The sequence below is a fragment of the Halolamina litorea genome, assembly GCF_026616205.1.
Taxonomy (GTDB): Archaea; Halobacteriota; Halobacteria; order Halobacteriales; family Haloferacaceae; genus Halolamina; species Halolamina litorea.
Map to the genome: position 1 here is coordinate 279,670 of NZ_JANHGR010000001.1, position 212,777 is coordinate 492,446.

At 67.8% G+C, this 212,777-nt stretch carries 247 protein-coding genes, 6 tRNA genes and 2 pseudogenes (2 of these 255 only partly in view); 128 read left to right on the forward strand and 127 right to left on the reverse strand.

The features are described 5' to 3' along the window. A protein-coding gene (locus NO998_RS01395; protein WP_267645202.1) for a CDC48 family AAA ATPase crosses the window boundary here: on the reverse strand, positions 1-1,484 show its 5' portion. The gene continues 796 nt to the left of window position 1, outside the view; only the first 1,484 of its 2,280 coding nucleotides appear in the window; its start codon is at positions 1,482-1,484; the stop codon falls past the left edge of the window. Continuing rightward, a complete protein-coding gene (locus NO998_RS01400; protein WP_267645203.1) occupies positions 1,481-1,732 on the reverse strand; it encodes an Hsp20/alpha crystallin family protein in 252 nt (83 codons plus the stop codon). The genes NO998_RS01395 and NO998_RS01400 overlap by 4 nt, the downstream gene beginning before the upstream one ends. Positions 1,733-1,906: 174 nt before the next feature. On the opposite strand from NO998_RS01400, the gene NO998_RS01405 reads away from it, so the two are divergent. Both NO998_RS01405 and NO998_RS01410 read left to right on the forward strand, forming a co-directional pair. Next, on the forward strand, positions 1,907-2,677 hold the full coding sequence (locus tag NO998_RS01405) for an alpha/beta fold hydrolase (RefSeq protein WP_267645204.1): 771 nt from the start codon (positions 1,907-1,909) through the stop codon (positions 2,675-2,677). Then, positions 2,677-2,955 (forward strand): DUF5822 domain-containing protein, encoded by a 279-nt coding sequence (locus NO998_RS01410; RefSeq protein WP_267645205.1) that lies wholly within the window; start codon positions 2,677-2,679, stop codon positions 2,953-2,955. The genes NO998_RS01405 and NO998_RS01410 overlap by 1 nt, the downstream gene beginning before the upstream one ends. Here NO998_RS01410 and NO998_RS01415 read toward each other — a convergent pair whose 3' ends face one another. Beyond that, complete coding sequence (locus tag NO998_RS01415; RefSeq protein WP_267645206.1) at positions 2,956-3,465, reverse strand: HAD family hydrolase; 510 nt, start codon at positions 3,463-3,465, stop codon at positions 2,956-2,958. It lies immediately after the preceding gene. A gap of 85 nt (positions 3,466-3,550) precedes the next feature. Here NO998_RS01415 and NO998_RS01420 point away from each other — a divergent pair, with 85 nt between their 5' ends. Then, positions 3,551-4,309: a hypothetical protein gene (locus tag NO998_RS01420; protein ID WP_267645207.1), complete on the forward strand. Its 759-nt coding sequence runs from the start codon at positions 3,551-3,553 to the stop codon at positions 4,307-4,309. 2 nt (positions 4,310-4,311) lie between these two features. Then, positions 4,312-4,968, forward strand: a complete 657-nt coding sequence (locus tag NO998_RS01425; RefSeq protein ID WP_267645208.1) for a class I SAM-dependent methyltransferase — start codon at positions 4,312-4,314, stop codon at positions 4,966-4,968. Between the two features lie 23 nt (positions 4,969-4,991). Here NO998_RS01425 and NO998_RS01430 read toward each other — a convergent pair whose 3' ends face one another. Next, positions 4,992-6,137, reverse strand: a complete 1,146-nt coding sequence (locus tag NO998_RS01430; RefSeq protein WP_267645209.1) for an acyl-CoA dehydrogenase family protein — start codon at positions 6,135-6,137, stop codon at positions 4,992-4,994. A gap of 104 nt (positions 6,138-6,241) precedes the next feature. Between NO998_RS01430 and NO998_RS01435 the strand changes: the two genes are divergently transcribed. Continuing rightward, positions 6,242-7,465, forward strand: coding sequence for a collagen binding domain-containing protein (locus tag NO998_RS01435; protein ID WP_267645210.1), 1,224 nt, complete (start codon positions 6,242-6,244; stop codon positions 7,463-7,465). Between the two features lie 4 nt (positions 7,466-7,469). Here NO998_RS01435 and NO998_RS01440 read toward each other — a convergent pair whose 3' ends face one another. The 3 genes from NO998_RS01440 to NO998_RS01450 all read right to left on the reverse strand — a co-directional run bounded on the left by NO998_RS01440 (position 7,470) and on the right by NO998_RS01450 (position 10,370). Next, complete coding sequence (locus NO998_RS01440) at positions 7,470-8,657, reverse strand: alanine--tRNA ligase-related protein (RefSeq protein WP_267645211.1); 1,188 nt, start codon at positions 8,655-8,657, stop codon at positions 7,470-7,472. Between the two features lie 191 nt (positions 8,658-8,848). Further along, on the reverse strand, positions 8,849-9,364 hold the full coding sequence (locus tag NO998_RS01445; protein WP_267645212.1) for a helix-turn-helix domain-containing protein: 516 nt from the start codon (positions 9,362-9,364) through the stop codon (positions 8,849-8,851). A gap of 67 nt (positions 9,365-9,431) precedes the next feature. Next, positions 9,432-10,370, reverse strand: a complete 939-nt coding sequence (locus tag NO998_RS01450) for a DMT family transporter (RefSeq protein ID WP_267645213.1) — start codon at positions 10,368-10,370, stop codon at positions 9,432-9,434. A gap of 111 nt (positions 10,371-10,481) precedes the next feature. On the opposite strand from NO998_RS01450, the gene sucC reads away from it, so the two are divergent. Next, positions 10,482-11,627, forward strand: a complete 1,146-nt coding sequence (gene sucC, locus NO998_RS01455) for an ADP-forming succinate--CoA ligase subunit beta (protein ID WP_267645214.1) — start codon at positions 10,482-10,484, stop codon at positions 11,625-11,627. Next, positions 11,624-12,493, forward strand: a complete 870-nt coding sequence (sucD, locus tag NO998_RS01460) for a succinate--CoA ligase subunit alpha (protein WP_267645215.1) — start codon at positions 11,624-11,626, stop codon at positions 12,491-12,493. Before sucC ends, sucD begins: the two co-directional genes overlap by 4 nt. 18 nt (positions 12,494-12,511) lie before the next feature. Here the strand turns inward: sucD and NO998_RS01465 are convergent, their stop codons facing one another. From NO998_RS01465 to NO998_RS01480, 4 genes are all read right to left on the reverse strand, one after another. Then, positions 12,512-13,222 (reverse strand): helix-turn-helix domain-containing protein, encoded by a 711-nt coding sequence (locus NO998_RS01465; RefSeq protein ID WP_267645216.1) that lies wholly within the window; start codon positions 13,220-13,222, stop codon positions 12,512-12,514. A 198-nt stretch (positions 13,223-13,420) separates the two neighbouring features. Continuing rightward, complete coding sequence (locus NO998_RS01470; RefSeq protein ID WP_267645217.1) at positions 13,421-14,140, reverse strand: helix-turn-helix domain-containing protein; 720 nt, start codon at positions 14,138-14,140, stop codon at positions 13,421-13,423. Positions 14,141-14,203: 63 nt separating this feature from the next. Then, complete coding sequence (locus tag NO998_RS01475) at positions 14,204-15,412, reverse strand: threonine synthase (protein WP_267645218.1); 1,209 nt, start codon at positions 15,410-15,412, stop codon at positions 14,204-14,206. Between the two features lie 68 nt (positions 15,413-15,480). Beyond that, on the reverse strand, positions 15,481-16,512 hold the full coding sequence (locus NO998_RS01480) for a two-component system sensor histidine kinase NtrB (RefSeq protein ID WP_267645219.1): 1,032 nt from the start codon (positions 16,510-16,512) through the stop codon (positions 15,481-15,483). Positions 16,513-16,636: 124 nt separating this feature from the next. On the opposite strand from NO998_RS01480, the gene NO998_RS01485 reads away from it, so the two are divergent. Beyond that, positions 16,637-18,433, forward strand: coding sequence for a PAS domain S-box protein (locus tag NO998_RS01485; protein ID WP_267645220.1), 1,797 nt, complete (start codon positions 16,637-16,639; stop codon positions 18,431-18,433). Positions 18,434-18,439: 6 nt separating this feature from the next. Here the strand turns inward: NO998_RS01485 and NO998_RS01490 are convergent, their stop codons facing one another. The 9 genes from NO998_RS01490 to NO998_RS01530 form a co-directional block, all read right to left on the reverse strand. Further along, complete coding sequence (locus NO998_RS01490; RefSeq protein ID WP_267645221.1) at positions 18,440-19,318, reverse strand: universal stress protein; 879 nt, start codon at positions 19,316-19,318, stop codon at positions 18,440-18,442. A gap of 44 nt (positions 19,319-19,362) precedes the next feature. Further along, positions 19,363-20,400, reverse strand: coding sequence for a DUF7544 domain-containing protein (locus NO998_RS01495; protein ID WP_267645222.1), 1,038 nt, complete (start codon positions 20,398-20,400; stop codon positions 19,363-19,365). A 109-nt stretch (positions 20,401-20,509) separates the two neighbouring features. Then, positions 20,510-21,892, reverse strand: coding sequence for a PQQ-dependent sugar dehydrogenase (locus NO998_RS01500; RefSeq protein WP_267645223.1), 1,383 nt, complete (start codon positions 21,890-21,892; stop codon positions 20,510-20,512). A 215-nt stretch (positions 21,893-22,107) separates the two neighbouring features. Next, positions 22,108-23,175: a tyrosine-type recombinase/integrase gene (locus NO998_RS01505; protein ID WP_267645224.1), complete on the reverse strand. Its 1,068-nt coding sequence runs from the start codon at positions 23,173-23,175 to the stop codon at positions 22,108-22,110. After that, complete coding sequence (locus NO998_RS01510; protein ID WP_267645225.1) at positions 23,172-23,564, reverse strand: siphovirus Gp157 family protein; 393 nt, start codon at positions 23,562-23,564, stop codon at positions 23,172-23,174. Before NO998_RS01510 ends, NO998_RS01505 begins: the two co-directional genes overlap by 4 nt. Continuing rightward, positions 23,557-23,850: a PadR family transcriptional regulator gene (locus NO998_RS01515; protein WP_267645226.1), complete on the reverse strand. Its 294-nt coding sequence runs from the start codon at positions 23,848-23,850 to the stop codon at positions 23,557-23,559. Before NO998_RS01515 ends, NO998_RS01510 begins: the two co-directional genes overlap by 8 nt. Then, positions 23,847-23,999, reverse strand: a complete 153-nt coding sequence (locus NO998_RS01520; RefSeq protein WP_267645227.1) for a hypothetical protein — start codon at positions 23,997-23,999, stop codon at positions 23,847-23,849. The genes NO998_RS01515 and NO998_RS01520 overlap by 4 nt, the downstream gene beginning before the upstream one ends. Continuing rightward, positions 23,999-24,151 carry a hypothetical protein gene (locus NO998_RS01525; RefSeq protein WP_267645228.1) on the reverse strand — a complete coding sequence of 51 codons (153 nt, stop codon included), beginning with the start codon at positions 24,149-24,151 and terminating at the stop codon, positions 23,999-24,001. Before NO998_RS01525 ends, NO998_RS01520 begins: the two co-directional genes overlap by 1 nt. Further along, a complete protein-coding gene (locus NO998_RS01530; protein WP_267645229.1) occupies positions 24,148-24,417 on the reverse strand; it encodes a hypothetical protein in 270 nt (89 codons plus the stop codon). The genes NO998_RS01525 and NO998_RS01530 overlap by 4 nt, the downstream gene beginning before the upstream one ends. A 253-nt stretch (positions 24,418-24,670) precedes the next feature. Here NO998_RS01530 and NO998_RS01535 point away from each other — a divergent pair, with 253 nt between their 5' ends. From NO998_RS01535 to NO998_RS01545, 3 genes are all read left to right on the forward strand, one after another. Beyond that, positions 24,671-24,937, forward strand: coding sequence for a helix-turn-helix domain-containing protein (locus NO998_RS01535; RefSeq protein WP_267645230.1), 267 nt, complete (start codon positions 24,671-24,673; stop codon positions 24,935-24,937). 31 nt (positions 24,938-24,968) lie between these two features. Continuing rightward, positions 24,969-25,262, forward strand: coding sequence for a repressor phrH2 (locus NO998_RS01540; protein ID WP_267645231.1), 294 nt, complete (start codon positions 24,969-24,971; stop codon positions 25,260-25,262). 199 nt (positions 25,263-25,461) lie between these two features. Then, positions 25,462-25,887, forward strand: coding sequence for a helix-turn-helix transcriptional regulator (locus NO998_RS01545; protein ID WP_267645233.1), 426 nt, complete (start codon positions 25,462-25,464; stop codon positions 25,885-25,887). Here the strand turns inward: NO998_RS01545 and NO998_RS01550 are convergent. Beyond that, complete coding sequence (locus tag NO998_RS01550) at positions 25,884-26,600, reverse strand: hypothetical protein (protein WP_267645234.1); 717 nt, start codon at positions 26,598-26,600, stop codon at positions 25,884-25,886. The genes NO998_RS01545 and NO998_RS01550 overlap by 4 nt on opposite strands. A gap of 142 nt (positions 26,601-26,742) precedes the next feature. Between NO998_RS01550 and NO998_RS01555 the strand changes: the two genes are divergently transcribed. Next, on the forward strand, positions 26,743-28,068 hold the full coding sequence (locus tag NO998_RS01555; RefSeq protein ID WP_267645235.1) for a DNA cytosine methyltransferase: 1,326 nt from the start codon (positions 26,743-26,745) through the stop codon (positions 28,066-28,068). Here the strand turns inward: NO998_RS01555 and NO998_RS01560 are convergent. The 4 genes from NO998_RS01560 to NO998_RS01575 form a co-directional block, all read right to left on the reverse strand. After that, positions 28,065-29,150, reverse strand: a complete 1,086-nt coding sequence (locus tag NO998_RS01560) for a PDDEXK family nuclease (RefSeq protein ID WP_267645236.1) — start codon at positions 29,148-29,150, stop codon at positions 28,065-28,067. The genes NO998_RS01555 and NO998_RS01560 overlap by 4 nt on opposite strands. A 129-nt stretch (positions 29,151-29,279) precedes the next feature. Then, on the reverse strand, positions 29,280-29,606 hold the full coding sequence (locus NO998_RS01565; RefSeq protein ID WP_267645237.1) for a hypothetical protein: 327 nt from the start codon (positions 29,604-29,606) through the stop codon (positions 29,280-29,282). Between the two features lie 44 nt (positions 29,607-29,650). Next, positions 29,651-30,238: a tyrosine-type recombinase/integrase gene (locus NO998_RS01570; RefSeq protein WP_267645238.1), complete on the reverse strand. Its 588-nt coding sequence runs from the start codon at positions 30,236-30,238 to the stop codon at positions 29,651-29,653. Positions 30,239-30,472: 234 nt separating this feature from the next. Next, on the reverse strand, positions 30,473-30,715 hold the full coding sequence (locus NO998_RS01575) for an AbrB/MazE/SpoVT family DNA-binding domain-containing protein (protein WP_267645239.1): 243 nt from the start codon (positions 30,713-30,715) through the stop codon (positions 30,473-30,475). 101 nt (positions 30,716-30,816) lie between these two features. Here NO998_RS01575 and NO998_RS01580 point away from each other — a divergent pair, with 101 nt between their 5' ends. The 22 genes from NO998_RS01580 to NO998_RS01685 all read left to right on the forward strand — a co-directional run bounded on the left by NO998_RS01580 (position 30,817) and on the right by NO998_RS01685 (position 40,383). Then, the gene (locus NO998_RS01580) at positions 30,817-31,053 is read left to right on the forward strand and encodes a hypothetical protein (protein WP_267645240.1); all 237 of its coding nucleotides are present in this window, start codon (positions 30,817-30,819) and stop codon (positions 31,051-31,053) included. Continuing rightward, entirely contained in the window at positions 31,046-31,252 is a 207-nt protein-coding gene (locus NO998_RS01585; RefSeq protein WP_267645241.1) for an AbrB/MazE/SpoVT family DNA-binding domain-containing protein, read from the forward strand. Before NO998_RS01580 ends, NO998_RS01585 begins: the two co-directional genes overlap by 8 nt. Further along, a complete protein-coding gene (locus tag NO998_RS01590) occupies positions 31,252-31,455 on the forward strand; it encodes a hypothetical protein (RefSeq protein ID WP_267645242.1) in 204 nt (67 codons plus the stop codon). Before NO998_RS01585 ends, NO998_RS01590 begins: the two co-directional genes overlap by 1 nt. Further along, on the forward strand, positions 31,452-32,312 hold the full coding sequence (locus NO998_RS01595; protein ID WP_267645243.1) for a hypothetical protein: 861 nt from the start codon (positions 31,452-31,454) through the stop codon (positions 32,310-32,312). Before NO998_RS01590 ends, NO998_RS01595 begins: the two co-directional genes overlap by 4 nt. Next, on the forward strand, positions 32,309-32,953 hold the full coding sequence (locus NO998_RS01600; RefSeq protein WP_267645244.1) for a hypothetical protein: 645 nt from the start codon (positions 32,309-32,311) through the stop codon (positions 32,951-32,953). Before NO998_RS01595 ends, NO998_RS01600 begins: the two co-directional genes overlap by 4 nt. Beyond that, the gene (locus tag NO998_RS01605; RefSeq protein ID WP_267645245.1) at positions 32,953-33,561 is read left to right on the forward strand and encodes a hypothetical protein; all 609 of its coding nucleotides are present in this window, start codon (positions 32,953-32,955) and stop codon (positions 33,559-33,561) included. The genes NO998_RS01600 and NO998_RS01605 overlap by 1 nt, the downstream gene beginning before the upstream one ends. Beyond that, positions 33,558-34,100 carry a hypothetical protein gene (locus tag NO998_RS01610; protein WP_267645246.1) on the forward strand — a complete coding sequence of 181 codons (543 nt, stop codon included), beginning with the start codon at positions 33,558-33,560 and terminating at the stop codon, positions 34,098-34,100. The genes NO998_RS01605 and NO998_RS01610 overlap by 4 nt, the downstream gene beginning before the upstream one ends. Next, complete coding sequence (locus NO998_RS01615) at positions 34,097-34,882, forward strand: ATP-binding protein (RefSeq protein ID WP_267645247.1); 786 nt, start codon at positions 34,097-34,099, stop codon at positions 34,880-34,882. The genes NO998_RS01610 and NO998_RS01615 overlap by 4 nt, the downstream gene beginning before the upstream one ends. Further along, positions 34,882-35,076 (forward strand): hypothetical protein, encoded by a 195-nt coding sequence (locus NO998_RS01620; RefSeq protein WP_267645248.1) that lies wholly within the window; start codon positions 34,882-34,884, stop codon positions 35,074-35,076. Before NO998_RS01615 ends, NO998_RS01620 begins: the two co-directional genes overlap by 1 nt. A 77-nt stretch (positions 35,077-35,153) precedes the next feature. Further along, positions 35,154-35,444 carry a hypothetical protein gene (locus NO998_RS01625; protein ID WP_267645249.1) on the forward strand — a complete coding sequence of 97 codons (291 nt, stop codon included), beginning with the start codon at positions 35,154-35,156 and terminating at the stop codon, positions 35,442-35,444. 3 nt (positions 35,445-35,447) lie between these two features. Next, positions 35,448-35,921 (forward strand): hypothetical protein, encoded by a 474-nt coding sequence (locus tag NO998_RS01630; RefSeq protein WP_267645250.1) that lies wholly within the window; start codon positions 35,448-35,450, stop codon positions 35,919-35,921. 1 nt (position 35,922) lies between these two features. Continuing rightward, complete coding sequence (locus tag NO998_RS01635) at positions 35,923-36,657, forward strand: hypothetical protein (RefSeq protein ID WP_267645251.1); 735 nt, start codon at positions 35,923-35,925, stop codon at positions 36,655-36,657. Next, entirely contained in the window at positions 36,658-36,885 is a 228-nt protein-coding gene (locus NO998_RS01640) for a hypothetical protein (RefSeq protein ID WP_267645252.1), read from the forward strand. It abuts the gene before it with no gap. Then, positions 36,878-37,018, forward strand: a complete 141-nt coding sequence (locus NO998_RS01645) for a hypothetical protein (RefSeq protein WP_267645253.1) — start codon at positions 36,878-36,880, stop codon at positions 37,016-37,018. Before NO998_RS01640 ends, NO998_RS01645 begins: the two co-directional genes overlap by 8 nt. Beyond that, a complete protein-coding gene (locus tag NO998_RS01650; protein ID WP_267645254.1) occupies positions 37,008-37,364 on the forward strand; it encodes a hypothetical protein in 357 nt (118 codons plus the stop codon). The genes NO998_RS01645 and NO998_RS01650 overlap by 11 nt, the downstream gene beginning before the upstream one ends. Beyond that, entirely contained in the window at positions 37,364-37,756 is a 393-nt protein-coding gene (locus NO998_RS01655) for a hypothetical protein (RefSeq protein WP_267645255.1), read from the forward strand. The genes NO998_RS01650 and NO998_RS01655 overlap by 1 nt, the downstream gene beginning before the upstream one ends. Further along, the gene (locus NO998_RS01660) at positions 37,756-38,292 is read left to right on the forward strand and encodes a hypothetical protein (RefSeq protein ID WP_267645256.1); all 537 of its coding nucleotides are present in this window, start codon (positions 37,756-37,758) and stop codon (positions 38,290-38,292) included. The genes NO998_RS01655 and NO998_RS01660 overlap by 1 nt, the downstream gene beginning before the upstream one ends. Before the next feature lie 2 nt (positions 38,293-38,294). Beyond that, entirely contained in the window at positions 38,295-38,705 is a 411-nt protein-coding gene (locus NO998_RS01665; protein ID WP_267645257.1) for a hypothetical protein, read from the forward strand. A 49-nt stretch (positions 38,706-38,754) separates the two neighbouring features. Next, positions 38,755-39,375 carry a hypothetical protein gene (locus NO998_RS01670; protein ID WP_267645258.1) on the forward strand — a complete coding sequence of 207 codons (621 nt, stop codon included), beginning with the start codon at positions 38,755-38,757 and terminating at the stop codon, positions 39,373-39,375. Positions 39,376-39,428: 53 nt separating this feature from the next. After that, positions 39,429-39,998: a hypothetical protein gene (locus NO998_RS01675; RefSeq protein ID WP_267645259.1), complete on the forward strand. Its 570-nt coding sequence runs from the start codon at positions 39,429-39,431 to the stop codon at positions 39,996-39,998. Next, a complete protein-coding gene (locus NO998_RS01680; protein ID WP_267645260.1) occupies positions 39,998-40,201 on the forward strand; it encodes a hypothetical protein in 204 nt (67 codons plus the stop codon). The genes NO998_RS01675 and NO998_RS01680 overlap by 1 nt, the downstream gene beginning before the upstream one ends. After that, a complete protein-coding gene (locus NO998_RS01685) occupies positions 40,201-40,383 on the forward strand; it encodes a hypothetical protein (protein ID WP_267645262.1) in 183 nt (60 codons plus the stop codon). Before NO998_RS01680 ends, NO998_RS01685 begins: the two co-directional genes overlap by 1 nt. A gap of 156 nt (positions 40,384-40,539) precedes the next feature. Here NO998_RS01685 and NO998_RS01690 read toward each other — a convergent pair whose 3' ends face one another. The 7 genes from NO998_RS01690 to NO998_RS01720 form a co-directional block, all read right to left on the reverse strand. Next, the gene (locus NO998_RS01690) at positions 40,540-40,758 is read right to left on the reverse strand and encodes a hypothetical protein (RefSeq protein ID WP_267645263.1); all 219 of its coding nucleotides are present in this window, start codon (positions 40,756-40,758) and stop codon (positions 40,540-40,542) included. Further along, positions 40,751-41,233 carry a ribbon-helix-helix domain-containing protein gene (locus NO998_RS01695; protein WP_267645264.1) on the reverse strand — a complete coding sequence of 161 codons (483 nt, stop codon included), beginning with the start codon at positions 41,231-41,233 and terminating at the stop codon, positions 40,751-40,753. Before NO998_RS01695 ends, NO998_RS01690 begins: the two co-directional genes overlap by 8 nt. A 154-nt stretch (positions 41,234-41,387) precedes the next feature. Continuing rightward, positions 41,388-41,825 carry a hypothetical protein gene (locus NO998_RS01700; RefSeq protein ID WP_267645265.1) on the reverse strand — a complete coding sequence of 146 codons (438 nt, stop codon included), beginning with the start codon at positions 41,823-41,825 and terminating at the stop codon, positions 41,388-41,390. Positions 41,826-42,005: 180 nt separating this feature from the next. After that, positions 42,006-42,080: transfer RNA gene (locus NO998_RS01705), tRNA-Val, on the reverse strand. 42 nt (positions 42,081-42,122) lie between these two features. Further along, positions 42,123-42,386, reverse strand: a complete 264-nt coding sequence (locus NO998_RS01710; protein WP_267645266.1) for a DUF7553 family protein — start codon at positions 42,384-42,386, stop codon at positions 42,123-42,125. Between the two features lie 43 nt (positions 42,387-42,429). Next, complete coding sequence (locus NO998_RS01715) at positions 42,430-42,969, reverse strand: cob(I)yrinic acid a,c-diamide adenosyltransferase (protein WP_267645267.1); 540 nt, start codon at positions 42,967-42,969, stop codon at positions 42,430-42,432. Then, positions 42,966-43,205, reverse strand: coding sequence for a glutathione S-transferase N-terminal domain-containing protein (locus NO998_RS01720; protein ID WP_267645268.1), 240 nt, complete (start codon positions 43,203-43,205; stop codon positions 42,966-42,968). The genes NO998_RS01715 and NO998_RS01720 overlap by 4 nt, the downstream gene beginning before the upstream one ends. A 153-nt stretch (positions 43,206-43,358) precedes the next feature. On the opposite strand from NO998_RS01720, the gene NO998_RS01725 reads away from it, so the two are divergent. Together NO998_RS01725 and NO998_RS01730 are read left to right on the forward strand one after the other, a co-directional pair. Next, the gene (locus NO998_RS01725) at positions 43,359-44,021 is read left to right on the forward strand and encodes a DUF998 domain-containing protein (protein WP_267645269.1); all 663 of its coding nucleotides are present in this window, start codon (positions 43,359-43,361) and stop codon (positions 44,019-44,021) included. A 63-nt stretch (positions 44,022-44,084) separates the two neighbouring features. Continuing rightward, complete coding sequence (locus NO998_RS01730; protein WP_267645270.1) at positions 44,085-44,252, forward strand: DUF7838 family putative zinc beta-ribbon protein; 168 nt, start codon at positions 44,085-44,087, stop codon at positions 44,250-44,252. Positions 44,253-44,276: 24 nt separating this feature from the next. Here the strand turns inward: NO998_RS01730 and gcvPB are convergent, their stop codons facing one another. The 5 genes from gcvPB to gcvT form a co-directional block, all read right to left on the reverse strand. Continuing rightward, the gene (gene gcvPB, locus NO998_RS01735; RefSeq protein ID WP_267645271.1) at positions 44,277-45,707 is read right to left on the reverse strand and encodes an aminomethyl-transferring glycine dehydrogenase subunit GcvPB; all 1,431 of its coding nucleotides are present in this window, start codon (positions 45,705-45,707) and stop codon (positions 44,277-44,279) included. Continuing rightward, positions 45,704-47,026, reverse strand: a complete 1,323-nt coding sequence (gcvPA, locus tag NO998_RS01740; RefSeq protein ID WP_267645272.1) for an aminomethyl-transferring glycine dehydrogenase subunit GcvPA — start codon at positions 47,024-47,026, stop codon at positions 45,704-45,706. Before gcvPA ends, gcvPB begins: the two co-directional genes overlap by 4 nt. Before the next feature lie 129 nt (positions 47,027-47,155). Next, entirely contained in the window at positions 47,156-47,485 is a 330-nt protein-coding gene (locus NO998_RS01745) for a hypothetical protein (RefSeq protein WP_267645274.1), read from the reverse strand. A gap of 79 nt (positions 47,486-47,564) precedes the next feature. After that, positions 47,565-47,945, reverse strand: coding sequence for a glycine cleavage system protein GcvH (gcvH, locus tag NO998_RS01750; RefSeq protein WP_267645275.1), 381 nt, complete (start codon positions 47,943-47,945; stop codon positions 47,565-47,567). Further along, positions 47,942-49,051 carry a glycine cleavage system aminomethyltransferase GcvT gene (gene gcvT, locus NO998_RS01755; protein ID WP_267645276.1) on the reverse strand — a complete coding sequence of 370 codons (1,110 nt, stop codon included), beginning with the start codon at positions 49,049-49,051 and terminating at the stop codon, positions 47,942-47,944. The genes gcvH and gcvT overlap by 4 nt, the downstream gene beginning before the upstream one ends. A 110-nt stretch (positions 49,052-49,161) precedes the next feature. Between gcvT and NO998_RS01760 the strand changes: the two genes are divergently transcribed. The 6 genes from NO998_RS01760 (at position 49,162) to NO998_RS01785 (ending at position 52,605) form a co-directional block, all read left to right on the forward strand. Continuing rightward, positions 49,162-49,449, forward strand: a complete 288-nt coding sequence (locus tag NO998_RS01760) for a hypothetical protein (protein ID WP_267645277.1) — start codon at positions 49,162-49,164, stop codon at positions 49,447-49,449. After that, a complete protein-coding gene (locus NO998_RS01765; RefSeq protein ID WP_267645278.1) occupies positions 49,446-49,916 on the forward strand; it encodes a hypothetical protein in 471 nt (156 codons plus the stop codon). The genes NO998_RS01760 and NO998_RS01765 overlap by 4 nt, the downstream gene beginning before the upstream one ends. Next, complete coding sequence (locus tag NO998_RS01770; RefSeq protein WP_267645279.1) at positions 49,906-50,448, forward strand: DUF7504 family protein; 543 nt, start codon at positions 49,906-49,908, stop codon at positions 50,446-50,448. Before NO998_RS01765 ends, NO998_RS01770 begins: the two co-directional genes overlap by 11 nt. Before the next feature lie 79 nt (positions 50,449-50,527). Then, positions 50,528-50,902 (forward strand): translation initiation factor IF-5A, encoded by a 375-nt coding sequence (locus tag NO998_RS01775; protein WP_267645280.1) that lies wholly within the window; start codon positions 50,528-50,530, stop codon positions 50,900-50,902. After that, positions 50,903-51,757 (forward strand): arginase family protein, encoded by an 855-nt coding sequence (locus NO998_RS01780; protein ID WP_267645281.1) that lies wholly within the window; start codon positions 50,903-50,905, stop codon positions 51,755-51,757. Between the two features lie 26 nt (positions 51,758-51,783). After that, entirely contained in the window at positions 51,784-52,605 is an 822-nt protein-coding gene (locus tag NO998_RS01785) for an MBL fold metallo-hydrolase (protein ID WP_267645282.1), read from the forward strand. Between the two features lie 13 nt (positions 52,606-52,618). Here the strand turns inward: NO998_RS01785 and NO998_RS01790 are convergent, their stop codons facing one another. Continuing rightward, entirely contained in the window at positions 52,619-53,572 is a 954-nt protein-coding gene (locus NO998_RS01790; protein ID WP_267645283.1) for a DUF5787 family protein, read from the reverse strand. 130 nt (positions 53,573-53,702) lie between these two features. Between NO998_RS01790 and NO998_RS01795 the strand changes: the two genes are divergently transcribed. The 9 genes from NO998_RS01795 (at position 53,703) to NO998_RS01835 (ending at position 59,726) form a co-directional block, all read left to right on the forward strand. Then, positions 53,703-54,938 (forward strand): translation initiation factor IF-2 subunit gamma, encoded by a 1,236-nt coding sequence (locus tag NO998_RS01795; RefSeq protein ID WP_267645284.1) that lies wholly within the window; start codon positions 53,703-53,705, stop codon positions 54,936-54,938. Continuing rightward, positions 54,935-55,321, forward strand: coding sequence for a type II toxin-antitoxin system VapC family toxin (locus NO998_RS01800; RefSeq protein ID WP_267645285.1), 387 nt, complete (start codon positions 54,935-54,937; stop codon positions 55,319-55,321). Before NO998_RS01795 ends, NO998_RS01800 begins: the two co-directional genes overlap by 4 nt. A gap of 1 nt (position 55,322) precedes the next feature. After that, entirely contained in the window at positions 55,323-55,889 is a 567-nt protein-coding gene (locus tag NO998_RS01805) for a DNA-directed RNA polymerase (protein WP_267645286.1), read from the forward strand. Further along, a complete protein-coding gene (gene spt4, locus NO998_RS01810; RefSeq protein ID WP_267645287.1) occupies positions 55,890-56,087 on the forward strand; it encodes a transcription elongation factor subunit Spt4 in 198 nt (65 codons plus the stop codon). A 1-nt stretch (position 56,088) separates the two neighbouring features. Next, positions 56,089-56,619, forward strand: coding sequence for a GTP-dependent dephospho-CoA kinase family protein (locus NO998_RS01815; protein WP_267645288.1), 531 nt, complete (start codon positions 56,089-56,091; stop codon positions 56,617-56,619). A gap of 94 nt (positions 56,620-56,713) precedes the next feature. After that, positions 56,714-57,031, forward strand: a complete 318-nt coding sequence (locus tag NO998_RS01820; RefSeq protein WP_267645289.1) for a 30S ribosomal protein S24e — start codon at positions 56,714-56,716, stop codon at positions 57,029-57,031. A gap of 6 nt (positions 57,032-57,037) precedes the next feature. Next, positions 57,038-58,621 (forward strand): bifunctional N(6)-L-threonylcarbamoyladenine synthase/serine/threonine protein kinase, encoded by a 1,584-nt coding sequence (locus NO998_RS01825; RefSeq protein ID WP_267645290.1) that lies wholly within the window; start codon positions 57,038-57,040, stop codon positions 58,619-58,621. Positions 58,622-58,669: 48 nt separating this feature from the next. Next, the gene (locus tag NO998_RS01830) at positions 58,670-58,957 is read left to right on the forward strand and encodes a DUF5808 domain-containing protein (RefSeq protein WP_267645291.1); all 288 of its coding nucleotides are present in this window, start codon (positions 58,670-58,672) and stop codon (positions 58,955-58,957) included. A 145-nt stretch (positions 58,958-59,102) separates the two neighbouring features. Continuing rightward, positions 59,103-59,726 carry a non-canonical purine NTP pyrophosphatase gene (locus NO998_RS01835; RefSeq protein WP_267645293.1) on the forward strand — a complete coding sequence of 208 codons (624 nt, stop codon included), beginning with the start codon at positions 59,103-59,105 and terminating at the stop codon, positions 59,724-59,726. Positions 59,727-59,785: 59 nt separating this feature from the next. On the opposite strand, the gene NO998_RS01840 is transcribed toward NO998_RS01835, so the two are convergent. After that, positions 59,786-60,259, reverse strand: a complete 474-nt coding sequence (locus NO998_RS01840; protein WP_267645294.1) for a DUF7384 family protein — start codon at positions 60,257-60,259, stop codon at positions 59,786-59,788. 376 nt (positions 60,260-60,635) lie between these two features. Here NO998_RS01840 and NO998_RS01845 point away from each other — a divergent pair, with 376 nt between their 5' ends. After that, entirely contained in the window at positions 60,636-61,247 is a 612-nt protein-coding gene (locus NO998_RS01845; protein ID WP_267645295.1) for a metal-dependent hydrolase, read from the forward strand. A gap of 40 nt (positions 61,248-61,287) precedes the next feature. Next, a complete protein-coding gene (locus NO998_RS01850) occupies positions 61,288-61,656 on the forward strand; it encodes a cupin domain-containing protein (RefSeq protein ID WP_267645297.1) in 369 nt (122 codons plus the stop codon). 12 nt (positions 61,657-61,668) lie between these two features. Here NO998_RS01850 and NO998_RS01855 read toward each other — a convergent pair whose 3' ends face one another. Further along, positions 61,669-62,238, reverse strand: a complete 570-nt coding sequence (locus NO998_RS01855) for a hypothetical protein (protein ID WP_267645299.1) — start codon at positions 62,236-62,238, stop codon at positions 61,669-61,671. A 50-nt stretch (positions 62,239-62,288) separates the two neighbouring features. Next, on the reverse strand, positions 62,289-63,350 hold the full coding sequence (locus NO998_RS01860) for a mechanosensitive ion channel (protein ID WP_267645301.1): 1,062 nt from the start codon (positions 63,348-63,350) through the stop codon (positions 62,289-62,291). A gap of 323 nt (positions 63,351-63,673) precedes the next feature. Here NO998_RS01860 and NO998_RS01865 point away from each other — a divergent pair, with 323 nt between their 5' ends. Next, positions 63,674-64,918, forward strand: a complete 1,245-nt coding sequence (locus tag NO998_RS01865) for a tyrosine-type recombinase/integrase (protein ID WP_267645303.1) — start codon at positions 63,674-63,676, stop codon at positions 64,916-64,918. A gap of 6 nt (positions 64,919-64,924) precedes the next feature. Here NO998_RS01865 and NO998_RS01870 read toward each other — a convergent pair whose 3' ends face one another. The 3 genes from NO998_RS01870 to NO998_RS15845 all read right to left on the reverse strand — a co-directional run bounded on the left by NO998_RS01870 (position 64,925) and on the right by NO998_RS15845 (position 66,002). Next, the gene (locus NO998_RS01870) at positions 64,925-65,110 is read right to left on the reverse strand and encodes a hypothetical protein (protein ID WP_267645304.1); all 186 of its coding nucleotides are present in this window, start codon (positions 65,108-65,110) and stop codon (positions 64,925-64,927) included. After that, on the reverse strand, positions 65,107-65,262 hold the full coding sequence (locus NO998_RS01875; protein WP_267645306.1) for a hypothetical protein: 156 nt from the start codon (positions 65,260-65,262) through the stop codon (positions 65,107-65,109). Before NO998_RS01875 ends, NO998_RS01870 begins: the two co-directional genes overlap by 4 nt. A gap of 473 nt (positions 65,263-65,735) precedes the next feature. Further along, the gene (locus NO998_RS15845) at positions 65,736-66,002 is read right to left on the reverse strand and encodes a CopG family ribbon-helix-helix protein (protein ID WP_379821059.1); all 267 of its coding nucleotides are present in this window, start codon (positions 66,000-66,002) and stop codon (positions 65,736-65,738) included. A 115-nt stretch (positions 66,003-66,117) separates the two neighbouring features. On the opposite strand from NO998_RS15845, the gene NO998_RS01880 reads away from it, so the two are divergent. Further along, on the forward strand, positions 66,118-66,630 hold the full coding sequence (locus NO998_RS01880; protein ID WP_267645308.1) for a hypothetical protein: 513 nt from the start codon (positions 66,118-66,120) through the stop codon (positions 66,628-66,630). A gap of 44 nt (positions 66,631-66,674) precedes the next feature. Here the strand turns inward: NO998_RS01880 and NO998_RS01885 are convergent, their stop codons facing one another. The 5 genes from NO998_RS01885 to NO998_RS01905 all read right to left on the reverse strand — a co-directional run bounded on the left by NO998_RS01885 (position 66,675) and on the right by NO998_RS01905 (position 72,592). Beyond that, positions 66,675-67,406: a DUF6339 family protein gene (locus tag NO998_RS01885; protein ID WP_267645309.1), complete on the reverse strand. Its 732-nt coding sequence runs from the start codon at positions 67,404-67,406 to the stop codon at positions 66,675-66,677. Next, a complete protein-coding gene (locus NO998_RS01890; RefSeq protein ID WP_267645310.1) occupies positions 67,403-68,422 on the reverse strand; it encodes a hypothetical protein in 1,020 nt (339 codons plus the stop codon). The genes NO998_RS01885 and NO998_RS01890 overlap by 4 nt, the downstream gene beginning before the upstream one ends. Before the next feature lie 3 nt (positions 68,423-68,425). After that, complete coding sequence (locus tag NO998_RS01895; RefSeq protein ID WP_267645312.1) at positions 68,426-70,402, reverse strand: hypothetical protein; 1,977 nt, start codon at positions 70,400-70,402, stop codon at positions 68,426-68,428. Positions 70,403-70,555: 153 nt separating this feature from the next. Then, positions 70,556-71,338, reverse strand: a complete 783-nt coding sequence (locus tag NO998_RS01900; protein WP_267645313.1) for a hypothetical protein — start codon at positions 71,336-71,338, stop codon at positions 70,556-70,558. A gap of 147 nt (positions 71,339-71,485) precedes the next feature. Further along, complete coding sequence (locus NO998_RS01905; RefSeq protein ID WP_267645314.1) at positions 71,486-72,592, reverse strand: DNA cytosine methyltransferase; 1,107 nt, start codon at positions 72,590-72,592, stop codon at positions 71,486-71,488. Between the two features lie 405 nt (positions 72,593-72,997). Here NO998_RS01905 and NO998_RS01910 point away from each other — a divergent pair, with 405 nt between their 5' ends. The 3 genes from NO998_RS01910 to NO998_RS01920 are packed head-to-tail and all read left to right on the forward strand — an operon-like array spanning position 72,998 to position 76,439. Continuing rightward, on the forward strand, positions 72,998-74,722 hold the full coding sequence (locus tag NO998_RS01910; protein WP_267645316.1) for a hypothetical protein: 1,725 nt from the start codon (positions 72,998-73,000) through the stop codon (positions 74,720-74,722). Then, positions 74,722-75,747 (forward strand): hypothetical protein, encoded by a 1,026-nt coding sequence (locus NO998_RS01915; RefSeq protein WP_267645318.1) that lies wholly within the window; start codon positions 74,722-74,724, stop codon positions 75,745-75,747. Before NO998_RS01910 ends, NO998_RS01915 begins: the two co-directional genes overlap by 1 nt. Beyond that, positions 75,747-76,439 carry a DUF6339 family protein gene (locus NO998_RS01920; protein WP_267645319.1) on the forward strand — a complete coding sequence of 231 codons (693 nt, stop codon included), beginning with the start codon at positions 75,747-75,749 and terminating at the stop codon, positions 76,437-76,439. The genes NO998_RS01915 and NO998_RS01920 overlap by 1 nt, the downstream gene beginning before the upstream one ends. 10 nt (positions 76,440-76,449) lie before the next feature. On the opposite strand, the gene NO998_RS01925 is transcribed toward NO998_RS01920, so the two are convergent. The 8 genes from NO998_RS01925 to NO998_RS01960 all read right to left on the reverse strand — a co-directional run bounded on the left by NO998_RS01925 (position 76,450) and on the right by NO998_RS01960 (position 83,987). Beyond that, positions 76,450-77,088 carry an HhH-GPD family protein gene (locus tag NO998_RS01925; protein ID WP_267645320.1) on the reverse strand — a complete coding sequence of 213 codons (639 nt, stop codon included), beginning with the start codon at positions 77,086-77,088 and terminating at the stop codon, positions 76,450-76,452. Positions 77,089-77,631: 543 nt separating this feature from the next. Then, positions 77,632-77,772 carry a hypothetical protein gene (locus NO998_RS01930; protein ID WP_267645321.1) on the reverse strand — a complete coding sequence of 47 codons (141 nt, stop codon included), beginning with the start codon at positions 77,770-77,772 and terminating at the stop codon, positions 77,632-77,634. Further along, complete coding sequence (locus NO998_RS01935) at positions 77,769-78,092, reverse strand: hypothetical protein (protein ID WP_267645323.1); 324 nt, start codon at positions 78,090-78,092, stop codon at positions 77,769-77,771. The genes NO998_RS01930 and NO998_RS01935 overlap by 4 nt, the downstream gene beginning before the upstream one ends. 85 nt (positions 78,093-78,177) lie before the next feature. Continuing rightward, complete coding sequence (locus tag NO998_RS01940; protein ID WP_267645324.1) at positions 78,178-80,424, reverse strand: DEAD/DEAH box helicase; 2,247 nt, start codon at positions 80,422-80,424, stop codon at positions 78,178-78,180. After that, a complete protein-coding gene (locus tag NO998_RS01945) occupies positions 80,421-81,170 on the reverse strand; it encodes a 3'-5' exonuclease family protein (protein WP_267645325.1) in 750 nt (249 codons plus the stop codon). The genes NO998_RS01940 and NO998_RS01945 overlap by 4 nt, the downstream gene beginning before the upstream one ends. A 297-nt stretch (positions 81,171-81,467) precedes the next feature. Beyond that, positions 81,468-83,102: a DUF7845 domain-containing protein gene (locus NO998_RS01950; RefSeq protein ID WP_267645326.1), complete on the reverse strand. Its 1,635-nt coding sequence runs from the start codon at positions 83,100-83,102 to the stop codon at positions 81,468-81,470. Positions 83,103-83,195: 93 nt separating this feature from the next. Then, positions 83,196-83,267 (reverse strand) — tRNA-Thr (locus NO998_RS01955). Between the two features lie 54 nt (positions 83,268-83,321). Then, entirely contained in the window at positions 83,322-83,987 is a 666-nt protein-coding gene (locus tag NO998_RS01960) for a DUF7114 family protein (protein ID WP_267645327.1), read from the reverse strand. Positions 83,988-84,132: 145 nt separating this feature from the next. On the opposite strand from NO998_RS01960, the gene NO998_RS01965 reads away from it, so the two are divergent. Then, positions 84,133-84,852: a thioredoxin-like domain-containing protein gene (locus NO998_RS01965; RefSeq protein ID WP_267645328.1), complete on the forward strand. Its 720-nt coding sequence runs from the start codon at positions 84,133-84,135 to the stop codon at positions 84,850-84,852. A gap of 29 nt (positions 84,853-84,881) precedes the next feature. On the opposite strand, the gene NO998_RS01970 is transcribed toward NO998_RS01965, so the two are convergent. Further along, positions 84,882-85,715, reverse strand: a complete 834-nt coding sequence (locus NO998_RS01970; RefSeq protein ID WP_267645329.1) for an NAD+ synthase — start codon at positions 85,713-85,715, stop codon at positions 84,882-84,884. Between the two features lie 148 nt (positions 85,716-85,863). On the opposite strand from NO998_RS01970, the gene NO998_RS01975 reads away from it, so the two are divergent. Further along, positions 85,864-85,934: transfer RNA gene (locus tag NO998_RS01975), tRNA-Gly, on the forward strand. A gap of 171 nt (positions 85,935-86,105) precedes the next feature. Continuing rightward, positions 86,106-87,362: an RNA-guided endonuclease InsQ/TnpB family protein gene (locus NO998_RS01980; protein WP_267645331.1), complete on the forward strand. Its 1,257-nt coding sequence runs from the start codon at positions 86,106-86,108 to the stop codon at positions 87,360-87,362. A 735-nt stretch (positions 87,363-88,097) separates the two neighbouring features. Here the strand turns inward: NO998_RS01980 and NO998_RS01985 are convergent. Then, positions 88,098-88,271 carry a hypothetical protein gene (locus tag NO998_RS01985; RefSeq protein ID WP_267645332.1) on the reverse strand — a complete coding sequence of 58 codons (174 nt, stop codon included), beginning with the start codon at positions 88,269-88,271 and terminating at the stop codon, positions 88,098-88,100. A 53-nt stretch (positions 88,272-88,324) separates the two neighbouring features. On the opposite strand from NO998_RS01985, the gene NO998_RS01990 reads away from it, so the two are divergent. After that, positions 88,325-88,654 (forward strand): DsrE family protein, encoded by a 330-nt coding sequence (locus NO998_RS01990; RefSeq protein ID WP_267645334.1) that lies wholly within the window; start codon positions 88,325-88,327, stop codon positions 88,652-88,654. Between the two features lie 28 nt (positions 88,655-88,682). Here the strand turns inward: NO998_RS01990 and NO998_RS01995 are convergent, their stop codons facing one another. Both NO998_RS01995 and NO998_RS02000 read right to left on the reverse strand, forming a co-directional pair. Further along, positions 88,683-88,895 (reverse strand): hypothetical protein, encoded by a 213-nt coding sequence (locus tag NO998_RS01995; RefSeq protein ID WP_267645336.1) that lies wholly within the window; start codon positions 88,893-88,895, stop codon positions 88,683-88,685. Between the two features lie 7 nt (positions 88,896-88,902). Beyond that, positions 88,903-89,808 carry an acyltransferase gene (locus tag NO998_RS02000; RefSeq protein ID WP_267645337.1) on the reverse strand — a complete coding sequence of 302 codons (906 nt, stop codon included), beginning with the start codon at positions 89,806-89,808 and terminating at the stop codon, positions 88,903-88,905. 110 nt (positions 89,809-89,918) lie between these two features. Between NO998_RS02000 and NO998_RS02005 the strand changes: the two genes are divergently transcribed. Continuing rightward, positions 89,919-90,122: a heavy-metal-associated domain-containing protein gene (locus tag NO998_RS02005; protein ID WP_267645338.1), complete on the forward strand. Its 204-nt coding sequence runs from the start codon at positions 89,919-89,921 to the stop codon at positions 90,120-90,122. Between the two features lie 112 nt (positions 90,123-90,234). Here NO998_RS02005 and NO998_RS02010 read toward each other — a convergent pair whose 3' ends face one another. Then, positions 90,235-91,719: a heme-binding protein gene (locus NO998_RS02010; protein WP_267645340.1), complete on the reverse strand. Its 1,485-nt coding sequence runs from the start codon at positions 91,717-91,719 to the stop codon at positions 90,235-90,237. 154 nt (positions 91,720-91,873) lie between these two features. Between NO998_RS02010 and NO998_RS02015 the strand changes: the two genes are divergently transcribed. Together NO998_RS02015 and NO998_RS02020 are read left to right on the forward strand one after the other, a co-directional pair. After that, positions 91,874-92,398: a PadR family transcriptional regulator gene (locus NO998_RS02015; RefSeq protein WP_267645342.1), complete on the forward strand. Its 525-nt coding sequence runs from the start codon at positions 91,874-91,876 to the stop codon at positions 92,396-92,398. A gap of 80 nt (positions 92,399-92,478) precedes the next feature. Next, complete coding sequence (locus tag NO998_RS02020) at positions 92,479-93,342, forward strand: ZIP family metal transporter (protein WP_267645343.1); 864 nt, start codon at positions 92,479-92,481, stop codon at positions 93,340-93,342. A gap of 37 nt (positions 93,343-93,379) precedes the next feature. Here the strand turns inward: NO998_RS02020 and NO998_RS02025 are convergent, their stop codons facing one another. The 4 genes from NO998_RS02025 to pyrH form a co-directional block, all read right to left on the reverse strand. Next, positions 93,380-95,236: a site-2 protease family protein gene (locus tag NO998_RS02025; protein ID WP_267645344.1), complete on the reverse strand. Its 1,857-nt coding sequence runs from the start codon at positions 95,234-95,236 to the stop codon at positions 93,380-93,382. A gap of 88 nt (positions 95,237-95,324) precedes the next feature. Then, on the reverse strand, positions 95,325-95,645 hold the full coding sequence (locus tag NO998_RS02030; RefSeq protein ID WP_267645346.1) for a hypothetical protein: 321 nt from the start codon (positions 95,643-95,645) through the stop codon (positions 95,325-95,327). Between the two features lie 57 nt (positions 95,646-95,702). Then, positions 95,703-97,400, reverse strand: coding sequence for a lysine--tRNA ligase (lysS, locus tag NO998_RS02035; protein WP_267645347.1), 1,698 nt, complete (start codon positions 97,398-97,400; stop codon positions 95,703-95,705). Further along, positions 97,393-98,115: a UMP kinase gene (pyrH, locus tag NO998_RS02040; RefSeq protein WP_267645348.1), complete on the reverse strand. Its 723-nt coding sequence runs from the start codon at positions 98,113-98,115 to the stop codon at positions 97,393-97,395. The genes lysS and pyrH overlap by 8 nt, the downstream gene beginning before the upstream one ends. A 173-nt stretch (positions 98,116-98,288) precedes the next feature. Here pyrH and NO998_RS02045 point away from each other — a divergent pair, with 173 nt between their 5' ends. The 3 genes from NO998_RS02045 to NO998_RS02055 all read left to right on the forward strand — a co-directional run bounded on the left by NO998_RS02045 (position 98,289) and on the right by NO998_RS02055 (position 100,853). After that, a complete protein-coding gene (locus NO998_RS02045; protein ID WP_267645349.1) occupies positions 98,289-99,062 on the forward strand; it encodes a molybdopterin synthase in 774 nt (257 codons plus the stop codon). A 257-nt stretch (positions 99,063-99,319) separates the two neighbouring features. Then, positions 99,320-99,583: a DUF7123 family protein gene (locus tag NO998_RS02050; protein ID WP_267645350.1), complete on the forward strand. Its 264-nt coding sequence runs from the start codon at positions 99,320-99,322 to the stop codon at positions 99,581-99,583. Between the two features lie 127 nt (positions 99,584-99,710). Next, positions 99,711-100,853: a site-2 protease family protein gene (locus NO998_RS02055; RefSeq protein ID WP_267645351.1), complete on the forward strand. Its 1,143-nt coding sequence runs from the start codon at positions 99,711-99,713 to the stop codon at positions 100,851-100,853. Positions 100,854-100,871: 18 nt separating this feature from the next. Here the strand turns inward: NO998_RS02055 and thiL are convergent, their stop codons facing one another. Beyond that, positions 100,872-101,753, reverse strand: coding sequence for a thiamine-phosphate kinase (gene thiL / locus NO998_RS02060; RefSeq protein WP_267645353.1), 882 nt, complete (start codon positions 101,751-101,753; stop codon positions 100,872-100,874). A gap of 87 nt (positions 101,754-101,840) precedes the next feature. Here thiL and NO998_RS02065 point away from each other — a divergent pair, with 87 nt between their 5' ends. The 6 genes from NO998_RS02065 to NO998_RS02090 all read left to right on the forward strand — a co-directional run bounded on the left by NO998_RS02065 (position 101,841) and on the right by NO998_RS02090 (position 106,019). Continuing rightward, complete coding sequence (locus tag NO998_RS02065) at positions 101,841-102,869, forward strand: lysylphosphatidylglycerol synthase transmembrane domain-containing protein (protein WP_267645354.1); 1,029 nt, start codon at positions 101,841-101,843, stop codon at positions 102,867-102,869. Between the two features lie 68 nt (positions 102,870-102,937). Next, positions 102,938-103,393 carry a 30S ribosomal protein S19e gene (locus tag NO998_RS02070; RefSeq protein WP_267645355.1) on the forward strand — a complete coding sequence of 152 codons (456 nt, stop codon included), beginning with the start codon at positions 102,938-102,940 and terminating at the stop codon, positions 103,391-103,393. Positions 103,394-103,436: 43 nt separating this feature from the next. After that, a complete protein-coding gene (locus tag NO998_RS02075) occupies positions 103,437-103,790 on the forward strand; it encodes a DNA-binding protein (protein WP_267645356.1) in 354 nt (117 codons plus the stop codon). After that, positions 103,790-104,380, forward strand: a complete 591-nt coding sequence (locus NO998_RS02080) for a DUF7411 family protein (protein WP_267645358.1) — start codon at positions 103,790-103,792, stop codon at positions 104,378-104,380. The genes NO998_RS02075 and NO998_RS02080 overlap by 1 nt, the downstream gene beginning before the upstream one ends. A 42-nt stretch (positions 104,381-104,422) precedes the next feature. Continuing rightward, positions 104,423-105,733, forward strand: coding sequence for a histidine--tRNA ligase (gene hisS / locus NO998_RS02085; protein ID WP_267645359.1), 1,311 nt, complete (start codon positions 104,423-104,425; stop codon positions 105,731-105,733). Positions 105,734-105,815: 82 nt separating this feature from the next. Beyond that, complete coding sequence (locus NO998_RS02090) at positions 105,816-106,019, forward strand: DUF8029 family protein (RefSeq protein ID WP_267645360.1); 204 nt, start codon at positions 105,816-105,818, stop codon at positions 106,017-106,019. On the opposite strand, the gene trpG is transcribed toward NO998_RS02090, so the two are convergent. Genes trpG through trpD form a run of 4 tightly spaced genes read right to left on the reverse strand, consistent with a single transcriptional unit; the run spans position 106,016 to position 109,960 of the window. Continuing rightward, positions 106,016-106,666 (reverse strand): anthranilate synthase component II, encoded by a 651-nt coding sequence (gene trpG / locus NO998_RS02095; RefSeq protein WP_267645361.1) that lies wholly within the window; start codon positions 106,664-106,666, stop codon positions 106,016-106,018. The two genes, NO998_RS02090 and trpG, sit on opposite strands and share 4 nt — an antisense overlap. Next, positions 106,663-108,294: an anthranilate synthase component I gene (gene trpE / locus NO998_RS02100; RefSeq protein ID WP_267645363.1), complete on the reverse strand. Its 1,632-nt coding sequence runs from the start codon at positions 108,292-108,294 to the stop codon at positions 106,663-106,665. Before trpE ends, trpG begins: the two co-directional genes overlap by 4 nt. Next, complete coding sequence (locus NO998_RS02105; protein ID WP_267645364.1) at positions 108,294-108,950, reverse strand: phosphoribosylanthranilate isomerase; 657 nt, start codon at positions 108,948-108,950, stop codon at positions 108,294-108,296. Before NO998_RS02105 ends, trpE begins: the two co-directional genes overlap by 1 nt. After that, a complete protein-coding gene (gene trpD, locus NO998_RS02110) occupies positions 108,950-109,960 on the reverse strand; it encodes an anthranilate phosphoribosyltransferase (RefSeq protein ID WP_267645365.1) in 1,011 nt (336 codons plus the stop codon). The genes NO998_RS02105 and trpD overlap by 1 nt, the downstream gene beginning before the upstream one ends. A 174-nt stretch (positions 109,961-110,134) precedes the next feature. Between trpD and NO998_RS02115 the strand changes: the two genes are divergently transcribed. Beyond that, a tRNA-Val gene (locus tag NO998_RS02115) sits at positions 110,135-110,209 on the forward strand. Positions 110,210-110,474: 265 nt separating this feature from the next. After that, complete coding sequence (locus NO998_RS02120) at positions 110,475-111,341, forward strand: hypothetical protein (RefSeq protein ID WP_267645367.1); 867 nt, start codon at positions 110,475-110,477, stop codon at positions 111,339-111,341. Between the two features lie 24 nt (positions 111,342-111,365). On the opposite strand, the gene NO998_RS02125 is transcribed toward NO998_RS02120, so the two are convergent. Beyond that, entirely contained in the window at positions 111,366-111,701 is a 336-nt protein-coding gene (locus tag NO998_RS02125) for a 2Fe-2S iron-sulfur cluster binding domain-containing protein (RefSeq protein WP_267645369.1), read from the reverse strand. 101 nt (positions 111,702-111,802) lie between these two features. Between NO998_RS02125 and NO998_RS02130 the strand changes: the two genes are divergently transcribed. From NO998_RS02130 to NO998_RS02170, 9 genes and pseudogenes are all read left to right on the forward strand, one after another. Continuing rightward, entirely contained in the window at positions 111,803-113,227 is a 1,425-nt protein-coding gene (locus NO998_RS02130; RefSeq protein WP_267645370.1) for an APC family permease, read from the forward strand. Continuing rightward, positions 113,228-113,992, forward strand: coding sequence for a universal stress protein (locus tag NO998_RS02135; protein ID WP_267645371.1), 765 nt, complete (start codon positions 113,228-113,230; stop codon positions 113,990-113,992). Between the two features lie 36 nt (positions 113,993-114,028). Then, a pseudogene (locus NO998_RS02140) lies at positions 114,029-114,313 on the forward strand (hypothetical protein); the annotation flags it as partial. Positions 114,314-114,366: 53 nt separating this feature from the next. Then, positions 114,367-115,998 (forward strand): ABC transporter substrate-binding protein, encoded by a 1,632-nt coding sequence (locus NO998_RS02145; RefSeq protein ID WP_267645375.1) that lies wholly within the window; start codon positions 114,367-114,369, stop codon positions 115,996-115,998. Positions 115,999-116,010: 12 nt separating this feature from the next. After that, complete coding sequence (locus tag NO998_RS02150) at positions 116,011-116,967, forward strand: ABC transporter permease (RefSeq protein ID WP_267645376.1); 957 nt, start codon at positions 116,011-116,013, stop codon at positions 116,965-116,967. Further along, a complete protein-coding gene (locus tag NO998_RS02155; protein ID WP_267645378.1) occupies positions 116,964-117,878 on the forward strand; it encodes an ABC transporter permease in 915 nt (304 codons plus the stop codon). Before NO998_RS02150 ends, NO998_RS02155 begins: the two co-directional genes overlap by 4 nt. A 6-nt stretch (positions 117,879-117,884) precedes the next feature. Next, positions 117,885-119,060: an ABC transporter ATP-binding protein gene (locus NO998_RS02160; RefSeq protein WP_267645379.1), complete on the forward strand. Its 1,176-nt coding sequence runs from the start codon at positions 117,885-117,887 to the stop codon at positions 119,058-119,060. After that, the gene (locus NO998_RS02165) at positions 119,057-120,088 is read left to right on the forward strand and encodes an ABC transporter ATP-binding protein (RefSeq protein ID WP_267645380.1); all 1,032 of its coding nucleotides are present in this window, start codon (positions 119,057-119,059) and stop codon (positions 120,086-120,088) included. The genes NO998_RS02160 and NO998_RS02165 overlap by 4 nt, the downstream gene beginning before the upstream one ends. A 225-nt stretch (positions 120,089-120,313) precedes the next feature. Further along, on the forward strand, positions 120,314-121,678 hold the full coding sequence (locus tag NO998_RS02170; RefSeq protein WP_267645382.1) for a SipW-dependent-type signal peptide-containing protein: 1,365 nt from the start codon (positions 120,314-120,316) through the stop codon (positions 121,676-121,678). 55 nt (positions 121,679-121,733) lie between these two features. Here NO998_RS02170 and NO998_RS02175 read toward each other — a convergent pair whose 3' ends face one another. Further along, positions 121,734-122,660, reverse strand: a complete 927-nt coding sequence (locus NO998_RS02175) for an NAD(P)/FAD-dependent oxidoreductase (protein ID WP_267645383.1) — start codon at positions 122,658-122,660, stop codon at positions 121,734-121,736. After that, complete coding sequence (locus NO998_RS02180; protein WP_267645384.1) at positions 122,653-123,804, reverse strand: ABC transporter substrate-binding protein; 1,152 nt, start codon at positions 123,802-123,804, stop codon at positions 122,653-122,655. The genes NO998_RS02175 and NO998_RS02180 overlap by 8 nt, the downstream gene beginning before the upstream one ends. 110 nt (positions 123,805-123,914) lie before the next feature. On the opposite strand from NO998_RS02180, the gene NO998_RS02185 reads away from it, so the two are divergent. The 4 genes from NO998_RS02185 to NO998_RS02200 all read left to right on the forward strand — a co-directional run bounded on the left by NO998_RS02185 (position 123,915) and on the right by NO998_RS02200 (position 127,299). Next, on the forward strand, positions 123,915-124,787 hold the full coding sequence (locus NO998_RS02185; RefSeq protein ID WP_267645385.1) for a 5-methyltetrahydropteroyltriglutamate--homocysteine methyltransferase: 873 nt from the start codon (positions 123,915-123,917) through the stop codon (positions 124,785-124,787). An 89-nt stretch (positions 124,788-124,876) separates the two neighbouring features. Continuing rightward, positions 124,877-125,023 carry a hypothetical protein gene (locus NO998_RS02190; RefSeq protein ID WP_267645386.1) on the forward strand — a complete coding sequence of 49 codons (147 nt, stop codon included), beginning with the start codon at positions 124,877-124,879 and terminating at the stop codon, positions 125,021-125,023. 16 nt (positions 125,024-125,039) lie between these two features. Continuing rightward, positions 125,040-126,758, forward strand: coding sequence for a sodium/proline symporter (locus tag NO998_RS02195; protein WP_345781123.1), 1,719 nt, complete (start codon positions 125,040-125,042; stop codon positions 126,756-126,758). Further along, positions 126,748-127,299, forward strand: coding sequence for a hypothetical protein (locus tag NO998_RS02200; RefSeq protein WP_267645388.1), 552 nt, complete (start codon positions 126,748-126,750; stop codon positions 127,297-127,299). The genes NO998_RS02195 and NO998_RS02200 overlap by 11 nt, the downstream gene beginning before the upstream one ends. Before the next feature lie 3 nt (positions 127,300-127,302). Here the strand turns inward: NO998_RS02200 and NO998_RS02205 are convergent, their stop codons facing one another. From NO998_RS02205 to rpl7ae, 5 genes are all read right to left on the reverse strand, one after another. Then, entirely contained in the window at positions 127,303-127,584 is a 282-nt protein-coding gene (locus NO998_RS02205) for a hypothetical protein (protein WP_267645389.1), read from the reverse strand. 92 nt (positions 127,585-127,676) lie between these two features. Further along, positions 127,677-128,141, reverse strand: coding sequence for a nucleoside-diphosphate kinase (gene ndk, locus NO998_RS02210; RefSeq protein ID WP_267645390.1), 465 nt, complete (start codon positions 128,139-128,141; stop codon positions 127,677-127,679). Further along, a complete protein-coding gene (locus NO998_RS15810) occupies positions 128,138-128,467 on the reverse strand; it encodes a 50S ribosomal protein L24e (protein ID WP_345781112.1) in 330 nt (109 codons plus the stop codon). Before NO998_RS15810 ends, ndk begins: the two co-directional genes overlap by 4 nt. Then, positions 128,467-128,694, reverse strand: a complete 228-nt coding sequence (locus NO998_RS02220) for a 30S ribosomal protein S28e (RefSeq protein WP_267645391.1) — start codon at positions 128,692-128,694, stop codon at positions 128,467-128,469. The genes NO998_RS15810 and NO998_RS02220 overlap by 1 nt, the downstream gene beginning before the upstream one ends. Positions 128,695-128,697: 3 nt before the next feature. Then, positions 128,698-129,060 carry a 50S ribosomal protein L7Ae gene (rpl7ae, locus tag NO998_RS02225; protein WP_267645393.1) on the reverse strand — a complete coding sequence of 121 codons (363 nt, stop codon included), beginning with the start codon at positions 129,058-129,060 and terminating at the stop codon, positions 128,698-128,700. 205 nt (positions 129,061-129,265) lie between these two features. Between rpl7ae and tmcA the strand changes: the two genes are divergently transcribed. Then, positions 129,266-131,602, forward strand: a complete 2,337-nt coding sequence (tmcA, locus tag NO998_RS02230) for a tRNA(Met) cytidine acetyltransferase TmcA (protein WP_267645394.1) — start codon at positions 129,266-129,268, stop codon at positions 131,600-131,602. 26 nt (positions 131,603-131,628) lie between these two features. Here the strand turns inward: tmcA and NO998_RS02235 are convergent, their stop codons facing one another. Then, the gene (locus tag NO998_RS02235) at positions 131,629-132,000 is read right to left on the reverse strand and encodes a 4Fe-4S dicluster domain-containing protein (RefSeq protein ID WP_267645396.1); all 372 of its coding nucleotides are present in this window, start codon (positions 131,998-132,000) and stop codon (positions 131,629-131,631) included. Positions 132,001-132,082: 82 nt separating this feature from the next. Here NO998_RS02235 and NO998_RS02240 point away from each other — a divergent pair, with 82 nt between their 5' ends. Continuing rightward, positions 132,083-132,586, forward strand: a complete 504-nt coding sequence (locus tag NO998_RS02240) for a DUF456 domain-containing protein (protein WP_267645398.1) — start codon at positions 132,083-132,085, stop codon at positions 132,584-132,586. A 32-nt stretch (positions 132,587-132,618) separates the two neighbouring features. Here NO998_RS02240 and NO998_RS02245 read toward each other — a convergent pair whose 3' ends face one another. Both NO998_RS02245 and NO998_RS02250 read right to left on the reverse strand, forming a co-directional pair. Further along, on the reverse strand, positions 132,619-134,016 hold the full coding sequence (locus NO998_RS02245) for an amidase (RefSeq protein ID WP_267645399.1): 1,398 nt from the start codon (positions 134,014-134,016) through the stop codon (positions 132,619-132,621). Between the two features lie 162 nt (positions 134,017-134,178). Beyond that, the gene (locus tag NO998_RS02250; protein ID WP_267645400.1) at positions 134,179-136,353 is read right to left on the reverse strand and encodes a pentapeptide repeat-containing protein; all 2,175 of its coding nucleotides are present in this window, start codon (positions 136,351-136,353) and stop codon (positions 134,179-134,181) included. Between the two features lie 203 nt (positions 136,354-136,556). Here NO998_RS02250 and metG point away from each other — a divergent pair, with 203 nt between their 5' ends. The 3 genes from metG to NO998_RS02265 all read left to right on the forward strand — a co-directional run bounded on the left by metG (position 136,557) and on the right by NO998_RS02265 (position 141,498). Continuing rightward, positions 136,557-138,653 (forward strand): methionine--tRNA ligase, encoded by a 2,097-nt coding sequence (metG, locus tag NO998_RS02255; RefSeq protein WP_267645401.1) that lies wholly within the window; start codon positions 136,557-136,559, stop codon positions 138,651-138,653. Between the two features lie 60 nt (positions 138,654-138,713). After that, entirely contained in the window at positions 138,714-138,956 is a 243-nt protein-coding gene (locus NO998_RS02260; protein ID WP_267645402.1) for a ferredoxin, read from the forward strand. An 88-nt stretch (positions 138,957-139,044) separates the two neighbouring features. Continuing rightward, positions 139,045-141,498, forward strand: a complete 2,454-nt coding sequence (locus NO998_RS02265) for a DEAD/DEAH box helicase (protein ID WP_267645403.1) — start codon at positions 139,045-139,047, stop codon at positions 141,496-141,498. Between the two features lies 1 nt (position 141,499). Here the strand turns inward: NO998_RS02265 and NO998_RS02270 are convergent, their stop codons facing one another. From NO998_RS02270 to NO998_RS02285, 4 genes are all read right to left on the reverse strand, one after another. Then, the gene (locus NO998_RS02270; protein ID WP_267645405.1) at positions 141,500-142,096 is read right to left on the reverse strand and encodes an Sjogren's syndrome/scleroderma autoantigen 1 family protein; all 597 of its coding nucleotides are present in this window, start codon (positions 142,094-142,096) and stop codon (positions 141,500-141,502) included. Between the two features lie 88 nt (positions 142,097-142,184). Then, positions 142,185-142,559, reverse strand: coding sequence for a NifU family protein (locus NO998_RS02275; protein ID WP_267645406.1), 375 nt, complete (start codon positions 142,557-142,559; stop codon positions 142,185-142,187). Positions 142,560-142,616: 57 nt separating this feature from the next. Further along, positions 142,617-142,952, reverse strand: coding sequence for a DUF5783 family protein (locus NO998_RS02280; protein ID WP_267645407.1), 336 nt, complete (start codon positions 142,950-142,952; stop codon positions 142,617-142,619). 52 nt (positions 142,953-143,004) lie between these two features. Further along, the gene (locus NO998_RS02285; protein ID WP_267645409.1) at positions 143,005-143,643 is read right to left on the reverse strand and encodes a DUF7504 family protein; all 639 of its coding nucleotides are present in this window, start codon (positions 143,641-143,643) and stop codon (positions 143,005-143,007) included. 169 nt (positions 143,644-143,812) lie between these two features. Here NO998_RS02285 and NO998_RS02290 point away from each other — a divergent pair, with 169 nt between their 5' ends. The 5 genes from NO998_RS02290 to NO998_RS02310 all read left to right on the forward strand — a co-directional run bounded on the left by NO998_RS02290 (position 143,813) and on the right by NO998_RS02310 (position 148,075). Next, positions 143,813-144,634 (forward strand): fumarylacetoacetate hydrolase family protein, encoded by an 822-nt coding sequence (locus NO998_RS02290; protein WP_267645410.1) that lies wholly within the window; start codon positions 143,813-143,815, stop codon positions 144,632-144,634. A 100-nt stretch (positions 144,635-144,734) separates the two neighbouring features. After that, complete coding sequence (locus NO998_RS02295) at positions 144,735-144,914, forward strand: hypothetical protein (RefSeq protein ID WP_267645411.1); 180 nt, start codon at positions 144,735-144,737, stop codon at positions 144,912-144,914. 157 nt (positions 144,915-145,071) lie between these two features. Next, a complete protein-coding gene (locus NO998_RS02300; RefSeq protein ID WP_267645412.1) occupies positions 145,072-145,257 on the forward strand; it encodes a DUF7333 family protein in 186 nt (61 codons plus the stop codon). A gap of 72 nt (positions 145,258-145,329) precedes the next feature. After that, the gene (locus NO998_RS02305; RefSeq protein WP_267645413.1) at positions 145,330-147,195 is read left to right on the forward strand and encodes a helicase C-terminal domain-containing protein; all 1,866 of its coding nucleotides are present in this window, start codon (positions 145,330-145,332) and stop codon (positions 147,193-147,195) included. A 64-nt stretch (positions 147,196-147,259) separates the two neighbouring features. Next, on the forward strand, positions 147,260-148,075 hold the full coding sequence (locus NO998_RS02310; protein WP_267645414.1) for a hypothetical protein: 816 nt from the start codon (positions 147,260-147,262) through the stop codon (positions 148,073-148,075). A 156-nt stretch (positions 148,076-148,231) separates the two neighbouring features. Here the strand turns inward: NO998_RS02310 and NO998_RS02315 are convergent, their stop codons facing one another. From NO998_RS02315 to NO998_RS02325, 3 genes are all read right to left on the reverse strand, one after another. Beyond that, entirely contained in the window at positions 148,232-149,353 is a 1,122-nt protein-coding gene (locus NO998_RS02315; protein ID WP_267645415.1) for a 60S ribosomal export protein NMD3, read from the reverse strand. Between the two features lie 408 nt (positions 149,354-149,761). Then, on the reverse strand, positions 149,762-150,481 hold the full coding sequence (locus NO998_RS02320; RefSeq protein ID WP_267645416.1) for a fumarylacetoacetate hydrolase family protein: 720 nt from the start codon (positions 150,479-150,481) through the stop codon (positions 149,762-149,764). Positions 150,482-150,529: 48 nt separating this feature from the next. Beyond that, positions 150,530-151,432: an NAD-dependent epimerase/dehydratase family protein gene (locus NO998_RS02325; protein WP_267645417.1), complete on the reverse strand. Its 903-nt coding sequence runs from the start codon at positions 151,430-151,432 to the stop codon at positions 150,530-150,532. A gap of 131 nt (positions 151,433-151,563) precedes the next feature. On the opposite strand from NO998_RS02325, the gene htpX reads away from it, so the two are divergent. Together htpX and NO998_RS02335 are read left to right on the forward strand one after the other, a co-directional pair. Next, a complete protein-coding gene (gene htpX, locus NO998_RS02330) occupies positions 151,564-152,439 on the forward strand; it encodes a zinc metalloprotease HtpX (RefSeq protein WP_267645418.1) in 876 nt (291 codons plus the stop codon). Positions 152,440-152,643: 204 nt separating this feature from the next. Then, positions 152,644-152,814 (forward strand): hypothetical protein, encoded by a 171-nt coding sequence (locus tag NO998_RS02335; RefSeq protein ID WP_267645419.1) that lies wholly within the window; start codon positions 152,644-152,646, stop codon positions 152,812-152,814. Positions 152,815-152,829: 15 nt separating this feature from the next. Here the strand turns inward: NO998_RS02335 and NO998_RS02340 are convergent, their stop codons facing one another. After that, entirely contained in the window at positions 152,830-153,072 is a 243-nt protein-coding gene (locus NO998_RS02340) for a DUF8151 family protein (protein WP_267645420.1), read from the reverse strand. Positions 153,073-153,152: 80 nt separating this feature from the next. Here NO998_RS02340 and NO998_RS02345 point away from each other — a divergent pair, with 80 nt between their 5' ends. Beyond that, positions 153,153-153,377 (forward strand): DUF7860 family protein, encoded by a 225-nt coding sequence (locus NO998_RS02345; RefSeq protein WP_267645421.1) that lies wholly within the window; start codon positions 153,153-153,155, stop codon positions 153,375-153,377. A 39-nt stretch (positions 153,378-153,416) separates the two neighbouring features. Then, positions 153,417-154,385 (forward strand): sugar kinase, encoded by a 969-nt coding sequence (locus tag NO998_RS02350; RefSeq protein ID WP_267645422.1) that lies wholly within the window; start codon positions 153,417-153,419, stop codon positions 154,383-154,385. Positions 154,386-154,441: 56 nt separating this feature from the next. On the opposite strand, the gene NO998_RS02355 is transcribed toward NO998_RS02350, so the two are convergent. Continuing rightward, the gene (locus NO998_RS02355; RefSeq protein WP_267645423.1) at positions 154,442-155,518 is read right to left on the reverse strand and encodes a PfkB family carbohydrate kinase; all 1,077 of its coding nucleotides are present in this window, start codon (positions 155,516-155,518) and stop codon (positions 154,442-154,444) included. 51 nt (positions 155,519-155,569) lie between these two features. Continuing rightward, a complete protein-coding gene (locus NO998_RS02360) occupies positions 155,570-156,331 on the reverse strand; it encodes a helix-turn-helix domain-containing protein (protein ID WP_267645424.1) in 762 nt (253 codons plus the stop codon). Between the two features lie 290 nt (positions 156,332-156,621). Here NO998_RS02360 and NO998_RS02365 point away from each other — a divergent pair, with 290 nt between their 5' ends. From NO998_RS02365 to NO998_RS02375, 3 genes are all read left to right on the forward strand, one after another. Further along, positions 156,622-157,113: a plastocyanin/azurin family copper-binding protein gene (locus NO998_RS02365; RefSeq protein WP_267645425.1), complete on the forward strand. Its 492-nt coding sequence runs from the start codon at positions 156,622-156,624 to the stop codon at positions 157,111-157,113. Positions 157,114-157,175: 62 nt separating this feature from the next. Then, complete coding sequence (locus NO998_RS02370; protein ID WP_267645426.1) at positions 157,176-158,687, forward strand: sulfite oxidase; 1,512 nt, start codon at positions 157,176-157,178, stop codon at positions 158,685-158,687. Positions 158,688-158,689: 2 nt separating this feature from the next. Beyond that, positions 158,690-159,265 carry an FKBP-type peptidyl-prolyl cis-trans isomerase gene (locus NO998_RS02375; protein ID WP_267645427.1) on the forward strand — a complete coding sequence of 192 codons (576 nt, stop codon included), beginning with the start codon at positions 158,690-158,692 and terminating at the stop codon, positions 159,263-159,265. A 76-nt stretch (positions 159,266-159,341) separates the two neighbouring features. On the opposite strand, the gene NO998_RS02380 is transcribed toward NO998_RS02375, so the two are convergent. Both NO998_RS02380 and nucS read right to left on the reverse strand, forming a co-directional pair. Then, positions 159,342-159,872, reverse strand: a complete 531-nt coding sequence (locus tag NO998_RS02380; protein ID WP_267645428.1) for a 50S ribosomal protein L16 — start codon at positions 159,870-159,872, stop codon at positions 159,342-159,344. A gap of 60 nt (positions 159,873-159,932) precedes the next feature. Beyond that, on the reverse strand, positions 159,933-160,709 hold the full coding sequence (nucS, locus tag NO998_RS02385; RefSeq protein ID WP_267645429.1) for an endonuclease NucS: 777 nt from the start codon (positions 160,707-160,709) through the stop codon (positions 159,933-159,935). A gap of 123 nt (positions 160,710-160,832) precedes the next feature. Between nucS and NO998_RS02390 the strand changes: the two genes are divergently transcribed. Continuing rightward, on the forward strand, positions 160,833-161,009 hold the full coding sequence (locus tag NO998_RS02390) for a hypothetical protein (protein WP_267645430.1): 177 nt from the start codon (positions 160,833-160,835) through the stop codon (positions 161,007-161,009). 2 nt (positions 161,010-161,011) lie between these two features. Here the strand turns inward: NO998_RS02390 and NO998_RS02395 are convergent, their stop codons facing one another. Continuing rightward, complete coding sequence (locus NO998_RS02395; protein ID WP_267645431.1) at positions 161,012-161,782, reverse strand: enoyl-CoA hydratase/isomerase family protein; 771 nt, start codon at positions 161,780-161,782, stop codon at positions 161,012-161,014. A gap of 270 nt (positions 161,783-162,052) precedes the next feature. Between NO998_RS02395 and NO998_RS02400 the strand changes: the two genes are divergently transcribed. Continuing rightward, entirely contained in the window at positions 162,053-163,150 is a 1,098-nt protein-coding gene (locus NO998_RS02400; protein ID WP_267645432.1) for a sulfite exporter TauE/SafE family protein, read from the forward strand. Positions 163,151-163,222: 72 nt separating this feature from the next. Then, positions 163,223-163,660, forward strand: a complete 438-nt coding sequence (locus NO998_RS02405; protein ID WP_267645433.1) for a universal stress protein — start codon at positions 163,223-163,225, stop codon at positions 163,658-163,660. A 40-nt stretch (positions 163,661-163,700) separates the two neighbouring features. Here NO998_RS02405 and NO998_RS02410 read toward each other — a convergent pair whose 3' ends face one another. The 7 genes from NO998_RS02410 to NO998_RS02440 form a co-directional block, all read right to left on the reverse strand. Further along, positions 163,701-163,850: a hypothetical protein gene (locus NO998_RS02410; protein WP_267645434.1), complete on the reverse strand. Its 150-nt coding sequence runs from the start codon at positions 163,848-163,850 to the stop codon at positions 163,701-163,703. A 74-nt stretch (positions 163,851-163,924) separates the two neighbouring features. Continuing rightward, positions 163,925-164,344, reverse strand: coding sequence for a DoxX family protein (locus NO998_RS02415; RefSeq protein WP_267645435.1), 420 nt, complete (start codon positions 164,342-164,344; stop codon positions 163,925-163,927). 43 nt (positions 164,345-164,387) lie between these two features. Next, complete coding sequence (locus tag NO998_RS02420; protein WP_267645436.1) at positions 164,388-165,239, reverse strand: alpha/beta fold hydrolase; 852 nt, start codon at positions 165,237-165,239, stop codon at positions 164,388-164,390. Positions 165,240-165,436: 197 nt separating this feature from the next. Continuing rightward, complete coding sequence (locus NO998_RS02425; protein WP_267645437.1) at positions 165,437-166,429, reverse strand: endonuclease/exonuclease/phosphatase family protein; 993 nt, start codon at positions 166,427-166,429, stop codon at positions 165,437-165,439. A gap of 660 nt (positions 166,430-167,089) precedes the next feature. Continuing rightward, positions 167,090-167,163 (reverse strand) — tRNA-Phe (locus tag NO998_RS02430). A 64-nt stretch (positions 167,164-167,227) separates the two neighbouring features. After that, positions 167,228-167,848, reverse strand: coding sequence for a hypothetical protein (locus NO998_RS02435; protein ID WP_267645438.1), 621 nt, complete (start codon positions 167,846-167,848; stop codon positions 167,228-167,230). 238 nt (positions 167,849-168,086) lie between these two features. Continuing rightward, positions 168,087-168,160, reverse strand: a tRNA-Val gene (locus NO998_RS02440). Positions 168,161-168,243: 83 nt separating this feature from the next. Between NO998_RS02440 and NO998_RS02445 the strand changes: the two are divergent. The 5 genes and pseudogenes from NO998_RS02445 to NO998_RS02465 form a co-directional block, all read left to right on the forward strand. After that, positions 168,244-168,696, forward strand: a pseudogene (locus NO998_RS02445) (DUF192 domain-containing protein); the annotation flags it as partial. Between the two features lie 213 nt (positions 168,697-168,909). Further along, positions 168,910-169,236 carry a DUF192 domain-containing protein gene (locus tag NO998_RS02450; RefSeq protein WP_379821373.1) on the forward strand — a complete coding sequence of 109 codons (327 nt, stop codon included), beginning with the start codon at positions 168,910-168,912 and terminating at the stop codon, positions 169,234-169,236. Further along, positions 169,233-169,508, forward strand: a complete 276-nt coding sequence (locus tag NO998_RS02455) for a DUF7538 family protein (protein WP_267645439.1) — start codon at positions 169,233-169,235, stop codon at positions 169,506-169,508. The genes NO998_RS02450 and NO998_RS02455 overlap by 4 nt, the downstream gene beginning before the upstream one ends. A 144-nt stretch (positions 169,509-169,652) precedes the next feature. Next, a complete protein-coding gene (locus NO998_RS02460; protein ID WP_267645440.1) occupies positions 169,653-171,587 on the forward strand; it encodes an ABC transporter ATP-binding protein in 1,935 nt (644 codons plus the stop codon). Between the two features lie 83 nt (positions 171,588-171,670). Further along, positions 171,671-172,099, forward strand: a complete 429-nt coding sequence (locus NO998_RS02465; RefSeq protein ID WP_345781113.1) for a hypothetical protein — start codon at positions 171,671-171,673, stop codon at positions 172,097-172,099. A gap of 17 nt (positions 172,100-172,116) precedes the next feature. Here NO998_RS02465 and mtnP read toward each other — a convergent pair whose 3' ends face one another. Further along, on the reverse strand, positions 172,117-172,998 hold the full coding sequence (mtnP, locus tag NO998_RS02470) for an S-methyl-5'-thioadenosine phosphorylase (protein ID WP_267645441.1): 882 nt from the start codon (positions 172,996-172,998) through the stop codon (positions 172,117-172,119). Positions 172,999-173,124: 126 nt separating this feature from the next. On the opposite strand from mtnP, the gene NO998_RS02475 reads away from it, so the two are divergent. Beyond that, positions 173,125-174,561: an MATE family efflux transporter gene (locus tag NO998_RS02475; RefSeq protein ID WP_267645442.1), complete on the forward strand. Its 1,437-nt coding sequence runs from the start codon at positions 173,125-173,127 to the stop codon at positions 174,559-174,561. 13 nt (positions 174,562-174,574) lie between these two features. Here the strand turns inward: NO998_RS02475 and NO998_RS02480 are convergent, their stop codons facing one another. The 4 genes from NO998_RS02480 to NO998_RS02495 are packed head-to-tail and all read right to left on the reverse strand — an operon-like array spanning position 174,575 to position 177,556. Beyond that, positions 174,575-175,531 carry an AEC family transporter gene (locus tag NO998_RS02480; RefSeq protein ID WP_267645443.1) on the reverse strand — a complete coding sequence of 319 codons (957 nt, stop codon included), beginning with the start codon at positions 175,529-175,531 and terminating at the stop codon, positions 174,575-174,577. Positions 175,532-175,591: 60 nt separating this feature from the next. Then, the gene (corA, locus tag NO998_RS02485; protein ID WP_267645444.1) at positions 175,592-176,578 is read right to left on the reverse strand and encodes a magnesium/cobalt transporter CorA; all 987 of its coding nucleotides are present in this window, start codon (positions 176,576-176,578) and stop codon (positions 175,592-175,594) included. Next, positions 176,575-176,745 (reverse strand): hypothetical protein, encoded by a 171-nt coding sequence (locus NO998_RS02490; RefSeq protein ID WP_267645445.1) that lies wholly within the window; start codon positions 176,743-176,745, stop codon positions 176,575-176,577. Before NO998_RS02490 ends, corA begins: the two co-directional genes overlap by 4 nt. A 43-nt stretch (positions 176,746-176,788) precedes the next feature. Next, on the reverse strand, positions 176,789-177,556 hold the full coding sequence (locus tag NO998_RS02495; RefSeq protein WP_267645446.1) for an alpha/beta fold hydrolase: 768 nt from the start codon (positions 177,554-177,556) through the stop codon (positions 176,789-176,791). An 81-nt stretch (positions 177,557-177,637) separates the two neighbouring features. Here NO998_RS02495 and NO998_RS02500 point away from each other — a divergent pair, with 81 nt between their 5' ends. Continuing rightward, positions 177,638-177,847 carry a hypothetical protein gene (locus NO998_RS02500; RefSeq protein ID WP_267645448.1) on the forward strand — a complete coding sequence of 70 codons (210 nt, stop codon included), beginning with the start codon at positions 177,638-177,640 and terminating at the stop codon, positions 177,845-177,847. 28 nt (positions 177,848-177,875) lie between these two features. Here NO998_RS02500 and alaS read toward each other — a convergent pair whose 3' ends face one another. After that, positions 177,876-180,644 (reverse strand): alanine--tRNA ligase, encoded by a 2,769-nt coding sequence (gene alaS / locus NO998_RS02505; RefSeq protein WP_267645449.1) that lies wholly within the window; start codon positions 180,642-180,644, stop codon positions 177,876-177,878. Between the two features lie 114 nt (positions 180,645-180,758). On the opposite strand from alaS, the gene NO998_RS02510 reads away from it, so the two are divergent. Then, positions 180,759-183,479 carry a GAF domain-containing protein gene (locus NO998_RS02510; RefSeq protein ID WP_267645450.1) on the forward strand — a complete coding sequence of 907 codons (2,721 nt, stop codon included), beginning with the start codon at positions 180,759-180,761 and terminating at the stop codon, positions 183,477-183,479. Here the strand turns inward: NO998_RS02510 and NO998_RS02515 are convergent. Together NO998_RS02515 and NO998_RS02520 are read right to left on the reverse strand one after the other, a co-directional pair. Further along, positions 183,476-184,501 carry a threonine aldolase family protein gene (locus NO998_RS02515; protein ID WP_267645451.1) on the reverse strand — a complete coding sequence of 342 codons (1,026 nt, stop codon included), beginning with the start codon at positions 184,499-184,501 and terminating at the stop codon, positions 183,476-183,478. The genes NO998_RS02510 and NO998_RS02515 overlap by 4 nt on opposite strands. A 76-nt stretch (positions 184,502-184,577) precedes the next feature. Then, entirely contained in the window at positions 184,578-185,579 is a 1,002-nt protein-coding gene (locus NO998_RS02520) for an aldo/keto reductase (RefSeq protein WP_267645452.1), read from the reverse strand. 103 nt (positions 185,580-185,682) lie between these two features. Here NO998_RS02520 and NO998_RS02525 point away from each other — a divergent pair, with 103 nt between their 5' ends. From NO998_RS02525 to NO998_RS02535, 3 genes are read left to right on the forward strand one after another with little or no spacing between them, the layout of a single operon-like run. After that, positions 185,683-186,693: an acetamidase/formamidase family protein gene (locus NO998_RS02525; RefSeq protein WP_267645453.1), complete on the forward strand. Its 1,011-nt coding sequence runs from the start codon at positions 185,683-185,685 to the stop codon at positions 186,691-186,693. Positions 186,694-186,735: 42 nt separating this feature from the next. Continuing rightward, positions 186,736-187,032 (forward strand): hypothetical protein, encoded by a 297-nt coding sequence (locus NO998_RS02530; protein ID WP_267645454.1) that lies wholly within the window; start codon positions 186,736-186,738, stop codon positions 187,030-187,032. 27 nt (positions 187,033-187,059) lie between these two features. Further along, on the forward strand, positions 187,060-187,842 hold the full coding sequence (locus NO998_RS02535; protein WP_267645455.1) for a 23S rRNA (uridine(2552)-2'-O)-methyltransferase: 783 nt from the start codon (positions 187,060-187,062) through the stop codon (positions 187,840-187,842). Here the strand turns inward: NO998_RS02535 and NO998_RS02540 are convergent. From NO998_RS02540 to tatC (NO998_RS02560), 5 genes are all read right to left on the reverse strand, one after another. Next, positions 187,839-188,048 carry a hypothetical protein gene (locus NO998_RS02540; protein ID WP_267645456.1) on the reverse strand — a complete coding sequence of 70 codons (210 nt, stop codon included), beginning with the start codon at positions 188,046-188,048 and terminating at the stop codon, positions 187,839-187,841. The genes NO998_RS02535 and NO998_RS02540 overlap by 4 nt on opposite strands. 40 nt (positions 188,049-188,088) lie before the next feature. Beyond that, positions 188,089-188,427, reverse strand: a complete 339-nt coding sequence (locus NO998_RS02545; protein WP_267645457.1) for a DUF8064 family membrane protein — start codon at positions 188,425-188,427, stop codon at positions 188,089-188,091. Positions 188,428-188,473: 46 nt separating this feature from the next. After that, complete coding sequence (locus NO998_RS02550) at positions 188,474-189,205, reverse strand: queuosine precursor transporter (protein ID WP_267645458.1); 732 nt, start codon at positions 189,203-189,205, stop codon at positions 188,474-188,476. Continuing rightward, a complete protein-coding gene (locus NO998_RS02555; protein WP_267645459.1) occupies positions 189,202-189,378 on the reverse strand; it encodes a ribbon-helix-helix domain-containing protein in 177 nt (58 codons plus the stop codon). Before NO998_RS02555 ends, NO998_RS02550 begins: the two co-directional genes overlap by 4 nt. A 143-nt stretch (positions 189,379-189,521) precedes the next feature. Next, positions 189,522-192,254 (reverse strand): twin-arginine translocase subunit TatC, encoded by a 2,733-nt coding sequence (tatC, locus tag NO998_RS02560; RefSeq protein WP_267645460.1) that lies wholly within the window; start codon positions 192,252-192,254, stop codon positions 189,522-189,524. A 94-nt stretch (positions 192,255-192,348) separates the two neighbouring features. On the opposite strand from tatC (NO998_RS02560), the gene tatC (NO998_RS02565) reads away from it, so the two are divergent. Then, positions 192,349-193,572 (forward strand): twin-arginine translocase subunit TatC, encoded by a 1,224-nt coding sequence (tatC, locus tag NO998_RS02565; protein WP_303648129.1) that lies wholly within the window; start codon positions 192,349-192,351, stop codon positions 193,570-193,572. A 573-nt stretch (positions 193,573-194,145) separates the two neighbouring features. Here tatC (NO998_RS02565) and lonB read toward each other — a convergent pair. Continuing rightward, the gene (gene lonB / locus NO998_RS02570; protein ID WP_267645461.1) at positions 194,146-196,266 is read right to left on the reverse strand and encodes an ATP-dependent protease LonB; all 2,121 of its coding nucleotides are present in this window, start codon (positions 196,264-196,266) and stop codon (positions 194,146-194,148) included. A gap of 201 nt (positions 196,267-196,467) precedes the next feature. Here lonB and NO998_RS02575 point away from each other — a divergent pair, with 201 nt between their 5' ends. Both NO998_RS02575 and NO998_RS02580 read left to right on the forward strand, forming a co-directional pair. Then, positions 196,468-196,983 carry a nicotinamide-nucleotide adenylyltransferase gene (locus NO998_RS02575; protein ID WP_267645463.1) on the forward strand — a complete coding sequence of 172 codons (516 nt, stop codon included), beginning with the start codon at positions 196,468-196,470 and terminating at the stop codon, positions 196,981-196,983. Next, positions 196,983-197,600 (forward strand): trimeric intracellular cation channel family protein, encoded by a 618-nt coding sequence (locus NO998_RS02580; protein WP_267645464.1) that lies wholly within the window; start codon positions 196,983-196,985, stop codon positions 197,598-197,600. The genes NO998_RS02575 and NO998_RS02580 overlap by 1 nt, the downstream gene beginning before the upstream one ends. A gap of 3 nt (positions 197,601-197,603) precedes the next feature. On the opposite strand, the gene NO998_RS02585 is transcribed toward NO998_RS02580, so the two are convergent. After that, positions 197,604-198,941: an APC family permease gene (locus tag NO998_RS02585; protein WP_267645465.1), complete on the reverse strand. Its 1,338-nt coding sequence runs from the start codon at positions 198,939-198,941 to the stop codon at positions 197,604-197,606. 75 nt (positions 198,942-199,016) lie between these two features. On the opposite strand from NO998_RS02585, the gene NO998_RS02590 reads away from it, so the two are divergent. Next, positions 199,017-199,469, forward strand: a complete 453-nt coding sequence (locus tag NO998_RS02590) for a nucleoside deaminase (protein ID WP_267645466.1) — start codon at positions 199,017-199,019, stop codon at positions 199,467-199,469. Here NO998_RS02590 and NO998_RS02595 read toward each other — a convergent pair whose 3' ends face one another. The 4 genes from NO998_RS02595 to NO998_RS02610 form a co-directional block, all read right to left on the reverse strand. Continuing rightward, positions 199,470-200,219, reverse strand: coding sequence for a uroporphyrinogen-III synthase (locus tag NO998_RS02595; RefSeq protein WP_267645467.1), 750 nt, complete (start codon positions 200,217-200,219; stop codon positions 199,470-199,472). Beyond that, complete coding sequence (gene hemC / locus NO998_RS02600; protein WP_267645468.1) at positions 200,220-201,383, reverse strand: hydroxymethylbilane synthase; 1,164 nt, start codon at positions 201,381-201,383, stop codon at positions 200,220-200,222. Between the two features lie 111 nt (positions 201,384-201,494). Next, entirely contained in the window at positions 201,495-202,835 is a 1,341-nt protein-coding gene (gene hemL / locus NO998_RS02605) for a glutamate-1-semialdehyde 2,1-aminomutase (RefSeq protein WP_267645469.1), read from the reverse strand. Between the two features lie 68 nt (positions 202,836-202,903). Then, entirely contained in the window at positions 202,904-204,034 is a 1,131-nt protein-coding gene (locus tag NO998_RS02610; protein WP_267645470.1) for a sensor histidine kinase, read from the reverse strand. A 114-nt stretch (positions 204,035-204,148) separates the two neighbouring features. Between NO998_RS02610 and arcS the strand changes: the two genes are divergently transcribed. Next, a complete protein-coding gene (gene arcS, locus NO998_RS02615; protein ID WP_267645471.1) occupies positions 204,149-205,906 on the forward strand; it encodes an archaeosine synthase subunit alpha in 1,758 nt (585 codons plus the stop codon). Between the two features lie 36 nt (positions 205,907-205,942). Here the strand turns inward: arcS and NO998_RS02620 are convergent, their stop codons facing one another. Further along, positions 205,943-206,197, reverse strand: a complete 255-nt coding sequence (locus NO998_RS02620; RefSeq protein ID WP_267645472.1) for a hypothetical protein — start codon at positions 206,195-206,197, stop codon at positions 205,943-205,945. A 150-nt stretch (positions 206,198-206,347) separates the two neighbouring features. Between NO998_RS02620 and NO998_RS02625 the strand changes: the two genes are divergently transcribed. From NO998_RS02625 to NO998_RS02635, 3 genes are all read left to right on the forward strand, one after another. Further along, a complete protein-coding gene (locus NO998_RS02625) occupies positions 206,348-207,184 on the forward strand; it encodes an RAD55 family ATPase (protein ID WP_267645473.1) in 837 nt (278 codons plus the stop codon). Between the two features lie 77 nt (positions 207,185-207,261). Beyond that, a complete protein-coding gene (locus tag NO998_RS02630; protein ID WP_267645474.1) occupies positions 207,262-207,681 on the forward strand; it encodes a DUF6069 family protein in 420 nt (139 codons plus the stop codon). After that, the gene (locus NO998_RS02635; RefSeq protein ID WP_267645475.1) at positions 207,678-208,544 is read left to right on the forward strand and encodes an SDR family oxidoreductase; all 867 of its coding nucleotides are present in this window, start codon (positions 207,678-207,680) and stop codon (positions 208,542-208,544) included. The genes NO998_RS02630 and NO998_RS02635 overlap by 4 nt, the downstream gene beginning before the upstream one ends. Here NO998_RS02635 and trmY read toward each other — a convergent pair. The 5 genes from trmY to NO998_RS02660 form a co-directional block, all read right to left on the reverse strand. Further along, complete coding sequence (trmY, locus tag NO998_RS02640; protein ID WP_267645476.1) at positions 208,538-209,134, reverse strand: tRNA (pseudouridine(54)-N(1))-methyltransferase TrmY; 597 nt, start codon at positions 209,132-209,134, stop codon at positions 208,538-208,540. The two genes, NO998_RS02635 and trmY, sit on opposite strands and share 7 nt — an antisense overlap. A gap of 45 nt (positions 209,135-209,179) precedes the next feature. After that, positions 209,180-210,829, reverse strand: a complete 1,650-nt coding sequence (gene ggt, locus NO998_RS02645) for a gamma-glutamyltransferase (protein ID WP_267645478.1) — start codon at positions 210,827-210,829, stop codon at positions 209,180-209,182. Between the two features lie 109 nt (positions 210,830-210,938). Beyond that, entirely contained in the window at positions 210,939-211,070 is a 132-nt protein-coding gene (locus tag NO998_RS02650; RefSeq protein ID WP_267645479.1) for a hypothetical protein, read from the reverse strand. A 125-nt stretch (positions 211,071-211,195) separates the two neighbouring features. Then, positions 211,196-211,630: a universal stress protein gene (locus tag NO998_RS02655; RefSeq protein WP_267645480.1), complete on the reverse strand. Its 435-nt coding sequence runs from the start codon at positions 211,628-211,630 to the stop codon at positions 211,196-211,198. Between the two features lie 78 nt (positions 211,631-211,708). After that, a protein-coding gene (locus NO998_RS02660) for a M28 family peptidase (RefSeq protein ID WP_267645481.1) crosses the window boundary here: on the reverse strand, positions 211,709-212,777 show its 3' portion. 308 nt of this gene lie beyond the right edge of the window; 1,069 of the gene's 1,377 nt are visible here — the last part of the coding sequence; its start codon lies off the right edge, out of view; it ends in the stop codon at positions 211,709-211,711.

A 212,777-nucleotide genomic window follows, 5' to 3' on the forward strand; every position in this document is an offset into this window, starting at 1 on the left:
AACACCTCGGGGTAGTCGAGGGGCCACTGGATCGTCTCGCGCAGGCGCTCCTTGGTGTCCTCGAGGCCACCGACGTCCGCCCACGTCACGTCGGGGACCTCGACGAACACCTCGCGCAGGGCGCTGGGTTCGATCCCGCGCAACGCCTTGCGGAAGTCGTCCTCGGTCACGTCGAGGCGTTCGAGCGTCTCGGCGTCGATCTCGTCTTCCTCCAGATCGAGTTCGGGGCGGAAGCGCCGCAGCGCGATCATCGCGGACTCCTTTGCCAGCGACTCGAGGTCGGCGCCGACGAAGCCGTGGGTGTTCTCGGCGAGTTCCTCGATGTCCACGCCCTCGGCGAGGGGCATGTTGCGCGTGTGGACCTGCAGGATCTCCTCGCGGCCGTTGGTGTCCGGCACGCCCACTTCGATCTCGCGGTCGAAGCGGCCGCCGCGGCGGAGCGCGGTGTCGATGGCGTCGACGCGGTTGGTGGCGCCGATGACGACGATCTCGCCGCGCTCCTCCAGCCCGTCCATCAGGCTGAGCAGTTGGGCCACGACGCGGCGTTCCACGTCGCCGCCGGCCTCGTCGCGCGTGGGCGCGATCGAGTCGAGTTCGTCCATGAAGATGATCGCCGGGCTGGCCTCCTGGGCCTCCTCGAACACTTCACGGAGTTGCTCCTCGGACTCCCCGTAGTACTTCGACATGATCTCGGGGCCCGAGATGGTGTGGAACGAGGCGTCGATCTCGTTGGCGACGGCCTTCGCGATCAGGGTCTTCCCCGTCCCGGGTGGGCCGTGCAGCAGCACGCCCTTCGGGGGCTCGATCCCGAGGCGACCGAACAGTTCGGGGTGGCGCATCGGCAGTTCGATCATCTCCCGGACCTGTTCGAGTTCGTCGTCGAGGCCACCGATGTCCTCGTAGGTCACGTCGGGGCCCTCGCCGCCGGAGCCGCCGGCGCCCGCCGCCGCGCTGCGGTCGCCGCGGATCTGTTCGGCGGGCTGCTGGCTGATCTCCACGTCGGTCGAGTCGGTGATGACGACCGTCCCGCTGGGGTCGGTCTCGGCGATCTTCAGGGGCACCGCCTGTCCCTGTCCGCCCATCAGGCCGAAACCGAGCGGGAGCTGTACGTCCTGGCCGGCGGTGACGGGCTGGCCCGACAGCTCCTTGCGCAGGAGGCTGCCGATGTCGCCGCGGATCCCCATGTTTTGGGGGAGCGCCACGGTGACGCTGTCGGCGGGGTTCACGTCCGCAGCCTCGACCTCGACGCGGTCGTCGATGCCGACGCTGGCCTCCTGTCGGAGTCGGCCGTCGATGCGCACGACGCCCGTGCCGTCGTCCTCGGGGTAGCCGGGCCAGACGCGAGCGATGGCGGCGCCCTGCTTCCCTTCGATACGGATGAAGTCGCCACCGGAGAGATCCATCTCGTCGGCGGCGACGCGATCGACCGCCGCGAGGCGGCGCCCGGCGTCCTTCTGCTTGAGGGGCTTGACGGTGAGTTTCATGCCTCCACCTCGATGGTGAGCACGCCGTTGGTCAGGCTGCACTCACGGGCCTCGCCCGGGAGTTCGAACTCGGTCTCGGTGGACGTGCCGTCAGCGTTCTCGACGACGACGATGGCGGTCTCGCCGACGGTGTCGACGGCGACCTCCCCCTCCGCGTCGGCGAGGTCGAGCGCGACCACGAGACTGTCGTCGTACTCGTAGACGCGACCGAACTGCTCGTCGCCCATTCTGCGTTGGTGAGTGGTCATTAGCTAACCACAAGTAACCGGGGAGAGTAGTTAAACCTTACGGCGGGTAATCGCATGAGGAGAGCGACCCGTGAGGATACGGCTGTGGTAGCGGTTCGGGCCGAGGTGGGCGGGTTTCGAGCCGCTCGGGCCGTGGTCCCGCCCCTTTATGCTCGGGCCGGGAGACACGCGGGTATGCAGCGGGTTTCGCACCACGGTCGGGGGACGGTCTACCGTCGCTCGGCACGGACCGAGGACGGGCCGGGCATCCTGTGTATCCACGGGAGCGGCGGCGACGCGGGGGTTTGGAAGTCCCAGTCGCGGGTAGCCGACCGGACGCCGGTGACGGCGATGGCGCTGAGCGACCACGGCACGAGCGGTTCGCTGGTCGCCGACGCGGGCTACGAGACGCTCTCGGGCTACGCCGACGACGTGGTCGCCGTCGCCGAGGCCACCGGCGACCGAGTGCTCTGTGGCAACTCACTGGGCGCCGCGGTGGCGATGATCGTCGCCCTGGAGCGGGACCTCGACCTCGACGGGCTGATCCTCGCGGGGGCGGGCGCCCGCCTGCCCGTGCTCGACGACCTCCTCGTCTGGCTGGAGAACGACTTCGACCGGGCGGTCGAGTTCCTCCACGGCCCCGACCGGCTGTTCCACGACCCGACCGACGACCTGGTCGAAGTGAGCGAGGCGGCGATGCGCGAGACCGGGCAGGCGGTCACGAGCCGTGACTTCCGGACCTGCCACGCCTTCGACGTCCACGAGCGGCTCGGCGAGATCGACGTGCCCACGCTGGCGGCCGTCGGGGAGTACGACCAGCTGACGCCGCCTCACTACCACGAGGCGCTCGGCGAGGAGATCCCCTACTGTGAGGTGGCGATCATCGACGACGCCGCCCACCTGTCGATGCTCGAACAGCCGGCGGCGTTCAACAGCGCCATCGAGTCGTTCCTCGACCGTCTCTGATGCCCGAACGCGTCGCCACCACGGACCCCGACGGCGTCGACTTCGGCTGGGTGATGCAGGTGACGTTCGTGCTCACCATCCTCGTCGGCGCGCCCGTCGTTACGCTGCTTTCGACGCAGGTCGCGCTCCCCGATTGGGGCTCGCGGGTCTCCTTTGCGGTTCGCGTGGGCGCGCCCGTCTGGGTGCTCACTGGGCTCTGTGTGTTCCTCTACGCGCGCCGGCAGGAGCAGCGCAGCGACGACACCGAGTCGGGACGCGACGACGAGCCCGCCGGGTAGCTACTCCTCGACCCAGCGGAAGGCAACCCCCGCCCGTTCTGCGGTCACCCGGTCGCGTTCGCTGTCGCCGACGAACACGGCGTTGCCCGGGTCCGCGCCCATCGAGTCGAGCGTCGCCAGCAACGCTTCCGGATCGGGTTTGTAGCTCCCGAGCGAGTCCCGGCCGACCACGGCGTCGACGGCGAGGCCGTGCCGGTCGAGGGCGATCCGGCAGGCGGCCTCACTGTTGAGCGAGCAGACGCCGACCCGCCCGGACTGCTCGCCGAGTTCGGCCGCCAGCGGGAGTGCGGGGGCCTCGTTCGCCGCGGCGCGCTCGTGTTCGCCGACGACGGCTTCGAAGCGGTCCCGGGTGTCGGTCGCCTCCGTCAGTTCGAGCAGGTCCCAGAGGTCCCGACCACCCGGATCGAGGCCCCGATCCCGGAGGTCGGCAGCGAGGTCGTCGCGGGCGGCCGCCCAGTCGACGGGCAGCGAGACCAGCGTACCGTCGAGGTCGTAGACGACGGGGTTCATGACGCCCAAAAGGCGGTTCGGGCGGAAAAAACGGTCGGGCCGGTTCCGCACGCACCTTCAAGTGCTCTGACACCCACCACCGGCCATGGCGGGTCCCGACCCCCAGCAGCTACACCGCCTGATCGACCGTTTCCCCGAGCCGCGCGCCGACGAGCGGTTCGTGGCTGCGGACGGCCGACTCGACGGCGCGTACGGCCGCATCGCCGGCGACTGGTACGACGAACTCCGGCGGCTCGCCGACGCCTACGCCGAGGGCGAGGTGCTCCGCGAGACGGTGCTCGGCCACGTCGAGGCCGTCCCCGACTTCCGGCTGACCGACGGCGCCGCGCCGCTCCCGGACCGCCGGGCCGACCTCATCGCGGCCGCCGAGGAACTGCCCGAGGTGGGCGAGCTATCGGTGTGGTACCACGAACTCCGTGGGCTGCTCGCCGACGACCCCGAACGCCTCTCACCGTTCGAGCGCGCCCTCCACGACTTCGGCTACGTCATCGCCCACGGGCTGTTCCTCGGCGCCGACTCCCCGGAGTCGGTTGTCAAACGGCTCAGGCTGGCCTACCGCCTCGTCGGCGTCCGCATCGACGACACCGGAACCGACGGCGGCGAGCGCACGACGTTCACCTGTCCGTACCGGGACCTCGGCGCCGATCGGTACGGGAAGCGCTGGCTCTGTCACGAGAAACTGGACCGCGTCGACGACGGCTACGTCAGCTACCTCGACGAGCGCGGCATCGACTACCAGCGGCCGCGGGGCTGTGCGAACTCGGCGCAGTGTTACTCCACGGTCGCACGGGAGAGTCCCGACCGCTGGTGGCCGAAGACGCCGCCGGAGGCGGTTCGGGACTGACGATGACCGACGCCGACCACGTCGACCGGATCCGGGCGGACTACGGGCGCTGGGCGCGGTTCTACGACTGGTTCGCGCGGGCGACAACGAGTGTCGGCGGCGTCCGGGCGGCCTGTATCGACGCGCTCGACCTCGATGTTGGCGACACGGTGGTGGAGTTCGGCTGCGGCCCGGGACCGAACCTCCCGGCGCTCCGTGACGCCGTGGGGCCCTCGGGCCACGTTGTCGGTGTCGACGTGACGCGGCGGATGCTCGACCGCGCACGGGCGCTCGTCGCCCGCCGGGGCTGGGAGAACGTCTCGCTCGTGCAGGGCGACGCGGCGACGCCGCCGATCGGTGGCGCCGACGCGGTGCTGTCGACGTTCGTCACGTCGCTCTTTCCCGATCCGGCGGCGGTGGTTCGGGGCTGGTGCGGGCTGGCGGATCGCGTCGTCCTCGCCAGCTTCGCGCCGCGGGGGAGCCGCCCGGCGAACGCGGCGTTGTGGGCGTTCACGCGGCTGAGCACCGAACTGTTCGACGCCGACGGCGTCGACGCCCTCGCGCAGTTGGACCGTCGGACGGCGGCCGCCCGGGCGGGGTTGGACGCGTCGATGGACCGTGTCGGGAGCGAGACGTACGTGTTCGGCACCGTTACGGTTGCGGCCGGGCACAGGGCGTAGCGTCGAAAAGGGGTACCGGCGTCTCAGTCCAACAGGTCCCGCGCGATGATCGTCTTCTGGATCTCGCTGGTCCCCTCGTAGATCGTCGTGATCTTCGCGTCGCGGTAGAACCGCTCCACGTCGAACTCGGACATGTAGCCGTAGCCGCCGTGGATCTGGACCGCCTCGTTGGTCACGTCGACGGCGGCCTCGCTGGCGAAGTACTTCGCCATCGACGCGATGACGCGGGAGTCCTCGCCGGCGTCGGCCTGTCGGGCGGTCTCCCGGCAGAGCAGCCGCGATGCCTCGACCTGCGTCGCCATGTCGGCCATCTTCTGCCGGATGGCGCCGATGTCGCCGATCGGGTTGCCGAACTGCTCGCGTTCGCCGGCGTAGGCGATGGCCTCGTCGAGTGCGGCCTGTGCGACGCCGACGGCCTGCGAGGCGATAGCCAGTCGACCGCCGGTGAGGATCTTGAACGCCGCCGAGAGGCCGTCGCCTTCGGGGGTGAGGCGGTACTTCTCGGGGATCTCGACGCCGTCGAACGTCATCCCGGTCGTGTCGCTCGCTCTGAGGCCGAGTTTGTGCTCCTTCTTCCCGACCTTCACGCCGTCGTAGTCGGCGGGCACGAGGAACTGGGTGATCGAGCCCCGGTCATCGGGGTCGGTCTTGGCGAAGACGATGTAGACGCCGGCGCGCTGGCCGTTGGTGATCCACTGTTTCTCCCCGGAGATGCGGTAGCCGTCCTCGGTCTTCTCCGCGGTCGTCGTCATCTGGGCGGGGTTCGAGCCGGCGCCGGGTTCGGAGAGACAGAACGCGCCGACGGGGCGGCCGTCGACCATCTCCGACAGCCACTCGTCTTTCACGTCGTCGCTGCCGAACTCCGCGATACAGGAGGTCGCCAGACAGTGGACCGAGAGCGCCGTCGCCACCGCGAGGTGGCCGTAGGCGAGCGCCTCGTTCACGGCCGCGTAGGTGGCGTTGTCGGCGTCGAAGCCGCCGTACTCCGCGGGGACGGTGAGCCTGGTGAGGTCCAGTTCCGCGAGGTCGTCCCACGCGTCCTCCGGGAACGTCTCCTCGGCGTCGAGTTCCTGCGCTTCCGGGCGGAGTTCCTCGAGGGCGAACTCCTCGACGGCGTCCCGGATGGCGCGCTGCTCGTCGGTCAGCGCCGACTCGCTTTGGGTGTGCATACCCGCGGATGGGCCGCACGGCGCAAAAGCGGTCCGACTCCGGCGCCCGGGCCCGTCACGCACCCCCGCACAGTTTTACGTCGGTGTCCTTCGTCGCTTCGGGCATGTTTCGGGTAGCGTCGGCGCTCGCCTGTCTCTTCCTCGTGCTCTCGGCCACCGGGCCGGCCGCCGCGGCCGGCCTCGGGAGCGCCGACGCCGCCTCACCTGCCGTCGACGCCTCGGCCGCCATCGATGCCCCCGCCCTCCAGCAGGCCGACGGGTCGCTCTCACTGACCGTGACCGACGGCGACGACCCCGTTGCCGGTGCCGCCGTCACCCTCTACCGCGACGGCGAGCGCGTGCTCGGCGGCGAAACCGGCGACGACGGCCGACTCGATACCGGCCCGATCGCCGAGGGCAGCTATCGCGTCGAGATCAGGGAGTCGGGCTACTACGAGCGCTCGCTCTCAGTCTCCGTCGAAGGTGAGACGAGTCGCTCGGCCGCAGTCGAACCCGGTAGCGTCGCCCTCTCCGTGAGCGTGACCGACGCGCGAACCGGCGACGCGCTCGCTGACGCGACCGTCGATGTCGACGCCGCCGGAACGGTTCGGACCGGCACCGACGGCACTCAGACCGTTCGCGTCCCGGTCAACGCCGAGGTCGGCCTCGTCGTCACGAAGGACGGCTACGAGCGCGAGTCGCTCTCGGTCGCGGTCGGGGAGTCGGCCCGGTCGGTCGACCTCGGGATCGCCCGCGAGACCGAGATATCGCTCTCGCTCGGTGCCGACTCGGTCGCCGCCGGCGGCAGCGTCGAGGCGACGGTAACCGACGCGTACGGCGATCCGGTCGCCGGTGCGACGATCCTCCTCGACGGCGACGCCGTCGCCGAGACCGGCGCCGGCGGAACCGCCTCGGTCCCGGTCGAGACTGGCGGCGAGCACACCGTCCGTGCCCGTGCCGGCGGCGAACTGAGCGAGCAGGAGTCGGTGACCGCGAGCGGCGACGGAGCCGACGGCGACGACCCGACGACGGAACCGACGACGCCCATCGGGACCGAGTCCGCGTCCAACGGGACCGCCGGCTCCGCGGCGACCGAGGCTCCCGACCGAGTCGAAACTCCCGAACCGGTGGTGACGGCGACGCCGGTGAACGCCTCCAGTTCGCCGTTCGCGGGGCTACCGATCCCGGACCTCCCGCTCTCCGGACCGATCGTTCCCGACCTCGGCAACCGCGAGGGGCTACTGGGCGTGCTACCGCCGATTCAGGGGTCGCTCCGCATCATGCTCGTCCTCGCCGGCATCGGCGCGTTCGGCCTGGTGCTCTCGGTGCTGCGAGAAGATCAGCTCTGAGCCGTTACTCTTCGAGATAGCCGACCAGTTCGGAGGGTGATACTGGGATGCCGCCACCCTGTGCGAACGTCGGGCCGCCACCGCCCCCGCCGCCGAACTCCTCGGTCACGTCCTGTACGAGCGCGTTCGCGTCGGCGGCGCCGTCGGTCGCCACGACGACGAACGTCGCCCCGGAGGTGCCGGCGACGGCGACGCCGTCGACCTCGTCGTCGATCAGGTCCGAGAGTTCGCCCTGCAGGTCGTTCGGCGTCGCGCCCTCGACGGTCCCGACCAGCCAGCGGCCGCCGTCGCGCTCGACGGCGTCGAGGTCGGCGAGTCGGTGGCCCAGCAGTTCGGACTTCAGGTCGGCGACCTCGTCGCGCAGGTCGTCGCGCTCTGCGGTCAGTCGGTCCACCGCGTCGGGGATGTCGGGGACGGCCACGTCGAGGTCGCGGGCCGCGGCGCGGGCTGCCTCGTGGAGTTCCGCGGTGGCGTCGATGGCCGTCGGGCCGACCGCGAACTCGACACGCGTCGCCCCCTCGCCGGGGTTCGAGCGCTCCATCACGTGGACCGGCCCGATCTCCTCGGTGTTCCGGACGTGGGTCCCGCCGCAGGCCGCCACGTCCCATCCCTCGACGGTGACGATCCGGACCGAATCCTCCTCGGCCATCGCGCCCTCCTCGGTCTTGGTGTTGAACGCGACTTCCTCGCGCTCCTGGGCGACCCCGGGGTCCTGATACTCCCACGAGACGGGCAGGGAGTCCCAGACCGCGCGGTTGGCCAGTCGCTCCATCTCGACCATCCGCTCGTCGGTGATCTCTGTCTCGGCGGTGAAGTCGACCCGGACGGTCTCCTCCCCGATGTCGAAGCCGGCGTAGCCAACGTCGTCGAGGACGCGCCGCGCGGCGCCGAACAGGACGTGGCTGGCGGTGTGGGCGCGTTCGCAGTAGGTGCGGAACGCGGCGTCGACGACGCAGTGAACGGTGTCGCCGTCGCCGAAGTCCGGCTCCGTGGCGAGCGTGTGGACCACGCCGCGCGGGGACTTCTGTACGTCAGCGACCGCGATGTCGTCGATGACGCCGCGGTCGGCCGGCTGGCCGCCGCCCTCGGGGTAGAAGTAGGTCTCTTCGAGGACGACCTCCCGGCCGTCGACGGCTACCGCGTCGGCGTCGAAACTCAGGGTCTCGGGGTTGTCGGGCGCGAGCGTCTGCATGGCTGTCGGGAGTGGCGGCGAGCGCAAAAAGCCGCGGGCTCCGGGGGTTCTCGCCGGGCGCCGCGAAGGGACGGTCTCTCACTGCGCGGCTGACCGGTGCCGCGAAGGGACGGTCTCTCACTGCGCGGCTGACCGGTGCCGCGAAGGGACGGTCTCTCACTGCGCGGCTGACCGGTGCCGCGCATCGACGCTCACTCCGCCAGTTGGATCCCGAACCGGTCCTCGAGTTTGGCGATCACGCTGCCGCCGACGTCGGCGCGGGTCGCTCGTCCCTCCTCGACGGCGAGCAGGTCGTCCTCGTCAACGTCGATCTCCGCTGCCAGTTCCTCGCTCGTGAGGCCGGCGTCCTGCCGGGCCGCCACCACCCGGTCGCCGTAGCCCGAGACGAGGTAGGGGAGGCTGTCCTCCTCGTACTTCGCGCCCTCGACCCAGTCGGTGTCGGGGCTGGAGGAGGAGTCCATCAGCTTCGCGGTGTTCTGTGCGGCGCGCTTCTTGCGGTTCTCGGGCGCCCCGCGGGAGCCGCCCTGTTGTTCGCGCTTCTTGCGGTCCTTGTTGCGGTTGGCGCCCATCGGCGCACAGTCGCCACAGACCAGCAGTTCGGCGCCGGCGACGTTCGCCTTCCGCAGCGACGCCGACTCGGTGCCACACAGTTCACAGGCGTCGCCGTCGTCGCCGCCGCCGCCGCTTCCGGTCGAGTACTTGGTCATGGCCTGGCTACGTGCCGGGGCGACATTAATTCGTGGTCGTGGCACCGCGCAGCGCCGGCAGGACCCCTCAGAGCCCGACCGACGCGAGCAGCGCCGGTCCGGCCGTGACGAGCGCGACGCCGAGGACGATCAGCGCCGCCCCGACGACGACGCCGCGGGTCACCCGCTCCAGATCGCCGAGCAGGAAGTACGCGAAGACGGTGGTGAACAGCGGCGCCGTCGCCGCCAGCGGGTCGACGACGGCGACGGTTCCCTCGGGGTGGCCCAACGCCGCGAACAGCGAGAGCAGCGCGACGGCGGTGACGGTGCCGCTGGCGGCGAAGTAGCCCCACGTCTCCCGTGGCGCCGTCTTGAGGTCGCCCAGACGCCCCCGGGCGACGGCGTAGCCCGCCAACACCGCCAAAGCGGCCAACTCGTTCAGCGCCACCGCTTCCAGCGAGGTGACGCTCGAACTGGTCAGCCCGTAGCGTCGGAGCACGTTCCCGAACGCGAAACAGACCGCCGCGGCGACGGGGAACAGCAGTTCGTAGGACTCCCAGCCCTCGGCGTCGCCGCCCTTCGCCAGCGCGAGGACGGCGAGGCCGACGACGAGGACGACGACGCCCACGGCCGTCGAGAGCGACGCCGGTTCACCGAGGAACGCCACCGCGAGCATCGTCGCGAACAGCGGCCGCGCGGAGACGCCGGCGCTGTTGACGCTCGCCCCCACCCGGTCGACGCCGGCGAACGTCGCCAGCCGACCGAGCGCGGTGCCGACGACGCCGGCGAGCAGGAACACGCCGAGCGTCGTCGTGTCCAACCCCGCGAAGGCGTCGCCGCCCCGGAGGATCGCCAGCCCGGCGAGGTAGAGCGTGCTGTCGACGAGCACGACCGCGAGCGACGCCTGCAGCGAGGTGCCGCCGGCGGCCATCCCGCGCTTCGAGAGCACCGGCGAGAACCCCCACAGCAGCGCCGGCACGAGCGCCAGCGCGTACACTTCCGGCGGTGCCGCGAGCGTATCAGCCATCGTGGGTGGGTCCGTCGGGGTACACAAGGAAACGTCGGTCCCGGCAGCCGACACCGTCGGACTGCTTTGGCCGGGATTTATGCGCCCGTCGCTCCGCAGTTCTCCCACGCGATGAAACTGCACGAGTATCAGGCAAAGGAGGTGTTCGCCGACGCCGGGATCCCCGTTCCGGAGTCGCGGCTCGCGTCGTCAGTCGACGAGGTCGTCGAGGCGGTCGGGGAGATCGGCTTCCCCGCCGCGATCAAGGCACAGGTCCACGTCGGCGGCCGCGGCAAGGCCGGCGGTATCGAGATCGTCGGGAGCGAGGAGGAGGCCCGCGAGGCCGCCGAGTCCATCCTCGGGATGGACCTCAAGGGCTACACCGTCGAGCGCGTGCTCGTGGAGGCCGGCGTCGACTTCGTCGACGAACTCTACGTCGGTGTCACGATGGACCGCGCGGCCGGCGAACCGGTCGCCATGGTCTCGACGGAGGGTGGCGTCGACATCGAGACGGTCGCCGAGGAGACCCCCGAAGCGATCGCTCGCGAACACATCGACCCGGCGTTCGGGATGCACCCCTTCCAGTCCCGGAAGGTCGTCTACGACGCCGGCGTCGAACAGCAGTTCGCCGGCGACGTGTCGAGCATCCTCCGGACGCTCTTTACCCTCTACGAGAACAGCGACGCCTCCGAGATCGAGGTCAACCCCGTGATGATCACGGCCGACGACGACGTGATCGCCGCGGACGCGGTGATGAACATCGACGAGGACGCGCTGTTCCGCCAGCCCGAACTCTCCGAGATGGCCGAGGCGTCTTACGAGAACGACTTCGAGCGCAAGGCCGGCGAGTACGGCTTCGACTACGTCCGACTCTCGGGCAACGTCGGCATCATCGGCAACGGCGCGGGCCTCGTGATGACGACGCTCGACCTCGTCGACTACTACGGCGGGGCGCCCGCGAACTTCCTCGACATCGGCGGCGGCGCCAAGGCCGAGCGCGTCGCGAACGCGCTGGACATGGTGTTCTCCGACGAGAACGTCGATTCGGTCGTGTTCAACATCTTCGGCGGGATCACCCGCGGCGACGAGGTCGCCAAGGGGATCAACGAGGCGCTTTCCCAGTTCGACGAGATCCCCAAGCCCGTCACCGTTCGACTGGCCGGGACCAACGCCGAGGAGGGAATGGAGATCCTGAACACCGACCTCGTGACGGTCGAGAAGACGCTGGAGTCGGCGGTCCAGCGTGCGGTTGCTGACGCCGAGGAGGTGAACGAATGAGCATTCTCGTCGACGACGACACCCGAGTCGTGGTGCAGGGCATCACGGGCGGGGAGGGCAACTTCCACGCCGAACAGATGATCGAGTACGGCACCAACGTGGTCGCCGGCGCCGTCCCCGGCAAGGGCGGCCAGACCGCCGCGGGCGTCCCGGTCTACGACACCGTCGAGGAGGCCGCCATCGAGGAGGACGCCGACGCCTCCGTCATCTTCGTGCCGTCGGCCTTTGCCGGCGACGCCATCTTCGAGGCCCTCGACGCGCCGCTCGACCTGGCGGTCGCCATCACCGAGGGTGTTCCCACGCAGGACATGGCCAAGGTCAACAAGCGCCTCTCGGAGGTCGACACCCGCCTGATCGGCCCGAACTGCCCCGGCATCATCACCCCCGGCGAGGCCAAACTCGGCATCCTGCCGGGCAACATCTTCTCGGACGGCAACGTCGGCCTCGTCTCCCGATCCGGTACCCTCACGTATCAGGTCGTGGACAACCTCACGAACCGTGGGATCGGTCAGACGACCGCCGTCGGCATCGGTGGCGACCCGATCATCGGCACCTCGTTCGTCGACGCCCTCGAACTGTTCGAGGAAGACGACGAGACCGAGGCCGTCGTGATGTGCGGTGAGATCGGCGGCGAGGACGAGGAGGAGGCCGCGAAGTTCATCGGCGAGCACATGGACACGCCGGTCGCCGGCTTCATCGCCGGCCGCACGGCGCCGCCGGGCAAGCGGATGGGCCACGCGGGCGCCATCGTCTCCGGCAGCGGCACCGGGACCGCAGAAAGCAAGATCGAGGCGCTCAACGACGCCGGCGTCCCCGTCGGCGACACCCCTGAGGAAGTCGCCGACCACGTCGAGAGCTTCCTGTAGAACCGCGCCGCGTTCCTGTTACTGGTCGTCGCCGTCGGCGGCCGGGGGACGCTCCCGGCGTTTGCTGGGTTGCGCATCCGGCTCGCCGACGGTCGCCGCGAGCACCGACGAGACGCCCCGGCGAAGTCGCTCCGAGAGCGCCTGCTCGGAGATGTCGAGTCGGTCGGCGAGCTTTGTCAGATCGGTCTCCCGCGGCACCTCGAAGTAGCCGGCGCCGAGTGCTTCCTGTAGCGCCTCCTCCTGTTTCGACGAGAGGTCGTACTGCCGCCCCGAGTCGTCGTCGGCGGTGTGGGCACGGAGGAGTTGGACGGTGAAGCCGTTCTCCCGAAGCAGCGCGATGTACTCCGTCAGGGCCTCCCGGTCGGGCAGGCGGACCTTCATCACCGCCCCGTCGACGGTCGTCTTGACCGAGAGCCGCGAGGCACCGGTCTGTCGGTCGATCGGCGTCGGGTTCGTGGTGCCGGTGTCGCGCGCCACGACGACCCGGTAGAGGCGCTTGTGGTCGTTGGCCTCGATGCACTCGTGCTCGCTGATCGTCGGGTCGTCCGGCAACGCGGCCTCGAACGCCTCGAAATCGCCCCCGGAGGCCCAGACGAACAGGACCGGATCGGACGCGCGGTCGGCGGCGGTCGCCCACTCGCGTTCGAGGGTCATCTGCGGGGCCGCCCTGAGCGACGGCAACATAACCAGGCTCGCGTCGGTCAGGCGGAGTTCGGCGATGAGGCTCACACGCGCACGTTGTGTTCGCACTTACTAAGCTTGTTTGGCAGAAACGGATGGGCCGGAAGGGAGCCCATCCACCCTTGTCAGAGGCGGCCCATCCGACGCTATCGCGCCGGTGGACACCTCGTAGTTTGGCCGGGGCGGGCGTAGTCTTTCGGCTTGTGTGCTCCGGGTTTTATAAGCGAACCCCGTACAGAGCTCGGCTCAGCCGGAGGGGGTATCTATCTCCGAGGGCACCCCCTGTCCGGCGGCGACGTTCGTCCGGGGACGTTTGTGCTCGCCCAGTTCGCCGACCGTCGACTCCAACACGGCGGCGACGCCGCGGCGCAGTCGCTCCGAGAGCGCCTGCTCGGAGATGTCGAACTCCTCGGCCAGGCTCCCGAGGTCCGTCCCGCGGGGGGTCTCGAAGTAGCCCGCATCCAGCGCCGCACGTAACGCGTCGACCTGTTTCTCCGAGAGGTCGTACTTGGCGTGGTCGTCGTCGGCCGGATAGGCTCGGAGCAGTTCCACCTCGTAGCCGTGCTCCCGACAGAGCCGGATGTACTCGCTGAGTGACTCCCGGTCCGGGAGGCGCTCGGTGATGAACGCACAGTTGGCGGCGGTCACCATCCCGAGTTGGGAGGCGCTGGTCTTCCGGTGGAGCGGCGCCGGGTCGATGAGCGCCGGGCTGTCGTCGAGGACGACCTCGTAGAGTCGGCGCTCCCCGTCGTCCTCGATGAGTTCGAACGCCTGTACCGTCGGATCGTCGGGGAGCGCGGCCTCGAACGCCTCGAACTCGCCACCCCACGTCCAGATGAACACGACAGGGCCCGCGGGCGCCGGGACGCTGTACTCGGTCTCGGCACGCATCCCGCCCGCCGCCCCGAGTGCGTGACCCAGCGCGAACGGTTCGCCCGAGATACGGAGTTCGGCGATCAGGCTCATACCCCTCCCGTTTGTCAGCCCGTTACAAAGGTGATGTGGCGGATACGGGAAGATACGGCCGGTTTACGCCCCTTCGGCGCCCGGCGCCGCGTCGAACAGCGTCCCGAGCGCGGACCGATCGATCCGCTCGGTCTCGACTGCCACGCCGTCGTCGCCGAACCCCCGCCCCGTCGCCACCAGCGCCACCTCGTCGCCGGCGTCGAGGACGCCGTCGGCCCGGAGTCGCTCGATGGCCGCCAGCGTCGTCGCCGACGACGGCTCGACCGCCAGTCCGGCGCCCGCGAACTGCTCGCCCGCCCGCTTGATCGCGTCGTCGTCCACGCCGACGACCGCACCGTCGGTCGCTCGCGCCGCCGCGAGCGCCCGGTTCCCGCTGGGCGGGTCGGCGTTGGCGATGGAGTACGCGATGGTTTCGCCGCCCTCGGCCGGGGTCACGGTGTCGTCGCCGCGCGCGAACGCCTCGGCGATGGGTGCGCAGGCGGCCGCCTGCACGAAGCAGAGTTTCGGTGGTTCGTCGAGCAGCCCGGCCGCCGTCAGCGTCCGGACAGCCTGCCACGTCGCGCTGGCGTGGCCGCCGCTGCTGACCGGGATGACGAGCGCGTCGGGGAACTCACCCTCGCCACGGCCGAACTGCGCCAGCGTCTCGATGGCCGTCGTCGCCTGCCCGGCCACGCGCCACGGTACGTCGCTGTTCAGGAAGCGGACGCCAGCCTCGCGGCCCACTTCGAGGGCGTCGTAGTAGAGTCGGCCGTAGTCCCCGTCGACCCGGACCAATCGCGGGTCGTACCGACCGATCGCGGCCAGCCGCGAGTCGGCGATGTCGGCGGGCACCAACACGGTGCAGTCCATCCCGGTCGCGGCCGCGTGGGCGGCGACGCTCTCGGCCATGTTCCCGTGGGAGACGGTGCCGATCCGCGTTTCGCCGGCTTCGAGCGCCGCGGCGACGCCGAAGGCCGTGCCGCGGTCCTTGAAGCTCCCGGTGGGGTTCAGCCCCTCCAGTTTCACGTGGACGGCGACGCCCTCGGTGTCGAGGGAGTCGGCCCGGACGAGGGGGGTCCCGCCGGCGGCCGTCGAGACGCCGGGCGGCGGCGTCGGCGCCTCGACGCCCAGCAGGGGGAGCGCGTCCCACATCGACTCGATGGACGCCGGCCACTCTCCGGGGACGGCCTCGGGGTCGGTCGCCAGCCAGAGCGGTTCGCCGCAGTCACACCGAACCCGGTGGTCGTCGTCGGTTCGGGCGCCACAGTTCCAGCACGTTCGGTTCACGGGCATGGGTGGTGCCGGTCGCCCAAGTAGGGTACGGTCAGCACGAGTGGGGAGCGACTGTCGGGCGGTCCCGGTCAGTTGCCGGTCCGGATCTCGAAGCGCGCCCCGCCGCCGTCGGCGTCCTCGATACGTATCCGCCAGCCGTGTGCCTCGGCGATCTGGCGGACGATCGAGAGCCCGTAGCCGGTGCCGGACTCGCGGGTCGAGTAGCCGTGGTCGAACACGTCCCCCCGGATCGGTTCGGGGATCCCCGGCCCGTCGTCGGCGACGTAGAAGCCGCCCTCGAGGCTACCAACGGTGATCGTCGGGGGCGCGCCCTCGACGGTGGCGTGTTCGACGGCGTTGCGAAACAGGTTCTCGAACAGCTCACGGAACCGGCTCCGGTCGGCCTCGACGCTGCCGAGTTCCCCCTCGACCTCGAGGCTCGCCCCGGCGGTTTCGACGCTGTTCCACGCCTCCCGGACGATGGCTTCGAGCGCGACGGACTCGGTGTCCCCGATGCGCCGGCCCTGTTTCGAGAGCGCGAGCACGTCGTCGACGAGCTGGTCGATGCGGTCGAGCGCCTCGACCACCCGGTCGAGTTCGTCGTCGTCGCGGCCCTCCCGGGCGATATCGGTGTACCCCCGGGCGACACTCAGGGGGTTCCGGATGTCGTGGGCGAGGATGTCCGCGAACTCGTCCAGCCGCTCCTTCTGGGCCTGTAGCTCGCGTTCGCGCTCGCGCCGGTCGCTCACGTCTCGGATGATCCCGGTGAAGTACTGCTCGCCGTCGTACTCGTGCTCGCGGAGGCTGATCAGCGTCGGCACCTCGTGGCCGTCCTTGTGGAGCGCGGGCAGTTCCATCCCGCTCCAGTCGATGTGGCGGTCACCCGTCTCGACGTAGGCCGCGAGCGCCTCGGCGTGGACCGGCTGCAGGCGCTCGGGGATGATCGTCATCTTCGAACTGCCGATCAGTTCCTCGGGGCTGTAGCCCAGGATATCCTCGACGGCCGGGTTCGCGTAGACGATCTGGCTCTCGGCGTCGATGGTGAGCATCCCCTCGGCGGCGTTCTCGACGAGGGTCCGGTAGAACTCCTCGGGGCTGGCTGGCAGGCTCACCGTGTTCATGTCGTTATTGACTAGTCGCAGGCTGCCCGTATATGGATGCTGGTCGGGGTTCAGTCACGTCTCCGAATGTCCGATCTGATACGCGGGGCCGGAGGTTTATGTCGGTGAACGCGGACGTAGGAACATGGCGACGGCCCCCTTACGCGAGTTCCCGATAGAGACGGCCGATCGCTCTCCTGCGGTGCTGGTTGTCGACGACGACGAGCAGCGCCTCGCGGCGACGGCAGCGACGCTGCGACGGCAACTGGACGACGCCGAAACGACGACGCTCGCCGACCCGACGGCGGTCGTCGACGCGCTCGAGTCCGCGCCGTATGACTGCTTGATCAGCACCTTCGACATGCCCGGACTCGACGGCATCGAACTGGCCGAACGGGTCCGTGAGGCGGGCTTCGACCTGCCGTTCGTGTTGTTCCCCGAGTCGGGGAGCGAGGCGCTCGCCAGCCGTGCCGTCTCGGCCGGCGTCGACGAGTACGTGCGGGAACGGGGGCGGGGAGACGCCCCGGCGCTCGCCGACCGCGTCCGGGCCCTCCTCACGACGCACCGCCGCGAACGGCAGATACGGCTGGGAGCGACCGCCGCCGAGTCAACCACGGCGGGCATCGTCCTCTCGGACCCGCACGAGCCGGGCGATCCGATCGTCTACGCGAACCAGGCGTTCTGTATGCTTTCGGGCCACGAGCGCCCCGACCTGCTCGGGCGGGAGGCGATGCTGCTCCACGGCGACGTCACCGACGACGAACGGGCCGGGCGGCTCCGCGAGGCCGCCGAGACTGGGGCGTCGGCCGCCGTGGAACTCAGGGGTCGCCGAGCCGACGGCTCCGTGTTCTGGGACCGTGTCAGGGTCGCCCCAGTCACGGACGGCGAGTCAACGCTCTCCGTCTGGGCTCACGAGGACGTGACCGAGCGCCACGCGCGGACGGAACAACTCGAAGCCAGCCGGAGCCGCCTCGAAGCGGTGTTCGAGCTTTCGCCGGACCTGCTGCTCGTCCACGACGAGGAGGGGTCGATCCTCGACGCCAACCGCCGGGCCCGCGAGGAGTTGGGCTACGAACCGACGGGGCTGGTCGGCAAACCCATCTGGGAAGTGGACGCGACCGCCGACGCCGAGCGAGCGATCCCGTTCTGGCAGGCGCTCCCGGCCGACAGCCCGCGTCGCTTCGAGGGGCGCTTCCGACGAACAGACGGCTCGACGTTCCCGGTCGAGATCCACCTGATCCGGCTGGACATCGACGGGGAGAAGCATTTCGTGGCGATCGGTCGGGACATCACCGAGCGCAAGGCCCGCGAGGAGGAGCTCGTCCGGCAGAACGAGCGCCTCTCGGAGTTCTCCCAGGTGGTCTCACACGACCTCCGGAACCCCCTACAGGTCGCACAGGGGCGCCTCGGGCTGCTCGCCGAGGACGTCGAGAGCGCCCACCTCGCCGACCTCGAGGGGGCGCTCGACCGGATGGAGGCGCTGATCGACGACCTACTCATCCTCGCCCGCGAGGGCGAGGAGGCGATGGATATCGAACCCGTCGGCGTCGCGACGGTCGCTCGCCACGCGTGGTCGACCGTCGAGACGGCGGCGGCGTCGCTGTCGGTCGCTACCGACCGGCGGATCGCTGCCGATCGCGATCAGCTCCGACAGCTGTTCGAGAACCTGTTCCGCAACGCCGTCGAACACGCCGATCCAGACTGTACGGTCACCGTCGGCGAACTCGACGACGGCTTCTACGTCGCCGACGACGGCCCGGGTATCCCGACCGACGAGCGCGAGTCGGTGTTCGAGCCGGGCTACTCGACGGCCCGCCGTGGGACCGGCTTCGGCCTCAACATCGTCGCGCGGGTGGCCGACGACCACGGCTGGACAGTCGACGTGACCGAGGGCGAGGCCGGCGGCGCGCGCTTCGAGATCGCCGGCGTCGCTCCCGACTGAGTCAGCTTACGTCCTCGGGACGACCAGCACCGGCACGCCAACGTTCCGGAGCGTCGAGGCGGCGACGCTGCCGAGCACCTTCCGCCGGAGGTTCGAGCGCCCGCGCGACCCCATCACGACGAGGTCGCTGTCGTTCGCCGCGGCGTACTCCGTGATCCGCGCGGCGGTCCCGTCGTTGGTCCGCTCGACGGCGGTCCGCACGTCGGCGCCGGGGGCGTGCTCACGCAGCGTCTCCGCGGCACGCTCGACTGCCTCCTCGCCGTCGGCTTCGAGCCGTTCGATGAACGACTTCTCGAGCCCGCCGGCGTTGAACGCGCCGCCAGCGGCCTGCACGTCGATGACGTTCAGCACGTCGACGCCGGCGCCGTAGGCCGTCGCCAGCGCGCCGCCGTGGGGGATCGCGGCCTCGGCGTTCTCGCTGCCGTCGGTCGGGAGGAGGAGTCGCTCGTAGCCGCCGGCCTCGGACGCCCCGCCGGGGACGACGAGGGTCGGCACCTCGCCGCTGCTGAGCACTCGTTCGGTCACGCTGCCGAGCAGTCGCTCGCTCACGCCGGAGGCACCCTGTCGACCGAGCACTAGCAGGTCGGCGCCGAGGGCGGCCGCCCGGTCGGTGAGCGCGCGGGCCGGCGCGCCGGCGACGACCTCGGTCTCGATCGATCGGCCGACCGTCTCGGCGGCGTCCTCGACGGGCGCGAACACCGACTCGCGGCTCTCCCGGATCGTCGCCTCCTCGTCGTCGGTGCGAGCGAGACGGATGGTCGATCGGCTGATGACGTGCACGGCCGTCACGTCGGCGTCGAACGTGTCAGCGAGGTCGAGCCCCCGGTTCGCCGCCCGGAGTGACTCGTCGCTCCCGTCGACGCCGATGAGGATGTGGTCGTACATGCTGCAGCGTTCGACCCGGTCCCCCTTACCGTTTGTCGCTTCTCTCACTCGGCGGGGCTGCCCCCGCGGATCGCCCGCCGTCGCTCGGCGACGAGGTCGAACGCCTCGTTGGTGTCGCCCAGTACGAGCAGCGCGTAGTAGCGCAAGTACGTCTGGACCGGAACCGCCGCGAACAGCGAGATGACGAGCATCCCGAGGCCGAACAGCACGGCGGCGGCCGCGATGACCACCCAGCCGGCGACCGGTATCGCCGCGAGGAGGACGCCGCCGATGACCCCGAGGATCACCAGCGGGATCGCGATGACCAGCGCGGCGACGAACACGAGGAGGCCGACGGCGATGCCGGCGACCAGCGTCAGCACGAACTGGATCAGGACGTAGACGACGTACTCCTTCCACTCGCCGGTCAGCGTCGGCCAGAACCGCCGCCACGCGCCGAGCACGCCGCGACTCTCGCTCATCATCACCGGCACGACGAACTGCGTGGTGAACCCGTCCACCAGACTGACGACGAACCCCACGAACACCATGCCGAGTACCGCCAGCCCGATGGTGCCGAGCGAGAACGTCGCCTCGCCGAAGATCGCGGCGCCGAAGCCGACCCAGAACAGCCCGAGGAAGGCCGCGAGCGTGAGGGCGCCGATCACCAGCCGGAAGCCGAACAGCCGGGCGCCACGGCGCCAGTGGTCGCTCCAGTACTCTCGGATCGAGACGCGCTCGCGGCTCAGCGACTCGACGAACACGAACTCCATCACCGAGCCGACGAAGCCGAGCGTGAGTACGAGCACGAGGATCGTGAGCCCGATGGCGGCGATGATCGCCCACTCGGTCGGGCTGATCGAACTGACGATCTCCGAGAGGCTGGGGAGCTGACCGGGGTCGCCCGGCGCTCCCGGCGTCCCGCTGGGGCCGGTGCCGGTGTTGCCGCCGAACTGGGCGAAGTTGGCCCCGCCGCCACCGCTCCCGCCGATGAAGAAGACGATCAGCGCCAGGCGCGCCCAGCGACCGAGGTCGAACGGCCACAGCAGCGACCGTGTCGCGTCGAGGGCGTCGTCGATGTTGTCCAGGGCCGCGAGGCTCATCGGCGGCCCCCGCGGTGTCGGCGGTCGCTGGCCAGTCGTTCTGACGTCTCGCTGTGGAGGGTCATACCTAACATGTTCGTTTCGGACAACAAATAGCTTCGCTCGTGTTTCAGGTCCCGAGACGGAACACGCCGCCGCCGTCGGCGCCGGTGCCGAGGAGGTAGAGCCCGTCCTCGTGGCGGTCCATGTAGAACAGCTGTTCCAGCTTCCCGGCGTCGCCGTCGGCGATAGGGAGCGTGCGCGTCTCCCAGAGCCCCGAGCCGTCCGGGCGGGCGACGAACAGCCGGCCCGCGACGTTCAGGTCGCCGAAGACGAACCAGCCGGCGAGCCCCGGCACGTCCTCGCCCTCGTAGACGTTCCCGGTGATGACCGAAATCCCCGAGACGGGCGCGCCGCCGTGGGGGTACTCGATGACCGGGTCCAGCAGCGGTTCGCCGCCGCGCACCTCCGGGGGCGTCTCGTCGGGGCAGTCCCCGGCTTGGAAGCAGTGGGTCGCCTCCTTGACGTTCCAGCCGTAGTTGCCGCCCATCTCGACCAAGTCGACCTCCTCGTACTCGGACTGGCCCACGTCGCCGGCGTAGAGGTCCTCGCCGTCGAAGGAGAGCCGCCAGGGGTTCCGGAACCCCCACGCATACTGCTCGTCGAGGCCGTCCTCGCCGACGAGCGGGTTGTCGTCGGGGATCGCGTAGGCCTGCTCGCCGTCGGTCCCGTCCACGTCGATCCGGAGGATGCTGCCCAGTAGGTTCTCGGTCACGTCCTGTCCGTTGCCGCCGTCGACGGCGTCGTACCAGTCCTCGACGTGGCCACGGCCCTGATCGTTCGCGGCGCCGCCGTCGCCGACGCCGACGTAGAGGTAGCCGTCCGGCCCGAACAGTACCGAGCCGGCGTTGTGGTTCCCCTGTGGTTGGGCGATGGTGAGTATCTCCCGTTCGGTGTCCGTGTCGACCGTGTAGCCGTCCGGCCCGGCTTCGAACTCCGAGAGGACGAACGTGTGGCTCCAGCCGTCGGGCGTGCTCTCCCGGGCCGGCGCGGAGTAGCGCACGAACAGCCGGCGGTTCTCGGCGAAGTTCGGGTGGAGGGCGATCCCGAGCAGCCCCTTCTCGTACCCCCGGGATAGCTGGTCGGAGATGTCGAACAGCGGCGTCTCGCGGAGCGAGCCGTCCTCGACGACGCGGGCGACGCCGCCCTGCTGGACGACGTACCGCAGGCCGGTCCCGGGCACGTCGGCCATGCCCACCGGGAGTTCCAGCCCCGAAACGACCGTTTCGAGGCCGACCGACTCGGGCAGGTCGGGTTCCTGTTCGGTCTCGGTCGGTTCGTCCGTCGGTTCGTCCGTCGGCGCCTCGGTCGGCTCATCGGTCCCGGGATCGGTCCCGTCGGCGGTCGGCGTCGACGTGTCGGTGTCGGTCGGCGTTCCCGTCTCGCCGTCGGCACAGCCCGCGAGCGCGGTCAGGAGGCCGGTGCCGGCGAGGACGAACTGTCGGCGATCCATGGGGGCCAATAGGCGGGAGGGAGGTTGGGTGTTGGGGTGGACCGCGTGGGCTGCGGGGGCACGTCACCATCGCGGCCGTGGCGGTTCGGTTTCCCCACCGGTGACGCCGTCGCTCATCGTAGTTGGGTCGTCAGGAAGTGGGTCGGCCAAGATTTGAGCCACCCTCCTCCGCAGGGGTTACAGCGTGTCTGTGCTCCCGATCGTCGGTAGTGTCGTCACTCATCGATCTCACCCAAGTCTAGCTGCTCAACGTACTCTCGTCGACTCTCCATCCGGTCACGACGACGGCGCCAGCGCTCTTCCTCCGTCGCCCAGTCGTAATGCTCCTCGATCACCGACACCGAGGCGTTGACGCGTTCGGCGACAACCTCCGGCGGGAGACCGAGGTTCAGTTGCCACGTGATGCTCCCCGTCCGGATCTTGTGTGGCGACCGCGACGACGGACACTTACTGGCCGCTACGTACTCCCGCCACTCACAGGTCCCTCGGCTCTTCCCGTGCGGACACGCAGAGTGCAAGCACGGCTGTGTCGCCATGTACGACCACGTCCGAATGGTGTTGTTCGTCGGCCGCCCCTTCGTGCTCGGGAGCAAGGGCTGACGGCCGTACTCGTCCGACACGTCATACCGCTCCTTCCGGACATACTCGGCGAGCACGTCCACCACCGTCGACGGGAGGCCGACCGGGCGCTCCCCCCGAATCTTGTTCTTCAGCGGCGTCCCCGTCTCCGGGCGGTGTCGAAACTCGACGTACGCCTCGTCGACGTGGAAGTCCCGAACGTCAAGCGACCGGAGTCCGCCCTGTCGGGCGCCGGTGTACCACGCCAGCTCAAGGAACGCGTGGGCTCGAGTCGCCCGGACCGCTTCGTCTTCACGGTAGCGTTCGAGGAGAGCGAAGCCGTCTTCGGGCCGAAGCGACGTGCTGTCCGACCGATCCTCTGGGTCGAGGTCCGGGATGCGGACCGAGTCCGAAAGGTCGTCCTCAACGGCGCCGAGTTGCTCTTCCAGATAGCGAAGGAACGACCGCAGCGTCCACATCTCGCTTTCCAGCGTCGCCGGCGCGACGCGGCCGCTACGGAGGTCGAAGTACTCGTCCACGTCGTAGGGGCGCAGGTCGCCGACAGTGCCGATGCCGACGCCTTCACACCACTCTGTGAACAGCTTGAGCTGGTACTTCCACGACTTCACGCTAGAGTCGGTGGCGTCGGCGCGTCGACGGCGCAGGTAGCGCTCGACGGCCTTCCGGACGCTCATCTCCGACGGGTCCGGCCGATCCCGACTCACCGGCGACCCTCCGGCGCCGTGTCGCGGCGGTTGTGCGCGGCGATATTCTCGACCTTCCGCTCCAGTTCGGTGACGCGTCCCTCGAGATCGTCGGTGCCCCCGTCGGCCGTCAGCGGCGCCCGATCCTCGACGGACTCCATCGCCTCGGCCAGTTGGTCCGTGAGCGGGTAGCGCTGGACGCCCAGAACTCGGTGGTACGGAACGTCGACGACCTCGGCGACCGTCTCGCAGTCGGTCGTCTCGTAGTTCACGATGCGGAGCATCCGCTCGCGTTCCTCGACGTTGTCACCGGCCCACTTCTCGCCGTCGACGGTCCGGACGATCGCGGGGTTGATGATGAACGGGTTGGCGCCGTTCTCCGCCGACGCGGGCTTGGCGTCGTTACTCATCGTCGACGCCCCCGATCCACGCCTGTCGCGCCGAGAGGGCACGGCGGCCCGCCTCGGTCAGGCTGTAGGCGTTCGTCCGGCCGTCGGCCTGCTCCTTGGCGACCAGCCCGGCCTCGACGAGGTCGTCGAGGTTCGGATAGAGTTGGGCGTGGTTGACGTGGTCGCCGTAGTAGTCCTGCAGTCGGCGCTTGATCGCGACGCCCTTCTGGTCGGACTCCTCAGCGAGGATCCAGAGCGTGTCGCGCTGGAACGCTGAGAGGTCCGAGAGGCCGGTCACGTCACTCATCGGCGACCCTCGTAGTCGGAGTTCTCGCCTAACGCCTGCCGGCAGCTCGGGCAGAGGTCGATGCCGCCGTTACCGGACAGCGGGATGTGGCACTCCGGGCGCGAGAGCCGCGAGATGTCGTCGCCACAGCCGTCGCAGAGCATCACCATCAGGCGTCACCCCCGTCACGGTGACGCTCACAGAAGGACGGTATTTCCTTGCCCTCCGGGCCGTGGCCGTGGGTCTCGTTGGTGCATCGAAAGCGGCTGCAAACCGGGTGGCTGTCGCCGATGTCGAGGTAGCAGTAGAAGCACTCCGTCATCGACGCCCTCCGTCGACGCGGTGCTTCTCCCGACAGTCGCTGCACAGGAGCGCGTTCCAGCCGCGAACGTTGAGGTTGAGTTCGTCGGCGGCGACGAGGCGTAGCTCCCAGCCGTTCAGCGTCGTGAAGCCGCAGTTGTCGCACGTCGACGCCACATCGACGTCCACGGGGCCGGGCTGATCCGTGCCGGCCGTGTCGCTACTGTTTTCCGAAAACGGTCCCTCACTGCCTGTGCGGGGTGTCTGCCCCGCGAGTGTTCCGGGCATTGGACTGCTCCGGGAAACACCTCGGGGCCGTGTTGTAGCACGGCCCCTCGATCACTAACCTACCAGAGTCATCTTCGACCTGCTCGGTGTCTCCTCACCGGCACAAATGACCCACCACCACGTAAAGGTAACGCCAATGACTTAGAGGTTCGTTAGATGATTTGAGCCCTTCCCACTCCCGAATAGCAATATTGCCGGCTAATAGGTTCGGGGGTGCCATTACGCACTAATAATGAGGAAGTCAGGCTCGTGGATGACCATCTGGGACGACCGGATACTGGAGTATATCGAGGAAGAGGGGTCTGCATCCCCGAAGCAGCTTGAGGAAAGTGGTTACTTCGACGTGACGAAAGGCCACCTCTCCCGCCGCCTACGGAAATTGGCCGACAAGGGGTTCCTGAAAGACCTCGGGAACGGTGTCTACATCATGTCGAGTAGGGGCGAAGCGTACCTAAACGAAGAACTCGACGCCTCGGAGCTGGACGAGAACGGTAGCAACGACGAAGCGGCTGAAGCGTAGGGGGTCCCCAATGCGAAAGTCAGGAAACTGGATGGAACTCATCGACGACCGGATTCTCGAAACGCTGAACAGCGAGTCGTGGTCGACGCCGCACTTTCTCTCGTTCGACATCGACATCGCAGCCAGCGAGAATCGGATCTATGAACGCTGTGAGGTACTTCGCCGCGCCGGCTTCCTCGAACGGGAGTACGGCAACAACTACGAGATCTCGACGTGGGGCGCGCTGTACCTCGACGGCGAAGTGAGCGGGAAGGATCGGCGCCCCCTGCCGGCGCCGAGGCCTCCAGAGGCTGTGAGGCCCGGGTGGTACGCTGGGTTTGGGTAGGTCTGAAATTATATCTCAGGACCACTTCCGAGAATATGCGCTCATCGAGTCAGCATGGCCGATTTTACTACTCATAATATATCTTCAAATAATGCAGGGTGCCCTATAGAAATGACTCATAGACGGCCAGAACCGCAGTTTGCACCAAGCCAACAGATAGTAGACAAAGTATTTCACCGTTGAGTAACAATACGCGGGTATGTCTGAAAGAGAAGAATGGCTCCTTCCCATCATCGAACTTGAGGGTGGGAAGCTTGACGGGAGGACCCGTCTGCAAAAACTCTCTTTCCTGCTAGATAGATCCCTATTGGATAGGGATCTGAAATCGCCGTTCGAATTTAAGCAGTACAAGTACGGCCCTTTCGATGAAGATATCTACCACGTGATGGACAGCCTGCGGGAAGAGGGCTTGGTCAAAGAGGAGGTTGAACAAACCCCCTACGGAGATAGGCACGTCTACAAGCTCACTGAAAAAGGGGAAAAGAAAGCGTCTGAGAAGCTCAATACGCTCGGATTCTGGGAGAAAAGGACGCTTAACCGGCTTGTTTCCAGATGGGGAGACACTCCCACGCAATCTATCGTGGGATACGTATACGACGAATACCCAGAATACACTCCGAACTAGATCAAGTCTTTGAGATCCTCCGTTATCAGCTTATCAACGGGAGTTCTGCCGCTTACTTCGACTTCGCTGTTAAGCACAACCCAGAGGTAGAGCTCTAAGCCGATCCAAAGGAGGACGAGCGAAACGTATCCATAGACCATCATGCTGCTAAGTGTAACCGAGAATAGAGAAGCAAAGATCAGCCCAACCGAAGAAACTGTGAAGAGAATCAGAGCCACTCGAGCGGCAAAGAAGGAACGTTTGACACTCCTATACCGGCTATAGACTTCGTGGACTTCCTCAAATATCTCCTGTGGATCTAGGCCTTCGTTTTCTACGAGATATTGTGCAGCAACAGGCTGACTGGAATCTGGGTTTATTCCTTGGTTCGTGAGATTTTCCACATTAGTTAGCCACTCCCCCGCAATCTCCAGCGGGTTTTGACCAGCCTGCTGAAATACACTGTTCCAATCAACAGTATCGCCATCTATCGACTGGAGTGGCCCGTCATCTGGCAATTCAGAGATGTCTTCTCTGGACACATCTATGTCAATGTCTGGAGACATTTCATTATTAAACGGCTGAAATAGGTCACTCAGATATGTGGCAAGTTCGTATTCAATTCGCGTTTTTGCTTTGTCAACCTCCCCCCAGATATCGACAAAATTTGCGAATCTGAGTGCACCATACAGTGAGATAATGAGAAAGACCGGTGCAGCTACTGCCTCAGGCATTAGTATCCGTAATGATCAGTTCAAGCTAGGTTAATCATGCGGTTCAAGTACCTCTTCCAACATATCGGCCGGGGGAACGGAGGTAACTGCATCACCGTCAGCAAACCGCACCTTTAGGTGGGAAGACGGCCCCACCACGACTATGAGCGAGGACGCGCCGAAGGCGATCGACCTCTTCTGCGGCGCCGGAGGTCTCAGCCAAGGCCTCACCGACGCGGGCTTCGACGTTCTCTGGGGGATCGACAGCGAGGAGAACACGAAGCCGACCTACGACCACAACCACGACCACGAGATGGTCGTCGGCGACATCCGCGAGACCGAGCCGCCGGACCTCGGACTCGAGGAAGGCGACCTCGACCTCGTCGCCGGTGGCCCGCCCTGCCCGACGTTCTCCCTCGTCGGCCGGAGCAAGATCAACTCCCTCGAAGGCCAGAGCACCACCACTGACGAGCGCCACCAGCTCTACGAGGACTTCCTCCGCTTCGTCGACCACTACCAGCCCAAGGCGTTCCTGATGGAGAACGTCAAGGGGATGCTTTCGGCCCAGAACGACGACGGCGAGGACGTAGTCGACGTGATCTCCGCCCAGATGGAGGAACTCGGCTACGAGGTGACCGTGAAGCTCCTCGACTCCGCCGACTTCGGCGTCCCGCAGCACCGTGAGCGCCTCTTCTTCATCGGCAATCGCATCGGCGCCGAGAACCCCGACATGGATCAGTGGAAGACCCACCGGGAACCGAAGAACGAGGAGGAGAAGCAGATCAAGTTCAACGACGCCGGCGGCCCGGAGGAGGAAGACCAGGAGTCGCTTCAAGCCTTCTCCGATACGGAAGAGAAGGAGTTCCCGCACTTCGAGGAGTCCCCCGGGCAGCGCGAGCCGTGGAACACCGTCGCCGACGCGATCCTCGACCTCCCGCCGGTCTCGCCGAGCGGTGACACGCCGCCGACGCACGCCGAGGAGTACACGATGGGGCCCGTTTCGAAGTACCAGTACTGGATCCGCGGCCGACCCGGCCCCGACGACTGGGAGGGTCGCACGCTCTACAACCACGAGTGCCGCGGCCACAATATGCGGGATCTGACCCTCTACAAGCTGCTCGGTGAGGGGACCTCCTACATCATCGGCGACATTCCGGAGGAGCACCAGCCCTATCGGTCGGACATCTTCCCGGACAAGCTGAAGAAGCAGAACCCGAAGGAGCCGTCAACGACCGTCGTCGCCCACCTCTACAAGGACGGCCACATGTTCATCCACCCGACAGAGGCGCGCTCGATCACCGTCCGCGAGGCAGCTCGTCTCCAGTCGTTCCCCGACGACTTCGAGTTCCCCGTCGCGAGGACGCACGCGTTCAAGCAGGTCGGGAACGCCGTGCCGGCGCTGCTGGCGCAAGCCCTCGGTACCGCCGTTCGGAAGAAGGTCCTCGGCGTCGAAGAAGAGGAATCGGCGACCCTCGAAGCAGACGACTAGTTCACTTCGGTATTCAGTTCGATATCGGCGAAGTCGGCGAGGTCGCTCAAGAATTCGTCGCCAGGGCGGAGCGCCTTGATCTCCGAATCGTCCCCGTATTCCTCCCATGCGTAGGTATCTCGGGAGATGTACACCCGTCCTCCGTCTTCCTGAATGTCGAGGACCTTCTCGCGCGAGATGTCGTCCGTGGCCAGCGGGACGAACCAGACCTCGTCAATATCGATCTCCGCTTCCCGGGTCAGGCTCTGACGGAACCGCTCCCGGAGTGTTCGCTTGCAGGAGAAACCGATCGTTGCCTCGTCGGTGATGAGCATGTTGTCGATCTCGAAGTCCCCGAAGTGGCGGGCCTTGCCAGTAACGGGAACGTCGAAGGCATCGAAGACAAGGTTCAGGGCGGTTTCGAGTACGCCACCGGCGTCGCTCTTGCGCTTGTTCCCGGCACGGCGCTCGTACTCCTGTGTGACCGCAGCCACTAGACGAGCGTGTTCGCTCTCGTCGGAAATATCCGACCTGTCCATGAGCTCGCGGACGTACGGGATCAGCGCTCGATTCTGTCCACCCGCCTGTAGGACGGTTCCCTCGTCGTCAACGTTCTTCAGCGCGTGATAAGCGTGCCCGGGGAGATACTGTTCGTGATCGTCGTCCAGCAGGGTATCCTCAACGATCGTCTCCATCGCGTCCTCGTCGAACTCGGGGGCAGCGTCCAGTCGCTGTGTAGTCGTCACTACCGCCTCACACGCCAGCCGAAGGTCGCGAAGGTCCTGCGTGGAGTCTACCCGATGCTCGATCTGATTCACTAGGTCTTCCGTCTTCGAGTACCGTCTTGTGCGGTTCCCCTGGTAGAACTCGTTCACGGTACCGAGGATCACGTCGGGTATCGCTTCTCTCGCCTCGTCAAGGGAGTCACCGCGGTCCAGCGCTGCGTCGAGTCTTCGGCCGAGCTTTCGCGTTGCCTCGGGTTCCTTCTTTGCGAAGCCTCCGAGGTCAGCGGCGCCTAAGAAGCGGAGGAACCAGTAGATATTGTTCTGCTCCTCCGGAACATCCAGTTCGTCCTCGCCGGCCAGCTTTGTCTGCTCAGACATATAGCTGAGAAGTATAGTCTACACATAGAATTTAGCTTACGGTATAAGAAACGACTGAGAGAGAGAACCCGTGGCTATCGAGATGGTCGTAGTCTTCAGCTTCCCGGTCACTAAGCTACGATGTAAACCCTACCTGCAGTCCAAATCCGACGCGCTCATCGTTCGAATCGCAGTCTCCAGACAATCTTGTTCTCCGTCACAGGTTTCGCCTTCGAGATTGTCGACGTGGACCCATGAGAGCGGGTTCGACTGGTCCTCTCCCTCGAGCCGTACCCTCTCAACACCGACCGAGTCCGGGTCGTCAACGGCGTAACCGACACGCAGCTCCTTCTCCGGATGGATCCACATCCGGGCGAAGAGGTTCCCACCCGTGTTGACTAGGTCACCACCGATCCAGCCGTCAGGAGCCTCAGGAATGTCCTCGGGTCCGTGAACGCTAGGAGATGAGCCGGCCATTTGCTGGCCACTCGGTTCCCCGTCGGCAAGAAGTGAGGGGTCGCCTACAACCACCCCACCTTCCCGCGCTCCCTCGCCTGCGCCTTCTCCGTCGCCTCACCTCTGTAGTGGTTCAGGAACGTATCGAGGTCGTTCCACCCGCCCCAACGAAGCGCCACCGTCTGATCCACATCCGCATTAGCCAACTGACCCGCCCACGTCCGTCGGAGATCGTGGAACGTCAGGTGGCGCCACCGACCCTCGCCTGTCGTCGACGCCAGCTCGTCGCGAGCGCCCTCGACCCAGTTCCGGAGCGCCCGGGTGGAGCGATCGACGAGCACCTCGTCGTCGTCGACGCCGCCGAAGCTCGCCGCGGCGTCGATCGTGTCCGCCAGCGAGTCGGGGATCGGCGCCTCGCGTAGCTTCTCGCCCTTGCCCTCGGGGACGACGAGCATCTGCCCCGCCGCGCCGCCGTCGACGACGTGCTCGGGGCGGACCGAGACGACCTCGTGGGAGCGCAGGCCCACCTCGGCGCCGAGGCGGAACGCGACCTTCCGCAGCGGGTCGTCGGCGACGCCGAGGAGCTGCTCGACCTCCGACCGACTGAGCCACACCCGCCGACCCTCCTTGCCGTCGTACTCCTCGGTCATCATTGCTGGCTTCCTCCTTGCGCGCTTCCCGGAAGGTTTCCCGCCTCGACCGACCCGAAACGGGGGGTGAATCGGGCCGATTCGGGGGGTGATCGGCGCTCGACCTTCCGAGAATGCCTCGGTTCTCGGAAGCGGGTCACGCTACACCTCTCGCCGCGCCGTCGGCGTCGCCGGTGCAGAGCGGGCACTCGTCGTCGCTGTTGCTGTAGCCGATCCGGTGGAGTGAACAGTAGTCCATCAGTCCCACCCGTCGAAGTCCTCCGCCTCCCGAACACGGAACTCGTCGGCGCCGGCGTCGTAGCCGATCTCGAGGTCGTCGCCCTTCTCCATGCCGAGCCGCTCGACCATCTCTTTCGGGAGTGAGACGGTGAAGGTGCCGTCGTTGGTGCCGAGGGTCCGCTGACCGAGCGGGACCACATCGGAGTCGCTACCAGTCTTCGCTTCAGCCGCCGCCCGGCTGGGCCGAGATTTCGTCGCCACGGACTTCCTTGCGTGTAGACTCGTAAAATACCTACGCGAGTATCTATGCCGGTATAAGGATCCCGAGCCGCCGAGTACGCCGACCCCGGAAAGCCGACCGCATGGCAACAACGGTACACCGGAAGGAGCAGGGCGAGCAACGAAGCTACCTCGTCGCTCAAGCCACGGACGCGACCGGCCAACAGGTCGGAAGTCACGTCTTCCGCGTTGTCGACGACGCCGTCGACTACGTTGGCGAAGGCAACGCCGTCGGCGACTGGGAGCCCAACGAGGAGCTGACGAACGATGACGCACCGCAGTCCGCGCTCGATGCGGCCCGCGAGGCCGCCGATGTCTGAAGACGGCTATGCGGGCTCACGGAAGGTGCTGGAACGCGGTGGGAGTCTCACAGTGGGTATCCCGAAGGCGATTGTCGACCGCTACGGGATCGAGAAGGGCGACGACGTGTTCTGGAGCGACCGGGAAGGCGCCGATCGGCCCATGTTCATCCCGCCGGGGCGGGCAGAACTGGACCCGGCGGGCGCAGGGGTGGCCTGATGCACACCCACGAGCGCGGCGACGTGCTCGCCCTCCAAGCCGAAACGGAGGTCGAGCATCAAGCGCTGGTCCGCCTGTGCAGTATCCTCTCGCTCCCCGGGCTGCGCTTCCCGGCACCTGAGTGGCGACTCCCGTCGTGGGACGGCCTCGACCACGACAGCGACCGGGAGGCGCTGCTACTCCCGGACGGAGGTGGTCGGTGAGCTTCACCGTCGAGTTCGGGACGAAGAGCGGCGCCGACGCCGCTCGCGAGGAGCACGAGGAATACGTCTGCCCCGTCGACGACGACCGTCGGCTGAAGACCGTCGCGTTCATCGACGACACGCCCGAGGTCGTTCGCGATCAGCTCGAGGCCGGCGCCCAGACCGGCCGCGCCGAGCGCGACCAGGGCAGCGGGCAGGCCGATCTCACCGACGCCGAGAAGAACCGCGTCGGCCCGTTCGTCGAGGAGAACAACTACCTGAAAGCGGCCAGCGTGAAGGCGCTGCTCCGTGACAACGGCGTGAGCGACTGGGAAGCGTGGTACGACCCGGAACTCAGCGTCGACGAACACAAGTCCTCGATCCTCCCCGAAGCCCAGCAGGCCGGCGGGGGCGACCGGATCGAGAACGACGGACCCGATCGCGCCGCCGCCGCTCGCGCCGAGAAGGCAGCCGGTAGCCAGTGCGACCATGCTCAAGACCACTGCAAGCACGGTGATTCGGGCGCTTGCGAGTTCCTCCGGGAGTCCTGCGGGATGGACGACGACGAAGTCTCCGCGCTCCTATCTGACGAACCGACTGCCGCCGATGATGAGATCACCGGCGACGCCGCCGGAGCCCTCGGCCGGGCGTGGCAGGGCTACAAGGCCGGCATCAGCCGGCTGGATCAGGAACTCTCCGACGCCGTGGAGGCGAAGGGCAACGCCGAGCAGGCGGCCGCCGCGATCAACGCGATTCGTGCCGACCACGGACAAGAGCCGATGGAGTTCAAGCGCCTCGAAGAGCTCAGCGACGAGCTCCAAGCGACTGGCCGCGACGCACACGACGCCCGGGGCCACGTCGAGGAGGCCAGCGCGTGAGCGACTACGAGTGTCCGGTCGACTGGTGTGATCACACCGGCAACCTCGACTCGGTGAGGGGCCACATCAACGGGTCGACCGACCCCGATCACGACTGGTCGGAACTGAAGGACCGGATCGAGACCCAGAACGACCAGCCGGAAGGGGGACCCTCGGAAGGGGTAGAACCCGGGGACGGCGCTGTTTCCGACCCCTCAGACGACGACCAAGCCGAAGAGGGGGATCTGACCAGCCACGAAGGGGGTGCTGAAGGGACCTCCGAAGGGGGTACGATGGCAACCGACGACGAGTACCAGAACCAGACCAACAGCGACCAGCAAGAATCGCCCGACGAGAGCCAGCCCGAGACCAGCAACGAAGGGGGTAACGACGACCCCTCTGAGGGGGGGTCGAGCCCCTCTGCAGGGACTGGCGCCGCCGCGGCAGGGGGTGCGACCGCCCTCATCGCCGGGCAATCGATGTGGGTCGTGGCGTCGATCGCCCTGCTCGCGCTGCTGGTCGTACTCCTGATCACCAGCGAAGGGGACGAACCGACCGAAGAGAGCGCGATGCAGACCAGCGACGGAGGGGGTATCGACGACCCCTCCGAGGGGGCCTCGGAGGGTGGTAGCGACGGCGAGACTGGAGGCCTGATCGACTGATGCCCGACGACCAGCAAGAACCCACAGACGAGAGCGAGGTAGAGACCAGCCAAGAGGGGGCCCCTGGAGGGGGCGAAAGGGGTGGTAGCGACCAGCCCGAGATCGACGCCGACGAGCAGGCCGACGTACCCGAGGGGCTCGCCGACATCGACCCCGAGGAAGCGGAGGAGGCCGCCGGCGTCGACGACGGCGACGACGATCCCGACGAAGAGGAGGTCGAGGACGAGCCGGCCGGCGCCGAGGGCGAGATTGCCGACCCCGACGGTTCCGGTGGAACACCGCCCGACCCGAGCCCGGTCAAAGCCGGGAACCTCTACGTCTCGGTGGTCCAGTCGGTGACGAACGCCCAGATCGAGAAGTTCGGCGACGACGACGCCGAGGAACTGGGTGACGATCACTTCGAGCAGTACGACCTCGCCGGGCACTTCGACGCCACGATGGACTACATGGGGGTCGGCTCGGACATGGAGCCCCACGAGGCCCTGCTCATGGCGACCGTACTCTCGGTCGGTGACGGCCTCGTGAGCGAGACCGACGTGCTCGACAAGCAGGTGAGCCGCCTGATGGACAAGGCGATGAACGGCGAGAACGGGGGTGTCGCGGCATGATGGGCGGCATGAAGAAGCGGATGATGAACCAACTGCTCGACTCCGGGATGACCGAGCACCTCACCTCCGTGCTCGCACGGGCCGAGCACGAACTCCTCACCACCGCCAAGCGGATGGAGGACGCCCACGGCACCGAAACGCTGGGCGATCTCCCAACCGTCGAGGAGCGGCAGACCGCGCTGAAGGGACTGATCGAGGCCCTCGTCACCGACAGCGTCGACGAGGTCTGGATCAAGCAGGTCGCCCCCGCCCTACTCGACGCTCCCGAGAAGGCCGACTCCTACCTCGGCATGAGCGATGACGAGTGGACGGACCAGATGGCGAACTGGGCCGACTTCTACCGCGAGAACGGCGCCGAGGGAACCGACCGCGCTCTCGCCGAGCACCACGTTCAGAGCACGTTCGGCGTCGACCTCGACACGTTCGAGGACCGCGTCGTCAACTGGCAGCGCGGCGAGGAGGCCGAACGGATCTTCGCCGGGAACTTCCGTGCCGTCCGGCGCTCGATGGAGAACGTCACCGAGGTGGCAGAGGAGTGACCCGGCGCCTGCTGGCGGCGATGTCCGGCTGGGGGAAGTCGTGGTACGCCCAACTCCTCTTCGAGACGAACCTCCCCGAGTTCGACCTCGTCGCTATCTTCGACTACAAGGACGAGTACCGGGGGCTGGTGAAGGCCGGGCTGGCGAGCCACTACATCGTCGGCGATCGGGAGCGAGCGTGGTCCGTCGAGGACTGGGAGGCCTTCTTCGAGTCGAACCCGAAGGTCGTGCTCGCCCGCCACCGGCTCAAGCCCGAGGAGTGGCGCGAGGTCGTCGCGAAGGCCGTGCAGGCGCTCCGGAACCTCGCCGGACCGTCCCGGTCGGCGCTCGCGGGGATCGACGAGGCACACTTCGTCGCTCCCCAGACCGGGAAGATCCCCGACGCAATCGAGGGACTGTCGACGACCGGCCGCGGTGAGGGAGCGTCGAGTATGTGGATCACGCAGCGACTCGCCAAGCTCGACGAAACTGTCGGCTCTCAGTGCGACGAGCGGATCATCGGCGGCTTCTCGGGCGACCGCGACCGAGGCAAGGTCGATCCCGAGTACCCCGAGGACGTACACAACCCGCAAGCTCGGAGCATCGCCCGACTCCCTGATGAACTCCGAGTCGATGGCGAGAGCATCGCTCTACGCCGCTTCGAAGAAGACGGGAGTACCGTCGGCTCGGAGTGGGTCTACTCCAACAATAAGGGGGAGATGGAACGCCGCGACACCCGAGAACTGACCATGCAGACCACCCACTACGGCCCCGAGGGCCACCCGATTCACGACCCGAACTGATGGCACGAACGCAAACCACCCTCCAAGGGGCTGACTCGGAGCGCTTTCAGGCTAACCTCGATCGAGTCGCCGACCTGCGCGGCGGCGCCGAACCATCGAACGCCGAACTCGTCCGCATGATGCTGGACCAGTTCGACCCAACCGAAGCCGTCAGAAACCCCGATGGCTCTGCCAAGAGAGGGGGTTTGCTGTAAAACGCTGCACGCTACAGCACCCGTGCAGCGGGCTTTCGTGGCCGGTTGAAGGGTCCGACAGCCCGACTATAGGGTGCATGGCAGAAATGGCAGATGCGTTCGAGCAAGTGATCGAGTTCGACATGTGGGAACGAGTGCTGGCGATCCTCGCCGGCTTCTTCGCGCCCACGGTCCTACAGAACCTCGCCGGCGGGGTCATGCCGGCAGCGGTCGACCACCGCGAAGTCTACGGCCTCGCCGTCGTCGCCGGCGGACAGATGTCTCCGAAGTACAGCACCGAACTGAGCCTCGGCGGCGGCGTCTACACGGCTGACGCGGCCGCAGAGCGCTTCGGCGTCAAGAGCACCATCGTCGAGGCGGGGGCGTAAACGATGGCTGAAACCCTCTCCAACCTCGGCACCCAGAAGGTCGAAGCGACCGAGAAGACCAACGTTCCCGGCCAGATGACCGACATTCTGGCCTTCTCGCCCATCGACAGCATCCTCCTGATCCTGTCGAACCGCGGCGGCGGTATCCCCTTCCGCTTCGACCTCCGCGACTCCAACAACGACCCCCTCCCACAGGACACCGAGCTCGAGATCGTCTACAACGCGCCGCACTTCCAGCGGCCCCAGACGGTCTCCGAGACGCTCGGGAACATCTCGACGTACAACCGCCTCTCAATCAAGGAGCAGCAGAACGAGGACTACATCGAGCAGACCCGAATCTCCCTGAACGGGAACCGACTGGAGGTCCGCGACATCGACACGGCCTCGGTCGCGATCAACTCCAGCGAACAGATCGACTGGTCCAACTCGCGGGCCTACGTCGACAAGGACAACGTCACGACCCGACAGGAGGCCTGAAATGGTGGAGGACCGCATCCTGAAGGAACTCCGCGAGGCCGACACCTACAGCGACCACTTCAGCCGTGCGGACTTCGACCAGTTCGCCGGCGTCGCCGGGTCGAACGAACTCGTCGCCGAGACGCAGGTCCGCCGGCCCCACGCGCTCGCCGAGGGCGTTCCGGTGGACGTGGCGATCATGGCCTACGAGGAGTTCACGGCCGACGGCACGGCGGGCAACAGCGAGACGCTGAACCTCTCGCATGACCCCGTCGAGTCCACCGCAACCGCGGAGCCGATCGTCGTCTACGAGGATGACTCACGCCTTGCGATCGACTCGCGGGACTACGAGAATGACACGGTGACCGTCACGCCGGCGAACGCCGACAGCACGCTGGGCGTGTTCTACGCTAGCGGCGAGCAGGCCCGCGTGGCTGTCCAGAAGACCGCGCCGGCGGCGAAGGCACAGGAGACGCTCTGGTCGGGCGACACCGGCCTGATCCATCTCCGTGACACGGCCCGCGAGCCGATCACGCTAGAGTTCGGGAGTTCGCCGCTTCAGGCGGTCATCCCGACCGACTGGCGCCTCCAGGTGTACGTCGACGCACCGTACACGGCTCGCTTCGCCAAGGACATCGGCGGCGACGGGAACGAGGAGGTCGCGTCGAACTCCCTGCTCGGGTTCCAGTACCGCGCCACTCGTGACGAGATCGAGGGCCTGAAGACCGCTGTGGCGCAGGACTCCGCGGGGCGGTAGATGGCCGGGCTGATTCCCGAGGCTGACGGCGGCGAGGACGCTTCGACTCACGGGGGTGACCAGACGTTCTCGACCGACGACGCGGCTTCGGAGAGCCCGCCTAGCGGCTCGCATCTCGACTCGTTCTTCGCCGGGTCGGGCTGGACGCGGGAGGACGTGATGCTCCTGCTCATGTTCGTACAGGCGTCGCTCCTGCTCGCGTGGTACGTGGGGGTCAGCGATGCCTAAGGTCGATGACGAGGCCTGCACGGTCGACGAGATGACCGACGACGAGCTGGCGAAGGCCGTCGAGGACGCGATCGACGCGGGTGGCGACGCCGACTCCGAGGAGGTGATGGGCTTTGCCCCGCGTGATTCCTGAGCCAAGCCCCGACGACACGCCGTTCTTGGAGCCGTTCACGATCAGCGTGCCGGCGGGCTCGAAGGGGACCGTGACGTTCGTTCCCGAAGAGTCAGGGTCGACGTTCTACCTCGCGTCGGTCGCCATCTCGAAGGAGGAACAGACCACCTACGAGATCCGCGACGACAGCACGCCGATGTACGGCCCGGCAGCGGTCCCGCCGACCGACATCGACGACTCCGGGGTGACATGGGTTCCCTGCCAGAGCTTCGAGTCGTCGCTGAAGGTCATCATCAAGAACGTCTCCAGCACCCAGCGCACCTACACGGTGCTCCCGATGGGCTACGAGACCGTGGAGGGCGCCTGATGGGGCTGTTCACGCTCGGGAAGATCGAACGGCTCCGCGGCGTCGTCGACCGCGCCGGCGACTTCCGGCCGGCGGCCAACGCCGACCTCCAGGAGAAGATCCGGGACTTCCTCGGCAACCGTGACGGGCTGACGCAGTTCGTCTACTCCACCGACGGGACTGCCGCCGAGGCGCTCGACTCGAAGAGCGTCCCCGGCGGCGTCGAGGCGCTTGTCGAGTACCAACAGGGCAACGACGGCGTCGTCTTCCTCGGCGACGAGAACGGCCAAGAGATCGCGCTCACTGCGACCGGGCAGGGCCGCAGCTTCCGCGTCAGCGACACTAGCGTCATCTACGTTCGGACGCCGACGGCTGGCGACAGCGTCGTCGTCACGTTCGAGGGTGGTGCCTGATGGTCGGGATTCAGGGCGGCTCCGGCGGCGCCGGGTTCGACTACGTTCAGGACCCGAGCCCACAGGACCCCGAAGAAGGTGAAGAGTGGTACGACACAGGAAGCGACCGTGCCTTCGTGTTCGACGGCGCAAACTGGATCGAGCAGACGATCGGCGACCACGGCCAGCTCTCCGGCATCGGTACTCACGACCACCACAGTCCACCGACGGGGACTCAGCCCAGCGCTGGATCCACGGCAGCGTGGTCGAACTGGGGGCAACTGATCGGCCAGCACGTCTACGGACCGGTCGACAAGGTCGAGTACCGTATGCAGAATGGCTTCGGCAGCCAGACGGTGAACTTCTCCGTCACAGCGATCGACGGCACCACTTGGTCCGATTCTCTCTCCGACAGTTCGGGGACGTGGCAGTACGGGACGTTCGACATCGGCGGCGCCTACATTGTAGAGATGAGCTACGGCGGCGGGGACCAGTATTCGAGTGAGACGATGCGCTGGAAGCCCCTCTCGTTCGCCGGGCACAGCCACTCGATCTAACCATGTCGGCGAACTTCCCCGCCGACCTGGTCCCCGACGGCGCCGCACTCGCCCCGCATCACGTCTACATCGGCCTGCTGCTCGCGCTGCTGGCCGTTGCGATCGTGTGGGACGACGCGGCCGGTAAGGAGCCGTGGGTCGGCGCCGTTGCGCTCCTCCTCGCGAGTTTCGCGTTCGCGACGGTCTGGACGTACTACCCGGCGACGGGCGCGGTGCTCTCACTCGCCGGCGTCAGCCTCGCACTCGCGTCGACGGCGCTCCCGTTCTGGCAGTCCTACGCGTGGGTCGGGCCGCGGGGGGTACTCCTGCTCGGCGCGCTGGTCGCGCTCGACGACGTGGCTGAACACGCCTTCGGCGTCTGGACGCCGCTCGACGCGCTCTGGAAGGCACACCTCGTGCAGCACATCCACTAACCATGATCCGACACACTACCACGACCGACGTACAGCACGGAGCGAACGCATGATCCCGGGCGGACTGATCGGCGGCGCGCCGGACGATCTCGCCCCGGACATCCCCGACTCGCCCACGACGCCCGACGACCCGGACCCCGATCCGGACCCGGGTGACAACCCGAACATCCCGGGTGGGATCGAGGACTCCGACAGCCCGGACAACAACAACGACTCGGGCTTCGGCGGCGGCACATCCCGCGGGGGCGGTGGGCTCGACACTGATCCCGACCCGCCCGAGCCCGACCCGGAGCCGGAGGACGACAGCGACGACGGTGGTAGTTCCGGCGGGCTGGTCGGGAACCCCGGCGACGTGGACGACATCCAGAACGAAGACGACTCGACGGATGGAAGCACGGGCGGTTTCGGCGACGGAACGAGCCGCTCGGGCGACAACTCCGGCAGCGGTGGCAACAGCGGCTCGGGCGCCGAGGACTCCCGTGGATCGGACGACGTGAGCCCCGACATGCCGCCCGGGCCGGATACGACTCCCGCGCCAGGTGTTGTCGACGAGCCCGACAACGAACCGGACGACGGCGGTAGCAGCGGCGCCGAAGGGCTCGGCGAGAAAGTGAAGGTTGCCGCGGCGGCGCTGACCGTCGCCGGTGTACTCCTCGGCGGGGGTGACTGATCGTGGCGACCGACCAGCCGACGACTAAGGGCGGGAACGTCATCCTACGTCGGGTGGATACGCCGAACCGCGTCTCGCCCGGCGAGGGCTACGAGGTCGACGTGAAGGTCAGCAACGGCGCTGCCTTCATCAATCCGCTCGACCCCGACTCCTGCGGCGATACGGACCCCGGCTACAAGCTCCGGGTCGTTCTGGAGGGGCCAAACGGGCAGACGTACACGCGGGGACCGACGTGCCACCTCGCCGCGCTGGTCGCAACGGGCGACGAGACGTACACGTTCGAGCTACAGGCACCCGAACAATCGGGGGAGCACGAGGTCTCGGCGCATGTGGAGATGGTCGGGTCTGGAAAGGCCACCGGCTCGGAAACCTCGCGGTTCCTGGTCGACGCCAACGAGAGCGAGCAGGCGACTGATCCCGGTGGCAACGGCGGCGACGACCTGCCCGCCTACGGGGACGCCGACGGCGACGGCACGCCGAACTTCCTCGACGAGGCGCCGAACGACCCCGACGTACCGGGCGGCGGGCTGGGGATCGGCGGACAGATGGACAAGCTGCTGCTGGTCGCCGGGCTGCTGGCGGTGGCGTGGCTGGCGAGTTCGGGTGCGGAGGTCGTTTCGTGATGGCGGCGATCGTGCAGTACGTCATCGCGCTGTCCTCGGCGCTGACGGCCTCGATGCTGGTTTACATCGCCCGGGAGGCCCACATGGCTCGGAAGACGATCTCGGACAACGAGAAGCGGAGCATGGTCAACCGGGCGGTGCTCCGCCGCGAGGGGATGTACGTCCCGATCGACGACCAGCCGCCGACGGAGGGCGGGAGTTGATGGCGGGCTTCAGCGTCCTCGGCATCACCGTCCAGCCGGCGATGGTCTCGCTGTTCATCCTCGCGTTCGTGATCGGGATGTGCGTCCCGTTCAAGTACGGAATCGAGCGGCTCCGTGGGTTCGGCCGGGCGGCGCTGTCGAAGCTGCCGTACAAGCCGCCTGAAGAAGAGACCGAGCAGTAGGCGCCGCGCCTACTCTTCAGTGCCGCCTACGGGCGGCTCGTCGTCGTCGAAGTGGTCAGGGCACCGTGCTCGCTGGTCCGTCCCGCGAACAGCCACGTTGAAACAGCCTTCTGTGGCACAGAAGTACTTCATCGCTGGACCCCGGCGGTCTGTCGATCACTCGGCATCGTTTCCCTCCTGAACGATTTTTGAGTAGACGCCCGATACAGTATCTGCCATTTCCATATCCTCTTCGCGGCCCGACATCCTCAGATCGTCTTCTCCACGGTCAAGCGCGTGGAACACCGCTTCCCTCTCCTCGGCGCTCAGGTTCAGCGTGAGCTTGCGGCCCGGCGTGAGTCGTTGCTGTTCTCCCACCGTCTCTTCTTCAGTCATCGGCTGGTGCCCCCGTGGCTCCCGTCGTCGAGTGGATCGGCGTCGGCGGCCGAACGGTCACCCAGACGTTGCTCATGTCCGAATCGATCTGGACGAAGTCCGGCTTCAGCGGCCGGATGTACTTGCTCATCACGGCGTCCTTGGGCGTGCGGTTGTCGTAGAGCGCGTTCTTGGCCTCCTCGACGGTGAGCCGGAGGCCAGCACCCCGGATGCGCTCGTCGGCCACGTCGAGGAGCGTTCGGTAGGCATTCCGCAGCTCCTCGTCTTCCGGCATGAACAGGTCGTCGCTAGTGTCGCGGCGCTCGGCGACCCGTTCGGCAACGAGTTCGCGCAGTAACGCCGATCGGCTGGTGTCCTCGTCCTCGGCGATCTCGTCGAGGATGTCGAGGTCGTCCTCGGGACAGCCGAAGGAGACGCGCTGGGTCGGGTTGTGGTCCATGCGCCCCATCAGGCCACCTCCGTCCATACGGTGCATACCGAGTGAATACGCAGACGGCGCTGCGAAAGGCAGTCCGTATGCACGGGGTATGGGGAGTGCTGCGCGGCGGTCTCGCGTGCGGGCCCGTGTGCGCGTGTGCGAGGCCGCTGGCGCCGGCGTCGGCGCCCGTGGCGGGCGAGGGCGATCGCGTTCATCGGCGACCCCCAGTGGCGTCGGTGCGCTGTGCTCGCTCGACGAAGCCACCGTCGGCGACGGCGCGCTCGTCGGCGCTGTGGGCGTCGAGGTCGAGGCGGGGGATCGTTACCGGCTCGTCCCGAGCGTCACTCACACCGGCGAACGCGGCCTTACGGATGACGCACAGGTGGGCACACGGTCCGTCGTGGTACTCCCACGCCTTGCAGTCGCAGGTGCCGACGTACTCGCCGGCGTCGATCGCGAGGGCGACGAGATGGCCCTCACCGCCCGGCAGCGTGACGCGGAACCCGTAGCGGCCCGTGCTCTCGATCAGGGCGGCCTCCGGATCGGCGCGCGACCAGCTCGTCTCCTCAGTGCCGGCGAGCCTGTCGAAGTCGAGGCGCTCACCCGGCGCGTGTTCGTCCGTCGACGGCGGCGCGAGGTCGGCGCTCATGGCGCGCACACCCCGTCGTCGAGCGCAGGACACGCCTGATCGGTGTCGAGGATGTATCCGCCGCAGTAGTCACAGATCGGCGGCGAGTTGAACGCGAACGCGCTCTCGGTGCTCATGCTGAGCACCCCGTAGAGCGGTCGCTACCTGTCAGGTAACCCTCCAAAGAGGATATGTAGAGAGTGGGTCGGCCAAGATTTGAACTTGGGGCCTGCTCCGTGTGAAGGAGCCGTCATAACCGGACTAGACCACCGACCCTTCAGTTCGTGAAACGGCCAGGGCGGACTTAAGCGTACTGTCTCACTCCGAACGCTTCTCGCGGTAGGCCGTCAGCCGCTCGCGGGCGGTCTCGACGGCCTCGCGGGCCTCGCCCTCGGCGCGTCCCTCCAACTCCTGCAGGTCCGCCTGCAGTTTCTCCAGTCGGCCCGGTTCCGGTTCCTTCTCGGTGCCGGTCAGCTTCCGGACCCGCTGTTCGACCGACTCCACCTCCTCTCTGACGCCGGCTTTGGCGTGGTCGACCGCCCGACCCATGTAGTAGCGTGCGTCCTCGAAGTGGCTGGCCATACTCAACGTTGGTCTCGCGAGGTCAAAAAGTCTTGTCGCCGGCTCAGTACGTCGGCGACTCCTCGGGGACGCCCTCGCGCTGGTTCACGAGGCGTGCAGCGGTGAACAGGTAGTCCGAGAGGCGGTTCAGGTAGCGAATCGCCTCCGCGTTGACCACTTCGCGCTCCTGTTCGCCGAGCGCGACGGCGCGGCGTTCGGCCCGGCGGGTGACCGCCCGCGCGTGGTGGAGACGCGCGCCGGCGTCGCCGCCGCCCGGGAGGACGAACGACGTGAGCGGCTCCAGTTCCTCGTCGGCCTCGTCGATCCAACCCTCCAACTCCGCCACGTCGTCGGCGTCGACCTGCGGGTCGCCCTCGCCGGTGTCGGGGTTGGCGAACTCCGCCTGCACGACGTGGAGGCAGTTCTGGACCTGCTTGAGGTGACCGTCCACGTCCTCGTGGCCCGTGGGTCGGACCCGGCCGACGAGCGTGTTGGCCTCGTCGACGGTGCCGTAGGCCTCGATGCGGTGGCTGGTCTTCGAGACGCGTTCGGCGTTCCCGAGGTCCGTTTCACCCTCGTCGCCGCGGCCGGTGTAGACCGTCACGCGAGGGTCCGCTCCACGTACTCGAGGATGTTCGCGCTCTCGGCCATCGTGACGCCGTGGGCCTCGTCGACGAGGACGGGCACCGCGCGCTGATTGCTCACGCGGGCGACCTCGTCCCGGTCGGAGTGGAGCGCGTCGACCCAGACGGTGTCGTACTCGATGCCGTGTTCCTCCAGCGCGTCGTGGACCTTCTCGCACCAGGGACAACCGTCCAGTGCGTACAGCGTGATGGACATGGACGGTGGTTGGGCGGGCCGGGGCAAGTAGCTTGTTACGGCGGCGACCGGGGGCGGCCCTCGCGGTTTCGGGCCGGCGTCGATGGGGCGTCGACGCGCCGAGCGCTCCGGGGGAAAACTATGTGTTCTCTCGAAAACACGTATACTCTGATAATGAGTGCTACCGACAGCTTCCGGTCCCGGTTCGGGTTCTCCGACACCTCCACGGCGGGCTTTGGCCTGACGTTGGCGGGCTTCATCGGCTTCATGGGGATCATCACGGCCGAAGTCCTCTACCCGGACTACTCGACCAGACAGGACATCAGCGACCTCGGCTCGACCCGCCCGCCGAACCCCGTGATCCACGAGCCCTCGGCGACGATCTTCAACAGCACCATGCTCCTGACGGGGGCGATGGTCGTCGTCTCCGCGTACTTCCTCTACCGCGCGGTCGACCGCCGTGGGTTTCCCCTCGCGCTCGGCGTGTTCGGGTTCGCCGCCTTCGGCGTCGGCGTGTTCCCGGGGAACATGGCCCCGTGGCACGGCTTGTTCGCCATGCTCACGTTCTTCAGCGGCGGGATCACCGCCGTCCTCTCTGCACGACTCGTCCCACGACCGATGTCGTTTCTCACCGCGCTGTTCGGCGGCATCTCCCTCCTCGTGCTCCTCAGCGTCTTCTTCTACGGGCTGGTGGTCGGTGGCCCCAGCCCCCTCGAACCCCTCGGGGCGGGGGGAATCGAGCGCTGGGTCGTCTACCCGATCATCCTCTGGCTCCCCGTCTTCGGCGGCTATCTGTTGGCCGAACCGACCGAGCCGTTCGTGAGCGCCCACGAGTAGTCGACGGCCGCTGGGGCCGTCGAAACGATATCTTCAACAGGGAGACGGGCGAATCCCGGGGGTATGAGCCTCGAAACCGAACACGAGTGTCCCGAGTGTGGCGGCACCCGGACGTTCTGGAAGGTCGCGGCGATGAACCTCCACCTCGGCAAGAAGGTCAAGTGGCACTGTGAGGACTGCGACTACGGCTACATCCAGATCGACGGGATCAGCACCGAACTGTCCGCCTGAAAGCGGCCGAGACGGTTTCCCGTACTACTCCTCCAGCGCCTGCCACGAGAGCCGCGGGTCCCGCGCGGCGCTCGTCTGGTCGATGCGTTTTGCGGTCGTCCGGCTCGGGGCGTCGTGGCGCTCCTCGTCGGTCGAACCGAGCGCGGCGTCGAAGGCGGCCGCGAGTTCGTCGAGGGACTGCTTGCTCTCGATCTCGGTCGGCTCGGTGAGCATCGCCTCTGGCACCATCTCGGGCCAGTTCGTCGTCGGCGGGTGCACGCCGAAGTCGAGCATCCGCTTTGCCACGTCGGCGGCGGCGGCGTCGCCGGCCGTCGCGGCGAACTCGTGGTGGAACGGGCCGTAGGGCACCTCCAGATCGACCTGTTCGGCGAGGTAGTTCGCGTTCAACACGGCCTTCGCGCTCGCGTCGGCCAGCCCCGAGTCACCCAGTCGAGCGATGTAGGCGTAGGCCTTCACGAGCACGAGCCAGTTGCCCTGGAAGCCGTGGACGCGCTCGATGGCGTCCTCGCTCTCGCCGAACTCGTAGCCCGACTCGGTCTCCTCGATCCGGGGGTTCGGGAGGTAGGGTTCGAGTTCCTCGACGACGCCGACGGGGCCGGCGCCGGGACCGCCGCCGCCGTGGGGGGTGGCGAACGTCTTGTGGACGTTGTAGTGCATGATGTCGAAGCCCATGTCGCCCGGCCGGGCGCGGCCCAGCAGGGCGTTGAGGTTCGCGCCGTCGTAGTAGAGCAGGCCGCCGGCGTCGTGGACGACGTCGGCGATCTCCTCGATGTCGCGCTCGAACAGCCCCACCGTGTTGGGGTTGGTGAGCATCAGCGCCGCCGTGTCAGAAGAGACGGCGGCTTCCAGCGCTTCCATGTCGACGCGGCCGTCCTCGCCGGAGGGGAGTTCGACCACGTCGTAGCCCGCGAGCGCCGCCGTCGCGAAGTTGGTGCCGTGGGCGGAACTCGGGATCAGCACCTCGCTGCGGTCCTCGCCGTTGGCGCGGTGGTACGCCCGGGCAACGGCGATGCCGGTGAACTCGCCCGCGGCGCCGGCCGGCGGCTGGAGCGTCACCGCGTCCATGCCGCCGATGCGTGCGAGGTAGTCCTGCAGCCCCGCGAGCAGGCCGAGCGTCCCCTGCACCGACGACGCCGAGCGGTCGGGGTGGACCGCCGCGTTCGGGTCGGCGGCCACGTCCTCGGTCACCGGGGGGTTGTACTTCATCGTACACGAGCCCAGCGGGTAGGGCCCGGACTCGATGCTCCAGTTCATCTGAGAGAGCCGGGTGTAGTGCCGCGCTAGCTCCGGTTCCTCGGGGTTCGGGAGCGTCAGGTCGTCCCGGGTCAGGTCGTCGGGGAGCACGCCCTCGGACTCGACGGTCTCGCTGCGCTTCTCCGACAGCAGCGGTTCGTTCTCCTCGTCGCTGACGGCGTAGACGGCCTGGTCGTAGGTTCGTGGTTCGTTCTCGCTCATGCTGCCACCTCCTCGAACGCGGCGACGAGGTCGTCGGCCGCGTGGGCGTTCGCGTCGGTGATACAGACCTGCAGCCGATGGTCGCCGATCACGTGGACGGCGAAGCCTTCCTCCTCCAGATCGTCGGCGATGGCCTGCGCGGGCTGGTCGGTACCGACGACGAACTCGCGGAAGTGGTGACGGTCGTCGACGGGTGCCTGCAGCCCCGTCACGTCATCGATGTCAGCGGCGAGGTCACGGGCGAGCGTCACGCAGTCCTCCGCGAGGCCGACGAGGCCGTCGGCGCCGAGGTAGGCGGCGTGCATCGCCGCCCGCAGGGCCACCCACGCCTGATTTGTGCAGATGTTCGAGGTCGCGCGCTGCTTGCGGATGTGCTGTTCGCGGGTCTGGAGGGTGAGCGTGTAGGCCCGCGTGCCGTCGGCGTCCTCGCTGGCGCCGACGAGCCGGCCCGGCACCTGTCGGAGGAACTCCTCGTCACACGCGAAGAGGCCGAGCCCCATGCCGTAGGCGGCGGGGAGGCCGAGCACGCCGGCCTCGCCGACGACTACGTCGGCGCCGACGCTCGCGGGCTCCTCGAGGATCGACAGCGCGACCGGGTCCGAGCCGAGACAGAACATCGCGCCCTCGGCGTCGGCGATCTCGCCGATCTCGGCGAGGTTGGGCTCGATGCAGCCCCGGACCGTCGGGGTCTCGGCGTAGACGAACACGGTATCCTCGCCAACCGCGTCGTCGAGCGCGTCGACATCGGCGGTGCCGTTCTCGATCGGGTACGTCTCGATGCGGAGGTCCGAGCCGTCGACGTAGTTCGCGAGCACGGAACGCTTCCCCTCGCGGAGGTTCTCGGGGACGAGCACGACCTCGCCGTCGACGCTCCGGACGCGGTCGGCGAGCAGCGCGGCCTCGCCCAGCGCGGTGGCGGCGTCGTACATCGAGCAGTTGGCGATCCCGAGGCCGGTCAGTTCGACGAGCATCGACTGGTACTCGAACAGCGCCTGCAGGAACCCCTGCGTGATCTCGGGCTGGTACTGGGTGTAGGACGTGAGGAACTCCGAGCGCGAGGAGAGGCTGTCGACGACGCTCGGGACGTAGTGCTCGTAGTGGCCGCGGCCGAGGAACTCCGTCAGGTCGTCGTTTCGGCCGAGCAGGTCGGCCATCTCCCGGCGCAGTTCCTGCTCGCTCCGGGGTTCGATCCCGAACTCGCCGTCGAACGCGACTGGCTCCGGGATGTCGAACAGCGCGGCCTCGTCGGCGGCGCCGACGGCGTCGAGCATCGCGGCGGTTTCGGCGTCGGTGTGGGGGGCGTACGGGCTCCCGCTCATCGTCCGCCTCCGTGGTGAGAACTGCCGTGCATCTATGGTTCGCGGGAGGGACTTGGGGGACAAAGACGTGCCGAATCCGGCCCGCGAGGGCGGGTAGCTGTGCAGGGACGTGCGAAAAAGCCGACGTGATCAGTTACCGGCGCTCCCGCCCTCGAAGGAGGCGAAGTTCACGACGACGAACAGCGCCAACAGGGCGACGCCGACGGCGGCGAAGGCGACCGACGCCGTCCGGCAGCCCTCCGCTGACAGTTCGGTGTGTTCGACGGCCCACGGCGTGGCGAAGACCCCCGAGAGCAGTAGGCAGAGTCCCGAGACGGCCAGCCAGCCGCCGGCCAGCGGCGAGGCGAGGAAGGCGAAGGCGCCGTAGGCAAGCAGGACGACGCCGAGGGAGCCGACGACGACGGCGAGGAAGCCGGGACCGGACGGACGCTGGGTGGAGCGGGTACTCACGGTACTCATGCGGGACTATCGGTCGCTCGGGAGATATTCGTTGCGGGCCGAGGGGTCGCACGGCGGAAAACCGCGGGTGGTGCCGAACTCAGGCGATCTGCTCGCCGTACTCGTCGGCGTCCATCAGGTCCTCGAACTCGCTTTCGTCGCTCGGTTCGATCTCCAGCAGCCAGCCGTCGCCGTAGGGGTCCTCGTTGACCAGTTCGGGCTGGTCGCGGAGTTTCTCGTTGACGGCGACGACCTCGCCGGAAACCGGAGCGTAGAGGTCCGAGACGGCCTTGATGGACTCGACGACGCCGAACGCCTCGTCGTGGGTGATCGTGTCGCCCTCGTCGGGCAGTTCGACGAACACCACGTCGCCGAGTTCGTCCTGTGCGAAGTCGGAGATGCCGACCCGCGTCGGCTCGTCGGTGGTCGCCCATTCGTGCGATGCGAGGTACTTCCGGTCGTCGGGAACGTCGAAGCTCATTTGTCGATGAAGGGGGGTGTGGTGACTGTCGCGCGTTTCTCGTCGCCGCGGACGACGACGCCGACCTCGGTGCCGTCGTCGGCCAGTTCCGTCGGGAGGTAGCCCAGCGCGATGGCCTCGTTCAGCGTCGGGCTCATCGTCCCGCTGGTGACCTCGCCGACGGGCTCGCCGTCGTGGGTGATCTCGTAGCCGTGGCGGGCGATCCCGCGCTCCTGTAGGACGAGCCCGGTGAACTGCTCCTCGACGCCGACCTCCTGCTGGGCGGCCAGCGCGTCGCGGCCGACGAACTCGGTGTCGAGGTCCACCGCGAAGCCGATGCCGGCCTCGAAGGGCGTCCGGGGGTTCTCCTCGGGGTCGAAGTCCTGTCCGGAGAGGAGAAAGCCCATCTCCATCCGGAGGGTGTCACGGGCGCCGAGCCCGCAGGGCTGGCAGTCGAACGCCGCCCAGACCGCCTCCGCGTCGTCGACGGGGCAGAGCACTTCGACGCCGTCCTCGCCGGTGTAGCCCGTGCGGGCCACCAGACAGTCCGCGCCGGCGACCGTCGCCTCGGTGATCGAGAACCGCCCGAGGTCGGCGATGTCGTCGCTCTCCTCGGCGAGTGGGGCGCCGACGGACTCGACGGCGTCGACGGTCAGGTCCATCGCTTCGGGGCCCTGAACCGCGAACATCGCCCAGTCCTCGGTCTCGTTCGTGACCCGAGCGTCGAGGTCGGTCTCGTCGCGGTAGTCGACCCAGTGCTGCTCGGCCTCCTCGTCGTGGCCGGCGTTCGGGACGAAGAGGTAGCTCCCGTCGGGGAGCGCGTAGGTCATCGTGTCGTCGTGGATGACGCCGTCCTCGTCGGTGATACAGCCGTACTGGGCGCCGCCGGGACCGAGCGAGGAGACGTCGTTGGTCGTGAGCCGCTGCATCAGGGTCTCGGCGTCGGGACCGTCGACGCGTATCTCACCCATGTGAGACACGTCGAAGATCCCGGCGGCCTCCCGAACGGCGGCGTGTTCGGCCCGGATGGAGTCGAACTCCACGGGCATCTCCCAGCCGCCGAAGTCGGTGAACCCCGCACCGCGGTCCTCGTGGACCGGGTAGAGCGGTGGTCGCCGTGTGGCCATGGTGGCCCCTTACGTGGCGGGAAGTAATGTCTTGCCATCCGCGCGACTCCTGAAACGTCGCTGATGTGTGGTCACAAGCGATAACTGCTCGACGGACACAGACACGTGTCGTGCCGCCGCTCGTCGATCTCTTCCGGCTTGGCCAACTCCTCGTGCTCTCGGCGACGCTCCCCATCGCCGTCATCGCCGCCCGGGGCTACCGCGGGACGCCCTTCGGCCGTGTCGTCCTGCCGCTCGTTCCGATCACCGTCGCCTACCTCTCCATCGCGGCGACGAAGCTGGTGGCGCCGGCCGCGAGCGCCGACGCCAGTCGACTGCTCGGCACCGTTGCTGTCGCCCTCATGGCGTGGACCGCCGTGCAAGCGATCCTGCTGTTGAGCGGCCGGAGGCTGCTATGAGCACACACGCGCTAGTCTTGGTCCAGACGGCCCTGCTCGTCGGCATCTCGCTGGCGATCATCTACCCGGTCGTCGCCTACTCCCGATCGGTGCTCCACACTGAGGCCATCGTCACCCTCGCGGCGTCGATGCTCACGTTCACCGCGGGCGCGCTGATCGAGGAGGCGATGGGGATGGCCGTCGTCGCCGAGGGGGTGTACTTCCTCTCGGCGGTCTCGTTCGGCGGCTCGGTCTGGCTGTTCGCCCGGGAGTTCGTCAGCCCCGGGGAGTCGGGGTTCGGCGCCGACGACGGACCAGAACCGGGCGCCGGCCCGCGTTTCTCCGACGTGTCGGAGTCCCGCGCCGAAGGCGGGTTCGCCGAGGCGTCCGAGGCGGAACCGGCAGCGACCGAGGGCTTCTCAAGCGCGCCCGAGGACGACGTTTCGGGGGGCTTCGCCGGCGCCACGGAGGATGGGGATGGCGAGTAGCGACGGCCGGCACGAGCCGGTCCCGGAGCTGTCGCTGGCGCCGAGCGAGGCCGCCTTGGCCGAGTTGCGGAACCGTGACAGCCCCGTTCCGTACCTCCCGCCGTCGGCGTACGAGAACCTGCTCGTCGTCACTGTCGACACCCCGGCGGCCGTCGAGGACGCCGTCCGGCGCGCTGGGGGCGACCCCAAGAACGTCGGCGTCGTCCCCGTCTCGGCGTCGCCAGTGACCTACGACGGCCCGTGTTGGACCGCCGACCGCGTCTCGCCGTCGGACCTGACGGGGATCAGTATCCAGTTCGCCCGCGGGGAGCGCTACTTGCGCGACGGCGCGGGCTGGGTCGTCGTCGACGGCCTCGGGACGCTCCTGATGTACGCCGAGGGCGAGAAGCTCTACCGTCTGCTCTCCCACCTCGTCTCGCGGAGCCGCCAGCGCGAACTGCGCCACGTCACCGGAATCACGACGGCGACGGTGGCCCAGGAGACGCTCGCGCGGTTCCGTGGGCTCCACGACCGGGCCGTTCCCCTCGAGTAGCTTCCACCGGATCGCGGCCTCCGCCGGCCGTTGGCGCCGTTCCAAACGGTTTATACCCCTCACCCGGGAACTCGCAGGCATGGCGAAAGAGCAGAAGCAGGTGCGTGAACTGCAGGAGGGTAGCTACGTGATGATGGACGAGTCCCCCTGCCAGATCAACCACTACAGCACCGCCAAGCCCGGGAAACACGGCAGCGCGAAGGCCCGTATCGAGGGGAAGGGCGTCTTCGACGAGAAGAAGCGCAGCCTCTCCCAGCCCGTCGACGCCAAGGTGTGGGTCCCGATCGTCGAGCGGAAGGGTGGGCAGGTCGTCTCCGTCGACGGCAACGACGCGCAGGTCATGGACCTCGACACCTTCGAGACGTTCACGATGCGCATGCCCGAGGACGAGAGCCTCTCGCCGGACGACGAGATCGAGTACCTCGAGTACGAAGGCCAGCGAAAGATCGTATAGATGGGGTTCCCCGGCGCCGTCGCCGACCTCGAGGCCGCCGACTACGCGGTCGTCGGCGCGCCACTCGACACGTCGACGACGTTCCAGCCGGGAACCCGGTTCGGCCCGGAGCGGATCCGGCGCTTCTCGCGGTCCTACGACGACTACGACCGCCTCACAGACCAGTACTTCTCCGACTGCGCCGTCCACGACGCCGGCGACGTGCGGGCGTGGGACGACGCGGTCGAGTACCTCGAGTTCCTCGGCGGCAGCCTCGCCGACCACCACCGTGACGGCGCCGTGCCGCTCCTGTTGGGCGGCGAGCACACCGTCACGGCCGCCGGCGTCCGCGCGACCGACCCCGACGTGCTGGTCGTGCTCGACGCCCACCTCGACCTTCGTGACGACTACGACGGCAACCCGTGGAGCCACGCGGCCGTCGTCCGCCGTGCACTCGACGGCGACCCGGAGAGCGCGCCGCTCTCGACCGTCTCGGGTACCGCCGACCACGCGGTGATCATCGGCGCCCGCACCGGCTCGAAAGCCGAGTGGGAACGCGCCGAGCGCGACGACGTGACCGTCGTTTCCCCCGAGGACGCCGCCGACTGGGAGCCCGATTTCGCGGACGAGTCGGTCTACCTCTCGGTCGACATCGACGGCGCCGACCCGGCGTTCGCGCCCGGAACCGGCACGATGGAGCCGTTCGGGCTCTCCCCTCGGGAGATGCGCGACGTGGTTCGCGCCGTCGCGCCCCACGCTGTCGGCTTCGACACCGTCGAGGTCAACGACCGCGACGACGGGCAGGCCGCCGCGCTGGCGGGCAAACTGCTCAAGGAGTTCGTCCTTTCGCACGCCGACGGCTACCCGGAGGACTAAGGCCTCTCCCCTCACCCCTTCGGCTGATGCGCGTCACCCTCCTCGGGACGGGCGACACGACCGGAACGCCGACGGTCGGCTGTGACTGTGCCACCTGCGAGCGCGCCCGTAGCCGCGGGGTCGAGCGTTCGCGGTTCTCGGTCCACGTCGAGAACGAACGCACCGGCGAGTGCCTGCTGATCGACGCCTCGCCGGACTTCCGCCACCAGTTCGCCGAAACGGGCGCCGACCTCCCCGACGCCGCCGTCATCACCCACATCCACTTCGACCACCTCGACGGCCTGGGGAACTTCTACCGCCTGCTCGACGACCTGCCGGTCCACGCCGCCAGCGAGGTCGACCCCTTCACCGGCGAGAGCGTCGCCGCTTCGATCCGTGGGCGCTACGACTACCTCGACGTGGTCGAAGTCCACGGGGAGGAACCCCTGACGACCTTCTCTGCCTGTGGGTTCGACCTCACGCTCGTCCCCGTCGAACACCCGCCGATGGCCTGCTACGGGCTGGTCGTCGAGGACCCCGAGACCGGCGCGAAGCTCTCGCTCTCGGGCGACACGAGTTACGACATCCCCGAGGCGTCCCGGGAGGCCCTCCACGACCCGGACCTCCTGCTGGCCGACGCCATCGTCCCGGCGTCGCTGGCGTCGAAACACCCGATGGGCGGTTCGGACGTGGTGGACGGCGTCCCGATGACGTTCGGCACCAAGCACATGACCCGCGAGGGAGCGATCAGGCTCGGCGAGGACCTCGACGCCGGCGAGACGCGGCTGGTCCACCTCGCCCACTACTACCCCGTCACCGAGGCGTTCGAGGAGCCGTTGGCCGTCGACGGCGAACTGTACGAGCTCTAACCGCACTAGGCGTCTAAAACTGATCCAGCCCGCTCTGTCGGCGCACGACGCCCGACGGGTCACGTACCCACGGGCTGCGCTCGTCACGCAGTTCCTCGTGGTCCACGTCGAGCACCTCCCCGGCCTCGTAGCCCGGACAGTCGGTGCTGCAGTCGCTGCCGGGGGCGATCAGGCGTTCGTGGAACGAACACTCGGGGACGCCGTCGTCAGTCGCCGAGCAGTTCACACAGCCCGGGAACCCGGCCGGGCGCCAGCCCTTCCCCCACGCCCGCTCGGCGATCCGGCGGCGACGGCGGGCCTTGGCGTCGGCGTCGATGATCGCCACGTCGGTCCGGAGCGGTTCCTCCCGGCGGATCTCGACGCCCGGCTCGTCGACGGCGAGCGGCGACGCTTCACGGACGACTTCGCGCTCGCCGGTCGCGGGGTCGAACCGCCAGACGCCGACGGCCTCGGGGATGCGATTCAGGTGCGCGCCGGTCACGTAGCTCTCGGTCGCGAGCCAGACTTCGTCGAACAGGGCGAGGGCGGCGTCGAAGCGGAGCTGGAAGTCCAGGTCGCCCGGCCGGCCGAGGTCGGGTTTGTTCTCGATGCCGACCAGCCGATCCACCCAGTCGGGGTAGCGTGCCGTCTGTCGGACGTAGGTGCGGCCGCCGCGGCGCCCGCGCTCGAAGAAGCCGATCTCGGCGGCGTGTTCGGCGACGCTTTCGGCGCGTTCGGGGCCGCAGTCGAGCGCGTCGGCGACGGGAACCGCCTCGCCGACGCCGACGTCGCCCTCGACGGCCAGCGGCGGGATCGTCTCGGGCGTGATCGCCGCGCGGTCGGTGACTCCGTCGCTCGGCACGACGCCGACGAGGTCCATCACGCGGGCGCCCGGCTCGTCGACGGCGGCGCCGAGTTGGCGGGCGAGCAGCCAGTCAGTGGCTGTTTCGAGGTGTGCCGCCAGTGCGAGTTCGAACGCGACTTCCACGGGGGGCGTGGGCGGGCGGCGGACAAAAGCCCGTCTCTCCGAGCGATCCGGGGGCCCTGAGGCCGGGAGAACAGCACCTTTATCAGTCGCTCGGGGCGAAATCAGGGTAGGATTCCTCTCAGGAGGTCATATGGTGACGGAGAACCCAACACAACCGGAGGTGAACATCGGACTGGTCGGCCACGTCGACCACGGGAAAACGACACTCGTGCAGGCGCTGAGTGGTTCGTGGACCGACAAGCACAGCGAAGAGATGAAACGCGGGATCTCCATTCGCCTCGGCTACGCCGACGCTACGCTGCGTCGGTGTCCCGAGGAGGAGGCCCCGGACTGCTACACCGTCGAGGAGCACTGCGACGAGCACGACGTCGATACCGAGGTCGTCCGCGACGTGTCGTTCGTCGACGCCCCGGGTCACGAGACCCTCATGGCGACGATGCTCTCGGGTGCAGCGATCATGGACGGTGCGGTGCTGGTCGTGAGCGCCACCGAGGACGTTCCGCAGGCCCAGACCGAGGAACACCTCATGGCACTCGACATCATCGGCATCGACAACGTCGTCATCGCCCAGAACAAGGTCGACCTCGTCGACAAGGACCGGGCGATGGAGAACTACCGCCAGATACAGGAGTTCGTCGAGGGGACGGTGGCCGAGGACGCCCCCGTGATCCCGATCAGCGCCCAGCAGGAGGTCAACATCGACCTGCTGATCGACGCGCTGGAGACGGAGATCCCGACGCCCGAACGGGACCCGACCGACGACTCCCGGATGTTCGTGGCACGGAGTTTCGACATCAACAAGCCCGGCACGACGGCCGACGACCTGCTCGGCGGCGTCGTCGGCGGGTCGCTCGTTCAGGGCACCCTCTCGGAGGACGACGAGATCGAACTCCGACCCGGCCGCGAGGTCGAGGAAGGTGGCCAGAGCGAGTGGCAGCCCATGACGACTGACGTGCGCTCGATCCAGGCCGGCGGCAGCCCCATCACGGAGGCGACGCCGGGCGGGCTGCTCGGCGTCGGGACGGGGCTGGACCCGTCCTACACCAAGGGTGACGCGCTGGCGGGACAGGTCGCCGGCGAACCCGGCACCCTGCCGCCGACGCTCGAGGGCTTCGAGATGGACGTGGAGCTACTCGACCGCGTCGTCGGCGAGAACGACGAGGTCGAGGAGATCTCGACGGGCGAGCCGCTGATGCTCACCGTCGGGACCGCGACGACCGTGGGCGCCGTCACCAGCGCCCGGAGCGGTGAGTGTGAGGTGTCGCTCAAGCGCCCCGTCTGTGCCGACCCCGGGGCGAAGATCGCGATCAACCGCCGCGTGGGCGCCCGCTGGCGACTCATCGGCATCGGCACCCTGAAGGAATGAGCGCGACGGCGGTGCTCGACACCAACGCCCTGATGATGCCGGTCGAACTCGACGTGCGCGTGTTCGACGAACTCGACCGGCTGCTCGGGGCGTACGAGCCCGTCACCACCGAAACGGTGCTCGCGGAGTTGGAGAAACTCCGTGCGGGCAACGGGACGGAGGGCACCGCCGCCGCCGTCGGCCGCGATTTGGCCGACCGCTGTCGTGTCGTGGAGACCGGAGAAGAGTACGCCGACGACGCCGTCGTCGCGGCCGCGCTGTCGGCCGACGGGACGGTGTACGCGGTGACGAACGACCGCCCGCTGCGTGACCGCCTGCTCGCCGCGGGCGTTGACGTAATCGGTTTAAGGGGGCGGAACACACTGGCGATAACTGAAACCTAGCATGTACAAACGGGTACGACTCAAGGACACGGTCGAGGTCCCGCCGCGGAACCTGGCCGACGTGACGGAAGCGCGGGTGCGAGCCCTGCTACAGGACAAGCTGGAGGGACGGATGGACGAGGACGTGGGGAGCGTCGTGAGCGTCGTCGAGGTCCACGAGATCGGCGACGGCGCCGTGCTCCCGAACCGACCGGGCGTCTACTACGAGGCCGAGTTCGACGCCATCACTTACGACCCGGACATGCAGGAGGTCGTCGACGGCACGGTCGTCGAAGTGGTCGAGTTCGGGGCGTTCGTCGGGATCGGCCCGATCGACGGGCTGCTCCACGTCTCCCAGATCTCCAACGAGTACCTCGCCTACGACGGCGAGAACCAACAGCTCGCATCGGGCGAGTCGAACAAGACCCTCGGCGTCGACGACGCCGTCAGGGTGCGCATCGTCACGAAGAGCATCGACGAGCGCAACCCCCGGGACTCCAAGATCGGACTCACGGCCAAGCAGCCCGGACTGGGCAAGCACCAGTGGCTCGCCGAGGAGTACGAGGAGCGAACCGAGGAGGGCGTCTAGATGGCCAAGCCGCGACTGGCGTGTCGGGAGTGCCACTACGTCAACGAGCCCGACAGCCAGAGCTGTGACTACTGTGGCTCCTCCAGCCTCACCGAGGACTGGGCGGGCTACGTGATCATCACCCACCCCGAGCAGAGCCAGGTGGCCGACGAGATGGAAGTCACCGAACCCGGCAGCTACGCGCTGAAGGTCCGGTAAGGTGCTGACGCTCCCCCCGGAGCTCCGCGAGGCGTTCAAGGAGCCGTTCGGCCCGCTGTTTACCGACGTCGAGCAACTGCTCTCGGAAGCGGAGACGCCCATCATCGCCGTCGGCGACATGGTCACCTACCACCTCCGACAGGCCGGTCACGAGCCACACGTCGCCGTCGTCGACGGGCTGACCGAGCGCGACGCGATTCCCGACGAGGTGCGTGCCGGACTCGAAGGGGCCGGTGACCGGCAGGTCGAACTGGTCAACGAGCCCGCAGCGCTCTCGCGTGACCTGCTGGTGGCGCTCCGCGACGCCGTCGACGCCGAGGAGCGCACGCTGCTGGTCGTCGAGGGCGAGGAGGACCTCGCCACGCTCCCGGCCGTGCTGGTGGCGCCGCTGGGTTCGAGCGTGGTCTACGGCCAACCCGGCGAGGGGATGGTGCTGATCCGCGTCACCGAGGCTGCCCGCGCCGAGATGCGGGACCTGTTGGTCCGGTTCGACGGCGACGCCGACGCGGCGTTGGCGACGCTGGGCGTGTAACGGGACCGATCAACCCCGCCCGACACCCAACAGGCCGACAGTAGCCCTTCGAAATCCTTTTGCCGTTTTCCGGCGCATCTTCGGGCAACTGACCATGGAGATCGAAATCATCGCCGAGGAGGAGAACCCGATGTTGCACCGTACCGACGTTCGCTTCGAGCTGACCCACGAGGAAGCCACGCCCTCGCGCCTGCAGGTCCGCGACAGCCTCGCGGCGACGCTGGACAAGGGGTCCGATGAGGTCGTGATCCGTAAGCTCGACACGAAGTTCGGGATGCGAAAGACCGTCGGCGACGCGAAGGTGTACGAGTCGGCCGACGACGCCCGCGACGTCGAGCAGGACCACATGCTCGAGCGAAACAAGATCGAGGCCGACGCGGACGCCGAAGAAGCGGCTGCGGACGGCGAGTAACGCCGGATGCGGGTTCTCGGTGTCGAGGGCACGGCGTGGTGTGCGAGTGCCGCCGTCCACGACACCGAGACCGACGAGACCCTTATCGAGTCAGACGCCTACGAACCGGAGAGCGGCGGCATTCACCCGCGCGAGGCCGCCGAACACATGGGCGACGCCATCCCGCGCGTGATCGAGACCGCCCTCGACCGATCCGGCGGCGACATCGACGCCGTCGCGTTCTCCCGCGGTCCGGGGCTCGGGCCGTGCCTGCGCGTCGCCGGCACCGCCGCGCGCGCGCTCGCCGGCACCCTCGACGTGCCACTCGTCGGCGTCAACCACATGGTGGCCCACCTCGAAATCGGCCGCCACGAGGCCGGCTTCGACTCGCCGGTCTGTCTGAACGCCTCCGGAGCCAACGCGCACCTGTTGGGCTTCCACGACGGCCGCTACCGCGTGCTCGGCGAGACGATGGACACCGGCGTCGGCAACGCCATCGACAAGTTCACGCGCCATCTCGGCTGGAGCCACCCCGGCGGGCCGAAAGTCGAGGAAGCCGCCAAGGACGGCGAGTACGTGGACCTACCCTACGTCGTCAAGGGGATGGACTTCTCCTTCTCGGGGCTGATGAGCGCTGCGAAGGACGCCGTCGACTGTGGGGAGCCGGTCGAGAACGTCTGTTTCTCCCTGCAGGAGCACGTCTTCGCCATGCTCACGGAAGTCAGCGAGCGCGCGCTCTCGCTGACGGGCAGCGACGAACTCGTCCTCGGTGGCGGCGTCGGCCAGAACGCCCGGCTTCGGGAGATGCTCGCGGAGATGTGCGAACAGCGCGGCGCCGAGTTCTACGCGCCCGAGCCGCGATTCCTCCGGGACAACGCCGGGATGATCGCCGTGCTGGGCGCCGAGATGGCCGCTGCGGGCGACACGATTCCGATCGCCGAGAGCGCAATCGACCCGAACTTCCGGCCCGATCAGGTGCCGGTGACGTGGCGCGAGGGCGAGTCCGTCGCCGTCGGCCGCGGCGTGTCGGCGGGCGGTCTCAGCGGCGACCGGCGCGGCGCCGAGGCCGTCGTCGACGTGCTCGACGACGAGGTGGTGAAACGCCGGATCCCGAAGAGCTACCGCCACCCAGAACTGGACGCGACGCTTCGTCGGGACCGGACCGTCTTGGAGGCGCGCCTCCTGAACGAGGCCCGGAAGGCTGGTGTGCCGACGCCGTTGGTCCACGACGCCGACGTGGCCGAGTCGACGCTGCGGCTCCAGCGTGTCGGCGAGTCCGACCTCGCTGAGGCGCTCACGCCCGAACGGGCTCGCGAACTCGGCGGACTGCTCGCCCGACTCCACGGCGCCGGGGTGGTTCACGGCGACCCGACGACGCGGAACGTCCGGGTCGGAGACCGGCTGTTCCTGATCGATTTCGGCTTGGGTTACCACTCGGGCCACCCCGAGGACCACGCGATGGACCTCCACGTGTTCGAGGGCTCCGTCGAGGGGACCGCGGCTGACCCCGAACCGATCTGTCGGGCGTTCGAGGCCGGCTACGCCGAGTTCGGGGAACCGGCGGTGCTCGAACGGCTCGCCGAAGTCCGGGACCGCGGGCGCTACCAGTAGCCGGACTCGGTCCAAAACGATTTATCGGCTCCGCTCCACGTTCCGGGTATGTCCGACAACGAGAGCGGCAAGCCCCAGTCCGGCGAGCTCTTCGGCATCCCGTACAACTTCGATCGACCGAGCATCGGCCGGATGCTCTCGGCGTACTGGCAGCCCGACAAGGGGATGCTGGTCGAGAAGCCCTTCGGCGTCGGCTACACGCTCAACCTCGCCAACTGGCGTTCCTGGATCGTCGTGCTCGTCGCCGGCGGCCTGCTCTGGCAGGAGACCCAGAAAGGCCGAGGGGGCGAGGTCAGCGACGAGGAACCGGTCGAAGTCATCGTGGACGACGACTGAAGCGCGGCGACGGTCGGCCGCAGTTCTGTGACGACTGAAGCGCGGCGACGGTCGGCCGCAGTTCCCTGACGACTGCGCCGCGCCGGCCCCGTCGTCGACGCCCGAACCGCACCCTTCTTTCCGGAACCACCCCCAGCCCCGGTAGATGCTGCGATACGTCACCACCAACGCCGGCAAGGTCCGCGAGGCCGAGGAGTACCTCGGCGACGGGATCTCCCAACTCGACTACGACTACACCGAGATCCAGAGCGACGACCTCGGAACCATCGCCGCTCGCGGCGCGCGCGAGGCCTACCGCCACGCCGGCGAACCGACCCTCGTCGACGACGCGGGCCTGTTCGTCCGCGCGCTCGACGGTTTCCCCGGGCCGTACTCCTCCTACGCCGAGGACACCATCGGCGTCGAACGCACGTGGGAGCTCGCCAGCCGCGAGGAGGACCGCGGCGCCTCGTTCCGCTGCGTGCTCGCGTACTGCGACGGCGAGGGGTTCGACGCCTCACCCGACCCTGTGGACAAGGACGACCGCGTCGCCGCTGCGGCGGCGGGTCCCGACGCGGACGGCGAGGCCGAGGCGCTGCCCGTGAAGCTCTTCGAGGGTCGCGTGCGCGGGACGCTCGTCGAACCGCGCGGCGAGGGCGGGTTCGGCTTCGACCCTATCTTCGAACACGAGGGGACGACGTTCGCCGAGATGGACGAAGCGGAGAAGAACGCCATCTCCCACCGCGGGCGGGCGCTGGCCAAGTTCGGGGAGTGGTACGCCGAGCGGTAGTGGTCAGCGTGAGGCTGTGGTACGCCGAGCGGTAGCCAAGAAACCAGAACGACCGAACTCTACGCCCGCGGGTCCCGGTCCGGTCCGGGGTACTCTCCGTCGCCGACTTCGGGGTAGAGCTTCGCCGGGTCGAACAGCGCCGTGAAGGCCTCAGGCGTGCGGACGGCCACCTCGAAGCGGTCCCGGACCATCGTGTTCCCTTTCGCTCCCGTGAGTCGCTCGTCGAAGGAGAGCACGTGCATCGCGCCGCCGTGGTACGCTGACGCCAGCGCCGGGTGGTCGCCCTCGGGCTGGTCGACCGGCTCGCGTCGTTCCTCGATCCGCTCGCGCCAGTCGGCGGCGAGGTGGGCATCAGCGAGGCGTTCGATCACCGCCTCGGCGTCGTCGAGCAGCGGGTCGCTGGCCACGAGGGTGAGCCACGAGTGCGCCCGGACGTGGTCCAGACAGTCCCGCGCGGCCCCGCCGACCAGGAGGTCCGCGGCGAGCACGTCGCTGTCGGCGACGATCCGCGCCGGCGACGGCTCCTCACTCATCCCTGACCTCCGCGAGCGCGTCGCGGACCGCGGCCACGTCGGTGTCGTACTCGGCAGCACGAGCGAACAGCGACTCCCAGCGTTCGGACATAGCCCACCGCTCGGCCCCGCGGAGTATCGGTGTTTGGATCGGTCCCCGAACCGGCCGCCGACGGTGGGTCATCGGCGCGTCTGACGCGGGTTTAAGGCGACCGAAGCGGTCTATCGGGGCGGGCGCGGTATCCCGTCATCGCCGTGCGCCCGACACGACTCCCATCGACGACGCCCCGCCGTTGCTCGTTCCCCATCTCCCCCGGTGGCAGCTCCGGGCGTCGTCGAGTTTCCCCACCCCCACCAGCGTGAGCGTTATCCGCCGTGAGCGCCTATCTCTTGTACGATGATGGTCACTACCCACGCGCTGGCAGGCCTCCTGCTGGCGATCCCGGTCGCGTTTATCACGCCGGAGTTCGCCGGTGTGGCTGCCGTCGCTGCGCTCGCGGGTGGGGTGTTCCCCGATCTGGACATGCCCGGTGCACACCGGCGGACGCTCCACTTCCCGGTGTACTACTCGCTCGCCGCCGTCGCCGCCATCGCCGTCGCGCTGGTGGCGCCGGCCCCCTGGAGCGTCGGCGCCGCGCTCTTCCTCGCCGCGGCGGCGCTGCACGCTGTCGGCGACGTAGCCGGCGGCGGCCTCGAACTCCGGCCGTGGGAGGCGACCGGCGAACGTGCGGTCTACAGCCACTACCACGGTCGCTGGTGGCGGCCGCGCCGGTGGATCCGCTACGACGGCGCCCCCGAGGACGCCGTCGCCACCCTCGCGCTGGCGGTTCCGGGGATCCTCGTCTACGAGGGGCGCGTCGAAGCCGCCGTCTTCGGCGCCGTGGCTATCGGCCTCGGCTACGCGGCGATCCGACGGCCGATGATCGACTGGACCGAACGCATCGTCGAGAAGCTCCCGCCGGAGCTGCTCGACCGACTCCCCGGCTCGCTGCTCACGGACTTCCGCTGAGCGGCGACGCGCTTTTCGCCCCACGACACCGCCTTTCCGCATGGACGTCGTCGACATCGACGCGGCCTTCGAGCGCTTCGAGGAGACGTGGTCGCCGCGACTCGCCGCCTCGCTCAACGGTCAGGAACTGAAAGTCGCCAAACTGGAGGGGGCGTTCGTCTGGCACAGCCACCCCGACGCCGACGAACTGTTCTGGGTCATCGAGGGCGACCTCACCATCGAACTCCGGGAGGAGCCGGACCGACACCTCAGCGCCGGCCAACTCGGCGTCGTCCCGGCCGGCGTCGAACACCGCCCCGTCGCCGACGGGCTGGCGAAGGTGGTACTCTTCGAGCCCGCGGGCACCGAGAACACCGGCGACGCCGAGGGGACGGGCCGGACACGCGAGGTCGAGTCGCTGGAGGACTGATCAGCGCTCGCGTCAGCCGCGTCGGCGGACGACGAACGCACCGGCGAGCACGACGCCAGCCACGAGCAGGCCGCCCAACGCCTCGTCGACGCTGTGTGCGCCCGTTGCGATCCGGCTCCAGACGAGCAGCGGGGCGACGGCGAGCAACGGCGCGAACCGGCGGTCGATCCCGGTCAGCGCGCCTGCAGGGACGGCGGCGTAGATGACGTGACTCGACGTGTTCCAGAGCGGGACGACGACGAGGTGGAGCAGTGACGTACCGATCAGGAGCGCCGCGTACGGCGCCACGAGTGGCCCCCAGCGACGGCGGCGCCAGACGGCACCGATCCCGGCGAAGGCGAGGACCAGCGCCAGCGCCGCGAAGAAGTCGTCGCCGCCGGGCACTCCCGTGCCGACGAGGGAGAGACCGCCGCGGTAGACGGCGAACGCGACGACCCACGCGGCCCCGACGACGCCGACGCGGGCGGTCAGCGGCTTCCACGCGAGGTCCCGGCGGCGTTCGTAGCCCACGAGGAGAAGCGTCGAGAGCAGGACGAACAGCTCGGGGGTGAACACGGTCGAGAGGGCCGCCGCGACGCGCATACTCCGTGGCTGGCGCGATCCCAAAAAGGCGTTTCGTCACGGCGTCAGGGTCACTCCCTCCCGAACGAGTCGCCGTCCCCCGCGGAGTCCGTGTCGTCGCCCTCCGAGGAATCCGTGTCGGCGAGTGAGTCCGTCCCCGTCGAGTCAGCGACCCTGCTCATCCAGCCGTCGATGTTCTCGGCGACGTACTCCTGCCCGCCGAGGCCGACGGCGATGCCGATACCGATCGCCAGCGCCAGCGCCAGCGCGCCGAAGAAGGCCACGACGAACCCGGTAAAGAGGTTCGTCAGCAGCGTGATCTCGAACCCGATCGTCGCCAGCGCGATCGTCACCGCGAGGTAGTAGATGAACACCTTCACCGCGACGGCGGCGAGGTCGGTCGCGCGGGAGTCACCGGCGTCGGCCACGAGGTCGGCGACGCGCTCGGCGACCCAGATCCCCACCAGTAACACGATCAGCCCGCCCACCAGGGCCGGCAGGTAGGCGACGACCTCGTCGAGGAACGTCGACAGCGCGCCCACGTTCAGGATGTCGGCGACGGCCAGCAGCGTCAAGAGGTAGATGTAGTAGGCGACGGCGGTCCCGACGAGTCGGCCGAACTCGCCCTCCTGGTCGCCCATGCGTTCGAGCGGCGTTCCGCTGAGGTACTTCCCGACCGCGAACCCGCCCACGATGTCGGCCACGACGTCGCCGACGAACCGACCGATGACGAACCCGAGTACCAGGACGATCAACGCCCCGAGCAGGACGGGGAGGTACGCCCCGAGATCGGTTAGTAACCCGGTGAGCATGTCGATATCGAGTACGTCCGCGGCGGCGACGATCGCCACGAAGTAGACGTAGTACGAGACCAGCATCCCGAGCCCTCTGGCGATACTGTCCCTGCCACCGACGTTCTCCACGGCCGTCCCCTCGGAGTACCGGTCGACGCCGAGGCCACGAACGACCCGGGTGACGAGACCGCCGAGTATCCGGCCGACGATGTACCCCACGACGAGGATCAGGAGCACCCCGAGGACGGTCGGGAGGAACTCGATCACGTCGGCGATCGTTTGGCTGATCGTTTCCGAGATCGTTCCCTGGAGCGGATCGACGGGAATTGGTAGCATCATGTGACTGTACGTTCTCCCCAACTGACTTTCGTTATAGAGGCTATACGACGTGACCCGCGATACGTGGGCATAGAGGGGCTATTTCACCCGATTTCAAGCCGGAGACGCGCGCGGTTGCTCACCGCTACCGATACACGTCAGTCGAACGGGACGGGCTGGCTGGACCAAGCCAACGGGAAGCGGGACTACAGGGTGTGGGTACTGCCGGAACGTCGACCCGAACTGACCAATCGGCGCCGCTGTCGGATCGGGTTCGTAGAAAGCCTAGGCCGGGATGTGTACATGGGGTTCATAATCTCAGCTATTATATTGAAGTTATCGGCATGACCGACACCAGAGCCAAAGTCGAGTCCCTCCGCGAACGCATCCAGGACTCCAGCGACCTCAGCGACGACGACTGCGCCGCTCTCCTTGAGTTCAGCAACACTCTGTATCTCCTGAAGTCGGAGTACACCGACTACCGTCACGAGAAGCTCCTGCGCCACTGTACGATCATGGCTGAGACCGTCGGCGGTCTCGCGGAATCTCTCCACGATAAGGAATCCGCGGAGGACCTCGTCCGATGGATCAACGTCACCTACGAGAACGAGAACACCAACCACGACTACCGGACTGCTCTGCGGGTCTTCGGTAACCGTGTAACCGAAGAGGAAGGGATTCCGGACAGCCTTGAGTGGATCCCTTCGGGTACCTCCAACAGCCACAACCCCGTCCCGAACCCGGCCGATATGCTCGAGTGGGAAACCGACGTTATTCCGATGATCGAAGCCTGTCGGAATTCCCGGGATAAGGCTCTCCTCGCCGTCGCGTTCGACTCCGGCGCACGGAGCGGAGAACTCCAAGATCTCACCGTCGGGGACGTGAACGATCACCGACACGGCCTCCAGGTCATGGTCGACGGGAAGACGGGACAGCGCTCTGTCTCGCTCATCCCGAGCGTCCCCTACCTCCAGCGGTGGATGAGCGACCACCCGGATTCGACCGACGGGAACGCTCCCCTCTGGTCGAAGCTCGATGACGCCGAGGAAGTTTCCTACCGGTGCTACCTCAACATCTTCAAGCGGGCGGGAAGGAAGGCCGGTATCTCGAAGCCGACGACACCGACCAACTTCCGTAAGTCGAACGCCACCTACCTCGCCGAGAAGGGGATGAACGAGTCGTACATCAACGACCGACAGGGCCGGACACGAGGGAGTAAGGCGACCGCGCACTACGTGGCGAAGTTCGGCGGTCGAGCCGAGGACGAGTACGCCCGCCTGCAGGGACTCGAAGTCGACGAGGAAGAACCGGAACCGATTGGTCCGGTCAAGTGCCCTCGATGCGGGAACGACACTCCCCGCCACGAGCCCGCTTGTGTTCACTGCCAGCAGGCGCTCAGTCACGAAGGAGCTGAATCCATCGAAGAGGAAGAGCGAGAGGTCCGAGACGTATTCTTCCGATTCGCTCAGGAGAACCCCGGTGTCTTGGAGGACTACCAGAGATCTCGGGACTTCACGGAACTTCTCGAAGAGAATCCGGAGCTCTTCGAAGACGCACAGTCGTTCGTTGAAGCGCTCGCGGATCAGTAGCATCGCCTAGCGAACTTTCAGCTTGAGCCGGTCCAGCTCTCCTTGAACGTCTTCCAGCCCTTGGGTATCCTCTGCGTTCGCGAGGAGAGCCAGAGCGTACGCCCGCGCTTCGTCGTTACCGCAGGCGAGGATCCGGCTGAGCATGTCGCCGTTCTGTGCGACGTACTCTTGGATGTCGTCCGCAGCGCTCACTTCAGTTCCTCCAGCATCTGCAGAGTCGCCAGGGACCGGCGAAGGGACTCGCTCACTTCGAGGGCCGTGTTGATGTAGGCCGACGAGATCGGTTGGACGAACTCCCCCTCGCCGTTGGTGGACTCGTCGTGGAGGTCTTCGATGACCGCCATCGAGGACTCGATCTCGCGAGTAGCCGATTGGTATATCTCCGTCTCGGACCTCGTGAGCCAGACCGGGGTCAGAGAGTTGCGTACGTTACTTGCTTTGTCGAAGGTGTTGTCTTCCATCTGGATTCTTCGTCGTGCTCGTTCCCGGCCGAGCACGTCGACGAGCAAGCGCGACCGACCAGCGAAGTATTATTACGAACCCCTCCAACGTGTGGAGTAGGATCGTCGGCTTCGCCGATATCCTGCTCGTCGTGCCGTCGTTCGGACCCGGGCATACGTTTGGACCCGTTCACCCAGGTCGGTCGTTTCTCCGGCACGACGTAACCACGTCGCCACCGGCTGGTTCTATCGTATTCCGGGTATACCATAACTGTAAGCTTCTCCCAAACTTGCCGCTATTTTCGGAGCAAAACCGACAGACAGCGGCGGGTAATTGGTGGGGTGATGTTTATGTACTCGGCCGGGACCTGTTCTTGCTACCCCGACAGATTCAAATCGAGATCCCGGCTCGGGTCGTAGACCGGCTTCTTTGAGCCGGGCGTTCGTCCGTTCTCTCTTCGGGGCCGACTTCGATCCTTCTCCGAATTGGTCGGTCGCAGGGAGACCCCGTCCGGGTCCTCTTCGAGGTAGTGGCGGATCGCCCGGCGAACGATGTCTGACCGAACTGTGCTTTCTGCCGTTGCCGCCGCATCGACGCGTTCCCCGAGGTCACGCGGAAGGCGGCAGGAGACGTGTGTTGTCACCGGATATACGAAGGAATACGAAGGTATTGTAGATTAGTGAGAATTGGTGATTGGTGGGATGCCCACCTCGACCCGTTGCGTAGTTTTATCATTTCTCTCAGAAATGTACCTCCTTGTGTACTTCTGTGACGACTGTGGGAGCATGATAACCCCACAGAACGGGAGTGGCGAGTGTGGTACCTGCGGCGCGGAGTACGAGATAGAGGGGGTAGAGTCCGAATCCCTTGAGAGCGAAACTGACGAGGATCGGGGCCTCGCCGACGGCGGGAAGACTATGAAAACGGAACTAGAGACCCTGCCGACGACCAAATCGGGGAACATTCCGAAATCAGAAGCCATGGACTGGCTTGAGAACCGGGACCGCCCGTCGGGAGCCGAAATGAGGCGAGCGACAATAGAGAAGCCGAGCGGCTTCAAGGGGAGTACCTACCCGACGGATATCTCGAATATCAGGGTCACCGGTGATCCCCAGTTCATCGAAACGATCGCGGGGCTGTTCCGCTGGATCGTCGACATGGAGGACTACAGCCGGCGAGTCGAGATTAACCTGAAAGAGACCGAGGACCGGGAAACGGGAGAGAAAACGGGGAACTACGCTTTGTACCTCTCTGTGGCTGAGAGAGGATAGCTCACCTCGCTCCTTGCAGTCCGAATTAGTAGCGAGAGGAAGAACTACGCTTCCCGTTTCGCTTCCTCGTCTTCTCGAATTCGTCTAATCTGACGTTCTAAATCTTCTCGTGAGCGGTCTTCCAGTTGATACATCGTTAGCGCTTTCTTGAACCGGGTCGTCGTCTCGCTGATCACGTCGTTGTGTGAGCGGTAGAGTTCCTCGGCACAGACCGCCGACGCATACCGATACCGCCGGAACGAACGATCCAAGACGAAGTTCGCTAGACGCTGTTTGTTGTAGAGGCGGTGTGCGTTCGTCAGATCGGCATCCTCTGGAGCTGCGTCGTACGGCACCTTGGTCAGCTCTGCGCCCCACCAGAGCCGACCCAGTGCGTTGGTGTACGGGTTCCGCCCCGCTCCGAGGAACTTCTCTTCGATGTCCTCGTTGTCTCCCCAACGATCTCGAACGAAGTCCGGATACTTGACGCTCGCGAGGTAGTGCCAGACGCCGGGCATCGCTGCCACACGATCCGGTATGTCGACTGCGAGACGGATCGTGGGTGCGACTGCTGAGTCAGCGATTGTCCCCCCAGACTGTGAACCAAAGTCTACGTGCTCCCTCACCGCCTCGATACGACGGTCTAGTAGATCTGTGTCTACGGTCCCGTCGACGTCCTCTCGTACGTGCTTCGAGATACCGTCTAGGGGGAACTCGTCGTATGCCCCGGCGCGGATCTTCGATTGGACCTTGTTGTACCCTTCGTCGGTCAGCCGTTTGATTGGTTCAGTACTCATGGGCCGTCAAGTCGGATGTGGCCGTTCAGGTGGCTGCTCTGCTTGGTGTAGAGCTGAATAGCTTGGTTCAGATGGTCGGAGAACTCGCGGAGGTTCTCGGGTTGGACCGCATCGCTTAGCTTCGTCTCAGTCTCTTCTACATCCAAATCGGGATACAGATAGTCGTCGAGCTCGACTAGAAGTCCCTTCTGCCAGTCGTGTTCACACTCGCCGTTCTCAGCGACTGTGCCGGCGGTGTGGAGGACTAGTTGGACGTAGGTCATCGTCGATATCTCCGCCCCCACGATTTTCCGCATCCGCGGTCGGAAACCACCACCACGCCCACTTTCGAGAACGTCAACGATCTCGTCGTGGTGACTATTGACGACGACTTTCGGATCCTGTCGGGATCCCTGTAGGGCGTGCACGAGCTCTTTGTTGAGCTCGTGGTCGTCATCGGAGAAGTCCTGATACATACTCGGGAACCCTTCTCCTTCGGTATCCATACTGTCAACTTTGACGACCCACGGCTTTCCAGCAGCTACCTGCATCCCGGCGGACGGTGCATAGGGAAGCCCTTCGTCACAGTCGTCTGTGCGGACGAGACGAGGCTCAAGTAGCACCTCGCCGTGGACGTTCTCACGGGCGAACGTGTGCTCGAAGTCGAAAGACCGAATCTTCCCGTTCTCGATCTCGTCGAGTGGCCCCCTCTTGACGACGTTCGGGAGCCTTCGCTGGGTGTCTAGCGTGTCGATTTTGACGATCACCTTGAGCGGTGGTTCGTCGTACTCGTCTTCGGGGACGAGAGTTTTAAGAGTGGACTCGTCGACGTTCACGTCGCCGACGATCGTCACTTCTTCCCAACTCCCGTATCCAGTAACGTCTACGATTCGTTCGTCGTAATCCGGGGACCCGAGGCTGTCTCTGTCCCCGTTGAGGCCGAACCCCTCGATTCCGAGGTCCAACCCGGACTCGTCGTAGTGGTACGGCTGGCCCGCTTTACTCGTCGTCGACTCGCGTTGGTTCGAGCGTGGCATCCTCTAATCGTCCTCCTCGTCGATCTCACCAGCAGGATTTCCTATCCCGCGGATCTTTGCTTTTGTACGGCTCAAAACACCGGTTTCGAAGTCCTTGTCCGGGACTGGGACAGATTCCGCCTCGATCGACACGGAGTCGACGTCGGCCTCGATTGTGACGTGAATCTCGCCGTCGACTACCTCTCTCGAGATGCCGTGGACGTCCGGACTCACGTAGATCCGGTCGATATCTACCTGATCCACCTCTTTTTCGTCGTCGTCTAGTTCGACGAGTTTCCCACGGATGTCCCATCGGTCGAATTCCTCGGTTGGCTCCACGGTAGCATCGAAACTCCACCGTTCCCCGTCGAAGGTCGGATTGGGTTGGGTAGGCCAATCGAACGCTGCCTTCACGGACGGTCCCGGACTCCCACTTTCGTCCACTCCTTCGTCGAAGGACGGCATGAACTCGTCGAGCGCTTTGACCCGTCTATCCGGATCGTCGCTGTCACGGACGACACCCTCGATCGCAGCCATGAGCCGTTCGCCCCCCAAGTTCCGAATCTCCTTGACGATCGTGCCGGAGTAGTGCTTCTTGAGGTAGTCGTTTCCACTCCCGATCCAGTCGTCGTGTTGCGTCGGCTCCGAACGCTTGAGGAACTGCTCAAGCGCCGCCTGCTCGGGCGTCGGGTCTGTCCCCGGCTCCGCCTGTGCTTCCCCACAGACGAGGAGAGCGATGAAGTCTCGGTCCCGGCTCGCTGCACGTTCCGCGGAGACGTAATCGACGACCATCTGCGCTCCACGGAACCGTGCGACTGTATTCAACCCGATCCCCTCCTCAAGAATATCGTGTTCGGCAGGCGTGACTTGTCGGACGAAGAGATCGGCTGAGGTCTCTATTTCTCCGTGGGGAGATTCGACCGCCTCCGAGTTCTCCTTCGGGATCGTGACATCGACCGTCGTATGTACGATGTCGCCGGGTTCTTCGAGGACGTCAGACTCCTCCACGGAGAACTGCTCTTCGTAGGTCTGCATGAACGGCGCGACGCTTGGTGCCGCGTCGGAGTCCACTTTCTCCTGGCCCGACTCGGGAGTCTCCACGTAGACCTCCAACTCGTCTCGGGACATCGCTGGCCAGAAATACGTCGCCGCAGCCTCCCGGATCTCCTCGGACACCTCTTCTAAGTCAGGGTTGATGGATTCTCCGGGAATACGGAAGCCAACGATACCGATACTAGTGCCAGTAGCGCCCGTCTCTCGGTCAACGTGAAGCTTCTCCGCGAGCGACGAAGAGCCGTCGTCGTCCCAGATCGAGGGTGGTCTACCGAGCCGGTCGATCTCACCGACGTGGTCCAGCCCGAACCATCCCTCGTTGGTGTACGAGAGGTTGTCGTCCGTTTCATGATCCCGAGCAGGCAGAACAGATCGGCCGACGAGCCGAGGCGGGGTCTGACCGTGCTCCGGTGTCGTCCGTGGTTTAGAATTGAAAAGAACGGTCGAGACGCCGGAGAAGGCCCACAAGACCGTCTTTCCGACTCCGTGGCTCCCGCCGGAGCTCTCGTCCGGCTTGTTGGTGCCACCGAAGTCCTTGACGAGAGAGCCGTAGGGCTTCGACTCGTCGGTCTCAGCACCTTCTAGGCCGGTCGTGTTCCGGTCTTCGATAGTGAGTATCACGAGCTCGTCACCGTCGAACTCGTTGAGGAACTGTTGGAGTCCGGGATCCCGAACCTGCTCGTTCTCGGTTGCCAGTTGGAGCTGCTTTCGGAGCTTCGACTCCCACTGGAGAGTCTCAAGGTACTCTCGGAGATCGTCACCGGTCAGGCGCTGGAACCTGAAGAAGACCTGAGCGGGCTGGGTGTCGCTGATTCCCTGGTCGTTGGCGTTCTGTAGGACCTCTCTGACGAACGTTGAGAGCTCACTATCAAACGCCTTCTCCGTCGGAATCGTGTGGTAGCTCGTTCGGCCAGATTTCTGCGTGGGGAACTTCCACGTGCTACTCACGTCACCGGTCACCTCTAGGGAAGACTATCTCCTTGCGAGTAGAGTTCACAACACCACATGAATGGGACTAGTTAAATAAATTTGTCAAGGGATAATTGTTGTGAGCCACCACGTTTAGCGCTCGAGCTGCAGTTTCGAACTTCAGGTATACTCTCAGAACTCGTCGAGTTGTGTGTTTTTATTCTCTCGACGCTCTGTTTCCATACGTTCGTCATAATCGGAGTAGTCTACCCGCCCCTCAGAGATTCCCTGCTCCTCCTCGTACGCACGCAACCACGCCCTAACCAAGTATTGGATAAACGGTGCGGGAATCGTGTTCTTAGCGAGATGCTGTTTCGCGTACGGTCGAGGATCGTATCCCTTCGTCGATGCCCACCACTCCTTCGAACGCTCCGAGAAGAAGAACGACGACGTTTCTGTCGTGTCGGACGGGCCTTCCGTGGTCAAGAACGACATCTCTCGAGGCGGCTGCGGAACATGGAACGACGTCTCGAACGCCCGCTCGTACTCAATCGGGAGCCCGAACATCCGCCCGTTGAGAACTGTCGGCTCGTGGAGAGGGGCCTTCGGAACGTTCTCGATAACGTGATGTTCACAGTAATCCTGAGCGATCGACCGCGCACTCGGAATCATGTTCTCGTGGTCGTCGGGATCACCGCCGATACTCGTCGTCGCCGCCCACTTGGTGCAGACAGGGTGGAAAACTCCGAGATCGAACGTGACATCCTCCTTGATCGGGAAGCCCCATCCTTTATCCTCGTCTCCTTCGGGTAAGAGATGTGCGTCCGCAGCGATAGGCTCACTCTCGTTCCTGTCTCGTGGATCGATACTCACGCGAACGACATCGCCGAAGTTCGAGAGTACTTCTGACTCTGTCCCCTCATCGGCGAAGCAATGGAGGATGGTCGGCCGGTTGTCGTCCCCGTAGCTACTCATAGTTCACCTGAAGAAGAATAGAAGAGTCAATTAGCGAACGAGCAGAAGATAGTTGCTCGTGGTTCAGAGATTCCGTACCAGACATCTTACCCTGACTCTGAGCGGCGCGGATATATTTCCCTCGCAAGGAGTCGGAGAGACTCGGGGTTAGTCAGCGATCGACGGCTCCGGTGCGGACTCGGCTTCGGTGTCGTAGTGTGAGAGGATCGCTTCACCGACACGCTGACCGAGTAGCGGCGGTACGGCGTTCCCGATCATCCTTCCGAGGTGGGTAATCGACGCCTCGTCCCAGTCTTCGACGAACTCGTAGTCCTCGGGGAACGTCTGGATCATCGCTCCCTCGAGCAGCGAGAGCGCACGGTCTTGGTCGGTGTCGTAGTGTCCGAATCGACCGCTCCCGTAGTTGTAGAACTGCGTCGTCATCGTCGGCGCCGGTTCGTCGGGCGACATGCGGCCGTACGGCGCCCTGTAGCTCCGGCCGCTGGCTTTCTTGTGGCAGTCGAGGAGGAGATGTTCTTTCCCCTCCTCCTCCCAGACTGTCCAGTCCTCCCCGGGTCTCATGTTCCGGATTCGCTCTACGTTCAGTTCGGAGAGGTCACGGGCTTGGTGCAGCTTTCGACTGGAATCTTCTTCGCCGTTGTCGAGAGCCGGCAAGTGGCCGATAGCGTCGCGGACGGTCGGATACTCCGATTCGTCTCCCCTCTCCGGCTCCCCAAGTTCGATCGTCCCGTCTCGAGAGGCGATCAGGACCCACCGTTTGCGCTTCTGTGGGATTCCGTACTCCGGGCAGTAGACGTTCTTGTCGTCGTCGCTGTTCACCGAGTAGCCCATTCGCTCCAGAGTCTCTTCGAAGATCTCGTACGGTCGGTGGTTCCTGACCTCGAAGACGTTCTCCATCACCACCACGTCGGGGCGAACGTACTCGACGATGTCACGGAATTCGCCCAGCATCCCGTACTTGTCGTGCTGGCTACTGTCCCCGCCGTGGTTTAGTGGGGAGAACGGCTGACACGGTGCACAGCCGGCGAGCACTCGCACGTCGGCGTCCCGTTCGAACTGTGCGGCGACTCGCTCGGGGTTCTTCGCGAGCGGACGGATATCTGTCAGGCGGAAGTCCGCGTCGTTGTTCTCCTCGTACGGGTACTTGCACGCGGGATCGACGTCGATCCCGACAGAGACGTCGACGCCGGCGTCTTCGAGGCCCCTCGTGAGGCCGCCGGCGCCACAGAAGAGATCGACGGCGGATACTTTCATGCACTATTCTGCTCGAGGGAGACGTTAAATCTTCTGTGCGACTTCCCCGGCACGCGAACTGCAGCGAGGGAAGAGTCATCTCGTCGACTCGAACCGACGCGGTAAAACCACCCACGGTATATTCGTTGTATAAGACATGAGTGGTCAATATAGGTCTCGCCACCGAGATGGCCGTCCCACCGAAGGACATCGGGCGGTTACGGTGAGTCGGAGGCTGTCGAGCCGAGGTGGTGGCTCATGAGCCCCGAAAACGTCGCACAGGAAGTGGGGTGGCACTTCTACGACGGCGGCCAGAGCGCCCCTCGCTTCGGTGGAGACCCGACGAAACACGCAGTCGACCACGACACGGGGAGCTTCGTCCGAGAGGTACTCCAGAACGCGAACGATCAAGCCCTGCCGAACGAGATGCCGGTCGAGGTGACGTTTCGACTGATCGAGCTCTCGGGCGACGAGCTCCGCGAGTTCTTGGACGCCATCCGTTGGGGAACCGAACTACGAGAGCGGATCGGGGCAGTAGCCGAATCCGACAGAGGACGAGGGTTCAAACAGTTTCGGGAACAGTTAGAGAGCGACGATCCCTCTCTCCGGCTGCTCGTCGTCGAGGACCGAAACACGACGGGCCTCACCGGGGACTGGGACGAGGACTCGAACTACGCCGCCCTCGTGCGGGACGAACTCTACAGTCAGAAGCAAGACGAGACGGCGGGTGGCTCCTACGGCCTCGGGAAATCCGTCCTCTGGACGTTCTCCGGAGCCTCCACAGTCGTATTCAACTCGTTCCTGAGCGAACCTTCCGAACGGGGGGAGCGCCAACGTCTCATCGCCCGAACCAAGCTTCCGACACACAGCTTGAGTGGCGACGAAACGGAGTATCAAGGGGCAGGTTGGCTCTGTACTATCGACGACTCCGAAGAGGACCCGAAGCCGCAGTCCTTGTGGGGATCGACGGCAGAATCACTGGCCGAGCGGCTCGGCGTCGGCCGGCCGGCTACTCCCGGAACGAGTGCGATGGTCGTCGGGTTCCGCGATCCGGCGAGGGACCACACTCCGAGTCTGGACAGGCTCGGCCGCGAGCTCGTCGACGCCGCCGCGAAGTACTTCTGGCCCGCGATGTACCGCGACGACCTCGTGGTGAAAGTGCAAGTCGGCTCCGAGACGACCGAGGTGGACGTAGACGACCACTCCGCGGTCCAGCCGTTCGTCGACGCGTACGCGAACCGTTACAACGGCGAGACACAGCTCGAGACACCCGGAGACGTGGCCGGTCGAGACATCAAGGTGAACCTCCCGAAGAACGACGACGGGACGGAGACCGAGAGTGGCCCCGTCCGGCTCGCCGCACGTCTCGCCTCTCCCGTCGACGACCCGACGCTCCGGAACCACGTCGCGATGTTCAGAGGGGCGGGGATGGTCGTGAAGTACTACGACCAGAGTCGGGTATCCTTCGGGGATCGGAACTTCTTCGGAGTCCTCGCCGCAGGCACCGCTCGATCTACCGGTGCCCCTCGGACGTCGGACGAAGAGATCGACCGGTTCCTTCGATTCGCCGAGCCGCCCGAGCACGACGACTGGCGTTCGACGGAGAACTTGAAACAGCAGTACAAGCAGGGGTACCGGAAGGCGATCGTCAACCTCGAAGCAGACATCCGAGAAGAGCTTCGGAACCTCGTCTCTCGGAGCGGACGAGGCGAACGAGACCTCCCGGAGAACGTGTTGAAGAAGTTCCCAATCCACGGTCAGGGGCGCCAGAGTAGTTCGCCGGCCAGCGCCCGATCGTTCGAACTCGACGGGACGGCGTTCTTCGAACGGGACCGGTGGCGGTTCAGCGGAAGCGTCGAGCCGGAGGCAGACGACCACTCCGGCTGGACGGCCGAAATATCCCTCACCGGAGTCGGGGAAGACGGGACGAAGTATCGACAGGTCCCGGTAGCGTCGGTCGATATCGATGTGGAAGGTGTCGATATAGTGGAAGAGGACGGTGCGATGGTCCTGAGAGCTTCGCCGAGTGTTGGAAGAGTAGAGTTCCGTGGAGAGTCACGACCGATCGGTCACGTGGACTTCTTCGACGGATCTGTCGGTGAGACTCGCCTGGAGATCGACGCGGAAGTCCGACTCGGGGGTGACGACTGATGGTGGACTCGAAGAGCCAGAAGCTACGACAGACGGCTCTGCCGTACCCCTACCGCGAGAACGGGCTCTCACTGGAGCTTCGCGGGTACCAGATCGACGACGAACAGTCGGTCGAGTTCGACGAGGAGAGCGAGAGCACGACCGTCGATCTGGCGGTCGACGAGAGCGACCCGTGGGAACGCGCGACTCTCCGAGGGACAGTAAATTTCCCCGAGGAAGTCGTGGAGTCCGTCTACCCACCGGACGAGCGCTCGTCCCCGCCGGGGAAACTCTACGTGGCCGTTCGCTGCCCGGACGCGATCTACCGTGACCGAGTAGACGTAGACTCCGCTGGTACGGGAGACGACATCGATGTCGGCGTGCACGAGGTAGAGATCCCCCTCAGGAGTGACTATCTCCGCGGTGAAGTTCAGCTACAGCCCTTCCTCGTTCGTTCCTCGGAAGGAGAGAGCGACGAAACCTTCGCGACGACGCCGAACGTTCGGCTTGCGAGCGGGGAGCCGTGGACCGTCGTCGTCGACGAGGAGGAAGGGAGCGGGAACAGCCTCATCGACGGCGAGGAAGCAGAGTTCAGCGAGCACGACCACCTCCCCGGCGAGAAGCGGCTGTACCACTTGGACTTCAGGAACGCCGAGAGTCCGAAGCTCTGGATCAACAGCGACCACAGCCGGATCGTCGACATCCTCCACGCGAACGGCTCCGTCGGGGCGGAGGCCCGAATGCGGGACGTGGTTCTCGACCAAATCCAGCAGGGTGTCTGGACACAGCTCGTGGTACGGGCGATCTCCGACGTTGACGAAGAGGGCGAGCCACGACACGACTGGGAACAGGCGGTCCTCAACATCTTCGCACGAGATCTCACCGACCAAGACGACGTGACGGAGGCGTCACTTCGGCTCCGCGAAGAACTGGACGATCCAGAGGGTGTCGCCGTTCTCATGGAGCGTCTGGATGGATCGATCCAAGACTACGTCGACCCGCGAGACCAACTGATCGACCTCGTCGAAGAAGGACTTCAGATATAATGAGCGAACAACGATTGCGACGGTTGACCGCCGACGGACGCCGACTGATCGGAGAAGGGTTCCTCAAGGGAGAGGAGGACGCGATCGCCGGCGAAGAGCTCGAGGAGTACCTCGAACTGGAGCCGTCCGGGGAACGAGTCCGGCTCGGCGAGTTAGACAGCGAGCTTGAGTCGATAATGGATTCACACCGTCGGTTCGACACGGCGATCGACGCTGCGGCAGCACCTGCAGTCAGGGACTCGCTGACGATGTCTCGTCGCGTCGCGGCAGATCCCGGAGTCTGGCACTACCTCGCGACGGTCCGTTACCCAGACTTCGTCCGCCACCGATGGGAGTTCACTAGCAAGAAAGCGATGACCGAGAAGTTCCTCGGCGCGGGAACGGACATCTACTCGAACGCACTCCACCGTCTCTGGTGGATCGCCGAACTCACCCGCGAGGGTGACGATTACACGCTGACCGAAGAAGTGCTCTCGAACCAGACCCTGGCGAACAAGATATTCGACCGCTGGTTCGCCCGCTACGAGCCGGCTGCGAAGGTCTGTTCGGAGAAGCTACTCGGGGAACCGTCGGGTGTCGTCGACGAGGCGACCCGTCGGTTCAACCACGCACTCACCAACCTCCAACTAGAGGGGCTGGACGAAGACGACGTAGAGCGGGTGTTGGACCGGATACTCGACGACGTCGAGTGAGAGCGGTCCACTACCCACTAGTAGCGTAGACGCAGTACTCGGAGGCGAAGCAGTCGTCGAACCTCGGGCTCTCTTTGGTACATACGATCGCTCCGAAGTCGAGCAGTCCGAGATTGTACCGTCTAACGTCGGCCGGGTCCTCTGGCAGCATCTCGGTACAGAAATCCTCCCTATCTGAACGGCTGTCCGGGAACCGATCGCCGAATACGCGGCTGTAAACCCGTTCGACGTTGCGGTCCAAGATAGGGAGCTTGGAGCGGTCTGCGAAACAGAGAGTCGCGTTCGCGACGTAGGGACCGACTCGTTCGAGTTCTCGGAGTTGCCCGGTAGTGTCCGGTAGATCGTCTACTGACCTAGCGATCGACTTCAACGCCCGAGCACGCATACGCTGGAAGCCGAGTGGATCGATCACCGACACGAGATCTTCCTCGTCGGCCTCCTCGATCGCCTCTAGGGACGGGTACCGGTCGACGAACTCCGGATACACGTCTGCAACGTTGTCCGCAGGCGTCTGAGTCAGAAAGAACTCTGCGACGAACACCTCGTAGCGCGACCGTTCCTGCTCTCGCCACGGGTACTCCCGGACGTTCTCGGTCGCCCACTGGAGCAGCGAGTCACGGAACGCACTAGCCGCCTTGGGGAGACGCATGGTCGTCACTCGGTATAGTTGCTCGCCGTGAGTTAAGAAATCGGGCTCTGTCGGGAGGCTCAACGGCTAACAGGAGTGGGATTACATCTCGTGAAGTGCAGTGGAACGGCACACTAGTTAGGAAGCGAGTTGCTTGATGGAAACTGCGGATATGTGCCTGTTCCCAGCTAGACGGTCTGAGTTTCTCCGCAGTGGGGGCACGTCACCCACTTGCTGTCTACCATGTGTCCTGCCGCTGCCCCGGCTATACCTCCGGGAACAGTACCTGCGATAGCACCAAGTGGACCACCCGCAATTCCGAAACCAGAACCGATGGCGGCCCCGGACCCTGCGGCTGCGATAGTTATGGCCCTCTTCGACGCGGGATTCTTCTTGGGGTTGAACTCGCCGGAACAGCCCTCACAGGAAGTTTTCACTTCACCCATGCCAGTCAATCTCTAGGTTTGAACTTAACCTTTGGGTGATGTATTCGAAAGAGTAGCCCAGCAGTTCTCACTTCGTGATCAACATCTGAGTCAGAAAGCGAGGTTCAACGTAGACGGGTCACTCCGACACTTCAATTACGGCCACGGTCACCTCTTCATCGGCGTACTCTGATCCAAGTGTAATCCTGCCACGGGAGTCGGTCTTTTTCGTCACGATGTCGCGGGGGATTACTACCCGGGTATCTTCGGCTTCCTTCATTCGTCGCCACCGAGCCTCTCCATCATTTCGATAGCAGTCTTGAGACAGTCCTCTTCTCCGTCACAGGGCTCACTCTCCACGTCTCCGACCCGTCGCCACATCCGCGGGTTCTTCTCGTCGCTATCTCCTTCGAAGGACACCTCTTCGGCACCTACGACAGAGGGATCGTCGATAGAGTACCCGACACGGAGCTCCTTCTCGGGATGTACCCACTCGCGAGCAAACAGATTCCCGCCGGTGTGGGCCAGTTCGCCACCCGCCCATCCAGCGGGTGCGACGTTCACCTCGTCGCCGTGTTCGCTGATCTCGTCGGCGTTCACATCTTCGGTCTACTACCCACACCTACTTAGCTACTTCCCATATTTGCCCACACCTGTCCGAGTGGTGGCAGCACTACTTCGGGGGCTACGAAAAGTCGTCGAGGCTGGTTCCCCTAGTATAACCGCCGTCAGAACCGGGCTCGTCGTTGACCGTAGTCACTCCTTCATCGTCTGTTTCCAGATATTCGTCCTCAACCGATTGATCACTAACGAACTCCTCAATCCGGTTTGCAGTCCGTTTCCCGATACCTGGAACGTTTCCGTCTAACGTATCCACGAAGAAATCTGGGTTATCCAGTTCGTCGTAGAAAGCCGTCAGCTTCTCCCAAAGGGATCCGTCTGGTAGCTGATCGACTCCGGGAATATCGGGTCGGTCGAGATACTCTCGAAGGTTCCGAACACGGTGGCGGCCTACCCCTCTGATGTTCTCGACGAGCGGGACTTCGTCGCGACGAACGCCGCGCTCGATTCGGAACGTCATGATGTTTAGCCACTCCGGTCGGTGAATCTCCGGGGAGGCATCGATGAGGTATTTCGTCGCGTCAAGTGTATCCGCGACACGCCTCGCATCAGAGGAAATGTACGCGCCGTCGATGTCCGTCCGTTTCTCGATCTCCCGAGTATCGAGGTTCTTGACCCAGTACCAGCGGAGAATCCCGGCCGTGATACCGTATTCGTCGACAGGTAGTTCGTGCTCCTGTAGTAAGCCTTCCAGCTCGTCAGAACAGCTACTGTCGATTTTTCGGTCGGCGAGGATGGTTGTCTGGTAGACGAGGTTGAGCCGAGTGAGGTTTCCCGTACCCAGGTCTTCGAGCCAGTCGTAGAAACTTCGAATTGCCGCCAACGTCGCGTTGCTGAACGAGTTGAAGGAAAATTCGATGGTCCCCTCGCCGAGCGGAGTCGGTTGGAACTGTCGGGCCGTGTCCTTCTCGGTGATGAACTCTAGATCTAGGAGCCAGTCGGCGGCTTCTCTGAGCCGCTCGTTGAGCCGCTCGTCTCTCGAGGAGTGCTCCCTTCCCCACGCACCGACCTGTTTCATCTGCTGCCAGTACAGCATCTCTTTGACGAAGGCCTCGATCTCGTGGGGAGTGTCCCAGCCGGTCGTGACCAGCTCCAGCAGAAGCCACCGGAAGCGCTCGTCGTTCTCGATGTGGGTCGTTACTGGCTCCAGTTCTCTGTGGGGTTCGAAGTACCGCTCGATCGTCTCCGCTGGATCATCGGTTAGAGTGAACGCGTAGCCCTCGTCGTAGCCGTAGCCCGGTCTGGCTGCTCGGCCGATCCACTGAACGTACTCGTACACTCCGACGAACTCCGGACCTCGCTTGATGTCGGCGACGATGACCGACTGAACCGGCGCATCGAAGCCGTAGGCGATTGTCGTCGTAGCGAATAGGCACTTGATTTCCCCCTCTTCGTAGAGGTCGACGATCCACACCTTCACGTCCTGCGGGAGATCGCTGTGGTGAAACGCCACCCCAGCGTCCATCATCCGAGCCAGATCTTCGAGCGTGCTGGTCAACTCTCCCTGGCTCTTTCGCTCCATTTCCTCCAAGAAATTCCGGTTAGAGACGTCGGCGAATATTCGAGTCTTCGCCACTGCTTCCGCTCGGGACTCTGTCCACGATTTGGCGTAGTTGAAGACCAGGAAGGGTGCTTTGTCGCGTTCTGAGCGGATGAAGCTGGTCAGGGCGTCTTTCTTCTCTTGGGGACCGACGTTGACTACCTCCTCCTGAATTTCGATCTCACGCCCTTCTGGACTCACCGTAAGGTCGGCGTCCATCCAGTCAGCGAGTTCCTGTGGGTTCCCGAGAGTGGCACTCATCGAGAAGAGCTCGATTCCTTCATACATCGCGGCGGCGATCGCTTTCTCGATACCTGGGCCGCGAAAGCCGCCGTATATCTCGTGGAAGTCGTCGAGGACCACTAGATCGAGATTTCGAGCGCTACCCTTGTCCCGAAGAATTGCCCGGTAGAACGAATCGAACGTCGCGACGATTACGTCGCCGGACTGGTACGCACCCGGCCCCGAATGGATCTGGTACTCGTCGCTACCCCACTCCTGCATCGACTCTCGCTTGTCTCGAACCAGCTGGCGCGACGGAACCAAATACGCGACACGGCCTTCTCGGTCTAGGTGTTTCTTCGTGACCGCCTCGGCACAGAGAGTTTTCCCGTTCCCTGTCTCTGCGACCAGAAGATGGTTTCCGGACTCCAGTATCCCGTCCTCGAAGGCCAACCGCTGGGTCTCCTTGAGCGACTCGTACCCGTGGGCGCTCATTACCTCGTCGACGATCTCGGTATCGTCGTCCGGTAGGTCAGCTATCTCGCTCATCGATCGATTTCGTCGATCGGATAGTGGAACTCACGGTCCAACTGCTCACCACCGAGTGAGTCATAGAGGGCGAATAAGTCGGCGATATCGCTGATGCTGTAGTCGTAGAGGAGTCGCTTAAGCTCTCTGTGTGTCTTCGTTTCTTCTATTCCGGCCTGTACGCCGTCGACGTACGTTTCACCGAGGACCCGACCCACGTGTCCTCCTTTGACGAACTTGTCCTCGATTCCTAACCCGTCCCAGTAGTCGTCGTGGAAATCGTAGTCGTTGTACCAGACACTGTCGTTATCGATGTCCTCAAGCTTGTACGCCAGCCAGTCGGGAAGTACGGGTTGGTCTTCCTGAAGTTCGTCTTCGTGACGTGCAGCGGCGGCCTTCGCAAGGTCAATGTGGTTCGGGAGTGCCGATTGCAGATCTGATGAGAGACCGGTCACATCTCCAGATTGGTCGAGTTCTTCTGCCCAGTTCATCAGATGCTTCAGGTCGAAGTAGGCGCCGTTGTAGGTCAGCGTCCGTTCCACGTCCTTCCCGTGGCACCACTCGATCATCCTGTGGAATAGATCAACCGTGTACTTCGCTTCCCACCCACCACGGCGGAAGAGGACAGTAGTGTCCGGCTCTTCGAGTGTCCCGTCCCTGTAGGCCAGTCCGACAGAAATCCATTCGTAGTACCGGGTGTCGTTATCGTCACGACCGGGTTCCTCAAACGGGCTCGCCGTCTCGATGTCTAGTGCTAAGTCCCCCATATATGTCGACCATTCCGATAGGAAACATGATAAAACTCTCGGACAACCCGGATCGTCTACCCGCGTTTCGAGTGGAGGTGGGTGGAAACCGGAGCGGAGTATTTTGATTTCGTGCCCTTAGGCACACCCCTAACGGGAATCAAAACCCCTCGGGTTGAATTCCCGTGAGACGCCAATCAAGCACGACCAAGATCGTCTGTCTCGAGAGCACAAGACCAGCCGCTCAACGGCCTATTACGAGCAGAATTCCCCTCAAAACGAGTGCTCAGATAGTGTTGCCACTCACCAGCCGACTCGCTATCCGGTGTTCAGATATCGCCAGGCGTCCGCGATCCCGCCGTTACGGAACTGAATCTGCGCCGTTCGGAAGCGCTCTTCGGGGAGCCCAGCCTCTTTCCAGATACGGAACCCCTCTTTGATCCCTCGGCGTGTCTGCTTTCCGGGCTCACGGACTCGAAGCTTCATGCGCGCCTCGCGCTGATTCAGAGCGTCGTCGACATCAATTCCGTGGCGTGCCGCCCAGGCGATGAAGACGCTCATCGTCTCTTTCATCCCTTTCTCGGCAGCCCGGATGGCCTTCGCCCCGGTCTCTGCGGCCCGCTTGACGGCTTCCTCTGCCTCCTGCACAGCGTCGTGGACCAGTTCGGCGACGTAGTTCGACCGAAGGCTGACCTTCGCGTACTCGCGGACGACGAGATCGTCGATACCGCGCAGTGCCCGTCTGACGCTCTCAACGTGGCGGCCGTGCTCGTCTGCGATATCCGCCGGCGAAACGACACCGCCGTCGGTCACGAGCGTCCGTAGGCTCTCCCACTGGACCGGACTGAGGCCGTCGGCTAGGTGCCGAATGACGACGCTCTCCTGAGTGCTCTTGATGCGCGTCATGTCCAGCTCGATCGGGTCGGGTCCTCTCTCGGTCGTCTCGACCTCGAAGTACGCGTCCTGAACGAACGGACCGGGCCCTCGCGACGGGGCAACGTCGAGACCAGCATCGGCGAGCACGGACAGGACCGTCTGGTTGAGTTCGCGCTCCAACTGGGCCAACTCTTCGGGGGTAACTCCCAGCTTCCCGTCCCACCGACTGACTTGGTACGACGCACCGACCTTCGGATGGGCGAGAGGCGAGTCGGTGCCCTGATTGAGGGCTTCTCTCGCGTAGTAGTGCTTGACCTCCTTCGGGATCAAGTGATCCGGGAACGCCTCTCGGATACGACGAGGACCGAGTGTGACGGTGTGGTAGTACCCGGGCAGGTTCCGACCGTGATCGTCGTCGTCGTTCTGCACGACCTTCCGGTAGCCTTGCCGGTCGGATTCGAGTAGGTGGCCCATCGACGCTATCGGTCCTTCGCGCGCGTGCACCGGCCCACTGGCGTCCCGATGAACGCGGACGTACCGCTCAGCGTCCTGTATATTGCTGTATTCGTGCGGTTCCTCGAAGTAGTCGGCTCGGATACCGACCGCCAACGCAGCCGACTGAAGGAGCGGCAGATAACGGTGGAAGTCGATGTTCGACCCCTGAATCTTCACGTTGACCGCCTCGTGAATCCCGTCCGGGACCGAGTACTCGGAAACCGACCCGTCACGTTTCTCGACCTTCATCCCCTGCCACCGGGGCGTGATATGGACGTTGAAGCTCTGCTCTCCGACCGGGTCCTCCTCCCCGTGCCGGCCGACCTTCAACCGGAACTCGCGCATCTCGTCGAGGCGCCACTCCGTGCCGGTCGGAAGCCGGGGGCCGGGGTGAACGACGTTGCCCTCCTGGTAGTACAGCGTGACCGTCCACCGCTCGCCCCGGTCGTGGAATTCGGCACGCTGGCTGCCGCCACCGGCCTTCACTCGCGAGTCAGCAGCGAAGAACGGAGCCAACCCCTTCGCGTCGAAGAGGTAGTTCGCCGCGAACTCGTGGGGCGCCGGCTTGACGTAGCCGGTCACGCGCACCACCTCGCAGGTCGCGCGCGGACCAATTGATTGGCGGTATTCCCGTGTCTACGGAAGGTAAAAACGGGATGTGAAGGAAACGCTTCAAGCCTAGGCCGGGATTTGAACCCGGGCTCTCGTCCTTACCAAGGACGCGCTTTACCGCTAAGCTACCCAGGCGCGCATGCCTCTTTACTGCGGATTCGTCTTTAGGGGTTTCGATTCGCTACGGGGTTAGTGATCCGTTCCCGTGCCTCGTGCTGCCGGTTCGACGCTGTCGTCGGCGAACCGCGAGAGCCGGTCGATCGTTGGCTGCGTGAGCAGCTCCGTCGCCGGCGGGAGCGCACCCTCGTAGGAGTGTGCGAGGTCGGCCACGAACGCCAGCAGCCCCTCGGAGGCCGTCTCGTCGGCGGCGGCGACGCCGGCGACGGTCGCGAGTTCGAACACGTCGGCCTCGAGATTCCGGTCGATGTCGGCGGGGTCCTCGGCGGTCTCGCGGGCGGTCTGGTCTCTCCCGAAGGTCCGAACCGTCTCGACGGCGCGCTCGGCGGCCCGCGTGCGGGCCAGCAGCGAGAACCCACGCGAGACGAGCACGTCGGCGGCTACGACCGCGAGGTCCGCCTCAATGTCGCTATCGGGGTCGCTCGCCCACGGCTCCTCGTGAGCCAACTGGCGGGTGAGTGAGAGTCCCTCGTAGATGAGTTGGACGCCGGCGGCGAGTTCGCCGAGCGTCCGCACGTCGATCCGTCCGTCGAACGCGCGGGCGCTCGACAGTGTCAGCGCGCCGGGAGCCATCGACGCCGTCGCCAGCCGCTCGTCGAGTGTCTCGCGGAGGGGCTCCGGCTCGATCTCCCCCAGTGCGTCCCGGGCCGAACGGCGGGCCACGGCGGCATCGTCCATCGTGTTGGATACAGCCGGGGCGGAGCCAAAGGCCTTTGGAAAGCCCCCGAGAGCGCCACGAACGCCGGTCACGTTCCGACGCGCGCTCGTGTCGGCCGACCGTCCGATAGCGAAGGGTTATGGGCGACCGGAGCCGACCCACCGTATGGTCGAGTGTGAGTACTGCGGGGCGGCCTTCGACGACGAGGAGGCCCACCTCGAACACCTCGGCGCGGAACACGCCGGGGAGCTCGGGCCGATAGACGAACGACGCGTCGCCGCCGCAACCGAAGGGGAGAGCGACGGGGTCCCGGTCGCCGGCCTGCTTTCGGGAGTCGCGGCACTGGTGGTGCTGGTCGTCGCGATCTGGTTTTTCTTCCTGAGCGGCAGCGGGAGCGCCGGCGAACAGGCGACCGGCCTCGAGGACGACCCGCTGAACGAGCGCGGCGACGACGAGTGGATCTCGCAGGTCGAGACCTTCGAGGACAACGGCCGCCAGCACGTCGCCCGCGGCGAGACGAACTACGAGCGCATCCCGCCGCTCTCGGGTGACCACTGGGGCGGCGCGATCAGCGCCGGGTTCTACGAGGAGATGCCCGAACTCCCGCCGCTCGTTCACTCGCTCGAACACGGTGCGGTCGTGATCTACTACGACGAGGCGAACCTGACCGACGAGAGCGAGGCCAGCCTCCGTGCGTGGGCCGGCCAGAAGGACGGCCGCTGGCAGAGCATCATCGTCGCCCCTAACCCCAACGAGGACCCGCGCGGTGACTACGTCCTGACCGCGTGGACCCACCAACTCGTGCTGGAGGACTACGACGCCGAGGCGGTGTACGCGTTCGCGTCGGAGTACCTCGGCCGCGGCCCGGAGAACCCGGTCCGGTAGGCCGCCGCTCTTTCTCGCCGCGACTGGCGTTACTCCCTGACCGAGAGCCCCGGCACCGGCGGCATCGAGCGCTTGTGGGCGCTGCCCTCGACCAGTTCGACCACGCGGTCGACGTGGTCCTCGGTGATGCCGTCGACGTACCGGATCGTCGCGGCCTTCGACAGCGGGCCGTCGACGTGGAGCGCGAGCACGGCGTCGAGGTGGTCGTAGTTCAGCCCCATCTCCTCCTCGTCGGTCTGGTCTTCCCACATTTCGGCGGTCGGGGTCTGCATCACCAGTTCGTGGGGGACGCCGACGTGGGCGGCGAGCTGTCGGACCTGCTGTTTGTAGAGGTCGCCGATGGGGTTGCAGTCGACGGCCTGATCGCCGTACTTCGTGAAGTACCCCGTCATCGCCTCGCTGCGGTTCCCGGTCCCGAGGACGATCCGGTTCTCGGTGTTGGCGACGTAGTAGTTGAGCACGCCCCGCGTGCGCACTCGGACGTTGCCCGCGGCGGTCGTGTCCTCAACGCCCTCGGGGAACGCCTTGTCGAACTGTTCGGCGATGGGTTCGATCTCGATCAGGTCGTAGGTGATCCCCAACGACTCCGCGACGGCTTCGGCGTCGCTCATCAGGTCGTCGTCGCTCACCCGTGCGGGCATCGTGAGCCCGTGGAGCCCCTCCTCGCCCAGCGCTTCCACGGCGAGGTAGGCGGTCAACGTCGAGTCGATCCCGCCCGAGAGGCCCAGCACGGCCCCCTCGGCGCCGGCGGCGTCGACGGTCTCGCGGATGAACGAGACGATCTCCTCACGGACGGTTTCGAGTTCCCCCTCCGAGAAGCGGATGTCGAGCGGTGCGTTCTCCGTCAGCACGTCTTCGGGCATGTCCAACGGTTCTGTCGCGGGAGGCAAATAGGCACTCCCCAATCCACGGACATGGACGCGTGTCCGGTTCCGGCGCCGTCGACGCAGCCGGGGTGGTTGATTCCGAAACCGACTTACCGGAGGCTGGCGTCAGTCAGGACGCAGGCACGCGCCGTTGGTCCAGTGGTAGGACAGTAGCTTCCCAAGCTACCGGCCCGGGTTCGATTCCCGGACGGCGCACTTTTTGCCTTCTCTCGCACTCCCACCTTCGGGGCCCCGACCACGGGTTTTCGCACAAGTGAAACTCCCACTTATTCGGTAATGCGGAGTCTTCCCTCCTAAATTACTGAGTGAGTAGGCAGCAGTACGTTCGGGCAGAAACCTAAGTAGCAACACGCACCCAATGAGACTGTGGCAGACGACTACGTGCGTCGGACAGCAATCACTCGCCTCCAACTGACGGGCGAGCAGTGCGAGTCCCTCGAAGAGACTATTTCCAACTGGAAGCGGGGTTGCCAAATCGCCACGGACATGGCGTGGGGTAAGTGCAACGCGAAAAGCGATGTACAGCCCCTCGCCTACGACGACGTACGCGACAAAACCGACCTCGGTAGTCAGCACGCGGTTCTCGCTACTCACCAGGCTGCACAAGCCATCACCGGCTGTCTCGAACGCCAATCCAAAGGTAAGGAGGTCAGTAAGCCGACGTTCACCGCACCGACGGTGAAGTACGACACCCGGACGATGACGCTGTTTGACGACGACACTGTGTCGCTCTCCACAACGGGGAGTCGCGTCCGATGCGATCTCGCTCTGTCCGATTCCGACGATGGGTACCAACGGCAGTACTTCGACTCTGATGAATGGGGTGTCACGGAAAGTACGCTCACCGCCCGTGACGGCGATTACTTCCTGCACATCGGCTTCCGCCGGCCTAAGAACGATACTGAGCGGAACACCGCCGAGGACGGAACGGTTCTCGGGGTTGACCTCGGTATAGACAATCTCGCTGTCACCAGTACGGCCTCCTTCTTCAGCGGACGGGAGTTAACCCACAACCTTCGTGAGTTCGAGAAGGTACGTGCGGGACTCCAACAGACCGGAACACGAAGCGCCCACCGAACGCTTGAACAGTCGAGTGGCCGTGAACTCCGCTACGTTCGCGATGTGCTACACCGAGCGTCGAACGCCATCGTTGCGGAAGCTTTCCGATTCGAATGCGACGTGATAGCGTTCGAGGACCTAACCCACATCCGCGACAGCACGGGAGCGTCGTGGGGGCACAAGTGGGCGTTCCGAACGCTGTACGAGCAAGTAGAGTACAAAGCCGAAGCGGAAGGTATCTTGGTGAAGCAAGTTGGATCAGCGTACACGTCGAAGCGGTGCGCCGAGTGCGGATTCACGGCGGATGAGAATCGTCCGTCTCGAGATGACTTTCGGTGTGTAGAGTGCGAATCGGAAGCGAATGCGGACTACAACGCGGCAAAGAATATCGGTATGCGGTATGTCCGTCAGGGCCAACAGTCGTCTCGACGGACGGGCAACAGTCAGCTTGCCCTAAAGTCTGGAACGGTGACGCCGAGCGGCGGATTTACCGCCCACCCGAACGGGTTCGAAGCTGAGTTCATGGACAAGCCCCATCCTCCAAAAGCGAACCCGTCAGGGTGAGCGAAGTAGGATGGGGTAGTTGATTTCCCGGACGGCTCATGGTCTTCACTTCTCAGTAATCCGGAGTCACTGCTGCCCACTCCTTGCGTTTGCTCTCCAGGCGACTTGACGTTCGCAGAGATTTTGCCGCCGACAGTCGGATAGCTGACAGCACGCAGTAGAAACACAGAATCGGTTCTGAAAAGCCCAAACCCGCAGACTGAAACCGATTATGAAGATATCTGCCCCCTGTTTCGGGTCTGTGGCGCCATCATAATCGGTCCAAATCCCCGCAAGTACCCCCTGTATTGTGGAGAAAAACTGAGTATGACTCGGCGCCGTCGCACCCCCGAATCGGTTGAAAACGTCGGCTAAAAGCGTTCTCGCCCCGTCGACGCCGTCACCGTCGAGACCGAAGCGGGCTTCTAGTGGGGTAGAGACTCTCCATAATCGGTTTCCCTCTTGCGATTAGTCGGTTCGGATACTCCATCGGTGTCTCTACGAAACCACCGAATTTGGCGGTTTTGACCATCGACGACCTGATCGACGCCGTCGACAGCGATGCGGTGAGCAAAATCAGTCATACTCGATTCCCCGTATTCCACAGGGACACCCCTTGCGGGGGCCGAATCCGATTATGAAACCCGCGAGCCGACCAGGGACTAGCCGCTGAGGTGATATCGAGGGGAATTCTGAGTATGACTCGCACTTGTGAGCATACACGCCAGTCCCGGTGGCGGCCCTCGCCGAACAGGTTTAGCGAGCGACTCCCACCTGAAGCCGGTCGGCGGCCGCGCAGAACGAGTCACCGAACCCACCGTTTTCGAGGTTCGCGGGTGTCGTTGACCCCGTCCTCAGGGCGCACCTCATCCTCTGGATCGACCGATCGATGCGGACTGGGGGTTCCTGGATGGCTTCGTCGATCGCCATTACCGACGCTTTACACCGAATACACGAAGGTGCCCCATTGCGTACTCGCTTTCGTGCACACTGTTTTCCACGTCTCGGGCGTCGACGCCTACCGCACCGCCGAGGCGAAAGTACGGAACCTCCTCGACGACGAAACAGTCGATATCGAGGCCGTTGCGGTCGTCGTCGACCGACCGACGGTCATCGACGCCGCAGCGATGGACTGCCGAGCGACGACCGACGTGCTGGTCGAGATGGGCGCAACTGTCAAACTCTGCTCGAACGCTGCACGGGGCGCCGAGGCTGGCGAGAGTGACTTCGGCGAGGGCGTCGAGTTCGTCTCGTCGGGAGTCGGCGAACTGACGCGGCTGCAGGATGCTGGCTGGGCGTATATCCGGCTGTAGCACCGAAACCGACAACGGGTCGAACGATTCAGCCCGTGTCCTGCGGGTCGAAGAAGTAGTAGGCGGCAGCCATCAAGGTCCCCATCACCACCGCGTCGGTAATCGTCGACTCGTTCGTCAACGCGCCAAACGCGAGGACGGCGAGAGCCGACACGAAGCCAACGCGAACGGCGAATCCGGAACGGGAGCCGCTTTGCCCCCGGCCCTTGATCCACCGGTACGCTCGTCGGAGGCTGTTCATGGCGGATTTACTGCGCGTCCGGCGGCTGCAGGTCGCGCTGGAACTCGTCGAACACGTCCAAATCGCCGGATAGCTCGTAGTCGATCCGTCGCTCCTCCTTGTTCCGCGCCAAGCGGTCCTCCATCGGCGCCGCCACCGACTCCCAGCCCGGCTTGACCCGCACCGATTTGGCGGGCTGGCCGACCGCGACGTGGTGGGCCGGCACGTCGCCGTCGACGATGGCCTTGGCGCCGACGACGGAGTTCTCGCCGAGCTTCGAGCCCGCGCGGACCAGCGTGTCGTAGGTCAGGCGAACGTCGTCCTCGATGATCGTCCGGTAGTTCACGACCTCGGTCTGGTCGACGATGTCGTGGTCGTGGCTCAGGACCTGCGCGGAGTCCGAAATCGAGACCCGGTCGCCGATCTCCAGCGCGCCGCGGTCGTCGAGGTGGACGTCGTCGTGGACGACGACGTTGTCGCCGACGCTGATGTTGTGGCCGTAGGTGAAGCTGATCCCCTTGAAGAAGCGGCAGTTCTCCCCCACCTCGTCGAAGAGGTGTTCGGCGAGCATCTGGCGGAAGCGCAGCGCGAAGGCGACGTTGTCGGCCATCGGCGTGTCGTCGAACTGCCGCCAGAGCCACTGGAGATGCTTCGAGCGCTGGAAGCGGTCCTCGTCCTTCTCGGCGTAGTACTCCGACTCCAGTGTGGCGTTACAGGGGTCGTACCCCTGCAGGCGGACGCGTTCGGCCGGGCTCACGTCGCCGCCGTCCTGCCAGCGTTCGTAGGCCTCGCGGTCGCCGAACAGGTCGACGAGGGTGTCCTGTACCACGTCGCAGGTCTCCTCCTCGGAAGCGAGCCGCTCGTCGACCTCCTCGATGAAGGCGTCAACCCCTGCCTCGGCGTCCGGCGGGAGCGAGGCGTGGCGTTTGGTCATAGTGGACGGTGGATTGGCGCGGGCATATGGGTTCGGGTGTTCACACGTCGTGCAACACCTCCCCGCGGTCGGGTCGCATCTATTTGGCACTCGCGGGTGTTGCTGGGCCAATGGCCACGTACGAACTGCGGGTCACGGGCATGACCTGTGGGAGCTGTGAGTCCATCATCGAACAGCGCGTCGGCGGCCTCGACGGCGTCGAGTCGGTCGATGCCGACGCCGGCACCGAGTCGGTCGTCGTCGACGGTGAGCCGGGGCTCGAGAAGACTATCGCCAACCGCATCGAGAACACCGGCTACGACGTCGTCGACTGACCGCAAACGCGTTTTTCGACGCCACAGCAGTGCCGAGCGACGCCGCGGTTTCGGCGTCGGCGACGACGCCGGTCGTTCAGAAAACGATGGACGTGTTCGCGCGGTACTGTGTCTACGCCAGGAAGACGTGTCGCGGCCGGTCGGCGAGCACGTCACGCCCCCACTGGACCGTGTTGCGGAACGCGTCCGAGCGGAAGAACGCCATCGCGTCCTCGCGGGCCCGCCACTGGCTCGCGATGAACATGTCGTTCTCGTCCTCGCGGTTGACCATCAGGTCGGTCTCCTGGTGGCCGTCCATGTCCTCCAGCAGGCCGCCGACGGTGTCGAACTTCTCGACGAAGTCCTCGCGTGAGTCGGGCTTGACGGTGTAGAACATCCCCATCGTCCCGAAGCCGGACTCCTCGCCCGCACGAGAGACGACGCCCGGCAGGTCCGAGAGGAACCCTGCGGCCGTCTCGGCGGCGCTGGCGGTGTCCCAAATGCTCACGACCGCGACGCGGTCGGTGTAGGAGCCCTCGTAGACGGCGGTCTTGACGTGGGTATCGTAGTGCTCGAAGTTCCCGCGGAGGCCGTCGACCTCCTCGCTGATCTCCTCGGGGTCGGCCTCGCTGTAGAGCACCGTCGCGTAGACGTCCTCGCCGTGGGGCTGGCCGGCGTAGATGTCGAGGTCCTCCAGCGCGCCACGGATGTCGTCTTCGTCCTCCTCGTCCTCGGCGTCGCCGTCGTCGTGGTGGCTCTCACCATCGTGGTGAGCGTCGCCACCTTCGCCGTGGTGGTGGCCCTCGCTCTCGCCGTGGTGGTGACCACCCTCCTCCCCGGTCGGGACCGTCTCGCCGTTGAGGTACGCTCCCAGATCCGTCGGCGGGAAGCGTCGGCCGATGAAGAAGGAGCCGAACTCGCCGTACTTCGAGGTCGCGTCGTCGAAACGGAGTTCGTAGACGATGTCCTTGATGTCGACGGCGTCGCCGGCGAACAGCGTCACGCCCCACTCGAAGTCGTCGAAGCCGAGCGAGGAGGAGATGATCTGGTCGACCTTCCCGCCCCACTTGCGGGCGGTCTGGCCGTGGCCCTTCATCAGGTCGGCGCGCTCGTCGAAGGGGAGGTCGTACCAGTTGACCTCCTCGCCGCGGCGCTTGTCCATCGGGTAGAAGCAGACGTACTCGTCGTCGGGGATCTCCGGCTTGATCTTCCCCTCGATGTACTGCTTGAGCCCCTCGTCGACCTCCTCCTCGTCCTCGGCGAAGTAGGCGTCGGAGACGTAGCCCGATACTTCCGTCACGGAGACGTAGGAGGTCGCCTGTTCGGTCACCGCCCCGAGTGGTGTCCGCTCGAACTGCCGTTCGGCCGTCGAGAGGTGATCGAGGGTCGGTCGCAGGTGCATGATCAGCAGGTCGGCCTTGTCGCCGACGACGCTGAACACCGCGGAGGTCCCCTCGTCGGCGTCGACGACGGCCTCGTGGTCCTGCAGGTACTCCACGCCCTCCGAGATCGCCCGCTCGCGCTCCCGTTCGGGGGCGTCGCGCCAGGCGTCCCAGTCGACGTTCCGGAAGTCGTGGAGGACGAACCATCCCTCGTCGGTCTGCGGCGGCTCGGTCATACGTTCAGTTCGGGACCCGGGGGGCTTGGGCGTTGCGTGTCGAGTCGCTCGCCGCTCCCCCCGCCGCCGCCGCCAACGACCCCGATTCTCGCATTCTCAGCCCGTTTCAGCGGGACCGAAACCCTTTCGGAGAGTCCCCCCCGTACGCTGTACGATGCGGAAGAGCGGCCCACCGAAAGGCCTCATCTCGTACATCGTGCTCGAACTCCTGGAGGAGAAACCGCGCTACGGCTACGAGATCCTCAAAGAGATCGGCGACATCAGCGGCGGCCACTGGGAGCCCTCCTACGGATCGGTCTACCCGATCCTCTACAAGTTCGAGGACAACGGCTGGGCCCAGCGGATCGAACGCGAGGACGAGCCCGACCGGAAGTACTTCGAACTGACTCCCGACGGCGAGGAGGAACTCGCCGAGAAGCGCGTCGAGACCGGCGGCAAGGCCCGGGAGTTCGCCGACGTGATCCTCGGGTTCTACCACGTCTACGTCGCTTTCGCCACCGACGACCGCTTCGAGGTCCGCCAGCCCGATTCGGCCTGGCGCTTCGACGAGCAGTTCTCGGCGTGGATCTGTGAGCAGGTGGTCCGCCACCACGAGTACTACTTCGACGACTTCGAGCGCATCGAGGACACCCCCGAAGAGTTCTACGAGCGGATGGGTGTCGACCGGGACGACGAGTGACCCGTCGCCCTCAGTCGAGGTAGAGTAATGTACCTCGTTCTCGAACGAGTGACGGTGTACCGGCGACGACGGAGGGAGCTGTGAGCGTCCAGTCGACGTTCGTCGACGTCGTCGGGACCGATCCGGTCGTTCAGGGGTTGGCCGGCGGGCTGTTCATCGCGTTGCTCAACGCCCTCGGCGCCGCCATCGTACTGGTCTGGCGGAACCCGACCCGGAAGTGGCTCGACGGCTCGCTCGGCTTCGCGGCCGGCGTGATGGTGTCTGCGAGCTACACCAGCCTGCTCATCCCCGGGATCGAGTTCGCCGCGGACGCAGACTACCGAGCCGTCGGACTCGGCCCGGTCGAACTGTCGGGGATCACGCCCGTGATAATCGGTTTCGCCCTCGGCGTGCTGTTGCTCGACAGCGGCGACCGCTGGGCGCACTACCTGGGCTTCCTCGTCAGCTCCCGGCTGACGGGGGGTGGCTCCGACGACGACTCGCCCGAAAACGAGGCCCGGCTCATGTCGGTCCTCCTGTTCACCTTGGCGATCACCATCCACAACATGCCCGAGGCGCTCGCCGTCGGCGTCGGCTTCGGCGGCGGCGACGTGGCCGAGGGGCTCTCGCTGATGATCGCCATCGGGATCCAGAACATCCCCGAAGGGCTCGCTGTCTCGGTCGCGGCGATCAACGCCGGCCTCGGCCGCCGGTGGTACGCCACCATCGCCGGCATCCGTGCCGGACTCGTCGAGGTCCCGCTCGCACTCCTTGGAGCGTGGGCCGTCGTCGTCGCCGCGCCGCTGCTGCCCTACGCGATGGGGTTCGCCGCTGGCGGAATGCTCTACGTCATCGTCGACGACATCGTTCCGTCGACGCAGGAGCACGGTAACGAGCGGGTCGCCTCGCTCGGCCTGATGGTCGGCGCCGCCGTGATGCTCACGCTCGACGTGGTGCTCGGTTGAGACGGACGGGCGGGAGGCTACCGAGGTCCCGCCCCGATCAGTTGAGGTACTGCGGGCCGAACACGACCAGCAGCAGGCAGGCGAGCATCGCCAGCCCCACGCTGGTGGTCACCGCCCGAGTGGCGGTGTGTTTGTCCTCGATGGGGAGCCGGGAGACGACGGCCTCGACGCTGGCCCGGAGGATGCGCCCGCCGTCGAGCGGGTACGCCGGGATGCAGTTGAAGATAGCGAGGTTGAGGTTGATCCAGCCGGTCCAAAAGAGGAGGTTCGCCAGCAGGAACACCCCGCCACCGAGCGGTTCGAGCGGCCCGGCGATCTCGTAGAAGCCGCGGTTGATCCCGACGAAGCCGGCGAAGTTGTAGCCGGCACCGCCGACGGCGCCGATGAACGGCAGGAGCAACACGACCAACACCAGCGCGAGCGCCGATCCGGCCCCGATACCCATGCTGCCATCGCCGCTCAGCAGCGACAGGAAGCCGGCGGCCGGGTAGTAATCCACGCCGAGGCTACTGGCGCCGATGCCGCCGTAGCCCGACAGCGGCGAGATGCCGAGGTAGCCACCCGACTCGCCCTCGCGGTAGTCCGCGGCGAGCGTGACGGTCGCCGTCCGGCGTTCCCCGTCGACGACGGCGACGACTTCGACTGACGTGCCCGCTGCCTTCCCGTCGAGCGCCGCGGTCACGTCGGCCGGGGTCAGCGTCCGCTGGCCGTCGATGCTGAGCACGGTGAACGGCTCACGGCCGGGGAAGCCCGCCGAGTAGTTCAGCGGGTGGTCGGCGGGGTCGGAGGCGCCGGCTGTCGTGTTCGGCGTGCTGGCGAGTGCGAGTACGCCCATCGGCGCCGTCGTCGTCTCGCCGTCGTCAGTCGTGACGGCGACGGTCGTGCGGTCGCCGATGGCTTCTCGGAGGCCCTGTTCGGTGCGGACCTCGGTGCCGTTGATGGCGGTGACGGTGTCGTTCACGTCGACGCCGGCAGCGCCTTCGCGGTCGAACGGCGATCCGCCCGCGAGTCTGGTCACGAGCAACGAGCGTTCGACGGTCGTCTCGGTGCCGTCGCTCAGCGTGACCTGCACCGAGCCGTCGGTGCTCTCTTCGAGGTAGCTGTCGAGTTCGCCGCCGTCCCCGATCTCCTGGCCGCCGGCCATCACGATCCGGTCACCCGGTTCGATCCCGGCGTCGTCGGCGGCCGACCCCGGCAGCACCCCGCCGATCGGGGCCCCAGCGGCGACGCCGATGGAGCCGACCACCGGCCCCAAGAGCAGCGCGAAGGCGACGATGGTGACGACGTAGTTGTTGGTGACGCCGGCTGCGAACATTCGGGCGCGACCGCCCCGGTCCGCGGTCCGCTGGTCCTCCTCGTCGGGTTCGACGAACGCGCCGATGGGGATGACGGCGAATGTGACGAGCCCCATCGACTCGATGTCGATGTTCTCGACGCGACAGAGCAAGCCGTGGCCGCCCTCGTGGACCACCAGCCCGATCAGCAGGCCGGCGACGATTTCCGGGGCGACCGAGAGCGGGAGGAACTCGTTTACACCGGGGATGACGAGCACGTTCCCCGGCTCGTTCACCGCTGACGGGGCCGGCGGGTTCTCGATGATGCTGCGGCCCTGCTGGAGCAGCATCACGAACATCCCGACCATGATCACCAGCGTGATCCCGAGGCCGACGTTGGTCCACGCGCGCCAGAAGCGCTTGGGGCCGGCGAGCCAGTTCAGGAAGGCCCGCCCGCGCTTGGTGTGGATGGTCGTGATCGGCCCCGAGACGTGGATCGCGTCGGGGAGGTAGCCCTCGGCGTCGAGCCAGTAGGCCGCGAGCGTGTAGGCGAGTGCGCCGACCAACACCCACGTCAGCGGGCCGACGGAGGGAACGACTTGGAGCAGCCCGTCGATCATCTGCTGGAGAGTCCGGCCCGCCCGGGCAAATGCGTTCGGGTCCCGGGGCGTCGACGCCCGAACGGGGGCGGTTCGGCTGCCTTCTCAGTTACCCGAAGCCAGCGACAACGACGAGGTAGAGCAGTGCGATAGCCAGCGCGGCGGCGGGGACGGCTGTTCGGACAACGAGTCGTGGTACGGCGTCGACTCGATCAGCGAGGACGCCACCGGCGAGTGCGCCACCGATACCGGCTGTGAGAACGCTCACTGCCGACAGTGCGAGGGGAACGAACACGTTCCCCACGCCGAGCAGTGGATCGACGCCCGTCGACGGTGGCGGGTAGGCGATAACGAGAGCGATTGCGGCGCCCACGAGCAGCCCGACGGCGCCCCGCTCACGGACTGAACCTGCTTGGGTTCGTCGACTCATGTGAGGGGGGTTCGCGGCCGTGAAAAAAAAAAAACTCTTGTGGGAAAAACGGCCGCCTCAGGCCTCGCGCCGCAGCCGTTCGACGACGAACGACTGGTCCAGTTCGCCGAGGAACTCACCGAGTCGGGGCCCCTGCGTCTTGTCGAAAAAGAGCTTGTAGCCGGCCGCGAACAGGTCGCCGGTGCCCAGGTCGTGGTCCTCCGCCAGTTCGTAGATCGCACCCTGAATCTCCTCGCCGTCGGCACCGCCGGCGACGACATCGGCGAGGTCTTCGAGGGCTGCGGCCTCGGCGTCGGTCAGGTCCACGTCGGGCAGATCGGTCTGGAGCCGGTAGTTGTAGGCGTTGTCACAGCGCTCGGCCCACGCGCGGGCCCGCTCGACGCGAGCGAGTGCGGCCTCGATCGTCGCCTCGTCGGCGTCCTCGGGGATGTGGCCCTCGTTCCGGGCCATCTGGACGCGGAGGTCGCGCTCCTCGACCATCCCCAGTACCGCCGCGAAGGTGTAGGGCAGGCGGATCGGGTCGTCGGGCACCTCGCCCATCACGAACGGGTAGGCGCGCTCGGCGAACCGGGTGAGTTCCTCGTCGTCGACCTCGCCGAAGTAGGCGCGTTCGAAGCGGTCGAAGTCGTCGACCAACTGGTCCAGCCGGGAGACGTCGAAGTCCCGGGCCTTGTTCGGGTCGAGCGCGAAGAAGTACCGCAACACCTCGGGTTCGAGCAGTTCGAGCACCTCGGGGACGGTGACGACGTTCCCCGAAGAGGAGGAGAGCGGCTCGCCGTTGAGCGTGAACCACTCGTAGGTCATCGGGACCGGCGGCTCGATGCCGAGGACGTTCCGGGCGATGTCCTCGCCGGAGGGCCACGAGCCCTCGGCGTGGTCCTTGCCGAACGGCTCGAAGTCGACGCCGAGCAGGTCCCACTGGGCGGGCCACTCGAAGCGCCACGAGAGTTTGCCGTCGCGGAACGTCGCCTCGCCGTGATGGCCACAGCCCTCGATCTCGCGGTCGCCGGCGGTGATCCCCGTGCAGTCGTACTCGACGAGTCCGGCGTCGAGGTCCGATACAGTCACGTCGGTGGTGACGATGCCACACTCCGCACAAACCACACGGAACGGCGAGTACGTCTCGTCCACGGAGTCCTGATACTCCGCCAGCACCTCGCGGGCGGCGTCGACGTTCTCGAGGATCGTCCGGATCTGGGGCTCGAACTCGCCGCTCTCGTACATCTCGGTGTTCGAGAGCACCTCGACGGGCACGTCGACCATCTCGGCGGCGCGGGCGAGCAGGTCCGCGAAGTGTTCGCCGTAGGAGTCGTGGCAGTCGCCGAACGGGTCCGGGATGTCGGTGTAGGGCTTGCCGAGGTTCTTCCCGAGCGCGCCGGCGTCAACGTCCCCCAACTCCACGACGTTCCAGTCGGCGTCGGCGAGCCGTCGGGGAAGCTTCCGCAGCGGGTCGCGGTCGTCGGAGGTGAACACCTGCCGGACCTCGTGGCCCCGCTCGCGGAGCACCTCGCCGACGAAGTAGCCCCGGATGATCTCGTTGAAGTGGCCGAGGTGGGGGATGCCCGAGGGCGAGACGCCGCCCTTGATGACGATCGGTTCCCCGGGGTCGCGGGCCTCGATCTCGTCGGCGACGGCGTCAGCCCAGAAGGCGTGGAACTGGCTGCCGTCGGGGGCTTCGTCGCGCTGGCTCCCGGCGGCGGGCGTCGACGTATCGCCGGCCGCCGACGCCTCCGCGGGTTCGGACTCGCTACTCATGCTGGCTCCAGTAGGTCGGCTCGTCGGTCTCGCCCGTCGGCACCACGTCGGTCCCGGTGTGTTCGCCGTGGAGGACGGCGTCGACGACGGCTTGGGGGTCGGTCCCGTCGAGGACGATCGTCCGCAGCGAGGAGCGCTGGATCAGCTTCGCCGCCAGCAGGTCGACGGGTGCGGAGGCGCCGGCGCCGCGCTCCATCGGTGCGATGACCTCGACCAGCTCGGCGGGGGTGAGTTGGCCGTACTGTTCGGCGTCGTCGTCGGTCTCGGGGTCGGCGCTGTAGACGCCGTCGGCGCTCGTGGCGAACACCAGCAGTTCGGCGTCGACGTACTCCGCAAGCGCGGCGGCGACGGCGTCGGTTGTCTGGCCGGGCGTGATCCCCCCCATGACGGTCGTGTCGCCCCGTCGGATCGCCTCGCCGGCCTCGTCGTAGCTTGTCGCGGGCGTGCGCTGGACGCCGTGGCCCATTGCCGCGATCAGGAGGCGGGCGTTCAGCCGCGTGACGCCGATACCGAGTTCGTCCAACTGGAACTCGTTGGCCGCCAGGTCGCGGGCGGCGCCGATGTACTGTCTCGCGACGGTGCCACCGCCGACGACCGCGCCCAGTTCACAGCCCTCTGCCGATAGTTCGTGGAGGGCGTCGGCGAAGCCTTCGACGCGCTCGGGGTCGAGCCCGGGCGCGAGCACGCTACCCCCGATAGAGACGACGACTCGCATTAGGTGAGGTTGCGGGGGTGGCGCTCTTAAGGCCCGTGGTCACGAGTCCGCCCGAACCCCGAATACCGGGGCGTGCGTACGTACCACACGCTTTCCGCCGTTCCGCGCTGCCCGACCCCGGCCGACGAACCGGCGAGAAAAGGCCTAAGCCAGTCGGCCTCCCCCACACGCGTATGCAGGCTCTCTCCATCGTCGGCCCCGGCGCCATCGCGGTCCGGGACGCGGTCGCCGGCCGCCTCGACGGCCGGGTCGCCACCGTCGCCCGGGCCGAGTCGGTCGAGGTTCCCGACGCCGGTCGCTTCGAACTGGACGACGACGGCGGCTGGACCGGCGTCGGCGACGGCCGCTCGTTCGCCGACCTCCTCGACGCGCTCGCCCCCGAGTACGACTACGCGCTTGTCGCCGACTTCTCCAAACTTCGGCTGCCGACCGTCGTCATCGGCGACGAGGAGGTCCCCGGGGACGTGCTCCGGCGCGTTGACGACGCCACCGACCTCGACCACGAGGCCCTCGCGGCTGAGGTCGAGGCCGTCGACCCCTACGTGACGCTGTCCTCGCTGGTCGCCGAGGCCAAACAGTCCCCGCACGCGGACCGATCGGGCGCCATCGCGACGTTCACCGGCCGCGTGCGGGCGAAGGACGCCGCGGACGACAGCCCCACGAGCCACCTCAAGTTCGAGAAGTACGAGGGCGTCGCCGAACAGCGGATGGCCGACATCGCCGCGGAACTGGAGGAACGCGAGGGGGTCTTCGAGGTGCTGTTCCACCACCGCACCGGCGTCGTCGCCGACGGCGAGGACATCGTGTTCGTCGTCGTGCTCGCCGGCCACCGCCGGGAGGCGTTCCGGACCGTCGAGGACGGGATCGACCGACTCAAAGACGAGGTCCCGCTGTTCAAGAAGGAGACTACCGAGGACGAGGAGTTCTGGGTCCACGACCGCGCGTGACCGCGGCGCGGCTGCACGGCCCCGGTTCGATCCCCCGATCTCGCGGGATCGACGCCGGCGTCAGACGCACGGCCGACGACCTCACAATACGACCTCAAAACGGTTCGTAAAACGTCTAAAAACTTCTGCGGGCTTCGTGAACGGTCCGTTTCACGTGTATTTCTCGCCTCGATCGGGGTGAAACGGTCCGAACTCCGGGGGACGGTCTGGAGTTTATATCCCCCTTCCGGGTGTGGACCTGAGTGAGGAGAACACCAATGAGCGCAACACGGAACCCCTCCACCGACGGCGTGACCGCGACCGACGAGCTCTCGAAAGAGGAGCGACTCACGCGCTACCTGCGTGAGAAGGTCGACGACGGCGAGATGTACTTCAAGTCGAAGTTCATCGCCGACGACGTGGATCTCTCCCCGAAGGAGATCGGTGCGCTGATGGTCAAACTGAGCGACGCCGCCTCGGAACTCGAAGTCGAGAAGTGGTCGTACACGAGCGCGACCACGTGGCGCGTCGAGACCGCGTAACGCCGCGATAACCGATCAGACGCCGCCGGCTGCGCCGCCGACGGTCCCCCGCTGCTGTCGCCCTCCACCGGCCCCCGCCCTCTTCCTGGAGCCAAGCCTTATGCGCGAGCGACGGCAATCGGAACCGATGGCAGACAGATCCGGGTCCGAGGTCCCTCACCCGGAGGCGCTCGATACGTGGTTCCACCTGACCGCCGTCCGCCGGGACGGTGACACCGTCCGGTACCACGGGGACTCACTGGTCCCCCGCTCCCGGTTGGCCGAGGAACTCACCCCCGCCTTCGAGGAGCGGGGCTACGACCTCCGACTCTCGGTCGACGAGGCAGGCAACGACGTGTTGGTCGCCCGGCCGTTCGGAGCGTCGGCGTCCTCGTCGGGGAACCCGGCGGTCAACGTCGCCCTCCTGTTCGCGACGGTCCTCTCGACGCTGTTCGTCGGCGCGACCGTCTGGTACTACGTTCCCCTCTCGGCGATCGCGGAGAACCCCCTCCGGATCCTGGAGGCGTGGCCGTTCACCGCCGCCGTCCTCGGGGTGTTGCTGACCCACGAGATGGGCCACTACGTCGCCGGCCGGTGGCACGGCGTCGACGTGAGCCTCCCCTACGTGATCCCGTTCTACGTGCCCTTCGGGACGATGGGTGCCGTGATCCGGATGCGGAGCCGGGTCCCCGACAGAAAGTCGCTGTTCGACATCGGCGCCGCCGGGCCGCTCGCCGGGCTCGTCGCGACGATCATCGTCACCGCGATCGGTGTCAGCCTCGATCCGATCAGCGTCCCCCAGCGGGTGGTCGAGGGGAGCGGACAGGCGATCGTCTTCCACAACCCGCCGCTGCTCGACCTGATCGCCGGCGCGTTGGGCCAGCAGACGGCCTACACGGACCCGGCGAAGGCCGTCCACCCGGTCGTGATGGGTGGTTGGATCGGGATGTTCTTCACCGTCTTGAACCTCCTGCCGGTCGGTCAACTCGACGGCGGGCACATCACCCGTGCCGTGTTCGGCCCCCGTCAGGAGACGCTGGCGGCGATGGTCCCCGGTGCGCTGTTCGGGATCGCCGGCTACCTCTGGTACGTCCGCGACATGGGGATGGAGAACTCCGTGGCCCTCTGGGTGCTCTGGGGGTTCATCACGCTGTTCGTCTCCTTCGGGGGCGCCGCGGCGCCGGTCGACGAGTCGCCGATCGGCTGGAAGCGGAAGGCGGCGGCCCTCCTGACGTTCGCACTCGGCGCGCTCTGTTTCCTCGCCGTGCCGATCGAGATCGTGACGGTCTGATCGGGCGGTTCTCCGGGTTCAGTTGTCGCCGTGGGTGTAGCCACGATCCGGGAGGGCCTCCCCGCCGGCGGTGACGCCAGCCCCGGTCACGTCGCCGATGGCCGTCGCCGCCGTCCCCGTCGCCTCGACGGCCGCGATGGCGGCCTCGGGGTCGGGCGTCGTGAACACGAGTTCGAAATCCTCGCCGACGTGGGCCGCACACTCCCGCCGATCGGTTTCGTCCTCGGCGACCGCGTCGACGGCGGGGTGGACCGGGAGCCGGTCCCACTCGATCGAGAACCCACAGCCGCTGGCCTCGGCGAGTTGGTGGAGCGAGCGCGCGAGACCGTCGCTCGAGTCCATCATCGCGGAGGCGTGACCCCGCAGCGCCCGACCCGCGGCCACGCGCGGGGTGAACTGGAACAGGTCGTTGCCCGACTCGGCGTCGCCGGTCGCGAACCGACGGAGGCCGGCGGCGGTCCGGCCGAGTTCGCCGGTCACGCAGACCGTCTCGCCCGGCGTCGCGCCGTCACGGTATATCGCCTCGTCGACGCGGCCGACGGCCGTCGTGGCCGTGGTGAACTCCGTGTGTTCGTCGAGGTCGCCGCCGACGTACTCGGCGCCGACCAGTTCACAGACCTCGACTGCGCCGCCGACGAACGCGGAGAGTTCGGCCTCGTCGAACTCGGGGGCGGCGTAGACTGCGACCGCGCAGGTCGCCTCGGCACCCATCGCCGCCAGATCGGAGAGTGAGGCGCCGACGGCGCGCCAGCCGGCGGTTCGGCGGGTCGTGCCGGTCGGGAAGTCGCTCCGCTCGTGGAGCATGTCGGTCGTGACTGCCAGCCCGTCGACGACCGCGGCGTCGTCGCCGGCGGCGGGGAGGGTGGCCGCAAGCGTCGCCAGCGCGCTTCGCTCGTCCATGCAGGGCGGTGGTCGTGCCGGCCGATAAACCCCGGCCGTTCACGGCGCCATCGGAGGGTTGAAACGCCAGCCGGCAGTTCCTCCGCTATGGAAACCGACCAGCTCAAGGCGACTCTGGTTGGCTTCGCCGGGGCGATCGGGGTGCTCGCGCTGTTGCTCTACTTCGTCGGCGTCGAGGACCTCGTGGCGTCGCTCTCGGGGGCCGACCGATCGACCGTCGGGCTGGTGTTGGTCGTCACCGTCGGCTGGCTGTTCGCGTGGGGGATGTCACTCCGGACGGTTCTCGGCGTGCTCGGCGAGGCCGTCTCGCCGATACAGACGTTCCTCGTCTTCGCTGGCGCGACGTTCAACAACAACGTCACGCCGTTCGGGCAGGCCGGCGGTGAGCCCGTGACGGCGCTGCTGATCTCGGAGGTCACCGACACCGAGTACGGCACGGGGCTGGCCGCCATCGCCAGCGTCGACACGCTCAACTTCGTTCCCTCGATCTCGCTCGCGCTGTTGGGCACGGCGTACTTCGCGACCCAGACCACCTTCGGCACCCAGTTGGAGTCGGCGGCAATCGTCGTCGTCGCCATCACGCTGCTCGTCGTCGGCGGATTGGTCGTGCTCTGGCGCAACCACGAGCGCGTCGAGGCGGGCGCCGTCGACGTCTTCTCGCGGCTCGCCCGGTTCGCCGGCGAGCACGTCCCACGGGTGTCCGACCCCGGTCGGGAGGTGATCGAGCGCCGCGTGAGCCACTTCTTCGAGGCGATCGAACGCGTCGCCACCAACCCTCGGGGGCTCGTACTCGCGCTCGGCTTCTCGGCGCTCGGCTGGCTGCTCCAGATGACCGGGCTCTGGCTCGCGTTCCAGGCCATCGGGCACCCGGTGAGCATCCCCGTCGTCCTGTTCGTGGTTCCCATCGGCGCCATCGCGGGGATGACGCCCCTGCCCGGCGGCGCCGGTGGGATCGAGGCGGTGCTCGTCTTCCTGCTCGTGGCCGCGCCGTTGCCCGGCGTCACCGAGTCCATCGCGTTCGCGGCGGTCGTGATCTACCGCGGCGCGGTGTTCTGGGTGCCGGTACTCATCGGCGGCGTCGTGATGGGGACGGTCGGCGCGGGCGCTCGGACCTGACCGGCGTGGAGACGCCGCGGGCAGCCCGATACGATGGGTTTATCCGGAACAGGGGAGAAATCGTCCCTATGGCAACCCTCTACGACGTTCCGGCCGAGGACCTCATCGAGGCCCTCGCTGAGGAGCTTGACGGTCGCATCGAGGAACCCGATTGGGTGGAGTTCACGAAGACTAGCGTCGACCGAGAACTCCCGCCCCAGCAGGACGACTTCTGGTTCGTCCGCGCGGCGAGCCTCCTGCGGAAGGTCGCAGTCCGAGGCCCCGTCGGCGTCGAGCGACTCGCCACGGAGTACGGCGGCTCGAAGCAGGGGACGACGCGCTACCGCGTCGCCGGCAGCGAGCACACCGGCGGCTCGCGAAAGATCATCCGCGTGGCGCTCCAGCAGCTCGAAGAGGAGGGGCTCCTCGAGACCGCGAAAGGCGAGGGCCGACGCGTGACCGACGAGGGCCAGAGCCTGCTCGACACCGTCGCGGGCGAGACGCTCGAGGACCTCGACCGGCCGGAACTGCAGAAGTACGCCTGAAGACGCCGCAACCGTTTTGCGCCGAGAGAAGTAACTACACACCATGAGTGGAGACTCCGAGGAGGACCGACTCGAACAGCTTCGACAGGAGCGACTCGAAGAGCTACAGGACCAGGCCGGCGGCGAGGAGGCCCAACGGCAGGCTGCACAGGAACAGCAGGAGCGAGCGCAGGCCCAGCAGGACGCCCTGCTCAAGCAGTACCTCACCGACGACGCCCGCCAGCGGCTCAACGCCGTCGAGATGAGCAAGCCGGAGTTCGCCCAGACAGTCAAACAGCAGGTGACCGCGCTGGCCCAGAGCGGCCGGATCCAGGGCAAGATCGACGAGGACCGGATGAAGCAGATCCTCCGGGAGCTCAAACCCGAGGAGAAGAGCTTCGACATCCGCCGGCGCTGATGGAGCTGGCGCTCCTCTACAGCGGCGGGAAGGACTCCTCGTTGGCGGCGCTGATCCTCGACCGGTTCTACGACGTGACCCTCGTGACTGCCCACTTCGGCGTCACCGAGGAGTTCGAGAACGCCCGGCAGGCAGCCGACGCCCTCGGCTTCCCCTTCGACACGGTCGAACTCGACCGGGACGTGGCCGATGAGGCCGTCGACCGCATGATCGAGGACGGTTACCCCCGGAACGGCATCCAGCGCGTCCACGAACACGCCCTCGAGGTCGTCGCCGAGCGCGACGTCATCGCCGTCGCCGACGGTACCCGGCGGGACGACCGCGTGCCCACCGTCTCCCGCGCGACCGCCCAGAGCCTCGAAGACCGCCACGGGATCGACTACCTCTCGCCGCTGGCGGGCTTCGGTCGCGGCGCGGTCGACCGGCTAGTCGATCGGGAACTCGACGTGGAGACCGGTCCCAGCGAGCAGATCGCCCGCGCGGACTACGAGGGCGAACTCCGCGCGCTCATCCGCGAGCGCGGCGGCGACGACGCCGTCGAGGCGGTGTTCCCCGAACACGACCAGACGATCGTCCGCGGACTGGCTTAGCGAAAGACAGGATTCAAGCGCGGCCGCCGGGAACCCTCGGCCATGTACGACCGTCTGAAGGGGTTCAAGGACTTCTACCCCGGCGAGATGGCCGCCCGCCGCGAGGTCATCGACACGACCGAGTCGGTGGCTCGGCGCTACGGCTTCCGGGAGATCGCCACGCCCGCACTCGAGGACGTGGAGATGTACGTCGACAAGTCCGGCGAGGGGATCGTCGAGGAGCTCTACAACTTCACCGACAAGGGGGGGCGAGAGGTGTCGCTCACTCCCGAACTGACGCCGACGGTCGCCCGGATGGTCGTCGCGCGCTCCCAGGCGCTCTCGAAGCCGATCAAGTGGTTCTCCACCCGGCCGTTCTGGCGCTACGAGCAGGTCCAGCAGGGCCGCTTCCGGGAGTTCTACCAGACGAACGTCGACATCTTCGGCTCCGCCGAACCCGAGGCCGACGCCGAGATCCTCGCCTTTGCCGGCGACACGCTGACCGAACTCGGCCTCCCCGCCTCGGAGTTCGAGTTCCGCGTGTCCCACCGCGACATCCTCGGCGAACTGCTGCGCTCGTTCGACGAGGACGTCGACGTGCCCGAAGCGATCCGGGCCGTCGACAAGAGCGAGAAGGTCGACCGCGCGGAGTATCTCGGCTTGCTCGCCGATGCCGGCCTCTCAATCGAGGACGCCGAGGCGTTCGACGACCTGCTCGCGGCCGGAAACGAGGACCTCGACGCGCTGCTTGCGGAGGTCGACCGCCCGACGCTCACCGACGCCGTCGAGAACCTCAAGGCCGTCCTCGACGCCGCTGAGGACTTCGGCGTCCGGGAGCACTGCACGGTCTCGCTGCGCACGGCTCGGGGGCTCGACTACTACACCGGCGTCGTCTTCGAGTGCTTCGACACCAAGGGCCGCGTCTCGCGGGCCATCTTCGGCGGCGGGCGCTACGACGACCTGATCGAGTCCTTCGGCGGCCAGCCGACCCCCGCCGTCGGCGTCGCGCCGGGCGTGATGAACTCGACGCTCCCGCTTCTCCTCTCGGAGGCCGGCGTGCTCCCCGAGGAGGCGGTATCCACGGACTACTACGTCCTCACCGTCGGCGACACCCGTGACGTCGCGTCCCGGGTCGCCCGCGACCTCCGGGCGTCGGGGAACGTCGTCGAGACCGACGTGTCCGACCGGAGCTTCGGCGCCCAGATGGGCTACGCCGACTCCATCAACGCCGAAACGGTCGTCATCGTCGGCGAGCAGGACCTCGAGAACGACGAGGTCACGATCAAGGAGATGGCGAGCGGCGACCAGACTACCGCGCCCGTCGACGACTTCCCCGGCGAGCGCGAGCGGCCCCGATACGAGGACTTCGCGTAGACCGGGATCGGACCGGGTTGTTTCACGTTCGTCGTCTACTGCGGCCCCCAGAGTTATGCTGCCACGAGGCCCATCCTCGGGCATGAACACGACACTACCGGCGCTGACACTCGCGTTGCTGCAGCTTCCGCTGCCGGAGGGGCAACTGGGACAGGCGCTGATCGCGGTCCTCGCGATCGGCGTCGTGATCCTCGTCGGGCGCGTGCTCCTGAGCATCGCGTGGAAGATCGTGCTGATCGCGTCGGTCGTGATCGGCCTGCTCTGGGTCGTGACGACGTTCCTCTAGTCGAGGGCCGCCTCGAGGAAGTTCCGGATCACGTCGTGACCAACCGCGGTCAGCACCGACTCGGGGTGGAACTGCACACACTCGATGGGGTACTCGCGGTGGCGCACGCCCATCACCAGTTCCTCGCTCCCCTCGTCATCGGGGTCGTCGACCGTCGTCGCCGTTACCTCGAAGCTATCCGGCACCTCAGTCGCCACCAACGAGTGGTAGCGCCCGGCTTGGAAGCCCTGTTCGAGGCCCGCGAAGACGCCCTCGCCGTCGTGGTCGATCGGGAACGCCTTGCCGTGGATCGGCTGGGGGGCGTGGCCGACCTGACCGTCGTACTCGAAGACCGCTGCCTCTAGCCCGAGACAGACCCCGAGTGTCGGCACCTCGGGACTGACCTCCCTGAGCATGTCCATCGTCAGCCCCACGTCGCGCTCGTTTTTCGGGTGGCCCGGGCCGGGGCTGATGACGACGGCATCGGGGTCGATCTCGCGCACGTCGTCGAGCGAGGCGGTGTTTCGCAGCACCTCGACCTCGGCGTCGGGCGCACCCTCGCCGACGTACTCGACGAGGTTGTAGGTGAACGAGTCGAAGTTATCGACGAACAGCACCGTCGGCGCGTCGTCGGCGGCGTCGCCGTCGGCGGCGTTCGGGAGGCTCATTCGTCACCCCCTTCGATCCGCTCCAGGGCGTCCAACACGCCGCGGACCTTCTGTTCGGTCTCCTCGTACTCGCTTTCGGGGTCGCTGTCGGCGACGATGCCGGCGCCAGCCCGCACCCGGACGCGGTCGTGATCGTCGCCGTGCTCGACGGTCGCGGTCCGGATCACGATGGCCGTATCGGCGTCGCCGGTCCACGAGAAGTAGCCGACGCCGCCGCCGTACACGCCGCGGGGGTTCACCTCCAGTTCGTCCAGCAGTTCCATCGCACGGACCTTCGGCGCGCCCGTGAGGGTGCCTGCGGGGAACGCCGCTCGGGTGGCGTCGAAGCCGTCGAAATCGGGGTGGAGCCGGCCGGTCACGGTCGACTCGATGTGCTGGACGTGGCTGTACTTGAGGACGTTCATGAACTCCTCGACGCGCACCGAGCCCTGCCGGGACACCTGCCGCACGTCGTTTCGCGCGAGGTCGACCAGCATCGTGTGTTCGGCGCGCTCCTTGTCGTCGGCGAGCAGTTCGCCGGCGAGTCGGCGGTCCTCGACGGGGCTGGCGCCGCGGGCGCAGGTGCCCGCGATGGGGTTCGAGACGACGCGCTCGCCCGTCACCGAGACCAGCGTCTCGGGGCTGGCGCCAACGACCGAGCGGTCGCCGAAGGAGAGCAGGTACATGTACGGCGAGGGGTTCACCTCGCGCAGCGACTCGTAGAGGCCGAGCGTGTCGAGGTCGCCGGTGATCTCGTGGCTGCGGGAGACGACCCCTTGGTACACGTCGCCGTCGAGGACGTGCTCCTGCATCTCGGCGACGGCGGCCTCGTAGTCGTCACGCGGGCCCGAAACGGCGGTATCGCGATCGAACCCACCAGTCTCGGGGGGTGTCGCCGCGGCGAGGTCGGCGGCGACGCCTTCGGCTTCGGCGGCGAGCCGGTCGTACACCGCGCCGGCGTCGTCCTCCTCGCCGACGATCGGCGTGAACACCAGTTCGACGGTCCCCTCGCGGTCGTCGAACGCGAGCGTCCGGGTCGTCAGCACGAACTGCGCGTCGGGCACAACGGGGTCCGGACGGTCGACGCCCACCTCCGCGAGATGGAGGTCGTAGACGGCGTCGTAGGCGAGGAAGCCGACGAGGCCGCCGTCGAGACGCTGTCGGTCGCCCGCCGCAAAGCCGACGCGCTCCACGTCCGGGAGCGCAAACCGGAGGCGGTCGAGCGTGTCCGGGTCGCTCAGTTCCTCGCCGCAGGCGCCGACCTCCGCGCCGGCCTCGCCGTCGAGTCCGTCGAGGAACCCCGCCGCGGGGCCGAACTCCTCGACTTCGGTGCGGTCCGGGTAGACCGAGACGAGGGCGTCGGGGTCGTAGCCAACGAAGGAGAACCGGGCGTGCCGGTCGGCCTCGTCGTCGGTCGGCCCGTCGCTGTGGCCGCCGGCGGGAGCGAACGCCCCCGCGGGGTCACTGGAGGCGACCTTCTCGGCGCTCTCCAGCAGGAACGTGTGGTCGCTCCGGTCCGAGAGGGCGGCGTAGGCCGACAGCGGTTCGGCGTCGATGTCGAGCGTGGCGACGAGTCGGGCGACTGCCGGGTCGTCGGCGCCGTCGACCAGTTCCTCGAACTCGTTTCGGGAGCGGTCGAACCCCGGCATCAGGCCACCTCCGCGTGACTGGCCCGGGTGGCCTCCCGGACGAACGCACGCATCGCGTCGGCGTCCTTCCGGCCCGGTTCGTCCTCGCGTTCGACGCCGCTCGCCACGTCGACGGCGAAGGGTGCGACCGACTCGACGGCCCCGGCGACGTTTCCGGGACCCAGGCCGCCGGCGAGCACGAGCGGCGTGTCCAGTTCCTCGCGCAGTTCGCGGGTGCGCTCCCAGTCGTGTGTCTCGCCGGTCCCCCCGGCGCCGGCCTCGCTCAGGGAGTCGACGAGCAGCGCGTCGGCGGCGCCGTCGAGGGCGCGGGCGCGTTCGGCGTCGTCGACGCCGAGGGCGACGATGGTGTCGGCCCCCGAACGGTCGCCGATATCCTCGACCGCGTCGGCGTCGAACTCGCCGTAGATTTGGATCGCGTCGGGATCGACGGTCTCGGCCACGGCCACGGCCTCCTCGACGCTCCCGGGGATGGTGACGGCGACCGTGGTGACGAACGGCGGGACCGTCGCCGCGAGGTCGCGGGCGCGTTCGGGGTCGATCTCCCGGGGCGTGTCCACGTCCACGTCGGTGATGAACCCCAGCGCGTCGGCGCCGGCGTCGACGGCGGCCGTCACGTCAGCCTCGGTGCCGAGGCCACAGAGCTTCGTGCGGACCATCACTCGGCCTCGGCCGTCCCGCCACAGAGCGCGGCGAACTTCTCGCCGGCGGCACCGCCGTCGATTGACTCGGCGGCCTTCTCGACGCCGGTTTCGAGGTCCTCGGCGAGCCCGGCGACGTAGATGGCGGCGCCGGCGTTGGCGAGGATCACGTCGCGCTTGGGCCCAGTGACGCGGCCATCGACGATCCCACGGAGGTCTTCGGCGTTCTCCTCGGGGGTGCCGCCGGCGATCTCTTCGACGGGGGCCCTGTCGAGGCCGAGGTCCTCCGGCGTGATCGTGTACTCCGTCACGTCGTCGCCCTCTACCTCCGCGACGGTCGTGGGGCCGTGGAGCGCGATCTCGTCCATGCCGTCGCCGTGGACGACGAGGGCGTGCTCGACGGGCATGTGTGTCAGTGCCTCGGCGATGAGCGGGACCAGTTCCTCGCTGTAGACGCCGAGGACCTGTGCGTCGGCGCCGGCGGGGTTGGTCAGCGGGCCGAGGACGTTGAAGACCGTCCGCATGCCCAGTTCCTTGCGCGGGCCGATGACGGCCTTCATCGCGGGGTGGAACACCGGCGCGAGCATGAAGCCGATCCCGTCGCGCTCGATGGCCGCCTCGACTGCAGGGGGTTCTGCCTCCACGTCGGCGCCGGCGACCTCCAGCACGTCGGCGCTCCCCGAGGAGGAGGAGACCGAGTAGTTGCCGTGCTTGGCGACGGCGACGCCGGCGCCGGCGGCGACGATGGCGCTGGTCGTCGAGACGTTGATCGTCGAGTAGTCGTCGCCGCCGGTACCGCAAGTGTCGACCAGCGGCTCGCGGTCGGGGCCGATCGTGCGGGCGGCGTCGCGCATCCCCTGTGCGAAGCCGGCGATCTCGGCTTCGGTCTCGCCTTTGGCTCGGAGCGCGGCCAGCAGCGCGCCGATCTGTGCCTCGGTTGCTTCCTCGAAGACGAGCGTCGCGGCCTCACGGGCCTGCTCGACGGTCAGGTCTTCGCCTTCGGTTACGCGTTCGATGAGTTCCTGCATGGGTGGAGCGCCCCGGATGTACGAATCGGGTATACAGTGTACAACTTTGTACATTCAGTTAAGCCTTCCGTGCGACGGCGGGGCAGACCCCCGGTCACGAACCGCCCGCCGGAGCCGACTTCGAAAGCTTCAACTAAACCCGCGGGATAGATAGAGTGCGAAGTAAGCCCGGTCGGGTTGGTAGTCTAGTCCGGTTATGACACCTCCTTGACATGGAGGAGGCCGGCGGTTCAAATCCGCCCCAACCCATCCGTTTTACCGTACGATCACTCAACGCAGAGACATCCATTCTCTCACGTAACTACCGTCGGACACCACTCGCCGCGTGATCCGCGTCCTCCGGGTTCTCCCCGTCGGCCGGGAGTACTCTGACGAACTCCCCTCCCACCCATGACGTACTCCGGTACGATTCCGCGTACTCTTCCCCATGGAGATGTCGTAAGGCCGCTCCATGGTCCTGAACCATCAGATAAATCAGCGGTTTTATCCAACACTACCCGAACCGTTCACCTATATGCCTCGTGACATGCTCTCACGCCGCGCCGTCGTCTCGACAGTCGGGCTAAGTCTCGCCGCTCTCGCAGGCTGTTCCACAAGCGGTAGCTCGCCCGCTTCGGAGTCAGCGACGGACGCCCGGACAGCATCGACGAGCACGGCGTCGCCGACAGCGTCTCTGACGGCGACCGACGAACCGACGGTGGAGCCGACCGAGACACCGTCAGCCTCGCTCGAACTCCCGGAGGGCGTAACAGCCGATGGCATCGAGAACGCCGAGGCGCTCGTCGAGGCGACGAAGGCAGCACTCGTCGAGAACAGCTACGACATCACCACGACGCTCTTTTCCGGCTCGTCAGAGAACCTGCTCAGACAACAGTACCGGAGTAGCCTCGAACAGCAACGCCACTGGTTCAGGTTCGAACAGTCCTCCTCGACTACCGAGGTCTTCGTCGAGAGCGGCACAACCTACATCAAGTTGACACAGGACGGCGAAACGAACTACACACAGCAAGCCGCAGAGCAGTCGTTCGAGGAACAACACAGGTCCGCCGACGTCGTCTCCATGCTCGGCGGCGGCGAGACCCTCGGCGGCATCCTCCGACTGGGCGAGTACACGCCCGCGACGATGGACGAGTACAACGACCGCGACGTCGTCGATTTCGAGTTCGACGGCATCGACGAGAGCGAGATCGACGGTACCGTCTCGGAGTCGAGCGGGGACCTGCTCGTCACCCCGGCGAGTGTCGTGTTCGACGCCGCGGTTCGCATGACTGTGACCGCCGACGGGGAGTCACAGGCCTACGGGAACAGCTTTACCGTCAACGAACTCGGCTCGGTCCGGGTATCGCGGCCGTCCTGGGTCGAGGAACAGTTCGACCAGTGAGCAGTTCCGCCGCCGCCCGTTCCCTCACCCGGACTCGCCGGGTAGCAACTGCCCCCACATCACCTTCTCCACCAGTCGGACCGTCATCGGCGCCGCCACCGTGATCCGACAGGAGAGCCGCGGGTAGCCGTACCGCGCCGCCGCCGCGTCGTGCCAGTGGGTCGGCTCCGGGCCGGACGCCACTTCGACGCCGCAGGTGCCACAGAGGCCCCGCCCGCCGCAGTTGCCGTGTTTCGAGACGCTCCCGTACACCTCGAAGCCGGCGTCAAGCAGCGCGTCCCGCAGCGTTCGCCCGCACGCCACGTCGATAGTCGTACGCTCCTCACCATCGACGACCGTCACGGGGACCGTCTCGCTCATGCCGTCGCCTTCGGCGCCCGGCGACGTGAGTTCGGGGGTCCCCGGAGCGGCCGTCCGGGCCGTCCCTCACCTTCTTGGTGGCTGAAACGAACCCGGGGAGCATGTCCACGGAGACCCGGGAGGGAACGAACAGGGACGGTGAGTCGCCCGAGCAGGTCGCGCTCCCCGCGACCGAGGGCGAGACGACCGTCACCGAGGAGGGCTCGGAGTTGGAGCGCTCCATCGGGTTGGTCGGCGGGATCGCCATCGGCGTCGGGACGATGATCGGCGCCGGGATCTTCGTCTTCCCGGGGCTGGCGGCCGGCCGTGCGGGGCCGGCGGCGGCTGGGTCGTTCGCCATCGGCGCCGTCATCGCCCTGTTGGTCGCGCTTCCGGCGTCCGAACTCGCGACGGCGATGCCGGAGTCCGGTGGCGGCTACTACTTCGTCTCGCGGGCGCTCGGGGCGCTCCCGGGCGCGGTCGTCGGTCTCAGCATCTGGCTGGGCCTGGTGTTCGCGACGGCGTTCTACCTCGTCAGCTTCGGCAGCTACGCCGCCGCGCTGCTCACGGAGGCCGGCGTGGCGTTCGGCGGCGCCCCGGTCGTGGAGGTGCTGGCGCTGGGGTTCGGCGGCCTCCTCACCGCGCTGAACCTCCTCGGCACCGAGAACGCCACGACGCTGCAGAACTACGTCGTCGGCCTACTGCTGACCATTCTGGTCCTGTTCCTCGGCTACGGCGGCCTCGACGCGCTCGGCGTCTTCGGCGCCGAACGCACGCCCGAGCGGTTCATGCCGTTCGGGCCGCTGTCGATGGTCACGACCGCGGCGCTGGTGTTCACCTCCTACCTCGGCTTCGCACAGGTAGCGACCGTCGCCGGCGACATCGAGAACCCCGGCCGGAACCTCCCGCTGGCGATGATCGGCTCCGTCGCCATCGTGGCGGTGCTCTACGTGGCCACCATCTTCGTCGCCACCAGCGCGTTCGGGAGCGACAGCCTCTCGGCGTTCGGGGAGACCGCCATCGTCGAGGTGGCTCGCGCCTTCGGCGGCGGCGTCGGTGCGCTGGCGATCCTGCTCGGCGGCCTGCTCGCCACGGTTTCGAGCGCGAACGCGTCGATCCTCTCGACCTCCCGGGCGGTGTTCGCGGTGAGCAAGGACGCCCTGCTGCCCCGGACTGCCAGCCGCGTGAACCTCCGCTACGGGACTCCCCACGTGGCGCTGTCGATGGCCGGCGGGCCCGTGCTGGCGCTGGTCGCGTTGGGGGAGGTCGAGGTGCTCGCCGAGGTGGCCTCCTTCCTCCACCTCGTGATGTACGGGCTGATCTGTGTCGCGCTGCTGGCGATGCGCCGCGACGAACCGGAGTGGTACGACCCCGAGTTCCGGGTGCCCGCCCACCGACTGGTCGCGGGGCTCGGCGCCACCGCGAGCTTTGGGCTCATCGCGTTCATGCAACGGGAGTCACAGGTGGTCGGCGGCGCCATCATGCTCGCCACCGCCGGCTGGTACAAGTACTACGCCGCGGACGTCCAGCTCAAGGGGGTGCTGTAGATGGCCGACGACGACACCGGGCCGGCGTCGCCCACCGAGAGCCCGGCGCTCCGCATCCGCGAGCCGCCGAAGGTGCTCGTCCCCGTCGAGGTGCTGGAGGGGCAGTCGGTCTCCACCCAGTTGGTCGAGTTCCTCGCGCCCGCGGAGGTGGTGCTGCTCGGCTACCACGTCCTCCCCGAGCAGACGCCGACCGAGCAGGCGAGCATGCAGTTCGAGGACCGCGCCCGCGGGGCCGTCGACGACATCGCCGAGGCGTTCCGCGAGGCCGGCCGCGAGGTCGAGACCCGGGTCGTGTTCACTCACGACCGCGACGCGACCGTCGACCGCGTCGCCGCCGAGGCGGACGTGACGGCCGTCCTGCTGCCAAACCCCGTCGCCGACGTGGCGGACGTCCTCGTTCCCATCCGCGGCGCAATCGACGCCGGCCGGCTGGCCGACCTCGTGGCGACGCTGCTCGCCGACTCCCGAGGCGCGGTCACGCTCTGGGGCATCGACACCGGCGGCGAGTTCGACGCCGCTGCAGCCGTCGACCGTGCCCGCGGGACGCTCCTCGACCGTGGGCTCGCCGCGGACCGCGTTCGAACCGAGGTCTCCGAATCCGACGCGCCCGCCCGGGCCGTCATCGAGCGTTCCCCGGAGTTCGACGTGATCGTTATGGGCGAGAGCGGTCCCGACCTCCTCTCCCTGCTGCTCGGCGACCCAGCAGAGCGCGTCGCGGAGGGCGCCGTCGCCCCTGTCTTGGTCGTCCGCGAGCGGTCGGGGTAGGCCGGCCGGGCCGTCGAACTCCCCGGGGGCGGGCTCACCGTTCTCGCCGTGCTCGCGGTGACCGACGGGGCGATGCCGATGTTCGTACTCTTCCTCGGCGGGCTGGTGCTGGTCACGTTCACGCTGGGTGCGAGCAACGTCCGCCGGCCCGCCCCCAGCGAGCACCACCGCGGCGGCAGCGTTGACTTCGATGCCCACCCCGAGGAACACCCGAACAAGCGGCGGTACCTCGCTATCGACCGTATCGGCGCGCTGTACGGCCTCGGCCTCGTAGTGTTCGGCGGCGCCGCGTTCACGATGGGCGGATCGCTGGCGCTGTAACGCGGGGCACTACCGCGGAAGCTTTAGCCCCCGGGATGTACCTTTCTGCAACGATGGCAGAGGACTCCACGGACCGGCGTACGTTCCTCTCGGCGGTCGGCGGCGCCGCGGCGGCGGCGCTGGCCGGCTGCACCGGCGACGGGGGGAGCCCCACCGACGGCGGCACGTCGTCGCCCGTTCCTCCCGCGACCCAAACCGACGTGTCGACACCCGAGGGTGGTCCACAGTCCGGCGGCACCCTCCGGGTCGGGTTCGAGTCCGAACTCACCGGTCTCGACCCTCACCGGACCGGGAGCGTCGTCTCGTGGCTGGTCAACTTCAACGTCTGTGAGACGCTGATCACCTTCGCGGACGGCGCGCCGGCCGCGCGGCTGGCGACCGACTGGGAGATCGGCGACGACGGCCGCACCTACACCTTCACGCTGACCGAGGACGCCCGCTTCCACCCGCCGGTCGACCGGCAGATGACCGCCGAGGACGTGGTCTACTCCTTCGAACGGATGAACCAGGAGGGCGCGATGGGCTCGGACCTCGCGGCCGTCGAGTCGATCGAGGCCACCGGCGACTACGAGGTCACGTTCACGCTCTCGGGCACGTTCGCGCCCTTCTTCAACTTCCTCGGGCGCGTCCCGTGGGTCGTCGTCCCCGAGGAGGCCGTCGAGGCACAGGGCGGTGAACTCGGCGACTTTCAGGAGCCCGTGGGAACGGGCCCGTTCGTGTTCTCGGAGTACGAACCCGGCGACAGCCTCACGCTCTCGGCGTTCGCGGAGTACCGCGAGGAGGGCGTCCCGCTGCTCGACGCCGTCGAGATCACGCCGATCCCGGACGCCGACTCCCGGGTCGCCGCGCTCCGTGGCGGCGACATGGACATGGTCCGGGGGGTCTCCGGCAGCGACGCCGACACGCTCCGCGAGAGCGAGGAGACCAAACTCTCCCGACAGAGCGGCACCGAGTGGGGCCAACTCCACATCAACTGCAGCGAGGCGCCGTGGGACGACCCGGCGGTCCGCCGCGCCGTCGCGCACGTCGTCGACCGCGAGGCGATCGTCGAAGCCGCCGTCTCGGGCTACGGGCGGGCGGCGTGGCAGCCCTACGCCGAGGACAGCATCTGGCACTACGACCTCGGCGACAGCCGGCGAACCCGGGACGTCGAACGCGCCCAACAGATCCTCGAGGACGCCGGCAACCCCCTCGAGGGCGAGACGCTGACGATCAAGACCAACACGCGCTACTCGCTGATGGAGACTACCGCGGACCTGCTCGTGGCCAACCTCGCCGAAGCCGGCATCGACGCCGAGACCGAGGTACTCGAGTGGGGAACCCAACTGGAGGACTTCATCACGGGCAACTTCGGCGCGATGGCGTTCTCGGTGCCGTTCAAGATCGACCCCGACCGGCACTACTACGGCTTCGTCCACCCCGACGGCACCCAGTTCAACCACTACGGGGCGGATCAGCCCGACGCCGACCGGATGTACGAACTGCTCGAACAGGGCCGCAGCGAGACCGACGAGGAGACGCGGATCGAGACCTACGCCGAGTTCGAGGGACTGGTCAACAAGAACTGCCCGTGGATCTCGATCGCACGCGTCGACGGCATCGCGGGGCTCAGGTCCAACGTCTACGGGAACCAGCCGTGGCTCCTGCCCTACACCCGCTTCTGGACGATGTGGAAGGGGGAGTGAGACCGGGCGGCGATGGTCTCACGGCTGCAGGCGTTCATGGTCCGGCGGCTGCTCTGGGCGCTGCCGGTGCTCGCGTTGGTTTCGGTCGCCGTCTTCGGCCTCGTCAGGATGGTCCCCGGCGATCCGGCCATCGTGATGCTCGGCGCCGACGCCTCGCCCGAGCGGCTCGCGGCGGTCCGCGCGGAGATGGGGCTGAACGAGCCGATCCACGTCCAGTACGTCGACTACGTGGCTGACGCCCTCCGTGGGGACCTCGGGCGCTCCTACGTCACCGACCGCTCGGTCAGCGCCGCCATCGCCGGCCGCCTGCCGACGACGCTGTTTCTCACGCTCGCGGGCTTTCTGGTCTCGATCACGGTCGCCATCCCTGCCGGCCTGCTGAGCGCGACCAACCGCGGGAACGCGCTCGACGGCGTCGGCCTCGGCTTCGGCCTGCTCGGGGTATCGGTCCCGAACTTCTGGCTGGGCGTCGTGCTCCTGCTCCTGTTCGGGGTCTCCCTCGACTGGCTCCCGGTGGCGGGCTACGTCTCACCGCTGGAGGACCCCGTCGAGGGGGTTCGCTACCTGATCCTCCCGGGGATCACCCTCGGGACGGCGATGGCCGCCGTCGTCACGCGCATGCTCCGCTCTGAACTGCTCGAAGAGCTCCGCCGGGAGTACCTCGACGCCGTCCGGATGAAGGGCGTCGGCGAACTCCGCGTGCTGGCCCACGCGACGAAGAACGCCTTCATCCCGGTCGTGACGGTGATCGGGATGCAGTTCGGCTACCTGCTGGGCGGCTCGGTCGTCATCGAGCAGGTGTTCTCGATCCCGGGGATGGGTCGGCTGCTCATCGACGCCATCGGCAGCCGCGACTACATCACCCTGCAGGGGGTCGTGCTCGTCTACACGACCTTTTTCGTCGTCGTCAACGTCGTCGTCGACGCGGCGTACTTCTACCTGAACCCGAAGCTGCGGGGTGAGGGATGAGCGACGCGAACGCCGACGACGGCGCCGACGCCGTCGACCGTGGCTGGACCGATTCCCCGCTCGCCCGCCGGACGAGAGCCTTCGCCGCGCGGTTCCGCCGGAACAACCTCGCGATGGGCGGCCTGCTCATCACCGGCGCCGTGCTCCTGATCGCCCTCTTCGCGCCGATCCTCGCCCCCTATGACCCGACGGCCGTCGACGTGCCCGCGCGCCTGCAGGGGCCGAGCCTCGCCCACCCGATGGGGACCGATCGCTACGGCCGGGACCTGCTCTCGCGGGTACTGTTCGGCGCCCGGATCGCCCTGCAGGTTGCCGTTGCCACCCCGCTGGTCGCCGGCGCCGTCGGCGTCCCCATCGGCCTGCTGGCGGGCTACGCCGGCGGCCGCGTCGACGACGCGCTGATGCGGCTGATGGACTCGATCTTCGCGTTCCCGGCGATCCTGCTCGGGCTGACGCTCGTGGCCGTGTTCGGCCAGTCCCTGACCAATATCGTGCTGGCGCTCGGGATCGTCTACATCCCCCAGTTCGCCCGCGTCACCCGCGGCAGCGCCGTCTCGGTGGTCGAGGAGGAGCACGTCCGCGTCGCGCGCTCGCTGGGAGCCTCCCACGTCCGGATCATCGCCGTCCACGTCCTGCCGTTCTGCCTCTCGGCGATCCTCGTGCAGGCGACGGTGACGGCCGCGCTGGCCATCGTGCTGGAGTCCTCGCTTTCGTTCCTCGGTGTCGGCGTCCCCTCGCCGAAACCCTCGTGGGGGTCGATCCTCCGGGTCGGCAAGGGGTTCGTCGACAGCGGGGAGTGGTGGTACAGCGTCTTCCCGGGGCTGGCCATCGTCGTCGCCGTCCTCGGCTTCAACCTCCTCGGGGACGGCCTGCGCGACGTACTCGACCCCCGAACCGACCCAAACAGGTGACCATCGATGGCTGACACTCACTCCACGACCGACGCCCCGTCGACGCCGAGCGGCGCCGATGCCGGGGAGACTGTCGACGGCCACGACACCGGCCCCGCCGACCAGCCCCTCCTCCGAGTCGAGGACCTCAGAACCCAGTTCGGCCACAGGGACCCACTCGTCGCCGTCGACGGCGTGGGATTCGACCTCCGGGCCGGCGAGACGCTCGGCGTCGTCGGCGAGTCCGGCGCCGGGAAATCCGTCACCGTCCGCTCTATCGTCGGCCTGATCGGCGACGGCGACGTCTCCGGTTCGGTGCGCTGGCGCGGCGAGGAACTGGTCGGCGCGTCCACCCGGGAGCTCCGCGAGGTCCGGGGCTCCGGGATCGGGATGGTGTTCCAGAACGCCGAGGCCGCGTTCGACCCGAGCCGTACCGTCGGCGCCCAGATCGTCGAGGCGGTCCGGGCGAGCCGAGAGGTGTCGAAGGACGAGGCCCGCGAGGAGGCGATCGACCTGCTCGCGGAGGTCGGCATCGGCGACCCGGCGGGGCGGTTCCGTGACTACCCCCACGAGTACTCCGGCGGCATGGCCCAGCGCGCGATGGTGGCGATGGCGCTGGCCGGCGAACCGGACCTCCTGATCGCCGACGAGCCGACGACGGGGCTGGACGTGAGCGTGCAGGCCGGCCTCGTCGACCTGCTCCGGGACCTCGTCGCCGACCGCGGGATGTCACTGCTGCTGATCAGTCACGACCTCGGGGTGGTCTCCCAACTCTGTGAACGGATCGCGGTGATGTACGCCGGCCGGATCATCGAGCGCGGCTCCCGGAAGGCGCTGCTCGGCTCACCTCGACACCCCTACACGCAGGCGTTCCTCCGGAGCGTCCCCGACGTGGACGTGCGCCGGGATCTGGAACCGATCGGCGGCTCGCCGCCAAGTCTTGAGGACCCACCCGCAGGCTGTCGGTTCCACCCGCGCTGTCCGGCCGCCGAGGCCGGGCTCTGTGACGCCGCGGTGCCGCCGACGGTGCGGTTCGCTGACGGCGGCGACGACGGCACGAGCGGCGACGGCGACGATGCTCCTACCGACGCCACCGCCCACGAGGCGACCTGCTACGCCTACACCGAGGACCACCCCGGCGGCGACGCCTACGACCGCTCGGCAGTCGAGTCGATCGAGTGGCGTGGAGGTGAGAGCCGATGACCGAGCCAGCCGATCCGCTGCTCTCGGTCCGGGACCTGAAGCGCCACTACCCCGTCCGCTCGGGCATCCTCGGCCGCAAGACGGGCGCCGTGCAGGCCGTCGACGGCGTGAGCTTCGACCTCGAGGCGGGCGAGACGCTCGCGGTCGTCGGCGAGTCCGGCTGTGGGAAATCGACGCTCGCGGAGACGGTGATCGGTCTCGACGAGCCCACCGCGGGCGGGGTCGTCTTCGACGGCGAACCGCTCGACGGCGGCGCCGACAAGTCGTTCCGCCGCCGGGTCCAGATGGTGTTTCAGGACCCGTTCTCGACGCTCAACGAGCGCATGACTGTCGGCCGCATCGTCGCCGAGCCGTTGGTCATCCACGACGAGCGCGCCGAGGACCGGGCGGCGTACGTCCGTGAGCTGCTCGAGACGGTCGGCCTCGACCCCAATCGGCACTACGACGCGTTCCCCCACGAACTCTCGGGTGGCCAGCGCCAGCGTGTCGGCATCGCCCGGGCGCTCGCGCTCGAACCCGACCTGCTCGTCCTCGACGAGCCGGTGTCGGCCCTGGACGTGAGCGTCCGTGCGGGCGTCCTCGAACTGCTCCGGGACCTGCAGGCCGAGCGCGGTCTGACCTACCTCCTGATCACCCACGACGTGAGCGTCGTCAGACAGGTCGCCGACCGGGTCGCGGTGATGTACCTCGGCGAGTTCGTCGAACTCGGCGGGCTGGAAACGGTGCTCGACGAGCCGGCTCATCCCTACACGGAGGCGCTGCTGTCCAGCGTCCCCCGCGTTCGGGCCGACCCCGAACCTGACGACCGCATCCGACTCCCGGGCTCGCCGCCGGACCCCTCGGACCCGCCGACGGGCTGTCGGTTCCACCCGCGCTGTCACCTGCGCGAGCGTCTCGGCGACGATGATGCGGCACGCTGTGTCGAGGCGGACCCGGCGCTGGTCGAACGCGACGCGGGTGGGGACCCACGGGCTGACGTTGACCGCGATGGCCGGACCGTCGCCTGCCACTTCAGGCCCGACCAGTAGCCGGCCTCGCCCGAGCACCGAGACCGCGTTTTCTGCCCGTTAGAGCGCCGGTACGGACACCGTACCCCGCCGACAGGCCCTTCCTGCCCGTCAGTCTGCCGACCCGAATCGCACGTTCGTTGGCGGCGTGGGGACTCGTAACTAATCCCACCGCCGAACTCCTCAGCAGTAACCGATCGGGGCGCCAGTCGACGACGGCTCCGCCCCCGTTCGGACATCAAAACAATGACTGACGACAACTCTTTCACAGTGTCTCGACGGAAGGTACTCGGCGGCGTCGGCGCGATCGGCCTCGCGAGCGCGGGTGCCGGACTCGGTACGACCGCGTACTTCAACGACACCGAGTCGTTCTCCGGGAACACCCTCGAGGCGGGGTCCCTCGACCTGTTCGTGCACGTCGACTACTCCGAAGACCAGGGCAGCTACGCGCAGTACAGCACGCCGCCCGGAACGTTCATCGACGGCAACGTCGTCGGCGGCGGCGACGGTGAGCCGCTCCGGATCGAAGTGTCCGACCTCAAGCCCGGCGACTCCGGCGAAGGCGAGTTCTGCTTCTCGATCGTCGACAACCCCGCGTATCTCTGGATGTGCGGGGGGCTGACCCAGAACGCCCAGAACGGCACCACCGAACCCGAGGCCGAGACCCTCGATGAGCTGTACGGATCGACCCCCGCGAACGGCCAGCTGGCCGACGCGATGACGGTCTCGCTCTCGTACTGCACGACTGAGGAGGCCGACGGCGAGACCACCACCGTGATCGGCGACGAGATCGTCTCGGGCTCGCTCGCGGAGGTCATGGCGATGCTCGCTGCCGGTGTGCCGCTCTCCGGTGACGGGGACGGCGACGCACCCCTCGCGGACCGCCCCGTCTTCGAGGGTGTCGAGCAACCCTTCATCGACGAGGAAGTCAACGCGGCGGAGACCTGCGTCTGCTTCGAGTGGGAGGTCCCCACCGACGTGGGCAACGAGATCCAGACCGACTCCGTCATGTTCGACCTCGAGTTCTACGCCGAACAGGCCCGACACGGCGACGGGACGAACAACCCCTGCATCGACGCCTCCTACAGCGCCGACTACGTCAACCCCGATGGCATCACCCAGCCCATCCCCGACGGCGTCGCCCGCGTCGACGTCGCCTACGGCGAGGCGAACGTCGTCTACGGTATCACGTTCGACGAACCCGACGGGAGCCAGTACAGCCTGGCCGACCCGAACTTCGCGAACGCGAACTTCTCGATGCCGTTCGACGTGGAGGACGACGGCGGCTACGACTTCCAGGTGGCTTGGAACGCAGAGGGCAACGACGCGTTCCGCTACTCGGGCGTCAGCAGCGTCCCCGAGTGGGAGAAGGACGACGGCACCGGCTGGTCGGCGCTCCCCTCCGGGTTCACCGCCGTCAAGTCCGGCTCGCAGGCGATCATCAGCGTCCCGCGCTCGCTCCTCGAGACGGGCGGAGCCACCTACGGCTTCGGCTTCAGCGCCAGCGCCGGCGGCGAACAGCCTTCGGTCTCGATCCCGACCGGCGGCCCGTACTCCTCGAACGCCAACTGGACCTCGAGCGAGAACAGTCAGGAGGAGACCGTCCAGTAGGCGTCCTTACTTCTCCTCACCGCGGGGTTGTCGACCCGCCTCTGCCCTCGGTGAGCTACCGGCCGTCGAGGTACGCCTCGATGGCCTCGTCGTCGACGGCGTCGAGCACCGCCGCCGTGTCGAGGTGTTCGGCGAGCCGTCGGTGCCCCTCCGCCCGTAGCTCCTCGACCTCCTCGGGCGAACGCTCCGTGTCGAACGCCCGGTCGATGTAGCGCTCCCGCAGTCGCTCGACCTCAGCGTCGCCCGCGTCGGTTCCGTCAAGTTCGTTCTCGAACCACTCTGCCCAGCGCTCGCGCTCGGCCCACGGGCCGCTGAACTCCGTCTCCGGGCGCAGCCAGTCGTACACCGGGGCGACGCCGCCTGCCAGCCCCTCGGCCTCGCGGTGGTCCTGTAGCAGCGTCCGGGCGACGTGCCCGCCGTGGCCGGCGGCGACGACGACCTGCGCGTTGCGCTGCTCGGTCGGCGCGGCGACGTAGAGCCCGTCGATCGGCGTCCGACCGTCGGCGTCGGCGAAACTCCGGTCGAGCTGTTCGTGCTCCTCGCCGTGGTGCATTTCGACTTCGAACATCTCGTCGTCCTCCTCCAGAGGCTTCAGGTAGGAGGCGTCGTACCACGCGGCGGCGACGATGTAGCGTGCGGTGACCGTCTCGCCCTCGCTGGTGACGACCCGGAAGCCCGTGCCCTCGCCGTCCTCACGCCGGGCAACGGCGTCGACGAGGTCAGGCACGTGGGTCGCGCCTGCCGCTTCGAGCCCGTCGTGGAACAGGTCGGTCAGCGTTTCTGTGTCGATCCCGCCGGGGAAGCCGGGGTAGTTCTCGATGAACGCCGCGCGGGCCAGCGCCGCGTTCCCGCGGTCGTATACCACCGTGTCGAGCCCGTAGCGGGCGGTGAACGTCGCGACGCCGCTGCCGGTCGGCCCGCCGCCGACGACGACCACGTCGTGGTCCGGTTCGGTGGCGTCGGTGCCCTCGCCATCACGCATCGAACTCACCCGTCACGATGTCGGCGACGCGCTGGCGGTCGAACAGCTCCTCGCCGGCGAACTCCTCGGGGAACAGTCCCTGTGCGGCCGATTCGAGTTGGAACAGGTGGATGATCGGTCCCTGGTACGTGAGCCCGCCGTAGATCACGCGGTCGTTCTGGACCGCGGTGAGTTCGCTCGCGACCTCGTGTTCCTCCAGTGGCGTCCGGATGTTCTCCTCGAAGTACGACTCGGTGATCTCACCCTGCAGTCGGATCGCCAGCGCGTCGGGGTCGATCTCCAACAGCGTCTCGAAGTCGACGGTGCCACCGCCGGCCTGTGCGTCGGTGACGCCGTTCTGAGCGAGCGCGTCGCCGACGCCGAGGTCGCGCCACTGCTTGCCCTGTGTGCCCTCCCCGAGCAGGTACGGGTAGAACGACTCCGGCGGGATCCCGGCGGGGTACAGCAGCGCGATGTCGGGGCGCTCGGCCGGCAGTCGGCGCTCCACGTCGGCGATGACCTCGTCGTGGAGCGTCGCGAAGGCCTCGTAGCGGGCCCGCTGCTGGAAGACCTCGGCGACCTTCTCGAAGGCCTCGTACATCGAGTAGTACTCGTAGTCGTGCCAGCCGTAGGCCCGCGAGAACGTCGTGTTGCCGACGAAGGGGCCCACCTGCCCGTCGATCTCGTCCACGTCCGCTTGGCTCCAGCCGAGGCGGTTGATCATGAAGTTCGGATCGATCACGTGCACGTCGGCGTCGACCTCGTAGAAGACCTCCTTGTCAGTCCCACCGTCGTACAGCGCCGTCAGCTCGTCGGGGTTGACCGAGACGCCGGGCAGGTCGTCGTAGTAGTGCGTCCCGAAGCGTGCCGTGAGTCCGATCCCCTGCAGCCCCTCGGCCTGTCCGAGCGCGACCCCCATGTCGGCGTAGTCACCGGTGTAGGGCAGCCAGTCTTCCGGCACCGTGTCGAACTCCACGCGCCCGACCGGCGCCATCTCGACCGTGTAGCTCCCGTCGGGCGTCGCCGTCGGCTCTGGCGTCGCCGTCCCGCCCCCGCTGGGCGTCTCCGTCGTCGTCGACCCGGAACAGCCCGCGAGCAGACCGGACCCCACGGCTGCGCTCGTCCCGAGAAGCCGTCGCCGCGTCAGCGTGTCTCGTTTCGCCATGGGTTTTGGCTCGCCTAAACACTCATAGTCGTTCCGGTTTTTCGGCTGGCCTAAGAACTCGTCCGCTGCCGACCGCGGGGGCTTAACCGACGGCACCCGGACTGGCCCACATGACTGACCGCGTCGCCACGACCGTCGGGCTGTTCCCGTCGCCGGAGGGTTCGACCGCCGAGCAGGCCCGCGAGGCGGGCGTCGACGCCCAGCGCGGGGCCGGGATCGACCACGTCGTCGAGGGACAAGCCGGCTGGAGCGACCTCACGGCGCCGCTCGCACGCCACGACGCCGTCGAACAGGGCGAGGACGGCCTCCGGATCGAGGGCGAACTCACTCCTACCGGCACGCTCGCCGCCGAACACGCCGCCGCCGCGGCGCTGCTCACCCCCGAGGAGTCGCTGCATGCCGTCGTCCCCGGGCCGTACACGCTCGCCCGGCGGACCGACCGCGGCGCCGATGCGCTCGCCCCGATCACCGACTACCTCGCCGGCGAGGTCGCGGCGCTGCCCGATCACGGGACTCTCTCGATCCTCGATCCGGCGCTCGTTACGGACCCGCCGGGGGACGGCGTCGACGCCCGAGCGAGCGAGGCCATCGACACGCTCGCCGGCGCCAGCGGTGCCGACACCGTCCTCCAGACGTGGGGCGCCGCCTACGAGGAGAAACCCTACGCCCACCTGATGGACGCCGACGTGGACGCCTTCGCGTTCGACTTCGTCGCCGGCGACCGCGAGACCCACCTCTACAACGTCACGGAGTTCGGGACGAAGGACTCGGTCGCGTTGGGGCTGGTCGACGCCCGCGACCCCGACCTCGAGGACCCCGGAACCGTCGCCGACCGCGTGGACTGGGTGCTCGGCCGCATCCCGAGTCAGACGTTCGAGACGGCGTATATCGTCCCGAACGGCGGGCTGGCGTCGTTGCCCACCCCGGCGTTTCGTGAGAAGCTCGCGGCACTTGCCGGGGCCGTGGTGGCGCCCTCCGAGTGACCGAGTCGGGGAGCGACCACCGACCCGGCCACACCCGCGAGCCTGTAGGCAAACGCATATACGGGACATCGCCGAACCCCGGGACGGGTATGGCAGCCATGAGTACGCTCGACTGGTTGGGGCTCGTCGGACCGTACGCCGTCTTCTTCCTGATGTTGATCGTCTACTACGTCTGGGAGGGTCGGCGCGAACGGGCGCTCCGCGAACGCTACGAGGAGGGTGAGCATGCCCAGTAGCGTCGGTCTCGTGCCGATGCAGGGCGGCGGCATCGCCGGCGCCGCGGGGGGCTGGGTGCTCGGGACGTTCGCGCTCTACCTCGTCGTCCTGATCGGGATCGGCCTGTGGGCCTCCCGGTTCATGGACTCCGTCGGCGACTACGTGATCGGGGGGCGCCAGATCGGCCCGGTCGTCACCGGCTTCTCCGAACGGGCCTCCGAGATGAGCGGCTGGCTCACCCTCGGGGTTCCCGCCGACGCCTACGGGACGGGAATCATGGCGTTCCTCAACGGCCTGGGGATGATCCCGGCGGACCTGTTCGCGTGGGCCGGCATCGCCAAACGGCTCCGGAAGTACACCGAACTCGTCCGGTCGGTGACGCTGCCGACGTTCTTCGAGACGCGGCTGGGCGACGACACCGGCGCCGTGAAGGCCGTCTCGGCGGTCGTGTTGATGCTGTTCGAGGGTGGCTACGTCGGCGCTCAGATCGTCGCGGCGGGGACGCTGCTCCAGATCCTGACGGGGATCGAGCCGTGGATCGGTATCGTCGGCGGCGGCGTCATCGTCATCGGCTACACGTTCCTCGGGGGCTACTTCGCGGTCGCGTGGTCGGACTACTTCCAGGGGGCGATCATCCTCGCGGCGTTCATCGTCCTCCCGGTGCTCGCGTTCGCCGACATGGGCCTGCCCTTCGAGGCGGTCGCGGCCGCCGCGGGCGACTCCGCGACCAGCATCACCGCCGGGATGGCCGGCTGGACCGCCGTCTTCGGCGTCATCAGCTACGCCGCCATCGGCCTCGGCGTCCCCGGGAACCCCCACATCATGGTCCGGTTCATGGGGATCGACAAGGTGCGGAACGTCCGACTCGCGGCGCTGGTCGCTCAGCTGTTCATGTTCGTCGCGTACATCGGCGCCGCGCTTGTGGGGCTGTACGCCATCGCCACCTTCGGCGACGGCGCACTCGCCGACCCCGACAACGCGATGCCCCGACTCACGCTCGAACTGCTGCCCGGCGCGGTGGCCGGGATCGTGCTCGCGGCCGCGCTGGCCGCGATGATGTCGAGTGCGGACTCGCAACTGCTCGTCGCCACGAGCGCCGTCGTCGAGGACGTCTACCACGGCTTCCTCGACCGCGACGCCACTCAGAAGGAACTGGTCCGGTACTCCCGCTACGTCACCTTCGGTCTCGGCGCCGCGAGCGTCGCCTTCGCGTTCATCGCCCAGGACACGCCGATATACACGCTGGTCCTCGACTACGCGTGGGGCGGGCTGGGCGCCGCCATCGGGCCGACGGTGATCGCCACGCTCTGGTGGAAGCGCGTCACGGCGAAGGGTTCGGTCGCCAGCATGCTCGTCGGGACGACGACGATGGTGCTGTGGACCCAACTCTCGACGGTGCTGGGCTGGGTCGGCGCGATGCCGCCCGAGTCGTCGGCGTTCTGGTACGGCCTGGTCACGGTGTACGGCCTGTTCCCGGCCTTCATCCTCTCGACGCTCACGCTGGTCGTCGTCTCGCTGCTGACCGAGCCGCCCGAGAACGTCGACGAGCACTTCGACGCCTTCGACAAGCCGCTCTCGGCCATCGTCTCCGCGGACGACACGGCCGGCACGCCCGAGTACGTCGCCGACGGCGGCACGAGCGTCGACGACGTCGGCGCCGCCGAGGCGACCGACACGTCGCCGAAGGTGCTCACCGAAGCCGACAACATCCGCGCCCACGTCGCCGCCTCGGGCTACTGGGAGGATGACGACTGAGCCCGGGTCGGGCCCGAGCGACGGGACGATTCCGAGCGACGACCCGCTCCCGGCCGCCGACCACCCGCTCGTGGGCGACCGCCACGAGGCGGTCTCGCTGCCCGTCATCGAGCCGAGCGTCCCCCGTTCGTCGGTCGATTCGGCGGGTCGGGTCGGGGCGGTCGCCTACCCCGTCAGGGTGTACGAGGCGGAGATCACGGTCGACCGACCGCTACTCTCCCCGCGGACCGACCGGAGCGTGATCAGCGTGGACCGATCCCGGCGCCTCGCGGTCCGTGCCGACACGGTCCCCGAGACCACGGAGCGGCGGATCGAGGACGTGCTGGTGCTACCGGCCGAACTCTCGCCGGCACAAGCTGACGAGAAAGCCGAAGAAGCGGCGTTCAAGTGGACCCTCAGGGGGTCGATCCTCGCCGACGCTCCCGAGATCGAGTTCTCGCGGGTCGTCGACGCGTACAAACTGTTCTGGTTGGCCGACCGCCCCGACGGCGACGCCATCGTCGACAGCGTCAGCGGGGACGAGCGGCCGTTCGAGGGGTAGTTCTCAGTCGTCGCTCGACTGGATCACTTCGACGACGGGGCCGTCGTCGGCCGCGTCGTCGCTGTCGCCGCCCTCGCTGGGCGTCGGGAGGAACGGCGCGATCAGGGCCGCGACAGCGAGCAGGATCGAGGTGTAACGGACGGCGTCGACGTACCAGTCCTCGGCGACGAGGTCCTCGGGGTTCTCGTAGCCCACCAGCATCGACTGCTTGCCGATCTCGATGGACTTCTCGGGGAGGGCGGCGCCCGCGACGCCGGAGACGAACGTGATGGCTCTCAGGAGCATACGCTGACTGCTTGGGGCGCCGGGAACGTGGCGTTTGTGGTTCCGGCGCCGCCGCTACGGGGTCGGGAAAACGCGAAAAGCCGCGAGCCGCGTTACTCGTAGAGCCAGCCTTCGTCGGCCCGCTCGTAGTCGACCAGTTCGTCCTCGTCGAAGAACAGGTCGATTTCGCGCTCGTTCGAACCGGGGTCCTCGTGATCGGACGCGTGGATCACGTTGCGACCCAGGTCGAGGCCGAGATCGCCGCGGATCGTGCCCGCGGGGGACTCGGCGGGGTCGGTCTCGCCGACCATCGATCGGACCTGTCGGGTGGCGTCGCCGCCCTCCCAGACCATCGCGAAGACGGGTCCGGACGTGATGAAGTCGACGAGGCCGTCGAAGAACGGCTTGTCCGAGTGCTCGCCGTAGTGTTCCTCGGCGAGCTCACGCGGGATCTCGATGAACTTCCCGGCGACCAGCTTCAGGCCGCGCTCCTCGAAGCGCGAGACGATCTCGCCGATCAGCCCGCGCTGGACGCCGTCGGGCTTGACCATGACGAAGGTTCGCTCGCGCTCGCTCATTCTTCGTCCTCGTCGGCTTCGTCGTCGGCCTCGTCAGCCGTCTCGGACTCGGCTTCGTCGTCGGCCTCCTCCTCGACTTCCTCGGTCTCGGGTTCGGCTTCCTCGGTCTCCTCCTCCTCGGGCTCAGCGGCTTCCTCGGCTTCGACGCCGTGGTCGCCGCCTTCCTCGGTCCACTCGAGGTCCCGGGGCTCGCGCCCGAGGTCGGCGTTCTTCTCGCACTTCGCCGAGCAGTAGTGGACGACCGTACCGTTCACGTGGACGAACATCGTACCCGTCCCGGGCTCGATGTCGTCGCCACAGTAGTCACAGGATCGGTTCTGGGGCATCAGGCACCTCCGATAGAGTCGGCGTCACGCTGGGTCTCCCGTAGCTGGAGGATGTCGCCCTCGCGGACGGGGCCCAGCACGTTCCGCGTGATGATGCGGCCTTGGTTCGAGCCGTCCTGAATGCGGCACTTGACCTGCATGGCCTCGCCGTGCATCCCGGTCTTGCCGACGATCTCGATCACCTCGGCGGGCGTCGAGTCGCCGCCGGCCTCCTCTTCTGCGCTCATAATTTATCGGAGCTCCTCGACCTTCTCGGAGATGTCCTCGACGTCTTCCTCGGCGTCACCGGCGTCGACGATGCCGGCGGCGGCGCTGCCGACCTCGAGGCCGGCGGCGTGACCCAGGTCGTCCTGAGTCTCGACGAAGACGACCGCGATGCCCTTCTCCTCGGCGAGCTCGGGCAGGTGCATGACGATCTCCTCGGGCTGGACGTCCTCGGCGACGAAGACGAGGTCCGCGTTCCCTCGCTCGACGGCCTTGGTCGTCTCGTTGGTTCCTTTCTTGACGGTACCGGTGTCCCGGGCGACCTCGAGCGCGTCGAGCGCGCGGTCGGCGAGGTCGGCGGGGGTGTCGTAGTCGACGTAAACTGGCATTGTTGTAGTACCTCGGTCCTGCCTGCGGGCTCGACTGCCCCACCGGAACCGCGTCCCTAGCGGTGGGGAGTATCATCAACCCCGGACAGGCTTCGCCCGTCAGTTCTACAGGGGCACGTAAAAGCGTGTTCAAACTGCCGGGACCGTGTCAGCGCCCGACACGGCAGCCGAAACGGGCAAACCGCCGGCGGGCGAACGCCGCTCCATGACCCTCTCCTCGCTCGCCGCCGACCTCCGAGCGGAGGCCGAGCGCGCGAACGAGCGCCGCGCGCTCGTGCTCGCCGGCGACGCCGACGCCACCCGCGCCGCGGCCGTCGACGCCATCGGGGCCGCCGACCTCCCGATCACGGAGTGTACGGCGATCTCGGCCGCCGACGACTGGCCGTTCGAGTACCACGGCCCGCGGGAGTCCCGCGAACTGCTCGGCCGAACCCAGCAGGCGGTCGTCCTCGACGGCCACGACGAGTGCTCGCCCAACGCCATCGGTCGGACCGTCGGCGCCGTCGACGGTGGCGGCCTCTACGTCCTGCTCGCTCCCGAACTCGACGACTGGGCCGACCGCCACGACGCCTTCGACGAGACGCTCGCGGTGCCCCCATTCGGCGTCGACGACGTGACCGGCCAGTTCCGCCGCCGCCTCGTCGCCACGCTTCGGGAGCACCCCGGCGTCGCGATCTGTGAGGTCGGCGGCGACTACGACGGCCCCGAGAGCGGTGCGGTCGAAGTCCGCGACGACGGCCTCACCGACCCGTTCCCCGCTCGCCCCCGCGAGGCGCCCGAGCCGCCCGCTGACGCGGTGTTCCCCGCGGAGACCTACCGGGCCTGCATGACCGTGGATCAGGCCGAAGCGGTCCACGAACTCGAAGCCCTCCGGGGCGACGACGTTGACCACCACGCGGGAGACAAGGACGACGATGGCCCACCCGCCGTCGTCGTCGAGGCCGACCGCGGCCGCGGGAAGTCAAGCGCTGCCGGACTCGCGGCAGGCGCACTCGCCCGCGAGGGTCGGGACGTGCTCGTCACCGCCCCGGACCGCCGCGGCGCCGACGAAATCTTCGAGCGTGCTCGGGAGCGGCTGGTAGCCACCGACTCCCTCCTCGCGGATTCGACGCACGCCATCGACGCTGACTCCGGCGGGTGCGTGCGCTTCGCCCGCCCGCCCGACGCCGCCGCCCTCCCCGGGGAGCCGGACGCCGTCATCGTCGACGAGGCGGCGGCGCTCCCGGTCTCGCTGCTCGAACGGTTCGTCGAGGGCCCGCCGGTCGCGTTCTGCACGACCGTCCACGGCTACGAGGGGGCGGGCCGGAGCTTCGACGTGCGGTTCCGCGACCACCTCGCCGACTCAGAGCGGGATGTGATCGACGTGCGCCTCGACGAACCGATCCGCTACGCCGCCGGCGACCCCATCGAGTCGTGGGCGTTCCGGGCGCTGTTGCTCGACGCCCGGCCGCCCGTCGATCAGTTGGTCGCCGACGCCACCCCCGATTCGGTGAGCTACGAGACCCTCACGCCGGAGCGACTGCTCGCCGACGAACACCTGCTCCGCGAGGCGTTCGGCCTGCTCGTCCTCGCTCACTACCGCACGGAACCCGACGACCTCGCCCGACTCCTCGACGCGCCGAACCTAACCTGCCGCGCGCTCACTCGCGAGGGTCGGGTGGCCAGCATCGCCCTGCTGGCTCGTGAGGGCGGCTTGAGTGAGGAGACCAGAGAGCGAGTCTACCGCGGCGAGCGCGTCCGCGGGAACATGCTCCCGGACGTGTTCACCAGCCAGCTCCGGGACCGCGACGGCGGCGCGCCGGTGGGCTACCGGGTCATGCGGATCGCGACCCACCACGCCGTCCGCTCGGGCGGCCTCGGCTCGCTGCTGCTCGACGAGGTGGAGGCGGAGTTCCGGGAGGACGGGGGCAGGGGTTCGGACTCGCTGGGCGAACAGGTGGACTACCTCGGCGTCGGCTACGGCGCGACCCCGGACCTGCTCGACTTCTGGGCCGAGAACGGCTACCGGACGGTCCACCTCTCGACCACGAAGAACGACAGCAGCGGCGAGCACTCCGCGCTGATGATGCGCCCGCTGACCGACGACGGCGCCGACCTCGCGGCCCGCCACAGCGAGTGGTTCCGCGAGCGCGCGCCGGGGGTCCTGACCGGCCCGCTCGCGGATCTCGATCCGGACGTGGTTCGCCGAGCGCTCCGATCCGTCGACGACGACGCGGTTCCGGAGAACCCGGGCCTCGGCGAACGCGACTGGCGGGTCGTCGTCGACGCCGCCAACGGGATGGGGAGCTATCACGCCGCGCCCGCCGCCTTCACCGAACTGGCGCTGCGGGACCTGATTCTCGGTGATGCGGGGCTGGACCCGTCAGCGGAGCGCCTGCTCGTTGAGAAAGTGCTGCAGAACCGCGAGTGGGACGCCGTCGCCGACGACCTCGACCGCGTGTCGACCCGAATGACGATGCGCGCGTTCGGCGACGCCTGCGAGCCGCTGGTCGATACGTACGGCACCGAGGCGGCGAAGGAGCACCGGCAGTACTGGAACTGATTGGGTCGGAACTGACTGAACGGGAACTACAGGCCGCCGCCGCCGGCGCGGCTCGCGTCCACGTCGATGGCGTCGACGGGGCAGACGTCGACACAGAGCATGCAGTCGATACACTGGTCCTCGAAGGTCGGTTCCACTTTCCGGTCGCTCTCGGGGTGGCCGGGCGTGTCCACCCACGTGAACACGTCGACGGGGCAGTCCTCAAGACAGGTGCCGTCGGCGATGCAGAGGTCGTAGTCGACGGCGACGTGGGTCCCGTGGATGCCGAGTTTCTCCGGCGGGTCGACGGGCCCCCAGACGGCGACGGCGGCCTCCTCAGCGTCCTCGCCGCTGGCGGCCGCGGCTTCCTCCCCTTCGACGCGCTCGCGGGTCGTGTCGAAGTTCGGGTCGATAGGCATACCTCACTCTCCCGTCGCTCCACGTAAGTATCCGCTGGTGCGCCCGCCCACATTCTTAAGCGCCGCTCACGTCCCTCCGAGCATGATCGACGCCGTGGCACTGGTCGCGCTGGCGCTGCTGATCGCGGGCGTGATCGCCAGTGTCGTCCCCGGGGTTCCGGCGGGCCTGCTGTCGCTCGCCGGCGTCTACGTCGAGTTCCTGTTCGGCTCCGGGGACATGACGTACTGGCTGCTGTTCAGCTTCACCGTCGTCGGGGTTCTCGCGGTCGTCGTCGACCTGTTCGGCGGCGCCGTGGCCGCCCGCGGCCGCGGCGCGAGCGGGACCACCACCCTGATCGCGGCGGTCACGGGGCTGGTCCTCTTCTTCGTCGCCGGCCCCATCGGCGTCGTCGTCGGGATGTTCCTCGCGGTGTTCCTGCTGGAACTCCGCCGCGAGGACCGCAGTTTCGACGAGGCGTGGGACAACGGCGTCTGGGCGACCGCGGGGATGCTGGCCTCCGGGCTCGCGGTGTTCCTGCTCGTCACCTCGATGCTCGTTGGCTACGTCGTGTTCGTGCTCTGGCTGGGGAGCGGGACGACGTTCTGACCCGGGGAACGCGCTCAGGAGGCAGCCGGCCGCTACTGTGTCAGCGCCCGCTCCACCGACTCCGCCACCCGAAGGAGGAAGCCATCGCTCCCGGGCGGCCCGACCAACTGCAGGCCGACCGGCCGGCCGTCGACCTCGCCACAGGGCACCGACACCGCGGGCGCGCCGGTAGCGTTGAACGGCGCCGTGTTCTCCACGGTGTCGAGTACCGAGATCCCCTCCTCGCCGGGGACGGCGCCGAAGGAGGGCGCCGGGATCGGCGTCGTCGGCATCGCCAGCACGTCTGCTTCGGTGAACAGCGCCTGCTGGCGCCTGACCGTCCGCCGGCGGGCGTCCCACGTCCGACCGCAGGCGTCGGGGGCGCGGTCGAGTAGCTCCCGACCGACCTCGATCAGTCCGGCGACGCGGTCGGGGAGCGCGTCGATACGGTGGTTCGCGGCCCGGAGCGCCGCCCGAAGGTCCGCCGACTGCCCCCGTTCGAGGAGGCTCCCCCGCTCCAGCAGCGCCGCGAACTCCATCACCGTGCCGGCGTCGTTGGCGTCGACGGCCGCCTCGGCCTCGGGGAACGTCACCGTGCCGACCTCGGCGTCCAGTTCGGTCACGCAGGTCGTCAGCGCCGCCTCGACCGTGGCCTCGACGGCGGGCGCGGCGGCGTCCATGAACTCCGCGCCGACGCCGATCCGGAGCCGCGGCGGCGGGCGCTCGATGTCGTCGACAAAGGAGAGTCGGGAGGGCGCCGTCAACGAGGCCGGGTTGATCGCCTCCCGGCCGGCGATGGCCTCGAACACCTGCGCGGCGGTCCGAACGTCGTCGCCGAGCACCCCGACGTGATCGTTCGACGGCGAGAGCGGCACCACTCCCTCGGCCGGAACCATCCCGTAAGTCGGCTTGAACCCGACGACGCCACAGAACGAGGCGGGAATCCGGACGCTCCCGGCCGTGTCGGTGCCGAGTGCGGCGTCGACGGCGCCGCCGGCAACTGCGGCGGCGCTCCCCGAGGAGGACCCGCCGGGGACGTGTCCCTCGACGGCGGGGTTCCGTGTCGGCCCCCGGGCACTCAGCTCGCCCGTCGTCCCGAACGCGAACGGGTCCATGTCGGTCGTGCCAACGATGGACCCGCCGGCCGCCCGCAGGCGCTCGACGGCGACGGCGTCCACATCGGGCGTCCACTCGAAGGCGTCCGTGCCGCAGGTCGTCGTCACGCCGCCGACGGCGATGTTCTCCTTGACCGCCAGATCGAACTCCGACAGCGGCCCGTCGAGCGGCGCGTCGGCGATGAACGTCTGGGCGAACGCGTCGTAGGGATCGGCCCGGTCCTGTGGGGTCGGCACCCCGAACGCTCCGGCGACGCTGTCACCGGGGAGCCCACGCACCCGTTCGAGATACTCGTCGACCCGATCCTCGGTTCGTTGCGGGTCGGCGCGCTTCATACCCCTCGTTTCGGCTGTACGTATAAGGGTAGTGTGGCCGACACGCCCTATTGCCGGAGCCTCCCACTCACCGCCCGTCCGCCGCGGCTTCCTTACAGACGATCACGGCATCGGCTCGGAGCGACCGTCCGGGGACGGTCGCGGCTCGCTCGCCGTGATCGCTTACACCTCGGACCGTTCGACCAAGGCATACACCACGAGGGCGGCGAACACCGCACTCAGGTACGCCTCGATGGTCGCTACCGCGACGGCCAGCCCCCCGATGGGGTTGATCTGGCCGTACGCGATGGTCGTGTAGGTCACGTAGGAGAACCGAACGGCCTGATACAGCGTGTGCTGGCCCTCGGCGGTGAACAGCGCCGAGAGCGAGCCGATCTGACCCGCCGTCGTCGCGAACGCCGGCCCGCCGAACGCGAACAGCAGCGCCGGGAACAGCGGCAACAGCAGGAAGATGGCGACGATCCGGAGCAGCCGCATCCCGTGGCCACAGGTCACTTCGAGGAAGGCGTTCTCGCCGGCCCGGACCAGGTTCCGCACGCGGGCCGTCGGCGCCGCCTCGGGGTCGCCGGCCACGTCGAGGTTCTTCCGGCGGGAGAACTGCTGGCGCTTGACTCGGAACTCCCCGGCGGCGGTGGTGTCGCCGGTCAGCGACGCGCAGTTCTTGGCCTTGAGGTAGGTGCGCTCGATCACGTCGGCGGTCATCGTCAGTTCCACGTCCGGCGCCGTCTCGCCGGCGAACGTGTGCAGCACCCAGTTGTTCCGCTCCAAGTACGAGAGGTGGGCGCCGAAGTCGAAGTTCTTCCCGTCGAACTCCGTGAACTCGGTGTCACAGAACCGGAAGTAGTCGAGCAGTTCCCGCTCGTCGCCCGCTGACGCGCAGGTGAGTTCCACCTCGCCGAGGCTGGCCTTGGTGAGGTCGTAGCGAACCCAGCCTTCCGCGGGCTGGACGATCCGGCCCTCGGGGAAGCTGATCCCGCTCATGTCGATCACCGAGCCGCGATCCGAGTCGGTGACGCCGCCGCGGTGAGTCACCGCCGCCACGTCGAGGCGCTCCCGGACGGTCACGTCCCCGAAGTCCGCGACGGCGCCGAAGCGGGTCCCCTCGAAGTCCCCGGAGGTGAACGTCGCGTCGCCGAAATCGGCGTCGTCGACGAAGACGGCGTCGACGAACGTCGCGCTGTCGCGGTAGTGGTTGGCGTCGCCGAGGAACTCCGCGCCGCGGAACGCGACCGGCGAGCGGAAGGCCGTCTCCGAGAAGTCCGAGTCGGCGACGAAGCGTGCCTCGTCGAACGTCGCCTCGCCGACGAACGTCGCACCCGGGAAGTCCGCGTCGTCGTCGAACCGGACGTGTTCGAACTCGGCGAGCCCCTTGAAGTCGGCCTCCGTGAACGAGGCGTACCGGAAGCTCGCGTGGTCGAACGCAGCGCGGTCGCCGAACGTCACCCGGTCGAAGGAGGCGTCGTCCTTGATGATCCGTGTCCCCCCCGAGAAGACGGCGCCGCGGAACAGCGCCGCGCCCTCGACGACGCCGTCGTCGAACACCGCGTCGCCGCCGAAGCGGGCCTCGTCGAACGTCGCGCCCCGGGCGAACCAGACCCGGCGGAACCCCGCGTCACCCTCGAACCCCGCCTCGTGGAACGTCGCCTCGCCCTCGAAGCTGGCGTCGGCGAAGCGCACGAAGCCGAACCCGGCCTGCGTGAAGTCAGCGCCCGAGGCGAAGCGGGCGCCGGCGAAGCTGGTGTTGTCCTCCAGCCGGTTCGAACTGCCGTGGAACTCCGCGCCCCGAGCCGAGAGTTCGCCGCTGAAGGTGGCGTTGTCGGCGGTGAGTTGGTCGTCGAAGGTGGCGCCGTCGAGGTCGACCCCGCCGCCGAAGTCGGCGTTCGTGAGGTCCACATCCTCGCGGAAGCGGGTCTCGGGCATCGAGGCGTCGCCGATCACCGTGAGGTCCGCACCGGAGAGGCGGTCGAACTTCGTCTCGTCGAAGCGCACGCCCGTCACCTCGGCGTCGTCGAGCAACAGGGGCACCTGCACGTCGGCGTGGTCCACGTCGAGGTGGCCGGTGATGGTCGCCCCGCGGAGGTCGATCGGGTGGTTGTCGTCGCCGCCGACGACGGCGTAGGAGAGCGAGAGCCCCGGGAGCGTCGCCCCCGAGAGGTCCTTCTGCTCGCGGTCGCCGTCGATCACGGCGGCGTAGAAGGCCGCCCGGACGGCGTCGTCGGTGACCCCGCGTGCGCGCCGCTGGTCGGGGGAGAGTCGGAGGATTTCGGTATCGACCTGTTCGGTCGTCGGCCGTGCCGGCACGTCGTCGCGTTCCCCCTCGCGTCGACGCTTCGTCATTGCTGGAACGCACACAACCAACCGGGAAAAAAGAGAAGGGCGGCCGTGTGTCGCCGGCACACGGCGACGGGAGCGTTTCGCGTGGTGGCCGCCGCGCCGTCGGGCGCGCGGCGGCGCCTGCCGGCGAAACCCCGCCGCGTTCGGGCACCGCGCGATCACCGAAACCGGCGGGCTTTAGGCCCGCATCGACAACTGAAAACCAGATGAGTCACGAGGAGTTCCCGACCGACCGTCCCGCGGTGGTGACGTGTGGACTGCCGTACGCGAACGGCGACCTCCACATCGGCCACCTCCGGGGGTACACCGCCGCCGACGCGGTGAACCGCTCGCTGAAGAAACTCGGCCAGCAGTCGGCCTACGTCTGCGGGTCGGACATGCACGGTACCCCCGTTGCGCTCAACTCCGCCAAGGAGGGCGTCTCCCCCGAGGAGTACGCGATGGAGTACCACGAGAAGTTCGCCGAGACGTTCCCGAAGTTCAACGTCGAGTTCGACAACTACGGCCACACCCACGACGCGACCAACGCCGAACTCACCCGCGAGTTCGTCGAGCGCCTCGAAGCGGAGGGATACGTCTACGAGGACGAGATCCTCGTCGCCTGGGACCCCGAGGAGGGCCAGCCCCTCCCCGACCGCTACGTCGAGGGCACCTGCCCGTACTGCGGCGAGCACGCCCGCGGCGACGAGTGTGACGAGGGCTGCGGTCGCCACCTCGAACCCGGCGAGATCGAGGACCCCGTCTCGACGCTGACGGGCAACCCCGCGGAGTACCGCGAGCGCGAGCACAAGTACTTCGCCGTCTCGGAGCTCACCGACTACCTCTCGGGCTTCCTCGACCGACTCGAGGGTACCTCGAACGCCCGGAACCAGCCCCGCGAGTGGCTCGAGGAGGGGCTGCAGGACTGGTGTATCACCCGGGACATGGACTGGGGCGTCGACTACCCCGGCGAGGAGGACCTCGTCCTCTACGTCTGGGTCGACGCGCCGATCGAGTACGTCTCCTCGACCAAGCAGTACTCCGAGCGCGTCGGCGCCGACGAGTACGACTGGGAGGAAGTGTGGGGCCGCGACGGTGGCGACGGCGGCGAGATCGTCCACGTCATCGGCCGGGACATCATCCAGCACCACACCGTCTTCTGGCCGGCGATGCTCCACGCGACGGGCCACGCCGAGCCGCGGGCGGTCTGTGCGACGGGGTTCATCACCATCGACGGCAAGGGGCTCTCGACCAGCCGGAACCGCGCGATCTGGGCCGAGGAGTACCTCGATGAGGGGTTCCACCCGGACCTGCTGCGCTACTACCTGACCACGATGGGCGGGTTCCAGCAGGACCTCGACTTCACGTGGGAGCGCTTCCAGGAGCGCGTCAACGGCGAACTCGTCGGCACCGTCGGCAACTTCGTCTACCGCTCGATGCTGTTCGCCGCGCGGAACTTCGACGGCACGCCGGACGCCCCGGTCAGCGACGAGGTCGCCGATCGCATCGACGAGGCCGTCGCGGAGTTCGAGGCCGCCGTTCAGGAGTACGACGTGCGAAACGCCGGCGACGCCGCCGTCGACCTCGCGCGCTTCGGCAACGAGTACATCCAGCAGCACGAGCCGTGGCAGCTGGAGGACGGCAGCGACGAGCAGGCGGGGGTCATCCGCGACTGCCTGCAGGTCGCCACCGCCGTCGCGGTCCTACTCGAACCGGTCTGCCCGGAGAAGGCAGAGACCGTCTGGGCCCAACTCAGCGTCGGCGGCGACGTGCACGCCGCCGAGACCGACGCGGTCCACGCCGAGCCGGGCGCCTTCGAGGAGCCCGACGAACTGTTCGAGAAGATCGAGGACGAGCGCGTCGAGGAACTCGACGAGACGCTCGACGCGAAGATCGAGGCGGCGGCCGCCGATGCCGCTAACGACGAAGCCGACGAGGACGACGAAACCGACGCCGAGGACGCCGACACCGAGATGGACGCAAGCGACATCGAACCCCTGACCGACGAGCGCATCGACTACGAGACGTTCCAGAGCCTCGACATCCGGGTCGGCCGCATCGAGTCGGCCGAGGGGATCGAGGGCGCGGACAAGCTCGCCCGGCTCGAGGTCGACATCGGCGCCGAGACGCGACAGATCGTCGCCGGCCTGAAACAGCTCCACGACCTCGACGGCCTCGCCGGCGAGAAGGTGATCGTGCTCGCGAACCTCGAACAGGCCGAACTGTTCGGCGTCGAGTCCAACGGGATGGTACTCGCCGCGGGCGACGAGGCCGACCTGCTGACGACGAAGGGCGACGCGAAGCCCGGGACGAAGGTACTCTAAGAGCACCCCGCCACGTTTCCTCCCGGTATCGCTTAGTCCCCCACCGTCGAAGCCCCGACCATGCACATCGAGTACGAGCGTGACACCTGCATCGGGATGTTCCAGTGTGTCGCCGAGTGGGACGGCTTCGAGAAGGACCTGGACGCCGGCAAGGCCGTCCTCGTCGACGGTGAGGAGGAGTCGGAGGACCTGTTCGTCCGCGAGATCCCCGAGGCGGCCGAACTCGACGCGAAGTTCGCCGCGCGCGCCTGCCCCGTCGACGCCATCCGCGTCTACGACGACGACGGCGAGCAGATCGTCTGAGCGGGCCGCAACGGCCCGAAACGGCCCCCGTTTCAGTTCCACCACGCTCGCCGAACCCTTATCGGCGAGCGCGCCCCACTACCGGCAAATGGCGGCCACCGACGACGTCGGCCGGATCGAACACCCGATGCTGACGCCCGGCTTCCTCGAACGCCGGCTCTACCAGCTCCAGCTCGCGGGGACGGCCCAGGAGACGGACACGCTCGTCTGTCTCCCGACCGGGCTCGGGAAGACCACGGTCTCGCTGCTCGTGACCGCGGAGCGACTCGACTCGGTCGGCGGCACGGCGCTCATGCTCGCGCCGACGAAGCCGCTGGTCCAGCAGCACGCCGAGTTCTATCGCGAGGCCCTGCAGATCCCCGACGAGGAGATCGTCGTCTTCACCGGCGAGGTCAGCCCCGACGACCGCGCCGAACTCTGGGAGTCGGCGACCGTCGTGATCGCCACCCCGCAGGTCGTCGAGAACGACCTCGTGGGCAACCGCATCTCGCTTGCTGACGTGACCCACCTCACCTTCGACGAGTGTCACCGCGCGACCGGCGACTACGCCTACGTCTACATCGCCGAGCGCTACCACGCCGACGCGAAGAACCCCCTCGTGACGGGGATGTCGGCGTCGCCCGGCGGCGACGAGGAAGAGATCCTCACCGTCTGTGAGAACCTCGGGCTGACGGAGGTGGAGGTGATGACCGAGGACGACGCCGACGTGGCGGAGTTCACCCACGACACCGACGTGCAGTGGGAGCGCATCGACCTCCCCGAGGAGATCCTCGAGATCCGTGAACTGCTGAACGAGGTCATCACCGACCGCTTGGAGGACCTGAAGGAACTCGGCGTCACCAAGGCCACCAGCCCGGACCTCTCCCAGAAGAAGCTCAACGGGATGCGCGCCGAACTCCAGAAGCTCATCAACAACGACCAGAGCGAGGGCTACCAGGGGATGAGCACCCACGCCGAGATCATGAAGCTCCGCCGGGCGGTCGAACTGGTCGAGACCCAGTCCGTCGAGTCGGTCCGCCGGTACTTCGAGCGCCAGCGCGAGGACGCCCGCTCCTCGGGGGCGTCGAAGGCCAGCCAGCGCATGGTCAGCGACCCCCGCGTGCGCCGTGCGATGCGGAAGGCGGACACGTTCGACGGCCTCCATCCGAAGTTCTCGCAGGCCCGCATCCTGCTGGCTCAGACGCTGGGCATCGGCGAGGGCGAGCGCGTCATCGTCTTCACGGAGTCCCGCGACACCGCCGAAGCCCTGACCGAGTTCCTCGGGCAGAGCTTCGAGACCCGAAAGTTCGTCGGGCAGGGCGACAAGCAGGGCTCCGACGGCATGACCCAGACCCAACAGCAGGAGCGTCTCGACGCCTTCCGGAACGGGGAGTTCGAGGTGCTCGTCTCCACCTCCGTCGCCGAGGAGGGGCTGGACGTCCCCGAGGTCGATCTGGTGCTGTTCTACGAGCCGGTCCCGACCGCCATCCGGTCGATCCAACGGAAGGGCCGGACCGGGCGACAGGCCGAGGGGCAGGTGGTCGTCCTGCTGGCCAACGACACCCGGGACGAGGCGTTCTTCTGGATCGCCCGCCGGCGCGAACAGGAGATGGAGGAGGAACTCCGGAAGCTGAAGGGCGTCGCCGAGGAGGTCGAGGCGGAACTCGACGACGCCCAGCAGGCGCTCTCGTCGTTCGGCGATGACGACGGGGAACGCGAGGAGCGACTCAGCCCCGGGATGACCGACTTCGCCGAGGGGGACGGCGACGGCAGCGAAAGCGAGGAGGCGACTGACGACGGAACGGACGACGCCGAAACTGACGATACCGAAACTGACGACGCCGATGTCGACGCCGAACCCGCAGAGGGCGTCGTCGCCACCGCCCAGTCGGACCCCGAGGAGGACGTGGTCGAAGTGGTCGTCGACCAGCGCGAACTCGACTCACCGATCGCCAAGGAACTCTCGCGGCGGGAGGGTGTCCGCACCCGCCTCGAAACCCTCGAAGTCGGCGACTACGTGCTCTCCGATCGCGTGGCCGTCGAGCGCAAGTCCGTCTCGGACTTCCTCGACACCCTGACCGGGGGCGACCGCTCGATGTTCGAGCAGGTGGGAGACCTCTCGCGGGCTTACGCCCGACCCGTCGTGATTCTGGAGGGTGAGGACCTCTACGGCGAGCGCAACGTCCACCCGAACGCGATCCGTGGCGCGCTCTCCTCGCTGGCCATCGACTTCGACGCCAGCGTCCTCCGGACCGAGGACGAGGACGACACCGCCGACCTGCTGGAGGTCGTCGCCAGCCGCGAACAGGAGGAGTCCGACCGAACCGTCTCGGTCCACGGCGAGAAGTCCGGCAAGACGCTGACCGAACAGCAGGAGTACGTCGTCGGCAGCGTCGCCGACATCGGGCCGGTGACCGCCCGGGCGCTGCTCGCGGAGTTCAAAACCGTCGAGTCGGTGATGACCGCCAAGAAGGAGGACTTGCTGGAGGTCCCCGGTGTCGGCGAGGTGACCGCTGATCGGCTGCGAGAGGTCGTCGGCAGCGAGTACACCGGCGGCGACTGACCTACCGTTCCAGCGCTTCCAGCGCCTCGGCGGCCTCCTTGGACGCTTCGAGCCACTGCTTGGCGGTCCGTGGGTCGGTCGCCTCGTTCGCTTTTCGGGCACAGCGACTCACTGCACGCTGGAGTTCGGCGTAGGAGTCTACTCCCATCGGATCGGCCCCGTTCACGCCGGCCTGCTCCGGTTGGCTCCCCGTGGGCGTGACTTCCTGTGGCGTCGTCTGGATCGCTCGCGACTGCGACTCGCTTTCCGGAGTGCCGGTCGCCGGCGACTCGGCCGCACCGCCGGGCTGCTGGGTGGGCGGCGACGGTGCTGTCGGTGATTGTTCCGTCCGGGACTGTTGAGCCTGCTCATCCTGCTGTTCGGCGGCAGCCTCGGTGGCCGCGGCGTCGGTATTGCCGCCGCCACAGGTCGGACAGAACGTCCGCCCGCCGTCGCGGAAGAGGGGGTCCCCACAGTTGTCGCAGTGCTCGTTGGTCATCGTCGCCCCCTGCAGGAGGAGTTCACTCATCCGCTGGGTCTCCTCGCGTTTCTGTTCGTCCTTCTCTAACTTCTCGCGGAGTTTCTCCCGTTCGGCCTCCTTGTCGAACTCCTCGCTCATAGCCGTGTGGTGGTCGCTCGGAGGCAAAAAGTCAGCGTCCGGCGGTGGTTCGACGCGGTCGAAGACACGGGAACCGTGCGCCGGCGGGTCAGAACGGGGCCTGGGGGCCTTCGTCGTCCTCGCCGTCGTCGTCGCCCTCGCCCGGGAACGTCGCGTTCATGCTGCTGCTGCCGGTGCCGCCGAGGTCACCGTCGGCGCCGGCGCTCATGCCGGTGTCGGCCTCGACGCGCTCGATCTCCGGGATCTCCTTGACCATCCGGGACTTGATCGCCTGGATCGTCATCGGCGAGATGCCACAGCCCGAACACGCGCCGCCGAGCTGGATGTGGACGACACCCTCCTCGCGGTCGAGGTGGGTGATGGAGGAGGACCCGCCGTGCATCTGGATCTGCGGGAAGTTCCGCCGCAGGAAGTTCGTGATGCGATCGCGTAGGTCGTCGCCGGACTGGCTCTCCGTGCTCATACACGCGGTTTGGTCAGCGGGCCGTTTATACGTTTGGTTGGCGGGTCGATACCCGGCTCAGGCCTCGTTCTCGGGGCGCTCGACGCCGAACAGCGAGTGGAGCCGGGCGGCGATCTCGTCGGTGTAGCGATCCAGCGCCGCCGTCAGCGTCGCGTCGTCGGCGTCGACGGCCGTGACGCGATCCGTCGGGTTCTCGGGCAGTTCGATCTCGAAGCGCCCGTCGACGAAGTGGGGCTCGGACTCGTTGAGCACCTGTTGGTCGAGGGCGTGGATCAGGTCCGACCCGTGGTCCTCCCGCATCGCCTCGAAGGCGTCCTTGTAGGCGCGCTGGAGCTCCGCGAAGTGGTCGGTGTACTTCTCCTCTTCGAACGTCTCGGGGTCGAAGTCGGCCATTGCCCGCGGTTGGGCCGACGGCGTCAAAAGTGAGGCGACTCGCCCGCCGGAGTCAGAACGGCACCCAGCCGCTCTCCTCGCCCGTCGGGTCGCAGTACCGGAGTTCTCGGTGATCGGTGCGGCGCGTACTGACCACTACGTCGAACGGTTCGGTCAGTGTATTGATCGACTGGTCGCCGACCGCGGCGTCGTCGACGACGGCCACCACCGGCCAGCCCACCCCGCGACACTCCGCGAGGAGCACCGTGAGGAACTGATACACCTGCTGAACGTCGGTGTACATCACCAGCTCCGAGATCGAGTGGACGCCGACGGCGGCCTCGCCGTCGGCCTCGATACTGCCGAGCAGGTCGGTGAACTTCATCCCCACCTCGGTGAGGTTCCGCGGCGAGGAGGCGTATCGAACGCGGTCACTCGATTCGGGCTCCCGTCCGTGGATGCGGCTCGCACAGTCGGCCACCCAGAGCTGATCGGGGTCGCCGTAGGCCGCGAAGTCCGCCCGCGCGCCCTCGGCCTGTCGGCTGGTCGAGACCAACACCGACCGTGCTGCCAGCGCGCTCAACAGCTCCAACAGCAGGTCGTACTTCCCCGTCATCGCCGGCCCGCGGATCAACACGGCCTGCCCGTGTTGCAGGTCGGCGACCGGGATGGGGGAGTCCCGCAGATCGTGTTGGGGCTCCTCCAGTTTCATGATCGAAAATTCACATGGCCGGACAAAACCTTGTCCCCCCCAGTATCAATACTGAGACGGGCGGCGGTTCGTCGGTGAGGACCGCCGAGACGTTGATAGTTCGGGAGGCCCCTGTTCGGCGTATGCCCAGCCGATCACGACCCACACTCCGGCTCCGGAGGTCCACCTGATGCGCTACCTCGCACGCACCGCCGACGGCGACCCGCTCCTCGGCGACGACGACGGCTTCGTCCCACTCGCCGCGGCCGCGCCCGAGTACACGAGCGTCCGCGACGCACTGCCCGCCGCGGCGGCCGGCACGCTCCCGCGCGTCGACGAGGCCAGCGCCGCCCGCGTGCCACGCGAACACCGCTCCCTCGGCACGCCCCTCGCCGACCTGGGCAAGCTGTTCGGCATCGGCCTCAACTACGTCGAGCACGCCGGGGACCTCTCTGAGGACGCCCCCGACGAGCCGGCGAGCTTCTTCAAGCCGACCACCGCAGCCACCGGCCCGGGCGGACCGATCCGGCTTCCCCCCGAGGAGATCAGCGAGCGCGTGACCGCCGAGGCCGAACTGGCGGTCGTGATCGGTCGGACCTGCCGGAACGTCGCCGTCGAGGACGCCGACGACGCCATCGCGGGGTACGTCCCCGTGATCGACATGACCGCCGAGGACGTGCTCCAGCGCAACCCGCGCTTTTTGACCCGCGCCAAGAGCTTCGACACGTTCCTCGTGTTCGGCCCGCACATCGCGGTTCCGGAGCCCGGGACGGACCTCTCTCCCACCACCGTCCGCACCGTCGTCGACGGCGAGACGGTCGCCGAGAACGTCGTCGACAACATGACGTTCTCGCCGCGGGAGCTGGTGGCGTACCACTCCGACGTGATGACCTTGGAACCCGGCGACGTGATTTCGACGGGCACGCCCGGCGCGGGCGTCATCAAGCCCGGTTCGCACGTCCGGGCGGAGGTCGAAGGGTTCGGCTCCGTGGCGGCAGACGTGGTCCGGTAGTCGGCAGTCAGCTGTCCTCGTCCGGTACCGATGGGGCGGTGGGGGCGGCTCACCACGGCGGCCGTCCCTGTTTATGTAAGAGCACGTCCAGAGTGTGCGCATGGACGACCGTACGTCCCGGCTGCTCGCTGACGTCATCTCGCTGCTCGGGCTCCTCTGTTTCGTCGTCGGTGCGGCGATGCTGGTGACCGGCGCTGCCGTCGACGTGGCCGTATACGCACTCGGCGCGCTCGGACTGCTGTTCGTCGGCGCGGGCGCGTCGATCCGTGGTCGTGAGTAGTGGCCAGTCCGACCCAGCCGCCCCGCCGAACGGGCGGCGGCACGTGCGTTCCAGCACGGAACCGCTCGTCGAACCCCGGACGTCCTTCGTAATGTCGACCCGCGGGAACGGTACCCGCTTCCTCAACCGATATGCCCGTGGAGCCACTACGGTCGGTATGGAGTACGACTTCACGCGCTCAGTTGGCCCGCTCGTCCTGATCGTCGCCGTGGCCACCGTCGCGCTCACGGCCATGATGACCCCCTCGACGGTGTTCATGATGGTCCTGCCCTCGATGATCGTCTTCGCGATCGTCGCGTTCTTCTTCGGCATGAAGTTCGGGCAGTTCAGCGCCAGCCCGTAACACTCGGACTGCACCGACCCGTCCGACCCCGTCCGCTACATTCATCCCGCTCTCGCCGTATCTATCGGTAGAGTGGAGCCCGCCCGTATCCCCGAGTCATTCCCCGCGCCCTCCTTCCGCGGCAACCAGGAGCGGGCGCTCGCGGACATCCGCGACGCCTTCGCCGCGGGCAACGACGTGGTGCTCGTCCGCGCGCCGACCGGCAGCGGCAAGTCCCTCCTCGCGCGCTCGATCATGGGCGCGGCCCGGACCGTTGAGGAGGCAGACCCCGCCCAGCCCACCGGCGCCTACTACACCACCCCGCAGGTCAGCCAACTCGACGACGTGGAGGCCGACGACCTGCTTTCTGACTTCCGGATCATCCGCGGCAAGAACAACTACGACTGCATCCTCCCCGGCGAACACGACACGCCCGTCGATCAGGCCCCCTGCGTGCGTAAGAAGGGGTTCGACTGCACGGTTCGGCACCGCTGTCCGTACTTCTCGGACCGGTCTATCGCGAGCAATCAGTCGATCGCGGCGATGACGCTCGCGTACTTCATGCAGACCGCCGGTAGCGACGTGTTCCGCACCCGCGACGTGGTCGTCGTCGACGAGGCTCACGGCCTCGCCGAATGGGCCGAGATGTACGCCGCCGTCGAACTCACCCCGCGCCGGGTGCCGGTCTGGGACGACGTGGAGGTGCCCGACGTGACCGCCGCTACCGGCGACGAGGTCGAGGGCGCGGTGCGCTTCGCCGAACAGCTCCTCGAACGCTGTGAGGCCGAGAAGGACCGCTTGCTCGCGAAAGCCGAACTCACGCCGGAGGAGGCCGCCCGCCGGGACCGGCTACAGGAACTCCGGAGCGAACTCAGCTACTTCGCCGAGGACTACCGCGATCCGCACTCGCCGACGACGTGGGTCGTCGACCAGCTCGACGGCGCCGGCGGTTCGATCACGATCAAGCCCCTCGACCCCGCGAAGTACCTCCAACACACAGTCTGGGACCGTGGCTCGAAGTTCGCGCTGCTGTCGGCGACGATCCTCAGCAAGGAGGCCTACTGCCGCGGCGTCGGCCTCGACCCCGAGAACGTCGCGCTGGTGGAGGTCGGCCACACCTTCCCCGTCGAGAACCGGCCGCTCTACGACACCACGCAAGGGAAGATGACCTACGAGCACCGCGACGAGACGCTCCCGAGGATCGCCGACCTGCTCGTCCGGCTGATGGCCAAACACGACGACGAGAAGGGGCTGGTCCACTGCCACTCCTACGCGATCCAGGAACGGCTCGCGGACCGCCTCGCCGAACTGGGCGTCGCCGGGCGAATCCGGGTCCACGACCGGGAGAACCGCGACGCCGAACTGGAGGCGTGGAAGGCCAGCGACGAGCCCGAACTGTTCCTCTCGGTGAAGATGGAGGAGGCGCTGAACTTGGAGGGCGACCTCTGTCGCTGGCAGGTGCTCTGTAAGGCGCCGTACCTCAACACGAGCGACTCCCGGGTCGAACAGCGCTTGGAGGAGGGCCAGTGGGCGTGGTACTACCGCGCCGCCCTCCGGACCGTGATCCAGGCCTGCGGGCGCGTCGTGCGCTCGCCGGAGGACTACGGCGCGACCTACCTCGCCGACGACTCGCTGCTCGAACTGTTCGACCGCGCGAGCACGGACATCCCGGACTGGTTCGGCGAGCAGGTCGACCGGCTCTCGAAGCCGACCCTGCCCGCGGCCGACCCCGAGGCAGCCCTCGCGGGCGTCGACGCCAGCCCGGGGACCTACTCCGGCGGTCGTTCGGCCCACAGCAGCCGGCACGGCCCCGGAAGCTCGTCGGGGGGACCGGGCAAATCGGGCGGCAGGTCGGGAAGCTCCGGTTCAGGTTCGGGCTCGACCCCGACCAACCGGACCGAAGCCGACGCGGAGAAGCGGGAGAACCATCCGTTGTCGGACGTATGGGGGGACTCGTGAACCGTCTCCGCCCCTCCACCCGACGGCTGACGAGTCCCTCCACCAGCACCCAGCGAGGTGCGCCGTGAGCCGCCTCACCGACGCCATGCGCGCCCGCTTCGGCGAGGACATCTTCGCGCGCATGGCCATCGCCGCGGTCCTGACGGCGCTCATCATGGGGTCGGTGGGGATCGTCGACCCGTTCTACGAACCGCCCGGTCCCGACACCGTCGACGCCGACGGGGCGCCCGAGGAGGTCGCGCTGAGCGCCCTGCACGCCACCGGCACGAACGACTACCGGATGGACTGGATCGTCCCCTGTGACCAGAACGTCACGCGCCGCGACGGCGGCTGCGTGTTCCTGCGGTACACTGTCGAGCGGAGCGACCGCGAGTACGCCGTCGCCAACGGCGAGGGCTACTTCGGCTCCGGGCCGGACATCTACGCCGACGCCGTCAGCGCGACGCTGCACGACTACCCGCCGGACACCAAGGACAACGAGTCCCGCGCGCTGAACCTCTGGGCGGACGCCGACCGGCTCGACCGCGGCGGGCTCGCGACGACGCTCAGGAGCGACGCCGTGGAGACGACCGTCACGGAGACGAACGGCACGATCCGGCTCCGGACCGAGAACGACTCGGTCGCCAGCCGGCTGCTCGGCAGCGGCACGAACGCCTCGACGCCGCCCGACTCGTTCGACGGCAACGTCACCGTCGCCGTCGACGCGGAGTCGGGGTGGCTCCGAGCGGTCACGGTGCGCTACACGGTCGACGGAGAGGCCGACTGGGAGCGCTACCGCTACGACCGTTGGAACGACGTGCGTGTCGACCGACCCGCAGGGACGAGCAGGCCGCTGTTGGGGTGGCTCTACGACGCGGTGAACGTGGAGTACCGCCCCTGAACCGCGTTCAGAGCGCCAGCGCGTAGGCGAAGGAGGAGCCGAGCATCAGGACGACCATCGTGATGGCGAGGGCCTGCTTCCAGTCCATACCCCACCCACCGGAGCCAGCGGCTTAAGTTCCGCCGTCGGCGTCGATACCGCCGGCACGGCCGCCGATCACTCGCGCTTGCTCTCGGCGTCGGGCACCATGTGCAGCCCCGAGCGGGACTTCAGCACCCGGACCTGCTGGGCGTCGGTGTCGAAGAAGTCCGGCCGGGGGATGCTCTTCGTCTCGAACGTCTCGGGATCGAGCACCTGTACCGCGTGTTCGTCCTCGACGGCGACGACGGTGGTCTCCACGGCGTCGTCGCGCTCGCCCAGCCGCAGGGCGTCGGGGGCGTCGCCCTCGTCGAAGCGGGCCTCGTAGCGCTCGCCGGAGGCCAGTCGGGTCCCCTTGAGGTTCCCCCGCACGGAGGTAACGACCACCGGGCCGTCGCCGTCCTCGGGGTCGATGATCTCGCCCTGTCGGTAGCGGGGCAGCCGGACCGCGAAGGTGACGCGGTAGACCTCGTTACCGTCGGAGTCCTCGGTGACGAGCGTGGCGTACTCCTCGAAGGAGCCGCCGAACTCCTCGACCAGCCGCTTCGAGAGCATCCGGCCCAGCTTGTTCGTCGAGAGTTGGATGTCCGCGCCGTCCTTGACCTCCTTGGCCTCGGTGACGAACGCGTCGCGGTCGCCGTCGGCCTCGCGCTCCTCGACCATCTCGTGGGCGATCTCCATGGCCCGGTCACACTCGTCCTTCGTGGGTTCGCGCTCGGCGGCGCGGACCTGCACCTCGCCGGCGTAGGCGCCGCCGGAGATGCGGCCACAGCGCTTGCAGGTGCCCCGCGAGACCTTCACCGGCACGGTGACGGTCTCCTCGACGTGGGTGCCCCGGACCAGCCCGGAGAAGGTGCAGTGCATCCGGATCGTGTTCTGGTCGACTTGTTCGGGTTCGACGCCCCACTGGACCTGCTCGGCCTTGAGGTGGACCCCGAGGGCTTCGGCGACCTCGTCGACGGCCACGTCGGTGTAGTCCTTTGCGCCGACGTCGACCCAGCGGTTGCCGCGGTGGACCGCACCGCAGCGCGAGCAGACCAGCACTTCGATGCGTTCGGGTGCGTCGACGAGGTCGAAGTCCTCGAAGTAGCAGGCGTCACAGAGGGCGGCGTCGCGGTCCCGCGGCTCCCCGGGGAGGGGTTCGGGGCGCTTTGGCACGTCGTCGCCACAGCGCGGGCAGAACTCGCCTGACTTACTCATTACCGGAATTTGGGTGGTTCCGACTGATAAGCGCCGCGCTATCTGGTGTGTGCGTCGTCGGGTCGGGGTTCTGTATCGGTGGGTGTGCTCGTGGTTCCGCTTCCCGGAACAGGACCACGGAGCGAGCATGACCACGTGGACCGCGCCGCCCCGCACCGCCCACAGCCTCCCCAGCCGACTCGCTCGCGTCCGCTCACTCGTCCCTCGCGCTCGTTCGCGCCGTCGCGCTCACGTCGTGCCACCGCTACTGCGGCGCGGAGCGGTGGACGCCTCGCGCCGTCGATGGCCGACGGCGCGGGGGGAGGGGTGGGGAATCGGTGCCCAGCCGGGCCTCGTGCCCGGCGGACTGCGGTCCCAGAGGTCATGCATCGAGACGCTGTCGCTGTTGTCCCCAACATCCTGCGAACCCTATTCCTGTGAAACCACCGTGTTCCGCAGCGTCCCGATCCCCTCGTAGTGGATCTCGATCTCGTCGCCCGGCTCGATCGTCCCGGGGTTCCCGGGGCTGCCGAACGCCACGGCGTCGCCGGGGCGGAGCGTGAACCGCTCGGAGAGGAACGAGAGCAGTTCGTACGGCCCCCAGAGCATCAGCTCCGTGTTCGCCGACTGCCGGCGCTCGCCGTTGATGTCGGTGTACATGTCCATCGCCGTCGGATCGACGTCGGTCTCGATCCACGGCCCCAGCGGGCCGGAGCCGTCGAAGGCCTTCCGGGAGGTGAGGTCAGGCTGATCCAACGCATCCACGTCGTTCATGATCGTGAACCCCTGAACGGCCGCCTCGGCCTCCTCGGGGGTCGCGTTCCGACAGCGCTCACCCAGTACGGCCACCAGTTCGCCCGCGTAGGTGACCTCCTCCGAGAAGGTCGGGTACGGGATCGGCGCCTCGTGGGGCACGACCGACACCGGCGGCTTGATGAAGTAGGTCGGCTGCTCGGGCCGCTCGTACCCCTTCTGGGCCAGCGTCTCGGCGTAGTTCCGGCCGATGCAGTAGAGCGCTGAGGGGTCACACGGCGGCGCCAGCGGGCCGTCCTCCCCGACGACGTACGTCTCGCCCCCGGCCTCGACGACGCCGTCCTCGTACTCGCCGGCGACGACGCCCGACTCCGTCCTGATCCGTGCAAGTCGCATGGGTGGGGCTCTGTCGGCGACGGTATAGGGGTTCGCGTCGCGGTCGATTCAGTCCCGAACCAGTTCGGGCCGATCAACGTCCTCGTCGGCCGCCTCGCGCCAGGAGTGTTCGGGCACCCAGCCGAGCGTCTCGCCGGCCTTCTTCAGGCTGTAGGCGCTTCCGTCGCCCTCAACGCCCGGGCCCGACGGGAGCGCGCCGTAATGTCGTTCGAGCAGGTCCTCCAGCGGCTCGCCGAGCGCGTTGTCGGCGGCGACGCAGTTGAACGCCTCGTGGCCGCCCTCGGGCGCGAACTCGGTTGTCAGCGCCGTGTGGACCATCTCGGCCACGTCGCGGGCGTCGACGTAGGACCAGTAGTTCCCCGCGCCGGCGCCGAGGTCACCCGTGTAGTCGGGGTCCCGACAGGGGTAGCCGCCGGGTTCCTGAATCCACGAGGGCCGCAGCGAGGCGACCTGCACGCCGTGGCGGCGGGCGACGCCTGCGGCGACCTCCTCGGCGGCGACCTTCGAGAGGCCGTAGCCGTCCTCCGGTCGTCGCGGGTGGTCCTCGGTGATCGGCAGTTCGTCGGGCAGCGGCGTCTCCTCGGCGAAGAAGAAGCCGTAGGCGCCGTCGCTGGAGGCCTGAACGATCCGTGCCCCTGCCTCCCCGGCGGCGGTGAGGACGTTGTACGCCGCGATGGCGTTGTTCTCGAACACCGCGCCCTCGGGGTGGCGGCCGAGCGCGGGGATGGCACCCCAGTGGACGACGGCGTCGGGGCCGATGCCGGCGATCAGTTCCCTGACTGCGCCGCGGTCGGTGAGGTCCGCGGCCCGGAAGTCGACGTTCTCGACGGGGTCGGCGCCGAAGCCCGGGTGGTCCCGGTCGACGACGACGACTTCGTGGTCCTCGCGCAGTCGGTCGACGACCCAGCGCCCCGAGGCGCCGCGGCCGCCGGTGACGATGACGGTGTCCATACCCCGATTGGGGACGCCGGGCAGAAAGTCGCCGGGGTCGCGGCCATCGCGGCGCCGTCGTCGCCGAAACCAACGGCGGCGGCGCGGCTGTGCAGGAAGGGGTTTAAGCCGCTGAACACCCATTCACCGATATGGAGTGGAAAGCGGACTGGGGGCTGCGGGCGCGCATGGCGGCGACCATGCTGTTGCTCGGCCTCCTCTACGTCGTCTTCCTCGGAGGCCTCTGGATCGCCGACGTCGGCGCGTTCGGCATGGTTGCCTTCATGGGCGTGTTCATGGTCGGCCAGTTCTTCTTCAGCGACAAGCTCGCGCTGTACAGCATGGGTGCCCGCGAGGTCGAGCGCGAGGAGTACCCGGAGCTCCACGCGACGATCGAACGGCTCTGCCAGCAGGCCGACCTCCCCAAGCCGAAGGTCGCCGTCGCCGACACGCGGGTTCCCAACGCCTTCGCGGCCGGGCGCTCCCAGAAGAACGCGACCGTCTGCGTGACCCGTGGGCTGTTGCAGACCCTCGATAGCGAGGAGATGGAGGGCGTGCTGGCCCACGAACTCGCTCACGTGAAGAACCGCGACGTGATGGTGATGACCATCGCGTCGTTCCTCTCGACGCTTGCGTTCATGGTCGTACGCTTCGGCTTCCTGTTCGGTGGCGGCCGGGACCGACAGGGCGGGGGACAGGTGATCGTGGCCATCGCGGTCTCCTTTGCCGTCTGGATCCTCTCGTTCCTGCTGATCCGCCTGCTCTCGCGCTACCGGGAGTACGCCGCCGACCGCGGCGCCGCCGCGATTACGGGCAAGCCGGCCGCGCTGGCGTCGGCGCTGCTGACTATCGACGGCAGCATGGACCGCGTGCCCAGCGAGGACCTGCGGGAGACCTCCGAGATGAACGCGTTCTTCGTCATCCCGATCCGCTCGGGGTTCATCGGTCGGGTGTTCAGCACCCACCCGAGCACGGAGAACCGTGTCGAGCGGCTCCGCGACCTGGAGCGCCAGATGGAGACCCAGTAGCCGGGTCACGACCGACCGTTCCCGGCCGGAAGTTCACGACAGGATTCGGGGGCGAAACCGTACGACTGCGACCCGGCTGGCCCCGTCCCCGACGCCCACTTTTCACCCTCTCGTGGTGTACTCGACCATGTCCCTGCAGTTCGACTGGACAGTATCGGAGGCGTCCAAGGCGGCCCAACTCACCGGCGTCGAGGCGACGTCTTCGTGATCGCGGGTGACGACGGCCAGTTGGTGCCGATCACCGCCGACGGCGACGCCGAGCGCGTCGACCCCGGTCCGGGCCTCACCTACTACGGGGCCGAGGTCACCGACGGCGGAACGATCATCGGCGCCGGCTCCAGCGGGACGATCACCGAGGGGCTGCCCGTCGAGTGACTCGGTCGAGCCGACTCAGTGCAGCAGCGCCAGCAGGCGCGCGGCCAACAGGTCCCGACCGACCGCCACGATGCCGCCGTAGAGCGCGATCCCGCCGAGGACGAGGAACCAGACCGCCAGCGGCGCGGGGCCGCTGGTGAACGTCTCCAGCGCCGTCTGCTCGGAGAGCACGCCGACGTAGGTCAACACGCCCGACAGCAGCGCGTAGGCAAGCAGGGTCCCGATCTCCACGACGAGTTCCGTGATTCCGGAGGCCATACACCCGGATTCGCGTTCGGAGGGATAGCGGTTTCGCCCTCGAAAGACGTATGTAGGAAAGTACACTCACTCGACCCGAGATGGGCAGATACGGTTCGATCGACTACCCGTCGTACGTCAAGCGCGGGGTCCTGTTGGGGCTCGCGCTCATGATCGTCGGCGAGATGGGCGGCTATCTCGCTGAGAACTTCTTCACCGTCCCGGCGTGGGAGGAGACGCTGTTCCTCCTCGTCGCGGGCGTGGGCCTGCTCGCGTTCCTCCTCAGCCCGATCCTGTTCGGCGTCGTACTCCCCCTGACGGAGTAGGCGCGAGCCTTTTTCACGCGACCGGGTGACGGTCAGGTCATGACTGATCTCGTGGGGTTCGGCGAGGCGACGCTGCGACTGCGGGCGGGACGGGACCGGCGACTCGGGGACGCCGAACAGTTCGCCGCCGGCGTCGGCGGCCCGGAACGGAACGCGGTCGTCACTGCCTCGGGGCTCGGGGCCGACGCCGTCTGGCTCTCCCGACTCCCGGACTCGCCGCTGGGGCGCCGCGTCGTCGCCGACCTCCGTGGCCACGGTGTCCGCACCGGCGTGACGTGGGGCGACGGCGACGCCCGACTCGCCACGCGGTTCGTCGAGGCCGGCCCCGAACCGCGCGGCCGGACGACCGTTGATGACCGTTCGGGCGCCGCCTTCGAACGCGTCCACGCGCCGAACCTCCCGGCCGGGGTCGTGCAGGAGGCCGCCCGTTTCCACGTCGCCGGCCCCACGGTCGCGCGGTCCGAGCGGGCCGCGGCCACGACCGAGTCGCTGTTCGAGGTCGCGAGCGAGGCCGGCACCACCGCCTCTTTCGACCTCCGTTACCGGGACGCCGACTGGGACGAGGCGACCGCCCGCGCGGCCTGTGAGGCGCTGTTCCCGTACGTGGACGTGCTGTTCGTCTCCCCGGAAGCGGCACAGGCCGTCTTCGGCGAGGACGGCGACCCGATCGAGATCGCCCACGCGCTCCGGACCGACAACGGGTTCGAGACGGTCGTGCTCGGCCACGGCGACGGCGACGCGCTGGCGGTCCACGACGACGAGGTCCACGAGGTCGACGCGGTCCCCGGCGAAACCGTCGACGAAGCGGGCGTTCACGACGCCTTCGTCGGCGCGTTCCACGCGACACGGCTTGCCGGGAGCGACTCGGACGGCGAAGGGGCCGACGGCCGTCCGACCGACGTGGGGACCGCGCTGGCCCGCGGCGCGGCCGCCGCGGCGCTCGCCCGAACCCTCGCCGGCGACGCCGTCGATGTCTCTCCCGAGGCAATCGACCGCATCCTCGACTAGTAAGGGGCCCGTTCGCGAAGGCCGCTCTCCCTCCCCGTGACGACAGCCGAACTCGGTTACGCCAGTCCCCGATCCAGCAGCCACTCACGGAGCGTCGCCGCCGACGCCGTCTCGCTCGTGGCGACGTAGTAGCTCGCACAGGCGTTCCCACAGGCCAGCGCGACCGGCCAGTCCCAGCCGGCACCCAGCGCCACTGCCAGCCCCCCGCCGAAGCGGTCGCCGCCGCCCATCTGTCGGATGTCGTCGACGACGGGGTTCTCGACGCGGACGGTCGCCACGTCGGTCGCCGCGAGGGCGGACTGCTTGCCGTGTTTCACGACCGCGAAGGCGTCGAACGCCGCGCGTACCGCCTCGACCCTGTCCTCGTCGTCGACGGGCGGATCGGGCGGCGCCGGTAGCGCAGCCGAGAGCGCCCGAAGCTCCGTTTCGTTGACCGAGAGCACAACGTCGACTCGACGGGCGAGCGCCCGGACGGCCTCCCGAAGCTCCCGGTGGGCCGCCAAGTCGCTCCCGAGCACGTCGCCGGGGTCGAACACGAACGGCACCCGTGGGATCGACGCCGTACCGAGTTCGTGGAACGCGTCGCCCATCCCGGGTGTGGATACCCAGTTCGAACAGAACACCGCGTGGCCGGGCTCGGAGCGGTCCTCCGGGGCGGCCTCGTCGTCGCCGAAGACCGAAGAGAGCGGTGCCGCCTCGCGGAGGTCGGCCAACGTCCACTCGCGGAGGTCCGGCGACTCCTCGACGAGCAGGAGGTCGCCGTCGTCGAAGTCGAGGACGTTCACGACCGTCGCCCGCCCCATCGAGACGCAGTCGAATGGCAGGTCGGCGAACAGGTCGCGGTCGGGTTCGGGGTCGTCGAGGTGGCCGTAGCAGGTCGCTTCGGCGCCGAGCGCGTGGGCCTGCTGGGCGGCGTTGACCGACTGGCCGCCCGCTTCGACCGCCCGGGGATCGAGAGTGAACCCCTTCCGGTGGCCGGCGGCGGCTTCGCGGGCGAACGTCGTTCGGGACTCGACGGGGTTCAGTCCACCAGCGGAGAGTCGACAGTAGCGGTCGACGCTCCCATCGGGGAGCGTGCTCACCGCCGGCGTGGGGCCGTCGGCCAGCCGGCGGGCGAGGCGCTCGTAAGGCATGCCCCGTCGTTCACACCGGGGGGTGTTGGGCGCTGCGTTCGGCGGCGGGGATCAGCTGTCGATCCGCTGGCCCGCTCGCTCCTCGGTCGGGGCCAGCATCGACTGATCGACGTAGCCCTTGACGAGCTTTTCCTCGGCCCGCCGGAGCCGGTAGGAGACGGTCGACTGCGGGACGGACAGCCGCTCGGCGAGGCCGCCGACGGTGATCTCCCGGGGCGTCTCGTAGTAGCCGTGTCGGATCGCCGCCCGGAGGGTGTCCCGTTCGACTCCCGAAAGCGAGACGGCCGCGACCGAGTCGAAGTTCCAGTGGTCGGCCTCCCCGAGCCGCCCGATATCGAGGCTAACCCCGCTATCGAGGTGCTCGTCGACGGCGTCGTAGAAGGTGCTGACGTTCGTCTCCGAGCACATCAGCAGCCGCCATTGCTGTCGGTTCTTTCCCCGGCGTGTCTGGAAGACGTGGCCCAGATCGAGGTGTCGGGCCGCCAGCGCGACGACGGAGTTGCTGGTGTGGAGCCGTTCGCCGAAGCTGTAGACGGCGAGCGTCGACGCCGACCGTTCGAGCCGTTCGTGGTGTCGTTCGGCGGCACACGTCGCGGCGGCCGTCGTCCCGTCCGGCGCGTCGTCGTCGAGTCGGCAGCGCTCGATGGCGTCGAGGGCCGCCCCCGGGCCGAGGAACTGTTCGACCCGCCAGAACCGGTCGCGGCGGATGGGGCTGGCGATGGCGTCGGACCGGAGTTCGGGGTGCTCCATGAACGTGTCCGCCACCGGGTCGACCCCGTGTTCGAACTCGAGCGTGAACGTCAACTCACGCATCGGCGCCCCCACGGCGGTGCCGCGTCCGGCGGCCGCTCGCCCGACGGCACGATCGAGGCGCTGCGCGTTGCCACACGACGGGTCGATCGGGTCCTTCGTGGCGCATGTCGAACCCTGTCCCACCCGACCGCCTTTGTTAGGTACGCCGATACCGCGAGTAGGCGTCGCCCCATGGCGATATTCCCCTGTATCCACGACGGCCGTGTGGCCGCGGTTCCGGCCGTCGAAACGGGCGACGTTGGCAGTCACCAATCGTGATTTCTTGCCCGTCGCCGCCTCCCGTATCGACCATGGTCGAGCGCCGTAGCTTCCTCGGAGCCGCGAGCAGTGTCGTCGTGGGAACGTTCCTGGCCGGCTGTACCGGCGACGGCGGCGAGGGGTCGCCGACGGGGACGGCCACGGACTCGCCCGAGCCGACCGAACCGGCGACGCCCACCCCGTCGCCGACGCCGACCGAACCCCCTGCCGTCGAGGTCGCGGTGGGGCCGGAGCGACGACTCCGGTTCGACCCCGAGGAGATCGAGATCGCCGTCGGGACGACCGTCGTGTGGACCTTCGAGAGCACCGGGCACAACGTGACGAGCCTCCCCGGCGCGTCCGAGAAGTGTGAGAACCCGGAGGGTGCCGAGCCGTTCGCCTCCTACGAGGGGGAGGACCACTTCTCGCTGAACGAGCCCGGAACGACGTTCGAACACCAGTTCACGGTTCCCGGCGAGTACGTCTACGTCTGTGCCCCCCACGAGGGTCAGGGAATGGTCGGCTACATCACGGTCACCGAGTAGCCCGTCCGCGGTTGGTTAGCACCAACGGACGACTGATGCTCGTTTCAGCACACTATGTTCTCATGGCACCCGACCAACAGCAGCGCGGTGAGGACGAGTCACGGGCCGAAACCGACGGTAGCTCGCTGCGCGACCGGTACGTCGAGCGCCGGCGATTCCTGATGGCGGCCGGCTCCCTCGCCGGGGTCGGCGTCCTCGCGGGCTGTGGCGGTGGCGGCGGCACGGACACCGACGGCTCGCCGACCGGGACGGACACGGACATGCCGCCGTCGACGCCGGAGCCGACCGAGGAGCCGACGGAGGAACCCACGGAGGAGCCGACGGAGGAACCCCCGGATGAGCCCGAGCAGCCCTCCCTGGAGGAGCGCTATCCCGGCTTGCGGATCCTCTCGCCTGAACCCGAGAACGCCGAGGCGGCCAGCCGCGAGACCTACACCGACTACATCAACCCCCGGGAGGAGCACTACATCCGGAACCACTACCCGACCCCGAGCATTGAGGAGGCGGAGTGGAGCGTCTCGCTGACCGGGCTGGACGAGGAGATCAGCCTCACGATGGAGCAGATCAAACACGACTTCGCCACCGACTCGGTCACCCACACGATGCAGTGTGCGGGCAACGGGCGGTCGTACTTCGAGCCACAGGTCGGCGGGAACCAGTGGACGTTCGGCGCCGTCGGCAACACCGTCTGGACGGGGACGCCGCTCTCGGCGATCCTCGACGCCTACGACGTGGACACCTCCAGCGGCTTCCTGTCGGTGATGGGCGGCGAACACCCGGAGGGCGAGGACGTCTTCACCCGCTCGATCCCGATGGAGAAGGTGATGGAGGACACCATGCTCGCCTACGAGATGAACGGGTCGCCCGTCTCCCCGGACCACGGGTTCCCGGTCCGCCTGCTCGTGCCGGGCTGGTTCGGCTGTAACAACGTCAAGTGGGTCAACCGGATGCACGTCATGGACACGATGGTCATCGGCACCGACTGGGAGGAGGAGGGGGCCCCCGAGGACGGCCAGCGGACCTACACCCACTGGCAGCAGTACTCCTACCGGATCATCCCCGAGGAGGACGACCGCGCGACCCACTACGAGGACATCCCGGTGTACGACACCCGCGAGCAGATGGAGCGCACCGACGAGATCGACAACGCCTACATGTACGATCAGGTCGAGAAGTCCCTGATCGGCTACCCGGAGGAGGGGGCGACGGTGTCGCCGTCGCCGGCGGGCACCATCGAGGTCATCGGCGTCGCGTGGGCCGGCGACGACGCCGTCGAGACCGTCGAGGTCTCCGCGGACGGAGGTGAGAGTTGGAACGAGGCGGAGTTCTTCGGCCCCGTCGACAGCCCCAACGGCTGGCGGCTGTTCCGCTACGTCTGGGAGGACCCCGGGACCGGCGAGCAGACCCTGCACTCCCGGGCCACCGACGAACGGGGCTACACCCAGCCGGCGACTATCGCCGCACAGGAGGACCAACTCCGCGGCATCGAGAACGACCAGTACCCGTGGGATCAGGGCGGCTACGGCAACAACGCCTACGTTCCCCACGGGGTCACCTTCACGGTGGAGGAATGACCGTGGCCGATCCAGGCACCATCGCCATTGTCCACCTCACCGGGCGACTCGTCGACGGTCGCAGGAGCGAAGCCCCCGCTGGCCGGGCGGAAACGAACGCTTCCGTCGACGGCGCCGACGCCGGCGAGGTATTCGAGACGACCGACGTGGACGTGGCACTCGAGGAAGGGATCTACCACGACCACCGCGACTTCAAGCCCTTGGAGTTCCGGGTCGGCGAGGGGCACGTCCTCCCGGGCATCGACCGTGCCGTTCAAGGGATGACGGAGGGCGAGACGCGGACGGTCGTGCTCGACCCCGCCGAGGCCTACGGGGAGCGCGACGAGCGGGAGGTCGTGACCGTCCCGCGCGAGGAGATCGAAGAACGGAGCGCCACGACGGCCGAGGTCGACGACCTCGTCCGGAGCGAGACCGGCGACGTGGGCTGGATCACCGAGGTGTCCCCGGAGACGGTGACCGTCGACTTCAACAACGAACTGGCCGGCGAGCGCGTCGAGTTCGAGATCAGGCTACTCGAAGTCCACGCGACCGAAACGGGCCACGGCGGGAGGGAGGCGGCCTCACGCGGCGGCGCCTGACCGTCGCCGTCCCGCTTCCGAGGCGGCGACGCCGCTGACGGACGAAGCGTCGAACCGCAGAAACGGGTGTCCGGAGTTACCGGACCAGCAGGTCCTCGCCGCGCTCGACGACGATGCGGCAGGGCGGCGACATCTTGTTGTAGGCGCGACGGAACGCCTCCTTCACTTCCTCGGCCTGGTCGACTTCACAGTAGGCCGTGAAGATGTTCTCGCCGTGGCCGATCCGGGCGGCGGTGCCGACGGGCTTCCCGAACGCCTGTCGCATCCCGTCGGAGACACGGTCCGCGCCGGCGCCGGTCGCCTGCTTGTTCTCGCGGAGCACCTGGTGGGGGAACTTCCGGAGAACCATCTTGTAGTTACCCTCGCCGAGGGTCTTGATGAGGTGACGGTTGGCCGAGAGTCGCGCGGACTCGAGCGAACCGTGGCGGATCTGCAGGGTCTCCTCCGGTCGGAGCGAGATCTTGACGGGGTAGTCCTCGGGGTCTGCCTGCAGGTCGCCCATGTTGTGCTGTGCGATCTTCGAACCGGGGATACCGGTGATGTACTCTCGCCGGGTGTACGACGGCTTGTCGATCTCCCGGTACATTGAGGCGGGCTTGTCAGACATGGCTACTTGCCTGTTCTGAGGCACAGTCGGCGATTAAACCCTTCGATGCGTCCCCGCTTCCTACCCGTCCTCGCCCTCGCTGGCCGCCGACGCCTCCCCGTCCGGCCCGTTCGCCGTCGCGGCCGGGGGGTCCACGGCGACGAACGCCAGCCCCTTCTCGGCTAGTAGCTCCCGCGCGCGGTCGGTCACGGAGGGCGCGACGAGCACGCCGCGGGCCTCGACGCCGTCGGGGAACTCCCGTTCGAGCGCCTCCACGTACCGGCCCAGTTGGCCCGCGGCGTCGGGCCCGACGCGGCGCCGTTTGAGTTCGACGACGACGGGCCGTCCCTCGCTGTCGTGGCCGAACACGTCGACGGGGCCTGCGGCCGTCTCCCGTTCGGTCGCCTCGGGCTGGAACCCCGGCTCAACGAGGTCGGGGTCGTCGAGGATTCGCTGTCTGAGGTCCTCCTCGCTGCCGTACACGTCGACGGTCCGGCCGCCGGTGACCGGCAGTGCTGACACCTGGTGGACCTGCTCGAAGCGCACGTCCAGTCGTTCGTCGGGGTTCTCACGCTCGCTTCGCACGCGGAGGCGGCCGTCGCGAACGGCGGCGCGGTGCTCGGAGCCCGGCGGCTGCCAGTTCACCGGCGTGCGCTGCTCGTCGGTGTGGACCAGCGCCGTTCCGTCGGGTTTGAGGATCAGCAGTCGGTCGCCCCGGCCGAGCGAGGAGGCCGCGCGGCCGTCGTACTCGACGGTACAGCGGCCGAAGACGGTGACCATATCCCCGCGCTCGAACGCCGCCGACAGCGCCGACAGCGCGTCCCGGTGGGTCGGCCGGTGGAGAGTGGTCACGCTCACACCAGCCGTTGGTCGTGGACGGACAAATGGCCGACGGTCCGGGGGTCACCGCCGCCGACGTACCGGCGACACGGGCCGATCCAAGCCGTAGCACATACAGTCCCCCCCGAAAATAGGGGATGTATGGTCGACCCCATATTCACCTACGTCGGCGGGATCGCGTTTCTCGTCCTCATCATCGTCCCGGTCGTCTACCTGATGTACGCCTCGGACCCGTCCGAGGACGAACTGGCCGGGCAGAGCGTCGTCGGTGGCGTCGGCGCGGCCGACGAGCGCGAGGAGAACGGCGAGGAAGCCTGAGGCTACTCTTCGAGGAACGACTCGACGCGGTCGCGGCGTTCGGGCCGCTCGAACTGTGCCCACCAGAGTGACGCTTCCCGCTCGCGTGCGATCCCCGGGTCCGGAGCGGCGACGGCCGCGTTGATCGATCGCTTCGCGCGCCCGAGCGCCTCGCTCCCCACCTCCGCCATCGACGCCACGAGGTCGTCGACGCGGTCGTCGAGATCCGCTGCTGGAACGGTCTCCGTCACCAATCCGACCTCCCGCGCCCGCGCGGCGTCGATACGCTCGGCGGTGAACACCAACTCTTTCGCCGTCGTCTCGCCGACGGCGTCGACCAACCGCCGGGTGGCGCCGCCGGTGGGGAGCATCCCGACCGCGGCCGTCGGCAGGCCGAACGTCGAGCGCCCGCTGGCGATCCGCAGGTCACAGTAGAGGGCAAGTACCAGCCCACCGCCGACGCAGTAGCCGTCGACCTTCGCGACCGTCGGCACCGAACAGTCGTGGGGCGCCCGGAAGCGCTCGTGTTGGCGCTCCTTGGCCGCGCGGTCGTGATCCGTCGTCTCGCCGGCGTACTCTTCGAGGTCCGCGCCCGCGGAGAACGCTTCCTCCCCAGCACCTTCGACCACGGCCGCTTCGACGGAGTCGTCGGTCTCGACCTCGGCGAACGCTCGGTCGAGGTCGCGGAGGGTCGCGGCGTTCAGGGCGTTGTGGCGCTCGGGGCGGTCCATGGTCAGCGTCGCGACGCCGTCCTCGACGGCGACGCGGAGGTGACGGAAGGGGCCGTACTCCATGCCAGCCGGTCGTTCCGGGGCGTGCAAAGAGCTACCGAGGGCGGCGCGAGTGGAACGGTTTTTCCCTCGTGACGGGTACCGTCGCCCATGTTCACCCACACTCGACGGCACGACGTGGTTCGACCCTTCGCCGCCCACGGGGGGCGTGGTTGATGGCCGACGACAGTCGCTCCCGACCGCAGTCCGACTCGTCTCTTCTCGCCGGCATCCCCCGCTCGTTCACGAGCGCCGGCCACGACACAGCCGCGACGGCTCGGGGCCGGTGACAGTATGACGGAGAGCACACCCCAGCGAGTGCAGAAGTCGTTCCTGCGCTACCAACACCTGTTCGTCTTCGCCGCGCCCGTGCTGTTCGTCGTCGGCGTCTACCTCGGTGCGCCGACGCCGGCCGACGTCGGCACCGGCTACTGGCTTGAGTACTGGTGGCTCTTCCCTTTCTTCCTGCTGGGGGCGACCATCGTCAACACCGTCGGCATCAGCGGCTCGGCGCTGTTCGTGCCGTTCCTGATCTTCCTGTTCCCGCCGTTAGCGGGCGAGACGCTGAGCCCCGAGACGCTCGTGAAGGTCGGCCTCATCAGCGAGTCGTTCGGCCTCTCTTCGTCCGCGGTCGCGTTCATCCAGTACGGGCTGGTCGACCGCCGACTGGCGGCGACGCTCGTCGCCGGGGGGCTCCCGTTCGTCGTGGGCGGGGCGCTGCTCTCCTTCGTCATCCCGGCGCCGCTGTTCCACGCGGCGCTGGGGCTGGCGCTCATCGCGGCCTCCGTGCTCATGCTCAAAGCCGACCTGAGCCACGAGGAACCAGACGGCGCCGGCGAATCGACCGACGACGCTGAGGCCGCCGCCGACGGCTCGGGCGAGCCTGAACTGCCCGACGACGCCGGCAAACCCGGCGAGGCCGGCGTCGCCATGGAGGAGGGCAACATCACGCGGGTCGACCGCGAGGGCGACACCTACTACTACACGTGGTCGGGCTACCTCGAACGGTTCGCGAACTACAGCGTCGGCGGCGTGTTCCAGGGGCTCGCCGGCTTCGGCATCGGCGAACTGGGGATCATCTCCCAGCTCCGAACCGACGTGCCCGTCCGCGTCGCCATCGGGACGAACCATATCGTCGTCGCGGTCACGGCAGTCATCGCCTCGCTGGTCCACGTCTTCGGCGGACAGTACGTCCCCGGCGGGCACACCCTCAGCCTCGCCTCGACGCCGTGGAACATGGTCGTCTTCACCGTCCCCGCGACGGTCACGGGCGGACAGATCGCGCCGTACGTCTCGAACGCCATCGACACGGAACTGATCCAGAAGGGTGTCGGTGCGCTCTTCGCGGTCATCGCGGTCGCGCTGTTCCTGATGGCCACGGGCGCGTTCTGAGGCGGGTCCCAGCTCCCGCGCCACTCGCCCTCGGGCACAACGTTTCTCCCTGTCCCGCCCCCAGAGGCGACTGTGTACGACCACATCCTGCTCCCGACCGACGGCAGCGAGGGTGCCGCGGCGGTCGCCGACCACGTCGGCGCTCTCGCCGACCGCTTCGACGCGACGGTCCACGTCCTCGCGGTCGCCGACACGCGAAACCGGTTCGAGAGCCCCTCCAGTGGCATCGCGCCGGACGTCTGGGAGGAAAGCGAGAACGAACGCGCCGAGGCCGCCGTCGAGGAGACGGTCGCGACCCTCCCCGACTCCGCCGCGGTGGAGCGCGCCGTCGAGTCGGGCGTCCCCCACGAGGTCATCCTCGACTACGCCGAGGCGTCGGGAATGGACGTGATCGTGATGGGCACCCACGGCCGGACGGGGCTGGACCACTACCTCATCGGCAGCGTCGCCGAACGGGTCGTACGGCGGTCGTCGGTGCCGGTGCTGACTGTGAGAATCGGGGAGGAGTGAAGACGCCTCTACAGACCCGGGAGGCCGGGTGAGCGACGGGCTACCGGTCCAACGCGTCGACGCGCATCTCCACGTAGCGTCGGCCCCACCGCTCGAGGTGGCGGCGGGTCTTCGCGCTGACCCGCCCGAAGAGCGAAGCCCCTTCGGGCGGTGCGTCGGCGTCGGTGGGCGCGCGGTTCTGTAGGCTCATTCTATCACGGTCGTTCACACGCTGCCGACATAATGGTGGTGATTACCATACCCGTGCCGTCGACGGCCGCCGCTTCACCTGTCGTTCCCGCTCGTCCGGGTGTACAGCCACGCCCAGCCGATCAGGACGGCCTGTATCGGGAGTCGGACCCACGCCGCGATTCGGGCGGCGTCGGCGAACCGGTCGGGAACGAGGTCGGGCGCCATGTCTTCGGTCACCATGTAGACGTTCGCTGGGAACACCGCGATCAGTAGCGCGATGATCCCCCACGCGGACACGCGGCGGGTCCGTTCGAACAGTACGCCGACGCCCAGCACGATCTCGGCGACGCCTGAGAGGTAGACCAGCGCCCGCGGTCGCGGGAGCTGTGGCGGGACGATCCGTTCGAACGCCCGTGGCGTGAGGAAGTGCGTGACGCCGGCGACGGCGTAGAACAGGCCCATGACCGCCCGGAGTGCGCCACTCCGGCGGGATCCGGTGTCGGTATCGCTCATCGTCACCGACTCGGCGGGGTCGGGGAAGAAGCTTCCCCGATCCTCACTCGGTCTGTGCCGCCAGCGCCTCCGGTGCCGCCCGGAGCAGCGTCCCCAGGTGGTCGGCGCCGTCGAGGGCGTTGAACGCCGCCGTCGGGAGCCGTTCGCTCAGCCGTCGTGCACCGGCTATCGGGACGTTCGTGTCCGCCTCGCCGTGCCAGAAGCGCACGTCGGCGTCGACGGCGTCGAAGGGGACGTCCCACGGCGCGGCGGTGTTCCGGAACTCGGTGACGGCGCCCGACCGCGAGTTCTTGAACGCTTCGAGGAAGTCCGACCGGACGGTTTCCTGAGTCTCCGCCGGCACCGACTCGGGGTCGTCGGTGTACTGTGCGAGCACGAACGAGGGATCGAGGCGGCCCGCCAGCCACGCTTGCCCGCGGAACAGCCCACGGAGCAGCGTCGGCGTCGTGTTCGCCAGTCCCGAGAGCACGCGCTGTGGCGTCGGCGTCTCCTCGGTGACGCTCGGCGGGGTGGTGCCGGCGATGACGTCGACCGACTCGACGCGCTCGGGGTTCGTCGCCGCGAGCGCGAGCGCGTGAGCACCCCCGCCGGAGAAACCGATCACGCCCGCCGACCCGGCGCCGGCGTCGTCGAGCAGCGCCGTGAGGTACGCCCCGGCGTCGTCAACTGAGCGCTGTGGCCACGGGTCCGAACCGCCGTAGCCGGGGCGGTCCGGCGCGAGGAGTCGCACGCCGCGTTCGCGCGCATCCCCGTGGAGCAGTTCCCCGAGTACCCGGGAGCCGGGAGTTCCGTGGAGGAAGAGGACGGGGGTGCCGTCAGCGTCGCCGTACTCGGCGTAGGCGAGTTGTCGGTTTCCGTCGGCGTCGAGCGCCGTGGTGTGGACGGGCCCCGTCACTGTTCGAGCCTCCGGCGTTCGTTCGACAGGTCTCGGGCGTCGATCACGGTACGACCGTCGCTACGGACGAACTGCTCGCCGTCGGGACCGAATCGGTCGGAGGGCATCGACTTCCCAGTTCGGGCGTTTGTGAGAAAACCCACACGATCTCTCGACACGGCCGCGACGCACTCGATACGCTCGTCTGCGGTGTCTGATCACGGGAGTTCCAGTTCCGCCATCACGCCCGCGTGATCGGAGGGCCAGCGCTCCCCGACGCGGGCGTCCGGATCGTGTCCGACCCGTTCGGCTTTCCGCGCATCGATGTCCCCATGCGTGAACACGTGGTCGATCCGTCGCCCAAGCGCCAACGTTTCGTTGGTGAGCGTGGGGTGCTGACAACACGTCTCCCCCTCCTCATCCGGGTTCACAGCGGCGTAGGCGTCGCTGTAGCGTCGCGTCAGGATGTCGTACGCCCGGGTCTTTCCGGTGCTCGGCCCGCTGTTGAAGTCGCCGACGAGAACGGTCGGGGGATCGCGAAAGCGGATCAGTAGCTCCGACGCCTGTGCGAGTTGGAGAAGCGGGGTACGTCGCGTGGACAGGTGCGTGTTGACGAACGTGAACGTGTCCTCGACAGTAGCCGAGCAGTACCCCCGCCCGATGCCGAACTCCCTCCCTCCGGTGTAGTAGGTGCTCGCGTCGTCGGCGCTCGTTTTCACACCCTCACGAGCCAGGATGACGTCGCTGTTCAGAAACCGAACGCGACCGGGCGCCGACCCACTGCTGACCGGGACCTCGGCGTCGAACGTGTCGACGGACGCGACCTCGGTGTACGAGAGCCCCTCCCCTTCGAGCTTCTCGAGGAGTGTCTCGAGGTAATCCCGGGTCGTCGACTCGTCTCCCTGCTCCACGAAGCGGGCCGCTTCCTGCAGCCCGATCACGTCCGGCTCGACGTCGGCGATCTCGCCCGCCAACCCCTCGGCTCGCTGCTCGAACCGGCTTTCGAGAACGTTCTGATAGATGCGATCGACCGTCTCCTCGAACTCGCTTTCCGTCTCTGCCTGCAGCACAGGCGCCAGCGCCGATCCGAGGTAGAGGTTCTGAGTCAGGACGGTCACCCTGTCGGAGGCAGTCGCAGCGACACTGCCGATCCCGTAGAGGCTCGCGCTGGCGAGGGCTGCGCCCGATCTCAGCATCGATCGGCGGGACATCGAGCGGGACGCGTCAGTTCGTCGGGCCATATTGGTTATTTGTGAAGTAACACGGTCCTAAAGCTATGAACGGCCTAGGACGCCGAAACCGGGACGTAACTCGTGAGTCCCCACGCGCACGCTCCCGGTAATCCCGGTCTACTGGCTCCGCTCGCCGGAGTAGCACGCGTAGAATCGTGGGGGTAGCCACGGCCGACGGCCCACTCGCTACGGTCGCTCGCGGTGTCGGCCGGTCAAGTATGCTGGCTCCCCGATTTGAACTCCGGAAGACGTGCTCGCTTCGCTGCGCGCGACTTCCGTGCTCGAATCGGCTCGGGGGCGTTTTCACTGCTCACCGCTCGGTCGCTACGCTCCCTCACGAGTTCGTAGGAAAATGCCGCCTCCCCGATTTGAAACGCGTGAGACTCCCTTCGGTCGTCTCACTGTACCCCGCTCGCTACGCTCGCGGGGACGGGGGACAGCTCGATCTTCAGTCGAAGCTCCCGAATGCGATCCGTGCGGAAAAGGTATGCCGCCTCCCCGATTTGAACTCCGGAAGACGGTCCGGGATGCTCGCTTCGCTGCGCTCCCGGGCTGCGACTTCCGTGCTCGAATCGGCTCGGGGGCGTTTTCACTGCTCACCGCTCGGTCGCTACGCTCCCTCACGAGTTCGCAGGAAAATGCCGCCTCCCCGATTTGAACGGGGGACAGCTCGATCTTCAGTCGAGTGCTCTCCCAGTCTGAGCTAAGGCGGCGCGCACTCTGAGCGATGGCCGATCCGGCATTAAGGATTTCGAAAAAACCGCGACCCGACGCCGATCAGTTGACGTTCCGGGTGTCCGTGAACACGTACGTCGCCTCGGCGGTCTCGACGTACGTCTTGATCGTGATCTCGCCGTCGTTCTGCTGGACCTTGTACGCCTCGCCGTAGCTGAGTTCGACGCGCTTGGTGTCGGTGTAGCGCTCGCCCGACTCCAGGACGCCCACGTCTGAGCTCCCCTGCCAGATCTTGTCGCCACCGGTGTAGATCTCCGACCGGACGGTGACCTCCTCGGCCGCCGTCGACTGCTGATTGACGATGCTGGCGTTCACGACCCGGCAGGTGTTACCACACTCGGAGATGTTCTGAATCACGAAGGCGAACGGATCGGGCTGCGGCGTCGCGGTCGCCGTCGTCGAGCCGTCGCCGCTCCCGCCGTCGTCGCTCCCGCCGTCGCCGCCGTTGTCCGCACCGCCGTCGCCGCCGCCTCCGCCGCTCTCGGTCCCCCCGACGACGACGGTGTTCTCGTACGGCGTGGCCGTCTCGGTACTCTCCCCGCCGAGCACGCCGCCGTCGTCGCCGCCCGGTGCTGGGCCGAACCCGGTCACCATCGCGCCGGCGATCGCGCCCAGTGCCACCACGACGACGAGCGCCGCGATAGCGATGTGTTTCCCCTTCATGTTCCTGCCCGTCGAGACTGCCCCCCGCCCAAAAGGTCTGTTGGCGGTTCGCTCGGATGGTTGACCGTTCCGGCGGCGTCGACGCTGTTCGGGCGGGTTCGGACCACCGAGACTGTCGCTCGCTCAGGGGTAGTAGCCTCGGGCGGATTTTTAACCGCGGTCGCTCCCGTTCGCTCCCTGCTTCAGAATCCGCCCTCGCTGTCACTGCGTCGTGCTCACTTCGTTCGCACAGAAGTAGTGGGCTCGGGCGGATTTGAACCACCGGTCTTCTCCATGTAAAGGAGACGTCATAGCCAACTAGACCACGAGCCCGTAGGCCGAATTCTGCGGGCCGGGCGAATAACCATTACGCTCTCGTCGCAACGCTTAGCACGCCGGAACCCCTCCCCCGACGCGTGCGTACCCGATCCCTGCTCACGGTCGTCCTCGTCCTCGCCGTCGCCGGCGGCGCCGTCGCGTTCCTTACGCTCGACGGCGCCGACCGAAGCACCGTCACCTTCGTCGACGGCGAGGACGGCAGCACGCTGGCGACCGTCTCGGTTAGCGTCTCCGACAACTGGTACGAACGCTACGTCGGGCTGAGCGACACCGACTCGCTGGCCGAGAACGAGGGGATGCTGTTCGTCCACCCGACCGAGGGCGAACACGGCTACGTCATGCGGGACATGGCGTTCCCCATCGACATGGTGTTCGTCGCCGAGAACGGGACCATCACGACGATCCACCACGCCGAACTGCCGCCGGAGGGCGAAGACAGCCCGATCTACGAGGGCTACGGGAAGTACGTCGTCGAACTGCCCTACGAGTACACCCTCGACCACGGCATCGAGGTCGGCGACCGAATCGAGGGGCCGGACATCGCCGCCACCGCCACCGACCTCGACGAGGGAGCGACGGCGACCGGAAGCGCCACGGACTCCAGTACGGGGACCACCGTCACTTCGACCGAAGCGACCTCCCGCGAACGGGCGACCGTCGGCTTCACCGACGCCAGTTCCGAGGGGACGCTCGCGACGGTCTCGGCCGTCGTTTCGGACACCTACGACGAGCGCTACACCGGCTTGAGCGACACCGACTCGCTGGCCGAGAATGAGGGGATGCTGTTCGTCCACCCGACCGAGGCCGAACACGGCTACGTGATGCGGGAGATGGACTTCCCCATCGACATGGTGTTCGTCGCCGAGAACGGGACCATCACGACGATCCACCACGCCGAGTTACCCCCTGAAGGCGAGAGCAGCCCCACGTACGAGGGCTACGGGAAGTACGTCGTCGAACTCCCCTACGAGTACACGCTCGACCACGACATCGAGGTCGGCGACCGCGTCGAAATCCCGCCCGAACACCGAAAGGTGGAGACGGCCACGCCCGCAACCACCGACCCGTGAGCGACCACGACGCCGTCGGTTCCCTCGCCGAACAGGAGGGCTGGACCGCCGAGGGGTTCGCCGCCCGCGCCCACTACCGCGGCGACGGCGACCGCTACAGCATCGAGTACTACGCGCCCAGCCACTGCGTCCTCTACTGGAAGGTCAAGGGCGACGGCGAGACGGCGGTTCCGGTCGGCCGCGACACGGTTCCGGAACCCCTGCGCGCGAGGATCCGTGCGGACCTCGACGCCGCCGGCGTCGACCCGGCCGTCGAGGACCGACCCCTGTGAGCGACGGTGGGTGAACCCACCACCCGAACGCGGTTTTTACCCCCCGGGGTGATCGACCGATACCGGCGATTTCGGCCGGCTCGACGCTCGACTGAGTGTTTCGATTCGTAAAGCCTTTTGAGGGTGGTGGCGTCGCCGTGGATAATGTCACATCCCTCCGACGAGGACGACCCGTTCGAGGATATCCGTCAGAAGACGGATAACCCGATGCGGCGTCTCTTCGCCGAGTACGGCGCCCGACACAAGGGCTACTTCGCGCTCGGCTTCTTCGGTAGCGTGATCGCTCGGATCCTCGACTTGCTCCCGCCGCTGCTGCTCGGGATCGCCGTCGACGCCATCTTCCGAAACGACGCGGCCTACGACCTCCCGCTCGTGCCCCAGTCGTGGCTGCCAGGGACGACGGAGGGGCAGTTCTGGTTCACCATCGGCGCCATCGCCTTCGCCTTCTTCGGCGGGTCGGTGTTCCACTGGATCCGGAACTACGGCTGGAACTCCTTCGCCCAGAACATCCAGCACAGCGTCCGTACCGACACGTACGACAAGATGCAGCGGCTGAACATGGACTTCTTCGCCGAGAAGCAGACCGGGGAGATGATGTCCATCCTCTCGAACGACGTGAACCGCCTCGAACGGTTCCTCAACGACGGGATGAACTCCGCGTTCCGGCTCTCGGTGATGGTTATCGGCATCGCGGGGATCCTGCTCTGGCTGAACCCCCGCCTCGCGGTCGTCACGCTGCTGCCGATCCCGATCATCGCCGCGGTCACCTACAAGTTCATCGACATTATCCAGCCGAAGTACGCCGACGTGCGACAGACCGTCGGCCACCTCAACAGCCGCCTCGAGAACAACCTCGGCGGCATCAAGGTCATCAAGACGTTCAACACGGAGGGCTTCGAGTCCGACCGCGTCGACGACGTCTCGATGGAGTACTACGACGCCAACTGGGACGCCATCAGCACGCGAATCCTCTTCTTCCCGGCGCTTCGGGTCATCGCCGGCATCGGGTTCGTCATCACGTTCGCCGTCGGTGGGCTGTGGGTGCTCGGCGAGGCGCCGACGTGGATCACCGGCGGGCAGGAAACACTCAGCGCCGGTGTGTTCGTCTCGTTCATCCTCTACACCCAGCGGTTCATCTGGCCGATGGCGCAGTTCGGCTCGATCATCAACATGTACCAGCGCGCTCGCGCCTCCAGCGCCCGGATGTTCGGCCTGATGGACACGCCCTCGCGCATCGTCGAGGACCCCGACGCCGACGACCTCGAAGTCACCGCAGGCGACGTCGAGTACGACGACGTCTCCTTCGGCTACGACGAGGAGACCATCGTGGAGGACATCTCCTTCGAGGTCGAGGGCGGCAACACCCTCGCGCTCGTCGGCCCGACCGGCGCCGGCAAGTCGACGGTGCTGAAGCTCCTCCTCCGCATGTACGACGTGGACGAGGGCGCCATCCGCATCGACCACCAAGACATCCGTGACGTGACCATCCCGTCGCTCCGGAAGAAACTGGGCTACGTCTCACAGGACACGTTCATGTTCTACGGGACGGTCTCGGACAACATCGAGTACGGCACCTTCGGCGCCGACCACGAGGAGGTCGTCGAGGCCGCGAAAGCCGCCGAGGCCCACGACTTCATCATGAACCTCCCCGAGGGGTACGAGACCGAGATCGGCGAGCGCGGGGTCAAGCTCTCGGGTGGCCAGCGCCAGCGCCTCTCCATCGCCCGCGCGATGCTGAAGGACCCCGAGATCCTGATCCTCGACGAGGCGACCTCCGACGTGGACACGGAGACGGAGATGCTGATCCAGCGCTCCATCGACCGGCTCACCGAGGACCGCACGACCTTCGCCATCGCCCACCGGCTCTCGACGATCAAGGACGCCGACCAGATCCTCGTGCTGGAGGACGGCCAGATCGCCGAGCGTGGCACCCACGACGACCTGCTCTCCCAGGACGGCCTCTACGCGCACCTCTGGGGTGTGCAGGCCGGTGAGATCGACGAACTGCCCCAGGAGTTCATCGAGCGCGCCCAGCGGCGGAACGCGCAGGCCGACGTGGACGCCAGCGACGACGACTGATCGTCGGGGCGATCTTCGCGCGCGGCAGGTTTATTGTTGCTACTCGATGAGGTCCGGCTATACCCTCCCTCTCACGCCGCGACGTGCTGCGGGCCGGCGGCGGCGTCGCCGCTGGCGTCGGTCTCGCGGGCTGTTCGTCGGGCCCCAAACCGGTCGAGTTCCGAATCCTCGATGTCGAACTGCTGAACACCCACGAGGAACCCCACTCCGGGACGCTACTGGTGGTCGAGGACGGCGAGCCCATCTATCGGTCGACCATCGACGCCGACGGCGCCGAGGACCCCCAAGCCGGCGGCGGCCTCTTCGAGGGTCTGCCGACCGAGCCCGGTCGCTACGAACTGTACGGCTGGCACCAGAACGCGGCGAGCGACGAGTGGGCTCACCTTTCGTTCGACGCCGGGTCACTCCCGGCCGACGGCGTCCCCTGCGTCGACGTGATCCTCATGATCGAACCCGGCCGCGAGGCCGGTGTCCGGTCCTTCTTCCTCAGAAGTCTGGGCTGTGACGAGTGAGCGGTTGGCTCGACCGCTCAGTCCTCGAGGTAGTCGCCGACGAACAGGTCGACGCGCTCGCGGGTCTCCTCCGGGATCGCGTCGGTCGGCGTGTTGATCGTCCCCTCCAGCGAGCTGTGGCAGTCACACTCGTGGTCCTCGGGGAACGTGCGGATCGCCTCCTGGATCGCGGCCTTGATGGCGTCTTCGTTGGCCGCGGCGTTCTCGAGCACCTCGTTCAGCGTCACCTCGTGGTCGTCTTTCCACACGTCGTAGTCCGTGACGCCGGCCAGCGTCGCGTAGCACATCTCGGCCTCGCGGGCGAGCTTGGCTTCCGGGATGGCCGTCATGCCCACCACGTCCCAGCCCTGCTCGCGGTAGAACTCCGACTCGGCCTTCGTGGAGTACTGGGGCCCCTCGATGCAGACGTAGGTGCCGCCCTCGCTCACGTCGGCGTCGGCGCCGGTGTCGTCGACGCTGCTCGCCTCGGCGGCGCTACTGAGGTGGTCGACCATCTCCGGGCAGTACGGCTGGGCGAACGGCTGGTGGACGACGATGCCGTCGCCGAAAAAGGAGAGGTCGCGGTGCTTCGTTCGGTCGTAGATCTGATCGGGGACGACCAGCGTGCGCGGGGGGAGTTCCTCGCGCAGGCTGCCGACCGCGTTGGTCGCGAGCACGTGGGTCACGCCGACCTGCTTCAGCGCGTAGATGTTCGCGCGGTAGGGGAGGTTCGTCGGTGAGTGCTGGTGGTCCGGCCCGTGTCGAGGGAGGAACGCGACCTCCCGACCCGTCTCGCCGAACTCGCCGATGGTGACCGGCGCCGACGGCGAGCCGTACGGCGTCTGGATCGTCACTTCGCGGGTGTTGCTGAGCGGCAGCGACTCGTAGATGCCCGAGCCACCGATGAAGCCGATGGTCATGTCCGCCTTTCTCCCTCCACCGGAATAAACGGCGGCGGTTCGGGGCGGTTCCGGCAAGCTGTGCTGGGTGTGACGTGTTACCGTCTGTTGCTCGCCTTCAAGACCCCCCACGACTTTCGATACGTAATGACCTCCACTCGCTCCGAACGCTCCTCGCTCACCCGGGGACCGCTGTTACGCCCGCTGATACGGCTCGCCTGGCCGCTGGTGGCGATCCAGCTCCTCCAGGTCGCGTACAACCTCGTCGACACCGTCTGGCTGGGTCGCCTCTCGGCCGACGCCGTCGGCGCGCTGAGCCTGGCGTTCCCGCTCGTCTTCCTCGTCATCTCCATCGGTGGCGGCTTCACCGCCGCGGGCGCGATCCTCGTCGCCCAGCACACCGGCGCCGGCGGCGACCGGGCGGCGGGCCGTATCGCGGGCCAGACGCTCGGTTTCGTCGGAATCGTCTCCGTCGTCGTCGGCGCGGTCGGCTTTCTCGCCACGGGGCCGCTCCTGTCGATGCTGCCGGCCGATCCCGCGACGACCGAGCGGGTGATCCCGCTGTCGGCGGAGTACATGCGAGTGTTCTTCCTCGGCTCGCCGGCGCTCTTTGGCTTCTTCGTGTTCTCCTCGCTGATGCGCGGCGTCGGCGACACGCGGACGCCGCTCGTGGTGATGTTCGTCTCGGTGCTGGTCAACGTCGCCCTCGATCCGTTCCTCATCTTCGGCTGGTGGGTGTTCCCCGCGATGGGCGTCGAGGGCGCCGCGATCGCCACAGTCACCTCGCGCGTCGTCGCGACCGTCGCCGGGATGTACGTCCTGTTCGGCACGGACCTCGGGCTGACGATCGAGCCCCGCGACCTGATCCCCAAGCCGGGACCGGTCCGGGAGATCGTCGAGTTGGGCGTCCCGACGGCGTTGGAGCAGTCCGGGACCGCGCTGGCGATGGTCGTCGCCACCGCGATGGTCGCCACCTTCCCGCCCGCCGTCGTCGCCGCCTACGGGCTGGGTAACCGCCTGATGTCGCTGGTCACGCTGCCGGCGATGGGGCTCTCACAGGCGATGGACACCGCGGTCGGCCAGAACCTCGGCGCCGACGAACCCGAGCGCGCGACCAAGGCCGTCAAACTCGGTATGGGTCTCGTCGTCGCCGTACTCGCGGTCGTGGCCGTCGTCGTCGCCACGTTCCCCGAACCGATCGTGACGGCGTTCCTGCCCGAGCAGAGTGCGACCGCCGCCGCCACCATCGGCCACGCCTCGACGTACCTCCGGATCATGAGCATCGCGTTCGTGTTCTTCGGGACGTTCCAGGTAGCGATGGGCACCTTCCGGGGCGCGGGCAACACCACGACCGCGCTGGCGCTCTCGCTGATCGCCCTCTGGGTGGTTCGGCTCCCGGCGACCTACCTGCTCGCGTTCCCGCTGGGCTGGGGGCCGACCGGCGTCTGGACCGCCGTCGCGCTGGGCGACGTGGTCGGGTCGCTTTCGGCGCTGTTCTGGCTCTCCCGCGGGACGTGGAAGTCCGCGGTCGTCGAAGTCGAGCCAAAGGAGACGACGAGCGACGTGGTCCCGGCACACGATTAGGGCCGGGACTCGGTTAGACCAGCGCGCCCGACTGCAGCACCGAGATAAGCAGCGTCAGTAGCGGCACCGACAGCAGCGTCGTGACCGCGACGACCGTCGAGACGAACTCCGGCGCGCTCACCCCACCGACCTCCACGTCGTCGGCGAACTCGATCAGCAACACCAGCGGCGTCACCGCCGCGGGCATCGACGACTCGAGCACGTAGGTCCGGGCGACTTCGGGCTGGTCGAAGCCGACCAGCAGCGCGATTCCGATGGCGAGTGCGGGCGCGAGGACCATCTTCCCGGCCGCCGCGACGCCGATCTCCGGCAGGGCGGCGCCGAAGTTGGTGTTCGCCAACTGGATCCCGAGGATCAGCAGCATCACCGGGATCGAGGCGTCGCCGACCAGCGAGAGCGTCTCCATCGCCGTCGAGTCGAGCGGGGGGACGATGTCGAGGGTCCTGGCGAGCAGGCCGGCGGCGACCGCGTAGATCAGCGGGATCCGGAACACGCGCCGCAGCGCGCCCAGTCCCGCGCTCCCGCCGCCCCGGGAGGCGACGTAGACGCCGATGGTGAACATCAACACCGACTGGACCGCGACGTACAGCACGGCCACGCTGCGGCCCGTCTCGCCGAACGCGAAGTCGCTCACCGGGATGCCGTAGTTGCCGGCGTTGGGGAACGTCGAGACCAGCACCAGCGCCGAGAGCGTCGACGTGCCCACGCCGATCAGCCGGCCGGCGATCTCGACGATCGCGGCCATCCCGATCGTGAACGCGGCGATGGCCGCCGCCAGTTTCAGCAGCGTCCCGCCCGAGAGCGTCGAGGCCATCAGGCTGTGCAGCACGAGCGATGGCGCGAGCACGTAGACGACGGCGGTGTTCAACGGGCCGGGCTCTACGTCCTTGAGTCGCCCGAGCACGACGCCGACGGTCGCGATGAGGACGATGGGGAGGATCGCCGAAGCGAAGATCGAGAACAGCGACACTACCGGTGCGTCGTCGGTGAGTCGGCAAGAACGGTTCGGTTTCGGCGGTTCCGGCCGGTCTCAGAGCCAGCCCTGCCGACGGAAGTGGGCGATCATCAGCGCCGCCACCAGCGTCATCCCGAGCATCGTCGCCGGGTAGGCGTACCTCCAGCCGAGTTCGGGCATCGACAGCTCCGTCCCCGCGAAGTTCATCCCGTAGACGCCGACGACGAACGTCAGCGGGATGAAGATGGTCGCGACCACCGTCAGCGTCTTCATCACGTCGTTTGTCGACTGCGAGACGGCGTTGAGGTAGATGTCCCGCGAGCCACCCGTCAGGTCGCGGTAGGTCTCGATCAGGTCGACGACCTGCACGAGGTGGTCGTACACGTCCCGGAAGTACTTCTCGTTGGCCTCGGCGACCTGTGGGATGTCGCCCCGGGAGAGCGCGCCGACGGCCTCGCGGGCCGGCCACGTCACCTTCCGGAACGCCAGTAGGTCCCGACGAACGCCGTTGAGTTCCTCGAGGATCTCCGGTTGGGGGTGGCCGAGCACCCGCTCCTCGACGGACTCGATGTCGTCCTCGATCTCGTCGAGCACGTCGAAGTAGTCGTCGACGATCGCGTCGAGGACGCGGTAGGCAAGGAAGTCCGCGCCCCGGTTGGCGATCCGGCCGCTGTTGCGGACCCACGCCGGCGCCGTCGGGTCCACCAGTTCGAGCTCCGGCGGCGCGAGAGTCACGAGCCAGCCGTCGCCGATGAACAGTCCCACCGACCGGGTGTGGACCTCCTTGCCGAACGCCACGTCGTCGCGCTGGCTGAGTCGCGTGGTCTTCAACAGGACGAACGTGTGGTCCTCGTACTCCTCGACCTTTGGGCGGGTGTGCTCGTCGAGTACGTCCTCGATCGCCAGCGGGTGAACCCCGAACCGCCCCTCGATGGTCTCCAAGTCCGCACCCTCGTCGACGGTCGCGTGGACCCACGTCTCCCCGGGGGCGTCGATGGCCGCGCCCACGTCGTCGTACTCTTCGACGCCGTCGGTCGTGTAGGCGACCGCCTGCAGGGTCATCGTTCGACCCCCGACCCTGGCACGCCCCCGATGACGACCAGCACGATGCCGACCATCAGCGCCGTCAGCGAGAACGCGCGGCCGGGGTAGGGGACGTACACCCCGACGAGGTAGCCGAGCAGGCCGGCGACGAGCAGCCCCCAACCGGCGAGTACGCGTCGTTGCATGCGCTGGCGTTCGGGGCTGGGGTAGTTAAAAGCGCCCGGGCTCTCAGACCGTATCCAGGAACGCCCGGATCTGATCGTTCACGACCTTCGACGCCTCGACGTGCGCGAGGTGCCCCGCGCCCTCGACCTCGAACAGCTCCGCCCGCGGGAGGTCGTCGGCCAGTTCCCGGCCGCGGGCGATCGGACAGAGGCGGTCCTCGGTGCCGTGGACCACCAGCGCCGGCTCTGTGATCTCGTAGGGCTTCTCGACGGCAAACCCCTCGAGCGCCGCGGCCTGCTTCTCCCACGAGTCGGGATCGGCGTCCTCGGCGGCGCGCCACTCGACGAACTGGGTGAGTGCATCGGCCTGTTCGTCGACGAACTCCCGGGAGAGCGCGGCTTCGAGGCCCTGTCGCAGCCCCTCGGCGTCGCTCGGTGCCGCGAACATCGGCTCGGGGTCGTAGCCGCCGCCGTTGAGTGCGCTCCCGATCAGCGTCAGTGACTTCACCCGGCCGGTGGTGCGAGCCAGTTCGAGCGCGACCATGCCGCCGAGGCCGGCGCCGACGACGTGGGCCGACCGGACGCCGTGGTCGCGGAGCACTTCGACCGCGTCGTCGGCGAGTGTCTCGACGGTGCAGTCCTCGGGCGGGTCGTCCGAGCGGCCACAGCCGCGGGTGTCGGCGACGACGACCTCGTAGGGGCCGGCGAGGGCGGCGTGCTGCCAGCCCCACTGCCACGCGCCCAGTCCGATGTCGCCACAGCACAGCACCGCCTCGCCGTCGCCGTCGGCCTCGTAGTACAGCGAGACGCCGTCGGTGTTCACGTAAGGCACATCGGGCGTTCGGTCGGGTCGGTGTTGACCGTTCCGGGAGCCATGCACAGTTTGAAACCCGCCCACCGAGTGGATACGCCAATGCCCGAGTGCGAACGTTGTGGCACCCATCTCGATGCGGTTTCCGGCGGTCTGAAGGACGCGCTTGGTCTCGCGAGCTACGACGGCTACGAGTGTGATCGCTGTGGCACGCTGCTCTGTTCGGACTGTTACAACAAGCGGACGGTGGAGTTGGCCGGCGCGGCCCCCGATAGCTGCCCGCAGTGTGACGGGCGACTGGAGAAGCGATAGTCGGCTCCGCCCGGAAAACGACCGGTCCTTACGCCGCCTGTGCCTGCTGGCGGAGCACCTCGACGGCGTCCTCCAGCGCCTCGTCCAGCGCCTCCACGTCGGGGCCGCCGCCCTGTGCGAAGTCCGGGGGGCCGCCGCCGCCGCCGCCGACCTTGCGGGCGAGTTCGCCGATCACTTGGCCGGCGTCGATGCCGACGCCGTCGGGGACGCCGACGACGATCTGGGCCGAGTCGTCGGCGCCGGAGCCGACGACCGCCACCTTCCCGTCGGCGACCAGCGCGTTCGCGGTCGCCTGTAGCTCGTCGGCGTCGGCGTCGATCCGCTGGATCACCGCCGTCACGCCGTCGATCTCGACCTCCTGGGCGTCCTCGCCGCCGCCGGCGCGGGCCTCCGCCAGCTGACCCTTGAGGTCCTCGATGGTCTTGCCGCGCTGTTTCCACTCGGTGAAGAAGCGCTCGGCGGCGTCGGGAACCTCCTCGGGGTTCACGTCGAACGTTTCGGCGGCGCCGTAGAGGGCGTCCTCGGTGCGCTGGGTCGCCTCGATGGCCGCGGGGCCGGCGGCGAAGACGAAGCGCTCGACGCCGTCCTGTACCGGCTCGGTGTTCAGGATCTTGATCGTCCCGACCTCGCCGGTCCGGCTGACGTGGGTCCCGCCACAGGCCTGCACGTCGTCGCCGACGTGGATCAGGCGGATGTTCTCTCCCGGCGGGATGCCGCCCTGATAGAGGTCGAAGCCGTGTTCGGCCTCGGCCTCGTGGCGACCGGGCCACTCCTGTCGGACCGGGCGGTTGTCGGTCACCATCTCGTTTGCGACCTGTTCGATCTCCTTGACCTCCTGGCGGCTCACGCGGTCGTAGTGGTTCACGTCCAGCCGGGAGCTATCGACGCCCTTCTGAGCGCCGGCCTGCCGGACGTGCTCGCCGAGCACCGTCCGCGCCGCGGCGCCGATGATGTGGGTCGCGGTGTGGTGCTGCATCAGGCGTCGACGCCGCTCGGGGTCGATCTTGCCCGTGACGAACTCGCCCTTGCCGGGGCTCTCGTCGGTGCGGTGGAGGACGACGCCGTTCCGGATCTGCACGTCGGTCACCTCGACGCTGCCGTCCTCCGAGACGAGCGTCCCGTGGTCGGCGGGCTGACCGCCGCCCTCGGGGTAGAACATCGTCTGGTCGAGCACCACGTCGTACCCCTCCTCGCGCTCGATCACGTCGAGGACGACCGCCTCGAACTCCATGCGGTCCTGGTCCTCGTAGTAGAGCTGGTCGGTGTCGGGCAGTTCGTCGGCGCGGTCGGCGCGCCGTTCCTCCTCCTCGAAGGCCTCCTCGGAGTCGTGCCGGGCGGCGACGAGCGAGTAGAAGTCGTCGGGCTCGTCGACGGTCGCGCCGCGCTCCTCGGCGATGTCGGCGACCATCGACGGCTGGATCCCGTGGGAGTCGTACAGTTCGAGCAGTTCCTCGGTCGGTATGGGCGTGCCGGCCTCGGCGTGCTCGTCGGCCAACTGCCGGACTTTCCGGCCGCCGCGTTCGAGCGTCTCCTCGTACTTGCGCTCCTCGGTGCGGACGATGTCGCGGATGGTGTCGCGGTTCTCGTAGTTCAGGCGCTCGGCCTCGCGGTCGACGAGGTCCTCGAGGGGCACGTCGATGCCCACGTCGTCGACGAGGCGCTTGGTGCGGCGCAGCACCATCCGGGCGAGGTAGCCCGTGCCGACGTTCGAGGGGACGATCTCGTCGCCGAACATGTAGGCGAGACAGCGCGCGTGGTCGGCGATGGCGTAGATCGCCTCCAGGGGCTCCATCAGCGCTTCGAGCCGTTCGACGGACACGTCCAGCCGGTCGGCGATGTTGTCCCGGGCGGCCTCCATGTCCTCGGCCTCGTCGATGTCCATGTGGCCGGCCAGCTTCGAGGCGCGGTGGACCAGTTCCTGCTCCTCGTCGGTCATGTCGATCCCGGCCTCACCCTTCAGGAACTCGATGGCCTCGGGGTAGATGGCCTCGTACACCGTCGGAGTGCCCTGACTCATCCACGTCCAGCGCTCGATGCCGTAGCCGGTGTCGACGACCCGCCGGTCCATCTTCGAGTACGTGTTGCCGTCCTTCATCTCGTACTCGCCGTCGGGGTCCTTCTCGAGCATCATGAACACGAGCGTGGCCAGTTCGAGCCCCTCGTAGATGACCTCGAAGGCGGGCCCGGCGTTGCCGCCGCCGACCCACGGGTCCTCGATGAAGGTGACCTCCTCCTTGGGCACGCCCATCGAGGCGAAAAAGTCCTCGCAGTACTCGACACACTCGTCCTTCCAGTAGACCTCGCCCTCGTAGGCGTAGTCGGTGCCTTCGTCGGCGTTGAACGCGTGGTGGCCGCCCATCTCGAAGGCCATCGTGTGCCGGCCCGTCTTCCCGACGTTGTCGATGTCCTGCATCCGGATGCAGGGCTGGGAGACGACGAGGGGGTTGGCCGGCGGCGGCGACTCGCCGCTGGTGACGTGGGGCTGGAAGTCGTAGATGGAGGCCTGGGTCAGCAGCACGTCGTCGCGCCAGCGGTTGGCGGCGACGGGTGCGGGGTCGACGCGTTCGTGGTCGTGGTCCTCGAAGAAAGAGAGGAACTGCTCGCGCATCTCCGCCAGCGAGTACGCGTCATCGAACCCGGGGTCGTCGATGAAACCGTAGTCCTCACAGGGGGGCTCGCCGCAGGTCTCGCGCTCCGCGCGGCTCCAGAAGTGGGCGCCACAGGACGAACAGGTCTGACGTTCGAACCCGTTCTCCGCGAAGTAGTCGAGACGGTACTCGCTCTCGAGCTCGCTCATTACCGGGTGTGGTCCACCGTCGGGCAAAAGGATTCCGGGGTCAGAGCGTGCCGGTCCAGTCTACCGAAACACATATGCGACTATCTTCCAAGGTATGGGTAACTGATTCGTCGCGTGACACACGCAACCGAACTCCTCGTCGTCGGCGACAACCCGTGTACGACGGCCGGTTCCCTCCTCGACCGGGGTGGGTTCGTCGGACGCATCCGAGCCGCCGGCTCGGCCCTCGCCGCCTTCGAGGAGTCCAGACCGGACTGTCTGGTCGCCTGTGGGGACTCGATCCCGGCGTCACTGGCCGCGGCGGCTTCCGAGGCCGGCTGTCCGATCGTCGACTGTTCGGGGGCGCCCGTCCCCTCCCGGAGCGCCGCGGCATCGGCGTCCGACACCGGCACCGACGCCGACGCCGGTGCCGACAGGCTGGCGAGGCGGGTTCACGGGGCCGTCGACGGCACCCCGAACCGCGAGCGGGTCGCCCGTCTCCACGAGGGGTCGGCGACGCTCGTCGGAACCGAGAACCGGGAGGAACTCCACCGCCGGATCGTCGAGATCGGATCCGAGGTGCTCGGCTTCGGGATCGCGGCGCTCTACCTCTACGACGGCGAGGGGTTCCGGCTCGCGGCGTCGACGGACCCGGACACGCCCGAGCGCGCCGACCCGGAGTTCGGCATCCTCGGACAGGTCCGCCGGACCGGCGAGCCGGCGATCATCGACGACATCGAGGAACACGCGGTCGCCGAGCAGCGAACGCCGGAACTCAACTCGGGGATCGCGGTCCCGTTCGGGGACGTTGGGGTGTTCGGCGGCCTCTCGTCCGAGCCGGGGAGCTACGACGCGGTCGACTTGGAGTTCGCCCAACTGCTCGCCAACCACGGGGCGCAGGTCGACGCCCGCATCCGCGCGGAGTCAGATCTCCGGCGGCGACAGGCCCGTATCACGAGGCTCCACGAGGCGGCCCCGTCGCTGATCGACGCCGAGACCGAGTCGACCCTCTACGAGCGCGTGGTCGACATCGCCGAGGACGTCCTCGACCTCGACCAGTCGGTGCTGGTGATGGAACGCGACGGCGAGCTCACGCCGGTTGCGGGGCGGACCGGCCGGATCTCGGACATCTCCACCTCCGCGGGGATCCTCGGCCGGACGTACAACGAGGGGCGCTCGTTCCTCGTCGACGACGCCGACGAGAACGCCGACGCCGAGCCGGCAAACGAGACGATCAAGTCCGCCATCTCGGTCCCGGTCGGCGAGACGGGCGTGTTCCAGGTTTTCTCCGACGCGACCGACACGTTCGACGAGGCGGACCTCGAACTCGCGGAGCTGCTGGTTGGCTACGCCGAGACGACGCTCGACCGCATCCGTTCTGAGCGGGCGCTGCGGGAGTCCCGCCGGGTGATCGAGCGACTCCACAGCACCGCCATGGAACTCGCCGGCGCAGAGACCGAGTGCGACCTGCTCGAGCGTGCGGTCGCGGCCGCCGAGGACGTCCTCGAACTCGACATGTGCAAGCTCGACCTCCGCGAGGGGGACATGCTCGTCCCCGTCGCCGAGTCCGGCGGCGTCCCCGCCGACGCCGGCCGGCCGATGCACGTCTCGGAGGGGCTCGCGGGCAAGACCGCTCGGACGGGCGAGTCGTTCCGGGTGGACGACCTCGGGGGCGACCCGGACTCCGCGCCGACCAACCCCGAGTTCCGCTCGGCGATTTCGGTCCCCGTTGGCGACCTCGGGGTGTTCCAAGCCGTCTCGACCGACCATGGGACGTTCGACCAGGAGGACCTCGAACTCGCGGAGCTGCTGATGGCCCACGTCGCCGTCTCGCTCCGCCGGGTGCGCGCCGAGGGGGACCTCCGCCGGGAGCGTGACAGCCTCGAAGCGCTGTTCGAGAACATCCCCGGGGCGGCCGTCTCCTACGAGATGACCGACGGAGAGCCGGTCGTTCGCCGCGTCAACGGCGCCTTCGAGCAGACGTTCGGTTACGACGCCGCGACCATCGTCGGCGAGTCCCTCGACGACTTCATCGTCCCGCCGGAGGACGAGCCGACGGCGGCGGAGTACAACGACCGACTCAGCGACGGCGAGCGGGTCCAGACCGAGGTCGAACGCGAGACGGTCGACGGCACCAAACACTTCCTGTTGCAGGTCACCCCGCTCGAAGTCGGTGAGGAGAGCGCGGCCGGCTACGCCATCTACTCCGACGTGACCGAACAGCGCGAACGCGAGGCCGAACTCCGGCGACAGAACGAGCGCCTCGACCAGTTCGCGAGCGTCGTCAGCCACGACCTCCGGAACCCGCTCAACGTCGCCACGGGCTACCTCGAACTCGCACGGGAGAGCGACGACCCCGAACACCTCGACCGGATCGAGGACGCCCTCGAACGGATGGACGGCCTCGTCACCGACCTGCTCCGACTGGCCCGCGAGGGACAGGACCTCGGCGAGCTAACCACCGTTCCACTCGAGGAGGTTGCCCGGGAGGCGTGGAGCCACGTCGCCACCGAGGACGCCTCGCTCTCGGTGCCGACCGACCTGACGGTCGAGGCCGACCGCGAGCGGCTGGTGGGGCTGCTGGAGAACCTCTACCGGAACACCGCCGAACACGGCGGCGACGCGCCGACGGTCACCGTCGGCGACCTCCCGGACCGTCATGGCTTCTTCGTCGAGGACGACGGTCCCGGCATCGACCCCGACATCGAGCCGTTCGACACGGGTTCGACCACCAGCGAGAACGGGACCGGCTTCGGGCTCCCCATCGTCAAGAGCATCGCCGAGCCCCACGGCTGGTCGGTACTGGTGACCGAGAGCGAGGAGGGCGGCGCGCGCTTCGAGTTCGTGTTCGATTAGTCCTGCATCGCGGTCCGAACCGAATCGATCGCGTTCGCCACGTCGGCGTCACCCACGTCCCAGTTGGTGGTGAAGCGGACGGTCGTCTCGCTGAACGCCACCGCGAGCACGCCGTGCTGTTCGATCTGCCCGACGAACTCGTCGGCGGTCAGGCCCGTGCCCGCCACGTCGGCGACGACGATGTTCGTGTCCGGTGCGGTCGTCTCGATCCCGTCGATCCCGGCCAGCCCGTCGGCGATCTCGGCGGCGCGCCGGTGGTCGGCGTCGAGGTGTTCGCGGTTCTCCAGTGCCAGCAGCGCCGGCGCGGCGATGATGCCGGCCTGTCGCATGCCGCCGCCGAACAGCTTCCGGGTGCGCCGGGCGCGGTCGATGAACTCCTGTTCTCCGACGAGCACCGAGCCGACGGGGGCACCCAGCCCCTTCGAGAGGCAGAACATCACGCTGTCGGCGTTCTCCGCGAGCGCGGCGGGGTCGGTGTCCAGCGACGCGGCGGCGTTGAACAGCCGTGCGCCGTCGAGGTGGACCGGCACGTCGTGTTCGTGGGCTGCCTCGGCCGCCGCGTCGATGTCGGCCTTCGGGACGGCGACGCCGCCGCGGTAGTTGTGAGTGTTCTCCAGACAGAACAGCCCCGTGCCGGCCTCGTGGAGGCCCTCCTCGACGATCCCCTCACGCACTTCCTCCGGGGTGGGGACCCCGTCGTCGCCGAAGTCGAGCAGGCGCGTCTGCAGGCCGCTGAGTTGGGCGACCGCGCCGAGTTCCCACTTGAGGACGTGGGCGTGTTCGTCGGCGAGCAGTTCCTGCCCGCGGTCGGTGTGGGTCCGGATGGCGATCTGGTTGCCCATCGTGCCGCTAGGGACGAACAGGCCAGCCTCCTTGCCGAGCACCTCGGCGGCGCGGTGTTCGAGTTCGTTGACGCTCGGGTCGTCCCGGTAGACGTCGTCGCCGACCTCGGCGTTCTTGGCTGCCTCCCGCATCGCGTCGGAGGGTCTGGTGACGGTGTCGGAGCGTAGATCTACGACCATGCCGTCGCTCGGAGTGGCTGGGGAATAAGGAATGCGGTGCCGTGGGGGACCTTCCGGTTCCGGCGCGTTCGCCGCCTCAGAGGTTGGCGTACGGGCCGCCCTTCGCCTCGGTCAGCCGGTCGACCTGCTCGTCGCTCAGGTCGATCGCGGCGGAGGCGAGGTTCTCCTCCAACTGCTCGACGGTGCGGGCGCCGACGATGGGCGCGGTGACGCCCTCACGGTGCTGGAGCCACGCGAGCGCGACCTGTGCGGGCGAGGCGTCGACCTCGTCGGCGACCTCGTCGAGCACGTCGTGGACGTCGAAGTTCGTCTCGGTGAGGTAGGCGCTCTCGAAGCGACTCGACTCGGCGGCGCGGGACTCGCCGGTCAGGCCCTCCTCGCGGTCGTACTTCCCGGTCAGGAACCCCTGACCGAGCGGGCTCCACGGGCAGACCGCCAGCCCCTCCTCGCGGGCCATCTGGAGGTAGTCCCCCTCAACCTCGCGGTCGACGAGGTTGTATCGGGGCTGGAGCACGGTGAACGGCTCCCAGCCCTCCGCGCGGGCCAGTTCGTTGGCCTTCGACACCCGCCAGGCGTTGGGGCGGAGCGTCGAGGCGCCGAGGTAGTGGACCTTCCCCTCCTCGACCAGCGCGTTCAGGGTCTTCATCGTCTCGCGGGTCGGCGTCTCGCCATCCCAGCGGTGGAGGTAGAGTACGTCCACGTAGTCGGTGTTCAGTCGGTCGAGGATGGCCTCGACGCGGTGGCGGATGTTCTTCCGGTTGGTCCCTCGGCTGTTGGGGTCGCCCTCGCGGATCTGCCAGTAGATCTTGGAGGCGACCGTGTAGCGCTCGCGGTCGCGCTCGGCCAGCCAGTCGCCGATCCACTCCTCTGCCTTCCCGCCGCCGTACACGTCGGCGGCGTCGATGTAGCGCCCGCCGGCGTTCGCGTAGGCGTCGAGCAGGGTCTTTGCCTGCTCCTCGTCGATCTCCACGTTCCCCGCCTCGGTCTCGCGGCCGAAGCGCCACGTGCCGAACTGGAGTTCGCTCGTTTGGAGGCCGCTCTCGCCGAACCGGACGAAGCCGAGGTCGGTGTCGCTCATGATCGTGTCCCCCTGTTGGGCCGAACGTGGCAAAAGCGTTCAGCTATCGGCGGCCGCCGGGACCGCGGGGCAACGTTATCCGCCTCCGGGTGTCAGATCCGCCATGACCGAGCGCCGCTTCGCCGTCGCCGACGCCCCCGAACCGGACCACCGACTCGCCGACGACCCGGCGAACCGCCACTACGCCTGGGACGCCGACCTCGACCCGGCGCTCACCGTTGCCCCCGGTTCAGTCGTCCAGTTCGACTGTCGGGACGCCTACGACCGGCAGCTTCCCAGGGAGCCGACCGTCGACGACGTGGCCGCCGTCGACGCCGACGGTCACCCGCTCGTGGGGCCGGTGGCGGTGGAGGGTGTCGAACCGGGCGACACGCTGCGGGTGGACCTACTCGCGTTCGAACACGAGGGCTGGGGCGTCTCGACGGTTCCGGCCGGCGAGAGCGGCGGCGGCCTGTTACCCGAGGAGTTCCCCGAACCACACGTCCGTGCGTGGGACCTCGACGGCACCGCGACCGTCGGCGGCGAGGAGCGCCGGGTGGCCCGCTTCGCCGCGGACGACGCCCCCGACGTGACGGTGCCGCTCGCGCCGTTCCCGGGCAACCTCGGTGTCGCCCCGGCCGCCGACGAGCCACAGAGCACGATGCCCCCGCGGGCCGTCGGCGGCAACATGGACGTGAAACACCTCACCGCGGGCGCGACGCTCTACCTGCCCGTCGAGGCCGCGGGCGGGCTGTTCTCCGTCGGCGATTGCCACGGCGCACAGGGCGACGGCGAGGTCTGCATCACCGGGATCGAGGCACCGATGCGCGTCACCGCCCGCCTCGACGTGACCGACCGGGCGATCGACCAGCCCCAGTTCGAGACGGGCGGGCCGTTCACCCCGACCGGCCGCGACGAGCCGATGTACGCCACCACCGGGATCGCGCCGGACCTGATGGACGCCACCAAGCGCGCGACCCGGGCGATGATCGACCACCTCCACGAGCGCCGTGGGTTCTCCCGGCCCGACGCCTACGTCCTCTGCTCGGCCGCCGTCGACCTCAAGATCAGCGAGGTCGTCGACGCCCCCAACTGGACGGTGACGGCGTACCTCCCCGAGTCGGTGCTGGCCTGAACACGCCGCGGGATTGATTCCGGGCCCGACCGACCGGCGAGCATGGACTGGAGCCCGCGCGTGATCCGCGCCTACGTCGACCACTTCCTGCCCCGCGACGTGGTGGGGCCGGTGATCATCGTCTTCTCGCTGGAGGGGGTGATCGACGGCGTCTTCTCGGAGTACGTCCCTCCCGGCTACGAGACGCTCGGCTGGGGGTTCGTCTTCCTCCTCTCGCTGTTCGTCGTCGCCTACTGGGGCGCCGTCGACGAGGAGGACCTCGACGACCTCCACGAGCAGATCGACGAGATCGAGGCCGAGGAGACGGCTGCGGCGGCCGAAGCGGAGCGAAGCCCGTAAACGGCCGGACCGCCCAGTACCGCCAAGATGGCCCGGAAGGACGACTACTACAACAGAGCCAAACAGCAGGGCTACCGCGCGCGGTCGGCCTACAAGCTGAAACAGCTCGACGACAGCGCGAACCTCTTTACCGAGGGTGACACCGTCGTCGACCTCGGGGCCGCCCCCGGCGGGTGGCTTCAGGTCGCCGCCGAGAAAGTCGGCCCGCGGGGGAAGGTCGTCGGCGTCGACCTCCAGCGCATCGACGACCTCGAACCCCACCAGGTGACGACGATGCGTGGGGACATGACCGAGGAGCGGACCCGTGACCGCCTCCGACGAGAACTCAACGCCGAGGAGGGCGAGGGAATCGTCGACACCGTCATCTCGGACATGGCGCCGAACATGACCGGCGAGTACGAACTGGACCACGCCCGCTCGGTCCACCTCGCCCGGATCGCCTTCGAGACGGCCCAACAGTACCTCAAGCCCGGCGGCGACTTCGTCGCCAAGGTGTTCCAGGGCCGGGACCTCGACGACCTGCGCGAGGAGATGGGCGAGTCGTTCCAGTACGTCCGGACGATCACCCCGCCCGCCTCGCGTGACGCGTCGAGCGAGGTCTATCTGGTCGGGAAGGGGTACACCACCGCTCCCGTCTCGGAGGGAGAGACGCTCACCGTGGATATCGTCGACACCGGCGACGAGGGCGACGGGATCGCCAAAGTCGATGAGTTCACGGTCTTCGTCGGCGGCGCCGACGAGGGCGAGACGGTCGAGGTCTCGATCACCGACGTGAAGCCGAACTTCGCGTTCGCCGAGCGCCTCGACTAACTCGATATCCAGGCGTAGGTCTGGAGCGAGCCGAACAGCAGGGCCAACACGCCGTTCTGCACCAACAAGACGTTCTCGGCGTTCGCCGGGGGCGCCGTTCGGACCCACACCGCCAGCAGGCCGAACAGCGTCGTGAGGACGAGGTTGTACTTCGCCAGCACCGTCCACGTGTCCTGATCGAGGTCGATCAAGCCGTCGCTGCCCATACGTCGTTGACGCGCCCCAGCGGGAGGAAGCTGGCGGCTGCTACAGCCGCAGGTACGTCGTCCCGGCGCGCCAGTTGTACAGTTCGACGAGCGTGCCGATAGTGCTAAAAACGACGAGAATCCCGACGAACAGCACGCCGCTCCGGAGGTAGGCGACGACACAGACGCCCGTCGCCGTCGCGGCGCCGAGGGCGTTGTAGGCGTCGTGCTCCCGCACTCGCGGTGACGAACTCAGCCCGAGGAAGACGATCCCGAGCGCCACGAGCGCGTATGCCCACGGCGCGGGCCCGCCCGGGCGGACGGCGAAGACGACGCCGACGATCGCGAGTAGGGCCGCGGCGCCGGCGTAGAGGAGCGTGCCGACTCGCTGTTCGTCCATCGGCGCCGACTCGGGGCGCCGGCGAGAAAAAGCCGCGGTCAGCCGATTACGCCGTGAACAGCCGCCGGTCGCCCTCGCGGTTCCGGACCGCCCGGACCACCGCGTAGACGAAGGGCGTGTCGATCAGCGCGATGGCCAGCTTCAGCACGTACTGGCCGACGATCAGCGCGGCGACGCTGGGGACGGGCCCACCACCCACGAGGGGGAGCTCCATCCCGGCGCCGATGCCGAGGTTCGGCAGCACCCAGAACGCGACGCCGACGAAGATCACGGTGTCGATCAGCTGGCTGCTGGCGGTCGAGCCGATGTTGCGCAGCCAGAGCTTCTCGCCGTCGGTGTACTCCTTCAGTCGGTGGAACGCGATCACGTCCCAGTTCTGGCTGGCGACGTAGGCCAGCAGGCTGGCGGCGACGATGTTCGTCGCCGAACCCAGCACCGACGAGAACGTGCTCGCGAACTCGGGGTCCGCCGCGGGGGCGGCGATGGTGCTCCAGACGAGCGCCAGCACGACGAAGTTCATCAGGAACGCGACGTTCACCAGTTCGCGGGCGGCCTGCTTGCCGTACAGTTCGGCGTAGCAGTCGGAGGCGAAGTAGGTCACTGCGTACGCGAGCGCGGCGCCGGGAAGCGTGAGCGCGCTGCCGGCGATCGGGATCGAGAACGGCAGCGAGAAGCTGAGCAGTTTCGCGGCGGTCAACTGGGCGGTCACCAGCGCCGTGACGAACAGCGCGACGAGTAGCAGGCGGTCGACGGGAAGCGCGCGGCGCTCGGCGCTCACGCGTCCTCCTCGAGTCGCCCCTGTCGCTCGTCGATCTCGTCGAGTTGGTCGAGCGTCTTGCGGATCGACGCCCGGATGGCGTCGCTGCGGTTCACGAACTTCGCGTCGTCGCCGACGTGCTCGTCCAGGTCCGCGAGCAGTTCGTCGGGGATTTCGACGGATACCTTGCTCATCGCTGCTCCCCCGCCCGTGTCGCTGGCTGATCGCCGGCACGGGGTGCCGGCCGATTCGGTGTTCGCGTAGTCATCGCTGGGGAGTACCTGAAGCACACCCAAAAGCGCACCGTTCGGCAGTGTGGTGGGGTCGAACAGCCCGGCTACTGCTTCTCGAGGCCCTTGGGACCGATCGTGGGCTTCCGGAGGTTCCGCCGCCCGCCGAGCGTCAGCACGTAGAGCACGCCGATCCCGACGCCGTAGGCCGCCATCAGCGGGATCGTGACCATGAACATCGTGAGGATGTCCGCCGGCGTGAGCAGCGAGGCGGCGAGCAGCATCCCGATCATCACCTCGCGCCAGCGGCTCCGCATCGCCGTGTAGGAGACGCCGGCCGTGTTCAACAGCACCATCAACACCGGCACGTCGGCGAGCAGGCCGATCCCGGCCGTGGTGAAGAAGATCAGCCAGAAGAAGTCGGTGATCCGGTAGCTGATGGTCATGTTCGCGTCCAGCGCGTCGGTCACGAGGAAGGAGATCACGCGCGGCGCGACCTCGAAGTAGCCGAACACCATCCCGCCGAGCAGGCCGGCGGTCAGCAGACCGACCCAGCCGAAGATGACCTGTCGGCGACCGCGGACGAACCCGAGGTCACGCAGTGCTGGCCACGCGAAGTACGCGATCAGCGGCAGCGTGGCAGCGACACCCAACAGCGCCGAGAACTTCACCTCGAACACCAGCGCCTCGACGGGGTGGAGCGCGATGACCTTCGACGCCTCCGCGGCGGTCTGGCCCGGCTGCAGCACCTCCCCCGGCACGCGGGAGAGGAAGTCGGCGTAGACGTCCTTGATCCCGCCGGTGTAGAGCCAGAAGAACGACCCCGCCATCACGACCATGAACGTGCCGACGATGTAGAACAGCCCCGAGGTCAGCGAGCCGAGGATGAACTGGATGTCCTTGTAGTAGCCGCCGATGTCGTCCTCGTCGGTGTCCTCGGCGAACTCGCTGAGGAACGTGCTGCCGGCGCGCTGGGTCCGGTCACCCATGCTTCCGGGCTCGCGCTTCTCCTCGCTCTCGGCTTCGGCCTGCTCGACGGCGTCGTCGTAGCGCTCGAAGATCAGCCGCGCCCGGGCGTCGTCGCCGGCTTCGAGCGCACGGTTGGCGTAGAAGTTCGCCGCGGGCTCCTCCAGCGCCGCGAACGTCGCCGGCGGCGCGCGTTCGAGCTCCTCGGTCGTGAGCTCGCCGACGTTGACCGCGGTCGGGTCAGTCCCCGCGAAGTAGCTCGCGAGCAGCGCGTAGATCGTAACGAGGACGGCGACGAGGCCGAGCGCGATCCCGGCGGCGGCGCCGGCGGCGACGGCCGAGGAGAGCCCGTAATCGGGCACGGCGACGCTGAAGCCGACCTGCGAGAGGAGGCTGTTGACCTCCCCCGGGTAGCCGAAGACGGCGTAGCTCACGGCGAGGACGAGCACGCCGAGCGCCGCGAGCGGGCCGCCCTGTTCGCGGACGCGCTGGCCCCAGTCGATCCAGCCCCGGCCGCGGCTGATCGCGGCGACAGGGTTGACGGGCGTGAACAGCGGGTCGGACTCGTACGTCGGTGGTTCGGGGGCGTCGGGGTCTGGTTCGTGAGCCTCGTCGTGCCGGTCGAGGATCGCTTGGGCCTTCGCGTGGTGGCCCTCGTCGATGGCGTTCTGTGCGGCTTCGAGCGCCTCGGGTTCGCTCATGGCCTCGAACGCCTGGATCGGCGCCGCACGAACGCCGGCCTCGTCGAGTTCGTCGAGGTCGATCCCGGTCGGGTCGCCCGTCTCGGCGTCGGGGGCGACCGACTCGTCGAGTTCGCGGTAGGCGAACGTCAGCAGGCCGACGACGGCGAACAGCAGGCCGATCACGAGTCCCGCGAGAACCACGTTCGCGGTCGCTGAGAGCGAGGTCAGCTCCGAGAGGACCGGCGCGCGGTAGCTGCTGCCGATCGCTTCCAGCGCGGCGTCGGCGCCGCTTCGCCCGCCGGCGTTCTCGAACAGCCACGCGACGGCGACGCCGGCGACGACGAGCGCGGCGAGGGTGTTCCAGTTGCCGCCGACGAGGCCGCCGAGCGTCAGGCGTTCGCTGCCGCGCTTCATCGTGACCGCGAACTTCGCGAGGTAGAGGCTGAACGCGTAGAGCACCAGCAGCGGCACCGCCCACATGATCTGGGTGAACGGGTCCGGCGGCGAGAAGACGGCGCCGAAGACGAAGATGGCGACGACGGCGTAGCGCCACTTGTCACGGAACTGTTCGTAGGGGACGACCCCGGTGTAGGAGAGCCCGGTGATCGCTAGCGGCATCTGGGCCGCCAGTCCGAAGGAGACCGTCAGCAGGACGACGAACTGGGTCCAGAGGACGATCGACCAGTACGGCGCGAACCCCGCCGCCAGCGCGTTGCCGGCGAGGAAGTTGAACATGATCGGGAAGAAGAGGAGATAGCCGTAGGCCATCCCGCCCATGAACAGGAGAAACGAGAGGAAGACGATGGGAACGACCTTCCACATCGGGATCGGGACCTCCGGCCAGCGCCCGCGCTCCTTGAGCGCGTCACGGGAGAAGTACAGCAACACGGGCGCGGCGACGACGATCCCGACGACGAGCGAGATCTTCGCCTGTAGCAGGATCACGTCGAAGGGCGTCTGGGCGATGATGTCGAACTGTGAGGCCAGCTCGTCGGGCATCCGCGCGGTGGTGACGCCCTTGAGCCAATCCCAGATCCCGCCACGGAGGGCGTAGAAAGCACCCAGGAAGCCGATCAAGAAGACGATGAAGACCTTCTGGAGGTCCTTCTGTGCGGAGCGGAGCATCGCCCCGGCCGTCTCCCGGCCCTCGGCGATGGCGCGCTGGGTATCGTCGTCGAGCGCGCTGGACATGGGACGAAGGAGCCGCCTCGGAGTTATCAACCTTTCCACCTCGCGTGCGAGCGATCCGAAAAGGCCTATAAGACCGCGCCGGCGATAGCGAGCCATGGCCGAGGAACCGGAGGACGATGGGGGCCGTGAGCCGTCCGGCTCGCCGCCGACCGGTTCCGACGAGGAACGAACCGAGTCAGAGTCGGACGCCGAACCAGAACTGACTGACCCGGAAGGTCCGGGACCACACGACAACGACCCGGAAAGCGACGGGTCGACCGACGGACCCGACCCGAGCGAGAACGGCGACGCCCCCGACGAGGACATCGACAGCGACGACATCATCGACGACGATGCCGATCAGCCGCCCGCGTCCACGGACGTCGAGGGGCTGGGTAACGATACTGACGCTGACGACGACGCGTCGACGACGGATGTGGATGGGGACGAAGACGACGAGGGGTACATGTTCGAGGACTACGACCCCAACGCCGCCCCGGACGGCGACATCGCCACGACAGATCCCTCGGCAAACGGCGCGTCGGACGACGACGACCTCAGCGAGGGACTGCTCGGTAGTGGCCCCGATTCGGACCAAGAGATGCCGCTGGCGGCCCACATCGAGGAGATGATGACCCGCCTCGCGGTCGTCTTCGCCGTCGGCGGCGCCGTCGCGCTGACGCTGCTGGGGTTGGGCCAACTGTTCGAACCCGTTCCGACCTCCGTGGAGCTGATCGACATCCTCTGGAACAACGCGATCCCGGGCGCCCCCGAGATCGCGGGGCGCCGCCCGCGGCTCTACAGCCCGCTCGAACTCATCCTGACCGAACTCAAGGTGACCGCACTGGCTGGGCTGCTTGTCGCGCTCCCGGTGTTCGTCTACGAGACGTACCTGTTCATGCGGCCGGGGCTCTACCCCCAGGAACGCCGCTACTACCTCTCGGCGATCCCGACGAGCCTGATCCTCGGCACCGTCGGGATGGCGTTCTCGCACTTCGTGATCATCCCGGCGATCATGCGGTACTTCACCCTCTACACCGACGAGAACGTCGCCACCGTGGCGTACGGGCTCTCGGACACCTTCTCACTGATCCTCGTCCTGATGGGCTACATGGCGGTGATCTTCCAGATCCCGCTGTTCATCATGCTCGCGATCATGATGGGGATCGTCACCCGGACGTGGCTGGAGGACAAGCGCCTGCTCTTCTGGGGTGGCTTCCTCACCATCGCGTTCCTCGTCAACCCGGACCCGACTGGGATGACCCCCTTCATCATCGCGGCGACGATGATCGTCCTCTACGAGGGGACGCTGGCGTTGCTGCGCTGGACGGGGAACTGACCGTCGGGCTGGCCTCGGACTGATTCTTCGCACTTCCTCGATGCCCCTGCCCATCGGTGTCGCTTTTCTACCGTTGCCGCCAACCCCGCGTGGCTCGCTCCCGGGCTGACTGTGCTGCGCGATCGAGCCACCGAGTGCGATGCTGTGGTCGCTGTTCGTCGTCACCCTGCTGCTGGGTCGCCCCGAACCCGGCATCCACGGCAGGAGTGGCTCCCGCTCTAGGCTGGCTGTGAGTTTCGCGTCCGTCTTGGGCCACACGAACCGTCCCCGTCTCGGGACCGCTCGGCTCTGTGCTCGCTACTTCGTTCGCCTCGGTCGGTCGTCGTGGCGGTTCCACCGCGTCCAGGGGAGGCCGTCGTCCGGCCGACGCCTCGGCCAGTCCACCGGGCTGCGAGCGTGTCGGCGCTTGGAGGGCCAGTGTCCCTCTCTTCCCGCGTGCATCGCTGCGGGCAGCGCCGTTGCTGGTGGATCCGTGGTGTCGAACAGCTAGGGCTGGGCCACTCGTCGTGAACCTTCCTGTCGCAGTCGCTCAGTACCGAGAAAGAACGCAAAAAAGAACGCCCGACAGAACGCTTACTGCGGCGTCGGGTCCGAGCCGCCCGTCGGGGTGGTGACCTCCGAACTCTCCTTGAGCGCGGAGCCGGTGATGGTCTTGAGGCGGCTGACGAGCGAGTCCTTCCCGCCCTCGCCCTCCAGGGCCACCTCGAGCACTTCCGAGATGTGTGAGACCGGAATGATCTCGATCATCTCCTCGTACTCCTCCTCGATCATCACGTCCTGCTCGTTGGCCTGCGGGATGATCACGCGGTCACAGCCCGACTTCGCGGCCGCCTCGATCTTGTGGGTAACCCCTCCCACGGGGAGCACGTCGCCCCGCACCGAGAGCGACCCCGTCATCGCCAGGCTCTGGTCGACGCCGATGTCCTCCAGCGCGGAGATCACCGCCGTCGCCACCGTGATCGACGCCGAGTCGCCGTCGACGCCCTGCTGGCCGGCCTGGACGAACTGGATGTGGATGTCCTTGTCCGATATCTTCTGGTCGGTGTACTTCTTGATGATCGCCGAGACGTTCTGTACGGACTCCTCGGCCATCTCCTTGAGCTGTCCGGTGGCGATCACCTGCCCGCCCATCCCTTGGGAGGGGGTGATCTCGGCCATGACCGGGAGCATGATCCCCGAGTCCTGACCCATGACGGCGAGCCCGTTGACCCGGCCGACCTGGAACCCTTCCGAGACCTGCAGTTCGTAGTCCTTGCGGCGCTCGATGTAGTCGTCGGCGAGCTGCTGCTCGATCGAGCGGCTGCGGCCCTTGGCCTCCATCACGTGTTCGCGCGTGGTGGCCTCGGCGCCCTGCCCGCGGGCGACGTCGCCCGCGACGCGGACGAGTCCACCCAGCGAACGGAGTTCGAGCGTGAGGTGGTCCTTCCGGCCGGCACGGCGCCGGGCTTCGAGGATGACCTCCTCGACTGCCTCCTCCGTGAAGTGGGGGAGGCGACCGTCGTTCTCGACCTCCTGGGCCACGAAGCGCGCGTACTTGCGGCGCATCTCGGGCGTGTCGCGGATGGTGTCGTCCATGTACACCTCGTACCCGTAGCCGCGGATACGGTTCCGGAGCGCGGGGTGCATGTTCTCCATCGCGTCCATGTTCCCGGCCGCGACCATGACGAAGTCGGTGGGGACCGGTTCGGTCTGGACCATCGCACCCGAGGAGCGCTCGGACTGGCCCGTGATCCCGAACTCGCCCTCCTGAATCGCGGTCATGAGGTGCTGCTGGGAGCGAACGTCGAGCGTGTTGATCTCGTCGATGAACAGCACGCCCTTGTTGGCTTTGTGGATGGCGCCGGCCTCGACACGGTCGTGGCTCGGCGTCTCCATCCCGCCGGACTGGAACGGGTCGTGGCGGACGTCGCCCAGCAGGGCACCGGCGTGGGCGCCCGTGGCGTCCTCGAACGGCGCCGTCTTGGTGTCGGCGTTGTTGACCAGCAGGTTCGGGATCATCGCGTCGCTGCCACGCGAGATGTACTGGAACCCGATGTAGATCAGCACCGCCGCGATGACGGCGATGATGGGGTTCCCCATCGCGAGGATCGCGTAGCCGGCGACGACGGCGATGACGATCCACATGAGGAGGCTGCGAAGCTGATCGCGCTTCTGGGCCTCCTCCTTGTGGGCGTCGATGATCTGTTCGCCCTTGCCCGCAGGCACCGTCCGGACCTTCGGCTCGTTGCCGTCGTCCGGGTTGTGGTAAACCAGTACGTCTTGGAGGTCCTCCTGAGGGAGGAGTTCGGCCATCGCCTTCGCGAGCATCGACTTCCCCGTCCCGGGGGAGCCGATCATCATCACGTGTCGGCGCTGCTTGGCCGCCTTCATTACCACGTCACGGGCGTGTTCCTGCCCGATCACTTGGTCGACCAGCCGCTCGGGCACCTCGATCTCGGAGGTGGAGTCGATGCGGAGCCCGCCGAGGAGGTCGTCCTGATCGATCTCCTCGTCGTCGGCGATCTCGGCGTCGAACTCGACGTCGCTCCCGAGGTCGTCGATGCTGGGGGCCTCCTCCTCCTCCTCGCGGTGCCGTTGCTCCGCGGGCCGGTCGGGCTGTTCTCCGGGGTCGCCCTGGGGGGTATCACCGTTCAACGGGAAGGGATCTTCCTCCCCCTCGTCGGGCACGTCGGTATCGTCCGTTTCGTTGCTCATAGAACGCTGTCGCTACGTCAAAGGTGGCTCGCGCGCCTGATATACTTTCCCCCATCTGAGGTTCCCGTTCGACTGTCGAAAATGGTCTTTTCAACGCCTACATCGGGCGATTACTCGACACAGCCGACGCACGGTCTCTTATAAATGAATGCCCCCTTCCGACTCGCCGATTTTATCCCCCCCGGGTGTGAAGCCGCGGTTATGCGGGGGTTCTACATCGGACGCTTCCAGCCGTACCACGACGGCCACCACCGAATGGTGACTGAAATCGCCGAGGAAGTCGACGAACTCGTGGTCGGTATCGGCTCGGCCGGCGACTCACACACAACCCGGAACCCCTTCACCGCCGGCGAGCGGGTGATGATGGTCACGAAGGCGCTGAAGACCCTCGACATCCCCACCTACGTCGTCCCGATTGAGGACCTCGAACGCAACGCCGTCTGGGTCGGGCACGTCCAGTCGATGACGCCCCACTTCGACGTCGCCTACTCCAACAACCCTCTCGTCGTCCGGCTGTTCCGGGAGGCCGGCGTCGACGTCCGGCAGTCGCCGATGTTCCAGCGCGACGTACTCGAGGGGACCGAGATCCGTGACCGACTCGTCAACGGCGGCGACTGGGCGTCGCTGGTCCCCGACCCCGTCGCCGACACCATCCGCGAGGTCGACGGCGTTGACCGGATCCGGCAGGTCTCCGAGACCGACTCGAACTCGAACTGATGGTCGAAGCCGGCGCCGCCTTCGCTGTCATGAACGCGGTCGGTCTCGTCGCGTTCGCCGCCGTCGGCGCGCTGAAGGGTAGCGACGCCGGCCTCGACCTCTTCGGCGTCGCCGTGCTCGGCTTCCTCACGGCGCTCGGCGGCGGCACCGTCCGGGACCTCCTCGTCGGGCGCGTCCCGACCTCGCTCCAGTCGAACGTCGAGGTGCTGTTCGCCGCCGCCGGGATCGTGCTCGCGGTCGTGCTTGCTCAGCGCGTCCAGGGCGACCTGATGGAGAGCCCCGCGGTGCTCCTGCCGGACGCCATCGGACTCGCGGCGTTCGCTGCCACCGGCGCCGCGGTCGGGACCGAGGCGGGCCTCTCGCCGTTCGGAATCGTCGTCACGGCGACGCTCACGGGCGTCGGCGGCGGCAGTCTCTCGGACCTGCTGCTCGCCCGCGTGCCGGCAGTTCTGCGCGAGGACTTCTACGCGACGCCGGCCGTCGCCGGCGGCGCCGTCGCCCCCCCGGCCACCGCCGTTGGACTCCCGCTGGGGGCGACGACGCTCCTCGCCGCCGGGGTCGTGCTCGCGCTCCGCCTCGGCGCGCTGCGCTACGGCTGGCGGCTGCCGACAGTCTGAGCCTCAGCGAGTCAGGCTTTCCCGAACGCGTTTGTACAGCCCCGGCCGTCGGAAGTAGAGCACCTCCACGCCGACGACGAGGGCGGCGACGATCACCACCGTTCGGAACGTCGCCGGCTCCTCCCTGAACAGTCGGAGGAAGACCAGCGGGAGGAAGGCGCTACAGCCTACCAGCCCCACGGCCGGCGGGAGCCGCGACCGGTCGAGTTCGTCGGCGTGGCCCAGCGCGAGCGCGCAGGCCCCGCCGAAGACGACGATGAACGAGAGCGACGCGAAGGCGGTGATCCCCTGTAAGCTCCCGAGCACGGCGAAGGCGCCCGTGATCCCTCCCAGCGCGAGAACGGCCGAGGTCGGCGGCGCGCCGTCGACGCCACCGTCGGGTGCGCCGATTCGGGGCGGCAGGAGGTCGTCCGTCACGAGCCGCTGGGTCAGCAGCGACGACGAGAACAGCGTGGCGTTGATCGCCGACGCGGTCGAGACCAGCGCCGAGGCGCCGATCACCGCCCGCCCCAGCGGGCCGAGGAACTCCCCGGCGGCGACGGTCAGCGCCGTTTCGGGGTGTTGCTTCACTAACTCGGGAACGAGCGCCACCGTCACCAGCGCGACGGCGATGTAGATCACGACGGCGACCGGGACCGCGACGTAGACCGCTCGGGGGAGCGTCTTCCGAGGGTTCTCCATCGAGTCCTGATCGTAGAACAGCAGCTGCCAGCCCTGAAACGCGACGAACGACGACGCGGCGGCCGTCACCGCACCCATGCCGGCCACGCCGCCCAGCCCGAGCGTCAGGCTCTCCTGCTGCCAGCCGTAGCGCAGTCCGACGAGCGCGAACACGCCGAGTACCCCGATCTTCGCGGCGACCAGCAGGTCCTCGACGAACCCCGTCTCGCGGACGCCGACGACGTTCAGCGCGACGAACGCGCCGACGATGGCCAGCGAGGCCACGGGGCGAGCTATCGACACCGACCCGACGACCGGGAGCGCCGCCGCCAGCCCGAGCCCGGTCAGATCGACGAAGTAGCTCCCGAACGCGAAGGCGTACATCGCCATCGAGCCGAGGTAGCCGACCAGCAGCGTCCAGCCCACCATCCCGGCGACCGTCGACGAGTCGAGGTACTCCTGCACGAAGACGACGGCGCCGCCGGGGTGGCCGACGCGGCGGTTCAGCCCCACGTAGGCGTAGCCCGCACAGAGCGCGACGACGCCGGCGAGGAGGAACGCGAGCCACGCCGCCGGGCCGGCCGCGCTCACGACGATGCCGAGCACGGCGTAGATGCCGCCGCCGATCATCCCGCCCAGCGCCATCGAGACGGCACTCCGGAGACCGAGCGTTTCACCCATTCATCGGGAGCAGGGCGTCGACCCACTTCAGGCGAGTGGCCGAACCGCTATGGCACCGCGGCCCCACTCGACCCCATGGACTCCCACGATTTCGACCACGAGGCACACATGGAGCAAGCGATCGATTGCGCCCGCGAGGCCGCTGCCCGCGGCGACGAGCCCTACGGCTCCGTCCTCGTCAGGGACGACGAGGTGGTGATGCACGCCCGGAACGCCGTCGTCACCGAGAACGACCTCCGGGCCCACCCAGAACTCACGCTGGCCAAACGGGCCGCCGCCGAGCGCGACGACGCGTCGGAACTGGTGATGTACACCTCGACTGAACCCTGCCCGATGTGTTCGGGCGGGATCGCCATCGCCGGCCTCGATGCGGTCGTCTACAGCGTCTCGGGCGAGCGCGCCGCCGAACTCCGCGGCGGCAGCCCGCTGCTCCCCTCGACGGAGGTGTTCGCGCGCGGCAGCGACGTGGAGGTGGTCCCGGACGTGCTACAGGAGGAAGGCGAGATGGTCCACCGCGAGCACTGGTAGCTACGGCGATCGTTCACTCGCTCGCCCGCCCGCTCGCTCGACCACCGCTCGCGCCAGCGCCTCGAAGTCGGCCTCGTCGGGGACCACGTCGACCTCGATACCGGCGTCACGGGCCGTCGCCGCCGGCCCGTCGGCGATGGCGCCGACGACGGCGTCGTTCAGTCCCTCGATGGCTTCCTCGCGGATGCCGCGCTCCTCGGCGGCGGCGAGGAACCCCTCGACCGTCGAGGAGGAGGTAAAGGCCGCCCCGTCGAGTTCGCCGGCCGCGGCCAGTTCGGCCGACCGTCCGGCATCCTCGGGCCGTTCGAGCCGGTAGAGCGTCGTCTCGCTCACGTCGGCGCCCGCATCGCGCAGCCCCTCGGGCATGGTCGCACTGGCCCGGTCCGAGCGTGCGAGCGCGACGGTCTGTCCCGCCACGTCCTCGCGCAGTTCGGCGACCATCCCCGCGGAGTCGTACTCGTCGGGCACGCGCTCCACGGTCCAGCCGGCAGCCTCGGCGGCCTCGGCGGTCGAGTCGCCGATACAGCACAGCGTCGCGTCGCCCGGCGCCCAGCCCGCGTCGTCGAGCACGGCGACGCCCGTCGCGGACGTGAGCACGACGAAGTCGGCCCGGGGTGGGCTCTCCCCGGTCGGCTCGATGGTCAGCATCGGGTCCGGAACCGGCTCGGCGCCCAGCGAGTCGAGTAGGGCGGCGGCCTCGTCGATCCGACCGTCGTCCGGACGGAACGCGGCGATGCGGGGTGGGGTCATCTACTCGTTCTCGGCCGCCGCTCGGGCGACCAGGTCGTCGGCGCCACGCCCGGCCAACTCCGCGGCGAACTCCGCGGCGGCTTCGGCGTGGTTCTCGATGGGGAGATCGCGCGTCCCCTCGACGACCTCGGTGCCGTCGGTCGAGAGCACCTGTGCCCGGACAGCGACGGTGTTGCCCTTCACGGTCGCGTGGACGCCGAGCGGGGCGACACAGCCGCCGCCGAGTTCCGCGAGCACCGTCCGCTCGACGGTGACGGCGACCCGCGTGGGCGCGTGGTCGAGCCGCGACTGGAGCCGACTGACCGTCTCCTCGTCCTTGGCGGTGACGGCGACGGCCCCCTGTGCGGGCGCGGGGACGAACTCCGTCTTGGGGAGTCGGCTGGTGCCGATGTGGTGGATCAGGCCGCTGCGCTCGAGGCCGGCCTCCGCGAGCACGAGGGCGTCGTACTCGTGGTCGTACTCCCGCCCCAGCGCGCCGCGTTCGAGTTCGCCGAGGCTCTCGAACCACTCGTCGACGCTCTGGTCGAACTCGTCGTCGTCCTCGGTGTCGCTCAGGTCCTCGTTCTCGTCGTCGAGGACGCCCTCGGGGTCGAGGTTGTACTTCCGCATCTCCTGGCTGCTCTCCTTTTTCTGCTCCTCCTCGACGGTGCCCATCCGGCGCTCGTGTTCGCGCTGGAGTTCGGGCGCGAGCAGTTTCTCGATCCGGGTGTCGACGTTCCCGCGGAGCGGGCGCACGTCGAGGTCCGGTCGCGCGTGAAGCAGTTGGGCGGTGCGGCGCAGCGACGAGGTGCCGACGACGGCCCCCTCGCGCAGGTCGTCGAGTTCCTTCCCGTCTTTCGTCACCAGCACGTCGCCGGCCGGCGCCCGCTCGGGCACGGCGGCGACGACGATGCCGTCGGCGAACTCCGTCGGCATGTCCTTCATCGAGTGGACCGCGGCGTCGCAGTCACCGTCGACGACCTCCTGATCCAGCGCGTGGACGAACGCGCCGATGCGGCCGAGGTCGGCGATCAGTTCGTCCTGGATGCGGTCGCCCTCGGTCTCGACTTCGACGAGTTCCACCGGACGGCGGCGGGTTCCCACCCGGTCTTTCACGTACGCGGCCTGTCGCATGGCGAGGTCGGACCCGCGCGTGGCGAGGCGGAGGGTCCTGTCGGTGCTCATGGGCGGGAATGAGCGACCGGTGGGGAAAAGGGGTACGTTCGCGCCTCGGTGCGGCCGTCGTCGGTCCTTCGGCAGCCCGGCGGCGACGGCCGTCGACGCCCGACAGCCGGCCTACAGCGCCTCGCGGTAGGCGTCGAGGGTCTTCTCCACGTCCTCTTCGGTGTGGCCGTAGGAGACGAACTGGGACTCGAACTGGTTCTGGGAGAGGAACACGCCCTGTTCCTTCATCTCCGTCCAGAACAGCCGGCGCCAGCGGTCGGTCTCGGCGGCGCCCACGTCGGCGCCGGTCTTCGGGCAGTACTCGAAGCGTGCACAGTCCTCGTTCTGCCGGCAGCCGCCCGAACAGGTGTCGGAGACGTCCTCGGGCCCGTCCCGCGTGAAGATCACCTTGAACAGCGAGTCGGTGCCGACGACGGTGTACTCCGGCGCCCGCTCACGCAGGATCTCGGTGAGGCCGGTCCGGAGCTTCTCGCCGAGCCCGTTGACGTGGTCGTACACGTCGTTCTCGGCGGCGAAGCGGAGCGTTTCGAGTCCGGCCGCCATCGTCACCGGGTGGCCCGAGAACGTGCCGGCTTGGAACACGTCGCCGGAGGGGCTGAACTGGCCGATGATCTCCGACTTCCCGCCGATGGCGCCGACGGGGAAGCCCCCGCCGATGATCTTCCCGAACGTGGTCACGTCGGGTTCGATGCCGAACTTCGACTGGGCACAGCCGAGGCCGCCGACGCGGAAGCCGGTGATGACCTCGTCCCAGATGAGCAGCGAGCCGTAGTCGTCACAGAGGTCCCGCAGGGTCTCGTGGTAGCCGTCGACGGGGTGGACGATCCCCTTGTTCGCGAGGATCGGTTCGACCATCACCGCCGCGATGTCGTCGCCGTGTTCCGCGAAGACCTCGGTGACGGCCTCGGGGTCGTTGAACGGCACCGGGATGGTGTGCTCGGCGAACTCGGCGGGAACTCCGGCCGAGGAGGGCCCGCGCTCTTCCACGTCGCCCTCGACGAGCGTCGAGTCGTTGGCACCGTGGTAGGAGCCCTGCATGACGACGATCTTGTTCCGACCCGTGTAGCCCCGGGCGAGTCGCGTCGCCGACACCGTCGCCTCGGTGCCGGAGTTGACGAAGCGGATCATCTCGACGCTCGGCACGTGACGCGCGACGAACTCGGCGTGCTCGACCTCGATCTCGGTCGGCATGCCGTACATCGGCCCGGCGCTGGCGTGGCGCTGGATCTCGGCCTGCACCGGCTCGGGGGTGTCGTGGCCGAGCAGTAGCGGACCCAGTCCCATCACCCAGTCGACGTAGCGGTTGCCGTCGGCGTCGATCAGGTGGCCGGCTTCGCCGCGCTCGGCGAACGGGGGGAACGGCTCGATCGCCGCCCGAACCGAGGAGTTGACGCCGCCGGGCATCACCGACAGCGCGCGGTCGTAGAGTTCGCCCGATCGTTCGTGGTTCATGCGCGGAGAATGGTTCCGGCGCGCGAAAGAAGCTAACGGGTTCGGCACGGCGGGCCGCTTTTTCCGGGTCAGGCCGGCGGCAGTCGCAACGTCACCACGGTCCCGCCCTCGTCGGGGACGCCGAAGTCCAGTCGGCCGTCGACGGCGTCGACGACGGCTTGTACGACCCAGAGCCCCAGCCCGGAGCCGTGGGTGAGTTGGGTGATCTCGCTCTCGCCGGTGACGACCTGGTACTCCTCTTCGGGGATCCCGGGCCCGTTGTCTCGGACCTCGATGGCGATCCAGTCGCCCTCGTCGACGGCCGTCACCTCGACTGCCGGCTCGTCGGCGCCGTGGACGACGCCGTTCTCGACCAGTTCCTCGATAGCCTCCGAGAGCGCCGGGTCAGACCGCGCCCGTAGCCCCCCGGGTACGTCGATGGAGAAGTCGGCCTCCGGGTACGCCTCGCTGACGCGGCCGACGGCCTCCTCGGCGTCGGACCGGACCGGCCGGTCTTCGAGCCCGCGCCCCTCACGGTCGTAGACGCTCATCACCGTGTCGGCCTCCTCGGCCAGTTCGCCGACGATCTCGACGTGGTTCTTGAGCGTCGCGGCGGAGTCGACGACGCCCTCGTCGTCGGCGGTGGCGGCGATGTGTTCGGCGTGGCCCAGCATCACCGTCGCCTCGTTCCGGAGGTTGTGTCGGAGCACGCGGTTCAGCACCGCCAGCTTCCGGCGTTCGGCGGCGAGTTCCTCGGCCCGGACACGCCGGGCGTCGTAGACGCCGATGATGACGTGGGCGGCGGCACCGATGGCGAGCAGGTTCGCGATGGTGAACACCCGGTCGACCGGCTCGGCACCGGCGTTTGACTGGTAGGCGAACAGCCCGACCATCACCAGCCCGAGGACGACGAGCCCGAGCACGTTCCAGATGGCGATCCGGATGGCGTTCCGGTCGCTGAAGTTGCTGTGATAGAGGCTGTAGCCCGCCGCGATCAGCCCGGTCGAGACGACCGACCCGAGCAGCGACAGCACCGTCCCGACGGCGTCGTTCGGCGGCGTCAGCAGCACGGTGATGTTCGGCACCAGCAACACCATCCCCGTCAGGACGATGATCACGCTCGACACCAGCCGGGTGGCCCCCCGCTCGGGCTCTCTGTCGGACTCGACTTCGGGGTTGAACCCGATCTCCCGGAGAATCGCGTCGACGACCCCCTGCATACCCCCGCTCGTAGACATAGTTCTGGCCGTACTGATGCCCACCCTACCAATCAAGCTACCGGCAGCCCGCGCCACAACGAACCCGATAAGGCCCTCCCCGCGCCAGTTCCGGCCATGACCGAGTACTTCGAGGTACACGGGCGCGACGGCGCCGCCCGCCTCGGCGAACTCCGCCTCGCCGACCCCGTCACGACGCCGGCCGCCGTCGACAGCGTCGTCGACGACGCCGGCTCCCTCTGGGCCCAGGAGCGCGAACTCCCCGAGGGCGCCGACGACCGCCTGACGATCCTCCCCCACCGCGCGTTCCCGCCGGGCACCCGCGAGCCCGTCCGGGAGTCGTTCCGCGTCGACCACCCGGAGATCGACGCCCCGACCGCCGCCGTGATGTCGAGCGAGGAGGCCCGAAACGTCGGGTCGGACGCCTACCTGCTTTCCGACGCCAACGGCTTCGTCGGCCACGCCTCGGCGTTCAGAGACGCGGTCGTCCGGACCCGCGAGGCCATCCCCGCCGACACCGCACTCTACCTCTCGGGGGTCGCCACACCCCTGAACGTCGCCACGCTCGTCTACGCCGGCGTCGACCTCGTCGACGCGAAGAAGGCGAAGATCCGTGGCGCCGAGGGGTTCTACCTCACCAGCGAGGGCGAGCGCTTCCTCGAGGACCTCCGGGAGCTACCCTGCTCCTGTTCGGCCTGCCAGCAGCCCATCGAGGAGTTCGACCGCCGGGACTGCGCCGAACACAACGCCAACGCCCTCCGCACCGAACTCCGGGTCGTCCGCGAGCGGATCCGCGAGGGGCGCCTGCGTGACTACATCGAGGGGCAAGCCCGCCACGACCAGTGGCTCACCGCGGCGTTCCGGGAGTTCGACCAGCAGTACGGCTACGTCGAGGAGCGGGCGCCGGTCGTCCGGGACAACGAACTGGCCGCCGCCAGCGGCGACAGCATCCGCCGGGCGGAGATCCAGCGCTTCGCCCACCGCGTGACCAACCGCTACGAGACCGAGTTCGACGGCCCGCTCGTGCTCGTCCCCTGTTCGGCGACGAAACCCTACAGCGAGTCCCAGAGCCACCGGCAGTTCCACGACGCGATCCAGTGGCGCGGCCACCACGCGTCGATGACGTCGCCCATCGGCGTCGTCCCGCAGGAACTCGAACTCACCTACCCCGCCCAGCACTACGATACCGTCGTCACGGGACGCTGGAGCGCCGACGAGCGGGAGTTCGTCGCCGAAGTCCTGCGTCGGTACCTCGAACGGAACGACTACGACCGCGTGATCGCCCACGTCCCGCCGGGCGGCTACACCGACATCTGTGAGAGCGTCGAGCCGAGCGTCGACGCCGACTTCGAGTACACCGTCGCCGACCACCCGACGACCGACGAGTCCCTCGCGGCGCTTTCGGATGCGCTGGCCGGCGTCGAGACCTACCAGAAGCGAACCCGGGAACACCGGATCGTCCGCGCGATGGCCGACTACCAACTCGGCGAGGGTGCCGGCGCCGAACTGTTCCCTAGCGACGAGATCCAGACCACGAGTCGCTACCCGAAGATCCAAGTCCGCGACGACGACGGCGAGCAGTTGGCGACGATGGTGCCCAACTACGGCGTGCTCTCCTTTACCACCGCGGGCGCCCGGAAGTGGGAGCAAAGCGACGCCCCGAGCAAGGTCGTCGAGATCGACGGCTTCGTGCCGCGGGGCAGCGTGCTCGCGCCGGGCGTCGTCGACGCCGACGAGTCGATCCGGACCGGCGACGAAGTGATCGTCTCCGGCCCGAAGGCGTTCGGCGTCGGCCGCGCGGCGATGTTCGGCGACGAGATGACTGACTCGACGCGCGGGATCGCCGTCGAGACCCGCCACGTCGACGAGATATAGGGTCGGCGACGGCCGGGAACGGTCCGGCGTGTGGTGTTAGTTCTCGGCTTCGGGAGACCCGGAGCGTTCACGCTGTGGGCCGAAGTCCCGGTCGGCGGTGTCGTTTCCGACTTTACACGCCACCGTCGAGAACAGCGCGTTGGCGCGCTTCTCCTCGGTGTCCTCGATGCCGTCCGGTGCGAGCACGAACCCGTCGTCGGTCCACGTCATCTCGACGCTCTCGCGGTCGACGTGGGGTGGGTTGGCTCCGGCCTCCTCCCAGTCGTCGGCGGCGTCGTCGGTCCACTGCATACCCCGTTATACGGGTGGGGTTCATGAATAGGCGAGCGATCCGAGTACCCACATCGGCTCCCGGGTGGCGTCCGTACGGAACCCGAGGGTTCAAGTGACTGATCGGGAACACGGCAACCCTTTTTACGCCCGGCAGCCCCTCGAAGTGGCATGGAGCGGCTACCGCTCGGCGTCGCGCGAATCGACAGTATCTTGCAGGGCGGGGCGCCGCCGGGGAGCACGCTGCTCGTCGCCGGGGAGTCCGGCGCGGGCGCCCGTGAGTTCGCCCACACCGCGGCGGTGATGAACGCCCTCTCGGAGGCCGATCCGGAGCTGTTCGACCTCTACTACGGCGACCTGCCCAGCCGATCGATGGTCCCCCCGGAGATCCACTACGTCTCCTTTACCGCCGATGGCGACGAGATCGCCCGCGAGATGGGCCACACGATGGACGAAGACATCGTCGAGGCGGCCGTCGAGGAGATCCAGTTCCGGGACCTCTCCCCGGAGTACTTCCAACTCTCGCCGATCCCCCGGGAGTGGTACATGGGCGAGGCTCGGACCATCGAGGACCTCGGGAAGGCCGAGGGGACCGACGACGTTCTCGGGGCGCTCGGGGACTACCTCAACGAGAACGCGGCGGGGAACCTGGTGGTTCTCGACTCCATCACCGACCTCGTCGGCGCGATGGGCGACGACGTGGAGTGGAACGACATCACCACCCTGATCCGCGGGCTGACGAAGGCCTCCCACAACTGGGACGGGCTGATAATCCTGCTCGTCAACCGCGACACGCTCTCGCGCACGGAGTTCGGCCAACTGATGGACGCCGCGGAGGGCACCTTCGAGTTCTCGTGGGAGTCCGGCGGCTCCCAGCGCGCCCGGACGATGATCGTTCGGCAGTTCCGCGGCGTGCTCTCACAGTTGGAAGCCGAGAACATCGTCCGCTTCGAGACCGAGATCCACGAGGGCGGCTTCGACGTAAGCGACGTGCGGAAGATCCGCTGATCGGCCCCGCTGCCGAGCGCTGTCCCGCTGACATGTGAAGCTGCGCGTATATCACCTCGGGTGACGTACTGTGGGGTATGTCCAACGTCACATCCACAGAACCGACCGTCCGCCAACCCTCGCTTCCGGTCCGCGGCGCCGTTGCCGTCACGCTCTCCGTCCTGCTGAACGCGGCGCTGGTCCTCCTCGTGAGCACCCTGGGGGTCGCGCCCGGCTTCCAGCCGCTCACCATCCCGCCAGTCGTCTTCCTCTCGGCCGTCGGCGCCGCCGGTGCGACCGGGGTCTACTGGCTGCTCCGGCGCCGCGTCGACGACGCCGACCGGACGTTCGTCCGCGTCGCGGCGGTGGTGCTGGCGCTGTCCTACCTCCCCGACGTGGGCCTCCTGTTCGCCGATCCGGCCGCCACCGTCGTCGGCGTCGGCGTGCTGATGGTCATGCACGTCGTCGTCGCTGCCGCCTCGGTCGGTACCCTCGTCTTCTGGACCGGCACTCGATGACCGACACCGTTCTCGTCACCGGCGCGACCGGGACCGTCGGTCGGCACGTCTCGAACGAACTCGCCGAGCGGGACTACTCGCCCCGAGTCGGACTCCGTGACCCGGGCGTCGTCCCCGAGTCCCTCCCAGATGTCGCCGATGTCGTCGAGTTCGATTTCGTTCGCCCCGAGACGTGGGGCGCGGCGCTCAGGGGCGTCGACGGCCTGTTCCTGATGCGACCGCCGACAGTCGACGCCGACACTGTCTCCGCGTTCGCGGAAGCGGCCGCCCGGGTCGGCGTCGCCCGGATCGCCTACCTCTCCACCCTCGGCGCCGAACGGAACCCCCTCATTCCTCATCATCGGATCGAGCAGCGCGTCGTCGCCACCGACGCCGACCACACGCTGCTCCGGGCCTCGTTCTTCATGCAGAACCTCGCCGAGGTCCACCGCGAGGACATCGTCGAACACGACGAGATTTTCGTCCCCGCCGGCACGGGCGAGACCAGTTTCGTCGACGCTCGCGACATCGCCGCCGTCGCGGCGACGGTGCTCACCGAACCCGGCCACGAGAACCGTTCGTACGACATCACCGGGCCCGAGGCGCTCAGCTACGCCGACGTTGCCGCCGTGTTCTCGGACGTCCTCGGTCGTCGGATTACCTACCCCGAGCCGTCGCTGGTGGCGTTCGTCCGTCGAAGCCGCGGCCGTGGGTACCCCCTCCCTTTCATCGCGGTGATGTGTGCCATCTACACCACGGCTCGGCTGGGGTTGGCCGACCGCGTCACCGACGACACCCGGGAGCTACTCGGGCGCGAGCCACGCCGAATACGGGCGTTCGTCGAGGACTACGCGGCGGAGTTCCGGCCCGAAACGGCTCAGTAGCGTTCGTAGCCGTCGGTGTCGAGGTAGTTGTGCGCCACCGTGATCGTGTGGTCTGCGTGGAGCAGTTCCGGCCCGACACGGACCCGTCGCTCGGCCTTCTCCGCCAGTAGCTCCGCCTCGGCGTCGGCGAAGTCGTGGTGGTCAGAGAGCACGAACAGCGGTTCCTCGGGCGGTTCGGCGTCGACCAGCGGCTCGCCGTCCTCGTGGAGTTGGACGACCGTCGCGTCCCGGGCGACGCGCTCGAACGTGGCCTCGAAGCCCATCCGGTAGAGCGAGACGCCGGGGCTGGTCTCGACGGGCTGGTGGCCGATTGCCTCCCGCTTCTCTTCGAGCGCGCCCTTGACCAGCGCGGCCGTCGAGCGCTCGTCGGGGTTGAGGCGACGCAGCGTGGCGCCGTCGAAGCTGACGGTGTACTCGTTGCCCAACACGAGGTGGACTTTCACGTCCTCGCGCAGGTCGTGTGAGAGGAAGAAGGCGGAGTTGACACAGCGACACAGCACGTCCAGCCGGCCCGCGCCGCCGGCGATGTCGTCGAGCGAGAAGTCGGCGTCCGTCGGCGCGTCGTGGCCGACGACGAGGAACTGGCGCATACCGGCCGTCGGCGGGCCGTCCGGGAAGCCGTTGCGCTTTCCCGCTCAGTACCCCTGTGCGTTCCCGTCCTTCCGGGGCTCGGTCGCCCCCGAGAGCACGCCGTCCTCGTTCCGGACGATCTGGGCACCGCCGAACAGGCCGGGGTAGAGAACGCGCACGTCGTGGCCCTTCCGGGTCAGCTTCGTCAGCAGTTCGTCGTCGGCGTCCATGCGCTCCTCGACGGCCAGCGTGCCGTCCTCGCGGTAGCGCCAGCGCGGTAGGTCCAGCGCGGCCTGCAGCGGCAGGTCGTAGTCGACGATGTTGGCGATCACCTGCAGGTGCCCCTGTGGCTGCATGAACCCGCCCATGACGCCGAAGGCCGCCCAGTCCTCCTTGTCGGGGTCGTCGGCGGCGAAGTCGGCGATAGCCGGGACCAGCGTGTGGAACGGTCGCTTGCCGGGTTCGATGCGGTTCGGGTGCTCCTCGTCGAGCGAGAAGGAGGCGCCGCGGTTCTGCAGGGCGATCCCCGTGTCGCCGGCGACGACGCCGGAGCCGAAGCCGGCGAAGCGGGAGTTGATGAACGAGACGACGTTCCCCTCGCCGTCGGCGACACAGAGGAGGACGGTGTCGGCGTCCTCGGCGTTGCTGTCCTCGACGCCGAAGGTCACGTCGTGGTTCGCCTCCTCGCCGATCAGTTCGGCGCGCTCTTTCGCCCAGTCCTTGGAGGCCAGCGGCGGGTGGCTCTCGTACTCGGGGTCAGTGATGTAGTGATGGCCGTCCTCGAAGGCGACCTTCATCGCCTCCGCGAAGTAGTGGACGCGTTCGGGCGAGTCGAGGTCGTACTCGCCGGCGCCGATCTCCTCGGCGACGTTCAGGGCTTCCAGCGCGATCAGGCCCTGGTTGTTCGGCGGCAGTTCGTACACCTCGGCGCCGTTGTACGTCGTCGACACCGGGTCCAGCAGTTCCGGCTCGAAGTCGGCGAGGTCCTCCGTCGTCATGAAGCCGCCTTTCGACTGGATCTCGTCGGCGATCTGCTCGGCGATGTCGCCCTCGTAGAAGGCGTCGGCACCCTTCTCGGCGATCGTTTGGAGCGACGCGCCGAGTTTGGGGAGCGTGACCTGCTGGCCCGTGCTCGGGGCCTCGTCGTCGAACAGGAACGCCTCGCGGGCGTGGTCGTCCTGGAACAGTTCCTCGGCGTGCTGCCACTGCGCGGAGACGACCTCCGAGACGGGGTAGCCCTCGGTCGCGTAGCGGATCGCCGGCTGGAGCAGCTCCCCGAGGTCCTTCCGACCGAACTCCTCGGCGGTGAGCTCCCAGCCGCGGGCGGTCCCGGGAACTGTCACCGCCTGCGCGCCGGTCTGGGGCATCTCGGCGTCCTCGGGGTCGATGTCGTCGTCGGACTCCTCGGCAACGGCCTCGCGGACGTTCTCGAGGGTCGCGTCGGCGGGGGCGCCACCGCAGGAGCGCATCGCACCCACGTCGCCGTCGGCGGTCTTGTAGAGCGCAAAGACGTCGCCACCCAGCCCGGTGGAGGTGGGTTCGACGACGTTCAACGCGGCGGCGGTGGCGACGGCGGCGTCGAAGGCGTTGCCCCCGTCCTGTAGCACGGAGATCCCCGCCTGCGAGGCGAGGGGCTGGCTGGTGGCCACGACGCCGTCGGCGCCGTAGACCGTCGAGCGTCGCGAGGTGAATCGGTCGAGGTTCGGTTCGGACATTGCCGACGCTTGGGGCAGGTAGGGCAAAAAGGAACAGGACATGGCGGGCTCTGCCGGGGTCTCCAGCCGCGGATCGCCGACGGCCCGCGTGAGGGCGGGGTACTCGAACTTACTCGCCGACCCGCCCGAACTCCGTGCCGCCACAGTCCGGGCAGGCGTCCCAGTGTTTCGGGTCTCGGCTGGGGGAATCGGCCGCGGCGAGCACGAACCCGCAGTCTCGACACTCGACGTAGTCGTTCATCCCCCGTCCGTAGGTAGCCGGCAGGCGGGGGTATTCGTTGTGGCCGTGAGCGGCGCTGGCGGCGCGAACGACGGCGGTTGCTCCGGGCACTCAGGAGAATCGACGAACGTCGATCCGACGAGGGGTTATCGGACGACCGTCACCGGACACGGCGCCCGGCGGACCACCGTTTCGGCGACGCTGCCGAGCAGGATGCGCGTGACGCCGGTCCGGCCGTGGCTCCCGATGACGATCTGGTCGATCCCCTCCTCCTCGGCGTAGTCGACGACGGCGCGGGCCGGTCGGTCGGTGACGCGGACGGTCTCGATCTCGCGGTCGTGCTCCGCGGCCTGCTCGACGGCGTCGTCGAGGATACCGTCGGCACGCTCGTGTGCCTGCTCGATCCACTCGCCGGGGTAGCCCGCGGTATCCGGTCCCGGGGCCGCCGCGTAGCCTGCGGCGACGGGGTCGACCGCAGTCAGCGCGACGATGTCGGCGTCGGGGAACTTCGTCAGCGCGTGTTCGAGCGCGGCGTCTGACTGTGGGGAGCCGTCGACGGGCACGAGTACGGTTTCGGACATGCTCCCGAGAACGGAGTCCCGCGGCGAAAAACTACCGGACGGTGCGGTTCCGTGTCGCGATCGGGCGTTGTCGGTGCCTCAGGCGTCCAGATCGTTGTACGGCCAGCGCCCACCCATCTTGAGTTCCTGCACGTAGCCCTCGTCGATGGCGTTTCGCGTCTCCTTGCGCGTGCGCCCCTCGACTTCGAAGCCGTCCCGGGCGGCGCGGTAGGCGGCCTCGGTCACCAGCGTCGCCACGTCCCGGAGGTCCCGCGAGTCCAGCTTATCGAGCGTGTCGGCGTGGGTGTGGCCCCACCCCCGGCCCGACTGATCCGACGTGGTCGCCGTCATCGTCGCCGGCACGCCCTCCTGGACGAACGCCCACTGGTCGCCGTGGGGCGAGATGGTCGACCCGGTCGAGATGGGGGCGTCGAAGTCCTCGGCGACCGAGCGGAACAGCTCCCCGAGCGCGCCGAAGCCGTTGGTGCCGACCCGGAGGTTCCGGGAGCTACAGGCGCCGTCGAGGTTGATCACGCACTTCACGTTCCCGAGGTTGATCGAGTCTGCACAGTGGTAGGCCCCACGCAGGCCGATCTCCTCGGAGCCGAACGTCACCAGCCGGACCCGGCTGTCGAGGTCCGCTTCGACCTGTGAGAGGAGGCGGCCGACCTCCGCGACCAGCACCGAGCCGGCGCCGTTGTCGTTGGCGCCGTCGGCGATGTCGTGGGCGTCGACGTGGGCGGTCACGAGTACCTCGTCGGCGTTCCCGCCCTCGTCGGGGCCGGCGGGGCCGACGAACGCCTCGACGTTCCGCGAGGTCGCGGGTTCGTTCCGGCAGTCCACGTCCACGGTCACCTCACACCCGCCGTCGGCGGCGTAGCGTTCGAGTCGGGCGCCGACCTCCTTGCTGACGCCGACGGCCGGGATCGGGCCGGGGCGGTTGTTGTAGCCGACCTCGCCGGTCGGCGGGAGCGCGCCCTCGATGTGGTTCCGGAAGACGAACGCGGCGGCGCCGTGGTCGGCGGCGTTGACGTACTTCTCCATCCGGTGGAGCCAGCGGTCGGCGGTGTCGGGCGTGTCGCTGGAGGCCATGGCGACGGCGCCCTCCAGTTCGGCGCTCTTTGCTTCGAACTCCTCGTAGGTGCCGTCGCCGACGTCGACGACCGGC

What these genes read in the sequence shown, in the direction of transcription:
- NO998_RS02015 (WP_267645342.1), top strand. Translation starts at nt 91,874, where the DNA reads ATGCGGAAGAGCGGCCCACCGAAAGGCCTCATCTCGTACATCGTGCTC.
- NO998_RS02410 (WP_267645434.1), bottom strand. Translation starts at nt 163,850, where the DNA reads ATGAGCCTACAGAACCGCGCGCCCACCGACGCCGACGCACCGCCCGAA.
- NO998_RS02160 (WP_267645379.1), top strand. Translation starts at nt 117,885, where the DNA reads ATGGCTGACACTCACTCCACGACCGACGCCCCGTCGACGCCGAGCGGC.
- NO998_RS01545 (WP_267645233.1), top strand. Translation starts at nt 25,462, where the DNA reads ATGTCTGAAAGAGAAGAATGGCTCCTTCCCATCATCGAACTTGAGGGT.
- NO998_RS01890 (WP_267645310.1), bottom strand. Translation starts at nt 68,422, where the DNA reads ATGCCACGCTCGAACCAACGCGAGTCGACGACGAGTAAAGCGGGCCAG.
- NO998_RS01915 (WP_267645318.1), top strand. Translation starts at nt 74,722, where the DNA reads ATGGTGGACTCGAAGAGCCAGAAGCTACGACAGACGGCTCTGCCGTAC.
- NO998_RS02005 (WP_267645338.1), top strand. Translation starts at nt 89,919, where the DNA reads ATGGCCACGTACGAACTGCGGGTCACGGGCATGACCTGTGGGAGCTGT.
- NO998_RS01970 (WP_267645329.1), bottom strand. Translation starts at nt 85,715, where the DNA reads ATGCCCGAAGACGTGCTGACGGAGAACGCACCGCTCGACATCCGCTTC.
- tatC (WP_303648129.1), top strand. Translation starts at nt 192,349, where the DNA reads ATGGCCGAGGAACCGGAGGACGATGGGGGCCGTGAGCCGTCCGGCTCG.
- NO998_RS01920 (WP_267645319.1), top strand. Translation starts at nt 75,747, where the DNA reads ATGAGCGAACAACGATTGCGACGGTTGACCGCCGACGGACGCCGACTG.
- NO998_RS01550 (WP_267645234.1), bottom strand. Translation starts at nt 26,600, where the DNA reads ATGCCTGAGGCAGTAGCTGCACCGGTCTTTCTCATTATCTCACTGTAT.
- NO998_RS01805 (WP_267645286.1), top strand. Translation starts at nt 55,323, where the DNA reads ATGTACAAACGGGTACGACTCAAGGACACGGTCGAGGTCCCGCCGCGG.
- NO998_RS01785 (WP_267645282.1), top strand. Translation starts at nt 51,784, where the DNA reads ATGCGCGTCACCCTCCTCGGGACGGGCGACACGACCGGAACGCCGACG.
- NO998_RS01860 (WP_267645301.1), bottom strand. Translation starts at nt 63,350, where the DNA reads ATGATGCTACCAATTCCCGTCGATCCGCTCCAGGGAACGATCTCGGAA.
- NO998_RS01445 (WP_267645212.1), bottom strand. Translation starts at nt 9,364, where the DNA reads ATGACCAAGTACTCGACCGGAAGCGGCGGCGGCGGCGACGACGGCGAC.
- NO998_RS01930 (WP_267645321.1), bottom strand. Translation starts at nt 77,772, where the DNA reads ATGAAGGAAGCCGAAGATACCCGGGTAGTAATCCCCCGCGACATCGTG.
- NO998_RS01480 (WP_267645219.1), bottom strand. Translation starts at nt 16,512, where the DNA reads ATGAACACGGTGAGCCTGCCAGCCAGCCCCGAGGAGTTCTACCGGACC.
- gcvT (WP_267645276.1), bottom strand. Translation starts at nt 49,051, where the DNA reads ATGGCCACACGGCGACCACCGCTCTACCCGGTCCACGAGGACCGCGGT.
- NO998_RS01855 (WP_267645299.1), bottom strand. Translation starts at nt 62,238, where the DNA reads ATGCGCGTCGCGGCGGCCCTCTCGACCGTGTTCACCCCCGAGCTGTTC.
- NO998_RS01660 (WP_267645256.1), top strand. Translation starts at nt 37,756, where the DNA reads ATGGTCGGGATTCAGGGCGGCTCCGGCGGCGCCGGGTTCGACTACGTT.
- NO998_RS01945 (WP_267645325.1), bottom strand. Translation starts at nt 81,170, where the DNA reads ATGGGGGACTTAGCACTAGACATCGAGACGGCGAGCCCGTTTGAGGAA.
- NO998_RS01415 (WP_267645206.1), bottom strand. Translation starts at nt 3,465, where the DNA reads ATGAACCCCGTCGTCTACGACCTCGACGGTACGCTGGTCTCGCTGCCC.
- NO998_RS02595 (WP_267645467.1), bottom strand. Translation starts at nt 200,219, where the DNA reads ATGACCCCACCCCGCATCGCCGCGTTCCGTCCGGACGACGGTCGGATC.
- NO998_RS01830 (WP_267645291.1), top strand. Translation starts at nt 58,670, where the DNA reads ATGTCCGACAACGAGAGCGGCAAGCCCCAGTCCGGCGAGCTCTTCGGC.
- NO998_RS02400 (WP_267645432.1), top strand. Translation starts at nt 162,053, where the DNA reads ATGACGGAGAGCACACCCCAGCGAGTGCAGAAGTCGTTCCTGCGCTAC.
- gcvPA (WP_267645272.1), bottom strand. Translation starts at nt 47,026, where the DNA reads ATGAGCGGGAGCCCGTACGCCCCCCACACCGACGCCGAAACCGCCGCG.
- NO998_RS02290 (WP_267645410.1), top strand. Translation starts at nt 143,813, where the DNA reads ATGCGCTACCTCGCACGCACCGCCGACGGCGACCCGCTCCTCGGCGAC.
- NO998_RS01435 (WP_267645210.1), top strand. Translation starts at nt 6,242, where the DNA reads ATGTTTCGGGTAGCGTCGGCGCTCGCCTGTCTCTTCCTCGTGCTCTCG.
- trpD (WP_267645365.1), bottom strand. Translation starts at nt 109,960, where the DNA reads ATGCAGGAACTCATCGAACGCGTAACCGAAGGCGAAGACCTGACCGTC.
- NO998_RS02435 (WP_267645438.1), bottom strand. Translation starts at nt 167,848, where the DNA reads ATGAAGGGGAAACACATCGCTATCGCGGCGCTCGTCGTCGTGGTGGCA.
- NO998_RS02460 (WP_267645440.1), top strand. Translation starts at nt 169,653, where the DNA reads ATGTCACATCCCTCCGACGAGGACGACCCGTTCGAGGATATCCGTCAG.
- rpl7ae (WP_267645393.1), bottom strand. Translation starts at nt 129,060, where the DNA reads ATGCCAGTTTACGTCGACTACGACACCCCCGCCGACCTCGCCGACCGC.
- NO998_RS02180 (WP_267645384.1), bottom strand. Translation starts at nt 123,804, where the DNA reads ATGGCGAAACGAGACACGCTGACGCGGCGACGGCTTCTCGGGACGAGC.
- NO998_RS02555 (WP_267645459.1), bottom strand. Translation starts at nt 189,378, where the DNA reads ATGAGCAAGGTATCCGTCGAAATCCCCGACGAACTGCTCGCGGACCTG.
- NO998_RS01625 (WP_267645249.1), top strand. Translation starts at nt 35,154, where the DNA reads ATGGCAGAAATGGCAGATGCGTTCGAGCAAGTGATCGAGTTCGACATG.
- NO998_RS01585 (WP_267645241.1), top strand. Translation starts at nt 31,046, where the DNA reads ATGTCTGAAGACGGCTATGCGGGCTCACGGAAGGTGCTGGAACGCGGT.
- NO998_RS02000 (WP_267645337.1), bottom strand. Translation starts at nt 89,808, where the DNA reads ATGACCAAACGCCACGCCTCGCTCCCGCCGGACGCCGAGGCAGGGGTT.
- NO998_RS02195 (WP_345781123.1), top strand. Translation starts at nt 125,040, where the DNA reads ATGCAGGGCGGCGGCATCGCCGGCGCCGCGGGGGGCTGGGTGCTCGGG.
- NO998_RS01620 (WP_267645248.1), top strand. Translation starts at nt 34,882, where the DNA reads ATGGCACGAACGCAAACCACCCTCCAAGGGGCTGACTCGGAGCGCTTT.
- thiL (WP_267645353.1), bottom strand. Translation starts at nt 101,753, where the DNA reads ATGGACGAGCGAAGCGCGCTGGCGACGCTTGCGGCCACCCTCCCCGCC.
- NO998_RS01535 (WP_267645230.1), top strand. Translation starts at nt 24,671, where the DNA reads ATGACCATCTGGGACGACCGGATACTGGAGTATATCGAGGAAGAGGGG.
- NO998_RS02340 (WP_267645420.1), bottom strand. Translation starts at nt 153,072, where the DNA reads ATGGCCTCCGGAATCACGGAACTCGTCGTGGAGATCGGGACCCTGCTT.
- NO998_RS02540 (WP_267645456.1), bottom strand. Translation starts at nt 188,048, where the DNA reads ATGGGCAGCGACGGCTTGATCGACCTCGATCAGGACACGTGGACGGTG.
- NO998_RS02050 (WP_267645350.1), top strand. Translation starts at nt 99,320, where the DNA reads ATGAGCGCAACACGGAACCCCTCCACCGACGGCGTGACCGCGACCGAC.
- spt4 (WP_267645287.1), top strand. Translation starts at nt 55,890, where the DNA reads ATGGCCAAGCCGCGACTGGCGTGTCGGGAGTGCCACTACGTCAACGAG.
- NO998_RS02425 (WP_267645437.1), bottom strand. Translation starts at nt 166,429, where the DNA reads ATGTCCCGCCGATCGATGCTGAGATCGGGCGCAGCCCTCGCCAGCGCG.
- NO998_RS01965 (WP_267645328.1), top strand. Translation starts at nt 84,133, where the DNA reads ATGGTCGAGTGTGAGTACTGCGGGGCGGCCTTCGACGACGAGGAGGCC.
- NO998_RS02200 (WP_267645388.1), top strand. Translation starts at nt 126,748, where the DNA reads ATGACGACTGAGCCCGGGTCGGGCCCGAGCGACGGGACGATTCCGAGC.
- NO998_RS02260 (WP_267645402.1), top strand. Translation starts at nt 138,714, where the DNA reads ATGCACATCGAGTACGAGCGTGACACCTGCATCGGGATGTTCCAGTGT.
- NO998_RS01500 (WP_267645223.1), bottom strand. Translation starts at nt 21,892, where the DNA reads ATGGATCGCCGACAGTTCGTCCTCGCCGGCACCGGCCTCCTGACCGCG.
- NO998_RS02635 (WP_267645475.1), top strand. Translation starts at nt 207,678, where the DNA reads ATGACCGACACCGTTCTCGTCACCGGCGCGACCGGGACCGTCGGTCGG.
- NO998_RS01960 (WP_267645327.1), bottom strand. Translation starts at nt 83,987, where the DNA reads ATGGACGATGCCGCCGTGGCCCGCCGTTCGGCCCGGGACGCACTGGGG.
- NO998_RS02155 (WP_267645378.1), top strand. Translation starts at nt 116,964, where the DNA reads ATGAGCGACGCGAACGCCGACGACGGCGCCGACGCCGTCGACCGTGGC.
- NO998_RS01840 (WP_267645294.1), bottom strand. Translation starts at nt 60,259, where the DNA reads ATGAGTGAGGAGCCGTCGCCGGCGCGGATCGTCGCCGACAGCGACGTG.
- NO998_RS01605 (WP_267645245.1), top strand. Translation starts at nt 32,953, where the DNA reads ATGCCCGACGACCAGCAAGAACCCACAGACGAGAGCGAGGTAGAGACC.
- NO998_RS15810 (WP_345781112.1), bottom strand. Translation starts at nt 128,467, where the DNA reads ATGCCCCAGAACCGATCCTGTGACTACTGTGGCGACGACATCGAGCCC.
- NO998_RS01765 (WP_267645278.1), top strand. Translation starts at nt 49,446, where the DNA reads ATGAGCACACACGCGCTAGTCTTGGTCCAGACGGCCCTGCTCGTCGGC.
- NO998_RS02365 (WP_267645425.1), top strand. Translation starts at nt 156,622, where the DNA reads ATGGTCGAGCGCCGTAGCTTCCTCGGAGCCGCGAGCAGTGTCGTCGTG.
- NO998_RS02535 (WP_267645455.1), top strand. Translation starts at nt 187,060, where the DNA reads ATGGCCCGGAAGGACGACTACTACAACAGAGCCAAACAGCAGGGCTAC.
- NO998_RS01875 (WP_267645306.1), bottom strand. Translation starts at nt 65,262, where the DNA reads ATGGCGGTCATCGAAGACCTCCACGACGAGTCCACCAACGGCGAGGGG.
- mtnP (WP_267645441.1), bottom strand. Translation starts at nt 172,998, where the DNA reads ATGACCATCGGCTTCATCGGTGGCTCGGGCATCTACGAGTCGCTGCCG.
- NO998_RS01490 (WP_267645221.1), bottom strand. Translation starts at nt 19,318, where the DNA reads ATGTACGACCACATCCTCATCGGCGTCGACGGGAGCGACGAGTCACTC.
- NO998_RS01645 (WP_267645253.1), top strand. Translation starts at nt 36,878, where the DNA reads ATGCCTAAGGTCGATGACGAGGCCTGCACGGTCGACGAGATGACCGAC.
- lonB (WP_267645461.1), bottom strand. Translation starts at nt 196,266, where the DNA reads ATGAGCAACGAAACGGACGATACCGACGTGCCCGACGAGGGGGAGGAA.
- NO998_RS01845 (WP_267645295.1), top strand. Translation starts at nt 60,636, where the DNA reads ATGATGGTCACTACCCACGCGCTGGCAGGCCTCCTGCTGGCGATCCCG.
- NO998_RS02205 (WP_267645389.1), bottom strand. Translation starts at nt 127,584, where the DNA reads ATGCTCCTGAGAGCCATCACGTTCGTCTCCGGCGTCGCGGGCGCCGCC.
- gcvH (WP_267645275.1), bottom strand. Translation starts at nt 47,945, where the DNA reads ATGAGCTTCGACGTTCCCGACGACCGGAAGTACCTCGCATCGCACGAA.
- NO998_RS02270 (WP_267645405.1), bottom strand. Translation starts at nt 142,096, where the DNA reads ATGAGCGAGGAGTTCGACAAGGAGGCCGAACGGGAGAAACTCCGCGAG.
- NO998_RS02625 (WP_267645473.1), top strand. Translation starts at nt 206,348, where the DNA reads ATGGAGCGGCTACCGCTCGGCGTCGCGCGAATCGACAGTATCTTGCAG.
- NO998_RS02220 (WP_267645391.1), bottom strand. Translation starts at nt 128,694, where the DNA reads ATGAGCGCAGAAGAGGAGGCCGGCGGCGACTCGACGCCCGCCGAGGTG.
- NO998_RS01690 (WP_267645263.1), bottom strand. Translation starts at nt 40,758, where the DNA reads ATGACTGAAGAAGAGACGGTGGGAGAACAGCAACGACTCACGCCGGGC.
- alaS (WP_267645449.1), bottom strand. Translation starts at nt 180,644, where the DNA reads ATGAGCGAGCTCGAGAGCGAGTACCGTCTCGACTACTTCGCGGAGAAC.
- NO998_RS01725 (WP_267645269.1), top strand. Translation starts at nt 43,359, where the DNA reads ATGAGTGCTACCGACAGCTTCCGGTCCCGGTTCGGGTTCTCCGACACC.
- NO998_RS01905 (WP_267645314.1), bottom strand. Translation starts at nt 72,592, where the DNA reads ATGAAAGTATCCGCCGTCGATCTCTTCTGTGGCGCCGGCGGCCTCACG.
- NO998_RS01525 (WP_267645228.1), bottom strand. Translation starts at nt 24,151, where the DNA reads ATGACGGAGTGCTTCTACTGCTACCTCGACATCGGCGACAGCCACCCG.
- NO998_RS01470 (WP_267645217.1), bottom strand. Translation starts at nt 14,140, where the DNA reads ATGAGCCTGATCGCCGAACTCCGTATCTCGGGCGAACCGTTCGCGCTG.
- NO998_RS02120 (WP_267645367.1), top strand. Translation starts at nt 110,475, where the DNA reads ATGCCTCGTGACATGCTCTCACGCCGCGCCGTCGTCTCGACAGTCGGG.
- hisS (WP_267645359.1), top strand. Translation starts at nt 104,423, where the DNA reads ATGTACGACCGTCTGAAGGGGTTCAAGGACTTCTACCCCGGCGAGATG.
- NO998_RS02315 (WP_267645415.1), bottom strand. Translation starts at nt 149,353, where the DNA reads ATGAGTAAGTCAGGCGAGTTCTGCCCGCGCTGTGGCGACGACGTGCCA.
- NO998_RS02070 (WP_267645355.1), top strand. Translation starts at nt 102,938, where the DNA reads ATGGCAACCCTCTACGACGTTCCGGCCGAGGACCTCATCGAGGCCCTC.
- NO998_RS01565 (WP_267645237.1), bottom strand. Translation starts at nt 29,606, where the DNA reads ATGGCCGGCTCATCTCCTAGCGTTCACGGACCCGAGGACATTCCTGAG.
- NO998_RS02235 (WP_267645396.1), bottom strand. Translation starts at nt 132,000, where the DNA reads ATGCCTATCGACCCGAACTTCGACACGACCCGCGAGCGCGTCGAAGGG.
- NO998_RS02350 (WP_267645422.1), top strand. Translation starts at nt 153,417, where the DNA reads ATGACTGATCTCGTGGGGTTCGGCGAGGCGACGCTGCGACTGCGGGCG.
- trpG (WP_267645361.1), bottom strand. Translation starts at nt 106,666, where the DNA reads ATGAGCCTCCCGAACGCCGCCGACGGCGACGCCGCCGACGACGCGCCG.
- NO998_RS02650 (WP_267645479.1), bottom strand. Translation starts at nt 211,070, where the DNA reads ATGAACGACTACGTCGAGTGTCGAGACTGCGGGTTCGTGCTCGCCGCG.
- NO998_RS01940 (WP_267645324.1), bottom strand. Translation starts at nt 80,424, where the DNA reads ATGAGCGAGATAGCTGACCTACCGGACGACGATACCGAGATCGTCGAC.
- NO998_RS01795 (WP_267645284.1), top strand. Translation starts at nt 53,703, where the DNA reads ATGGTGACGGAGAACCCAACACAACCGGAGGTGAACATCGGACTGGTC.
- NO998_RS02135 (WP_267645371.1), top strand. Translation starts at nt 113,228, where the DNA reads ATGGCCGACGACGACACCGGGCCGGCGTCGCCCACCGAGAGCCCGGCG.
- NO998_RS02080 (WP_267645358.1), top strand. Translation starts at nt 103,790, where the DNA reads ATGGAGCTGGCGCTCCTCTACAGCGGCGGGAAGGACTCCTCGTTGGCG.
- NO998_RS01825 (WP_267645290.1), top strand. Translation starts at nt 57,038, where the DNA reads ATGCGGGTTCTCGGTGTCGAGGGCACGGCGTGGTGTGCGAGTGCCGCC.
- hemC (WP_267645468.1), bottom strand. Translation starts at nt 201,383, where the DNA reads ATGAGCACCGACAGGACCCTCCGCCTCGCCACGCGCGGGTCCGACCTC.
- NO998_RS02185 (WP_267645385.1), top strand. Translation starts at nt 123,915, where the DNA reads ATGACTGACCGCGTCGCCACGACCGTCGGGCTGTTCCCGTCGCCGGAG.
- NO998_RS01885 (WP_267645309.1), bottom strand. Translation starts at nt 67,406, where the DNA reads ATGAGTACTGAACCAATCAAACGGCTGACCGACGAAGGGTACAACAAG.
- NO998_RS02175 (WP_267645383.1), bottom strand. Translation starts at nt 122,660, where the DNA reads ATGCGTGATGGCGAGGGCACCGACGCCACCGAACCGGACCACGACGTG.
- NO998_RS02150 (WP_267645376.1), top strand. Translation starts at nt 116,011, where the DNA reads ATGGTCTCACGGCTGCAGGCGTTCATGGTCCGGCGGCTGCTCTGGGCG.
- NO998_RS01665 (WP_267645257.1), top strand. Translation starts at nt 38,295, where the DNA reads ATGTCGGCGAACTTCCCCGCCGACCTGGTCCCCGACGGCGCCGCACTC.
- metG (WP_267645401.1), top strand. Translation starts at nt 136,557, where the DNA reads ATGAGTCACGAGGAGTTCCCGACCGACCGTCCCGCGGTGGTGACGTGT.
- NO998_RS02300 (WP_267645412.1), top strand. Translation starts at nt 145,072, where the DNA reads ATGGAGTACGACTTCACGCGCTCAGTTGGCCCGCTCGTCCTGATCGTC.
- NO998_RS01900 (WP_267645313.1), bottom strand. Translation starts at nt 71,338, where the DNA reads ATGAGTAGCTACGGGGACGACAACCGGCCGACCATCCTCCATTGCTTC.
- NO998_RS02285 (WP_267645409.1), bottom strand. Translation starts at nt 143,643, where the DNA reads ATGAAACTGGAGGAGCCCCAACACGATCTGCGGGACTCCCCCATCCCG.
- pyrH (WP_267645348.1), bottom strand. Translation starts at nt 98,115, where the DNA reads ATGCGAGTCGTCGTCTCTATCGGGGGTAGCGTGCTCGCGCCCGGGCTC.
- NO998_RS02545 (WP_267645457.1), bottom strand. Translation starts at nt 188,427, where the DNA reads ATGGACGAACAGCGAGTCGGCACGCTCCTCTACGCCGGCGCCGCGGCC.
- NO998_RS01560 (WP_267645236.1), bottom strand. Translation starts at nt 29,150, where the DNA reads ATGTCTGAGCAGACAAAGCTGGCCGGCGAGGACGAACTGGATGTTCCG.
- NO998_RS02250 (WP_267645400.1), bottom strand. Translation starts at nt 136,353, where the DNA reads ATGACGAAGCGTCGACGCGAGGGGGAACGCGACGACGTGCCGGCACGG.
- NO998_RS01450 (WP_267645213.1), bottom strand. Translation starts at nt 10,370, where the DNA reads ATGGCTGATACGCTCGCGGCACCGCCGGAAGTGTACGCGCTGGCGCTC.
- tatC (WP_267645460.1), bottom strand. Translation starts at nt 192,254, where the DNA reads ATGTCCAGCGCGCTCGACGACGATACCCAGCGCGCCATCGCCGAGGGC.
- NO998_RS02320 (WP_267645416.1), bottom strand. Translation starts at nt 150,481, where the DNA reads ATGCGACTTGCACGGATCAGGACGGAGTCGGGCGTCGTCGCCGGCGAG.
- NO998_RS01995 (WP_267645336.1), bottom strand. Translation starts at nt 88,895, where the DNA reads ATGAACAGCCTCCGACGAGCGTACCGGTGGATCAAGGGCCGGGGGCAA.
- NO998_RS02265 (WP_267645403.1), top strand. Translation starts at nt 139,045, where the DNA reads ATGGCGGCCACCGACGACGTCGGCCGGATCGAACACCCGATGCTGACG.
- NO998_RS01590 (WP_267645242.1), top strand. Translation starts at nt 31,252, where the DNA reads ATGCACACCCACGAGCGCGGCGACGTGCTCGCCCTCCAAGCCGAAACG.
- NO998_RS01400 (WP_267645203.1), bottom strand. Translation starts at nt 1,732, where the DNA reads ATGACCACTCACCAACGCAGAATGGGCGACGAGCAGTTCGGTCGCGTC.
- NO998_RS02500 (WP_267645448.1), top strand. Translation starts at nt 177,638, where the DNA reads ATGCCCGAGTGCGAACGTTGTGGCACCCATCTCGATGCGGTTTCCGGC.
- NO998_RS02275 (WP_267645406.1), bottom strand. Translation starts at nt 142,559, where the DNA reads ATGAGCACGGAGAGCCAGTCCGGCGACGACCTACGCGATCGCATCACG.
- NO998_RS01425 (WP_267645208.1), top strand. Translation starts at nt 4,312, where the DNA reads ATGACCGACGCCGACCACGTCGACCGGATCCGGGCGGACTACGGGCGC.
- NO998_RS01925 (WP_267645320.1), bottom strand. Translation starts at nt 77,088, where the DNA reads ATGCGTCTCCCCAAGGCGGCTAGTGCGTTCCGTGACTCGCTGCTCCAG.
- NO998_RS01640 (WP_267645252.1), top strand. Translation starts at nt 36,658, where the DNA reads ATGGCCGGGCTGATTCCCGAGGCTGACGGCGGCGAGGACGCTTCGACT.
- htpX (WP_267645418.1), top strand. Translation starts at nt 151,564, where the DNA reads ATGGAGTGGAAAGCGGACTGGGGGCTGCGGGCGCGCATGGCGGCGACC.
- sucC (WP_267645214.1), top strand. Translation starts at nt 10,482, where the DNA reads ATGAAACTGCACGAGTATCAGGCAAAGGAGGTGTTCGCCGACGCCGGG.
- NO998_RS02245 (WP_267645399.1), bottom strand. Translation starts at nt 134,016, where the DNA reads ATGAAGCGCGCCGACCCGCAACGAACCGAGGATCGGGTCGACGAGTAT.
- gcvPB (WP_267645271.1), bottom strand. Translation starts at nt 45,707, where the DNA reads ATGAGCGAGAACGAACCACGAACCTACGACCAGGCCGTCTACGCCGTC.
- NO998_RS02530 (WP_267645454.1), top strand. Translation starts at nt 186,736, where the DNA reads ATGGACTGGAGCCCGCGCGTGATCCGCGCCTACGTCGACCACTTCCTG.
- NO998_RS02585 (WP_267645465.1), bottom strand. Translation starts at nt 198,941, where the DNA reads ATGGGTGAAACGCTCGGTCTCCGGAGTGCCGTCTCGATGGCGCTGGGC.
- NO998_RS02520 (WP_267645452.1), bottom strand. Translation starts at nt 185,579, where the DNA reads ATGAGCGACACCGACCTCGGCTTCGTCCGGTTCGGCGAGAGCGGCCTC.
- NO998_RS01610 (WP_267645246.1), top strand. Translation starts at nt 33,558, where the DNA reads ATGATGGGCGGCATGAAGAAGCGGATGATGAACCAACTGCTCGACTCC.
- trpE (WP_267645363.1), bottom strand. Translation starts at nt 108,294, where the DNA reads ATGCCGGGGTTCGACCGCTCCCGAAACGAGTTCGAGGAACTGGTCGAC.
- NO998_RS02010 (WP_267645340.1), bottom strand. Translation starts at nt 91,719, where the DNA reads ATGACCGAGCCGCCGCAGACCGACGAGGGATGGTTCGTCCTCCACGAC.
- NO998_RS02030 (WP_267645346.1), bottom strand. Translation starts at nt 95,645, where the DNA reads ATGAGTCGACGAACCCAAGCAGGTTCAGTCCGTGAGCGGGGCGCCGTC.
- NO998_RS01680 (WP_267645260.1), top strand. Translation starts at nt 39,998, where the DNA reads ATGGCGGCGATCGTGCAGTACGTCATCGCGCTGTCCTCGGCGCTGACG.
- NO998_RS02055 (WP_267645351.1), top strand. Translation starts at nt 99,711, where the DNA reads ATGGCAGACAGATCCGGGTCCGAGGTCCCTCACCCGGAGGCGCTCGAT.
- NO998_RS02190 (WP_267645386.1), top strand. Translation starts at nt 124,877, where the DNA reads ATGGCAGCCATGAGTACGCTCGACTGGTTGGGGCTCGTCGGACCGTAC.
- NO998_RS01580 (WP_267645240.1), top strand. Translation starts at nt 30,817, where the DNA reads ATGGCAACAACGGTACACCGGAAGGAGCAGGGCGAGCAACGAAGCTAC.
- NO998_RS01695 (WP_267645264.1), bottom strand. Translation starts at nt 41,233, where the DNA reads ATGCACCGTATGGACGGAGGTGGCCTGATGGGGCGCATGGACCACAAC.
- NO998_RS02170 (WP_267645382.1), top strand. Translation starts at nt 120,314, where the DNA reads ATGACTGACGACAACTCTTTCACAGTGTCTCGACGGAAGGTACTCGGC.
- NO998_RS01720 (WP_267645268.1), bottom strand. Translation starts at nt 43,205, where the DNA reads ATGTCCATCACGCTGTACGCACTGGACGGTTGTCCCTGGTGCGAGAAG.
- NO998_RS01540 (WP_267645231.1), top strand. Translation starts at nt 24,969, where the DNA reads ATGGAACTCATCGACGACCGGATTCTCGAAACGCTGAACAGCGAGTCG.
- NO998_RS01630 (WP_267645250.1), top strand. Translation starts at nt 35,448, where the DNA reads ATGGCTGAAACCCTCTCCAACCTCGGCACCCAGAAGGTCGAAGCGACC.
- NO998_RS01865 (WP_267645303.1), top strand. Translation starts at nt 63,674, where the DNA reads ATGACCGACACCAGAGCCAAAGTCGAGTCCCTCCGCGAACGCATCCAG.
- lysS (WP_267645347.1), bottom strand. Translation starts at nt 97,400, where the DNA reads ATGAGTAGCGAGTCCGAACCCGCGGAGGCGTCGGCGGCCGGCGATACG.
- NO998_RS02515 (WP_267645451.1), bottom strand. Translation starts at nt 184,501, where the DNA reads ATGGTCGTAGATCTACGCTCCGACACCGTCACCAGACCCTCCGACGCG.
- NO998_RS01745 (WP_267645274.1), bottom strand. Translation starts at nt 47,485, where the DNA reads ATGAGTACCGTGAGTACCCGCTCCACCCAGCGTCCGTCCGGTCCCGGC.
- NO998_RS01835 (WP_267645293.1), top strand. Translation starts at nt 59,103, where the DNA reads ATGCTGCGATACGTCACCACCAACGCCGGCAAGGTCCGCGAGGCCGAG.
- NO998_RS01520 (WP_267645227.1), bottom strand. Translation starts at nt 23,999, where the DNA reads ATGGTGATGCTCTGCGACGGCTGTGGCGACGACATCTCGCGGCTCTCG.
- corA (WP_267645444.1), bottom strand. Translation starts at nt 176,578, where the DNA reads ATGACCCTGCAGGCGGTCGCCTACACGACCGACGGCGTCGAAGAGTAC.
- NO998_RS02590 (WP_267645466.1), top strand. Translation starts at nt 199,017, where the DNA reads ATGGACTCCCACGATTTCGACCACGAGGCACACATGGAGCAAGCGATC.
- NO998_RS01440 (WP_267645211.1), bottom strand. Translation starts at nt 8,657, where the DNA reads ATGCAGACGCTCGCGCCCGACAACCCCGAGACCCTGAGTTTCGACGCC.
- NO998_RS01420 (WP_267645207.1), top strand. Translation starts at nt 3,551, where the DNA reads ATGGCGGGTCCCGACCCCCAGCAGCTACACCGCCTGATCGACCGTTTC.
- NO998_RS01475 (WP_267645218.1), bottom strand. Translation starts at nt 15,412, where the DNA reads ATGCCCGTGAACCGAACGTGCTGGAACTGTGGCGCCCGAACCGACGAC.
- NO998_RS01775 (WP_267645280.1), top strand. Translation starts at nt 50,528, where the DNA reads ATGGCGAAAGAGCAGAAGCAGGTGCGTGAACTGCAGGAGGGTAGCTAC.
- NO998_RS01780 (WP_267645281.1), top strand. Translation starts at nt 50,903, where the DNA reads ATGGGGTTCCCCGGCGCCGTCGCCGACCTCGAGGCCGCCGACTACGCG.
- NO998_RS01800 (WP_267645285.1), top strand. Translation starts at nt 54,935, where the DNA reads ATGAGCGCGACGGCGGTGCTCGACACCAACGCCCTGATGATGCCGGTC.
- NO998_RS01410 (WP_267645205.1), top strand. Translation starts at nt 2,677, where the DNA reads ATGCCCGAACGCGTCGCCACCACGGACCCCGACGGCGTCGACTTCGGC.
- NO998_RS02475 (WP_267645442.1), top strand. Translation starts at nt 173,125, where the DNA reads ATGACCTCCACTCGCTCCGAACGCTCCTCGCTCACCCGGGGACCGCTG.
- NO998_RS02325 (WP_267645417.1), bottom strand. Translation starts at nt 151,432, where the DNA reads ATGGACACCGTCATCGTCACCGGCGGCCGCGGCGCCTCGGGGCGCTGG.
- NO998_RS02130 (WP_267645370.1), top strand. Translation starts at nt 111,803, where the DNA reads ATGTCCACGGAGACCCGGGAGGGAACGAACAGGGACGGTGAGTCGCCC.
- NO998_RS01495 (WP_267645222.1), bottom strand. Translation starts at nt 20,400, where the DNA reads ATGAGCCTCGCGGCCCTGGACAACATCGACGACGCCCTCGACGCGACA.
- NO998_RS01405 (WP_267645204.1), top strand. Translation starts at nt 1,907, where the DNA reads ATGCAGCGGGTTTCGCACCACGGTCGGGGGACGGTCTACCGTCGCTCG.
- NO998_RS02165 (WP_267645380.1), top strand. Translation starts at nt 119,057, where the DNA reads ATGACCGAGCCAGCCGATCCGCTGCTCTCGGTCCGGGACCTGAAGCGC.
- NO998_RS02045 (WP_267645349.1), top strand. Translation starts at nt 98,289, where the DNA reads ATGCAGGCTCTCTCCATCGTCGGCCCCGGCGCCATCGCGGTCCGGGAC.
- NO998_RS01685 (WP_267645262.1), top strand. Translation starts at nt 40,201, where the DNA reads ATGGCGGGCTTCAGCGTCCTCGGCATCACCGTCCAGCCGGCGATGGTC.
- NO998_RS01555 (WP_267645235.1), top strand. Translation starts at nt 26,743, where the DNA reads ATGAGCGAGGACGCGCCGAAGGCGATCGACCTCTTCTGCGGCGCCGGA.
- NO998_RS01985 (WP_267645332.1), bottom strand. Translation starts at nt 88,271, where the DNA reads ATGGCGATCGACGAAGCCATCCAGGAACCCCCAGTCCGCATCGATCGG.
- NO998_RS02065 (WP_267645354.1), top strand. Translation starts at nt 101,841, where the DNA reads ATGGAAACCGACCAGCTCAAGGCGACTCTGGTTGGCTTCGCCGGGGCG.
- NO998_RS01820 (WP_267645289.1), top strand. Translation starts at nt 56,714, where the DNA reads ATGGAGATCGAAATCATCGCCGAGGAGGAGAACCCGATGTTGCACCGT.
- NO998_RS02370 (WP_267645426.1), top strand. Translation starts at nt 157,176, where the DNA reads ATGGCACCCGACCAACAGCAGCGCGGTGAGGACGAGTCACGGGCCGAA.
- NO998_RS02240 (WP_267645398.1), top strand. Translation starts at nt 132,083, where the DNA reads ATGATCGACGCCGTGGCACTGGTCGCGCTGGCGCTGCTGATCGCGGGC.
- NO998_RS01570 (WP_267645238.1), bottom strand. Translation starts at nt 30,238, where the DNA reads ATGATGACCGAGGAGTACGACGGCAAGGAGGGTCGGCGGGTGTGGCTC.
- NO998_RS02490 (WP_267645445.1), bottom strand. Translation starts at nt 176,745, where the DNA reads ATGCAACGACGCGTACTCGCCGGTTGGGGGCTGCTCGTCGCCGGCCTG.
- ggt (WP_267645478.1), bottom strand. Translation starts at nt 210,829, where the DNA reads ATGTCCGAACCGAACCTCGACCGATTCACCTCGCGACGCTCGACGGTC.
- NO998_RS01850 (WP_267645297.1), top strand. Translation starts at nt 61,288, where the DNA reads ATGGACGTCGTCGACATCGACGCGGCCTTCGAGCGCTTCGAGGAGACG.
- NO998_RS01770 (WP_267645279.1), top strand. Translation starts at nt 49,906, where the DNA reads ATGGCGAGTAGCGACGGCCGGCACGAGCCGGTCCCGGAGCTGTCGCTG.
- NO998_RS02345 (WP_267645421.1), top strand. Translation starts at nt 153,153, where the DNA reads ATGGGCAGATACGGTTCGATCGACTACCCGTCGTACGTCAAGCGCGGG.
- NO998_RS02630 (WP_267645474.1), top strand. Translation starts at nt 207,262, where the DNA reads ATGTCCAACGTCACATCCACAGAACCGACCGTCCGCCAACCCTCGCTT.
- NO998_RS01510 (WP_267645225.1), bottom strand. Translation starts at nt 23,564, where the DNA reads ATGAGTAACGACGCCAAGCCCGCGTCGGCGGAGAACGGCGCCAACCCG.
- tmcA (WP_267645394.1), top strand. Translation starts at nt 129,266, where the DNA reads ATGACCCTCTCCTCGCTCGCCGCCGACCTCCGAGCGGAGGCCGAGCGC.
- NO998_RS01730 (WP_267645270.1), top strand. Translation starts at nt 44,085, where the DNA reads ATGAGCCTCGAAACCGAACACGAGTGTCCCGAGTGTGGCGGCACCCGG.
- NO998_RS02295 (WP_267645411.1), top strand. Translation starts at nt 144,735, where the DNA reads ATGGACGACCGTACGTCCCGGCTGCTCGCTGACGTCATCTCGCTGCTC.
- NO998_RS02075 (WP_267645356.1), top strand. Translation starts at nt 103,437, where the DNA reads ATGAGTGGAGACTCCGAGGAGGACCGACTCGAACAGCTTCGACAGGAG.
- NO998_RS01655 (WP_267645255.1), top strand. Translation starts at nt 37,364, where the DNA reads ATGGGGCTGTTCACGCTCGGGAAGATCGAACGGCTCCGCGGCGTCGTC.
- NO998_RS02655 (WP_267645480.1), bottom strand. Translation starts at nt 211,630, where the DNA reads ATGTCCGAAACCGTACTCGTGCCCGTCGACGGCTCCCCACAGTCAGAC.
- NO998_RS02090 (WP_267645360.1), top strand. Translation starts at nt 105,816, where the DNA reads ATGAACACGACACTACCGGCGCTGACACTCGCGTTGCTGCAGCTTCCG.
- NO998_RS02380 (WP_267645428.1), bottom strand. Translation starts at nt 159,872, where the DNA reads ATGTCTGACAAGCCCGCCTCAATGTACCGGGAGATCGACAAGCCGTCG.
- NO998_RS02105 (WP_267645364.1), bottom strand. Translation starts at nt 108,950, where the DNA reads ATGGTCCGCACGAAGCTCTGTGGCCTCGGCACCGAGGCTGACGTGACG.
- NO998_RS01530 (WP_267645229.1), bottom strand. Translation starts at nt 24,417, where the DNA reads ATGCCCGGAACACTCGCGGGGCAGACACCCCGCACAGGCAGTGAGGGA.
- trmY (WP_267645476.1), bottom strand. Translation starts at nt 209,134, where the DNA reads ATGCGCCAGTTCCTCGTCGTCGGCCACGACGCGCCGACGGACGCCGAC.
- NO998_RS02390 (WP_267645430.1), top strand. Translation starts at nt 160,833, where the DNA reads ATGGTCGACCCCATATTCACCTACGTCGGCGGGATCGCGTTTCTCGTC.
- NO998_RS02620 (WP_267645472.1), bottom strand. Translation starts at nt 206,197, where the DNA reads ATGCAGTGGACCGACGACGCCGCCGACGACTGGGAGGAGGCCGGAGCC.
- ndk (WP_267645390.1), bottom strand. Translation starts at nt 128,141, where the DNA reads ATGAGCGAGCGCGAGCGAACCTTCGTCATGGTCAAGCCCGACGGCGTC.
- NO998_RS02395 (WP_267645431.1), bottom strand. Translation starts at nt 161,782, where the DNA reads ATGGAGTACGGCCCCTTCCGTCACCTCCGCGTCGCCGTCGAGGACGGC.
- NO998_RS01670 (WP_267645258.1), top strand. Translation starts at nt 38,755, where the DNA reads ATGATCCCGGGCGGACTGATCGGCGGCGCGCCGGACGATCTCGCCCCG.
- NO998_RS01910 (WP_267645316.1), top strand. Translation starts at nt 72,998, where the DNA reads ATGCCGGTCGAGGTGACGTTTCGACTGATCGAGCTCTCGGGCGACGAG.
- arcS (WP_267645471.1), top strand. Translation starts at nt 204,149, where the DNA reads ATGACCGAGTACTTCGAGGTACACGGGCGCGACGGCGCCGCCCGCCTC.
- NO998_RS01635 (WP_267645251.1), top strand. Translation starts at nt 35,923, where the DNA reads ATGGTGGAGGACCGCATCCTGAAGGAACTCCGCGAGGCCGACACCTAC.
- hemL (WP_267645469.1), bottom strand. Translation starts at nt 202,835, where the DNA reads ATGAACCACGAACGATCGGGCGAACTCTACGACCGCGCGCTGTCGGTG.
- NO998_RS01710 (WP_267645266.1), bottom strand. Translation starts at nt 42,386, where the DNA reads ATGGCCAGCCACTTCGAGGACGCACGCTACTACATGGGTCGGGCGGTC.
- NO998_RS02280 (WP_267645407.1), bottom strand. Translation starts at nt 142,952, where the DNA reads ATGGCCGACTTCGACCCCGAGACGTTCGAAGAGGAGAAGTACACCGAC.
- NO998_RS01430 (WP_267645209.1), bottom strand. Translation starts at nt 6,137, where the DNA reads ATGCACACCCAAAGCGAGTCGGCGCTGACCGACGAGCAGCGCGCCATC.
- NO998_RS02025 (WP_267645344.1), bottom strand. Translation starts at nt 95,236, where the DNA reads ATGATCGACGGGCTGCTCCAAGTCGTTCCCTCCGTCGGCCCGCTGACG.
- NO998_RS02580 (WP_267645464.1), top strand. Translation starts at nt 196,983, where the DNA reads ATGGTCGAAGCCGGCGCCGCCTTCGCTGTCATGAACGCGGTCGGTCTC.
- NO998_RS02610 (WP_267645470.1), bottom strand. Translation starts at nt 204,034, where the DNA reads ATGCAGGGGGTCGTCGACGCGATTCTCCGGGAGATCGGGTTCAACCCC.
- NO998_RS02145 (WP_267645375.1), top strand. Translation starts at nt 114,367, where the DNA reads ATGGCAGAGGACTCCACGGACCGGCGTACGTTCCTCTCGGCGGTCGGC.
- NO998_RS02575 (WP_267645463.1), top strand. Translation starts at nt 196,468, where the DNA reads ATGCGGGGGTTCTACATCGGACGCTTCCAGCCGTACCACGACGGCCAC.
- sucD (WP_267645215.1), top strand. Translation starts at nt 11,624, where the DNA reads ATGAGCATTCTCGTCGACGACGACACCCGAGTCGTGGTGCAGGGCATC.
- NO998_RS02525 (WP_267645453.1), top strand. Translation starts at nt 185,683, where the DNA reads ATGACCGAGCGCCGCTTCGCCGTCGCCGACGCCCCCGAACCGGACCAC.
- NO998_RS02415 (WP_267645435.1), bottom strand. Translation starts at nt 164,344, where the DNA reads ATGAGCGATACCGACACCGGATCCCGCCGGAGTGGCGCACTCCGGGCG.
- NO998_RS02125 (WP_267645369.1), bottom strand. Translation starts at nt 111,701, where the DNA reads ATGAGCGAGACGGTCCCCGTGACGGTCGTCGATGGTGAGGAGCGTACG.
- NO998_RS02360 (WP_267645424.1), bottom strand. Translation starts at nt 156,331, where the DNA reads ATGCGTGAGTTGACGTTCACGCTCGAGTTCGAACACGGGGTCGACCCG.
- NO998_RS01485 (WP_267645220.1), top strand. Translation starts at nt 16,637, where the DNA reads ATGGCGACGGCCCCCTTACGCGAGTTCCCGATAGAGACGGCCGATCGC.
- NO998_RS01515 (WP_267645226.1), bottom strand. Translation starts at nt 23,850, where the DNA reads ATGAGTGACGTGACCGGCCTCTCGGACCTCTCAGCGTTCCAGCGCGAC.
- NO998_RS01700 (WP_267645265.1), bottom strand. Translation starts at nt 41,825, where the DNA reads ATGAGCGCCGACCTCGCGCCGCCGTCGACGGACGAACACGCGCCGGGT.
- NO998_RS02355 (WP_267645423.1), bottom strand. Translation starts at nt 155,518, where the DNA reads ATGCCTTACGAGCGCCTCGCCCGCCGGCTGGCCGACGGCCCCACGCCG.